Source organism: Reyranella humidisoli (assembly GCF_019039055.1).
Lineage (GTDB): Bacteria > Pseudomonadota > Alphaproteobacteria > Reyranellales > Reyranellaceae > Reyranella > Reyranella humidisoli.
On record NZ_JAHOPB010000001.1, the window covers coordinates 502,021 to 727,867 of the forward strand.

Sequence of the window (225,847 nt, forward strand, 5' to 3'; positions counted from 1 at the left end):
CATCGCCATCTCCTCGGCCGTCCTCGCGCCGTGGATCGCGCTCACCGATCCGGTGCTCGACGCCAACCTGATGAATGCCGAGATCGCGCCCTGCTGGGAGTTCCCCTTCGGTACCGACGCGCAGGGCCGCGACATCTATTCCCGCATCGTCTGGGGCGCGCGCGTCTCGCTGAGCGTCGGCATCATCAGCCAGATCTGCAACAGCCTGATCGGCGTCACGCTCGGCCTCACCGCAGGCTACTGGGGCGGCTGGTGGGACGATCTGGTGAGCGGCCTCACCAACCTGATGCTGGCGATCCCCTCGCTGGTCTTCGCGCTCGCCATCATGGCGATCCTCGGGCCGGGCCTCGTCAGCCTCGTCATCGCGCTCGGCCTCACCAGCTGGTCCTATTCCTGCCGCATCGCCCGCGCCCAGGTCCTGTCGCTGAAGAGCCAGGGCTACATCCAGGCCGCGCGCATCCTGGGCTATGGCGACCTGCGCATCATGTTCACGCAGGTCCTGCCCAACATCCTGGGGCCGCTGATCGTGATCGCGACCCTGGGCATGGGCGGCGCCATCCTTTCCGAAGCGGCGCTCTCGTTCCTCGGCCTCGGCATCCGCCCGCCCTTCCCGAGCTGGGGCAGCATGCTGTCGGAGGCGCGCGACCAGATCACGACCGCGCCATGGCTGTCGGTGTTCCCGGGCCTCGCCATCTTCTTCACCGTGCTCGGCCTCAACCTGCTGGGCGACGGCCTGCGCGACTATCTCGACCCGCAATCGACGACACGGCGGGGATGAGGGCACGCGCATGACCACGCCCCTCCTCAAGGTCGATAGCCTGCGCATCGCGCTGGCCGGAGACGACGTCACCTACAACGCGGTCGAGAACGTCTCGTTCGAGATCGGCCGCGGCGAGGCCTTCGGGCTGGTGGGCGAATCGGGCTGCGGCAAGAGCATTACCGCGCTGTCGGTGATGGGCCTGCTGCGCCGGCCGCTGTCGCTGGCCGGCGGCAGGATCGTGCTCGACGGACAGGAGATCCAGAACGTCTCGGCCGCCGAGATGCGGCGTCTGCGCGGTAAGCGCATCGCCATGATCTTCCAGGAGCCGATGACGGCGCTCAATCCGCTGTCGCCGGTCGGCAAGCAGATCGCCGAGATGTTCGTGCTGCACCAGGGCGCCAACTGGAGCGAGGCGATGGATCGCGCCGAGGAGGCGCTGCGCCAGGTCCGGGTTCCCTCGCCCGAGCGCCGCATCAAGGATTATCCGCACCAGCTTTCCGGCGGCATGCGCCAGCGGGTGATGATCGCCATTGCGCTGGCCTGCGGCCCCGACCTGCTGGTGGCCGACGAGCCGACCACGGCGCTCGACGTCACGGTGCAGGCCGAGATCATCGACCTGATGGCCGAACTCTGCGCCGCCAAGGGCACGGCCATCCTGATGATCAGCCACGATCTCGGCCTGGTCGCCAACATGTGCAAGCGCGTCGCGGTCATGTATGCCGGCCGCATCGTCGAGAGCCAGGTGGCCGATTCGATCTTCGCGCGACCCAGCCATCCCTATACGCAGGGCCTGATCGATTCCCTGCCGCGACTCGGCGAGCGCGCGCGGCGCGGCCGCCAGAAGCTGCGCGAGATTTCTGGCGTCGTGCCCTCGATCGCCAACTATCCGGCGGGCTGCCGCTTCAATCCGCGTTGCTCGGCCGTCACCGATGTCTGCCGCACGGTCGTACCCGAGGCCACGCCGCTGCCCGCCGAGGGCGTCGTGAGGTGCCATCATCATGGCTGACGCCCTGCTTTCGCTCGACGACCTCGCCGTCCACTTCAAGGTCGGCAATTCGTTTGCCGGCGGCATCAAGACCCTGAAGGCGGTCGACGGCGTCACGCTGGACGTGAAGCCTGGCGAGTGCCTGGGCCTGGTCGGCGAATCGGGCTGCGGCAAGTCCACGCTCGCCTTGGCCATCATGGGCCTGCTGTCGCCGACGCGCGGCACGATGAACGTCGACGGCCAGCAGATCTCGGGCAGTACGCCCCCCGACCGCATGAAGATGGCGCGCACGGTCCAGATGGTCTTCCAGGACCCCTACGCCTCGCTCAACCCGCGGCAGACGGTGCGCCGGACGCTGGCCGATCCGCTGCGCCTGCACGGCGTCACCGACAAGGCCGAGGTCGAGGCGCGCGTCATCGAAATGATGGCCAAGGTCGGTCTCCGCCCGGAGCAGGCCGACCGCTACCCGCATGAATTCTCCGGCGGCCAGCGCCAGCGCATCGGCATCGCCCGCGCGCTGATCCTGAAGCCGAAGCTGGTCCTCTGCGACGAGCCGGTCTCGGCACTCGACGTCTCGATCCGCGCCCAGATCATCAATCTCCTGCTCGAACTCAAGGATGAGATGGGGCTGGCCTACATCATGATCAGCCACGATCTCGGCGTGGTCGAGCATGTGAGCGACCGCGTGGCGGTGATGTATCTCGGTCGCATCGTCGAACAGGGCGGTTGGCAGGAGATCTTCGAGAACCCGCGCCATCCCTACACGCGCGCCCTGATCGCGGCGATCCCCGACCCGTTCCACCGCGCCGCCATCAGCGCCGATGCCAAGGCGCGTGGCGAGATCGCCAGCGCGCTCAACCCTCCGCCGGGCTGTCATTTCAATCCCCGCTGTCCGCTCAAGGCCGATGTCTGCACAGCCGAGTATCCGGCCTTCGGTGAGGTCGCGCCGGGACATCGCGCGGCTTGTCATTTCCGCGACCGCATGGGCTGATGGGGCAACAGCCCCATGACACCACTCGATACCGATATCCTTCTCGACTGGATTGTCCGCCGCGGTCTCGATGGCGTGGACGAGGCCCAGCTCCTGCGCGAATTCTGCGAGAAGTGCCGCGAAGCGGGCCTCATGCTCTCGCGGGCGCTGTCCTTCGTCGACACGCTTCATCCCGTGCACGAGGGCCGTATCTATCGCTGGCGCGACGATTCCGTCGAGGAGGAGGCCGCCACCGACTATGCGCGCACCGACCAGGGCGGTCCCGCCGCGGAGTCCTGGCAACGCAGCCCCTTCTTCCACCTGCTGCAGACCGGCGGCGATGAACTCAGACGGCGCATCGGCTTCGGCGACGCGATCGACTTCACCGTCGTGCAGGAGATGAAGGACGCCGGGTACACCGACTACGTCGTCTTCATCCATCGTTTCGCCGGCGATACCAAGATCGGCGACATGGACGGCGTCTATTCGGCCTGGTCGACGCGGCATTCCGAGGGCTTCAGCGACGCCAACATGGCGGCGCTGCGCCGACTGGTGCCGGCGCTGGCGCTCGCAATCAAGAGCGCGGCGCTGGCGCGCATCGCCGACACCCTGGTCCAGGTCTATCTCGGTCGCGACGCCGGACGGCGCGTGCTGGAGGGCAGCATCCAGCGCGGCGTCGCCGACCGCATCGAGGCGGCGCTCTGGTTCTCCGACCTGCGCAGCTTCACCGCCATCACCGACACCGCCAAGCCCAGCGAGATCATCCCGCTGCTGAACGACTATGCCGAAGCGGTGATCACCGCGATCCACGAGGCCGGTGGCGACGTGCTGAAGCTGATCGGCGACGGCACGCTGGCGGTCTTCCGCGCCGACGATCCGGCCGAAGCCTGCCGCCGCGCGCTACGTGCCGAGGAAAACCTGCGGGCCCGCATGAAGGCGCTGAACGAACGGCGCCTTGCCGGCGAGCAGCCGATCACCACGGCCTATATCGGCCTGCATGTCGGCGAGGTCTTCTACGGCAATATCGGCAGCGTCGATCGCCTCGACTTCACGGTCGTGGGACCGGCCGTCAACGAGACCAGCCGCATCGCCTCGATGTGCCGCTCGGTCGACCGTCCGCTTCTCGTCTCGTCCACTTTTGCCGAGGCCCTTCCCACGGCCGAACGCGACCGCCTGGTTTCCGTCGGCCGCTTCGCGCTGCGCGGCGTCGGCAAGGCGCAGGATCTCTTCACGATCGATCCCGCGTTGCTGTAGTCGGTTAACTTACAACCGAACCGGGATTCGACTGGCGAGATTTCATATCGCCCATAAAAATTCCGGATACCGGCTTGCGCCGGCTCCTTCCAAGTGCCTACGATGAAGGCAATCACAAGCCGTCCAACGAGGCGGCCGTCCTTGGGAGGACAACATGGCCAAGACGAAGCGTCGTAGCGTGCTTAAGCTTGCCGGCGGTGCTGCCGCCGCTTCCATGGGCGGCATGGCCGCCATCCTTGCAACCGGCCGCATGCCCGCCTTCGCCCAGCAGAGAACGGTCCACTGGCTGAAGTGGGTCGATTTCGTGCCGGCCTCGGACACGCTGCTTCGCAGGGAGATGCTGCCCGAAGCCGAAAAGGCGCTGGGCGTGAAGATCAACCTCGAGACGGTCAACGGCAACGATCTGCAACCGCGGGTGACCGCCGGGATTCAGTCGGGCGCCGGTCCCGACCTGATCATGGCCTTCAACAACCAGACCTATCTCTACGCCAACAGCGTCGTCGATCTGACCGAGATCGCCGAGGCCGTCGGCAAGGAGCAGGGCGGCATGTACAAGTACGCCCGTGCCGTCTGCAGCGACGGCAAGATGTTCATGGGCATGCCCTGGGCGGTGATCGGCGGCATGATCGCCTATCGCAAGTCATGGTTCGAAGAGGCCGGCGCCACCAAGTTCCCCGAGACGTGGGAGCAGTACCGCGAAGTCGGCAAGAAGCTGAAGGCCAAGGGCCGGCCGATCGGCCAGACTCTGGGCCATACGTTCGGCGACGCGCCGGGCTTCACCTATCCCTACCTTTGGTCGTGGGGCGGCATGGAGGTCGATCCCTCCGGCAAGGTGATCATGAACAGCAAGGAGACGCTGGAATCGGTGAAGTTCATGCAGGGCTTCTGGAAGGACGCCCATGACGAGGGCGGGCTCGCCTGGGACGACACCAACAACAACCGCGCCTTCCTGTCCCAGACCATCTCGGCCACGCTGAACGGCGCGTCGATCTACATCGAAACGCTGCGCAAGCCCGACCAGTACAAGACCGAGAAGGGCGCGCCGATGCACACCGACATCCTGCATTCGCCGCTGCCCAAGGGACCGGCCGGACAGTTCGGGTTCCATCTTCTGCAGTCGCACATGCTCATGAAGTACTCGAAGAACCAGGCTCCCGCGAAGGAGTTCCTGAAGTGGATCCACACCGAGAAGAACTTCGAGAAATGGTTCGTCTCGCAGAAAGGCTTTGCCACGCCCTGCACGGAGAAGTGGGAGGGCCACAAGGTCTGGACCGACGATCCGGTCATGGCGCCCTTCAAGGTGGCGGCGAGGCTCGGCCAGGCGCCCGGCCATGCCGGACCGCCGAATGCCAAGGCCGCGGAGTCCCTGTCGAAGTACATCGTCACCGACATGTACGCCAAGGCGGTGCAGGGCATGCCCGCAGAGGATGCGGTGAAGTGGGCCGACGGCGAACTCAAGAAGATTTACGTCTGACCCCGGCCCGCTGACCGGCGCCCGGATCATGGCTGCAAACGCAGTCGCGACAGCGGAGGGCAAGCGCCCCTCGCCTCGGTTGCGACGCCTCGAGGACGAGCGCTGGCTGGCGCTCGCCCTCCTCACGCCGACGGCGGTGCTGCTCGGCCTGTTCATCGCCTACCCATTCGTCGAGGGCGTGCTCCTGTCGCTCAGCAGCACCCGCGTCGGCCATCCCGGCGAATTCGTCGGGCTGAAGAACTTCCACAAGATCTGGAACGACAGCATCTTCCACACGACCATGTGGAACACGTTCTGGTACACGGGCGTGACGACGGTGTTCAAGCTGGCGCTGGGCCTGTGGCTGGCGCTCCTGCTCAACCGGCATTTCAGGGGCAAGGCGATCATCCGCGCCTTCATTCTGCTGCCCTTCATCATCCCGACGGTGCTGTCGACCTTCGCCTGGAAGTGGATGTTCGACCCGACCTTCAGCGTCATCAACTGGACGCTGTTCCAGTTGGGCCTGATCACCACCCGAATCAACTGGCTGGGCGATCCCGACCTCGCCATGACGTCGATCATCGTGATCAACGTCTGGCGCGGCGTGCCCTTCTTCGCCATCACCCTGCTGGCCGGCCTGCAGACCATCAGCCCCGAACTCCACGAGGCCGCGGCCATCGACGGCGCCCGGCCCTGGTCGCGGTTCTGGCACGTGACCTGGCCATTGCTCATGCCTGTAACGTTGGTCGTGGTGCTGTTTTCGGTCATCCAGACTTTCGCCGATTTCCAGCTCGTCTACGTCATGACCGGCGGCGGCCCCGCCAACGCCACCCACCTCTTCGCCACCTATGCCTACCAGCTCGGTATCGGAACCGGCCTGCTGGCGGAGGGCGCCGCGATCTCGCTCGCGATGTTCCCGTTCCTCTTCATCATCGTGGTGGTGCAGCTCCTGTACATCCGCCGCGTGGAGACCCGCTGATGATCGAAGGCGCGCTCTGGCGGCGTTGGGTCTTCTACAACATCCCGCTGATCCTGTTCGTGTTCGTCCTGCTCTTCCCGTTCTACTGGATGATCATCACGACCTTCAGGCCCGACGGCGAGCTGTACCGGCCGTGGAACGCCGTCAACTACATGCCGTTCTGGACCAACAATCCGACCCTCGAACACATCTTCTATCTGTTCGAGGAGACCAACTTCATGCGCTGGATGTTCAACACGATGTTCATCGCGCTCGTGTCGACGGTGATCTCGCTGTTCTGCGGCGTGCTGGCCGGCTACGCGCTGGCCCGCCTCAACTTCCCCTATGCCGGCGGCCTCGGCACCGCGATCTTCATCACCTACCTGGTGCCGCAGACGCTGCTGTTCATCCCGCTGGCGGAGATCATCCGCAACTTCCAGCTGGGCGACACGCCGTGGTCGCTGATCCTGACCTATCCGACCTTCCTGATCCCCTTCTGCACCTGGCTGATGATGGGCTACTTCAAGGCCATCCCGAAGGAGCTGGAGGAATGCGCGCGGATCGACGGCGCCTCGCGCTGGAAGGCGATGGTCTACATCGTCATCCCCGTCGCGGTGCCCGGCATCCTGTCGTCGGGCATCATCGCCTTCACGCTCTCGTGGAACGAATTCATCTACGCCCTCGTCTTCCTGTCCTCGCCGGACCAGAAGACGGTGCCCGTCGGCGTCACCTCGGAGCTGATCCGCGGCGATGTCTTCTTCTGGGGGCCGCTGATGGCCGGCGCCCTGCTGGGCTCGATCCCCGTCGCCATCGTCTACTCGTTCTTCGTCGAACACTATGTCTCGGGCCTCACGGGCTCGGTCAAGGGATAGCGCATCATGGCCGAGGTCAGTATCCGCAAGCTCAACAAGATGTTCGACGTCACCCATGTGGTGAAGGACGTCGACCTCGAGATCCGCGACAAGGAGTTCGTCGTGCTGGTCGGCCCCTCCGGCTGCGGCAAGACCACGACCCTGCGCATGGTGGCGGGCCTGGAGGCGATCACGTCGGGCCAGATACTGATCGACGACGCTGTGGTGAACGAAGTGCCGCCGATGGACCGCGACATCGCCATGGTGTTCCAGAACTACGCGCTCTATCCGCACATGAGCGTCGCCGGCAACATGGCGTTCGGCCTGAAGATGCGGAAGTTCGCCAAGCCTGAGATCGAGACGCGCATCAAGCGCGCCGCCGCCATCCTGGGCATCGAGAACCTTCTGGAGCGCAAGCCGCGCCAGCTTTCCGGCGGCCAGCGCCAGCGCGTCGCACTCGGCCGCGCGATCGTGCGCGACCCGAAGGTCTTCCTGTTCGACGAGCCGCTGTCCAACCTCGACGCCAAGCTGCGCGTGCAGATGCGTGTGGAACTGAAGAAGCTGCATGAGCGGCTGGGCACCACCGCGATCTACGTCACGCACGACCAGGTCGAGGCGATGACGCTGGGCGACCGCGTGGTGGTGATGAAGGACGGCTGGGTGCAGCAGGTCGGCGAGCCGCTCGAACTCTACAATACACCGGCCAACCGCTTCGTGGCGGGCTTCATCGGCTCACCCGCCATGAACTTCATCGAGGCGACGCTGGGCGAAAGCGGCGGCGCCGTCGTGGCCGAGGCGCCCGGCCTGCGCCTCGCTTTGCCCGGTCCGCTGGCCGCGCGCGCCCGCGCCAAGGCCGGCCGTGCCGTCACCGTCGGCATCCGGCCGGAGGACGTGCACGTCGCGACCGATTCGGACGCGCCCGATCTCTGCTTCGACGCCATCGTCGAGGTCGTCGAACAGCTGGGCTCCGAGATCCTGCTCGACACGCGCGTCGGCCCCGCGACCGTGGTCGCCAGCGTCGAGCCCACGATGCGCATCCGCAGCAACGACCAGCTGCGCCTGTCGTTGAAGCCCGAACGCCTGCACCTGTTCGACGCCGAGACAGAAGCGGCGATTTAAACGAAACGAAACACCCCGACGTTTCGACCGGAGCGCGCTACGGCGCCGGCCCGGTCCACGCCTCCAGCACGTCCCACTTGGCCTTGCGCTGCTCGTCGCGCGACTTCTTGAAGTCGTGACCGAACGGGGCAGTGTCGAACGAGCCGTAGGTCGGGTTGGCGAGCATCAGCCATTGCCGGCCCCAGTAGGGCTGGCCGGCCTCGAAGGCCTTCATGCGATCGGCCTCGCTGGTGCGATAGCGGTCGTCGAAGTCGCCGAAATTGTCGCCGATGTTCAGCAGGACGCGGTAGTCCTTCGCGATGACGGCGCGGCGCGTGCCCTTGGCGCCGGTCCAGTCAGGCTTCTCGCCCTGCATCAGGAAGGTGTCGACGTTCCCGCCCATGGGAAAGCCGAGCTTCTGCATGTTCTCGCGCGTGTCCTTCTCGGTCTCCACGCCGCGGTTGGTGACGTAGAAGACCTTCACGCCCTTCGAGTCGGCATACTTGGTGAACTCCACCGCGCCCGGGATCGCGGTCGAGACCTGCGCGGCGCAGAACTGGTTCCAGCTCCTGGTGCTGAAGCTCTGGTTCGCCCGCATCATCCAGACCTGGTACTTCGAATTGTCGAGCAGCGTCTCGTCGACATCGATTACCACCGCGGGCGGCAGGTTCGCGAAATCGCCCGTCTGCTCCGCCGGCGCCGCCGTCCAGCCCTTGTCGGCCAGCGCCTCGTCGAGCCGGACGCGCGCGAGGGCGAACACCGTGAGCGCGTTGGCCTTGTACTCGACGGCGCGCTGCGTCCACAAAGTCGCCAGCAGCATGTCACTTGCGACCGGCGCGTCCTGGGCACGTATGGTCCCGCCCGTCAGGGACGCGAGCAGGAGACCGAGGATCAGGGTCTTGTGCATTCTCATGGTGTCACCTCCTCCAGCAAACGCCGTTTCGTTGCTTCATCGGCGAAAGATGCCTCGATCGTCGTGCGAGCAATGGCCCGCAGATGCCGCTCGTCGAGCCCGGAGAGATCGTATTCGGTTCCGAGCGTGGTGTGGAAAAAGGGCGGATCGTCGGAGTTCAGCGTGACGCGCACACCCGCCGCGATCAGGCGATGCAGCGGATGCGAGGCCCGGTCGGGATAGAGACCCAGCGCGATGTTGCTGCCGGGGCAGACTTCGAGGACGATCCCGCGCCGCGCCAGCTCCTCCATCAGCGCCGGATCGTCGGCCGAACGCACGCCATGTCCGATGCGCGTCACCGGCAGGTCGCGGATCGAGGCCCAGACGCTGTCAGGCCCCAGCACCTCGCCGGCATGCACGGTGCAGCCATAGCCGCTCTCGTGCGCGTGCTGGTAGGCCGGCGCGAAATCGATGGGGGCGAACTTGGCCTCGTCGCCGCCCATGCCGAAGCCCACCACATAGGGATGCGGTTCGGCGATCATCGCCTGGACCATCGCGTCGGCGCGCTCCGGCCCGAGATGGCGGATGCAGATGATGATGATGCGGCCGACGATCCCGAAGTCCCGCTCGGCATCGTCGATGCCCTCGACCAGCGCGGCCAGCCAGGCGGCATAGGGGATGCCGAGCGCGGCCGGCCTCTCGGGCGAGCAGAACATCTCGACATAGACCGCGCCCTCGCCCGCCGCGCCGGCCAGGTAGGTGTAGATCACGTCACGAAAGTCGCGCGCCGTCTTCAGGGCCGTGCAGACGCGGTCGTAGGACTGGAGGAAGCTCCAGAAATCCGTCCAGGCGTAGTGGCCCTTCTCGTCGAACAGGTTCGGCGGCAAGACGAGCCCGTTGCGTTCGGCCAGCGCGACGGCGAGCTTCGGCGGGATCGACCCTTCGAGATGGCAGTGGATTTCGGCCTTGGGAATCACGCAAATCCTCGGAGCGGCAGGTCGGGTCGTTGCAGCCAGTTGTCGTCGGGATAATCGGCCCGACCGTCGATCAGGTGCAAGCTGTAGGCGTGGCGCGGCCGCGGCGAGCGGTTGGCGGTGCTGGCATGGGGCAGCAGCCCGTGCAGGACGATGAGAGCGCCGCGCCGGACTTCGAGCGCTACCGGTTCGACGGCCGGCCACGGCGTTGCATCGAGCGTCCGGGTGACGAGGTCGCCGTCCTGGTAGCCGAACCACTGCCACAGCGGACCGCGATGGGCGCCCGGCAGGGCGGTCAGGCAACCATTGTCCCGGTCCGCGTCGTCGAGGGCGATCCAGAAGCCGGTCACGCTCGGCGGATCGGTCCGCAGGAACGTGGCATCCTGATGCCAGCCGACTTCGGCGCCGACATGCGGCTGCTTGAAGAGATACATCGACTGAAGCAACAGCGGCGCTTTCAGGCCGAGTTCACCCGCCAGGGCGGCCAAACGCGGCTGGCGTGAGAAGCGGTCGAACACCGGATCGAGATCGTGCAGGGCGTGGCCGATCTTGTTCAGCTGGCTGGCTGCCTTCTCCTCGACGAAGAAGCGGATGGCGCCGCCGGACTCCCGGAAATAGCGATCCCGGGCATGGGCCTGATCCAGCGTCGAGAAGGCGGTAGGCGCGGCGCCGGGTTGGAATCCGGCGACCATTTCGGCGGCGCGCGCCTTGAGCGCCTCGCACTCGGCGGCCGTCGCGAAATCCGGCAGTACTGCGAAGCCGTCGCGCGCATAGGCGGCGAGGTCGATCACAAAGCCACCCGCTCCATGATCGCCGGCCGGGGCGGCGGCGGACGGTCATCGATACGAACCGCTTGCCGTATCAGGGCGATCGCCTCGTCGGCCTCGGCGTCGCTGGCGGCATGGACGAGGCAGAGCGGCTCGCCGCTGCGGATCTCCTGGCCGACGGCTGCGAACCCACTGAGGCCGACCGACGTATCGATGGCGTCGTCGGCATGACGGCGCCCGCCCCCCAGCGCCACGACGGCGATGCCGACCTCGCGAGCATTCATGCCGACGACATGGCCGGATTGCTCGGCCGTGCAGGGCTTCACGACGGCTGCGTGGCCGAGGTAGCGGGAACTGTGTTCCAGGAAGTCGTCGGGACCGCCCAGTGCCGAGACCATGCGGGCAAAGGTCTCCGCCGCGCGGCCGTCGGCCAGCGCCGCGTCGGCCTTCACCCGGCCCTCTCCTACATCGGCCGCCAGCTTGCCCAGGAACAGCATCTCGGCCGCCAGAGCCATCGTCACCTCGTGCAGGCGTGGCTCGCGCGGGCCATCGCCGGTGAGATAGGCCACCGTTTCGGCGACCTCGAGCGCGTTGCCAACCTCGCGGCCCAGCACGCAATCCATGTCGGTGATCAGCGCGACCGTCGGCAGCCCGGCCCGGTTCGCCACGTCGACGATGCTGCGCGCGAGATCGCGTGCCATCGGCTCGGTATCGCAGAAGGCGCCGGATCCGCACTTCACGTCCATCACCAACCCGTCGAGCCCTTCGGCGACCTTCTTGCTGAGGATCGAACTCACCAGCAGCGGGATCGATTCGACGCTGCCGGTGACGTCGCGCGTCGCATAGAGGCGCCGGTCGGCCGGCGCCAGATCGTCGGTCTGGCCGATCACGGCACAGCCGACCTCGCGCACGACGCTACGGAACGTGTCGATGTCGGGTTGGGTCTGGTAGCCCGAGATGGCGGAGAGCTTGTCGAGCGTGCCGCCGGTATGGCCGAGGCCGCGGCCGGAAATCATCGGCACGAAACCGCCGCAGGCCGCCACGATGGGCGCCAGCATCAGGCTCACCTTGTCGCCGACCCCGCCGCTCGAATGCTTGTCGAGCACCGGCCCGGGCAGGTCGAGGTCGCGCCAGTCGAGCATCAGGCCCGAGCGCGCGAGGCCCAGGGTCAGCGCGACGCGCTCGGGCACCGTCATGCCGCGGAAGAACACGGTCATCGCAAAGGCGGCGACCTGGCCCTCAGTCAGGCTGCCGTCGTGGATGCCGCGCACGACGAAGGCGATCTCCTCCGCGCTGAGTTCGTGGCCGTCGCGCTTGCGGCGGATGATTTCCTGCGGCAGCAGGCTCATGCGTATCGCTCCAGGAAGGTCCGCAGCAGCAGGCGCACCTTGCCGGCCGCCGCGGCCGCGACCGACAGGGTCTGTTCGTGAGCCAGCACGCCCGGCACCAGGCCCGCGGCATAGTTGGTCATCAGCGACAGCGCCGCCACCTTCAGCCCGGCGTGGCGCGCCAGGATGGTCTCGGGGGCCGTCGACATGCCCACGGCATCGGCGCCCAACACGCGGGCGGCGCGGATCTCGGCGGGGGTCTCGAAGCTCGGCCCGCTGAAGAAGATATAGACGCCCTCGTGGCACACGACGTTCGCCGCCTTGGCCGCCTCCAGCAGCCTGCTGCGCAGTGCGGGATCGTAGGCATCCACCATGTCGACGAAGCGGCTGTCGCCCGGCCCGACGCCGAACAGCGGATTGATGCCGGCAAAATTGATGTGATCGCCGATCGCCATCACCGAGCCCGGCGGCATGTCGAGCCGAAGGCTGCCGGCGGCATTGGTCTGCAGCAGGGTCTCGCAGCCGAGCTTCGCGACGGCATCGATGGCGCCCCGCATCTCGTCGGCCTTGCCGCGCTCGTAGTAATGCGCGCGGCCCTGCATCACCGCGACGGGAGTCGGGCCGACATGGCCCAGCACCAGGCGGCCGGCATGACCACCGACTGTAGGCTGCGGAAAGCCCGGCAGGTCGGCATAGGGAATGGTGGCGATCTCCGTCACCTCCTCGACGAAGCTGCCAAGCCCGGAGCCGAGGATGAGGGCGACCTTTGGCCGGAAGCCCGGCGCCGCGCGTTCGAGAACGTCGTTCATGGCCTGGCGACGTGATGAGGGCCGAAGGACATCGGCAGGAGTTGCCCCAGCGTCACCGTGCGATGCAGCCCGTCGGGGCCGCAGAGATGGATGGGCACATCGTCGGCCGCGAACTCGCGCAGCTTCTGCCGGCAGCCCCCGCAGGGCGTGATGACTTCCGGTCCGGGGCCGACCACGACGCATTCGAGGATGCGCCTGTGGCCCGACGCGACCAGCGACGCGATGGCGCCCGCCTCGGCGCAAAGCCCCTGCGGATAGGCCGCGTTCTCGACGTTGCAGCCACCGTGGATCGAACCGTCCTCGGCGCGCAGGGCGGCGCCGACATGGAACTTCGAATAGGGCGCATGGGCCCGCAGCATCATGCGCTGCGCCAGACGGAGAAGGTCGTCCATCTCAATGCTCCTTCTCGTAGGGCACGCCGGCCGCCTTCGGCGCGACGGTGCGGCCGATGAACCCGGCCAGCAGGAACAGGGTGAGAAGATAGGGCATGGCCTGGATCAGTTGCACCGGAACTTCGCCGATGCCCGGCAGCTTCACGCCCTGCAGGCGGATGGCGATCGAATCGAGCAGGCCGAAGGCGAGGCAGGCGCCGAAAGCGGGAAACGGCCGCCAGCGCCCGAAGATGATGGCGGCCAGGGCGATAAACCCCTGCCCCGCCGTCATGTCGCGGCTGAAGCCGGCGTTCTGGGCGATCGAGAGATAGGCGCCCGCCAGCCCGGCGAACAGGCCGCACAGCAGCACCGCGCGGTAGCGCAGCCAGGAAACGGAAATGCCGGCAGCATCGACCGCCAGCGGCATCTCGCCCACGGCGCGCAGCCGGAGACCGAAGCGCGTGCGCTCGATCAGCCACCATGTGAAGGGTACCGAGAGCAGTGCGGCGTAGACGATCACGTTGTCGCCCGCGACGGGGAAGAAGATCGGATTGAGCCGCTCGTTCCCGCTCAGGGGTGGCGTCTGCCCGCCGCGCGCGAACCACGCGGTGCCCAGAACCACGGTGAGACCCATCGCCAGGATGTTGAGCGCGATGCCGCTCACGACCTGGTTGCCGCGATGGGTGATGCAGGCGAAGCCGTGCAGCAGGGCCAGCGCCTCGGCGGCGAGGATCGCGGCGCCGACGCCCATCCAGGCCGAATCGGTGACCGCCGCGGTGGCGGCTCCGAAGAAGGCCGCCATCAGCATCTTGCCCTCGAGACCGACATCGATGATGCCGCTCTTCTCCGAGAACAGCCCGCCCATGGCGCAGAGCACCAGCGGCGTCGCCACGCGCAATGTCGCGGCAAGCGTCGCGATGACGAGGGTGAGCGCCTCTTCCATCTCAGCCTTTTCGCGCGAACAGCGCCTGCAGCCAGGGCCGCGGCAGATGGACGAGCGCGCCCGAGAACAGGATCACCAGCCCCTGGATCACCACCACCATCTCGCGGGTGATCGCCGGGACTTCGAAGGCGAGTTCCGCGCCGCCCTGCTGCAAGGCGCCGAACAATAGCGCCGCCAGCACGATGCCCAGCGGATGGCCGCGTCCCATGAGCGCGACCGCGATCCCGGTGAAGCCGTAGCCGGCCGCGAAGTCGAGCACGAGCCTGTGATGCACGCCCAGCAGCTCGTTCACCGCCACGCCGCCCGCCAGCGCGCCGGACAGGCACATGGCGAGCATCGTCATGCGCTTGAGATTGGTCCCGGCATAGAGGGCGGCTTCCGGATTGTGCCCCATGGTGCGCAGCCCGTAGCCCCAGGGCGTGTGCCACAGGAAGATCCAGACACCCGCGCAGCAGAGCAGCGCCAGCAGGAGCGACAGGTTGAGCGCCGATGGGGCGACGGCGATACCCACCCATTGCAGGGCCGCCTGCATCGACGGCACCGCGGCCGAGGCCGCGAAGCCGCGGCTCTGCGGCGTCATCGAGCCCGGCGCGATCAGCACGTTGACCATCATGTAGACCATCAGGGCCGAGGCCACGAAGTTGAACATGATGGTGGTGATAACGATGTGGCTGCCGCGCCAGGCCTGCATCCAGGCCGGAATGGCCGCCCACGCCGCGCCGAAGGCCGCCGATGCGAGGATGGCCAGCGGGATCATCAGCAGGCCCGGCAGGTAGCGATCCAGCGCCAGCACGGCCAGCCCGCAGCCCAGCCCGCCGATATAGGCCTGACCCTCGCCGCCGATGTTGAACAGGCCGGCATGAAAGGCGACCGCGACGGCGAGCCCGGTGAAGATGAAGTTGGTGGCGTAATAGAGCGTGTAGCCGATCGATTCCGACGAGCCCACGGCCCCCAGCACCAGCAGCTTCAGGGCCTGCAGCGGATCCGCCCCGATGACCTTCACGATGAGCCCGACGAGGAGGAAGGCCATCGCGACATTGGCGAGCGGCAGCAGGCCGATCTCGACCCAGCCGGGCAGCGGGCGGCGGGCCGTGCTCATGCCGCGCGCGCGCCCGTCATCATCAGGCCCAGGGTGCGCTCATCGGCGTCGGCCGCGGCGACCTCGCCCACGATCCGTCCGCCGGACATCACCAGGATGCGGTCGGCCAGCGACAGTATTTCCTCGAGCTCAACCGACACGACCAGCACCGCGCAGCCCGCGTCGCGGCTGGCGATCAACTCGCGGCGGATGAATTCGATGGCGCCGATGTCGACGCCGCGCGTTGGCTGGCCGACCAGCAGCAGCCGGGGATGGCGCGCCATCTCGCGCGCCAGGATCAGCTTCTGCTGGTTGCCGCCTGAGAAACTCGATGACAGCAGGCCCGGCGTGCGCGGCCGCACGTCGAACCGCTCCATCAGTTCGGCGCAATGCTTGCCGACCGCCGGTCCGTCGAGCAGGTAATTGTGACAGAAGGGTTCGCGATCCTGGTAGCCCAGGATCGAGGTCTCGGACGCGAGGAACGCCGGCACCAGCCCCTGCCGCAGCCGGTCCTCCGGCACATGCGCCACACCCAGCTCGCGCATCTCGGCCGGGTCCGCGGGATGGTCGGCGTCGACCCTGCGGCCACAGACTTCCAGCGTGCCGCCCGTCGGCCGGCGAATACCCGACAGGACCTGGAGAAGCTCGGTCTGGCCGTTGCCCGAGACGCCGGCGACGCCGACAATCTCGCCGGCACGAACCTCGAACGAGATGTCGTCGAGCACCCGGACGCGACGGCCGTCGACCAGCGACAGTCCGCGCGCCACCAGCCGCGGCTCGCCGGCGCGGACCGGCGCCTTGTCGAAGGAGAAGCGCACCTTGCGACCGACCATCAGCTCGGCGAGTTCCTCGGCGCTGGTCTTCGAGGTCGCCCGCTCGGCCACGACCTCGCCGCGGCGCATCACGATCACCGTGTCGGTCACGCTCAGAATCTCGCGAAGCTTGTGCGTGATCAGCACGACGGTCACACCGCGGTCGCGCAGCACGCGCAGGATCTGCAGCAGACGGTCGGTCTCCTGCGGCGTCAGCACGGCGCTGGGTTCGTCGAGGATCAGGATTCGGGCGCCGCGAAACAGGACCTTGAGGATCTCGACCCTCTGCTGCTCGCCCACGGAGAGATCGGCGACGCGCGCGTCGGGATCGACGGCGAGGCCATATTCGTGTGCCAGCCGCGCCAGTTCAGTCCGCGCCGCCGCCAACCCGCCGGCAAGGAGCGGCCCGCCTTCGGCGCCCAGGATCAGGTTCTCCAGCACGGTGAAGCTGTCGACCAGCATGAAATGCTGGTGGACCATCCCGATACCCTGCCCGATCGCGTCGCGCGGCGAGGTCATCTCGACCGGACGCCCCTCGACCCGGATCTCGCCCGCGTCCGCGCGATAGAGCCCGTAGAGGATGCTCATCAAAGTCGATTTGCCGGCGCCGTTCTCGCCCACGATGCCGGTGATGCTGCCATGCTCGATGCGCAGCGACACGCCGCGCACCGCCTGCACGCTGCCGAACGACTTGTCGATTCCCCGAAGCTCGATGGCAGCGTGGGACGTCAGCTCTTGCACGAATTGTTGCTCATATAGTCGTGGACGACGATCTGGCCCGAGATGATGGCGGCCTTCGCAGCATCGACCTTGACCTTCATCTCCGGGGTGATGAGCTTCTCGTTGTCCTTGTCGAGCGCCCAGTCGACGCCGCCTTCCTTGAGGCCGAGCACCTGCACGCCGCCCTTCCATTGATTGGCCTGCGCGGTCTTGAAACTGTCGTAAGCCGCGAGGTCCACCCGCTTCAGCATCGAGGTCAGCATGTTGCCGGGATGGAGGTGGTTCTGGTTGGAATCGACGCCGATGCCCAGCTTGCCGCGATCCTTGGTGGCCTGGAGGATGCCGAGCCCGGTGCTGCCGGCGGCGGCATAGACGACATCGACGCCGCGGTCGAACTGGCCCTTGGCCAGCTCCGCGCCGCGGCCGGGATCGTTCCAGGCGGCCGGCGTGGTGCCGGTCATGTTGGTGATCAGCTCGGCATTGGGATTGGCGTACTTGATGCCCTGCTCGAACCCGCACTGGAAGCGGCGCACCAGCGGGATGTCCATGCCGCCCACGAAGCCGATCTTGCCGGTCTTCGAGGCCATGGCCGCCAGCATGCCCACGAGGAAGGAACCTTCCTGTTCCTTGAACACCACCGACTGGACGTTGGGGAGATTCACCACGCTGTCGATGATGGTGAAATGGATGTTGGGAAATTCCTTGGCGACCTTCTCGAGCGCGACGGCCTGCGCGAAGCCGACGGCGATGATCGGATCCTGGCCGCGTTGCGCGAAGCGCCGCAGCGCCTGCTCGAACTGGGTTTCGTTGCTCGGCTCGAACTCGGCGACGGGGATGTTCGCCTCTTTCTTGAAGCGCTCGGCCCCCTGCCAGACGCCCTCGTTGAAGGACTTGTCGAACTTGCCGCCGGTGCTGAAGACGACGGCCGGCTTGATGGGCGCGGTCTGCGCCAATGCGACGGCAGAGAGACCGGCGGCAGCCAGCACGGAAAGCAGCGGTCCAACCCAGCGATTCATTGCGATTCCCATGTTGCTGGCCTGAGTTTGGACCGGGCCGCGTCCCGGGTCTAGGCGAAGAGGCGCCGGGATGGGTGGGCACGGGACTTGCTATACTTCCGGCAAATCAGCCGTCCGGGAGGATCAATGGCCGAGTACGATCTCGTCATCCGCAACACCACGATTGCCACGGCTTCGGACGTCGTGAAGGGCGATATCGGCATCGCGGGCGGGCGGGTCGTCGCCCTCGGCGAGCGGCTCGACAAGGGCCATCGCGAAGTCGACGGAACCGGCCGGATCGCCGTTCCGGGCGGCATCGACGCCCATGTCCATTTCGACCAGGACACGGCCGACGGCTCGGTCTTCTGCGACGATTTCGAGAGCGGCAGCCGCGCCGCCGCGGCCGGCGGCACCACGACCATCATTCCCTTTGCCTACCAGAACAAGGACCAGCCGCTGCGCGACGCGGTGAACAAGTATCACGCGCGCGCCGAGGGCAAGTCGCTGATCGACTATGCATTCCATGTGATCCTGTCGGACGCCAGCGAGAAGATCATGGGCCAGGATTTCACCGCCCTGGTCGCCGACGGCTACACCTCGTTCAAGGTCTATATGACCTACGACGACGTGAAGCTCACCGACCGCGAGATGCTCGACGCGCTGGCCGCGGCGCGGCGCGAGCAGGCCATGCTCATGATCCATGCCGAGAACTCCGACTGCATCACCTGGCTGACCGAGCGGCTGGAGCTGAAGGGCATGACGGCCGCGAAATTCCACGCCACGTCCCGTCCCTTCGTGGTCGAGCGCGAGGCCACGCATCGTGCCATCTCGCTGGCCGAGTTGCTCGACGTGCCGATGCTGCTGGTCCATGTCTCCGCCAAGGAAGCCATGCACGAGATCCAGCGTGCGCAGGCACGTGGCCTCAGGGTCTACGGCGAAACCTGCCCGCAATACCTGTTCCTGAGCGAGGAGGATTTCGAGAAGCCTGGTGACGAAGGCGCCAAGTGCGTCTGCTCGCCGCCGCCGCGCGGCACCGACAACCAGGAGCATATCTGGACCGGCCTGTCGGCAAACACCTTCCAGGTCCTGTCGTCCGACCATGCCGCCTTCAGGTTCGACGACGTGCGCGGCAAGAAGCTGCCGGGCGCGCGCGAGAGCTTCCGCAAGATCCCCAACGGCGTGCCGGGCGTCGAGACGCGCCTGCCGCTACTCTTCTCCGAAGGCGTCAACAAGGGCCGCATCAGCCTGCAGCAATTCGTGGCGCTGAGTTCGACCAACGCCGCGAAGATCTACGGCCTGCATCCGCGCAAAGGCACGATCGCCGTCGGCTCGGACGCCGACATCGTGCTGTGGGATCCCGAGCGCAAGGTGAGCCTCACCAACTCGATCCTCCACCACAATTGCGACTACACGCCCTACGAGGGTCGCGAACTCACCGGCTATCCGGTGATGACCCTGTCGCGCGGCGAAGTGGTGATGGACGAAGGCCGCATGAGCGGTTCGGCCGGCCGCGGCCAGTTCCAGAAATGCGACCGCCCCGAAGCCGCCCGCCCGCGCGGCCGGCCGCTGATCGATCCCTCAATATTTAATTAGAATCTCTTCACTTCCCCATTCAAATGGGGACGTGCCCCGTCATAGGGGGCGATGGGGTCATGGGCATCGCAAAGCTTACGACCCCTCCGGCGCGACGCGCCAACTCCCCATTTGAATGGGGAGGAGATCGATTCTAAAGCGGCTTATAGCTCTCCAGAAAATCAACCACCTCGGCGACCGGCAGGACATCGGCATATTTGGCGGCCATGTCGTAGAGGTTGGCGAAGTGCGGGCTCTCGTGCTTGTCGGCGACGCATTCCTCCGGAACGATCGTGCGAAAACCGCGCGAGAGGCTATCGACCACGGTGGCGCGCACGCAGCCCGACGTGGAGCCGCCGGTGACGATCACGGTATCGACCTTGTGGAAGGTGAACAGCGATCCCAGGTTGGTCTCGAAGAAGGCCGAGGCCATGCGCTTGTTCATCACGATATCGCGGTCGCGGTCGATATCGCAGCGATCGTCGAGCTGGGCCTGCCGGCTATCGGCCTTGATGCTCTTCAGTGAAGCCGACATGTCGGCGCGCGTCCCCCAGACACCGCAATCCTCGCCCGACCCGAGATAGGCGACATAGGTCCAGATCACTGGACAACCCTGCGCGCGCAACAGAATCGCCAGCTTGTTCACATGCTCGATCTGGCGCGGATCGGTCTCGTAGGCCGTCGCGAATTCGGCCGGCCGCGTATAGGCATTCTGGAGATCGACGTTGACCAGCGCCGGCTTGCGCCCGAATCCGAAGCGACGGCGGCGCGGATCGGCCCTCAGTGCCTCGTAGAGCTCACGCGCCGTCTTCGTCGAGGATTCCATGCGGGTCGATCCGGCGCGGCAGGTCAGCCCGGCACCACGAACCCGTAACGCAGGTTCGACGGCTCGCGGCCGGCGCGTTCATAGTCCGACTTGATCGCGGCGAAGCGGTCGTCGCGCCAGGCGGCTTTCTTGATGTCGTACTTGTACATCTTCGCCGAATTCTCGCCGAAGATCGCGCGCTTCACCGGACCGTCCGCGCTGCCGAGCGGGGCGAAGCCGAACTTCCTCTGCATGTCCTCGGGAATCTCCAGGCGGCAGCGCCTCGATCTGCCATTGCGGTGCGCCGGTCCATACGGCGTCGGTGCCCCACACGACATGGTCCGCGCCCATGCCCTTGATCAGCATGCCCATCAGGGCGGCGCACAGGCGCGGCTCGGTCACGGTCGTCTGCGCGAAGATCTGGCCGAGGTCGGCGTAGACGTTGCTGACGCCATATTTCCCGGGAATCTCCGCGAGGTCCGAGGTCCAGTCGACGCGACCAGTCTTCTCGAACTGCTCGTAACCACCGGCCGAGGCGCCCGGCGCACCGGTCCAGCGGAAGGCCGAGTGGTAGACGACGAAGCGGATCTGCGGCCAGTCCTTCGCGGCCTTGCCGACATCGTCGACCGTCGCGTACGGCGTGAGATGCGGCCAGCGCTGCGACACCGACGGCGGATAGAGCCCCTTGTGGACGCAGACGATATCGTAGCCCGCCTTCACGATCTTCTCGTAGAAGGGATAGACCAGCTTCTCGTCGTCCATACGCCAGGGATGACGCGCCAGGTCCTTGTTGGTGTTGTCGCCGACCGTGTAACCCTTCCAGGAATCGGGTTTCAGCGTCGCGATGCACTTGTCCACCTCGTCCATCCAGCCGTCGTAGCCCGGCGTGAAGATGGCGTGCGACAGGCAGCGCTTGGAGCCGGCCGCCTTGTTCACCTTCTCACGCGCCTCGGCCTTCATCTCGTTGGTGAGGAACCAGTCGCGCGGATCCTCCGAGGCCGAGCCGCTGAGCAGCGCCACCTTGGTGTCGCTGTCGAGATAGATCTCCTTGAACCAGTTCGGATACTTCAGGTCGTCGAGAGTCTGCGGCTTGCCGACGAGGCCGGGATTCCAGCCGGCCTTGCCGACCGCCTCGCGAGCGCGCACGAAGCCTCCGAGCCGCGTATCGTCGCGCAGGAAGTGCGTGTGCACGTCCATCACGAACTGGTCCTTCAAGCCATCGGCGCGTGCCTGGGCGAGATCGACGCTCTTCGCCTCGGCGGGCGCCGCGCCATAGAGCGGACCATAGATCTCGTTCATCGCGACGAAGGCCGTCGCCATGCCGGCGGCGGTCTGGAAGAAGCGGCGGCGCGACAGACCGTTCTTCTTGCCGAACTCGTCGCCGAGCGCATTCATGCGCGCTTCGACCTTCTTCTGCTGCTCGGTCTGCGGCACCGGCAGGAACTCGTCGCTGGAAATGACCTGCGTCGGCACAGGTGTCGCCTTGCCGGCCAGACGGGCCGGCAGGAGCCCGCCATGTTCCTCGTCGCTCAACATGCCCATGGCGGTCCTCGTCGGGGGAGCTCGGGGTCTAACGGAAGCGCGGCGCCATATGCGGCCCACTCTGCTGCAGGCCTAGCAAGAAGGTTGCCGCTTCCACTGTCAATGTCGGTCGCCCTCTACTTCGACTTCGGTGTCGCGGCGACTCCCGGCACATGGTTGAGGACCGAATGGACGAGGCCGCCATCGACCAGCAGCGATTGCCCGGTGATGTAGCTCGCCTGCGGTCCCAGCAGGAAGGCGATGGCGTCGGCGATGTCGCTGGGCTTGGCGACCCGGCCGAGCGGCACCAGCTTCGCGCGGCCGCGCGCCAGCGCGGGCTTGGAGTATATCGCGTCGGTCATCGAGGTGTGGACGAAGCCGGGACAGACGGCGTTGGCGCGGATGCCGTCGGGCGCCCATTCCTGCGCCATCATCTCGGTGAGCATGATCAGCGCCGCCTTGGTCGGGCTGTAGGCGCCGGTCGGAAGCTGCGGCACGACGCCGGCCATCGAAGCCAGCATCACGATCGCGCCCCTGGAGCGCTTGAGATGCGGGTGCGCCGCCTTGGCCAGCAGCCAGTTGGCCCGCAGGTTGATGTCGAACACGCGGTTCCAGGTCGCGAGGTCGAGGTCGACTAGCTTGGAGGGCGCGGTGATTCCGGCATTGCCGACCAGCGCGTCGATGCCGCCCATGAATTTCACGGCCGCAGCGATCACCTTGGCGGGCTCCGCCGGCTTGGCCATGTCGGCCTTGAGCGTGCGGACCTTGCAGCCCGAGGTGCGCAGGTTGGCGGCCAGCGTCTCCAGCTCGTCGAGATAGGCGATGTCGCAGAGGGTCATCGCCTCCGCGCCGTCCGCCGCCAGTTTCAGCGCGGTCGCACGTCCTATGCCACGGCTCGCGCCGGTAATGACGACCCGCATCGTTTCCTCCCCCTTTTATAGGGAAGATGGTGGCACGGTTCCCGGCCTGGGGTCGATGGGGAGGAGTTGATCGAAGCCGACCAATTTCTCGTAAAGGGCGGCGGCCTGGAGCAGCGCCGCCTCGCCGCGCGGCTTGCCCACGAGCTGCAGGCCCACCGGCCGGCCGAAACTATCGAAGCCGCAGGGCACGGCGATCGCGGGGCTGCCGGTCACCGTGATGGCCGAGTTCAGCGTCGAGCCCGACATGTAGTTGTCGAGCTTCTTGCCGGCGATGGTGGCGGGCGCGCGCAGGTTCACGTCGAAGGCCGCCGTCGGCGCCCCCGGAGTCACCAGCAGGTCGTAGGTCTGGAAGAAGGTGAACATCCGGCGGTACAGCGCCGCTCGTTCCCGTTCGGCCCAGGCGAGCTGGCTGGTCGTCTGCTTGAGGCCCAGTTCGGTGTTCCAGATGATGTCGGGCTTGAACTTGTCGCGATGCTGCTGGATCTGCAGCTCGCGATCGACGACGAACTGCTGGCTGCGCATCGCCATGAAGACCTCGTCGACCGGCCCGAAGTCCGGCGACACTTCCTCGACGATGCAGCCCAGCTCCTCGAAGCGCTGCGCCATCTTCGTGCAGATCTCGCGGATCTCGCGGTCCACCTCGAACCGGCCGCCGAAGTCGATGGTGAAGGCAACGCGCTTCGGCAGAACCGGATTGGCCACGGCCGCGCTGAACGAGACGGCGGGTGCGTCGAAGGTCATGGCGTCCTGCGGGCAGAAGCCCGACATGGTGTCGAGGAAAAGCGCCAGGTCGGCGACGTTGCGGGCCATCGGGCCCTGCACCGATTGCGGTGAATAGAGATTGTTCGAGGTGCCGCGCGTGACGCGACCGGCCGAGGGTCGCAGGCCCACGGTCGAACAATAGGTGCCGGGCCGCCGCAGCGAGCCGCCATGATCCGAACCGTGCGCCAGCCAGACCTCGCCGGTGGCGACCGAGACCGAACCCCCGCCGGTCGAGCCGCCGCAGGTCAGCGAGGTGTTCCAGGGGTTGCGCGTGCGGCCGAAGACCTCGTTGAAGGTGCTGCCGCCCGCGCCGAACTCCGGCGTGTTCGACTTGCCCATGACAATGCCGCCCTTGCGCTCGATGCGCTCGACCAGCGGATGCGACTTCTCCGGCACATGGTTGGCGAAGATCGGCGAGCCGTAGGTCGTGCGCACGCCGCCCACGTCGGTCAGGTCCTTGATCGAAACCGGCAGGCCGGCCAGCCAGCCCGCCTCGCCTTCGGCCTCGTTGGCCTGGCCCGCCATGATCTTCTTCGCATGGTCGCGCGCACGATCGAGGCAGAGCGTCGGCATGGCGTTCACCGCCGGCTCGACCTCTTCCATGCGCCGGGCCGACGCCTCGACCAGGTCGAGCGGGGTGATCTCCTTCGTTCTGAGACGCGAAACGGCCTCGACCGCGGTGAGACGCCAAAGTTCGTTGCTCATGCAATGCCTCCGGCGTCCAGTGTGCCAGCCTTCATCGGCCCCTGTCTGCCATCCATGTCCCGCAAACCGAGCGGGCTGGCTTGACCGTTCCGCATGCGTGCGGTCATTCCTGCATCTGCACATCGAGGAAGCGCCGCATGAAGAACAACGAACGACAGCCTGCCGGCCCCCTGAAGGGCCTGCGCATCGTCGACATCTCGACCGTCGTGGCGGGGCCCTTCGCCGCCGGCTTGCTGGGCGACTATGGCGCGGAGATCGTGAAGGTCGAGATGCCGGGCGTGGGCGATTCGCTGCGCGCGCTGGCGCCTCACAAGGACGGCGTGCCGTTGTGGTGGAAGGTCACCAACCGCAACAAGAAGGGCGTCACCCTCGACCTGCGCCTGCCCGAGGGCCGCGACCTGTTCGCCAGGCTGGTGGCCGATGCCGACGTGCTGGTCGAGAATTTCCGGCCGGGCACCCTCGACGGCTGGGGCATCACCCGCGCCTGGCTGCAGGGTCTCAATCCCCGTCTCACGATCCTGAGGGTCACCGGCTTCGGCCAGGATGGGCCCTATGCCGGTCGTCCGGGCTTCGCGCGCATCTTCGAGGCGATGAGCGGTTTCACGCAGATCTGCGGCGAGGAGGGTGGACGGCCGCTTCATCTCGGCTATCCGATCTCCGATGCCGTCGCCGGCCTCTTCGGCGCGCTGGGCATCCTCGCGGCCCTGCACGACCTCGCACGCAACCCCGAGCGGCGGGGACAGGAGATCGACTGCTCGGCGACCGAGGCGATGATGCGCACGCTGGAATTCCTCGCGATCGAATACGACCAGCTCGGCGCCGTGCGCACGCGGTCGGGTAATCGCAGCCAGTACGCCGCACCCGGCAACGTCTATCGCACCGCCGACGACAAGTGGGCCTCGATCGCGGCCTCGACGCAGAGCATCTTCGTGCGCCTCTGCGCGGCGCTCGACCTGAAGCACCTGCTGGAGGATCCGCGCTTCGCGCTCAACCCGGCGCGCGTGAAGAATTATCTCGAGCTGGACGAGATCGTCGGCGCCGCCATCGGCAAGCTGACCCTGGCCGAACTGCGCGAAACCTTCACCCGCCACGAGGTGGGCTTCTCGCCGATCTACGACATCGCCGACGTCTTCGCCGATCCGCAATTCGCCGCGCGCGAGGCGATCGTGCGGGTGCCCGACGGCGAGCTGGGATCGGTCCGCATGCAGGGCGTGGTGCCCCGCTTCTCCGAGACGCCCGGCGCCGTGCGACACGCCGGCCCGGCGATGGGCCAGCACAATGAAGAAGTCTATGGCGGCCTGGGCCTGTCCGCGACGGAGATCGCGGCGCTCCGGGCGCGCAAGGTCATCTAGGGAGGATCGACATGTTACGACGCACGTTCGGCGCACTTTCACTCGCCGCCCTCGGCGCACCCGCAGCCCATGCGCAGGGCGACAAGGTTGCGAAGATGGTCGTCGGCTTCCCGGCCGGACAGGCCACCGACATCATTGCCCGCCTGCTCGCCGAGGCCCTGAAGGCCGAGCTGGGCGAGACCGTGATCGTCGACAACAAGCCCGGCCAGGGCGGCAGCATCGCGCTCGGCCTGGTCGCCCGTGCAGTGCCCGACGGCAGCACCTTCGTCCTGTCGCCGCTGGCCGCGCTGGCGATCAATCCGCACCTCTACAAGAACGTCGCCTACCAGAGCCTCACGAGTTTCGAGCCGGTGGCGCGCGTCTGCGATCTGCCGCTGGTGCTGGTGGTGCACCCGTCGCTGCCGGTGAAGACGCTGCCGGAACTCATCGCCTACGCGAAGGCCAACCCGGACAAGCTCAGCCATCCCTCGTCGGGCAACGGCACGTTGAGCCACGTCGCCATGGAGGAGCTGAAGGCCAAGGCCGGGATCCGGATTCTTCACGTGCCCTATCAGGGCAGCCCGCCGGCCATGAACGACCTGGTCGCCGGCACGGTGCAGGTCGCCCTGGATACCGTCACCGTCACCAAACCTCATATCGACGCGGGCCGGTTGCGCCTGATCGCCGTCAGCACCCTCGAGCGACTGTCGTTCTTTCCCGATACGCCGACCATCGCCGAGCAGGGCTTTCCCGGCCTCGAGGCCAGCGCCTGGCTGGCGGTCCTGCTGCCGGCGCAGACACCGGCCGATAAGGTGAAACGCCTGTCGGATGCCGTGGTGAAGGTGGTCGGCATGCCCGAGATCCAGAAGAAGTTCCTCGCAGCCGGTGCGATTCCCCACGCCATGGATGCCGCCCGGTTCGCCGCGTTCCTCAGGAGCGAGGATCAGCGCTGGAGCAAGGTGATCGCCCAGTCGGGCATCAAGGCAGACTGACCATGGGGCGGCGGCGCTGGGCCATGTAGAGGATGCCCAGCAGCATCAGGTTGAGCAGGTTGAAGGCCAGCGCCGACTTGAACGCGGACATATAGGAGAGCGTGGCGTCGAAGATGAAGCCGCCCAGCCAGCCGCCGGCGGCCATGCCGGCCATGGCGAACAGCATGACGATGCCCAGGCGCCAGCCGGCGATCGTCGGGCCATAGAGGAAGCGCAGGTTCAGCGCGTAGCCCTGCACGATGGCGATGAACGGTATGCCGTGCAGCAGCGACAGCGCATAGATGCCGTTGATGTCGCGCACGTAGAGGAAGCCGACCAGCGAGCCGATCTGGATCACCGAGCAGAGCAGGCTGACCGGCAGCGGTCCGATGCGCTGGGCGAGGCGCGCCATGGCGAAGGTGGCGACGATGGCCGACACCAGCACCAGCGACACCGCTTCGGTGCCGCGCGCGGCGGGATAGCCCAGGTCGCCGCAGAAGGCGACCATGTGCACGAAGGGGATCGCCATCGCCGCGCAGCAGCAGAAGCCGGCCGCCGACAGCAGCAGCATGATCGTCGAGGAGGGCAGCGGCAGGTGCACCTTCTCCTCGCGCCGCCGCCCGCCGGGTCCTCGCAGTGTCGGCGCCGCGCGGACATAAAGAGCGCCCAGCAGCAGCAGCGCACCCGACACGAGGCCATAGACGAGCAGCGTGTCGCGCCAGCCGATCTCCGGCAGCAGCAGGCGATAGACCTGCGGCCAGACCGAACCGGCCACCGCGGGCCCGATCGAGATGAGCGCGACGGCCATGTTGCGCCGCTTCTCGAACCAGCCCTGCACGTTGTTCATCGCCGGCGTGAAAGTGCCGGCATTACCGAAGAAGCCCAGCAGCATCGCGTAGCCCGCGTAGAGCGCGAACTCCCCGCCGCGCGAGGCGACCCAGCCGCCGAGCGCGATCGAGATGCCGGCGATCAGCAGCGGCACCCTTGGGCTGGTGCGATCCGCCAGCCAGCCCATGAAGACGCCGCCCACGCCCATGCCGAAGAAGCCCACCATGTAGGCGAAGGACGGCACGGCGCGCTGGTCGCCGAAGTCGGCCGCCATCTCCTTGAGGCCGACCATGGGCAGGTAGATGCCACCGCCGCCCAGCGCCACGCAGGCCATCGAGACCAGCGCCAGCCGCCAGGCATAAGCGCTGTCGATGCCCCTCCCCTGGCGGGTGTCGCTCACTCGCGCGCCAGCGCCGCCGCCGCCGCCTTCTCGGCGTCGAGAACCTGGTCGTCGTCCATCAGCACGGTGACCTTGTGCAGCTTGCCGGTGAAGGCGAACGGCGCCTCGTAGTGCGAGACCGGGCTCGATCGGTCGCGGCCGATGTCGAGGCCCGACCAGGAGATGAAGCTCACGAAGCCGTTCTGGGTATCGAAGCTGCCGGCCGGCTCGCCGTCGATCAGCAGGGTGGCGATGTTGCGGCCCTGGTTCCGGCGCATGCGGACGCCGAGCTTGCGGTTGCCCGCCGGCACCGGACGATCGGAGACGATCAGGTGATGCTCGCCGCCGATGTTCATGTCGTAGGCGAGCTTGCCGTCCTTCATGTAGAGCGAGTAGCCGGTCGTCATATCGCCATGCGCGATCAGCACGCCCTCGGTCATCGGCCCGTCGACATGGGCGTCGGCCTCGATTGTGTAGGTCCGGTTTCGCACGTCGGGCGCCACGTCGGTCGGCACATGGCCCATGCCGGCGTGGAACACGAAGCGGTTGCGCGGACCGTGGAAGCGCTTGGCATTGTCGGCGAAGCGCGGCGCGAAGCGGTCGTCGAGCGGCAGCACCTTGCTCGCCTCGGCCTGCCGCCACCATTCGTCGATCATCGCCTTCAGCCGTTCCGGCTCCTTCTCGGCGAGGTCGTTGGTTTCGTTGAAGTCCTGATCGAGGTGGTAGAGTTCCCACTTGTCCTTGGTGAAGTCGCCGCCCGGCGGATGGAACGAGACCGCCTTCCAGCCGTCCTGCACCAGGCCGCGATGACCGAACATCTCGAAATACTGCGCCTTGGCCTTCGACCTGGCCTTCTTGTTCTTGAGGCTCTTGGCGAAGCTGGTGCCTTCGAGTGGCATCTGCTTCACGCCGTTGATCACCTTCGGCGGCTTGATGCCGACCACGTCGAGCAGCGTCGGCACGAGATCGCTGGCGTGGCAGAACTGGTGACGCAGCTCGCCGCGCGCGGCGATCCCCTTGTCCCAGGCCATGACCAGCGGATCGCGGATGCCGCCGCCGTGGGTGTTCTGCTTGTAGCGACGCAGCGGCGTGTTGGCCGCCATCGCCCAGCCCCACGGGAAGTTGGAGTGCGTGTCGGGCCCGCCAATGTCCTCGATGCGCGCGATCTTCTCGTCCAGCGATTCGCGGCGCAGATTGTAGGGACCCATGGCGTTGATCATGCCGAATGGGCCGCCTTCCTGGCTGGCGCCGTTGTCGGACATCACGATGACCAAGGTGTCGTCGAGCTGGCCGGCGCTTTCGAGGAAGGCCATCAGGCGGCCGATATGCTGGTCGGCATGGTCGAGCATGGCGGCGTAGGCGGCCTGCAGCCGCGTGAACATGCGGCGCTCCGGTTCCGCGACCTCCGCCCACGCCCGAACGGAATCGTTGCGCGGCGGGAGCTGCGTGCCCTTGGGCACGATGCCCATCTCGATCTGGCGGGCGAGGCGACGCTCGCGCTCGGCGTCCCAGCCCTCGGCGAAGACTGAATCGTACTTGGAGATCAGGTTGAACGGCGCCTGGTGCGGCGCGTGGCAGGCGCCGAAGGCCAGCCAGGTGAGCCACGGCGTCTCCGCATTGTCGGCGACATGGTCGGCGAGATAGCGGATCGCCTGGTCGACCAGGTCCGACGTCAGGTGATAGCCGGTGGCGAAGGTGCCCGGCGGATCGACCGGCGTGTTGTCGCGCACGAGTTCCGGCGCGTACTGGTCGGTCTCGGCGTCCATGAAGCCGTAATAGCGGTCGAAGCCGCGGCCCAGCGGCCAGCCGTCGAACGGGCCGGTCGCACCGGACTCGGTAAGTGGCGTCACGTGCCACTTGCCCAGCATGTAGTTGCGATAGCCGTGCGGACGCAGCATCTCGGCGATGGTACCCGCCTCGCGGCTGATCTTGCCGCGATAGCCTGGATAGCCCGAATCGAAGTTGGCGAGGCAGCCGACGCCGACCGAATGATGGTTGCGACCGGTCAGGAGTGCCGCGCGCGTGGTCGAGCACATGGCCGTCGTGTGGAAGCCGGTATAGCGCAGGCCGCGCTTGGACAGGGCGTCGATGGCAGGCGTCTCGATCGGCGACCCGTAGCAGCCGAAATCGGAGAAACCGACATCGTCGAACAGGATGACGAGGATGTTCGGCGCACCCTTCGGGCGCTTCGGCGTCTCGGGCCAGTAGGGCAGGGAATCCTGGACCGTCTTGCCGATCTTGCCGCCATGTTCCGTCATGCGTTTCCCCTTCGTTGCCCGCGGTTGTCCGACACTTGGGCAATACGATCAACCTTGTCGCAATTCATGGCGCTTGTTAGGGAAAGTCATGGCTCATTTCACGTCCGACGGGCTCGACCTCGCCTACGATGAATTCGGTCCCGCCGATGGCCGCAAGGCGATCGTGCTGGTGCATGGCTTCTCCGCGAACCGCTACGAGAACTGGAAGCGTATGGGCTGGTACGACGCCATCGCCGCCAAGGGCTTGCGCGGCTTCGCGCTCGACAATCGCGGCCATGGTGAGAGCGCCAAGCCGCACGATCCCGCCCAGTACGACCGCGAGGCGATGGCCCGCGATGTATTAGCATTGATGGACCATGCCGGCGTCGAGCGCGCGCATGTGCTGGGCTTTTCGATGGGCGCGCACATCGCACTGACGGCGGCCCTGGTCGATCCTGGCCGCATCGATCATCTCGTGGTGGCCGGCGTCGGCGCCAGAATGTTCGACCCGCCGCGCGCGGAAGGGGCCATGGCCGAGGCCATGGAAGCCGCCAGCCCCGACGAGATCGCCGACCCGATGCTGAAAAGCTTCCGGCACTTTGCCGATGAACAGAAGGAAGACCGGCTGGCGTTGGCCGCCTGTTCGCGCGGCGCCCGCGTGCCGCTTACCCGCGACTCGCTGATGGCGATCCGCCGCCCGACCGCGGTCGTCGCCGGCGCCCGCGACCAGCTCGCGGGGCCGCCGCAGGGACTCGCGGAGGCCATCCCCGGCGCCAAGGCCGTCACGCTGCCGGGCTGCGATCACTTCTCCTGCATCGGCCATCCGATGTTCAAGGCGACGGTGTTCGACTTCTTCGACGGCTGGCTCGAGTAGAGAACGTGGCACGCGTCTCCTTCAAGTCGATCCAGGCGCGCGCCGCCCGGCGCAAGGGCGGCGAGAAGGCGCTGGCGTCGCTGATGCCGAAGAAGCGCGACAACAAGGCTTTGGCGAAGCTCAGCGACGACCGCGTGCTGGCGGAGATGGCGCGCCGCGTCTTCTGTGCCGGCTTCGTGTGGAGCGTCATCGACAAGAAGTGGCCGGGCTTCGAGGAAGCCTTCCTGGGCTTCAATCCCAAGCGGCTCCTGTTCCAGCCGGCCGAGTTCTGGGAGAAGCTGACCCAGGACACGCGCATCGTGCGCAACCCCACCAGCATCCGGTCGGTGCGCGACAATGCGAAGTTCGTGACCGATATCGCCGCCGAACATGGCAGCTTCGGCAAGTTCCTGGCCGCCTGGCCCGCCGACGACCAGATCGGCCTGCTGGAAGTCTTCGCCAAACGCGGCTCCCGCCTCGGCGGCTTCTCGGGCCAGTACCTGCTGCGCTTCCTCGGCCGCGACTCCTTCATCCTGACCGGCGACCTGATGATGTGCCTGCGCGATGCGGGCGTGCCGATCAGCGAGAAGGGCACGTCGAAGAAGGACCAGAGGCTCGCTCAGGCGCAGATCAACGAATGGGCCAGGGAGAGCGGCCTGCCCCTCACCCACATCTCGCGCATCTGCTCGATGTCGATCGGCGAGAATCACGATGCCGCGCGCCTCGCGGAAAACATGCGGACGTGACCATGACCAACATCCTGCTGATCAATCCCAACACGACGAAATCGATCACCGATCTCGTCCTCAGGACCGCGAAGGGCTTTGCCTCGAAGGGCACGCGCCTGCGCGCGCTCACCGGTTCGTTCGGCCCCCGCTACATCGCCTCGCGCGCCTCCTACGCCATCGCGAGCCACGCCGCGCTCGATGCCTATGCCAACGATCGCGGAGCGAAGGATGTGGTGGTCCTCGCCTGCTTTGGCGATCCCGGCCTCGCCGCACTGAAGGAGGTCAGTCCGGTCCCGGTCGTGGGCATGGCTGATGCGTCGATCCTGCAAGCCTGCGCCATCGGCAATCGCTTCTCCATCGTCACCGGTGGCGAGCGCTGGAAGTCGATGCTCGAGGAATTCGTGGCGAGCCACGGCCTGACGTCTCGGCTGGCCTCGGTGCGCACCGTCGCGCCGACCGGTGCCGACATCGCACGTAACCCCAAAGCCGCCATGGAATTGCTAGCAAAAGGCTGCTCCGCCTGCGTTCGAGAGGATGGCGCCGACGTCGTGATCCTAGGCGGCGCGGGCCTCGCGGGCCTCGCCGCGAAGCTGAAGCCGATGGTCGATGCGCCTCTGCTCGACGGCGTCGCCTGCGCCATCTCGATGGCCGAAGGCCTCGCGCTCCAGGAGCCGGCGAAAGCCACGCATGGTGCACTTGCGAAGCCGGGCGCCGTCGACAGCATCAAGCTCTCCAAGGGACTTTCGAAGCTGCTGCAATCGCCCTAGGGTCCGTCCCCATGCGGTTGGTCAGCTTTCGCCATGCGGGCGCGAACAAATTCGGCGCGGCCGTCGAGGACGGCATCGTCGATCTGTCGGCGCGCACGAAGGGGCGCTGGTCGAGTTTGCGCGAGGTCATCGCGGCGAACGCGCTCGACGAACTCCGCACGATGACGAAGGCAGCGTCGGCTGATGTCGAGCTTGAAGACGTCGAACTGCTGCCGGTCATTCCCGATCCGGGGAAGATCCTCTGCGTCGGCCTCAATTATGCGAGCCATGTCGGCGAGGTCGGCCGCCAGATGCCGACCGTGCCCAGCGTCTTCTCGCGTCTCCACAACACGCTGGTGCCGCACGGCGGCGACATCGTCCGGCCGCGCGCCTCGATCGACTTCGACTACGAGGGCGAGCTCGCCATCGTGATCGGCGAGCGCTGCCGCCACGTCTCGCGCGCCAGCGCCCTCTCGGTGATCGCGGGCTACACCTGCTTCATCGACGGCAGCGTGCGCGACTTCCAGAAACACTCCGTCTTTGCCGGCAAGAACTTCCCGGCGACCGGACCGCTCGGACCGTGGATGGTCACGTCGGACGTGATCGCCGATCCGCAGCGACTCGAACTCACGACCCGGCTGAACGGCACCGTGGTGCAGCACGACACGACCGATCACATGATCTTCGATGTCGCCACCATCATCGAATATCTCTCGACCGTGACCTGGCTGGAGCCGGGAGACGTCATCGCGACCGGCACGCCCGACGGCGTCGGCGCCGGCCGCAAGCCGCCGCTCTGGATGAAGGGCGGCGACAGGCTGGAGGTCGAGATTTCAGGCATAGGGACCTTGGGCGTCAATGTCGTCGACGAGTAACTCCTTCGACCTGCCGGCGAGCGACGCCGGCACCGACAGCAAGAAGGCACGCGAATTCAAGGTGATCGCGCTGATCGCCGTGGCGCATTTCGTGAGCCACGTGCACATCATGCTGTTGCCGCCGCTGTTCGGGGAAGTCCGCGAGGCGTTCGGCGTCAGCTATGTCGAGATCGGCTTCGCGCTGACGGCTTTCAACGCCGCCTCGGCGCTGCTGCAGACGCCAGCCGGCTTCCTGGTCGACCGGGTCGGTCCGCGCGCCATGCTGACCGGCGGGTTGATCCTGGGCGGCCTCGCCGTCGCGGCCGCCGCGCTGCTGCCCGGCTACTGGTTCTTCGTCATCGCCTACGCCTTCCTCGGCCTCGCCAACACCGTCTATCACCCGGCCGACTACTCGATCCTCTCCGCCACCATCGACCACAAGCGGATCGGCAAGGCCTTCTCGATCCATACCTTCGCGGGCTATCTCGGCTCGGGCGTCACGCCGGCGCTGGCGCTCGCCTGCGCGGCAATGTGGGGCTGGCGCGGCGCCTTCCTGTTCGTCGCCGGCCTGTCGATCGCGACTGCCTTCCTGCTGATCGTGGCCGGCAGCATCCTGCCGCGCATCGTTCACAAGCCCGGCCAGGAAGCGGCCAAAGGGAGTGGCCAGAAGGTCGGCCTCGACCTGCTGCTGAGCGCGCCGATCCTGCGCAACCTGCTGTTCTTCTTCTGCCTCGCCATGGCCAATGGCGGCATCCAGACCTTCACCGTCGTCGGCATGGCCCAGATCCACGGCACGCCCTTCTCGGTCGCCAGCGTGGCGCTGTCGGGCTTCCTGCTGTGCAGCGCCGGCGGCGTGCTTCTGGGCGGCATCATCGCCGACCGCACGCCGCATCACGAGCGCGTGGCGGCCGTCGGCTTCGCCTGCACCTCGACCATGGCGATCCTGATGGCGTGGGTGAACATGCCGGGCGCCGTACTGATCGCGCTGATGTCCGTCGGCGGCCTGCTGAACGGCATCATCCAGCCGTCGCGCGACATGATGGTGCGCGCCGTCACGCCGCCGGGCTCCTTCGGCAAGGTGTTCGGCTTTGTCAGCACCGGCTTCAACCTCGGCGGCATGATCGCGCCGCTGCTCTACGGCTGGCTGATGGACCATGGCGAGCCGCGCGCCATCTTCATGATCGTCACCGGTTTCATTTTCCTGGCGCTGGTCACCGCAATGACCCGCCGCAAACCCGAGAGTATTGCCTGATGGATTCCCTGACGCCCGCCACGCCCGCCAAGACCGAAGCCCTCGCGCGCCGCTACGGCGCCGATGCCGTACCGGCCGCCGGCCCATGGAACGAGACGATCGCGACCATGCTCGATCACCGTTCGGTGCGCGGCTACAAGCCCGATCCGGTGCCGGCCGGCGCACTCGAGAGCATGATCGCCGCCGCCCAGTCGGCGGCCACCAGCTCCAACATGCAATGGTGGTCGGCCGTCGCGGTCACCGATCCCGCCAAGAAGAAGATTCTCGCCGAGATCGCCGGCGGCCAGAAGCATATCGAGCAGTGCCCGCTGTTCATCGCCTGGGTTGCCGACATGTCGCGCAACCAGCGCATCTCGGACTCGATCAAGACCGAGTTCGAGACCATGCCCTGGCTCGAAACCTTCATGGTGGCCTCGATCGACGCAGCACTTGCCGCCCAGAACGCCGTGGTCGCCGCGGAATCGATGGGCCTGCGCACCGTCTATATCGGCGCCATGCGGAACAACCCGATCAAGGTCGCCGAGCTTCTCGGCCTGCCGCCGCAGGCGGTCGTCGTCTTCGGCCTCTGCGTCGGCTACTCGACGGAGAAGGGCGAGGGCGAGGTGAAGCCGCGCCTGCCGCAGTCGGTCGTGCTCCATACCGAGCGCTACGACGCGAGCAAGGAAGAGGCCCTGCGCGCCGCCTACGACGCCGAAATGAGCAAGTTCTCGGCCCGGCACGAGTTGCAGGCCGCGACCTGGACGCAGCGGGTGCTGAACCGCCTCGGTCCGATCAAGGCGATGAACGGCCGCGAGACGTTGCGCGCCGCACTCGCCCGGATGGGCTTCGAGATCCGGTAGAAGCGTCCGTCAGTCGAACTTGCCGGACTTCAACCGGCCGACCATCGGATTCGCAACCGGCGCCGCGACCCGGCGCAGCGTGTTCGTGTCGCGGTGGTTGAAGGCCGGCGTCTTGCCGCGCACCGCGAGGTCCGTGCGCGTCACATAGGACCAGGTATCGTCATCGTTGAAAGTGATGTCGATGCGGTAATAGTCGGTCCGGAACGCCTGCTCGAGGAAGGTGGTCGAGCAGATGCCGAAGCGGGTGTCTCCTCGTTTGGCTTCCACCGAGATCGTCTTGTCGCCGGGCTTCGCGGTGCCGCCCGCCAGCACGACCTGGCCGCGCGGAATGGCGATGGACTGCATGATGAGGCCAGTCGCCGGCTCCCAAAGCCAGTAGCCGATCTGATCGTGGAAGGTGATGGCTTCGTCGGTGTTGATGTGGATGTGATAGCGCAGCCCGTAGAGAAGCTGTGGCCCGTTGGGCTGCGGGTCGATCGGCTCCATCCGGATATGTTCCCGGAAGCCGCGCTGCTCGGGCCCTTCGGCCTTCGGCGCGATGTCCAGCCCCTTGTCGGATTCCCATTCGCCGGCGAGACGGGCCAGCGGCCCTAGATTGGCCAGCGTGTCCGGCGAAAAATCTTCCGGCTCGGTAAAGACGTCATCGGGAATGCTCGACATGGATCCTCGCGGGGCTGAACGCGCCGCGAATGTGCAGTCCCGAACGGAGCAGGACAAGCGCGCGGCTTGTCACGCGTCGCGCCAGTCGAAGGCGAGTGGCGCCTCGCGAAAGGCGAAGCGGTCGATGTGGCTGGCGACGGCGCCCTTCAGCGCCTCGAGCTGACCCGCGGCGCTCGCTTCGAGACGGCACGCCAGCGCGTCGGCCTGCGCCTCCAGCAAAAGCGTCGCATCGCCCGGCCAGTCCGCGCCGCGGGCGTTGCGCGGGAACACGACCCTGCCCTTTTCCGGCGTGAACTCGACTTCGAGATTGTGGCTCCAGTGCTTGCAGAGCTGCTGGAGGTAGCGGCTGCCGTTGGCGGTCGGCACGCGCGCGGTACTGTGCGCGCTCACAGGCGTTCGATCCTCTGCGCGGCCTCGTCGATGATCGCGACCGCGTCATGGACCGTCTGCTTCTGTACGCCCTCGCGCCCGAGGCGATGGATCAGCACCTCGCGCAGGTTGTTCATCGCCCGGCGGACCGGCGCCGCATCGGTGCGCTCCTGCAGGCTGGCCAGTTCGGCCAGTCGTGCGAACAGCGCGTCGACCTCGGCCTTGCGCTCGAGCAGATGGATGGTGCCGTCCGGCGTGACCGTGAAGGCCTTGCGCGCGCCGTCCGACTTCACCTCGGCAACATGGCCCATCTCGTCGAGCATGGTCAGGGTCGGATAGACCATGCCGGGACTGGGCACGTAGCTGCCGCCGGTCAGTTCCTCGATCGCGCGGATGAGTTCGTAGCCGTGGCGCGGCTGGTCGGCGATCAGCTTGAGCAGGACGAGCCGCAGTTCGCCCGAATCGAAGACCCGACGGCGGCCGCGGCCGCCGCGGCCCTCGCCCGAGTCGCCGTGCCAGCCGTGACCGGGCCGGCCAAAGCCGCGCCGGCCGAAATGATGCTTGTGGCTGTCCTCGCCGCGATGATGAGGATCATGGTGAAAAGATCGCATGGAAGCTGTCTCTTTATGTTTGAACATATTCAAGATATATCTTGAATGTTCAAAAGCGCAAGACGCCCGCTTCAGCGAATTTTCAGTTACCTTTTGTGACTATCTGTAGAGCAGGCGCCGTCGACCGGTTAGTGACGCCCGGCGCGATTGACCGGGCCTCCGCGATTCACCGCACCATCCACGCCCTCTCTCGGCGCCACGCCGGCACCGGGAGCCCCGACGCCGACGCCAGGCGCAACGCCGACTCCGGGCGCTCCCGCCCCAACGCCCGGCGCCACGCCGACACCCGGCGCGCCGACGCCCACGCCGGCGCGCGGCGCCCAGACGCACCCGTGCGGCACGCCTTCGGCCCGGCAGTAGACCTGCGCTTCGGCCGATGTGCCGATCAACGCCAGACCAAGCGACAGACCTACGATTGTCCGAACCATGACTTCCTCGCCATCCCGGGATGATGCTGATCCCGCCGACAGTCCCTACCACGTCGACCGCAAGCACGCCCGGCCTGCGGGAGGCGCAGCGAAATCCCGCGATGCCCCTATTGCGTGACGACGTAGCTCTTGGGCGGGTGCCGGCGCATCGCCGCTTCGTTCGGCTCGACGCCCCAGCCCGGCCCCTTCGGCAGGATATAGTCGCCATTCTCGAAGACCGGTGGGTTGTCGACGATCTCGTCGCGCCACGGTACGCCGTCGATGTCGATCTCCATAATCCGGAAGTTCGGCACGGCGGCGCAGAAATGCGCCGAGATGGCGCTGGCGAGATGGCCGTAGAAATTGTGCGGCGCCACGTTGACCTCGTAGACGTCGGCCAGCGACGCGATCTTCAGTGACTCGGCGAAGCCGTTCCAGATCACGTCGACGATGGCGGTGTCGAAGGCATAGGCCTCGAGGTAGGGGCGGAAGTCGCGGCGCTCCAGCAGGGTCTCGCCGGAGGCGATGGGGCACGGTGCGTGTTCGCGAATCATCGCGATCGACCTGGGGTCGTGGATGTCGAGCTCGAGCCAGGTGAGGCCAGTAGGCCCGACGGCGTCGGCGATGCGCTTGAAGCCCTCGGTACGGAAATGGAAGTTGGTGTCGAGCATGATGCCGACATCGGGCCCGACGCCGGCGCGGAACGCCTCGACGGTCTTTGCGGCACTGCGCGCGATGAAGGCGTCCCAGTTGCGCTCGGGGAAGCCCTTGCCGACGACGAAGCCGGGACGATAGGCGCGCAGCTTGCCGTCGACTTCCATGGCGATGTTGGTCTTGCAAGCGGTGAAGCCCTTCTTGCGCACCTCCTCGCCGGTCCGCATGAAATCGTCGTAGGAACGCACCGCCGGTGTTCCGCAGAGGTCGGGATTGCGCATCCGGTAGGAGCCGCAATGCGACCAGTAGACGGGGATGCGATCGCGCAGCTTGCCGCCGAACAGCTGATAGACCGGCACGCCCAGCGCCTTGCCCTTGATGTCGAGCAGCGCGTTCTCGATGGCGGCGATCGCCTGCCGCACCACGCCGCCGCGCGACTGCGTCGACTTGGTCGCGAGCACGGCGTTCACCAGCTCGATGTCCATCGGGTCCATGCCGACCACACTCGGCATCAGCGCCTCGATGACGCCCGAGAGGCCCGGGCTGCCGAAGCTCTCATTGTACTCCGACCAGCCGACCGGACCGGTGTCGGTCACGAGCTTGAGGAACGAGAAGAGACGCCAGCCGGCGTCGCACCGGAAAATCTCGTAGCTCTTGATCTTCATGTTTCCTCTCCCGCGTTTTCTTCTATTTGCGCCAGGCGCCCACGATGGAAGCCGCCTTGACGCGGACCGTGGCCGCGTCGTCGCCCGGCTTGTAGAGCGAGGAGCCGAGGCCGAAGCCTGCGGCGCCGGCCGAGCGCCAGGCATCCATATTGTCCGCGCCGATGCCGCCGACCGGGATCAGCGGCGTGCCCTTGGGCAGCACCGCCAGCAGGGCTTTCACCACAGCAGGCGAGGCGATCTCGGCGGGAAACAGTTTCAGCCCGTGCGCGCCGGCCTTGAGGGAGGCGAAGGCTTCCGTCGGCGTCAGGATGCCGGGCAGGCTCGTCATGCCGAGTCGCACCGTCTCCTCGACGACCTCGCGATCGAAGTTCGGCGCGACGACCAGCTCGCCGCCGGCCGACGCGACGTCGCGCGCCTCGGCGGCCGTCAGCACCGTGCCGGCGCCGATCACGGCGTCGGGGAAGCGCTTGCGCAGGGCCGCGATGCTGTCCAGCGGCCGTGGCGAGTTGAGCGGCACTTCGATCAGGCGAAAGCCCGCCTCGACCAGAACGTCACCGATCGCCGGCGCCTCCTCGGGTTTCAGCCCGCGCAGGATGGCGACGAGCGGCAGCTCGCCCATCGCGGCCTTGAATCGTTCGACGCTCGTCATCCCTGCAAGGCCCTCATGCCCGCCCATGTCGCTTCGCCGCCGAAGCAGCGCACGGTGACACCTCTCGTCTTCAAGGCGAGAGCATAGCGCGCCGTGAGCGCCGGTGCGCCGATTGCGATCACGTCGCGGGCGGCCGGGGCTTCGTGGCGCAGTTCTTCCCCGATCAGCAGGCCCGACAGGTAACTCGCCGACTGTGCTGGCGACAGCCGGTCGAACAAAGCGAGCGCCCGCACGCCGAAGGCGTTGTGCAGCAGCCCCTCGCCGTTGCCGGCGCGGGTCACGCCACGCAGGAACATCGCCTCGTCGAGTGCTGCGTCGGCCGCGAGCGTACGCGCCAGGATCGAATGCTGGCTGAGCAGGCCGTAGAACTCGCCCGTCATGCAGGTGCGAAAGCCGATGATGCGGCCCTCGCGCACCGTGGCCCATTTGCTGTGCGTGCCGGGCAGGACGAACAGCCCGTCTGAAAGGCCCGCGAGCCGCAGCGCACCGAAGATCTGTACCTCCTCGCCGCGCATCACGTCGGGCACCTCGCCCTGCTCGACGCTGAGGCCGGGCACCAGCGCGATGCGTCCCGGCTCGATCCAGTGCAGGTGCTGCTTGAGGTCTTCAGGCCCGGCGGGACAGGCGACGTAAGGTGCTTCGACCCAGCCCTGTCGACTGCCCGCCATGCCGGAGATCAGGCAGACGCTGCCGGGCGGCTTCATCCACTCCGAGAACAGCGAGGCGAAGACGCCGGCGAAATCGCCGTCGGGTACGTTGAGGATCCCGAGCGGCGCGCTCTTCTCCTCCAGCACGTTGCCGTTCGCATCGAGGCGGGCGCCGCGAAGGGAACTCGTGCCCCAGTCGACCGCGATCAGGTGCGACACGGCTTCGGCCCCAGTTCACGGGCGGCGATTGCGAACAGCTCGTCGGCCGAACCGACCGCCACGAAATGCCCCGCCCCTTCGACGGCATGCCATACCGCGCCCGGCATCCGGTCGGCGACGGTCCGGTTGATGAAAGCCGGCACGAGCCGGTCATCCGTGCCTTGCCAGAGATGGACCTTCCGCTCGATCGCCCTCACGTCGAAAGCCCAGCGGCGATAGAGAAGTTCACTGTCCCGGCGCAGGCCGTCGCTGCCGCGAGCAAAGCATTCGGCGGACATTTCGCGGAAGATCGCGTCGACGTCCGGTTGAAGCAGGATCTTTCGATCGTGGTCATTCACGGCTTTCCGCACTTGCTCGACGAAGGTCGCACGGAAGAATTTGGCGGTCACGCCAAGACTCGCATACATGAGCCGGAAGCCGGGCGGGAAGCGCAGCGCCAGAAATCCGCCCAGCGCGTCCGCCTTCGAAAGATGATCCGCCGCCCAGTTGTCGCCGAAGGCGCCGTAGCTGCCGCCCGCGATGCTGCTGACATGGCGCAGCCGAAGGGGATCGACGTAGGCGGCCGCCGCCAGCGCCCAGGGCCCACCTTCCGACCAGCCCGTCACGCCGAACTCGCGATATCCCAGCGCGTCGGCGATGGCCGTCAGGTCATCGGCCCAGCCGGCGTAGGTGCGCAGTCTCTGGGGCGTCGACCGTCCGATGCCCGGCCGGTCCACGCAGATCAGCCGCAACCGGTTCTTCGATGCCGACTTCGCGAAGAGGCGGGCCTCGAGCCGGCAACTGGGTCCACCATGATTGTGGATGACCAGCGGTCCCTGCGGATCCCCGACCTCAAGATAGCTGAGCGTGCGGCCGTCCCGGGTTGCGATCGTGCCCGTCATGGAGGGGAGAGTCTTTTCTCCGCACCCGCCTCCAGGCCTAGTCCCGGCAGGACCACTCGAGCATGCGCTTCATGAACTCCTCGCCGGCGTCGATCTGCGAGGCCAGGATGAATTCGTTGGGCTGATGCGCCTGGGCGATGTCACCCGGGCCGCACACGACCGTCGGCACGCCCAACACCTTGCGGAAGATGCCGGCCTCGGTGGCATAGACCACCGCGCCCACCGTGTTGGAGCCCGACCAGCTTCCGGCCAGCGCCTTTGCATCGTCGTTGCCCTCGGGCGAGAAGGCAGGCGTCGAGGCGCGCAGCTCGGTCTCGATCCCGGCGGCGGGATGCTTGGCCTTCATCTTCGGCAGCAGCTCTTCCTTCAGCCACTTCTTGGCGCGCTCGCCCAGCTCCTCGATCGGCCGGGTCGGTAGCTCGCGATAGCCCCACAGGACCTCGCACTCACGCGCCAGGATGTTGCCCGCGGTGCCGCCGATGATGGTGCCGACGTTGAAGGTCGCGGCGGCCGGCATGAACTCGCTGTTCTTCGGCGCGGCGGCCTCGAGCTCCTCCTGGACCGTGTTGAGGTAGTGGATGAACTCGCCGGCGAAATGGATCGCGCTGACGCCGAGATGGGTCATCGAGGAATGCGCCTCGAAGCCGGTGAACTTGGTGACGTAGCTCTGGCTGCCCTTGTGAGCGTGCACCACGGTCATCATGGTCGGCTCGCCGATGATGATGACGCGCGGCTTCGGCACTTCGCTCGCCATGCGGGCGGCCAGCGAATGGGCGCCGAAGCAGCCGATCTCCTCGTCGTAGGACAGTGCGAAGTGGATCGGCTTCCTGAGCGGCGCCTTCAGGAATTCCGGCAGCATCGCGAGGCCGATGGCGTAGAACGCCTTCATGTCGCAGGTGCCGCGGCCGTAATACTTGCCGTCCTTGAGGGTCAGCGTCCACGGGTCGGTCACCCACGGCTGGCCGTCGACCGGCACGACGTCGGTATGGCCCGACAGCACCACGCCGCCCGGCACGTTGGGGCCGATGGTGGCGAACAGATTGGCCTTCGAACCGTCCTCGTTGGGCACCAGCTTCGAGTCGATCCCGTGCCCCTTGAGATAGGCCTGCACGTACTCGATCAGCGCGAGGTTGGAGTTGCGCGAGGTGGTGTCGAACGCCACGAGCTTGCGCAGCATTTCGATGGAACTGACGATCTCTCCGGCCATGATGTCCTTTGCTCACTCAATTCCGACCTCACCCTGAGGAGCCGCACGGCGTGCGGCGTCTCGAAGGGTGGGCGACAGCCCTGTTGTGTCCCATCCTTCGAGACGCACGCCTGCGGCGTGCTCCTCAGGATGAAGTTAACTCAAATCGACGTGCGCCCGATCATGGACAGGAATTCGCGCCGTGTCTCGCCATTGTCGCGGAAGGCACCCAGCATGCGGCTGGTCACCATGGTGACGTCCGACTTGTGGACGCCGCGCGTGGTCATGCACTGGTGCGCCGCCTCGATGACGACCGCCACGCCGCGCGGCTGCAGCACTTCCTGGAGCGTGTTGGCGATCTGCGCCGTCAGCTTCTCCTGGATCTGCAGGCGATGGGCGAAGGCATCGACCACGCGGGCGAGCTTGCTGATGCCGACCACGCGCTTGTCGGGCAGGTAGCCGACATGGACCTTGCCGATGATCGGCACCATGTGGTGCTCGCAGTGCGATTCGAGCCGGATGTCGCGCAGCGCCACGACCTCGTCGTAGCCCTCGACCTCTTCGAAGGTCCGCTGCAGCATGTCGCGCGGATCGCGGTCGTAGCCCGCGAAGAATTCCTCGTAGGAGCGGACGACGCGGTCGGGCGTGCCCGCCAGCCCCTCGCGGCCGGGATCGTCGCCGGCCCAGCGGATCAGGGTGCGCACGGCGGCCTCGGCCTCCTCGCGCGACGGGCGGGCCAGCCCGGTGGCGAGCGACATGGCTTCGCCCGGCTTCACCATCTTGTTCATCTGCATTCTCCTCGATCCGCGTCGCCTAGTTGAGGCTGCGCTGTGCCGTCGGCGTATCCAGCGAAAAAGTCGGGATATCGACGTCGAACTTCACACCCGCCTCGTCAACCATCTGGTACGTGCCGGCCATGATTCCGGATGGCGTGGAAAGCGGCGTGCCCGACGTGTACTCGAACCTCTCGCCGGGACGCAGCAGGGGCGTCTTGCCCACGACCCCGGGGCCCCTGACCTCCTGCAGCCGGCCGAGCCCGTCGGTGATCTTCCAATGACGGCTGCGCAACTGCACCGCGACATCGCCGTGGTTCTCGATCCGCACGGTGTACGACCAGACGAACTGCGACTTCGCCGGCTCGGACTGGTCGGGCAGATATTGCGGTTGAACCGTCACCAGAATGGCACGGGTTGTGGCTTTATACATGCTGGGGCGAGTTCCTCATGGCCTCTGACATGGGAGTTTCGACCCAAAAGGTCAAATGCGTCTACAGCCACTTCGGATCGGCGGTGAAGTCGATGGTGAGCCAGCGATGCGGGCCCTCGCCGCCGATCGCCTCGGAAATCTCGCGACGCAGGGCATCGGCTGTGCCGACACTGTCGATCGACGACTCCGGCGGCACGGCGACATGGATCTCGATGAACCGGGCACGACCCACCTTGGCGACGTAGCTGGTGTAGGTCTTGAAGCCGTGGCGGGCGATCACGCCATCCATCACTTCGCGCACCCGTGCATCGAGTTCGGGCGGCGTGATCAGCAGAATTTCCTGCAGCGCCTTGCGCACCGCCTGGATGGGCACGAACACCAGGACCATCGTCAGCAGCGCCAGGACCGCCGGGTCGGCATAGGGCGCGAGATGAGCGTATGCCGTTCCCTTCAACGAAGCGCCGATGACGAAGGCCACCAGCAGGGCCAAAGTGATGGAGCCGGCCATCAGCCAGCCCTGCGTGTCGAGCCGGATGAAATCGGAGCCGATCGCGCGATTGAGGCGGCGTTCGTAGAAGAACATGCTGAAGCAGGCCACGCACACCAGGACGGCATAGGCCATCGCCCAGTCGAAATCGAGCTGCCGGCCGCCGATCAGCAGGCTGTCGACCGCATTCAGGAAGGCATAGAAGCAGAGCAGCATCAGCGTGCCGCCGTTGAAGGCCAGCACCATCGGCTCGATGTGCCAGTAGCCGAACTGGAACCGCCGGTTCTCGGCGACGCGGGTGACGAGGCGCGAGACGAACAATGCCAGGCCCGACATGGCGGCATCGATGGCGGAGAAGACGCCGTCGAACAGGATCGACATCGATCCGGACAGCAGGCCGAACAGCACGCCGAAGGACGCCACCCCGATGGTGACGGCGATGGAGATTTTCAGGAGTCTTTGTTCGGCGGACGCGGTCGGCATGGGATGGACTAGACATCATGCTCCTCTCCCCCGCTAGGGGGAGAGGTTGGGTGAGGGGGTTGCCGACACCGATCGAGGCCCCCTCACCTAGCCACTCCCCCTAGCGGAGGAGAGGAATGTAAATGTCAGATCGGGAAAATGAGGCAGGTGGTCGTGCCGTGCGCCAGCAGCTTGCCGGATGCGTCGGTCAGGCGCCCTTCCGAGGTGGCGATGCGCGAGCCGACGTTGATGACCTTGCCCTCGGCGCGGACCGGGCCGGTCCTGTCGGTCATGGCGCGCACGTAGTTCACCTTGATCTCGACCGTCGTGTAGCCGCTGCCGGCCTTCAGCCTGGTGTGGATGCAGCAGCCCATCACCGAATCCAGCAGCGTGGCGGCGACGCCGCCATGCACCGAGCCCAGCGGGTTGTAATGGTCGAACACCGGCGTATAGCCGAAGACAACACGGCCGTCTTCGACCTCGATGAGGCTGAAGCCCAGGGCCTTGGTGATCGGCGGCGCCGGATAGCGCCCCTCCAGCACGCCCCTGAAGAGATCCAGCCCGTCCAGCGTGCGCGCCACCTCGATCGGCACCACGCCAAATCCTGCTTCTCCAGCCATGCCCGTCTCCGTGCAAAATTAAGTGCATATACACATTGAGGCTTTGCCGGCGCAAGAAGCGGCGATAGTCTCAGTCCCATGACAGCCGTCCCGCCCCCGTTCCGCCTGTCGCCGGCCGAATGCACCTGCTTTCGCGTACGCAGCGCGGCGCGCCGCGTCACCCAGATCTACAGCCGCCACCTCGCGCCGACCGGCCTGCGCATCTCGCAATTCTCGCTGCTCGGCCACGTGATGGCGCGCGGCCCCCTCAGCATCTCCGAACTGTCCGACCGGCTGGCGACCGACCGCACGACGCTCACGCGCAACCTGCGCCCGCTGCTGGCCTCGGGCGTGATCGAACGCGCGGCCGCGGGCGACAAGCGCCGGCACGAGCTGGTCGCGACGGTTGCGGGCCGCGCCCTCTTCAAGCGCGCCCTGCCGATGTGGGCCGCCGCCGAGCAGGAAGTGCGCGACGCGATGGGCACGAAGCTCACCGCCGACCTGCACGGCGCCCTCGACCGCTCGATGGAAAAGCTGGCGCCGCTTTAGTCACGGCGTCCTGGACATCAGAGCAATCGCCCATGAAACAAGGATCCCTCACTTCGTTCGGGATGACACCGGTTCTTTAGAGCGGCGCACTGCGCTCATCCCCCCAATAGTGTCATCCCGAACGAAGTGAGGGATCCTTCGCTTCCCCTCATAACGCGGGAAGCAATGGCTCCGCCCTAAACGTTGGCGGCGAAGAAGCCGAGTTCGAGTTCCATGGCGCGGCGGTAGTTGGCGCGCACTGCTTCCGTGTCCTCGGCATGCTGGTCGAGCAATGACTCGAGCTGGACGGCCAGTTCCTCAAAGCCCGGATCGGCGTAGGTCTTCACCCATTCCGAATAGAGTGGCGCCGCGTTGTTGGCTGCCAGCGTCCGGCCGAGATAGGCGTAGAGGCGCATGCAGGGCGTCATGGCGGCGATCGTCTCGCCGAGATTGCCGCGCCCCGCCGTCTCCAGGAGGAAATCGACATAGGCCCGCGTCGCCTCGACCGGCGTGACACCCGTGAGATCGACCTGCCAGCGGTCGGCGTAGCTCCTGTGCAGCTTCAGCTCCTGCAGGACGCCGGCGATGAGGCCGGCGAAACCGTAGAGGTCCTCCCGCGACCGTGAGTTAGCGAGGCAGAAGGCATAGGCGCGTGCGAACGCCTCGAGGAAATAGGCGTCCTGCGCGACGTAGCCCTTGAAGTTCTGCACGGGTAGCGACCCGTCCCGCAGCCCGCGCACGAAGCCGTGCGCGAGGATGCGTTTGGCGAGGTCGGCATTCGCCGCCCACAGGTCGGCCGACAGCGGCACGCTTGTACTCCAGCCCGATGCGTCAGCCGCCCAGCGCCTGGACGAGATCGCCGATGATGTCCTCGACATCCTCGAGGCCGACCGAGATGCGCACCGTGCCGTCGGTGATGCCGAGCTTGGCGCGCTCCTCGGCGCCGATGCGCATGTGCGTCGTGGTCGCCGGATGGGTGACGAGACTCTTGGCGTCGCCTAGGTTGTTGGAGATGTCGACGATCTGCAGGCGGTTCAGCGTCTCGAAGGCGGCCCACTTGCCGGCCTTGAGATCGAACGTCACCACGCCGCCGAAGTCGGACATCTGCTTCGCCGCCAGCGCATGCTGCGGATGGTCGGGACGCCCCGGATAGAGCACGCGGCCGATCGCGGGATGCGCGGCCAGCGCATCGGCGACGCGGCGGGCATTGGCACAATGGCGCTCGACGCGCAGGCCGAGCGTCTCCAGACCCTTCACCAGCACCCAGGCATTGAACGGGCTGAGCGCCGGGCCTGTGTTGCGGATGATCGGCTGCAGCTTGTCGAGGATGAACTCCTTCGAGCCCAGCACGGCACCGCCCAGGGTGCGGCCCTGGCCGTCGATGTACTTGGTGGCGGAGTGAACGACGATGTCAGCGCCGAACTCGAGCGGGCGCTGCAGGATCGGCGTGGCGAAGGCATTGTCGAGGACGACCTTGGCGCCGGCCTTGTGCGCGAGATCGCATACCGCCTTGACGTCGACGATGTCGAGCATGGGGTTGGACGGCGATTCGAACAGCACCGCCTGCGTCGGCTTCGAAAGCGCCTTCTCCCACTGCGCGAGATCGCCGCCGTCGACCAGCTCGCTCTGGATGCCGTACTTCGGCAGCAGCTCGGCCACGATGTAGTGGCAGGAGCCGAACAGCTGGCGGGCCGCGACGATGCGATCGCCGGCCTTGAGCAGCGCCAGCAGCGCGAAGAACACCGCCGACATGCCGGTCGAGGTGGCGCGACAGGCCTCGGCGCCTTCCAGTGCGGCCAGCCGGTTCTCGAACATGGTGACGGTCGGATTGCCGAAGCGCGAATACTGGTAGTGGTTGCTCTCGCCCTTGAAGGTGGCCTCGGCCTCCTCGGCGCTCGAATAGGCGTAGCCCGAGGTCAGGAACAGCGCCTCCGACGTCTCGTCGAAATTGCTGCGGATCTGCCCGCCGCGCACGGCGCGGGTCTGGGTCCGCCACTTCGAGGTATCGGCTTCGGCCTTCTTCTTCGGAATCGATCCGTCCATCTCACTTCTCCTCTCGCCGCGCGTCCTTTCCCGACGACGCAAACGAAAAACCCCCGACCTGGAAGGACGGGGGTTTTGCGTAACCTCCGACCTTTTAGCGATGTTTAACGTGGTCGCAAGCCGGTCGGCTCAAATCTCCACGGCCGCCTCTATAAGGGCGGCGGTCGCCCGACGCAAGCCCGTCAATCGGGCTTCACGGCGGCCGCCCGGGCGACTTCGGTCCACTTCTTCAGCTCGGCGGCCGTATGCGCGGCCAGCTCCGCGGGCGTCGACGAGGCGATCTCGTAGCCGAGATCGGAGATCTTCTTCGCGACCTCCGGATCCTTCAGCGCCTTCAGCAGCTCCGTGTTCAGGCGCTGCACGATCGGCGCCGGCGTGCCGTGGGGCGCATAGAGACCGGCCCAGGTATAGGCCTCGACACCGGCCACACCCTGCTCGCCGATCGTCTTGAGATCGGGCAGCGCGGGCGAGCGCTTGGCCATCGCGAGGCCCAGCGCGCGCAGCTTGCCCGCCTGGATCTGGCCCATTGCCGGCGCCAGCGCGTCGAACACCACGTCGATCTCGCCGGCGAGCAGCGCCTGCTGGGCCGGCGCCGAGCCCTTGTAGGGAATGTGCTGCATCTTCACGCCGGTGCGCAGCCGGAACAGCTCGGCGGTGAGATGCAGGATCGAGCCGTTGCCCGAGGAGCCGTAGTCGAACTTGGGGCTGCGCTGGATGAGCGCGATCAGCCCCGGAATGTCCCGGGCCGGCGAATCGGGCCGCACCAGCACCACCATCGGCACGATGGCGGCGAGGCCGATCGCGGCGAAGCTCGTCGGATCGTATTTCAGCGACGGATTGACCGCCGGCACGATCGCCATCGTGGAGACCGTGCCCGTCAACAGCGTGTAGCCGTCGGGCGGCGCCTGGGCGAGAAGCTGCCCCGCCAGTCCGCCACCCGCGCCCGGCTTGTTGTCGATGACGAAGGACTGACCCAGCCCCTCGGCCATCTTCGGCGTGACGATGCGCGCGATGATGTCGGGCACGCCGCCCGGCGCGAAGGGGATGAGCACCTTGATCGGCTGGCCCTTCGGCCATTCCGCCTGGGCCCGCGCCGGAACGGCCAGCGCGGCCAGCGACGCCGCACTCAACGCACCGAGTGCAGCGCGACGTGTGATGCTCATCGTTTCCCCCTTCGTTTCTGTTTCTTCTCTATCGGAAGTCCGACATGCCCTCGCTCTTCAACCTCCCCCGTTTGACGGGGGGAGGCTTTTATCGGATCGGCGCGCTCTAGTGCTTCTGCTTGGCCAGCGCCTGCTCGCGAAGCTTGGTCATCGTGATGCGCGAGGTGATGGCCTCGGCATCGGTCTTCACATGGATGATCGAAGGCTTGCCGGCGCCGAGCGCACGCTCGAACGCCGCCTCGAAATCCGCCGTGCGCTCGACCGTCTCGCCGTGGCCGCCGAAGGCGCGGGCGTAGGCCGCGAAGTCGGGGTTCTTGAGTTCGGTGCCATGGACGCGCGTGGGATACTCACGCTCCTGGTGCATGCGGATCGTGCCGTACATGCCGTTGTCGACCACGATGAACACCACATTCGCGCCGTGCTGGACGGCGGTGGCGAACTCCTGCCCGTTCATCAGGAAGCAGCCATCGCCGCTGAACGACACGACGGTGCGGCCGGGCGCTGCGATCTTCGCCGCAACGGCCGACGGCACGCCGTAGCCCATCGAGCCGTTGGTCGGCGCGAGCTGGGTGCGGAAGCCGCGATACTGGAAGAAGCGATGCACGAAACCGGCATAGTTGCCGGCGCCATTGGTGACGATCACGTCGTCGGGCAGGCGCTTGTTCAGCCAACCCACGATCTCCGCGAGATTGGCGGAACCGGGCTGCGGCGTCGGCTCGATGTTCTTCAGGTAGTCGGCGCGCGCCGCGGGCACGGCCGCTTTCCACGCCGAGGCATCGACCGGCTTCATCGCCTTCGCCGCGGCGGCGAACTGCGCCATGCCCGAGTTGATCGGCAGGGTCGCCTGATAGACGCGGCCCAGTTCCTCGGCGCCGGCATGCACGTGCACCATCTTCTGCGCCGGCACGGGCAGGTCGAACATGGTGTAGCCGCCGGTGGTGGCCTCGCCGAGGCGCGGACCGATCGCGATGATCAGGTCGCTCTCCTTGATGCGCTTGCCGAGCGGCGGGTTCACGCCGAGGCCGAGATCGCCGACGAAATTGTCGTGGCGGTTGTCGATCAGGTCCTGGTTGCGAAAGGCGGTCGTCACCGGCAGGTGGTTGGCCTCGACGAACGCCCGGATGTCGTCGCAGGCCTTCGCGTCCCAGCCGCCGCCGCCCAGGATGACCAGCGGCTGCTTCGCCGCGGCGAGCAGTTCGCGGAAGGTCGCCATGTCTTCCGGCGCCGGCGCGCCGCGCGCGACCTTGTAGGGTCCGGTATCTGCGACCTCGACTTCGTCGACCAGCATGTCTTCCGGCAGCGCGATGACCACCGGACCGGGCCGGCCGTTCATCGCGCGATGGAAGGCCTGGCTCACGATCTCGGGGATGCGGCGGGCATCCTCGATCTGGGTCACCCACTTGGCCATCTGGCCGTACATCCGGCGATAGTCGATCTCCTGGAACGCCTCGCGCTCGGCCTGCTCGCGGGCGACCTGCCCGACCAGCAGGATCATGGGCGTCGAATCCTGGAAGCCGGTATGCATTCCGACGCTGGCATTGGTGGCGCCCGGCCCGCGCGTGACGAAACACACGCCAGGCTTGCCGGTCAGCTTGCCGTAGGCCTCGGCCATGTAGGCCGCTCCGCCTTCCTGCCGGCAGATCACGTAGCGGATGGAATTGCGCTGGGCATAGAGCGCGTCGAGGGCGGCCAGATAGCTTTCGCCGGGCACGCCGAAGATCGTGTCGGTGCCGTGGATACGCAGTTGGTCGATCAGAACCTGCGCGCCGCTGCGGCGCGGGTATGCGGTAGCCATTTTCGAGGTCTTTCCCTTACTTCGTGGGTGAGAAGGTGGTGGGCACCAATATCTTGTTATTCATGTGCTTCATATATTCTCGGCTTTTCTGCAAATAGGCCTGCCAGGCGGGATCGGCGGCCATCGCCGCACGGCGCTTCGTGCGGTCGGCGAGATCCTCGTAGCCCCAGATGTGAACGATCTCGTTCACGTTGCCGACCTCGGTCGTATAGTAGCCGACCAGATTGCCGAGATGCTTCAGCTGGACCGGCAGGCCCTCTTTTTCGTAGAGCGCGAGGAAGTCGCGCAGCCGGCCCGGCTGCAGTTCATAGGTTCGATGGTCGACGATCATTTTCCAATCCCTCCCGGATCCGGGACGATTGTGTGCCGTGCTTCGTTGCGCCTCAACCCCGCCGCAGCGGTGGACTCATGATGGGAATCGGCGCATAAGTGCTGCATTGCGACACTAGCCGACGAGCATCATCATGAGTCTCGGCACAGTCGCGGAGCGCGATACCGGTCAACGTCTTCCCGTGAGCTACTTGGTCATCTGTCAAAGGTCATCGAAACGCTTGGACGCAATCGTCCAGCAAGCGCGCGCCGGACTCCGCTCGATTCTTCCTCCAGCCAAGAGCCTTGAATGAGTCGCAAATTGTTTGTGGGCAACCTGCCCTATTCGGTCACGTCTGAGCGTCTGCAAGAAGCCTTCTCTCAGTTCGGCACCGTTACAACCTCGAAAGTGATCGTGGATCGCGAGACCGGCCGCAGCCGCGGCTTCGCGTTCCTCGAGATGGAAACCGATGACCAGGGCGCCTCGGCCATGCAGGCCATGAACGGCGCGTTGTTGGATGGCCGCTCGATCGCGGTCCGTGAAGCGGTCGAGCGTCAGCCCGGTGGTGGCGGCGGCGGCGGTGGCTACGGTGGCGGTGGTGGTGGCGGCGGCCGTGATGGCGGTGGCTTCCGTCCGCGCGGCCCGCGTCCGCCCTACGGCGGTGGCGGCGGTGGTGGCTACGGCGGCGGCGGTGGTGGCGGCGGCTACGGTGGTGGCGGTCGTGACGGCGGCGGCGGTGGTGGTTATCGCGGCGGCGGTGGCGGCGGCTACGGTGGCGGCGGTCGCGAAGGCGGCGGCGGTGGCTACGGTGGTGGCGGTCGCGAAGGCGGCGGCGGTGGCTACGGTGGCGGCGGCGGCGGTTACCGCGGTGCCGGTCCTGGTGCCAGCGACGGCGGCCCGATGCGCGATCGTCGTGCCGACTTCTCCGGCGCGCCCCCGCAGGGTGGCGGCTACGACAATAGCGGAGCGGCTCCCCCCGCTGGTGGCGACTTCGGCAAGCCGCCGCGTCGTCACGGCGGCGGCGGTGCTCCGGACCGTCCGCGCCGCGAGCGCGACTACGAGCCCCGCAAGCGTGGCTTCGACGACGACCAGTAGAAATCGGACTGACCTGTCAGTCGACGAGAGCGCCGGAGGGAAACCTCCGGCGTTTTTCTTTGAGTCGGGCATTACGGTGTTATGCTTCCGTTATCGACGGAGGTGGGCATGAAGCGACGATCGGCGCTCGTAGGCTCCTTGGCGGCGCTGGCGGCGGGAACGCCGGCCCGCGCCCAGACACCGGTCGACCTGCAACTCGTCCTGGCCGTCGACGTCTCCCGTTCCATCGACGAGATTGAGGCCGAGCTTCAGCGGCGCGGCTATATCGAGGCCCTGACCAACGATCGCGTCATCGACGCCATCCTGTCGGGCGAGCACAAGCGCATTGCCGTCTGCTACACGGAATGGGCCGGCACGCACTATCAGGTCGTCGTCCTGGACTGGACCGTGATCGACACGCCGGGTGCCGCGCGGCGCTTCGCCGAGAAGCTCGCGGAGGCGCCGCGCGCGTCGCAGAGCTGGACCGCCGTCGGCGCCGCCCTCGCCCATGCCGGCCAGCGCTTCGAGAATTCGCCTTTCGTCGCCAAGCGCCGCGTCATCGACGTGTCCGGCGACGGCCGCACCAACGACGGCCCGCCGGCGGAAATCGTCCGTGACAAGCTGGTATCGCAGGGCATTGTCGTGAACGGCCTGCCGGTGATGATGAACCGCACCAACTTCGGCCGCCCGCCCGACCTCACGCTCGACAGGTATTACGAGGAGAGCGTCATCGGCGGGCCGGGATCGTTCATCATCGTCGCCGACAATTTCGACCATTTCGGCCGCGCGGTCCGCACCAAGCTGGTGCGCGAGATTTCGGCGACCGGCGGGCCGGTTCGCTCCTCGCCGGCCTGATCGCTCCAATTTTCCTTGGCCCCGATTGCAGGAAGCCGCATCATCGGCGCTGCAACGGCCGTCGAAGATGGAGCTCCCCAAGATGCTGGCGAACGACCCGGTCACCCAGGCGCGGATCGACCTGACCACCGCGCTGCGAGCGGCGGCACGGCACGGACTGAACGAAGGGGTGTGCAATCACTTCAGCATGACCGTGCCCGGCCGCGAGGACCTGTTCCTGGTCAATCCGCAAGGGCTGCACTGGTCGGAGATCACGCCGTCCGACATCGTGATGGCCGACGGCGAGGGCAACATCGTCGAGGGCAAGTACGAGGTCGAGCCGACCGCCTTCTACATCCATGCCCGCATCCATGCCGGCAACCCGCGGGCCAAGGTCGTTCTGCACACCCACATGCCCTATGCGACGGCCCTGACCTCGATCCGCGACGGCCGCATCGAGATGTGCACCCAGAACGCCTTCCGCTACTGGGGCCGCATCGCCTACGACGAGAAGTACGGCGGCGTGGCGCTGTCCAACGACGAGGGCGAGCGGATGTGTCGGGCAATGGGCGACAAGGACATCCTGTTCCTGCGCAACCACGGCGTCATCGTCTCGGGCCCGACCGTTGCCCAAGCCTACGACGACCTTTATTACCTCGAACGTGCGGCGATGGTGCAGGTGCTGGCGATGCAGACCGGCCGGGAACTGCACAATATCGACGAGGCGATGGCCGAGCATACGGCCAGGCAGATCGCGGGCGAGGCGCAGCAGGCCTTCCTGCATTTCGAATCGCTGAAGCGCATGCTCGACCGGGATGAAGCCGGCTGGAGCAGGCTGACGGCGGTCGAGGGACGTTAGGGGAAAGACGCATGCGCATTGCCGCCACTCTTGTCGCGCTCTCGGCACTCTGCTTCGCCGCGCCGGTCTCGGCGCAGGGCTACGGGCTGGGATCCGGGCCGAAGCTCGGCCAAATCGAAATCAAGGCCTACCAGAAGATTCCCAAGGTCAAGATCGCCGTCCAGCTCACCTCCGACACGCATCTCGCGCGCGAGCTGCGCCGCCAGGTCATGGTCCGCCTCGGCCAGCGCGGCAACCAGGTCGGCTTCAGCGGCGGCAACATCATGCGCATGGACGTGAGCTACTTCGACCTGTCCGGCGGCGCCGACCGCGATATGCCGATGATGCAGAGTCAGGACTACGAGACCGGCGCCAATCCGCGCCTCATGCTGCCCGCCAATCCGATCGGCCGGCGCGACACCATCCCGGCGGCGCCTTCGGGCGCGACGCTGCGCGTCTCGCTCACGCTCTACGAAGCCAGCGGCGGCAAGGTGCTCTGGACGGCGACCGGCTCCTGCAGCGTCCGTTCGAGCCAGGCCATGGCGGGCGGTCTGTCGATCGTGAACCATATCTTCGACAATGCCGATGCCAACCGCGTCGCCGACGCCGGCTGCCCGCTCTAGAAATCACCGAAAATCGACAACAAAGGAAACGTCATGCCGCGTCTGGCTCCGCTCGACCTGAACAAACTCGCTCCCGAACAGAAGAAGGTCGCCGATGCGATCATGACCGGTCCGCGCGGCGGCCTGCGCGGGCCGTTCGAGCCGTGGCTGCGCAGCCCGGTGCTGGCCGACCGCGCCCAGAAGCTCGGCGAATACTGCCGCTTCCACAACACGCTGCCGCGCGACCTCTCGGAACTCGCGATCTGCCTGGTCGGCCGTCACTTCAAGGCGCAGTTCGAGTTCTACGCCCATGCGCGGCTGGCCAGGGAAGCCGGCCTCTCTGAAGACATCATCGAGGCAGTCCGCCTGCGCGCCACGCCGCCGTTCAAGCGCGACGTCGAGAAGGTCGTCTACGACTTCGTCACCGAGTATCTCGAAACCAACCGCGTCGCGCCGGCCAACTACAAACGCGCCATCGACGCGTTCGGCGAACAGGGCGTCGTCGATCTGGTCGGCGTTTGCGGCTACTACATGCTGGTCTCGATGACGCTCAACGTCTTCGAAGTGCCGCTGCCGCCGGGCGAACCCGACCCGCTGCCGTAAGCGGCGATGGATCTCGCGAACCTCGCACTCTTTTCGGCTGCGGCCCTGGCGATCGCCGTATCGCCGGGCCCGGGCATCTTCTACGTCGCGGCACGCACGCTGGCCGGTGGCCGCGGCGAAGGCCTGGCCTCCAGCTTCGGCACGGGGCTGGGCGGGTTGGTCCATGTCGCAGCGGGCGCCGTCGGCGTGTCCGCGCTGGTGATGGCAAGCGCCGAGGCCTTCACGATCCTGAAGCTCGCCGGCGCACTCTATCTCGTCTGGATCGGCATCAAGGCAATCCGCGAGGCGCGCCAGCCGTTCGAGGCTAAAGTGACGACGACCGGCGCGGCCAGGGCCTTTCGCGAAGGCATCCTCGTCGAGGCGCTCAATCCCAAGACCGCTGCCTTCTTCCTGGCCTTCCTCCCCCAATTCGTCGATCCGTCGGCCGGTCCCGTCTGGCTGCAGTTCCTGCTGCTGGGCCTGATCTCCGTGGTGCTCAACACCGCCGTCGACGTCGTGGTCGCGATACTGGCGTCGCGAGCCCGCTCGATCGCCGTCGGACGACCCACGCTGCTGCGCCGTCTGCGAACGGGCGCGGGCGGTGCGATCGCAGCACTCGGCGTGGCGCTCCTGTTCGCGCGCCGGCCAGCCTCTCTTTAGCTATTCTTCAAATATCGCGACGGCACGGGTCCAGCCTGCCGAAGCGCCACGGATCTTGTGCGGGAAGCAGGCGATGGTGAAGCCGTCGCCGGGCAGCGATTCGAGATTGTGCAGCTTCTCGAGATGGCAGTAGCCGATGTCGCGACCGGCCTTGTGGCCTTCCCAGATGATCGACGGGTCGTGGTCCTTGGCCCATTTCTGGGCGGTGAAGTAGAACGGCGCATCCCAGCTCCAGGCGTCGGTGCCCGTCAGGCGCACGCCCTTCTCCAGCAGAAAGATCGTGGCGTCGTAGCCCATGCCGCAGCCGGAATTGACGTAGTCGTCGTTGCCATAGCGCGAGCCGGCGCGCGTGTTGACCACGACGATCTCCAGAGGCTTCAGCTCGTGTCCGATCCGCTTCAGCTCCGCCTCGACCTCGGCGGCGGTGATGACATGGCCGTCGGGCTTGTCGCGGAAGTCGAGCTTCACGCCGGGCTGGAAGCACCATTCGAGAGGCACCTCGTCGATGGTGATGGCGCGCTCGCCCTTGTTCATCGTCGGATGGAAGTGATAGGGCGCGTCGAGATGGGTGCCATTGTGGGTCGAGAGGTTGACGTTCTCGACCGCCCAGCCGGCGCCGTCGGGCAGGTCTTCCTTCTTGAGGCCCGGAAAGAAGCCGGCGATCTGGCCCGCCGTGTCGGCATGCTTGTGATACTGGATCTTCGGCCCGAACGGAGGCGGATCGGAGATCACGTCATTCTCGAGATAGATCGACAGGTCGACGAAACGGCGGGGCATGGAGCGTCTTCTTGTTTCAGGGACCGGTGAGCGCACCGAGGATCGAGCGGGTCAGGAGCCGGCCGATGCACTTCTGGCCGAAATCGTTGAGGTGCAACCCGTCGAGCTGCACGAACTGGGCGTAGGGCATGCCGTCGTCGTACCAGCTGCGCATGATGTCGTAGCGCCGGAACAGCCCGGCGGAAAAATCCTTGGCCGCGCCGGCCATGGCCTTCTCGTAGGCTTCCTTGTCGGGCGCGGCGACCACCGCCGGCACGTATTGCAGGTTCATCAGCACGAAGTCCGCTCCCAGCGACGTGCCGAGCTTGAGGCCCGCGCGCAGGGTCGAATCGAACTTCTCGATCGGCATCTGGCGGATGGCCGCGTTGGTCCCGGTCTGCCAGATGACGAGGGAAGCCGGATTGCCTTCCATCTCGGTGCGCATGCGGGCGGCCATCTCCTCGACGTCCTGCCCGCCGATGCCGCGGTTGATCACCTCGATGTCGATGCCGGGCAGCGCCTTCTCCAGGCCGATGCGGAGCTGGGTGGGGAAAGCATAGGCCGGGTTGGAGACGCCGTAGCCGGCCGTCGTCGACGAGCCCAGCGCGATGATCCGCAGCACCTTCTTCTCGGCCATCGCCTTGCGCGAGATCGGCAGGGTGGTGCCGAGTTCGAGCAGGGCGGGCTTGGCGCGGCAGAGCGTCATCGACTGGGCAAAGGCCGGACCGGCTGCCGCAGTTGCCAGGACAAGCCCGAAGGCCGCGGCCAGCAGGGCGAAGGCACGCTTCATCGGGAGGCCCCGGCGAGGGCGGGCAGACGCGGCGGCATACGCGTTCCTCCACCCTTGAACCAGGCGGCGATATAGGCGGCCAGGCACATGATCCCGATGCCCACAATGCTCACAAGAATCTGCGACAAGATCGAATCTTCATAATGGCCAACGATCACCTGGCCACTCAGCGCCAGGAAGGTCCCGATGCAGAATATAAGCAAGGACGCCTCCCCGCATCTGCGAAGTGGCTGCCAGATCGGCCATTTCAGGGCGGGCGCGTCCATCGGCACGGCGATCCGGACCAGCCAGGCGACGGCCAGAAAGTGCAGGAATCTCAGGACGTCGATGTTGGTCTTGTCGATCGGATAGATGACCCGCACCACCCAGGTCGGGATCAGCCGTTCCAGCGGATTGTACTGCCAGGACAGGGCGATCAGGGCCGCGAAGAGCACGAAAGCGACGGCGAGGATCGTCAGGGGCGTGCGGTATCGGTCTAGTCGGGACAGTCCGGGCCCGAACACGGCACACGCCGCCCCGACATGGAACACGACCTGCCAGGCCATGGGGTTGAAATACCAGACCTTTTCGTCGGGATAGGCCGGCAGGCTCCAGTTGTAGCGGCAGGTCACGACATAGAGCACGACCGAGACGGCGATCACCGCCCACGGCCAGCGCACCAGCACGGGCAGGACCCAGGGGAAGGCCGCGAGCAGCACGATGTAGAGCGGCAGCACGTCGAGGTTCACCGGCCGGAACTTCAGCAGCGCAGCCTCGAGAATCGCGCGGTAGGGGTTCTGGCCCAGGCCGAGCAATTCCATTTCCTCGATCAGCGCGGGGGCATCGCGCGCGATCGAGACCCAGGCGATCTGGGCGGTGAAGGCCACGAACAGCAGGATGTGCGCGACGTAGAGCTGCCAGACCCGGCGGTAGATTCGCGCCGCGGTGCGCGGCCAGCCCTCCTTGTCCAGCATCCGGCCATAGGCGATGACCGCGGTGTAGCCGGAGATGAAGACGAAGATCTCGGTGGCGTCGCTGAAGCCGTAGTTGCGGACGGTCAGCCAGCTCACGATGTTGGTCGGGATGTGGTCGAGGAAGATGAACCACAGGGCGAGGCCGCGGAACAGGTCGAGACGGATGTCGCGAACGGAGACGGCGGGCATGCTCCATTGGTACCGCAGCCCAATCGTCTGCGCTACGCTCCGCGTCGGAGGAAAGCAATGACCAGGCCCCCCTTGCTGCTCGTTCCCGGCGTACTCTGCTCGCCACGCCTCTTTGCCGCGCAGGTCGCAGCCCTCGAAGGGCAGGCCGACATCGTCGTGCCGGACTGGCGCAGGGCGCCACTTTCGATATGGGACAGTTGGGAGAGCGCCGCCCGCTGGGTGGTCGACCAGATGCCAGCGGAGAAGTTCGCGCTGGCCGGCCTGTCGCTGGGCGGCATGCTGGCCGTCGAGATCATGCAGTTCGCCGCCCCGCGCGTGACGAAGCTCGCTTTGCTCGACACCGGCATGCGCAGCCAGAGCGAGGCCGAGCGCGCCGTCCGCCGCGCCCGCATCCGCCTCGCCGACGAGGGACACTTCGAACTCGTCCTCGGCATGCAGATGACGCGCTTCATCCCGGCCTATCGCCTGCCCGACAAGGCGCTGGTCGACGCGGTGATGACGATGTGTAGCGAGATCGGCGTCGAGATCTACAAGAGGCAGGAGGAGCTGGCGGCGATCCGCGTGGACCGCCGGCCCGACCTGCCGCGCATCCGGTGCCCGACCACGGTCGTGTGCGGCCGCGACGACGCGGCGACGCCGCTGTTCCTGTCGGAGGAGATCGCCAAGGCCATCCCGGCCGCCAGCCTGGCCGTGATCGAACAGTGCGGGCATCTCGTCACGATGGAGAAGCCCGAAGAGACCAATCTGATCCTGAAGACGTGGCTGGACAGGTGAGGATGCCTGTCATCCTGAGCCGGAGGCGAAGAATCTCCCGCTCGCTCTGAAACTTCAGCCGACGATCTTCTTCTCGCGCAACGCCGCGATCTCGGCCGCGCCGAGGCCCGCCAGTTCCGTCAGCACCTGATCGGTGTGCTCGCCCAGCGACGGCGGCGGGCGCGTGTCGTCGACCGGCGTGTCGGAGAAATGGAAGTTCGAGCCGATCAGCGGCACGTCGCCGACGCGGGTGTGCTTGTAGGTCTTCAGCATCCCACGGCGCTTCACCTCCGGCTCGTCCAGCGCCTCCTTCATGGTGCGGATCGGGCCGGCCGGGAGATGGCGCAGCTTCTGCGCCCAGTTCTCCTTGGTGTCGGTCGTCAGAACCTCTTCCATGAGACGCGTCAGCTCGGGCTTGTTGGCGACGCGATTGGCCACCGTGTCGAAGCGCGGGTCGGTGATCCATTCGGGACGGCCGAGCGCCCTGGCCGTATCGGCGAACAGCTTCTGGTTCGCGACGGCCATGTAGATCTTGCCGTTCGACGTGTTGAACGAGCTGTTGGGCGCCGACGCGAAGTGACCGTTGCCGGCGCGCCGCGGCTGGTCGCCACCGATCAGGTAGTAGGCGCCCATGTTGCCCAGCGAGACCAGCGCGGTGTCGTAGAGCGCGAGATCGATGTGCTGGCCCTTGTTGGTGTCGCGGCGCGCGTAGAGCGCGGCGTTGATGGCGGCCACCGAATGGATCGCCGTCATCGTGTCGACGATGGCGATGGCGTGGCGCAGCCCCTCGCCGTCGGCCTCGCCGTTGACGCTCATCATGCCCGATTCGGCCTGCAGCACGGGATCGTAGCCCGGCCGGTCCGAGAGCGGCCCGGTCTGTCCGTAGGCCGAAATCGAGAGATAGATCAGCTTCGGGTATTTCGCCGCGATGCTGGCATAGTCGAAGCCGTACTTCTTCAGCACGCCGGGCCGGAAGTTCTCGACCAGCACGTCGGCGCTCTCGAGCAGCTTGCGCACGATCGCCTGGCCCTCGGGCTTGGTGAAGTCCAGCGCCACGCTCTTCTTGCCCCTGTTGAAGGTCATGAAGAAGTGGCTCTCGCCGGTGGGGCCGCCGGCGCGCGGACCGGCGCCCTTGCGCGTGTCGTCGCCGCCGTCGGGATTCTCGATCTTGATGACCTCGGCGCCCATGTCCGAGAGCATCTGGGTACACATGGGACCCGCGATCACGCGGGAGAAATCGATGATGCGAATGCCGTCGAGCGGCGGCCGACCTGACTGTGACATGGCTGCAAGGTAGGACTGCAGCCGGCGCGCTGTCCATGCGCCGCAGATGCGCTAGACTTCATACCCATGGACACATTCCGCATGCCGCTGTCTCGCCGCAGCCTGTTCGCCCTTCCCCTGCTCGCCGCCCTGCCCGCCGTCGCGCAGACCGAAACCTTCCCCACGAAAGCGATCCGCATCGTCGTGCCGTTCGCGCCCGGCGGCTCGGGCGACATCACCGCGCGCCTGGTCGGCAAGTACATCGAGGAGAAGACCGGCCAGCCCTTCATCGTCGAGAACAAGCCGGGCGCCAACGGCATCGTCGGCGCGATGTCGGTCAAAGTCGCGCCGCCGGACGGCTACACGCTGATGCTGGCCACGACCTCGACCAACGCCGCCAACGTCCACATGTACAAGAACCCGGGCTACGATCCGGAGAAGGATTTCTCGGTCGTCGGGATCATCGGCTCCTCCGGCACCTTCCTCGTGGTGCCGGCCGACAGCCCCTACAAGACCCTGGCCGATCTGCTGGCCGACGCCAAGGCGCGTCCCGGCAAGCTCAACTTCGGTTATTTCAACGCCAGTTCGCAGGTACCGGCCGAGGTGCTGGGCAAGAGGGCCGGCGTCGAATGGCAGGGCGTCGGCTACAAGGCGATCGGCAACGCCTGGAACGACCTCTACGGCGGCGCCATCAACTTCATGTTCGTCGACCTCACCGCCGGGCGTGGCCAGGTCGTCGACAAGAAGGCGCGCGCGCTCGCCATCTCGCTGCCCAGCCGCAGCCCGCTCTATCCCGACATCCCGGTCCTCGCCGAAACCTTCCCCGGATTCACCACGTCCGGCTTCCTGGCGATCGCGGTGCCGAAGGCGACGCCGCTGCCGATCCAGCAGAGGCTGAACACGCTGATCAACGAGGCCATCACCGCGCCCGAGAACAACAAGCGCCTGACCGAGGAGTTCGCCCTCACCGCCAAGCCTCTGACCCTGGAACAGTGCGCCCAGCAGGACCGCGACGAGCGGGCCAAGTGGGCCGACTACGTCAAGATCGCGAAGATCGAGCCGCAGTGACCGTCATTCCGACCCCCGCGGGGATTCCTTCCATCGCCTGAGGGGAAGCGGGTCGGAATCACCCTCCCGAGATTCAGCCTGCCCGGCGGTCTGGTCCTCGCCCAGGGATGATGCCGCGATGGCGGCGGCACGCTCCCGCAGGAAGACCTCGGCCGCCTTCTCGCCCTCGGCGATCAGCATGGTGATGTTCTCCGAGCCGCGATCGATCTTGCCCTCGTAATCCAGCAGGTCCTGCAGCTCGACCGGCATCTCGATGCAGGGGATGTGGTAGGGCTTGGCGATATCGGTGTGGAACGACTTCGGAATGCGCACCGGCGCCTTGATGTCGAAGCGGTCCAGGAATTCCGGACGAAAGGCGTCGGCCAGGATCAGGTCGTTCATGAATTCGAGATGCCCGAGTTGCTGGAACAGCGAGATGTTGCCCTCGAGCTGGTTGCGCCGGTCGATGATCTCTCCTGGCTTCACCGGCACGCGCCGGCTGGCGGTCGGGTTGATCTTGATCAGCCAGATCTCGTCGGGAATGTTCGCCTCGCCGACCGAGCGCGGGCGCAGCAGTTCCTCGACGGGCGGATTGTCGGAGAACAGCCCATCCCAGTAGGCGTCGCCGCCGATCGGCACCGCGGGAAAAATGTTCGGCACCGCGCAGGAGGCCAGCACATGCTCGACGCGGATCGGCTCGTGCGCGGACACGAACTTGGCAAGCGCGCCGCTCGTCACGTTGGCCGCGCCCAGCATCAGCACGGGCCGCTGCGGCCGGGGGCCCCACGAGGCGATCTCCGCGAAGTCGATGTGCTTCTCCAGCAACCCTCGGAAGTCGGAGAAACCCATGCGCTGGCCGGCCGTCATGAACTCCATCATCGACTGCATCATGGGCGACGAGGGGCTGAGCTGCAGGGTCGGCATCATCCCGGCATTCACCAGCCGCACCGACTCCACGATGAACCGGTTGATCGCATGCTCGACCGGCCCCTGGGCGGTGTTCTCCTGCCAGAAATCCATCATGCGCTTCCACACCGGCCGCTCGCCCTTCATGAACGAGTACCAGAGCAGCGTGGCGCACACGGCGCCGCCCGAGGTGCCGCTGATGGCCACGAACTCGAACTCCTCACGGAGCCGGCCCTGGGCCTGGCACAGCGCCTTCAGGGCGCCGGCGGTAAAGGCGGTCTGGCTGCCGCCGCCCTGGCAGGCGAGGGCAATCTTGGTTCTGGGCATGACGCGTTCCTTCGACGAGAGGGTCGCACTCTAGCGCGCCGCGAGCGACTTCGCCCCTGCGACCGGTCGGAGCGGTCCGTCGGACACGCCGCTCCGGCAATTGCCTTCAGACACGTGACAGCTCGTCGAACGGCCCTCAGCGCGCTTTACCGAGCCTGATGATGGTGATGGCGCCGTTGACGCGATCGGCCTCGAACTCGATCTTGTCCCCGGTATTCATCCTGTCGAGCATGGCCGGATCGGCAACCCGGAACACCATGGTCATGGCGTCCATGTCGAGCCTCTTGATGGGGCCGTGCTTGAGGGTGACCTTTCCGGCGGACTTGTCGACCTTCACGACCTCGGCCGGCACCATGCTGCCATCGGCCCATGCGGACACCGACAATGCGATCGTGACCAGTGTCGACGCGACGACCTTCCTGAACATGTAAATTCTCCACTATTGCGAGGACTCACTCGACGACGATGGTGCCGGTCATGCCCGCCTGACGATGTCCGGGGATGAGGCAGGAAACGTCGAACGTGCCCGCCCTGGTGAACTGCCATAGAATCTCGCCGGTGGCCTTGGGTTTCAGGCGCTTGGCGTTGGGATCGTCGTGCTCCATGTCGGGGTTCTTCTCCATCTCCTTCATGTGCTTCAGGTTTTCCTCGACGGTGCCGATCACGAATTCATGATCGACGACGCCGTTGTTGCGGAGCTGGAAGCGGACCTGCTCGCCCTTCCTGAATTTGAAGTTGTCAGGGAGGAACAGCATCTTCCCGTCACTCTCGCGGAAGATGACCTGGACGACGCGCGCCGGCTTTTTCGGATCGCCCGGTTTCCCGTACGGCGTCTCCTCGCCATGGGCATGGCCTGCGCCCGGAGCATGGCCGGGCGCCGCGACGGCCACGGCGGTCAACAGGGCCACGGTGATCGATGCCGTCAGGAGTATTCCGACCTTCACGATTGCCTCCTTGGTCGCGTTACTTGTGGGAGTCATGGGATGAGGGTTTGACCACGCGCGCCGGCGGGGTGCCGGACCGGTCGGTCCGTGCGGGAGTTGGCGCGCGGGTAACGGCGGGCTGCGGCCCTTTCCATTCCCAGGCCACCGTTCCGGGTGGATGCTGGTACCAGCCGGGATCCCTGTAGTCCTTGGATCCGATGCCCTCGCGCACCTTCACGACGGAGAACATGCCGCCCATCTCGACAGCGCCGAACTGGGCGAAGCCGGTCATCATCGGCAGCGTGTTGTCCGGCAGCGGCATCTCCATCTCGCCCATGTCGGCCATGCCGGCGCTGCCCATCGGCATGTAGTCGGGCACCAGTCGCTTCATCCGTCCGGCGAACTGCTTCTTGTCGACGCCGATGAAATTGCGGATGCCATGCCCCATCGCGTTCATCGTGTGATGCGATTTGTGACAGTGGATCGCCCAGTCGCCGGGATGGATCGCGTCGAACTCGTAGGCGCGCATGGCGCCCACCGGAATGTCGATCGTGACTTCGGGCCAGCGTGCCTCCGGCCGTACCCAACCGCCGTCGGTGCAGGTGACCTCGAAGTCGTAGCCGTGCATGTGGATCGGGTGGTTGGTCATGGTGAGATTGCCCACGCGCACGCGCACGCGGTCGCCCTTCGCCACCACGAGCGGGTCGATGCCGGGAAAGACCCGGCTGTTCCAGGTCCACATGTTGAAGTTCAGCATCTCGGCGACTTTCGGCACGTAGGCGCCGGGTTCGATGTCGTACGCGCTCAGCAGGAACACGAAGTCGCGGTCGACGCGGTGCTGCCTGGGATCGCGGGGATGGACCACGAAGAAGCCCATCATGCCCATCGCCATCTGCACCATCTCGTCGGCATGCGGGTGGTACATGAAGGTCCCGCTCTTCATGAGCTGGAATTCGTAGACGAAGGTCTTGCCTGGCTTGATATGAGGCTGCGTCAGCCCTCCGACTCCATCCATGCCGCAGGGCAGGATCTGGCCATGCCAGTGGATGGTCGTGTGCTCCGGCAGGCGATTGGTCACGAAGATGCGGACCTTGTCGCCCTCGACCGCCTCAATCGTCGGACCGGGGCTCTGGCCATTGTAGCCCCACAGCCGCGCCGTCATGCCGGGCGCGATCTCGCGCTCGACCGGTTCGGCGACGAGATGGAACTCCTTCCAGTCGCCATTCTGCCGCCACGGCAGCGTCCATCCGTTCAACGTCACGACGGGCTGATAGTCGGGTCCGCTGGTCGGATAGAGAGGCGGCTGCATCGTGTTCGCGGTGGTGGTCGGCGCCTCGGGAATCGACTGCGCCTGGACGCGACCGCTGACGGCGGCGGCACCCAGGAGCGCGAGACCTGACGCACCAACAAGATCGCGGCGGGAAATGCTCATGTCGTTCTCCTGTCCTTAGAGGCCGAGCGGAATGGTCTGGGGAGGCGGGGTCGTGTTGATCACCCCGGACGGCGGCACGGTGCCGCCGACGGTCAGGGCAGCCTGGAGGTCGGCGACTGCAAGGTGGTAATCGCGCAGGGCGTCGAGCGACCCAATGCTGGCATTGATCCGCTCGCGCTCATCGATCAGCACTTCGAAAACATCGGACAGCATGCCGTTGTATCGAAGGAGCACCTCGGACGAGATCTGGCGGCGGAGCGGAACGATGCGCGACTGGTAGTACCTCGCGATGTCATAGGTCGCGCGATACGTCGAATAGGCGACACGAGCCTCCGAACGGGCATTGACCGACCGTTCGACGAGCCTGTTGATCGCCCGCATGTAGATCTCCTGGGCGGCGGTCAGGCGGGCCTGGCCGGTATCGAAGACGGGAATCACGATACCGAGTTCGATCCCATACCTGTTCTTGGAGGTCTGCTCGCCGGTGCTGCCGGTTTCGATTTCGTTGCGATAACCGAGGCCCAGTTCCAGGAAGGAGAGGTAGCGTGTCGCATTCACGAAATTCGCCGACTTTGCCAGCGTCACGATCTCGTAGCGCAGGATGATCAGGTCGACGCGCCGTCTCATCGCATCGATCTCCACGTCGGCCAGTGCCTCGACCGCGGCCGGCAGGACCGGCAGCCGGGACGGAAGCCTGTAATCGAGATCGCTTCCCCAGAGGCCAAGAATCCGCGTCAAAGCCTCTCGCGATGTGGTGACCGCCAGCCGTGCCTGCGCGACCTGGACACTCAGGTCGGCATAGAAGGCGGCGACGCGTGCCTGGTCGAGCTTGTTGGCGGCACCGGTCTCGCCCAGCTGCTTCATCATCTGTGCCGAGGCGTTTGCCGTTTCGCGCGCCTGTTCCAGCAGGGCAAGGCGCTGCTGCGCGGCGAGCGCACGGATAAAGGCCCGCCTCACATTGATCGTCAGGCTGAGGGTCGTCGCGATCGCCCGATAGCGCGCCTCCTCGAACTCGCGCTTCGCGATCTCGGTTTTGGCGGGCAGCGTCGCGAAGGCGAGCAAGTTTCCGACGAGCTGGAACCCGAATTCGACAAAGCTTCCCGTGCCGAAGGTGCGGTTCAGAACGATCGCGGGATTGGGGGGCAGGCTCGCCTGGACATAGTCGGCTTCCGAGATGCCCAGGTCGTTGTAGGCGGCCTGCAGCCCGCGATTGTTCAGGAGCGCGACCTGAACGGCCGCCTCCTCTGTGAGCGATTCGGCAAGCAGGGCCTGCACGCGCTCGCGGGCGCGGCGAGCGTCTTCCGGCGTCGAGAGCTTCACGACGTCGCGTCCGATTTCCCGGCGAATTCCGTCCGTGACCGGCGCCATGCCGCCATCGTCGGTGAACTGGGCGCATCCGGCAGCCAGCAGGCCGACAAGGGTCGCGCCGGCCACTCGCGAAAGGGCACTCATTGCGGCCGCCCCGCCGCGGGCGCCACGCGATCGTTGAGTTCCCGCCACGGCTTCAGGCCGACGGGCGCGTGGGGCGCGGTGCCGGACATCACCGGCTGGTACGGCGTTCCGACGGTGGCGGCATCGGGGCTGGAAGCGTCGTCAGGCGACAACGCGGGCAATGGAGGGGCGGCGCACGCGGCCACTCCAAGCGCAAGCATGGCTGGGATCAGGAATTTCATGACGGAAGCCCGGAGAGGATGACGTGAACGCAAACAGGGGCAAGCTCGCGGCCGGACGGCGGCGAGTTCCCTGCGTTCGCGCAAGTCGGGCGTCGGAGCTAGCGGGCCGGCGAACGACCCACGACCGAGCACACGCTCAAGGCGCGAACGCGATCAGACGTATCTGGGAGGACGTTCCGAACGGTCGCCGCAACGGCCCTCGAGCAGGTCGCTCATGAGCATCGGGACTGGTGAGGAGATTGAGGGGCCTATCCACTCATCCACGCCGGCAGCAGCCACTGCCGCATGGCAGGCAATGGTGCAGCAGCCGTCGCCGTGGTCCGCCGCACCGCCGCCCGGACAGAGGCCGCCCTTGTGCGCGACAGGAACTTCCGTTGCTTCCGGCGGGGTTGCCGGCGCGGTCCGCTCCTCATGCGCGACAGGCTGCGACGTCCTGGTGGTTACGGGACGCTCATCCGCATGTGCATGAGTGCCGTGGGCCGACGCGGCGCCCGCTGCAAGCACCCACATCGCGAACCCAAGCAGGAGCGCCTGTGCGATCTTCCTCAGCGAGCGGATGAGGGTCATCGGCATTCCTCGTCAGCGCCGTCGACTATCCAGCACTTCGAGGATCTCGTCGATCTTGATCTGCCGGTCCTTGTCGGAGCCGGCATGGAAGGCGTGCGCCACGCAATGCTGCAGGTGATCGCCCAGCGTCTCCTGCTCGACCTTGTCGAGCGCGGCGCGCACGGCGCGGATCTGCGTCAGCACGTCGATGCAGTAGCGCTCCTCCTCGATCATGCGCGCGACGCCGCGCACCTGGCCCTCGATCCGGCTGAGGCGCGCGAGCTGCGACTTCTTGAGCTTCTCGTCCATCCTTGAACCATACCCCCGTAGGGTATAGATAGCAAGCATGAGCCACACCTGCTGCCACGCGTCCCACGCGCCTGTCGCCGATCCGGCGGTCGCCATCGATCCCGTCTGCGGGATGAAAGTGAAGATCGAGGGTGCGAAGAACACCACGGTGCACGAAGGGCAGACCTATTACTTCTGCAATCCCAAGTGCCTGCAGAAGTTCACGGCCGATCCGGTGCGCTACCTGAAGCCCGAGGAAGCGCCGCCCGCCCCGCCGGTCGCGCCGGGTGCGATCTTCACCTGCCCCATGCATCCCGAAATCCGCCAGGTCGGTCCGGGAAGCTGCCCGATCTGCGGCATGGCGCTCGAACCCGCCGAAATCTCGCTCGACGACGGACCGAACGAAGAACTGGTCGACATGACTCGCCGGCTTTGGATCGGCGGCGCGCTCTCCGTGCCGTTGGTGGCGCTCGACATGGGCGGGCATCTCTTCGACCTGCACGGACTCGTGCCGCACGGCCTGACGCCCTGGCTGCTGATGGCGCTGGCAACACCTGTGGTCCTGTGGGCGGGCTGGCCGTTCTTCGTTCGCGGGTGGCAGTCGGTTCGCACCGGCCACCTCAACATGTTCACCCTGATCGCGCTCGGTACAGGTATCGCCTGGGCCTACAGCGTCGTGGCGACGATCGCGCCCGGCCTGTTCCCGGCCGGGCTACGCGGCGCCGGTGGCATGGTGCCGGTCTATTTCGAGCCGGCCGCCGTGATCGTCGTGCTGGTGCTGGTGGGTCAGGTGCTCGAGCTGCGCGCACGCGATGCGACCGGCGGCGCCATCAAGGCGCTGCTGGGGCTGGCGCCGCGCACCGCCCTGCGCATCGACGCCAACGGCAACGATGTCGAAGTGGCGATCGACCGGATCGCGGTCGGCGACCGGCTGCGCGTGCGGCCTGGCGAAAAGGTTCCGGTCGACGGCGCGATCGTCGAGGGCGCCGGCTCGGTTGACGAATCGAGCATCACCGGCGAGCCGATGCCGGTGTCCAAGGCGACGGACGCCAGGGTGATCGGCGGCACGGTGAACGTGAGCGGCAGCTTCGTGATGAAAGCCGAACTGGTCGGCAGCGACACCATGCTGTCGCGCATCGTGCGCATGGTCGCCGAGGCGCAGCGCAGCCGCGCGCCCATCCAGCGCCTGGCCGACATCGTCGCCGGCTGGTTCGTGCCGACGGTCATCGCCGTCGCCGTGATCGCCTTCGCCGCCTGGTCGATCTGGGGTCCCTCACCGGCCTTCTCCTATGCGCTGGTGGCGGCAGTCTCCGTGCTGATCATCGCCTGCCCCTGCGCGCTGGGCCTCGCAACGCCGATGTCCATCATGGTCGGCGTCGGCCGCGGCGCCGCCGCCGGCATCCTGATCCGCAACGCCGAAGCGCTGGAGCGGCTGGAGAAAGTCGACACGCTGGTCGTCGACAAGACCGGCACGCTGACCTTGGGCAAGCCGACCCTGTCGGCGGTCGAAACGCTGGGTGACCTGCCGGAGGACGAGATCCTGCGGCTGGCCGCCAGCCTCGAACGCGGCAGCGAGCATCCGATCGCGACGTCGATCCTGGCCGGCGCCCAGGCGCGGGGCGTGACGACGGCGAGCGTAGAAAACTTCACCTCGCCCGCCGGCAAGGGCGTGTCGGGTACGGTGGACGGTCGGCGCCTGCTGCTCGGCAATTCCGCCTTCCTCCGCGAGGCCGGCATCGACGTTACCGCCGCCGACGCCAGGGCCGATACGTTGCGCGAAGGCGGTGCCACCGTCGTCCTCCTGGCGGTCGGTGGATCGGTCGCGGGCCTGCTGGCAGTGAGCGATCCGATCAAGGACACGACGACCGAAGCCCTGACGCGCCTGCGCGAGGCGGGCCTGCACATCGTCATGCTGACCGGCGACAACCGGCGCAGTGCCGCCGCGGTCGCGGCCCGGCTGGGCATCGACGCGGTCGAAGCCGAGGTGCTGCCCGAGGACAAGGCGCGGATCGTCCAGCGGCTGAAGGCCGAGGGGCGCGTCGTGGCCATGGCCGGAGACGGCATCAACGACGCCCCCGCCCTGGCCGCCGCCGATGTCGGCATCGCCATGGGCACCGGCACCGACATCGCCATGGAGAGCGCCGGGGTCACGCTGGTGAAGGGCGACCTGCGGGGCATAGCCCGCGCCCGACACCTGTCCCGGGCGACCATGGCCAACATTCGCCAGAACCTGTTCTTCGCCTTCGTCTACAACGCGGCCGGCGTGCCGATCGCGGCGGGCATACTCTATCCGGTCCTCGGAATTACGCTGAGCCCGGTCCTGGCGGCCGCGGCCATGGCCCTGAGCTCGTTGAGCGTCATCGGAAATGCACTCCGACTGCGGCGACTGGAGATCTGAGCCGGCTGCGACATTTCGGAACTTCCGTGTCGCTTTGCGCTTGATCTGGACCCGGGCCGGCAGGAAAGTGATCGTACCATGCGCCTGATCCACCGATCGCATCGCGCCGCCAACGCCGTCCGGACCGTATCTCCGAGCGGCGAGCTGTTCGTTGCGTCGATCGTGATCTGCATGATCCTGGCTTCGTTCGGCGATGCGGTCGATCCGACCTGGCTGGGCGAGGCCGGACTGGAATTCGCCTTCTTCGATCTAGGCGGCGAATTCTCCGTGCTGGCGATGCGCCAATGGCACCTGCTGGAACTGTTGCTGGCCGGCGGCGTCATGGCCGCGGGGATCATGATCCTCCGCATCGTGGTCGGCGCCTTCTTCCAACCCCTCGATTCCGCCCATCAGGACGGCGTCGAGAAGGTGCCGATAAAGCTCTGACGACTGACTGAAACACCGGCGACCGCCCTTCCCCGGGAAGCGCGCGGCGGCCGTACTCATTCATTTGTTGTTGGAGACTTTCATGGAACTCGAACTGTTTTCGGGCGCATTCTTTTCGGCGCTCCTGGCCATCATCCTGATCGACCTCGTGCTCGCGGGCGACAACGCCCTCATCATCGGCCTGGTCGCGCGCAATCTTCCCAAGGAGAGCCAGAACAGGGTCATCTTCTGGGGCACCTTCGGCGCCATCGCCATCCGCGCCCTGATGGCCATCCTCGTCGTCTACATCCTCGCCGTCCCGGGCTTCATGCTGGCCGGCGGTCTCGCCCTCGTCTGGATCGCGCGCAAGCTGCTGACGCCCCAGGACAAGGAAGAGGAGAGCCACCTCGTCAAGGCGCCGGCCGCGAGCTTCGCCGCTGCGGTGCGCACCATCGTCATCGCCGACGCGGTGATGGGCATCGACAACGTGCTGGCCATCGGCGGCGCCTCGCACGGCTCGATCCTGCTGATCCTGATCGGCCTCGCCATCAGCGTGCCGATCATCGTCTGGGGCAGCCAGCTCGTGATCAAGCTGGTCGACCGCTATCCCTCGGTGATCCTGATCGGCGGCGCGGTGCTCTGCTGGACCGCCTACGGGATGATCGTCCGCGAGCCGATGCTGGTGGCGTGGTTCGAGGCACATCCGGCGGCCAAGCTGGTGCTGGCGGTGCTGGCCTTCTCGATCGCGCTCGCGCCCTGGTACGCCGAGCGTCTCAGCGAGCAGATGAAGCCGCTGACGGTGCTGCTGCCGGCCATCCTTCTCTGGATGCTGGGCTTCGAAGTCGCGTCGAGTGTCTGGAAGGTCCAGGTCGACTACCTCATGGCGACGACGCAGGGCGAGTATCTGATCGAGGGCGTGCGCTGGATCGGCTGGCTCCCGTTCGCCGCGCTCTTCCTGTGGATCCGCGAGCGCATGATGCTGCGCAACGTCCGCGTGGCCCGCAGCGCGCAGCAGGGCTGATCCCGGATCGCTGGTTTCCGGAAATACAAACGCCGCCGGCATATTGCCCGGCGGCGTTTTCTTTTGAGATGCGCGCCTTCGCTTTCGAAGCGCGACTACGACACCGACAACTCGGCGCCAGTCAGTCGGCGATAGGCTTCGAGGTAGCGCTTGCTCGTCGCGTCGACGACCTCGGGCGGCAACTTCGGCGCCGGCGCCTCGCCGTTCCAGCGGCCGGCATGGCGCTCGACATCGAGCCAGTCGCGCAGCGGCTGCTTGTCGAAGCTGGGCTGCGGCCTGCCCTCGGCGTAACCGTCGAGCGGCCAGAAGCGCGACGAATCCGGCGTCATCACCTCGTCGATCAGCAGGATCTTGCCGTCAGCCGTGCGGCCGAATTCGAACTTGGTGTCGGCGATGATGATGCCCTGCTTCAGCGCGACGTCGCGGCCGCGCGTGTAGACGAGGCGCGTCAGCCGCTCGAGCTCGGCGGTGACGTCGGCGCCGAGCACCTGCTGCATCTGGCCGATGGTGATGTTCTCGTCATGGCCGCTCTCGGCCTTGGTCGCCGGGCTGAAGATCGGCGGATCGAGGCGGCCGCTCTCCTTCAGGCCCTGGGGCAGCGTCTCGCCGGCCAGGGTCCCGGCCTTGGCATATTCGCGCCAGGCCGAACCGGTGATGTAGCCGCGGACCACGCATTCGATCGGGAAGACCGTGCCGCGCCGGCACAGCATGGCGCGGCCGGCGATCTCGGCGCGGTGGCCCTCGAGCGCGGGCACGGCGGCGACGATCTCGTCGGCGTCGGCCGATATCATGTGATGATCGACGACGTCGCCCAGCTGGCGGAACCACCAGGCGCTGACCTGGGTCAGCACGGCCCCCTTCTGCGGGATGGGCTCGGCCATCACCACGTCGTAGGCGCTCACCCGGTCGGTTGCGACCAGCAGCAGCCGGTCGGCATCCACGGCATAGACATCGCGCACCTTGCCGCGCGCGATCCGCTCCAGCGGCAGGTCACTCACCGTCATCAGCATCATCCAAACCCCTCGTCCTGAGGAGGCCGCGCCGCGGCCGTCTCGAAGGACCAGCCGCAGTGCGGGTGCCCACCCTTCGAGACGCGGCCTGCGGCCGCTCCTCGGGGTGAGGTCCTCCAATCAGCCTTCCTTGCGCATTTCCTCGAATACTTCCTTGGCGGTGAGCATGGCCTCGCGCACCGACGGCAGGCCGATATAGCCGCAAAGGTGCATCAGCGCCTCGGACAATTCGTCCTCGGTCCAGCCCTGGCGGCGGGCCATGCGCAGGTGGATGGCGAGCTCCGGCCAGCGCGCCTGGGCGGTGTCGGAGATGACGCAGATCAGCGTCTTGGTCTTGAGGTCGAGTCCGGGGCGCGACCACAGCATGCCGAAGACCGCCTCGCGGGCATAGTCGCCGAACTTCTTCATCATCGGGTCGTCGTAGACCGACTTGTTCATGTCGGCGGCGAACTTCTCGCCCATCAGGCTGGCCCGGATTTCGCTGCCCTTCCGGTAATTCTCGCTCTCGGCCATCACTTCCTCCTTTGTGACAATTTCTGGACTGCAGCGTCCCGGAATTCGCGGGTAGGATCAATCGTCCAAGGGGAGACAAGACGACACGATGGCCGCCAGCGGCACTGCAGTTGAACCCGCCGGCAGGCGGCGCCGGGCGGCGCTGACCCTGGCCGCCCTCGGTGTCGTGTTCGGCGACATCGGCACCAGCCCGCTCTACACGGTCAAGGAGTGCTTCAGCGAGTACACCGGCATCCAGCCCACGCACGATAACGTGCTGGGCATGCTGTCGCTGATCACCTGGGCGCTGATCGTCGTGGTCACGCTGAAATATGTCGTCGTGGTCATGCGCGCCGACAACAAGGGCGAGGGCGGCGTGCTGGCGCTGATGGCGCTGGTCTCCAGCCAATCGAACATCAAGTCGCCCTGGCGTCGCCGCTTCTACCTCATGCTGGGGATTGCCGGCGCCGCGCTGTTCTACGGCGACTGCCTGCTCACCCCCGCCATCTCGGTGCTGAGTGCGGTCGAGGGCCTGACCGTCGCCACGCCGGCATTCCAGCCGATGGTCATACCGATCGCTGTCGGCGTGATCGTTGCCCTGTTCTCGGTGCAGCATTTCGGCACCAGCGGCATCGGCAAATGGTTCGGTCCGATCACGCTGATATGGTTCGTGGTGTTGGCCGTTCTGGGCGCGCATCAGCTCGTACAGCGGCCGGAAGTGCTTGCCGCGCTGTCACCGCATCATGCGATCGGTTTCGCGATGCGCGAGAAGATCGTGGCCTTCGTCGCGCTGGGCGCGGTCACGCTCGCGATCACGGGCGCCGAGGCGCTGTATGCCGACATGGGCCATTTCGGCGCCAAGCCGATCCGGCTCGCCTGGCTGGGGCTCGTCCTGCCGTCCCTGCTCCTCAATTACTATGGGCAGGGCGCGCTGATCCTCAGTGACCCCACCGCGCTGGCCAACCCGTTCTTCAATCTGGCGCCCGACTGGGCGCTCTATCCGCTGGTCGCCCTCGCCACCGCCGCCACGGTCATCGCCTCGCAGGCGACCATCTCGGGCGCGTTCTCGATGGCCAAGCAGGCGGCCCTGCTGGGCCTCAGCCCGCGCGTCCACATCCAGCACACCTCGGCCAGCGAGTTCGGGCAGGTCTACCTGCCAGTGGTCAACTGGCTGCAGCTGGTGGGCGTCGTCATCCTGGTCATGGCGTTCAAGTCGTCGACCAATCTGGCCGCGGCCTACGGCATCGCCGTCACCGGCACGATGCTGATCACCAGCACCCTCGTGTTCGTGATCGCGGTCCGCAAGTGGAACTGGGGCTGGCCGCTCAGCATCCTGGTGTTCGGCGCCTTCATGACGCTCGACCTCGCCCTGCTCTCCTCCAACATGCTGAAGTTCCTCGACGGTGGCTGGGTGCCGCTGGCGATCGCCGCCATGATCTTCCTCTGCATGTGGACCTGGCTGACGGGCCGCGCCGCTGTAGCCCGGCGCGAGCAGGACGAGGCGCTGCCGCTGGAAGCGCTGCTGGAGAGCATCAACCCGGCCCGCGTGCATCGACCTCAGGGCACCGCCGTCTACCTCACGGCTTTTTCCGGCAATGCGCCGCGCTGCCTGATGCACAATCTCAAGCACAACGAGGTGCTGCACGAGCATGTCGTGCTGCTCAGCATCGAGGTCCCCGACATCCCCTTCGTGTCGCCGGAAGGCCGCAGCCAGGTCACCCATCTCGGCAAGGGCGTGCACCGCGTCGTGATGCATTACGGGTTCATGGAGCAGCCCGACGTGCCGAGCGACCTCGCCCTCCTGGAAGACAAGGGCATCCCGTTCGACCCGATGCGGACGTCCTACTTCGTCGGCCGCAACAGCTTCGTGAGCGCAAACAAGCCGCTATTGCCGCGCTGGCAGCAGAAGCTCTTCCTCACCCTGTCGCGGTTCGCCGCCAGTGCCGGCGACTTCTTCGGCCTGCCCGCCAACCGCGTGGTCGAGCTGGGCAGCCGCATCGAAATCTGAGGTCAGGCGTCGAACCCAGACAACGAGATCGCGTCCTGGGCGGGCGGCTGCAGGCCGCGCGACAGGAGATCGCCCAGCCGGGCAAAGATGCGGCCGGCCTCGGTGCAGCCGACATCCTGCGTCACCGCCTCGGCGGCAATGTTGAGCAGCGCGTTGCCGGCAAGGTCGCGGCACTCCGCCGGCAGGCCCTCCACGGCGTCGGCGATCACCCGCATCGCGTGCTGCAGGTCGGACAGGCGATCGGGCATCGGTACGGTCATGAGATCGGCCTTCAGTTGAGACGGCCGGCGGCGGCGCCGGCGGCCGGGGCAAGCCTGAGGCCCGCGCCGGCCAGGGCAACGGCAAAGGCCTTGAGACGGACGGCGGCGACGCGCGAGGCGGCGGGCGCCATCATGATGTCGAGCGAGGCGAGCAGTGGCCGGTCGTGATCGGCCTGGGCCAGCCCGCACAGCGCCACCAGCACGGCCTCGTCGCGGCTCACGCTGGAACAGGTTGGCACATGGATTTCCATGGCGCGCCTCGCGCCGAACAGGAACGCATCCATGGCGATCACGAAATCCGGCAGCACCTCGAGCAGGCCCGCCACCTTGAAGCCGCGATGGAGGATCGAGCCTTCACCGGGCAGCGCGCGATCCTGCCGCCACTGGCGAAGCGCCCAGAGCACGAAGCGTTCGCCCACCGGCAGCGAGCAGGCGCAATCGAACCGGCCGCAGCCGGGCTTGAGGCTTTGCTGAGCGCTAAGCCCCTGTTGTTGCGTGACTTCCATTGCTTCACCACCGCTGAAGGACCTTGACCGCACCCACAGTCTATGCAATTGAGACTCGTTCGCAATCTCAAAAGGACGTGAAGAGCTCATGGACGACAGGAGCGGTCCGGCGCGGATCGATGAAATGCAGCGCGACAGGTCGGCATTCACCCTGCCGGCGGTGGAGAGTGTCGCGATCCTGCAGGGACGCCGCGAGGTCATCATCCGTCACGGCGCCGAACTGTACCGGCTGCGCCTCACAGCCTCGAACAAGCTGATTCTGACCAAATAATTTCGAGACCCCGAGGGGCCATCCCTCCTCGGCTAAACTGCCCAGCCAGCCGGCTCCCTTTGGGGGAGCCCCGCAAGCCAGGCGTCCTTTTTTCCTTGGGGACCTGGCTCAAATGAAAACCCGCGCACTGCTTTATGCGCTGATGGCGACAACCGCCGTCGGTGCCTTTCTAACCGCGCCCGCATCGGCGCAGACATCGACCGCTCCGCCCGTCGCCGATCCGACGCAGCCGGCGCCGGCCACCCACGGCGTACCAACGCAGCTCGACGCAGTGACGACCGCTGCCATGCGCAGCCGGCGCCCGCTCGACGACGTGCCCGCGACCGTGTCCGTGATCACGACCGAGAACATCGATCGCGAGAACATGCAGGACGTTCGCGATCTCGTGCGCAACGAGCCCGGCGTCACCGTCGGCAACAATCCCAATCGCGCCGGCTTCCAGAATTTCGTGATCCGCGGCATTGGCGGCAACCGCGTGCTGCTGATGGTCGACGGCATGCGCACGCCCGACTTCCCCGACAGCAACCAGGGTGCCGGCACCTATTCGCGCGAGCAGCCCGACCTCGAGGACATCAAGCGCGTCGAGATCATCCGCGGCCCCGCCTCCGCGCTTTACGGCTCGGACGCGATCGGCGGCGTTGTGGCCTACACGACCAAGGATCCCGGCGACTACATGCGCGACGGCAAGAACTTCTATGCCAGCGCCAAGGCCGCCTACAGCGGCGCCAACCAGCAGTTCTCCGAATCGTTCACCGGCGCCGTGCGCTCGGGCAACGTCGAGTTCATGGGCATCTATACGCGGCGCGATGGCGACCAGTACACGCCCGCGCAGACCATGATCGCGCCCAACCCGACGACGTGGAGCAACAACAACTTCTTCGCCAAGCTGGTGATCAAGCCGACGGAGGTCGACACGATCCGCCTCACCGGCACCTATTCCGACGGCGTGCAGAGCACCAACATCCTCACGGGCATCGGCCGATTTCCGTCCCTGTTCGCGAGCATCTACGACGAATGGGGCAAGGACTATACCCAGACCTATCGCATCAGTGCGCAGTGGGAGCACAACGCCCCGATCGGCTTCATCGACCGGCTGAGCTTCCTTGCCTACTTCAATTCGGTCAACACGCAGGCCGACACCTATCAGCTGCGCGGCGCCTTGAACGGCGTGATTCCGAGCAATGCCCGCACCTCGCAGTTCTACTACAACCAGAACGTCGCGGGCGCCGAGTTGCAGATGCACACGGACGCCAACATCGGCGGCCTCGACAATTTCTTCACCTATGGCCTGAGCTTCGCCTACACGACGACGACCCGGCCGCGCGACCGCTGGCAGATCACGCTCGCGACCGGCGCCCGCACCCAGGTGGTCGGCGGCGAGACCTATCCGAACAAGAACTTCCCCGACACCGACACGGTGCAGGCCGGCATCTACGTGCAGGACGAGATCAGCGCGCTGGGCGGGCGTCTCAAGATCACGCCGGCCGTGCGTCTCGACTACTACAGCATGACGCCCGATCCGGATAAGTACTTCTGGAACTCGACGGGCGCGACGCTCAACGTCGTCCCGCAGGCCAGCACCTATGTCTCGGCCTCGCCGAAGCTCGGCCTGCTCTACCACTTCAACGACACCTATTCGGGTTACTTCCAGTACGCGACGGGCTTCCGCGCGCCGCCATACGACAACGCGAACTTCGGCTTCACCAACACCGCCTCGTTCTACCAGATCCTGCCCAACGCCAACCTGAAGCCCGAGACGGCGAACTCCTTCGAGGTCGGCCTCCGCGGCAAATACGAGAACGGCTCGAGCTGGCAGCTCACCGGCTTCTACAACCTCTACAACAACTTCCTCGAGACCACGGTCGTGGGCATGGTGGGCCCGGTCACCCAGTTCCAGTACGTCAACCTGACCAACGTGACGATCTGGGGCATCGAGGCGCGCGGCGAGTACCGCTTCGCTCCCGAATGGGCGGTCGCCGGCTGGACCGCGTTCGCGCAGGGCACCGACACCAGGACTGGCCTGCCGGTCGATTCGGTGTCGCCCTGGACCACGCAGGCCCGCATCCGCTACGGCTTCGACAAGGGCCTGGTCGCACAGCTCATCGGCACGGTGGCGGCCGCGCACAGCGCGGTCAGCAGCCCGACGGCCTTCCAGGCGCCGGCCTACTTCAACCTCGACGCCACCGTCGGCTACGTCATCAACGACCACTTCAAGGTCAATGCCGGCGCGTTCAACATCACCAACGCCAAGTACTGGAACTCGCCGGACATGGTCGGCATCCAGGCAAGCAACCCGCAGCTGGACCTCTACGCCCAGCCCGGCCGCTACTTCGGCGTCAACCTGACGGCCAAGTGGTAGTCCCGGCAGCCCTCTCTGCCGAGCGACTGCCGGCGCCACCGGCACGCGGTCCGCGTGTGCCGGTGGCGTTGTCGCTTGCTCTGCACGGGCTGGCGATCATTCCCCTCCTTCTCGCCGGCGTCTCCGGCAGCAGCGCCAACGACGACGAACCGGCGTTGATGGTCGAACTCTCGCTGGCTGCGCCTACCGCCGGGCCCGCGGCCGAGGCCGACCAACCCGAAAGCACGCCCCAACCCCAGCAGCAGCCCGAGCCGCCGACGCCTCCGGTCGAGGCGACCGAGGTGACGCCACCGCCTGAACCCGAGCCACCGCCCCCGCAAGAGGTCGCGGCGGCGGAGCCCGAGATCAAGGTCGAGCTCCCTCCACCGGACGAGCCGCCACCGCCGACTGCCGCGGAGATGAAGCCGGTCGAACCGCCCAAGCCAAAGCCGCCGCAACCCAAGCCGGCGGCCGCGCCGCGCCCGGCGGCGCAGGTCGCGGTCACCAAGGCCCCTTCGCCGGACGCCGGCAATGCCGGTATCACGCAGCAGCAGGCGGCCTCCTCGTCGTCGTTCATCGTGTTCGAGGGCAAGCCGCGATATCGCGTGCCGCCAACGCCCGCCGTCTATCCGCCGCGCTCGATAGAACTTGGCCAGCAGGGCGAGGTCCTGGTGCGCGTGCGCCTCCAGCCCGACGGCGCCGCCGCCGAGATCGTTCTGTGGCGCAGCAGCAACTTTCCCCTGCTCGACCGCTCGGCGCTCGCCGCGGTGCGCGGCTGGCACTTCCTTCCCGCCGTGCGCGATGGCCGACCGGTCGCCGCCTGGGTGGAAATCCCCGTTCGTTTTCATCTTCGTTGAAAGGACAGCCCATGCTCTCGCACTCGAACACCGAACTCGCCACCCGCTGGAGCCGCCTGCGCGGCGAGAAGCCCGCCCTGCGCATCCGTGATGCCGCCGCGACGCTGGGCGTCGGCGAGGCCGAACTGGTGGCGCTCGGTGTCGGCCAGACCGCGACACCGCTCACGGCCGACTGGCGCGGCATCCTGAACGACATGCCGGCCGTCGGCCGCGTGATGTGCCTGACGCGCAACGAGCATTGCGTGCACGAGCGCCATGGCCGCTTCGAGGAGGTCGATGTAAAGGGCGCGCATGCCGGGATCGTGCTGGGCACGGACATCGACCTGCGTCTGTTCCTCGGACAGTGGAAGCATGGCTTCGCGGTGCGCGAACCGCTGAAGCAGGGCGAGCGGCTCAGCCTGCAGTTCTTCGACGGCACCGGCGAGGCAGTGCACAAGATCTACGCCACCGACGAGACGGATCGGCCGGCCTTCGACGCGCTGATCGCGCGCTACGCGGCCGCTACGCCGCCCGAGATGAAGATCGCGCCGGGCGCCGTCGATACCGCCGACCGTCCCGATTCCGAGATCGACCTCGAAGGCCTGCGCGCAGCCTGGCGAGGCATGAAGGACACCCATGAGTTCTTCGGCATGCTGGGCAAGTTCAAGGTCGGTCGCGTCCAGGCGCTGCGCCTGGTGGGCGAGGATCTGGCGCGCGAGCTGCCGGTGCGGTCGCTGCGCGCTGCCTTCGAGGCCGCGGCGGCCGACGGCACGCCCGTCATGGTCTTCGTCGGGAATCGCGGCTGCATCCAGATCCATACCGGTCCGGTGAAGCGCCTGGTCGCCACACCGGGCTGGTTCAACGTGCTCGATCCCGACTTCAACCTGCACCTGCGCGACGAGGGTGTGGTGCGCGTCTTCTCGGTGCGCAAGCCGACCGAGGACGGCATCGTGACCTCGCTCGAGGCGTTCGATGCGAACGGCCGCAACATCCTGCTGATGTTCGGCGCCCGCAAGCCGGGCAAGCCCGAGCTCGAGGACTGGCGCGCCATCGTCGCCAACGTCGAGAAGCAGGCGGCTTCCTGATGAAGCGCCGTACCGTCCTCGGGCTGGGTGCTGCCGCCGCCGTCGCGGCTCTCCCGGTCCATGCACAGCAGCCGCCCCGCGTCGTGTCGGTCGGCAGCTCCATTACAGAGATCATCTACGACCTCGGCGCCGAGAAGCTGCTCGTCGGCGTCGACACGACCAGCCTCTATCCCGAGGCTGCACGGAAACTGCCGCAGGTCGGTTACATGCGGGCGCTGTCTGCCGAAGGCGTGCTGTCGCTGAAGCCGACCCTGATCATCGCGACCACCGCGGCCGGGCCGGCGGGCGCACTCGACCAGCTCAAGGCGACCGGCATCGAGATCATGATCCTGCCGGACAAGTACGACTATGACAGCGTGGTCACCAAGATCGCCGCCATAGGCAAGGTGACCGGCAAAATCTCCGAAGCCGACTCCATGATCGCCAGGGGACGCGAGGCGATGAAGTCGCTGGCGGACCGGCTGGCGACGGCCAAGAGCCATCCGCGCGTGCTGTTCCTGCTGTCGATGAGCGGCGGCGCCCCGCAGGCCGCGGGCCGTGACACGGCGGCGGCCGGTATCATCAAGCTGGCCGGCGGCATCAATGCCGTCGACGGCTATTCGGGCTACCGGCCGCTGACGCCGGAATCGGTCATCGCCTCCAATGCCGACTATGTGCTGGTGACACGTCAGACGGTGCAAGCCATGGGCGGCAGGCAAGCCATTCTCGACCAGCCCTCGCTCAACCGCACGCCCGCCGGCAAGGCCGGGAAGATCGTCGAGTTCGACACGCTGCTCCTGCTGGGCTTCGGGCCCCGCACGCCCGAAGCCGCCACCGAGCTCGCCATGGCGCTGCATCCCGACCTCGTCCGCGCGCCGTGACGGCGTTCGCGCTGCGTCGTCCGATCCCGCTGTTCGCGCTCGCCGCTCTGGCGAGCGTGGTCGCGAGCCTGTGCATCGGCGCCTTCCCCGTCGGCCTCGGCCAGATCCTGTCGGCCATCGGCCTGTCGAACGAACCGCTCGACGACACCACGGCGGCGGTCCTCTACGCGATCCGCGCGCCGCGTGTCTTCGCGGCCTTCGCCGTCGGCGCCGCGCTGGCCGCCGGCGGGGCCGCGATGCAGAGCCTGTTCCGCAACCCGCTGGCCGATCCCGGCCTGCTGGGCGTGTCGAGCGGCGCGGCGCTGGCCGCGGTCTCGGTGATCGTGCTGGGCGAGAGGGTGATGCACATCGTGCCGCCGGAGCTGCGGCCCTGGTCGCTGCCGGTCGCAGCCTTCCTCGGCGGGCTCGCGGCCACCGTCCTCGTCTATCGCATTGCCGCGCGCGAGGGCGTGACCCTGGTGGGCACGCTGCTGCTGGCCGGCATCGCCATCAATGCGCTGACGTCCGCCGGCATCGGCATGCTGGTCTTCGTGGCCGACGACCAGCAGCTTCGCACGCTGATCTTCTGGACCATGGGCGGCTTCGGCTCGGTCACCTGGGTGGCGATCACGCCCGCCCTTCTCATTCTTCTGATCAGCGTGCCGACCCTGCTGCCGACCGCGCATCTGCTCGATGCGCTGGCACTGGGTGAGCGCGAAGCCGGTCATGTCGGCGTCGACGTCGAACGCCTGAAGAGGCGCCTCGTGGCCCAGGTGGCGCTTGCGGTCGGCGCCGGCGTGGCGATCTCGGGCATCGTGGGCTTCGTCGGCCTGATCGCGCCCCACATCGTGCGCCTGTTGCTCGGCCCCTCGCATCGCACGCTGCTGCCGGCGGCCGCCCTTTTCGGCGGGGCGTTTCTCGTGCTCGCGGATGCGCTGGCGCGCACCATGGTCTCGCCGGCCGAACTGCCGATCGGCGTGTTGACGGCATTGGTCGGCGGTCCGTTCTTCCTGTGGCTCCTGGCGAGCCGTGCCGCACGGGGTGGCCTGTGAAGATGCTTCAGGCGATCGGCATCGAGGTGCGCGTGCGCACCAAGACGCTGCTGCGCGATGTCTCGCTCGAGGTCGAGCCAGGCGAGTTCGTGGCGATCATCGGCCCCAACGGCGCCGGCAAGAGCACGCTGCTCAATGCCCTGGCGGGCGACCGTCCCTTGACCTCGGGCGAGATCCTGCTCGACGGGCGGCCGTTCGGACAGTGGAGCAAACCGGAGCTGGCACGACGTCGCGCCGTGCTGCCGCAGCATTCGGCCGTGGCCTTCGACTTCACCGGCCTGCAGATCGCGATGCTGGGACTGCTCGCCTTTCGCGGCACCCTGTCGGAACGACAGATGCAGGCACTGGCCGAACAGGCTCTCGCCGAAACCGAGGCACTGGCCTTCGCCGACCGGCCCTACACCGTTCTGTCCGGCGGCGAACGCCAGCGCATCCAGCTGGCGCGCGTGCTGGCGCAGTGCGACGCCGACCCGTCGGCGACGCCGTTCCTGCTGCTCGACGAGCCGATCACCGGCCTCGATCTCTCGCACCAGCACGCCGCCCTCGCCAGCGCGCGCCGACGCGCCGATCGCGGCCTGGGCGTTCTCGCCGTGCTGCACGATCTGAACATGGCGGCGCGGTATGCCGACCGCGTCGGCATCGTCGAGGACGGTCGTGTGACCAATCTGGGGCCGACGCGAGAGACGCTCGACCCGGCACGGCTTTCCGCCGTTTTCGCGACGCCCATCGTCCGAATCGAGACCGGCAGTGAGGCTGCATTTCTCAGCCCCGGCTGATTCACCGTGAATCGGTGTTCAATCCGACATAAACCCGCCGGATTCGAACGATGATATGATGCCTCAGCCAGTACTCAGATTACTGACCACGGGCATCCATGGGCGAACGCCCCACTTTGTTGATGACGACGCGACTCGGCGTGCGCCCCTTGGGCGTGCGGGGCGAGCCCTTGCATTCGGTGGCCAGCCAGCTCCTGTCCGTCATCCGGCGCCGGCTGGGTGACGGCCCGGCCGATCTGCTGGCCGAGCCGCAGCTTCGCGAATCGGGCGACGGCATCGACTGGTATGCCGCGCGCGGCGGCACGGTTCAGCGCCTCTCCGAACTGGGCGAGGCCGAGCGCGCCGAGGCATTGCGCACGGTCGAGGATCGGCTCGCCCAGATCGGCACCCTGGGCGCCCAGCTCAAGGGCTCGGAGACCAGCGAGGAAGCTCGGCTGATCGGCCGCACGCTCGAACTCTCCACCTCGCGCCCCTCGGACGATTTCGTCTTCATGGTCGACGGACAGCCGGTGATCGTGGCCTGGGGCTATGAAGACGACGCCGCCGCAAGCCTGCAGGCCTTCCCGCTCGCGACGGTCCCGCCGGCCGCAATGCCGCAGGCCGTATTCGCCAGCGCACCGGCCGCGGCCCTGCCGGCCACGCGCATCGTCGGCTGGGCGCCGTGGTTCAGCGCGCTGCTGTTCGGCCTGCTGCTCCTGCTGCTGTTGCTTCTGACCTCGTGGCTGCTGCGCGCCTGCGTCCCGGTCGACCCGACGCTGAACGTCGCCACGATCGAGACCCCGGCACCGCCCGCCCCGGAAGCGCCACCCGATCCGACGCCTCTTCTGAAGGCCGCCCTCGAGTCGGCGGGCGACGAGGAACGCAAGCTCAAGGCGGAACTCGTGGCGCTGGAAGCCGAACTCAAAGGCAAGCTCGAACAGTGCAAGCCGATCGAGCCGCCCAAACCACCGGCGCCTCCACCGGTGGCCAAAGTTGACCCGCCGAAGCCACCGCCTCCTCCGGCACCAAAGCCGCAGCCGCCCCAGCAGGCCTCCGCGCCGCCGACCAACCGGCCGCCGCCGGGCCAGCTCCCGTGCGACTGGTCGGGCGATTCGGGCGGCGAGGGCGTGACGCGCAACAAGCACTATCTTGGCGACAAGCCGGGCTTCGTGGCCCTCAACTACCAGCTCTTCGTGCGGCCCGACGACATCAGGGTCATGTATCGCGGCCAGAACATCGCCGGCACCGGCGGAGCACGCAGCGGGCGCGGCGGCTTCGGATTCGATTGGAACCCCGTCGCCGGGGATTATTCGGTCGACGTGATCGTAACGGGTGAGCAATGGGGCACGCGCTGGAACTACGCCATTTCCTGCCCGCGTGCCGGCAGACGGTGAGGAACTAGATGACCGCAGGTCCGCTACTCGTCAGTGAGCCGCTGCAGCGCTACCGCGCGCTCGGCCTGGCCGGCGATCCGGTGTGGCGCGCCGCGGGACAGCTGCGCGCCGCCATCGCCGCACGCCTGTCGCGCGAGCATGCCGATCTTCTGGCATTGCCCGAAGCCGAACCGAGCGGCCGCTCTATCAACTGGTACGCGCCGTTCGACGGCGATGTGAAGCGCCTCGGCGATCTGGATGATGCCGAGCGACGCGAGACCCTCGACAGGGTGCAGCGCCTCCACGGCGAGATCGCTGGCCTCGCGACGCAGATGGAAGCGGTCGACCGGTCGAACGCCGAGCGCAACTTCGCCCGCCTGCTGCGCCATGCACTGACCGCGCCGGGCGAGGAAACGCTCTACGTCGTCGACGGTCGCCCGGTGATGGCGTTCTGGGGCTTCACGGCCGATGCCGCGCTTCCCGGCGTGTTCCTCAACAGTCCACCGCCAGCCGTTGCACCACGCGTTGCCGCGCCCCTGGTCGCCCGGCCCGAAGCCGTGATGGCTTCCGCTCCGGCAATCGCTGCCGTCGCGGCGCCGCGCACCGTCTGGTGGCAGTGGCTGCTGCTCGGCGTGCTGCTGATGCTGATCCTGGCGCTGCTGGCTTGGCTCGTGCGGCCCTACCTGCCGCGCCTCGAACCCTATATCGAGGCGGAGGCGCGCGAGCGTGCGTTGAGCTTCGCCGTGCGCCAACCGATGGAACTGCAGCAGACCCGCGTATTGACGCTCGTGCAGGACAACGAATCGCTGCGTCTCGAACTGGCGCGCCTCACCGACGAGCTGTCGCGTCGCGGCGGCGATTGCGCCGCGGGCGTGCTTGGACCAGGCGGCGTGATCGTCGGTTCCGTCGGCGGCCCACCGATCGAACGCGGCGCCGGGCCCGATGCCGCCGGGGCCATCAACGATCCGAACAAGGATGCGTCCAAGGAGCTCGACAAGCAGCAGGAGGCCATGGGTCCGAACGGCAAGGACACCAAGGGCCTGGACGAGCAGAACAAGGACAAGAACACCGCGTCGAAGAACGATCCCAAGAAGGACGAGCCCAAGCCGATGGTGGTCCCGCCCGAATCCAAGCAAAAGCAGGACCTCGCCTTCCTGAAGGGCGACTGGCGTTCGCGGACCGGCCTCGCCACCGCGACCGGCGAGAAGGACATCCGCCCTTCCTACACGCTCGACGACAAGGGCAAGGGCAAGGTGTCGTTCACCCAGAAGAACGGCGCCACCTGCGAGGCCCCGGCCGAAGCACGCTGGGACGGCACCAAGCTGGTGATCGAGGAGAAGAGCAACCCGCGCTGCAGCGACGGCAAGACTTACGCCCGCAATACCGTGAATTGCGAGATCGGCGCCGACGGAGCGGCGCAATGCAAGGGCAGCCAGCCTGGCGACCCGCGAAGCTACAAGGTGCAGATCGGGCGTTGAGACCTTACATACACATGATGATGGCCGTATCGGAATGACATGAGCGACCTTGCCCGCCTGCCGAGCTATCCCAGCCCGACGACGCTGATTGCCCGCTCCGGCATCCAGTTCCTCGACTTCGGCTTCGACCCCGTGCGCCTCAAGGTACGCGAATGGGGCTTCCATGACGCCGCCGCCTCCAACGCGGTCGACGATCTGGTGCAGCTCGACTTCGACGAGGGCCGCGGCCAGTACGAGGTGGTCGAGAACGGCCGCCGGCGCGCCGCCGATCCCAACCTCGTCATCACCGCCAAGGACGCGCTCGCACCCTTTCTCGACAAATGGGTGCCGGTGCCGTTCCTGCAGGTGCGGCCCAACAACCAGTTCCGCGAAGGCCCTGCCGACTGGGCGCGCGTGCGCGTGGTCGACCTCGAGGCGCGCTACGGCTCGGGCTATCGCGACGAGCAGGGCAACCGCTATCGCGCGGTGCTGGCCTTCGACACCGGCCTGATCGCCGAGGCCGAGGGCCGGGCCTATCTCGCGCCTTCGCCCAAGGACGTGACCTCCGGTGCCTTGTTTTCGCTGGCGCCGCAGCAGCGCGCCAATCACTGGCTGCTGCGCCAGGGCTGGATGGTGCAGTGGCTCGACGAGCTGTTCCACGAGCTGCATCCGCGCGCGACGGCGGAAGAGATCGACAACGACATCAAGCAGAAGCCGCAGGAAGCGACCGCGCGCTACCTCGCCTTCCTTGGCCTGCTCGCGGCGGCCGCGCACTTCCCGCCTGTCAAGCTGGTGGGCGATGCCGAGCGGCCGGGTCGGGGCGCGATCGAGGTCGACCTGGTGCTCGACGTCGGCAACTCGCGCACCTGCGGCCTGCTGATCGAGGCGGCGGGCGAGTTGGGGGTCAACCTGAACGATTCCTACGAACTGGCCCTGCGCGACCTCTCGCATCCCGAGGTCGTCCACACGCGCCCCTTCGAATCGCGCGTGGAGTTCGCCCAGGCGTGGTTCGGCAAGAACCATCTCTCGCGACTGGGCGGTCGCGCCGATGCCTTCGTCTGGCCGACCATGACGCGCGTCGGTCCCGAGGCGACGCGGCTGGCGGCTCGCCGGCGCGGTACCGAGGGCAATACCGGCATGTCGAGTCCCAAGCGTTATCTGTGGGATGAGGAAGCGCAGACCCGCGAATGGCGCTTCAACGTGGCCTATGCGCAGGACCAGACGGCGATGCCGGCCGCCGCCGGGCCGATGGCCCAGCTCGTGAACCAAAAGGGCGAGCCGCTGCATCTCGTGGATGCCGACGCCGATTCGGCCGACCACCTGCCGGTGTTCGAGCCGCTTTACTCACGTTCTTCGGTCATGACGTTCGTCCTCACCGAAGTGCTGCTGCAGGCGCTGACGCTCATGAACTCGCCGCAGCAGCGCGGCCGGCGCGCCCATGCCGAGACGCCGCGCCGTCTGCGCCGCATCGTGCTCACCCTGCCGACCGGCATGCCGCTGGCCGAACGGCTGATCTTCCGCAAGCGCGCCGAGGCCGCGCGCGACCTCGTCTGGATGATGATGGGCTGGAAGCTCGACGATCCGGCGGCGCCGGCGCCGCGCGTGCTCACCGACTGGGACGAGGCGAGCTGCACGCAACTCGTCTACCTCTACACCGAGGTCGCCCGCAATTTCGGCGGCGACGCACGCCGCTTCTTCCAGATCACGCGCAAGCCGCGCGGCAAGCCGCCCGAGGACGTGCTCAACATCGCCAGCATCGACGTGGGTGGCGGCACGACCGATCTCATCATCAACTCTTACCGGCTCGAAGGCGCCGGAACGTCGGTGACGCTGTTCCCGGAACAGAAGTTCCGCGAGGGCTTCAACGTGGCCGGCGACGACATCCTGCTGCGCGTCGTGCAGGGCCATGTGCTGCCGCCGATCGAGGCGGCGCTGCGCACCGCGGGCATCGCCAATCCGGGGGACCTGATGGCCGAGCTGGTTGGCGGTGATCGCGGCGGCGAGGACGTGATCCAGCGTAACCTGCGCCAGCAGTTCGCGCTCCAGATCGCCCAGCCGATCGCGCTCGAGTTCCTGCGCGCGGCCGAGACCTACGATCCGACCTCCGGCGTCGTCGCGGCCGAGCCGCGGGCCTACGAGACATTCTTCCCGGGCGGCGCCAAGCCGTCGGACGAAGTCGTCACCTTCGTGAACGAGGCGGCACGCAAGCGCGGCGCCCAGAACTTCGACCTGCGCGCCGTCGTTTTCCCGGTCGACCTGCCGGGCCTCGACAAGACGGTGCGCGCCGAGATGGGTCGCGTGCTGGCGCCGCTCGCCGAGATCGTCCACGCCTACGATTGCGACGTGCTGCTTCTCTCCGGCCGGCCGTCCCGCCTGCCCGGCATCCGCGCGCTGGTGATGGAACTGCTGCCGCTGCCGCCGGAGCGGGTGATCTCGCTGCACGAATATCGCGTCGGCGCCTGGTATCCGTTCCGCGACGCGCGCCTGCGCGTCGAGGATCCGAAGACCACGGTCGCGGTTGGCGCCATGATCGCGGCGCTGGCGCAGTCGCAGCTTCCGGACTTCTCCTTCCGCTCCGACCTGCTGCGCTCCAAGAGCATCGCCCGGTTCATCGGCAAGCTCGACGGCGGCGGCCGCCTGCAGAAGGAGGATCTCGTCTATCGCGACGTCGATCTCGACAATCGCGAGTACGAGCTGCCCGAGATCGCCTTCGAGTTCCGCGGGCCCATGTGGCTGGGGGCGCGCCAGCTCGACCTGGTGCGCTGGCCGGCGGCGCGGCTCTATGCACTCGAATTTGCCAAGCCTGAGTATGCAGAGCGCCATGCGCGCGAGACGCCGTTCAAGATCGCGCTCGCCCGGGTGAAGCCCAAGGACAAGGACTCGGGCGACGTCGAACGTTTCCGTCTGCGTCAGGTGACCAATCGCGACGGCCGCGCCGTCGCGCTCGATCGCCTGACTCTCCGCCTTCAGACACTGCCGCGCCGTGAGGGCTACTGGCTCGACACCGGCATGCTCAAGACCGGTTAAGGGACCATCGGGAAGATCATGGACACAGTCGATCTCAAGCTGGCCCAGGACTGCGAGGCGCTGGCCGTCGCCGCGAGCGAGGGCGTAGCGTGGCTGCGCAACGCGGCGGAGCAATCCCCGACCGTGGCGCAGCAGGCCCCGTCGCTGGTGAGCGAGCTGCAGAAGGTCCGTAACCAGAGCCGCAAGCTGGCGCGCGCCGCGCGGCGCCGCATGTGCGTGGGCGTGTTCGGCCCCAGCCAGGCCGGCAAGTCCTATCTCGTCTCGATCCTCGCGAGCCGCGACGGCCGTCCCCTGCAGGCGCGCTTCGCCGACAAGACCTACGATTTCCTGCGCGAGATCAACCCGCCGGGCAATCGCGAGTCGACCGGTCTTGTCACGCGCTTCGGCCTGGGCCTCAGCGACGGCTCGGCCGAGTTCCCGGTGCGCGTGCGTCTGCTGACGCAGACCGACATCGTGAAGATCCTGGGCAACTCCTTCCTGCTCGACTTCGACCACCAGAAGGCCGAGTTCGTCGGCCCGGACGGTGCGGCGATCCGCAAGCGTCTGACTGAACTTCGCGCCAAGGCACATCCGGCGCCGGTCGGCGATCTCGAATCCGACGACGTGCTCGACCTGATCGAGTATTTCGACACCTTCTTCGCAGGCGTTACCGCCGAGCTGCGCACCGACTTCTGGCGCGAGGCGATCGATCTGGCGCCGCGCCTGTCGGGCCACGACCGCGCCCGCCTGTGGTCGGTGCTGTGGTACGACTTCCAGCCTTTTACCGATCTCTATCTCACGCTCTACGACGGACTGCAGAAGCTCAGCCACGCGCCCGAGGCACTGCTGGGCATGGACGCGCTGATCCCGCGCGAGAAGAGCATCGTCGACGTGCTGACGCTCGACCGGCTCGGCGCCGACAACGACGATCCGCTGCTGGTGCGCCCCAAGCAGGCGGATGGCCGCTCCTCACCCGACGCGCGACTGCCGCGCTCGCTGGTCTGCGCGCTAACCGCCGAGCTGAACGTCGCGATCGACGAGAAGCCGTGGGACTTCTTCGATCACACCGATCTTCTCGACTTCCCCGGCGCCCGCTCACGCCTGAAGCTCGCCAACCTCGACGACGTCGCCAAGACCAAGGGCGTGGCCGAGGGGGCCAACCCGCTGCGCGAGCTGCTGCTGCGCGGTAAGGTCGCCTATCTGTTCCAGCGCTACTCGGCCGAGCGCGAACTCAGCGCCATTCTCCTGTGCATTCCCGACGGCAACCAGGAAGTCCGCGACCTCTCCGACATGATGACGGCGTGGATCGACCAGACGATCGGCGCCACGCCGGCGGATCGCGCCAAGCAGAAGAACGCGCTGTTCCTCGTGCTGACCAAGATGGACCGCGAGTTCGAGCAGAAGGCCGGCGAGACCGAGGAATCGCGCCGCCTGCGCTGGAGCGCGCGCCTCGGCAATTCGCTGGTCAACAATTTCCGCGGCGAGTGGCCGCTGAACTGGAACGGCAAGCCGTTCGACAACAGCTTCTGGCTGCGCAACCCGACCGTCATCGACGAGCGGCTGATGGACTATGACGGCGGCCGCGAGGTCGGCATCGCCGACAGCTTCGCCCAGCGCGCCGGCGAGCTGCGCCGCCACTTCGTCGAGAACGAAGACGTGCGCCGCCACTTTGCCGATCCGGCCCTGGCTTGGGACGAAGCCTTCCGCGCCAACGATGGCGGCGTGGCGCATCTCGTCAAAAGCCTGATCCCGGTCTGCGATCCCGCCATCAAGCGCGCCCAGGTGCGCGGCCAGCTCGACGTGCAGCTGCGCCGCCTGGTCGACCGGCTGGCCGGCTTCCACAGCGCGTCCGACGGCGATGCCCGCACCAAGAAGCGCGACCTCGTGCACACGGTGCTGCGCGGTCTCGCCAACGTCATCCAGCAGCAGCTGTTCGGCGAACTGGTCGCCGCGCTGCAGATCGCCGACACCGCCTTGCGCGAGATCTACTTCCGCATCGCCATGGCGCAGCCCTCCGAAGAGGGCCTGGGCAAGAACGGCAAGCTGCAGCCCGCCGCCGCGCAGTCGACCGGCGCCGCCGTCGACATCAGCGCCATCTTCGCCGATGTCTTCGGCGAGGAGCCCGGCCGCGCGGCCCCGCCTTCCGGTGTGATCGAGGACCGCGCGGAGCGCTTCGCCCGCGAGGCCGCCGAGTACTGGCTGGAGAACATGCGCCGGGTCGGCGCCGACGAGAAGGCGCTGTCGCATTTCGGCGTCGACCGCCAGCATCTCGGCTGGCTGATCGACGAGCTGATCGTCGGCGCCCATCGCCTGAAGCTGATCGACCAGCTATCCCACGAGGTGCGCGCGCTGGAGAACGCGGCCAACGCCAAGTGGGAGGAGATCGCCGAGCGCCAGGTGCGCACCGCCTCCTCGGCGCTGAACGGCTATGTGAGCGCGCTGGGCTTCGACAAGCTGCCGCTCGACCAGCGGCCCGGCCTGCCGCCCAACGCGCCGCAGCGCCGCGTCTTCGAGCAGCCGACGATCATGATCGACGGCATCCCGCAACTCAGCGAGAACCCGGCGCCGATCTACGCCGATTATTGCAAGGACTGGATGCGCGCCTTCCTGCAGCTTGCGATGGACAATGTCGGCTACGAGGGCGGCCGCGAGATCACGCCCGAGCAGAACGACCGCCTGGGCGCCATCCTGCGCACCGTGGCGGCCTAAGGACTTTCGATGCCCGTCCGCGCGACCATTGCCCCGCTGCCGGAACCCGGCCACGCGCTGCTGCGCGTGAGCGAACTCGACGCCGCGCCGGACGGCCTCACCCTTTCGATCCAGCGCCAGCAGGGACCCGACACGCATCTGGCCGACGATGGCTGGCGGCGCACCGAGACCTGGCTTCTGCCCGACGAGGTGAGCCGTAACGGCGACGTGCTGGAATTCCATCTCGGCCCCGAGATCTGCGACCGGCTGGCCGGCATCGCCACGATCCGCCTGCGCGTGCGCGAGCCCGACATCGGCGTGGTCGGGACAACCGTAGTGGCCTGGCCCGCGATGCTGACATCGGGAGCCGCCGGCGCCTCCGGCACCTACGACGACACGGTGCGCCTGCGGCGCCGCCAGCAACCGGCGCCGCCGCCCGAGCCCGAACTGCCGCCACCGCTGGAGATCGCGCCCGAGCCGCCGCCGCCCCCACCGCCGCGTCCCGACTTGCGGGCGGCGCGCGATCCGATGGCGGACATGCCGAAACGCTCCGGCGCGACGCGATGGATGATCGCGGCTGTCCTCGTGCTGCTGGTCGTGGGCGGCGGCTATTATTACTGGACCAACCATCTGCATCCGCCGGAGCCCGTCGTTGCCACGGCGACCCCGCCCACGCCGACGCCCGTGCAGCCTCCCGCGAAGTCGGTGCGTGAGACGGTCGCGGAGTATCTCGCAACGAAGCCCACGCCCGAAGCCATGCTGGCCAAGGCCCAGGACTTCGCGAAGGCCGGCGACACCGCGGCCTCCTTCCTCGTGTTCCGCCAGGCCGCCGAGCAGGGCAACGCCGCCGCGCAGCTCGAACTTGCGTCCTTCTACGATCCGATGGCGCCGGCCAGGGCAGGCTTCCCGCACGACGGCACGCAGGCGGCCGACTGGTACGAGCGCGCAGCGCTGACGGGCCTGGCCGAGGCCCAGCGCAAGCTGGGCCTGCTGCTGGCCAAGGGCGGCGCCGGGCTTACCGCCGATGTGACAAAGGCCCGGGTTTGGCTACAACAGGCGGCGGCACAGAACGATGCCGAGGCAAAGAAGGCGCTGGACGGTCTCCCCAAATGAAGTTGAGTCTTTTGCTGCCGGTAACGGCGGCGCTTCTCGCCGGTCCTGCGCACGCTCAGACAGCAAGCAAACCCGCAAGCCCGCCGCCGGCCAACCTGGCCTGCGGCGTCCTGAAAGCCGAAGCCTCGAAGACGGGCTCGACTTCGAACTGGACAGTCTCCGGCCCCTCGGGAAAGAACACGGAGACCGGCGTCCTGAAGAGCGGCCCACGCTTCGAATGCGTCGACGGCGCCGTGCTGACCGTCGAATTCACCTCGACGGCCGGTCACTCCTTCTTCGACGCTTACTTCCCTGACGGCACCAACATCGGCTACGGCCGCCAGCAGATCGACCGTCGCGGCGGACGTGTCGTCCTGCCGATCCAGGCCAAGGGTCGCATCGCCGCGCCCTATCGCGCCGCCTTCGACTATCACTGCAAGCTCAGCATGCCGGCCGATCCGATCACGCCGGCCATGCGCGCGGAGTGCGCCCCTTAGGAAGGCGCAAAGGTCCCTCAGACCAGCCGGTACCCCACGCCCGGCTCGGTGAGGACGTGCTGAGGCGAGGCCGGGTCGGTCTCGATCTTCTGGCGCAGCTGGCGGATGTAGACCCGCAAATACTGCGGATCGACGGCCTCGTCGCGCCAGACCTCCCGCAGCAGGTGACGGTGCGTCAGCACCTTGCCGGCATGGATCGCGAGCTGTTCGAGGATGTCGTACTCCTTGGGCGACAGCTTCACCGTCTCGCCCTCCCGCTCGACCAGCCGCCGCACCAGGTCGACCTTGAGCGTGCCGCTGGTGAAGCCGCGGTCCGCGCCCTGCTGCTGAAGCCGATGACGCAACGCCGCGCGCAGACGCGCCATCAGTTCCTCGGCGCCGAACGGCTTGGTGACGTAGTCGTCGGCGCCGGAATCGAGGGCGGCCACCTTGGTGGCCTCTTCGCCGCGGCCCGAGAGAACCACGATGGGGACCGGCCCGAGCTTGCGTATCTCGGCGATCAGCTCGAGCCCGTCGCGATCAGGCAGGCCGAGATCGAGCAGGATCAGGTCCGGCCGGTGATGCCGCATCGCCTGCAGCGCCTCCGCGCCCGTCCCCGCTTCCAGCGTGCGATACTCATGGGCCGCGAGGGTCGTGCGCAGCAACCTGCGGATCGGCGGCTCGTCCTCGACGATCAGGATCGTGGCGCCGTCAGCCGTCATTGGGGAACACCGGGAAACTCACCATGAACTCGGCCCCGCTGCGATCGCCCCGGTTGCGCGCGGTGAGCGTACCGCCCATCGCCTCGACGAAGCCACGGGCGATGGCGAGGCCCAGGCCCGTGCCGGCCCGCCGCCGGTCGCCCGATTCGGCGCGATAGAACTTGTCGAAGATGCGGTCGAGATCGCCCTCGCCAAGTCCCGGCCCCTCGTCGCGGACCATGATCGCGGCCCGGCCGCTCTCCTGTCTCGCTTCGACCGAGATCCGGCCGCCGGGCGCGGAATACTTGGCCGCATTGTCGAGAAGGTTGAACAGGACCTGCTCGGCCAGGACGAAATCGAGTTGCAGCGCAGGCAGGTCGGGAGACACCGCGCTCGACGTCTCATGCCCGGCAACCAGCGGTGCCGCGCGCCGCAGAGCGGTCGAGACGAGATCGCCAACCTCCACCGCTTCGCGCTTGGGGACGATCGCCCCGGCATCGAGGCGTGTCATGTCGAGAAGGTTGCCGACGAATCGGTCGAGCCGCTCGGCCTCACCCTGCGCCGTCGCCAGCAGCTCCTCGCGCGCCGCTGCGTCGTAGCGCTCGCCGAAGCTGCGAAGGCTGGAGAGCGCGCCGATGATCGAGGCGAGTGGCGTGCGCAGGTCGTGCGATACCGAGGTCAGCATCGCCGAACGCAGCCGTTCCCGTTCGGCGCCCAGCCGCGCCTGGTCGATATCCTCGGCCAGGGTCACGCGCTCGATGGCGACGGCGGCCTGATTGCCCACCGCTTCGAGCAGCCGGCGTTCGCCTGCATTGAGCTCATGCCCCTCCTTATTGGGCAGTACGCCGATCACCGCGATGGCCGAGCGGCTGGTGCGGATGGGCAGGAACAGCCAGCGTCCACCCGGCAGCGTATCGGTGCCGCGTCCGGCGGGCCGATCGGCATCCCACGACCAGCGCGCGGCCGCGAGGTCCGCGTCGCTCAGCGCGCCGTCGGGCGGGAAGGCCGCGCGGGTCGTGAGGCCGCCGGCCTCGGGCATCAGCACGACGATCTCCGCCCCGAGCAGCCGGGCGAGATGCGAGACGACGATCCAGAGGAGATCGTAGAGATCGACGACACCCGCGATCTTGCGGCTGAAGGCGTAGAGCCCGGCGGTGGTCCGCGCCTCGCGACGGGCTGATTCTGTCTGGGTGCGGGTCCGCGCCGCCAGCGCGCTCGCGATGACCGCCACCACGACGAACAGGAAAAGCGCCATCACGTTGGCGGGATCGGCGATGGTGAACTGGTAGAGCGGCGGCAGGAAGAAGAAGTTGAAGCAGGCGACGCTGAGCGCCGAGACCCACAGCGATGGCACCAGCCCGTGCCGCGCCGCCGAGAACAGCACCGGCAGCACGTAGACCAGCGAGACGTTGGGCAGCACGATCAGCCGGTCGATCAGGACGCCGATGGCGGTGGCCATCGCCGCGCCCAGCGCGCCCTCGAGGTAGGGGCCGGACGTGAGCGGCACGTCGCGCAGCCAGTCGCGCGGCCCGCTCTTCTGCTCGCCCTCGCCAGACGGCGCCACCTCGACGGCGAGACCCGAGCCCGCCCTCACCAGTTCGTCGACCACCGAGCCGTGGCGCAATTCGAACCAGCGCGAACGCCGCGACTTGCCGACCACGACGCGCGTGGCGTTGCGCGAGCGCGCAAAGGCCAGAATCTCCTCGACGACCGAGCGGCCGGGCACGGTTACGATCTCGGCACCGAGCTGGGCCGCCAGACGTTGCGCCTCGGCCAGCCGCGCATGCTCGGCGTCGGACAGCGTGGCGTGCCGGTCGGTCTCGACATAGAGCGCGATCAGTTCGGCATCGAGCGCGTCGGCGCTGCGCTTGGCGGCGCGCACGGCATTGGCCGCACCGGGGCCGGGATCGAGGCAGACGATCACCCGTTCGCCCGCGGCCCAGGGGCCGGCGATGGCATGCTCGCGCATGTAGCTGCGCATCTGCTCGTCTACGCGTACGGCAGTGCGCCGCAGCGCCAGTTCGCGCAAGGCCGTCAGGTTGCCCGGCGAGAAATAGTGGCGCAGCGCGCGTTGGGCCTGGTCACGGACATAGACCTTGCCCTGGGCAAGGCGGGCGATCAGGTCGGCGGGCGTCAGGTCGATCAGTTCGACCTCGTCGGCGGCATCGACCACGCGGTCCGGCACGGTCTCGCGCACTCGGATGCGCGTGATCCGCGCCACCACATCGTTCAGGCTCTCGATATGCTGGACGTTCAGGGTCGAATAGACGTCGATGCCGGCGGCCAGCAGCTCCTCGACGTCGAGGTAGCGTTTGGGATGGCGACTGCCCTCGGCGTTGGTGTGGGCGAGCTCGTCGACGAGGACCAGCGCCGGACGCCGCTTGAGGATGGAGTCGAGGTCCATCTCGCCGATCGTGCGGCCGCGATACTCGACGATGCGGCGCGGCAGGATCTCCAGTCCCTTGAGCTGGGCCTCGGTCTCGACGCGGCCATGCGTCTCGACGACGCCGACCACCACGTCGATACCCTCGCGACTGCGGCGATGGGCGGCCGACAGCATTTCCCAGGTCTTGCCCACGCCCGGTGCCGCGCCGAGGAAGATCTTGTGCTTGCCGCGCGACTCCTTTTCCGCCGCCTTCAGGAGCGCGTCGGGCGAGGGCCGGAGATCGTCAGAAGTCGCGGGCATTCAGGCCGATCATTGTCACCGCTTGGGCAGCGCGTCGAGGGCGAGGTTGAGCTGCAGCACGTTGACCCGCGCCTCGCCCAGCAGGCCGTACATGCGGCCCTCGGTGTGTTGCGCCACCAGCGCCTGCACCTCGGCCTCGCGCAGGCCGCGCGCCTTGGCCACCCGCGCCACCTGCCACGCGGCCGCCTGCGGCGAGACGTGCGGATCGAGGCCGCTGCCGGAGGTCGTCACCAGGTCGACCGGCACGCCGCGGCCGAGCCGGTCGGCGTCTTCCCTGACGCGGTCGACCAGGGCCTTGGAGGTCGGCCCCAGGTTCGAGCCCGCCGACCCGGCCGCGTTGTAGGGCGCGGCCACGGTCTTGGTCGAATCGGCCGGATCGGTGTCGGTCGTGGCCGAGGGTCGGCCGTGGAAGTAGCCCTCGCCGGTGAAGGGCTGGCCGATCAGCGTCGAGCCGACGACCTTGCCGTCCTTTACGATGAGCGATCCGGCCGCCTGACCGGGGAAAGTCGCGCCCGCCACTCCCACCATGGCGAGCGGATAGGCGAGACCCAGCAGGACGGTCATCAGCACCAGCATGACGACGGACGCACGGAAATGACGAAGCATGACGATCTCCTTCAGGCGAGGCCGGCGGCCGCGACCACGACGTCGATCAGCTTGATGCCGACGAAGGGCACGACGAGGCCGCCTATTCCGTAGACGAGCAGGTTGCGGCGCAGCAGGGACGCGGCGCCGCTCGGCCGGTACTGCACGCCGCGCAGGGCGAGCGGGATCAACGCCACGATGATCAGGGCATTGAAGATGATGGCCGAGAGGATGGCGCTCTGCGGTGTCGCCAGCCCCATGACGTTCAGCACGCCGAGCTGCGGATAGAAGGCAATGAACATCGCCGGGATGATGGCGAAGTACTTCGCCACGTCGTTGGCGATCGAGAACGTCGTGAGTGCCCCGCGCGTCATCAACAGCTGCTTGCCGATGGCCACGATCTCGATGAGCTTGGTCGGGTCGCTGTCGAGATCGACCATGTTGCCGGCCTCGCGCGCGGCGTTGGTGCCGGTCTGCATCGCGACGCCGACATCGGCCTGAGCGAGCGCCGGTGCGTCGTTGGTGCCGTCGCCGCACATGGCCACCAGCTTGCCCTTGGCCTGCTCCTCGCGGATCAGGCGCAGCTTGGCCTCCGGGGTCGCCTGGGCGAGAAAGTCGTCGACGCCCGCTTCGGCAGCGATCGCGGCGGCCGTCTGCGGATTGTCGCCGGTGATCATCACGGTGCGGATGCCCATGGCGCGCAGCTCCGCGAAGCGCTCGCGGATGCCGCCCTTCACGATGTCCTTGAGATAGACCACGCCCAGGATGCGGCCGTTGCGCGATACGCCAAGCGGCGTGCCACCCTCCTTGGCGATGGTCGTGGCGATGCGGTTCACTTCCTCCACCGGCGGCGTGATGCCGAGCGAGCGGGCATGCTCGATCACCGAATCGATCGCGCCCTTGCGGACGACCGCGCCTTCGTGGTCGACGCCGCTCATGCGCGTCTGCGCCGTGAAGGGCACGAACTTCGCGTGCAGCTCCGCCACGTCGACGCCGCGCAGGCCGTATTTCTCCTTGGCCAGCACGACGATCGAACGGCCCTCGGGCGTCTCGTCGGCCAGGCTGGCGAGCTGGGCCACCTGCGCCACCTCGTCCTCGCTCACGCCCGTCACCGGAATGAACTGCGTGGCGTGGCGGTTGCCCAGCGTGATCGTGCCGGTCTTGTCGAGCAGCAGCGTGTCGACGTCGCCCGCCGCCTCGACCGCGCGGCCGGAGGTCGCCAGCACGTTGAAGCGCACCAGCCGGTTCATACCGGCGATGCCGATGGCCGACAGAAGCGCGCCGATCGTCGTCGGGATCAGGGTGACGAACAGCGCGATCAGCACGACGACGGAAACCGCGCCGCCGGCATAGGTCGCGAAGCTCGGAATGCTCACGACCGCCAGCACGAAGATCAGCGTGAGGCCGGCCAGCAGGACACTGAGCGCCAGTTCGTTGGGCGTCTTCTGGCGCGCGGCACCTTCGACCAGGGCGATCATGCGGTCGAGGAAGCTCGATCCCTCCTCCGCGGTGATGCGAACCTTGATCCGGTCCGACAGGACGCGCGTGCCGCCGGTCACGGCTGAGCGGTCGCCGCCGGCCTCGCGGATGACGGGCGCGGATTCGCCGGTGATGGCCGATTCGTCGATGGTCGCCACACCCTCGACGATCTCGCCGTCGCCGGGCACGAGGTCGCCGGCCTCTACCAGCACCTTCTCGCCGACCTTTAGCGTGTGGGCGCGGCGCGGCTCGAACGTGTCGCCCACGCCCAGGAGCACCTTGGCCATGGTCTCGCTGCGCATGCGGCGCAGCGTGTCGGCCTGCGCCTTGCCGCGGCCTTCCGCGACCGCCTCGGCGAAGGTGGCGAACAACACGGTGATCCACAGCCAGATCACGATCTGGATCTGGAAGCCCGAGCCCGTCACGCCGGTCGCGATGTCGCGCACGGTGAGGACCGTGGCGGCCAGCGCCACCATCTCGACGGTGAACATCACCGGGTTCTTCACCAGCTCGCGCGGATCGAGCTTGGCGAGGCTGCCCAGCAGGGCCGGCTTCAGGATCGCGGGGTCGAAGAGCGACTGCGACTTGTCACGTTTACTCATGATGACGCCTCGTTAGAACAGCGTGCCGGCCAGCAGGGCGAAATGCTCCGCGATGGGGCCGAGGGCCAGGGCCGGAAGGAAGGTGAGACCGCCGACGATCAGCACGGCGCCGACCAGCAGGCCGACGAACAACCCGCCATGGGTCGGGAAGGTGCCGGCCGAGATCGCGGCCTTGCGCTTGGCCGCGAGCGAACCCGCGATGGCCAGCATCGGGATGATGATGGCGAAGCGGCCGACCATCATCGCGACGGCGAGCGTGCCGTTGTAGAAGACGGTATTGCCCGTCAGGCCGCCGAAGGCGCTGCCGTTATTGCCGGCGACCGACGCGTAGGCGTAGAGAATCTCGCTGAAACCGTGCGGACCTGCGTTGGCCGGGCCGGCCAGTCCCACCGGGATGACACTGGCCAGCGCCGTGAACGCCAGGATGGCAAGCGGGCAGCACAGGATCGCCAGCATGGTGAACTTCACCTCGCGCGCCTCGATCTTCTTGCCGACATATTCCGGAGTCCGGCCGACCATCAGACCGGCAAGGAAGATTGCCAGGATGGCGAACAGCAGCATGCCGTAGAGGCCTGCGCCGACGCCGCCGATGATGATCTCGCCCAGCAGGATGTTGAGCAGCGGGACCATGCCGCCGAGGGGCATGAAGCTGTCGAGCATGGCATTGACCGCGCCGCACGAGGCGGCCGTGGTGATCACGGCGAACAGGGTCGACAGCGTGATGCCGAAGCGGACTTCCTTGCCCTCCATGTTGCCCGCCGCATTATCGACGCCGAGCGCACCCAGCAGGGGATTGCCGCCGGCCTCGGCCCAGTAGCAGACGACGACACCGGCCAGGAACAGCACGCCCATGGCGGCCAGGATCGCCCAGCCCTGGCGCTCGTCGCCGACGGCGCGGCCGAACACGTTGGTGAGCGCGGCACCGATCGCGAAGATCGACAGGATCTGGACAAGGTTCGAGAACGCGGTGGGATTTTCGTAAGGGTGCGCGGAGTTGGCATTGAAGAAGCCGCCGCCGTTGGTGCCCAGCATCTTGATCGCGAGCTGCGAGGCGACCGGACCCTGGGCGATGGTCTGCCTGGCGCCCTCGACGGTCGTGGCCTCGACATAGGACGACAGGTTCTGCGGCACGCCCTGCCAGACGTAAAAGATGGTCAACAGCACGCAGAACGGCAGCAGCACGTAGAGCGTGGCGCGCACCATGTCGACCCAGAAGTTGCCGATGCCCTTCGACTCGGCGCGCGCAAAGCCGCGGACCAGCGCCACGGCGAGCGCAATGCCGGTCGCGGCGCTCAGAAAGTTCTGAACGGTGAGACCGGCCATTTGCGAGAGATAGCTCATCGTCGATTCGCCGCCGTAGTTCTGCCAGTTGGTGTTGGTCAGGAAGCTCACGGCGGTGTTGCCCGCGAGGTCGGGCGCCACGGCGGACATGCCCTGCGGATTGAGCGGCAGCAGGTCCTGCAGGCGCAGCAGCAGATAGAGGAAGGCGAAGCCCACGATGTGGAAGACAATCATGGCGCGGGCATAGACCCACCAGCTCTGCTCTTCCGCCGGATCGATGCCGGCGAGGCGATAGAAGCCGCGCTCGACTGGCCGCAGTACCGGAGACAACAGGGTGCGTCGTCCGGCCATGACGTTGTCGAGATAGCCGCCCAGCGGGCGCGTGAGCAGCAGCACGAGGCCGCAGAAAAGGGCGATCTGCGCCCAGCCGTTGATGGTCATGGGATCCTCAGAACTTCTCGGGCCGCGCCAGCGCGACCGTGAGATAGACGAGCAGAAGGGCGGCGAGCGCGCCGCCGAGCGCGTAATCGAAGCTCATGGTCGCCTCACAGCCTGTGGCACAGGCGTTCGTAGGCGATCAGCAGGCAGAACAGCACCAGGCCGCCGCCGAAGAACAGGATGTCGAGCACGGCAATCTCCTTCGCCGACATAGAAGGACCGCTAGGCATAGGAATTCGAGCCGGCGACGTCGCGGCCGGCATAGGAAGTTCATAGGAATTTCAGGAGCGGCCGGATCGAGCCGGTCGACTTGCCCGCTAGGTACGGAACCGCAGCGCGACCGCCAGCATGCGCAGCGACAGGAGGGCGAGGCTGAGGCCCAGCATCGCGAACAGCAGGCTGGGCTCGGCGAGCGGCACGCCGCGATAGGGGAAGATCTGGCCGCCGATCAGCATGAACAGCCAGATGCCGCCCCAGCTCGCCATCTCGAACAAAGAGGCCGAACCGGGACTATAGGCCGGGGGCTTTCGATAGGAGGGCGCGAACCGCACCCGCCAGAACATGTAGGCCGAGGCCAAAATGAACCAGAGGAAGGCCAGGAACTGCACGGCCGTCAGCAGGGTCACGGGCTTCGAAACACGACACCAGAAGGCCGGCAGCCCGGCGGCGCACAAGCCATCGAGGAAGCCCGCGGTGAAGCCGACCGCCGGGCCTTCCAGCGACAGGTTCGTGAGCGCGAGATAGACGAGGATCGTCGCCACGACAGGCGATAGGCCGACCATCCACTCCCAGCGAAGGAGCGGCGTCATCTTCGACTTGGCTTGTGCCATCGAGGGAGTCGCCGGCTAGAGCGCCATGCGGGCGTGCAGGTCGAACATGATCCAGAAGCTGCCGCCCACCATGATGAAGAGCAGCAGCGCGGTGAAGACCAGCGCGAGCACGTTCTCGCGCGGCGTGGTCGTGAAGTTGATGTGCAGGAAGAAGCGCAGATGGACCAGCACCTGCAGCACCGCGGCGATGCCGATGACCAGCAGCGTGCGCTGCGGCGGCAGGGCGTGCGTGTAGACCAGCCAGAACGGGATGGCGCTCAGCACGACCGCCAGCACGAAGCCGATCAGGTAGGAGCGAAGGCCGTGCGTGGTTTCCGGAGGACGTTCCATCACAGCAGCCCCGGCAGATAGACGATGGAGAAGATGCCGACCCAGGCGATATCGAGGAAATGCCAGAAGAGTCCGAGCCGCTGCAGCCGCGAGGCGACCGGCATGGTGAGGCCCTTCATCGCGACCTGGGCACCGAGGATCACGATCCAGAGCAGGCCCATGGTGACGTGGACGCCGTGCGTGCCGACCAGCGTGAAGAACGCCGAGAGGAAGCCGCTGCGGTCGGGACCCGCGCCCTGGGCGATCAGGCCGGCGAACTCCCGCACCTCAAGGAAGACGAAGGCCGCGCCCAGCACGAAGGTGATGGCGAGCCACGCCAGAACCGCGCCGCGATTGCCCGCTTTCACCTGAAGGCTGGCGAAGCCGAAAGTCATGCTGGAGACCAGCAGCAGCACTGTCTCGATCGCGGCATTGTCCAGGTCGAAGATCTGCTTGCCCGTCGGACCGCCGGCCGTGCCGGGGATCATGATGGCGTAGGTCGCGAACAGCAGGGCGAAGATTACGGCATCGCCCATCAGGTAGAGCCAGAAGCCGAGCGCCCGCTGCTCGTGGGTCTCGATTTCCTCGCGCTCGTGTTCACTCATGTGGGCGACGCTCATGACCGGCTCCCCATGAGTCGGAACCGTTCGTCCTCGATCGCCTTCACCTCGGCGGCCGACATCGTGAACTCCTGGTCGTCATTGGACGAGCGCACGATCACGGCCGCGAACACGACCGCACCGGACGCCAGCACCAGCCACCAGATGTGCCAGACCATGGCGAAGCCCAGCACGAAGCCGAAGGCGCCTACGATCACGCCGATCGGCGTGTTCGACGGGATGCGGATCGCCTCGTAGCGGGCCGGCCGCTGGTAGGCGACGCCCTTCTCCTTCATCTCGAGGAAGGCCTCGCGATCGCCCACCGTCGGGATCACCGCGAAATTGTACGGCGGCGGCGGCGAGGAGGTCGACCATTCGAGCGTGCGGCCATTGAACGGATCACCCGTCAGGTCGCGCGTCTTGTTGCGGTCGCGGAGCGAGGCGTAGAGCTGCATCACCATGCAGCCGATGCCGCACAGCACGACCAGAGCGCCGGACGCCGCCACCAGCAGGTAGGGCTGCCAGGTCGGATCGTTGTAGGTCTCCATGCGGCGCGGCATGCCCTTCAGGCCGAGCAGGTAGAGCGGCATGAAGGCGAGATAGAAGCCGATGATCCAGCACCAGAAGGCGCCGATGCCCCAGCCGCGGTTGAAGGCGAAGCCGAAGGCCTTGGGGAACCAGTACATGTAGCCGGCGAGATAGCCGAACAGCACGCCCGGGATGATCATGTTGTGGAAGTGCGCGACCAGGAAGGTCGTGTTGTGCATCAGGAAGTCGGCCGGCGGGATGGCCAGCAGCACGCCCGTCATGCCGCCGATCACGAACGTCACGATGAAACCGATGCTCCACATCATCGATGGATGGAACTCGATGCGGCCGCGATACATGGTGAGCAGCCAGTTGAACACCTTCACGCCGGTCGGCACGGCGATGATCATGGTCATGACGCCGAAGAAGGCGTTGACGCCGGCGCTGGAGCCCATGGTGAAGAAATGGTGCAGCCAGACGGTGAAGGAAAGGATGCCGATCGCCGCCGTCGCATAGACCAGCGATTCGTAGCCGAACAGGCGCTTGCGCGAGAAGGTCGACACGACCTCGGAGAAGATGCCGAAGGCCGGCAGGATCAGGATGTAGACTTCCGGATGGCCCCAGATCCAGAACAGGTTGACGTAGTTCATCATGTTGCCGCCATGCGCATTCGTGAAGAAGTGCATGCCGGCGAGGCGGTCGAGGGCGAGGAGACCGCAGGCCACGGTAATGGCCGGGAAGGCGAAGGCCATCAGGACCGAGGCGACGAGCGCGGTCCAGACGAAGGGAGTCATGCGCATCAGGGTCATGCCCGGCGCGCGACGCTTCAGGATCGTCACGATGAAGTTGATGCCCGACATGGTCGAGCCGACGCCCGATATGAGGATCGCCCAGATCCAGTAGTCGACGCCGACGCCGGGATTGTACTCGATGCCCGAATAAGGCGGATAGCCGGTCCAGCCCGCGGTCGAGAACTTGCCGATGACCAGCGAGACCATGACCAGCGCCGCTCCCGCTGCGCTCAGCCACAGGCTGACGGCGTTCAGCCACGGGAAGGCCACGTCGCGCGTGCCGATCTGCAGCGGCACGATGACGTTGATCAGTCCCGTCATGAACGGCATCGCCATGAAGAAGATCATGATGGTGCCGTGCGAGCTGAAGATCTGGTCGAAATGCTCGGGCGGCAGGTAGCCGCCGCTGTTCAGCGCCATCGCCTGCTGGGCGCGCATCATCAGGGCATCGACGAAGCCACGCAGCAGCATGATCAGCGCCAGCACGATGTACATGACGCCGATTCGCTTGTGGTCGACGCTGGTCAGCCAGTCGGTCCAGAGATACTTCCAGGCCTTCAGGTAGGTCAGCACGACGGCGACAAGCAGCGCGCCGCCGACGGTGACGGCGGCGCCGCCCGCGGCGATCGGGCTGTAGAACGGCAGGGCCTCGATCGTCAGTTTGCCGAACATCCGCTATCTCCGCGCCGGCGCATCGTGCGCATGGCCGCTGTGCCTGAACTTGTCGATGATCGAGTCGAACAGCTTGGGCTCGACCGTCGAGTAATAGGTGATGGGGTTGGCGCGGCTCTTCGCGGCCAGCGCCGTGTAGGCGTTGGCATCGAGCGCCGCGCCGCTCTGCTTGGCCCTTGCCACCCAGGCTTCGAAGTCGGCCGGCGTCATGGCCAGGACCTCGAAATGCTGGTCGGAGTAGCCGCCGCCGCTGTACTGGCTGTTGCGGCCGACGAACTTGCCGGGCTGGTCCGCCAGCATCTGCAGACGGGTCTGCATGCCGGCCATGGCGTAGATCTGCCCGGCGAGCTGCGGCACGTAGAAGGAGTTCATCACCGTGTCGGAGGTGATGCGCAGGCTGACCGGCCGGCCCGCCGGGAAGGCGAGCTGGTTCACCACGGCGATGCCCTGCTCCGGATAGATGAACAGCCACTTCCAGTCCTGGGCCACGACCTGGACGTCGAACGGCGGCTCCTTGGATTCCAGCGGGCGGTAAGGATCGAGGCGATGGGTGCTGCGCCACAGCAGCACCGCGACGGCGATCACGATGACGGTCGGGATCAGCCAGGTGATGGCGTCGAGCTTGACCGAATTGGCCCAGGTCGGCGTGTACTTGGCCTCGGTGTTGGTGGCGCGGTATTTCCAGGCGAACCACAGGGTGAGGATGATGATCGGAACAATCACCAGCATCATCACGTAGAATGCGTCGAACAGCAGATCGCGCTCGGCGAGGGCGATCGGGCCCTTCGGGTCCAGTACCGGAGCCCGTCGGAGGTCGCAGGCGCTCGTCAGAACGGCCAAGACGGCCGTCAATGCCGCGCCTTGCCATCGATTAACAGCCAGCCTCACGCTTCCCCGCCCAACCTATTGCACTGTCAGGGCAGAGTGGCGCCAGCTCTTGTATAGAGCAACGATTCTTTTGTTACGTTTAGGTCTTCAATTCAGGTCTTCTGACCGGGCGGCGCGGGTGTCGATGCGGGCGGCGTCTTGCCGGCGGGGTCCTTGGCCGTACAGACGTCGGCGCGCAGGCGATCCTTGAGCGTCGCGATCTGGTCCTCGATCTGCTTGTTCGCGGCCTTCTGCTTCTCGATCTGCTCTTCCAGCGCCTTCACCTGGGCTGCATCTGGACCGGCCGGTGCCGGCGGCGCCAGCGGTGCGGGAAGCTGGACGGCCACGTTCACGATCGGGCGGTAGAAGAGGTACCAGCCCAGTCCGAGGCCGGCGGCGAGCAGGAAGAATCCCCCCACCAGGCCACCCAGAATCCAGGGCCAGCGCGGCGTCGAAGGCTCTTGCGTCTGAGAGGTATCGGCCATGTGCCAGTGAGGCTCCCGTTGAAGCAGCCAGTCAATACCCGCCGCGCGGCGGAATTTGGGCGTCGGGCAGGCCGCGCCAAGGCTCTTGCGCCGGGCAGCCTGCGATATAAGTGTATATGCACAGAATGGCGCCCTCGACCCGCCGCACGGCCGCGTCTAGGGTCGCCGCCACGAACCAAGGAGAGTTCCATGACCGCGTGCATCGTCGGTTGGTCCCACGGCAAATTCGGCAAGCTCGATGGCGAGACCAGCGAGTCGCTGATCGTCAAGGCGGCGTCCGAGGCGATCGCCCACGCCGGCATCGAGCCCAGGGACGTCGACGTCATCTATGTCGGCAACATGAACGGCGGCTTCGTGCGCCAGGAGTTCCACTCCTCGCTGCCGCTGCAGGCCCATCCCGACCTGCGCTTCAAGCCCTCGACCAGGGTCGAGAATGCCTGCGCCACCGGCTCGGCGGCGATCCACATGGGCCTCAATACGCTGGCCGCCGGCAAGGCACGCTTCGTGCTGGTCGTCGGCGTCGAGAAGATGACCGAGCTCAACTCGACGCAGGCCGGCGAGGTGCTGATCAAGGCCTCCTACGTCGCGGAGGAAGCCAACATCGAGGCGGGCTTCGCCGGCATCTTCGGCAAGATCACCTCGGCCTACTTCCAGCGCTACGGCGACAAGTCCGATGCGCTCGCCCGGATCGCGGTCAAGGCGCACAAGAACGGCGCCAAGAACCCGTACGCGCACTTCCAGAAGGAATTCGCCTACGATTTCTGCCGCACGCCGTCCGACAAGAACCCGTTCGTCGCTGGCCCGCTGAAACGCACCGACTGCTCGCCCGTCACCGACGGAGCGGCGGCGGTGATCCTGACGGACGTCGGCACGGCGCTGGGCATGAAGCAGGCGATCGCCTTCCGCGCGGCCGAGCACGTCAACGACTTCCTGCCGATGAGCAAGCGCGACATCATCAAGTTCGAGGGCCCGCAGCTCGCCTGGCAGCAGGCGCTGAAGTCGGCGCATCTCGACCTGCTCGACCTCTCCTTCGTCGAGAGCCACGACTGCTTCACCTCGGCCGAACTGATCGAATACGAGGCGATGGGCCTCACCGCGCCGGGCGAAGGCGAGCGCGCCATCCTCGAAGGCTGGGTCGAGCGCGACGGCAAGCTGCCGGTCAACGTCTCCGGCGGCCTCAAGGCCAAGGGCCATCCGGTCGGCGCCACCGGCGTCTCGATGCACGTGATGGCCGCGATGCAGCTCGCCGGCACCGCGCCGGAAGGGCTGCAACTGCCGAAGGCGAAGCTCGGCGGCGTGTTCAACATGGGCGGCGCGGCGGTCGCCAACTATGTAAGCATCCTCGAGCCGCTGCGCTAACGTCCGTGCGTGCCGTCGGCTCTCGCGAAAGCGACGCCATCCTGGGCGCCATGCGCCAGGTGGCGCTGGCCGGCGGGCGCACGATCACCTACGCCGACACGGCGAGCATCCGGGCGGCCGCGCACTATCTCCTGCGCCGCCACGGGCTGGTCGATCTCGGCACGCTGCCCGCTTCCGAACCGGCCGATCTCGTCGAGGTCCTGAAGGATCGCACGCTCGCCGAGGAGGCGGTGAAGTACCTCGCCATCATGGCGATGGTCGACGGCTCGCTCGACCACGGCAAGCTGAAGCGTGTGCTGGAATATTCCCGCGCCCTCGACATCGAGGCCGACTATCTCACCGATCTCGTCGAGGCGGCCTCCGGCCATCTCGCCTGGGCCACCGCCGACATGTGGCGCAAGAACTTCGACAGCGTGCTCAGCCGCCCCTCGGAGGGTCTCGATCCCAACGTCTGGATCCGGCCCTACGAAGGCGCCAATGCCGATCCCGACCTGGTCGCGCGCTACGAGGCGCTGGGCGGGCTGCCACAGAACACGTTCGGCAAGGCGCTGTGGGACTTCGACAAGGCGAACGGCTATCCCTTCCCCGGCGATCCGATGGCGCTGAACGCCGCCTTCGGCACGGCGCACGATTCCACCCACGTGATCTCGGGCTACGACACCAGCGCCCGCGGCGAACTACTGGTGTCGACCTTCACGGCCGGCATGCATCCGATCAATCCGATGAGCGGCCACATCCTGCCGGTGATCTTCTTCTTTCACTTCGGCGAGCAGATGAACGACGTGGGTCACGCGGGCAAAGGCGGCCTCGATCCCGACGAGTTCTGGCACGCCTGGGCCCGTGGCGCGGAGATGACGGCCGATATCTTCGATCCGCAGTGGAGCGTCTGGGACTGGGTCGAGCACGATCTCGACGAGCTGCGCCGCCACTGGAACGTGACGCCGCCAGGGAACAGGCGTTAGGCAATCAATCCTCCTCTCCATTCAAATGGGGAGGTGTCGCTGTCTTCAGCGACGGAGGGGGCATGACCCCATCGCCCTCGTAAGACGAGGGCACTTCCCCTTTGCGGACGCCGCAAAGGGGAAGCGACCGATGCGTCACACCACCGGGCTTGCGCCGCCGTCGACGTTGATCGCGACGCCGGTGATGAAGGAGCCGGCATCGGAGCAGAGGAAGCAGGCCATGCGGGCGAATTCCTCGGCCTTGCCCATGCGGCCCAGCGGGATGCGGCCCTTGGCCATGCCGGCGAGGAATTCCTCGTAGGTCTTGCCCTCGCCCGCCGCGGTCTTGTGACGGCGCTGCCACTGGTCGCTCTCGATCAGGCCGACCAGCATCGCGTTGACGAGGATATTGTCCTTGGCGAGTTCCTGGCTCATCGCCTTGGTGAGCGCGAGGCCGGCGGCGCGGCTGACGCTGGTCGGCGTCGAGTTGGCGGTCGGGGCCTTGGCGCCGATGTTCAGCACGTTGACGATGCGGCCCCACTTGCGCGCGCGCATGCCGGGGATCGTCGCGCGGCTGAGACGGATGGCGGCGAACAGCTTGAGATCGAGGTCGCCCTGCCAGTCCTCGTCGGTCACGGTCTCGAACGACTTGGCATGGCTGATGCCGGCGTTGTTCACGACGATGTCGATCTTGCCGAAATCGGCCTCGATCTGCTTGACCGTGTCGGCGATGGGCGCGGCCTTCGAGACGTCGCAGGAATAGGCCTCGATCTTGATGTTGGCCTTGCCCGCCGCCTTCTGCACCTCGGCCTTGGCCGCGGCGAGCGCGTCGGCCTTGCGGGCCAGCAGCGCTACCGACGCGCCCGACGCAGCGAACTCCTTGGCCATGGCGAGGCCCAGGCCGGTGCTCGCGCCGGTGATCACGGCCACCCGGCCATCCATACGTACGTCCATCTTGTCCTCCCGAAATCGGCGAAATCGGGCGACACCATATCCATCGATTTACGGGGCAGCGAGTCCGACATCCCGCAAGGCGAGGCGGACAGTCAGCCGTTCCTCGTCACGCTCTGCTCACGCCCCTGCCGAGCCCGCTCGACCGCCGCGAGGACGCGCTCGGGCGTAGCCGGCGCGTCGAGACGCACCGCCGCATTCCGGCCACCCACCGCGCCGATCGCGTCCTTGAGCGCGGTCCATACGGCCGTCGCCAGCATCAGCGGCGGCTCGCCCACCGCCTTGGAGCGGAAGATCGTCGCCTCGCGCGAGGGCGCATTGTCGAGCAGCGTCACGTTGAAAACCGGCGGCACGTCGCGGCTGCCAGGGATCTTGTAGGTCGAAGGCCCGGTCGTGCGCAGGCGCCCCCGCGCGTCCCACCACAATTCCTCGCAGGTGAGCCAGCCCTGTCCCTGCACAAAGGCGCCCTCGATCTGGCCAAGGTCGATGGCGGGATTGAGCGATTCGCCACAGTCCTGCACCAGATCGGCGCGCAGCACGCGGCTCTCGCCGGTCAGCGTGTCGATCGCGACCTCGGCCATCGCCGCACCGAAGGAGAAGTAGAAGAACGGCCGGCCACGCATCGCCACGGGATCCCAATGGATCTTCGGCGTCTTGTAATAGCCGGTCGAGGACAGCGAGACTCGCCCCAGCCAGCAGAGCTTCGCGAGTTCGGCGAAGCTCAGCACCTGGTTGCTGCCGGGCTTTGCGATGCGCACGGTGCCGTCGGCGAATTCGATGTCGGCCTCCGCCACGCCGAAATGTTCGGCGGCATAGGCCACCATGCGCTGGCGGATCGTGTTCGCGGCCTCCCACGCAGCCCAGCCATTGAGATCCGTCCCCGTCGAGGCCGCGGTCGGCGAGGTGTTGGGCACTTCGGCGGTCGAGGTCGCGGACGGCCGGATGCGGTCGATGTCGACCTTGAACACCTCGGCCACGATCTGCGCGACCTTGATGAACAGCCCCTGCCCCATCTCGGTGCCGCCGTGGTTCAGGCGAATCGAGCCATCGGTATAGACATGCACCAGCGCACCGGCCTGGTTCATGTGTGGCAGGTTGAAGGAGATGCCGAACTTCAGCGGGAAGAGTCCCAGCCCGCGTTTCAGCACGGGGTTCGCCGCATTGAAGGCGTCGATCTCGGCACGCCGCCGTTCGATCTCGCCGCCTTTCTTCACCTCGGCCCAGCAGCGCGCCAGATGGTTCTCGTCGACCTTCTGGCCGTAGGGCGTCTCGTCCCGCCCCTCGGCATAGAAGTTGAGCGCCCGCACCTCGACGGGATCGCGGCCGAGATGGAGTGCGATACGGTCGAGCGCATCCTCCATGATCACCACACCCTGCGGCCCGCCGAAGCCGCGGAAGGCGGTGTTCGACTGCTTGTTGGTGCGGCAGGCATAGCCGACGGCGCGGAAGTGCGGGATCCAGTAGGCGTTGTCGGTATGGGTGAGCGCGCGCGCCACGACCCCCGGCGTGAGATCGAGGCTCCAGCCGGCATCGGCCGCCAGCACGGCGTCGAGCGCCCGCACGCGACCCTCGTCGTCGAAGCCCACCGTGTAGCGATAGTCGAAACCGTGACGCTTGCCGGTCGCCACCATGTCGACCTCACGCGGCAACCTGAGCTTCACCGGCCGGCCGGTATGGTTCGCCGCGACCGCTGCTGCGGCTGCGACCCAGGAGGCGTTGCTCTCCTTGCCGCCGAAGCCGCCGCCCAGGCGGCGCACCACCGCCGTCACGCGGTTAAAGTCGCACCCGAGCAGCCGCGCGCAGATATGCTGCACCTCGGTCGGATGCTGGGTCGAGGAATGGACCGTGATGTCGCCGTCCTCGCCTGGCAGCGCGAAGGCGATCTGGCCTTCGAGATAGAAATGCTCCTGCCCGCCGACGCTGAACTCGGCTTCGAGCCGATGCGGTGCACTTGCCAACGCCGCATCGGGATCGCCGCGCAGCACCGTCGACGGCGCCTGCACATAGGCCTTTCGTTCCAGCGCCGTCGCGATGTCGAGGATCGGTTCTTCGGCCTCGATCTCGACGACGACTTTCTCGACAGCGGCACGCGCCGCATCGAGCGTTTCCGCGACGACCATCGCCAGCGTCTGGCCCGCGAACTCGATCCGGTCGACGGCGAACAACGGTTCGTTCTGGCCGATGGCCGCAACGTCGTTCTTGCCGGGAATGTCCGTCGGGCCAAGCACCGCGACTACGCCGGGCATCTTCGACGCCACGGCGATGTCGACTTTCACGAGTTTCCCGCAGGCGATGGTACTCAGCACCAATGCACCGTGCAGCGTGTCGGGCGGTTCGGGCATGTCGTCGATATACAGCGCCTGCCCCGTGACGTGCTTCAGCGCGCTGTCGTGGCGCCGCGCCTTGTGGACCTGCGCGCTCACAGCGCCTCGACCTCGAGCACCCGCTGCGGATCGGCGAGGCGCAGTTCCAGCCGGCGCAACAGGTTGGCCGCGACCTGTAGGCGATAGTCGGCCGAGCCGCGCCAGTCATCGACCGGCTTGAAATCCTCTCCGACGGCGGCAATTGCGGCTGCAAAGCCGTCCTTGAGCAAGGCCGCCTCGGCCGCGCGCGCCCGGCGCGGCGTCGCCGCCATGCCGCCGAACGCCAGCCGCGCATCCTCGATCTTTCCATTGCGGATTCGCACGCGGTAGGCGCCCGCGACGGTCGAGATATCCTGGTCGCGGCGCTTGCTCACCTTGTCGCAATGAAAGCTTTCGCCCTCCCACAGACGCGGCATGGAAATACTCTGGATGATCTCGTCCGGCGCCAGCGCGGTCTTGCGATAGTAGAGGAAGAAGTCGTCGAGCGGGATTTCGCGCGTGCCCCGCTTCGAGACCAGGGTCAGGCTCGCCTCCAGCGCCAGCAGGACCGGCGGCATGTCGCCGATCGGCGAGGCCGTGCCGATATTGCCGCCGATCGTGCCCATGTTGCGGATCTGCCGCGAGCCCAGCCGCGACAGATAGGAACGCAGCGCGGGAAAGGCCTCAACGAGGGTGGACGTCGCCGCCGCATAGGTCGCCGCCGCGCCGATGGTGACCTTGTCGTCGGTCGTGGAGATCGCCGCCAGCTCGGGCACGTGCCGGAGATGGATCACTTGCTTCGGCGGCTTGCGCGCACGGCTCGCCAGCAGGCCGAGATCGGTGGCGCCGGCCAGCAGCAGCGCGTCGGGATGCGCCGCGCGCAGATCGAGGAGTTCATCGAGCGTGCGCGGCGCGAAGAAGGCGCCGTCGAACACGACGGACGCCGGCCGTGCGAGGATCGCAGGCGCCGCCGGCGGCGGTTCGACGGCCAGTCCTGCGATCCGCGTCATCGCCTCGACGATCGGCCGATAGCCCGTGCAGCGGCAGAGATTGCCGGCCAGCGCATCGTGGATCGATCCCGTGTCGGCGGTGTTGCCGCCGCTCGCGAAGGCCAGCGCCGACATCACGAAGCCCGGCGTGCAGAAGCCGCATTGCGTCGCATCGGCTTCGGCCATCGCCGTTTGGACGGGATGCGGCGCGCCCTCGGCGCCGCGCAGACCCTCGACCGTGCGCACCGACTGGCCGTCGACCTGTCCCAGCAGAACGATGCAGGAATTGATCGCCTCACGGCGGCCGTCGCGCTCCAGCACCACGGTGCAGGCGCCGCAATCGCCTTCGGCGCAGCCTTCCTTGGTCCCGCGCAGGCCGCGATGGTCGCGCAGCCAGTCGAGCAGGGTCGTCATCGGCGAGAGGCCGGGGACGTCCACGAGCGTATCGTTGAGCGCGAAGCGCATGTTATCCGCCATGCGAACAGGATGGTGGGCGTTGAAGTGCGACGCAACCCGTGTTGCACTCCCCATGCCAACCACAGCGCGCCAACCAAGGAAAGAAAGCCCCCCGGATGGACCCCTACCGTTTCGGCTATTCCCCCATTGTCGGCCGACCGAAGCTTTCCTGGCCCAACGGCGCGCGGGTCGCGGTCTGGGTCTGCCCCAACATCGAGCATTACGAATACATCCCGGCCGAGGTCCGCGTGCGCAATCCGTGGCCGCGCATGCCGCATCCCGACGTGCTGGGCTATGGCGGCCGCGACTACGGCAACCGGGTCGGCCTGTGGCGCATGTTCGAGGTGCTCGACAAGCACAGCATCCGCTGCACCGTCTCGCTCTCGATGTCGGTGATCGAGATGTACCCCGAGATCCTGGAAGCGATGGAAGCCCGCCGCTGGGAATACATGAGCCATGGCTACTTCAACACGCGCTACCACTGGGGCTACAGCGAGCAGGAGGAGCGCGAGGTCATCGAGCACAGCAAGGCAACGCATCTGCGCCTCACCGGCCGCAAGCTGCGCGGCTGGTTCTCGCCGGCCGTGTCCAACACGCTGAACACGCCCGATCTCGTGAAGGAAGCCGGCCTCGACTATTTCTGCGACTTCTATCACGACGACCAGCCGACGCCGCTCGCCACGAAACACGGTCCGCTGATCCATGTTCCCTATTCGATGGATCTCAACGACGCGATGATCTACCGCCAGCCGGTCGAAGCGGAGGAGTTCGCCCAGATGATCATCGACCATTTCGACACGGTCTATCGCGAGGGCGGCGAGAACGGCCGCGTCATGTGCCTCGCGCTCCACCCCTACATGATGGGCGCACCGCACCGGCTGAAGCATCTCGACCGCGCGCTGTCCTATATCCGCCAGCACAAGGATGCCTGGGTCTGCACCGCCGAGGAAATCCACGACTGGTACGTCGCGAACGGGCTTAAACCCTACCAGCAGCATCTCGGAAAGGACGCCTGACATGAGCGCCCCCGTTTCCAAGAACCCGCCGCCCCTGCCCGCCGGGATGGACAATCCCTGGTACGACTTCTCGCCCTATCCGAAGCGACCGAAACTCAACTGGCCGCGCAACGCGCGCGTAGCCTTCTACGTCGTTCTGCATCTCGAATATTACGAGCTGCTGCCGCCCGACGGCATCGTGAAGGACAGCCGCTTCACGGGCGAGTTCGGGACATATCATCCCGACTACCGGACCTGGACGCAGCGCGAGTACGGGAACCGCACCGGCATCTTCCGCGTCCTCGACGTACTCGACCGCTACCAGATCCGGGCCGGCGTCGCGGTCAATGCCATGGCGGCGGAGCGCTATCCCTTCCTGATGGAGCAGTTCCGCAAGCGGAACTACGAGATCATCGGCCACGGCGTCTCGGCAAACCGCATGATCAGCTCGAAGATGAGCGAGGCCGAGGAGAAGCAGGAGATCGCGACCTCGCTCGCCGCCCTCGAGAAGGCCTCGGGCACGGCGCCGCGGGGCTGGCTCGGCCAGGAATTCGGCGAAAGCCAGCGCACGCCGAAGCTGCTGGCCGACGCCGGCCTCGACTATGTCCTCGACTGGCCCAACGACGACCAGCCCTATCCGATGCATGTCGGCGAGGGCCGCAAGTTCGTCTCGCTGCCCAACCAGCCGGAATGGGACGACGTGCAGCAGCTCTGGCTGAGGCGCATCAACACCACGCGCTATCCCGACATCGTAGGCGACGCCTTCGAGCTGCTGCATCACGAGGGCGGCCAGGTGTTCAACCTGTCGATCCATCCCTGGCTGATGGGCATGGCGCATCGCATCAAGTATCTCGACGAGGCCCTGCGCCGCGTCGAGCGCTTCGGCAATGTCTGGCATGCGACGCCCGGCGAGGTGGCGAAGCACTATCGCGAAACGATGATGGGCTGATTCGCGTGACCCAGTTCTGGCTCGATACGCTCGCGGAGTTCATTGCGGGCTTCCGTCTGGAGTCCCTGAAGCCGGCCACGGTCGAGCAGACGACCTATGTCGTCCTCGACACGATCGGCGCCATCGTGGGCGGCGCGGCCGAGCCCGAGATGCAGGCCCTCACCGCCAAGCTGACCGTCAGCCCGGTCGGCGAGGCCTCGGTGATGGGTACCGGCAAGACAGCCGTGTCGGCCGCCGCCGCGTTCCTCAATGGCACCGCCGGCACATTCCTCGAGATGGACGAGGGCAATCGCTTCGCCAAGGGCCATCCCTCGATCCATGCGTTGCCGGCGGTCTGGGCCCTGGCCGAGATCAACGGCCTGTCCGGCAAGGCCGTGATGGAAGCGCTGATCCTGGGCTACGAGGTCGGCGCGCGTATAGGCATCGCCGCCGCGATGCGACCCGACATGCACCCGCACGGGACCTGGGGAACGGTCGGCGCCGCCGTCGCCGTGGCCAAGCTGCTGGGCTACGACGCCGCGCAAATCCGCGAGACGATCAATGTCGCTTCATCGCTCACCCTCGCCTCGTCCAAGCGCACCATGCTGGAAGGCGGTACGGTGCGGAACGCCTATGCCGGAATCTCCAATCGCATGGCGCTGATGGCGATCGATCTCGTCGAGGCCGGCTTTATCGGCGAACGCGACGGGCTCTCCAGCGTGTTCGGCAAGGTCGTGTCCGAGCGGTTCGACACGGCGCGGATGATCGACGGGCTCGGCCGCGACTGGCAGATCGACCAGAACTATTTCAAGCTCCATTCCTGCTGCCGCTACAATCACGGCGCGCTGGACGCGCTCGACATCCTGCTCGCGAAACAGGCCGTCGCGGCGGACTCGGTCGAGCGCGTGGATGTCGCGAGCTATCTCTACGCCGCCGAACTCGACGACCAGTCCCCGCGCAACACGCTGGCCGGCAAGTTCTCGGTGCCCTTCGCCGTCGCCACGCGTCTGGTGCGCGGCTCCTCGCGTGTGGAGAACTTCACCTGGGACGCGCTGCGCGACGAGCGCGTGCAGGCGTTGGCCAAGCGCGTGTTCGTCGTCGAGGACAAGGCGATGACCGCCCGGCTGCCGCAGTTCCGGCCGGCCCGCGTCGATCTCCGGCTGCGCGACGGCCGCACACTCACTTCGGCCGTCGAGGCCAATCGCGGCGACGACCAGGATCCCTATTCGCGCGACGAGCTCACCGGAAAGTACTTCTCGCTGACGGCACGGATGTTGCCTCACGAAGTTGCCGACGAAATGCGGAAGAAGATTCTGGTACTGGACAGGGTTGCCGACATACGCTCGATCTTCGCTCGTTGATTGCCGGGAGGTTTTCATGACCAAGCAACGCACGTCTGCGGTTTCACGCCGGACCTTTCTCGCCGGCAGCACGGCATTGGCCACCGGAGCGATCGCCGCCCCTTCCCTTGTCGGCGCGCAGCCCGCCGCCGTGAAGGTCGGCATGATCCATCCCGTCACCGGCTTCGTCGCCTATAACGGCCAGCAGAGCCGGCTGGGCGGCGCGATGGCGATCGAGGACGTGAACAAGGCGGGCGGCATCAAGGCGATGGGCGGCGCCCGGCTCGAGGCGCTGCTGGGCGACAGCCAGTCCAAGGTCGAGGTCGGCGTCAGCGAAGTCGAGAAGATGAACGAACAGGGCGTGGCGGCCTATATCGGCTGCTTCCAGAGCCCCGTCGGCATCGCCGCCAGCCAGGCGGCCGCCAAGTACGGCACGCCGTTCCTCGTGGATGTCGGCGCCTCCGACCTGCTGATGAGCCGCGGCCTCAAGAACGTATTCCGCCTCAAGCCGGGCTTTGGCGTCTGCGTCGACGACGGCATCGCCTCGCTGGGTGCGCTGAACAAGGCGGCCAACGGCGTCGCCAAGACCGCGGTCATCGTCCACGAATCGGGTGAGTTCGGCACCGGCACGGCCAAGCTGGTGGCGGGCAAGCTGCCCTCGATTGGCATCGCGGCGAAAGAGCTGATCGCCCACGACAATCCGACGCGCAACTTCGACAACATCGCGCTGCGCATCCGCTCGCTGGCGCCCGACATCGTCATGATGTCGAACTACGGCAACGAATACATGCTGCTGGCGCGCACGCTCTACCAGCAGAAGGTGAACGTCGCGGGCTTCTTCTCGATCCTGGGCGGCGGCTTCAACTACAAGTTCGTCAAGGAGATGCCCGACGTCTCCCAGTACATGATGGACGTGAACCACTGGTACAACCCGAAGAGCCCGCAGGCCCAGGCGCTGAAGAAGCGCGTCGAGGCCACGGGCGCGCTGTTCACCTTCGAGGTCTATCTCACCTACAGCAACGTCATGCTGCTGGCCGATGCGCTGGAGAAGGCGGGCTCGGCCGACAAGGAGAAGCTCATCGCGGCGCTGGCGGCCTCGACCTTCAAGGCCGAGCTGATGCCCTACGGACCGACCAAATTCGTCAACGGACAGAACGAGGGCGGCCGGCCGGCGACCATGCAGTCGCTCAAGGGCGAGATCGAGGTGATCGCGCCCGAGGCGTTCGCCTCGGCCAAGGCGGTATTCCCCAAGCCGAAGCTCTAAGGGCTTCCGGGTGATATTGAATCGCGTCGAGTTTCCCAACAAAGACCTTACCCTGAGGAGCGAACGCAGTGAGCGTCTCGAAGGGTGGGGACGAGCACCGCGTCTGCTGCCCATCCTTCGAGACGGCCCTTCGGGCCTCCTCAGGATGAGGGGTAGACCCGAAGCCGAAAGAAACTGAGGGACGTGTTCGATCCCGCTTTTCTCTTTGCGGGTATCCTGAACGGCCTTCTGGCCGGCGGTATCTATGTGCTGGTGGCCGTCGGGCTGACGCTGATCTACGGCGTGCTGCACATCATCAACTTCGCGCATGGCAGCCTGCTGATGCTGGCCATGTATGCGGTCTTCTATCTCTGGCGGCTGATCGGCATCGATCCTTATGCCGCCCTGCCGGTCGTGATCGCCGGCGCCTTCGGTTTCGGGTTCGTGCTCTACCGGCTGCTGATCGGCCGCTACAATCACGGCCGCGACGAGAACATCCTGCTGATCACGCTGGGCCTCTCGATCGTGATCGACAATGTCGCGCTGCTGTTCTTCGGCGGCGACACGCAGACCATCGACGTGCCCTATGCCGGCACCTTCGTCGAGATCGGCGCGGCCTTCCTGCCGCTGCCCAAGATCATCTCGTTCGCCGCCTCGCTGGTGCTCTGCGCGGCGCTCGGCCTCTACATGGCGCGCAGCGACATGGGCAAGGCGATCCGCGCCGTCGCCAAGGAGAGGCAGGGCGCGCGGCTGGTCGGCATCGACGTCGAGAACGTCTTTGCCGTGTCCTACGGCATCGGCATCGCATGCCTGGGCGCGGCCGCCTGCCTTCTGATGCCGACCTATTACGTGACGCCGTCGTCGGGCCACGCCTTCGTGCTCGTGGCCTTCACCATCGTCGTGCTGGGCGGCATGGGCAGCTTCGCGGGTGCGGCGGTCGGCGGCTTCATCATCGGCATCACCGAATCGCTCGGCGGGCTTTTCCTGGGCGAGCAGCTCGGCCAGATCGGGATCTCGCTGATCTTCATCCTGATCCTGCTGCTGAAGCCGACCGGCCTGTTCGGGAGCAAGGCGTGAGCCGCCCTGTGCTCCTCTGCGTCCTCGGGCTCGCCGCCGCCCTGGCTTATCCGCTGCTGGTGCCGAACTACCTCGTCACGATCGGCATGCTTGTCTTCTTCACCGCCTTCATTGGGCAATCGTGGAACATCGCTGGTGGCTTCGCGGGCCAGACCTCGTTCGGCCATGTCGTGTTCTTCGGCACCGGCGCCTACACCTCGACCATCCTGCAGGTGACCTATGGCTGGAATCCCTGGCTCGCCTGGGTGGCCGCCATGGCAGCCGGCGGCGCGGTCGGCTGGATGATCGCCGTGCTCTCGTTCCGGGCGGGCCTGCGTGGCTCCTACTTCGCGCTGATCACCCTGGCCTTTGCCGAGGTCTTCCGCATCCTCGCCAACTCGGTGCCTTTCACCAAGGGCGGGCTCGGCATGCTGATCAAGGCCGACCCGCGGCCGATCAACTTCCAGTTCAAGGACCCGATCTGGATCTACTATCTCGCGCTGCTGCTCTGCATCGTCTCGCTGCTGATCGCGTGGCAGCTCACGCGCAGCCGCTTCGGCGCGCGGCTGGTGGCGATCCGCGAGAACGAGGACGCGGCGCGGGCGCTTGGCATCGACGTGTTCGCCGAGAAGGTGAAGGTGCTCACCCTGTCCGGCGCGATGTGCGCGGCCGGCGGCACCTTCTACGCCCAGAAGTATCTCTACATCGATCCCGGCATCGCCTTCGGCGTCGACAAGTCGGTCGAGATGCTGCTGGTCAGCATGGTCGGCGGCGCGGGCACGATCTTCGGGCCGCTGATCGGCTCCTTCACCCTGATGGGCATCAACGAAGTGACGCGCTGGCTGGCCAGCGTCGTACCGGCCCTCAAGAACGTCCAGCCGCTGAGCCTCATCGTGTACGGCGTCATGCTGATCCTGATCGTGGCGCGGCTGCCCGACGGGCTGATGAGCCTGTTCCGCCGAAAGCCGCGCCATGCTTGAGGTGCGCGAGGTCTCCAAGAGCTTCGGCGGCCTTAAAGCCGTGGATCGCGCCTCGCTCGACGTGGCCCGCGGCGAGATCGTGGGCCTGATCGGGCCGAACGGCGCCGGCAAGACCACGCTGTTCGCGGCCATCGCGGGCTTCCACCGGCCCGACGCCGGCACGGTTTCCTTCGAGGGCAGGCCCATCACCGGCCTCGCGCCGCACCGCATCTGCGCCGCCGGCATGGTCCGCACCTTTCAGATCACGCAGCCCTTCGCGGGCATCAGCGTGCGCGAGAACATCATGGTCGGCGCCTATCTGCACACGGCCGACCGCCGGCTCGCCGCGCGCGAAGCCGAGGCGGTGGCCGCGCTGGTCGGCATGAAGGACCAGCTCGACCAGCGCGGCGCCGACCTCACCGTCGCCGGCCGCAAGCGGCTCGAACTGGCGCGCGCCCTGGCGACCGGACCGCGGCTGCTCCTGCTCGACGAGGTGATGGCTGGACTCAATCCGACCGAGATCGTCGAGATCGTGGGCGTCATCCGCAACATCCGCGAAGCGGGCGTCACCATCCTGCTGATCGAGCACGTCATGCAGGCGGTGACCTCGCTCGCCGAACGCGTCTACGTGCTGAACCAGGGCCGCATGATCGCCGAGGGCACGCCGGCCGCCATCGCCGACAACGAGGAAGTCATCGAAGCCTATCTCGGCCACGGTGCCGCGAAGGTGCTCCGTGCGTGAGACCGTGACCTCGCGCGCCGATGACGGCGCGAGGGAGGTCCTGCGTGCTTGAGATCGCGGGCCTGCGCGCGGGCTACGGCCCCATCGAGGTGCTGCGCGGCGTCGACCTCACCGTGGGCGCGGGCGAGATCGTGGCCCTGCTGGGCAGCAACGGCGCCGGCAAGTCGACGCTCAACAACAATGTTTCCGGCCTCTACCGCCCGTTCGGCGGCTCGATCCGCTTCGAGGGCGAGGAGATCACGGGCGCCTCCTCCATGCACATCGTCGAAGCGGGTCTGGTGCAGGTGCCGGAAGGCCGCCGCGTCTTTCCCAACCTGTCGGTGCGCGACAATCTCGAACTCGGCAGCTATCGCCGCGGCAAGCCCAACCGCACCACCAACCTGGAGCGCGTGCTCGGAACCTTCCCGCGCCTGCGCGAGCGATTGACCCAATCGGCCGGGACGCTGTCGGGCGGCGAACAGCAGATGCTGGCGATCGGCCGCGGGCTGATGAGCGAGCCCCGGCTGCTGATCCTCGACGAGCCCTCGCTCGGCCTATCGCCGCTCCTGGTCGAGGAGATGTTCGGCCTGATCGGCCAGCTCAACCGGGAGGGCCTCGCGATCCTGCTGGTCGAGCAGAATGTCGTGCAGTCGCTCGCGATCGCCCACCGCGCCTATGTGCTGGAGAACGGCCGCATCGCCCTCTCAGGCAGCGCCGCTGACCTCGCGCGCGATCCCGACTTGAGAAAGAGTTACCTGGGTCACTGACCGCCACGGTCAGACGGTCTCGCGGCCATCCATCCGATCGACCGCGCTCACGCGAAGATGACCATCTCCTGGCCGGACCAGCACCGGCTCAGAACTTGGGAGCACGTTTCTCCAGGAACGCCGCCGTGCCCTCATGGTAGTCGGGGCCGAAATAAACGTCCCGGCGCAGGCCATGGAGGTACTCGTAGGTAGCCGGGTTGATCGGCACCGATTCGCTCAACACGCGGATGGCCTCCTTGGACGCGGCAATCGCCTTGGAGGAGCGCGACGCGATCGTCCTCGCCATCGCATAGGTTTCCGCCTCGAGCGACGCCGCCGGCACGACTTGATTGACGATACCGACGCGCTCCGCCCGTTCGGCCGAAATGAGATTCGCCGAGAAGAACATCTCCTTCACCACAGTGAGCGGCAGGCGGCTCATGAAGTTGAGAATTCCGGCCACATTGTACGGCAACCCGAGCTTGGCAGGCGTGATCGCGAAGGCGCAGGTTTCGTCACCCATCACCAGGTCGCAGGCCATGACCAGATCGCACGCGCCGCCCCATGCGGAACCGTGGACCATGGCGATCACCGGCGCCGGAAAGGCCTTGACCGCCCGCAGCAACTGTTCGAGCGGATCGCTATAGGGCAGCGGATCGACATCCGCCCTCGGCAGCTCGCCGACATCGTGGCCGGCCGACCAGACCTTGCCACCGGAGGCGCTGCGCAGCACCACCACGCGGGCACCGTCTGCCTTGAACGAATCCAGAGCCGCGATGACCTCGGCGATCAGATCGGCGCCGAGGGCGTTGCGCTTGTCGTCATGGTCGAACGCAATGGTGCCGATCTTGTCGGCAAGCGTCGTGCGGATCAGCGGCATGCGATCAACCCTCAGATCAATGTGACTTTGCGGGCCGCCGACATCAGCTCGTCGCGGAAGGACGGATCGGCAATCCCGATCAACGCCAGCGCGCGTTCCTTGGTCGACTTGCCCCGCAGGTTCACCGCACCGTGTTCGGTGACCACCCATTCCACGTCCATGCGAAGGTCGGTCACCATCGCGACCTTGGGCACGATACTGGAGACCGTTCCCTTTCGCGCCGTCGACTGGATCGCGATGATCGACTTGCCACGCTTCGCCAGCGAGGCGCCCTTCACGAAGTCGAACTGGCCACCCGAGCCGCTGTACTCATGCTCGCCGATGAACTCGGCGTTGACCTGCCCGTAGAGGTCGATCTCGATCGCCGTATTGACCGAGATGAAGTCGTCGTGCTGCGCGATGACCCGGATGTCGTTCACGTAGGACGAGGCGTAGCTCTCGAAGGCGCTGTTATCGTTCATGAAGGCGTAGGAGTCGGTCGTGCCGAAGGCCACGGTGAAGACGTGCTTGCCGGGGTGGAGCGTCTTGCGCGCGCCGGTGATGACGCCCTTCTGTACCAGGTCAGCCATGGCCGGCGAGAACAGCTCGGTATGGATGCCAAGGTCCGAATGTTTCTCCAGGGCCATGGCAACACCGGAGGGTATCTTGCCGATGCCGAGCTGGATCGTGGCGCCGTTCGGCACCATGGGCGCGACCAGAGCACCGATGGCGCGTCCCTCGGGTGATGGTTCGGCGACACCCGCTTCGATCAGCGGCACGTGATTCTCAACGATCGCGGCCACTTCACTCACATGAACCTGCGACTGCCCGAACACCCGCGGCATGTTGCGATTGACCTCGACGATCAGGCGCTTGCATCGCCGTGCGGCGGTCGAGGCGAAGTCGTTGTTCGTCCCCAGCGAGAAAAACCCGCCGCCGTCCATCGGCGAGACGGTCACCACGAAGGTGTCGAGCGCGATGATTTCCTCGAACAGGCGGGGAATCTGGCTGAAGTTGACGGGAACGAAGCTCAGCAGCTTGAGGCCAGTCTTGACCTGGCGCTTGATGATCTCGTGGTCGGGACCGCCAATGAAGAAGCTGTGGGCGTCGACCTTCTCGATCACATCCTCGGCCAGCAGCGACTTGGCCAACGGCTCCATGGCGATCTTGTAATAGAGTCGAATGCGCTTGAGATCGTTGGACCGCAGCCGGGCGGCAAGTGCCGCCAGCAAGGCCGGCGGCTGGCCGATCGCCATGCCGAGGGAAACCGTCGCCCCATCGGGAACACCCGCAACCGCCTTCTCGGCAGTCGTCAGCTTGGCCATGTACAGGTCAGCATACCGTGTTGCGGTCATTTCAATCCTCCGCGCAGCTCACAACTGCGCCCCGTGCTCACTTGAACTGACAAGGGCATCACGGTCAACAAGCCGGGTCAGGCCGCCTCGCCCGCCACCCAGCCGCTCGACCAGGCCCACTGAAAGTTGTAGCCGCCCAGCCAGCCGGTGACGTCGACCGCCTCGCCGATCGCGTAGAGGCCGGGGACCTTCTTCGCCTCCATCGTCTTCGACGAGAGCCCGTCGGTATCGATGCCGCCCAGCGTGACTTCGGCCTTGGCGTAGCCCTCGGTTCCGCCCGGCACGAACGTCCAGAGCTTGAGCCGGTTCGCGAGCGTTTCGAGATCGCGGTCGCGCTGGCCCGCCATGGTGCCTTCGGTCGCCAGGCTTTGCGCCAGCCGCTGCGGCAGGATTTCCGCGAGGATCGTGCGCAACTCGGCCTTGGGTCGTGTCCGCTTGCGCTCCTTCAGCAGCGACGCCGCATCGAGATCGGGCAGCAGGTCGACCACGATCTCCTGACCGGGCTTCCAGTAGGACGAAACCTGCAGGATCGCCGGCCCCGACAGCCCGCGATGGGTGAACAGCAGCGCCTCGCGGAAGCGTGCGCGGCCGCAGCGCGCCTCGACGTCGAGGGCCACGCCGCTGATCTCGGGCACGGGCAGCGTGAGCGGCACCAGCGCCGGCCGCGTGTCCGTGACGCGCAATTTGAAGTGACGCGCCACCTCGTGCGCGAAGCCGCTCGCGCCCATCTTGGGGATCGACAAGCCACCCGTCGCCAGCACGACCGACGCGGCGGAGAAATCGCCATGGTCCGTGGCGACGGTGAAGCGATCCGACTTCTCCACGCGCGTGACCTTGTGCGCGACCCGCACGTCGACGCCCACGGCCGCGCATTCGTCGAGCAGCATCGCCACGATCTGACGCGCCGAGCCGTCGCAGAAGAGCTGGCCCAGCGTCTTCTCGTGCCAGGCGATGCGGTGCCGGTTCACCAGCTCGATGAAATCGTGCTGCGTGTAACGTGCCAGCGCCGATTTGCAGAAATGCGGGTTGGCCGAGAGGAACGCCTCCGGCCGCGCGTCGAGATTGGTGAAGTTGCAGCGCCCGCCGCCCGAGATCAGGATCTTCTTGCCGACCTTCTCGGCATGGTCGAGCAGCAGCACCTTGCGTCCGCGCTGGCCCGCCCGCATCGCGCACATCAGCCCCGCGGCGCCGCCGCCCAGCACGACGACGTCGAAGGTGTTCGGCTGGCTCACGCCAGCGCCTTGCCCATGATCCAGAGCGCGGCGGCCAGGCCCGCGATGGCGCCGGCGACCGAGCCGCCGACATAGAGCGCCGCCATCAGATACTCATGCCGCTCCCACAGGAGCATCGCATCGAGCGAGAAGGCGGAGAAGGTCGTAAAGCCGCCCATGATGCCGGTGGCGAGGAACAGACGAAGGTGCCCGGCTGCGCCGATCCGTTCGGCGAACCAGCCGGTGATCAGGCCCATTACGATCGAGCCCAGGATGTTGATGACCAGCGTGTGCCACGGGAAGTGCGAGCCCAGCAGCCGCGCCACCCAGATGTTCATGCCGTGGCGCGCCGCGCCACCGATGCCCGCGCCCACGAAGACGATCAGGTAGCTCATTAGCGCCTGCCTCCGAACTTCGTCTTCCAGTCGGGCACGGCGCCGGGAAACGGCAGCGCCGTCGCCTCGTAGACGCCCCGCGCCACCGCCCGCGCCAGACAGTCGGCCGCGACCGTGCCCAGTTCCGTCAGGATCGGCGGATTGCCCCCCGGGCCCGCACGGCCGGTCGCCGCCGCGAACACCGTGTCGCCGTCGTTGGGCGCATGCACCGGCCGCAACGACTTCGAGAGCCCGTCATTGGCCATGATGGCGAGACGCTTGCACTCCGCCTTGGTGAGCGTCGCGTCGGTGGCGACCAGGGCGATGGTGGTCGCTGTCACCGGCAGCGGCTGTCCCTTGAAACGCATCCTGAGCGCATCGTCGGGCAGCTTCGCGGGCCAGCCCAGGCCGCCGAATTCGTTGCCCTGCTCATAGGCGCCGGCCCAGAAATGCGGGCCGCTGCCGATCGTCGCCGCACCCACCGCATTCACCGCGACGAGCGCGCCGACCGTGAAGCCCTGGCTTGTCTTCGCGCTGGTCGAGCCCAGCCCGCCCTTCAGGCCGGCCGTCGTCGCGCCGACGCCCGCGCCTGCGGTGCCCAGCGCGAATTCGTGCGATGCCACCAGCGCCGCATCGCGGCCGAGATCCCAGTAGGGCGGCTTGTGCTTCACCGGCTCGCGCATCCAGTCCTTTTCGCCGCCGTTGATCAGGTCGAACAGGATCGCCTGCACCGCGACGGGAATGGCGAGGCCGCCGAACGTGCGCCCCTGTCCGCGCTGGCACAGCACGGCCGACGCACCGCCTGCGGCGTCGAGCCCGTAGACCGAACCGCCCGACAGCACGACGGCGTCGATCGCCTGCCCCACCGCCTCGGGTTCGAGCGAGGTGGCCATGCGATCGCCCGGTGCGCCGCCCAAGGTCGAGATGCTGGCGATCGCGCCCTCCTCGAAGATCGCGACTGTGGCGCCCGTGGCCGCGCGCATGTCCTGGGCGTTGCCGACCAGCACGCCGGCCACGTCGGTGATCAGGTTCCTCATGTCAGGAACTCACCGCCGTTCACATGGATGGTCTGGCCGGTGATGAAGGTGCCTTCCGGTCCGACCAGCAGGCGCACCATCGCTGCGATCTCCTCGACCGTGCCGAAGCGCTTGAGCGGAATGGGCCGGTTCACGCGATTGGGCGGCGCCGCGCCGGCGGCCGCTCCGCGCGTCGTATCGATGGCGCCCGGCGCCAGGGCGTTGCAGGTGATCCTGTGGGGCGCCAATTCTACCGCCAGCGCCCGCATCAGCCCTTCCAGTCCCGACTTCGACGCCGAGACGTGGCAGCGGTTGGGTGTGCCGACATGCGTGGAGATGCCCGACAGCGCCACGAAGGCGCCGCCGCCGCGCGCCACCATCTGCGGCACGATCGCCTTGCCCAGAAGGAACGCGCCGTCGAGCGCGACCGACATGATCTCCCGCCACTCGTCGAACGACATGTCGAGGAAAGAAGTCTGGCGGCGCAGGCCGGCGTTGCTCACAAGGATGTCGACGCCGCCGAACTTCGCGGCCGCCTCGGCCGCGAGGCGGGGTGGCACGGCGGGATCGGACACGTCGCCCATCGCGGCCATCGCCTTGCCGCCGGACGCCTCGATCTCCGCCACGACGGAATCGACCGCCGCCTTGTCCGACCGGCCGTTGACCACGATCGACGCGCCATCGCGCGCCAGGGTCAGCGCGATCGCGCGGCCGATATTCTTGCCCGCGCCCGTCACCAGCGCGACCTTGCCTTGCAGGGGTAATGACATGCCTTCTCCGCCCAGGGTCCGGCCGGGACCCTAGCGGAGATCGACTGCGAACTTAACCCGCATTTCCCGGATGAACCATTGAACTGAGCCGATCCGAATCCATTTGTTTGATCGGTTCGGCGATCTGGAGCGTTCTGCATTGCGCCCCGGCAACGTCCATTCGGCAGACGGCTGGAAAGCGGTGCTCGAACCAGTCGTGGCCCGCTAACGGGAGCGTGACCGCCGGCGCTACTTCCGCGCCGATACCGCCTTCGCCAACCCCGAGGTCTACGAGTTCCTGGAGGCCGAAGGCTACAAGTACACGATCCGGCTGCCCGCCAACCGCATCCTCCAGGAGCGCATCGGCTACCTGCTCAAGCGCCCTGTTGGTCGCCCGCCGATCACGATCCGACGATACTACGCCAGCTTCCGCTATCAGGCGCAGAGCTGGGCGATGCCACGACGCGTCGTCGCCAAGGTCGAGTGGCACCGGTGAGCTTTATCCCCTCGTCAGCTTTATCGTCACCAATCTGTCCCGACCAGTGGAACGGGTCGTCGCCTTCTACAACAAGCGCGGGACGTGCGAGCAATGGATCAAGGAAGGCAAGAACGCGATCAAGTGGACGCGGCTGTCATGTTGCTCGTTCGCCGCCAATGCGGTGCGTCTCCAGTTGCACGTGCTGGCCTACAATCTCGCCAACTTCATGCGGACCCTGGCGCTACCCGAGGCGGTTGCGCAGCGGTCGCTGACCAGCCTGCGGGAGAAGCTGATCAAGATCGGTGCCAAGGTCGTGCGCCACGCCCGCTACGCCGTCTTCCAGATGACCGAGGTCGCGGTGCCGAAGGAACTGTTCGAGAAAATGCTGCGGCTGATCGACGGGCTGCGAAGACGGCCAGCTCCGACGTAGGACTGAACGGGGCGGATGCGTTGTCACCATGGGAGGAGTGCGTCTGAATTACGAGGGAAAGGGGCAAATCGATGGATCAAAGCTCGTTTTGGACGGTGGACGCTGCCAGGGGCGCCGGGAAAACCGCACAGGCCGCTCATGGCTTCCCCGGAACCAGGCAGAATGCTAGCTTTCGCCCCACTCTTGGGGTTCATCTGGAGAATGTCGGTTTAGGCCAGTCGGGTTTCTCGTACCCGGGCCGCACCCCTCCATGACCAGAGCGAAATGACCAGAAAGAAACGCCATGACCAGCCGCAGAACTGCATTGAAACTGGGAGCCGCCGTTGCGGGCAGTTTCATGATTAACCGCGGCGCACTCGCCGCGGACAGCATCAGGGTGATCGTGCCTTGGGGACAAGGCGGTCAGGTCGGCCAATTATTTCAACTCATCCAAGGGCCTTTCACCAAAGCGATGGGAATGCCGGTCGTCATCGATTTTGTGGCAGGCGACGGTGGCAAGCTTGGGACGCGGGAGACTATCCGCTCGAAGCCCGACAGCCGCACGCTTCTGATAAATTGTCCGGATATACTGGCTAGGTGGGAATTCGAGGGCGACAAGCTGCTGGCCGACCTCAGGCCAGTCGCCAAGCTCACCCGTGGCATGTCACTAGCTATCGCTGTTCGCGAGGACTCGGCGCTGAAAGACTGGCAGGGTATGTCCAACGCCTCGAAGAGTTCGGCATTAACGATGCCCGAGGGTGGATCTGAGCGCCTTTTATTGGACATGGTCAAGAAGCGCACAGGCATCTCCTTCACGATGCAACCGTCGAATAGCTGGGCCTCCGCTGCCGCCTTGTTATTGAGCGGCAAGGCCGACCTCGCGCACTTTGGTACTGACTGGGCCCTGACTTACAACGAGAAGGCTTCTGCCAAGGATAAGTTGCGGTTCCTCGCCACCTTTGGCGCCGAGCGGGCGCCCGAACTGCCCAATGTTCCGACCTTTGCCGAGATCGTGGGCGACCCCAAGGCAGCGTTTGCTTTCAGCTTTGCGGTATGGTCCGCCGCAACTGCCGATAAAGCCTTCACCGACAAGGCGACGGCAGCGCTGCTGTCGATTGCCGGGAACGAGGCCATGCACGCCGAGGCGCGCAAGCTGCGCATTCCACTGCAGATCGACGGGCCGCAAGTGGTGCTCGAAACTCTGGCACGCGACCGTCGGGTGCTGAAGGACGTGTACGGCTGAACGCGGGCGATCCTGCCGATGCAGCAAGCCTCAGGGTCCTGGCGGTTCGTTGAAAGGACCGCCAGGGAACCTTCGAACGTCTTGTAGGGGATGTACGCCGCGCGCGCCTCTCGCGATCATGGCAAGAAATCTACCTTGTCCGGCCGAATCCGTATTAGTGGTCTATCACCCGCCCCCGGGCGCAGGGACACGCGCCGCAGGCAGCAGTACTTGGTGGAATCCGCACTTAAGCGTTGCCATTAGCCGGCGACGATGTAGGCCCGCAGCGCCTCGGTCTCTTGACGGGCCTCTTCGAGACGCGTCTTCACGACGTCGCCGATGGAGACGAGGCCCAGCAGTTCGCCGTGACGCACAACCGGCAGGTGACGGAATCGACCGCGCGTCATGAGCTGCATGACATGGTCGATCGAATCGTCGGGATCGCAGGTCACGACATCGCGGGTCATGACGGCGCGGGCCTCGAGATCCAGGGCGGCGGCGCCGTGCCTGGCGAAGGCGTGCACGAGGTCGCGCTCGGAGACGATGCCGGCGACCGAATCGTCGGAATCGAGAATCAGCACAGACCCGATGCGACGCGTGCTCAGCTGCTGGGAGATCTGGCCGACCGTGGTGCCCGGCGTGACCGTGAAAACGAGACCGCCCTTACGCGACAGGATATCGGAGACGAACATCGGTTCCTCCCTCCGTGGTTGCAGGACTGGTAAACAAGCCAACGCTGTGGCGCGAAGGGAGGTTGCGGGCGATAAAGCCCCTCATGAACGATGCTCGGTCAGCCCTCGTCCTCTTCTCCGGCGGTCAGGATTCCACCACGTGTCTGGCCTGGGCGCTAGAGCGATTCACGCATGTCGAGACGGTGGCTTTTGACTACCGCCAGAGGCATCGAATCGAGCTGGATCAAAGGCTTATCGTTCTCGACGAGGTCAGGCGCCGCTTCCCTCAGTGGGCCGACCGGCTGGGCGAGGACCATTTCATCGACATGGGCGTGCTGGGCCAGATCAGCGAAACCTCGCTGACGCGCGACGTCGCCTTCGCGATGGAAAAGGACGGCCTGCCCAACAGCTTCGTGCCCGGCCGCAACCTGCTGTTCTTCACCTTCGCCGCGGCCGTCGCGTGGCGGCGAAACATCCGCAACCTGGTGGGCGGCATGTGCGAGACGGATTTCTCGGGCTATCCGGACTGCCGCGACAACACGATCAAAGCGCTGCAGGTCACGCTCAACCTCGGAATGGATCGCGCCTTCGTGCTGCACACACCGCTGATGTGGCTCGACAAGGCCGAGACCTGGGGGCTGGCGAACGCGCTGGGCGGCAATCCGCTCGTCGAGCTGGTCCTGGAGCACACCCATACCTGCTACGACAGCGTACGCGGTCCGCGAAATGACTGGGGATACGGGTGCGGCGAATGCCCCGCCTGCGCACTTCGCAAGCGGGGCTTCGTGGCCTGGCGCGAGGGAAAATCCTCGCTCTGAGAGAGGTTAGCGGCCGCCCGCGAGCTGACGGGCGCCGGTCAGGTTCTGCTGGATCTTCGGAAGCTGGCCCTGGGCATAGCGGCGCAGCGCACCGTTGCCGCCGTCCTGCGAATAGGCGCCATACTGCGCGTTGGCATCGATGTGCGCAGCCAGTTGGGCGTTGGCGTAGGAGGTGTCGAATTCGACGCCTTCCAGCACGTTCAGCCGCTGCAGGGTCGCGGTCCAGCCCGGCGCGTTGCTCGGATCGGGCGCGTACGAGACGCCGGCCTCCTGGCGCGACTTGCTGAGGTACTGCGCGGCCTCGGTCTGGTCCGCGACCATGCGGGCCGCGAAACCGCGGACGTTCTCGTTCGTCGACTTGGCGAGCGCGAGGCGGCCCGAGGCGATCTCGAAGTCGTTGAACTCCTGGGCGAAGCCCACGAAACGGGCGTCGGGTAGCGCGTTGACGGCGAACGCGGCGCCGGCCGGAAGAACCGACAGGGCGGCAACGCCGAACAGGACAGAGCGGCGGGCGATGGGCTGCATGAAATACTCCTGAATTGTGTACTCTTGAACGCAACCAGTGCGGGCGGGTTCCCCTGGGTTCCAGTGGCGCAACAGACCTGCTAGGAGCGCGGGCATGATTTCGTCCAAGCAGGCCAAGATCGAAGGCCTCGCCTACTTCCTGGCTTTCGTCGCCTGCATCCCGCTCGCCAACTGGATGATCGGGCATGTCGGAACCGTCTGCGTGCCGCAGGGTCCGTGCCTGGTGCCGGTCTGGCCGTGGGGCCCAGGGGCCAAGCCGCTGATGGCGCCGTCGGGCGTGCTGATGATCGGCCTGGCGCTGGTCCTTCGTGATCTCGTGCAGCGGCGCCTGGGTCGCGGCGTCACCCTGGGGGCCATCGTGGCCGGCGCGGCCCTGTCGGGCGCCGTCGCGCCGCCTCAGCTTCTCGTCGCCTCGACCGCCGCCTTCCTGCTCTCCGAACTCGCCGACTTCGCCGTCTACACGCCGCTGCAGTCGCGCGGCCTGGTCCTGGCGGTGCTGGCCAGCAGCGTCGTCGGGCTGGTGGCCGACAGCGTCCTGTTCCTGTGGCTGGCCTTCGGCAGCCTCGACTATGTGGCCGGGCAGATCATGGGCAAGCTCTGGATGGTGCTGCTGGCCCTGCCCTTCATTCACTGGATCCGCAAACGCGAGTTGTCGACATGAGCCTTTCCCTTCTCCCCGTGGACGACAATGTGTCCGTGTCGGGCCAACTCACGCCAGCCGACATGAAGGAGATCGCCGGCGCGGGCTTCACCGCCGTGGTGAACAACCGGCCCGACGGCGAGGCCTTGTACGGCCAGCCAAGGACCGCCGACCTGCGGGCGGCCGCCGAGGCAGCCGGACTGCAATTCCTCGACCTGCCCTTCTCCGGTCCGCGCGCGACGCCCGACCAGGTGCGCGCCCTCGCCGATCTGCTGGCGGGCGGCGACGGCCGGGTCGTCGCCTTCTGCAAGAGCGGCATGCGCTCGGCGCTTCTCTGGGGCGCCGCGTCGCTGGCCAATGGCCGCTCCCTCGAAGAGGTGCTTCAGGGCGCCCGCAAGGCCGGACAGGAGTTGAGCGGCGCGGCCGACCTGATGACCGGTCTCGCGCAAGCGGCGCGAAGCTGACATGTGAACGGCGGCCAAAGCCGCCGGCCGAAAGACTTGGCTTGCACCGGACGCGCTGCCGCTTCTTAATCGCGCGTCCTGAAGAGATCCGTTGGGGGAATGTTCACATGATGAAGTCGATTCTGGCCGTGTCCGAGGGCGGTCCCGATGCCGCGATGTCGTTCCGGCTCGCCGCCCGGGTCGCCTCGATCTTCGACGCCAGCGTGGACGCGCTGCACCTCCCGGTCGGTCCGGCCGGCGGCGCCGTCGGCGGTCTCGCCATGAGCGGCGAGGCGATGCCCCTGATCATGAACCTCGATGACGACCGGCTCGAGGAGCGCAGCAAGGCGTCCGAGAGCGCGTACAAGGAAGTGCTCGGTGGTCTGGCGGGCTCGACCTATACCGCCGCCGAGACCGCGACGCTCGACACGCTGGTCGCGATGGGCCGCTGCTCGGACCTGGTGGTGCTCGGCCGTCCCGGCTCCGATCCCGAGAACGTGGCGCCCGCCACCGTCGAGGCCGCCATCCATGAATGCGCCCGCGCCGTCATGATCGCGCCGCCGAACGCCGGCAGCGGCGGCTTCGGCTCGATCGTCGTGGCATGGAACGGCAGCTTCCAGGCCGCCCGCGCCGTCGAATACTCCCTGCCGTTCCTCGCGAAGGCCAACAGCGTGACGCTGCTGGTCGTCGGCTCGAAGGCCGACGATGTCGGCGCCTCGTACCTCGCGCGCAACCTCGGCCGCCACGGCATCAAGACCGTCATCGACGCGATCGATCCCGGCGCTGTGTCGGGCCGTGCACGCGGCCGCGCCCTGCTCGACTACACGCACGGCAAGGGCGCCGACCTGCTGGTGATGGGCGCCTACGGCCGCGGCCAGGTGCTGAGCTTCCTCGGCCTCGGCGGCGCGACCGGCAAGGTCATCTCATCCTGCCGCGTGCCGCTGTTGATGGCTCACTAGGCCGAGCAAAGCTCGGCCGCAGGCGAAAGTCCTTACGGGCAGGCGCCCGCGCCCTGGGCCACGACCTGCGGGTCGGTGCACGCGGTGCAGGCGTTGCTGTAGGTCTTGCGTGAGCCGTCGCGCAACTGCCCGCAGGCGGGCCGATAATCCTTGGTGCACATCTGCGGCCGCGGATCGGCGCACTGTCCGCCGGCGACCGGCATCGATTCCGGTGCGAGTTCGGCGCGGACGAAGCGGAACATGAACGGTTGCGTGCGGTAGTCGCTCAGCGTGCCGAACATCGCGATCTTCGTGCCCACCGACGGCGGCGGGTTCAGCGGACGCGACGTCGTGACCTCGATGTCGACGAGATTGCCGGCCTGCGCCTCGTCGGTGATCGCGCCTTCGATGCGCTCGGGCGTGACCGAGATCACCTTGAACATGAGCTTGAGCCGCGAGGCGGCCTGCCTCTCGCCGATCGCCTTCCACACCGCCTCGGCCGCGCGCTTGTTGGCCGGGCTGACATCGCGGTGACGCAACACGAGAACCCACTGTGCCGGGGTGAGTTTGTTGACCTCGTTGTCCTCCAGCACCTGCAGCGCCTGTTCCGGCGGCGTCATGGCGCGCGGGATCGATCTCTTGAAGTTGGCCGGCGGCGCGGTTTCGTTCGCCACCCGCGTCACGATCGCGTCCCATCCCTCCTCGCTGCCGCGATAGACGCGATAGCGCGAGCGAACATAGCGGTCGATGTCCTGCGCGGCCGAATCGTTCTTCGCCGCCTTCGCGATGGCGATCGCGCGGGCGCCGTACCAGAAGCCCAGCGCATCGACCGGCGAGCCTTCGAGCTGCACGACGGCGTACTGATAGACATCCTGAAGATTGGTGGGGTCGGCCGCGACCGCCTCGCGATAGAATACGCGCGCCTTGTCGTAGTCCTTCTCCTGCAACGCCGCGAAGCCCAGCACGCCGTTGAAGATGCCGGCGAGCTGCTCCTTCACCTTCGCGAAGCCCTCGTCGTCGAGCAGCGCCGGCTTCTGCCACTTTGGCATCACGGCGAGGCCGCGCTGCGAGGCCGTCACCGCGCCGGCGAGCGCCGCGGCCTCGCCTCCGGAGGCCTTGAGGCGTCCCACATAGGCCCGGTTGGCAAGCGCGCGCACATTGTCGGGATCGACCTGCAGCAGGCGGGCGACCAGCACGTCGGCCTTGGCCGGCTGGTTGGCGGCCTGCCACGCCGAGATCGCCTGTTCGTGCGCCTCGAACCGCAGGATGCTGCCGGGATACCACGCGATGAACACTTCCATCGCCTGCGCCTTGCGCGCGGGATCCTTCGTGTTCAGTGCCGCCATGTAGCTGTCGTACTCGGCGGGATTGGCGAAGCTGCTGCGCTGCGCCGAGCCTGGCGCCTGGGCAGGGGCCGCCTGGCCCGGACCCTGCGCCGGAGCCTGAACCGTAGGCTGCGTCTGAGCCGAGGCGTGCAATGGCGCGACGGCGCACACCGCCGCGAAAACGAGAGCCATCCATCGCAACGCCTGCATCCCCGACTCCTCTCCGATCACACGCTGTCTTGCAAGGCCCAATCGGCCTGAATTGCCGTGACCATCCAGGGGAATTGAGGCACTCTTCCGGCGCTAGATTTAAGCGGGGAAAATGACGATGAGAAACCGGCGTTCGACGGCATCGATGCTCGTCGCTGCGGCGCTTTGGGTCGCCTGCGGCATGACACCGGCGCTCGCCCAGCAAGGCGGTCCGCCGCCGGCCGTCCTCGTCCAGCCCGCCGAGATGAAGCCGATCGCCGACCAGGCCGAGTTCATCGGCCGCGCCGCCGCCGTCGACAAGGTCGAGCTGCGCGCCCGGGTGAAGGGCTTCCTCGGGCCCCGCAAGTTCGCCGACGGCGACCAGGTCAAGAAGGACCAGATCGTCTTCACCATCGAGCCCGAGACCTACCAGGCGGCGGTCGACCAGAAGAAGGCCCAGCGGGATGCCTCGCTGGCGGCGCTGGCAAACGCCGAGATGCAGCTCAAGCGCGCCGCCGAGCTGCTGCGCACCAACACCGGCACCCAGGTCACCTACGACCAGCGCCTGTCCGAGCAGCTCCAGGCCAAGGCCCAGGTCGAGGACGCCAGCGCCCAGCTCCGCGATGCCGAACTGCAGCTGTCCTACACCGAGATCAAGTCGCCGATCGACGGCCGCATCGGCCGTGCCGCCTTCTCGCCGGGCAACCTCGTCAGCCCCGATTCGGGCGTGCTGGCAACCGTCGTCAGCGAGCATCCGATCCGTGTGCTCTTCCCCGTGACGCAGCGTGAGCTGCTCGACGCCCGCCGCGAGCAGGCCGCCGATCCGAACGGCATCGTCGTGCGCATCCGGCTGGCCGACGGCTCGATCTACAAGGAAAAGGGCAAGATCGACTTCATCGACAACACGGTCGACGCCAAGACCGACGGCCAGATCGTGCGCGCCACCTTCCCCAACACGGGCGGCGTGTTGACCGACGGCCAGACCCTGCGCGTCATCATCGAGGGCGAGACGGTGCCGACGGCGGTCGCCGTGCCGCAGGCCGCCATCGCCCAGGACCAGACCGGCGCCTATCTGTTCGTCGTCAACGACAAGAACGTGGTCGAGCAGAAGAGGGTCAGGACCGGTGTGTCGCGAGACGGCATGGTCGCCATCACCTCGGGCCTCCAAGCTGGCGAAAGGGTCATCGTCCAGGGCCAGCAGCGCGTGCGGCCGGGCATGACGGTCAATCCCACCGTGGCGCCGCCCGCAGCCTCGACGCAGAAGCAGTAAGTCATGACGATCTCGTCGTTGTTCATCCGCCGGCCGCGGCTGGCGTTTGTCATCTCCACCGTCATCACCATCGCCGGCATCATCGCCATGACGGCGCTGCCGGTGGCGCAGTTCCCCGACATCGTACCGCCGCAGGTCCGCGTCACCGCGACCTATCCCGGCGCCTCGGCCCAGGCGGTCGAGGAAAGCGTGGCGCAGGTCATCGAGGCGCAGGTGAACGGCGTCGAGCGCATGATCTACATGAAGTCGACGTCGGGCGGCGACGGCAGCTACGCGCTCAGCGTCAGCTTCGAGGTCGGCTCCGACCCCGACCTCAACACCGTCAACGTCAACAACCGGGTCAACCAGGCCATCGCGCTCCTGCCGCCCGAGGTCCAGCGGCTCGGCGTCACCACCAAGAAGCAGTCCTCGGCGCTGCTGCAGGTGGTGGCCGTCTATTCGCCGAACGGTTCGCGCGACGCGCTGTTCCTGTCGAACTTCGCGACCATCACCCTGCTCGACACGCTGCGGCGCGTTCCGGGCGTCGGCGAGGCCACGCTGTTCGGCGCGCTCGACTACTCGATGCGCATCTGGCTGAACCTCGAGCGCATGGCGAGCCTCGACATCACCCCCAACGAGGTGGTGCAGGCGGTGCAAAGCCAGAACGTGCAGGCCGCCGTCGGCCTGGTGGGCGCGGCGCCATTGCTCGACGATGTCAGCTTCCAGCTCAACATCACCACCCAGGGCCGCCTCGTTACGGTCGAGGAGTTCGAGAACATCGTGGTGCGCGCCAAGTCCGACGGCGCGCTGGTGCGGGTCAAGGACATCGCCCGTGTCGAGCTCGGCGCCAAAACCAGCGACCAGCTCGGCCGCTACAACGGCCAGGCCGCGGCCGGTATCCAGATCTACCAGCTCCCCGGCGCCAATGCCCTGGCCACGGCCAAGGGCGTGCGCGACGCGATCAAGGCGCTGGAGCCGCGCTTCCCCGAGGATGTCGCCTACAACGTCATGTACGACACGACCGTGTTCGTGCAGGCCACGATCAAAAGCGTGATCTCCACGCTGATCGAGGCCTTCGTCCTCGTGGCGATCGTGGTCTTCATCTTCCTCGGCAACCTGCGCGCCACGCTGATTCCCATCATCGCCGTGCCGGTCGCGCTGATCGGCACCTTCGCCGTCATGCTGGCGCTGGGCTACTCGGCCAACACCATCTCGCTGCTGGCGCTGGTGCTGGCCATCGGCATCGTGGTCGACGACGCCATCGTCGTGGTCGAGGCGGTCGAACACATCCTGGAACACGAGCCCGAGCTCACGGTCCCCCAGGCGACCGAGAAGGCCATGGGCCAGGTCACCGGACCGATCATCGCCATCACGCTGGTGCTGCTGTCGGTATTCATCCCGACAGCCTTCATCCCCGGCATCTCCGGCCAGCTCTACGCGCAGTTCGCCGTGGCCGTGTCGGTCTCGATGATCATCTCCGCGATCAACGCGCTCACGCTGTCGCCGGCGCTCTGCTCGCTGATCCTGAAGCATCGCAAGAAGCCGACCGGCGTCATGGGCTGGATGCAAAGCCGCATCGACAAGACTCGCGACGGCTACACCAAGGTCGTGACGCCGATGGCGCGGCGCGGGATCGTGGCGCTCCTGCTGGTCGTGGGCTTCGCTGCCGCGACCGGCGGCATCGGCTCCATGGTGCCCTCGGGCTTCTTGCCCGACGAGGACCAGGGCGCCTTCATGGCCGAGGTGCAGCTCCCCGACGCGGCTTCGACCAACCGCACGCTGGCGGCCGTCGAGGAGGTCGAGAAGACCATCGCGAACCGGCCGTGGAAGCAGAGCGTCTTCACCGTCTCGGGCTACAGCCTGATCGACGGCCTGGCGCTGCCCAACCGTGCGCTGGTCGTGGTCGAGCTGAAGCCGTTCGACCAGAGGAAAGACCCCTCTCTCTCGGTGTTCAATGCACTGAAGGAGCTGAACGCCGCGTTCAGCCAGATCGCGTCCGCCAACGTCTTTGCCTTCAACCTGCCGCCCATCATGGGGCTGGGCAATTCGTCGGGCTTCGAGTTCGTGGTTCAGTCGCTCGCCGGCGCCGCGCCGGCCGACCTCGCCGCCGTGGCACGCGGCGTGATGATCTCGGCGCAGGAAGTGCCGGAGCTTGCCGGGGTCTACACCACCTACAGTGCCTCGACGCCGCAGATCAATCTCAAGCTCGACCGCGAGCGCGCCCAGGCACTGGGCATCTCGATCGCCGACATCTTCTCCGCCATGCAGACCGCGCTTGGCGGCGCCTATACCAACGACTTCAACCTGTTCGGCCGGACCTGGCAGGTGAAGGTGCAGGCCGAGGCCGCCGACCGCAGCAAGGTGAACGACGTGTTCCGCATACGCGTGCGTTCGGCGAGCGGCGAACTCGTGCCGCTGCAGGCAGTGGCGAACATCGAGATGGTCACCGCGCCCTCCTCGGTCGTCCGCTACAACAACCTGCGCTCCGTGGTGGTGAACGGGGCGCCCGCGCCGGGCTACTCCTCGGGCGACGCCATCGCCGCCATGGAAAAGCTCGCGACCCGCACCCTGCCTGCCGGCTACGGCTTCGAGTGGACGGGCACGGCGCTCCAGGAGAAGGCGGCCAGCGGCCAGACCGGGTTCATCCTGGGCCTCGCCGTCGTCTTCGCCTACCTCTTCCTGGTCGGCCTCTACGAGAGCACGGCGATCCCGGTCGCGGCCCTGCTGTCGGTCATCGTCGGCCTGTTCGGCGCGGTGACGGCGCTGTTCGTCTCCGGCCTCGACAACAACATCTTCGCCCAGATCGGCATCGTCGTGCTGATCGCGCTCGCGGCCAAGAACGCCATCCTGATCATCGAGTTCGCGATGGCCGAACGCGAGAAGGGAGCCGACATCGTGACCGCGGCCACGACGGCGGCCAACTTGCGGTTCCGGGCCGTCATGATGACGTCGTTCGCCTTCATCCTGGGTCTGGTGCCGCTGGTCATCTCCTCGGGTGCGGGTGCCGCCACCCAGCGCGCCGTCGGCACCGCGGTGTTCGGCGGCATGATCGCCGCGTCGTTCCTCGGCATCTTCGTGATCCCGGGCCTCTACGTCGCCTTGCAGCGCTTCCGCGAGACGGTGAAGGGCTGGATGGGCACCAAGCCGGCGGCGACGCCGGCTCCGGCCCCGCCCACGGCCAAGCCGGAGCACTGACCGGCGGGCCGCCCGGCGCGGCCGCTGGGGGAGATCTGGATCAGCGCCCGAGCCAGGGCGGGCGCGGCGCGGCGGAAGCCCTCTCAGGCTGGGCGGCAATCCCGTCCGTCTCGCCACACTCGGCGTCCGACAGGACGTGATGCGCCGCCGTCGCCTGCCGCCACGTATCCCAATCCGACGTCTCGCGACCGTTCACCGAATGAAGGTCGCGCACGACGTTCACCCGCACGAACCACAGACCGCTCGCCTGCTGGCCGTGCCCGAAGCTCTCGGGGTCGGCCTCGCCCGACCGGCAGCGCCGCCAGGCCTCGCCGGCGGTGACGAACATGTCGTCCGGCAGATCGGCGAGATCGAACCCGATGCCGAGACGCGGCGCGATGACGGGATCGAGCTGGGCATCGGCGCGATGCCAGCGTCCTTCGCGCCAATACTCGCAGATCCAGTGGTCCTCCCACTCCCCGCTGAAATAGGCCGCGAACCCGCAGCGCACGCGCGCCGGCACGCCCTGCTGGCGCAGCATGCCGCAGAGCATCAACGCATAGTCGCGACAGGTGCCGACGGCGCGCCGGTCCGGCGGCCGCCCGGCCGTCAAGACGCCACCATCGAGATCGGCGATCTGGCGCAGCCGGTCGACGAGCGGCAAGGTCTCGCGTGACACGGTCCGCAACTGCGCCGCGTCGACCCCGTAGGCCGCGATCCAATCCGAATGGAGGAGCACGCCCTGCACGATGCGGCAGAGCGCGCCGACATCGGCGGGCAATCGGTCGAAACCGAGCGGCCCGCGGCCGGGCTCCGACATCGGCCCGTGCTGCCGCCAGCGCTCGGGATTCTCCATGGTCGTCATCCGACCATGGTAGCAGGTTCGGCCGGAAGCGGCGCTCAGGCGGCGGCTTTGACCAGGCGGTCGCTGCGGCACTTCATCAGCGGCTGGATGTGCTGGCCGAACTGGTCCATGCCGGCCAGGAAGTCGTCGAAGGTCAGCATGATGCCCTTGGTGCCGGGCACAGTGGCACATTCGTCGAGCATCTTCGCGATGCTCGCATAGGAGCCCACGAGGGTGCCCATGTTGAAGTTGATCGCGCCCTCGGGCGCGGAGATGCGCTTGGCCGTGCCGCCATCGTCCGCGTTGGGATCGGCGTCGGCCTGGCCCGACATCCACGCCATCGCGCCCATGTCGGCGCCCTCGTTGTAAAGCTTCCACTTGGCCATCGCCTTCTCGTCGGTCTCGTCGGCGATCACCATCATCAGCACGTAGTTGCCGACGTCGCGGCCGGTCTTGGCCGCGGCATCGACCATCAGCTGGTTGGTCGGCGCATGGGCGGTCGGCGTGTTCACGCCCTTGCCCAGGGTGAAGTTGTAGTTGCAGTAGGTCGCGCCGAATTCCATGCCGCGCGGGCTCTGGCCGGCGCTGACGATCTTGATCGGCGTCCCGGGGCGCGGGGAGAGCTTGCAGTCCGACATCTGGAAATACTTGCCCTTGAAATCGGACGTGCCGGTCTCCCAGAGCTCCTTCATCACCGTGACGAACTCGGTGCTGTAGTCGTAGCGGTAACCGAAATAGGCTTCGCCCGGCCACAGCCCCATCTGCTCGTATTCGTCCTTGGCCCAGCCCGACACGATGTTCACGCCGAACCGGCCGTGCGAGATCGAATCGATGGTCGAGGCCATGCGCGCGACGATGGCCGGCGGGATGGTGAGCACCGCGACCGAGGCATAGAGCCGGATGCGCTCCGTGACGGCGGCGAGGCCCGCCATCAGGGTGAAGGATTCGAGATTGTGGTCCCAGAACTCGCTCTCGCCGCCGAAGCCGCGCAGCTTGATCATCGACAGGGCAAAATCGAGCCCGTAGCCCTCGGCCTTCTGAACGATCTGCCGGTTGAGATCGAAGCTCGGCATATACTGCGGCGACGTGGTGGAGATCAGCCAGCCATTGTTTCCGATCGGAATGAACACACCGATGTCCATGGAGCCCTCCTCGACTATGGGCTCCCGGCAGCAAGCGGCATGCCAGCCTAGGCGTCGTTCACGAGTCTCCTGAGCCCGGAATCGTGCAGGGTCGTGTCCTGGCCCGGCGGGGCAATGCGTACGGCATCCTCCAGGGTCATGGTCTGGCACCATTCCTCGGCCGGCCGGGCACGGTCGCCGGAGCCGATCTGGTCGACGCCCCAGTAGAGTTCGAGATGGTGGCCGTCGGGATCGAGGAACTCGACCGAGACCTGGCAGCCGGCGCGGCGGCGGCCCTGGTAGACGATCTCCACGCCGTGCGCCTTCAGGTGATCGCGGGCACGGAACACCTCGTCGAGCGTGGCCAGCTCGAAGGCCAGGTGATGCAGCGTGCGCGCGCTCGCCTCGGTGGCAGGCGCGCCACCGACCAGCGCCAGGCAATGATGGTCGCCGTTGGAGCGCAGGAACACCATGCCGCCCGGCATCATGGAGCCGGGATAGACGTCGGAAATCCTGAAGCCCAGCACGTCGGTATAGAAGCGCCGCGACCGGTCGAGGTCGGCGACGTTCACCACCGCATGGCCGAGCTTCTGGACCTTGAACGGCAAACCCTGGGGCATGAACGGCTACCTTTCCGTGCGGGGCTCGGTCATCATGCGCCCAACGAATCGAAAGGGGAACGAGCGCATGGCGAAATCGCCCAACAAGCTGTCGGCGAGCGAAGCGGTCCTGCGCATGTCGCAGAAGCGCCTGAAGGCGCGCGATCTCGTCGAAGCCTGCCTCGACCGGATCGATCTGCGCGAGGGACAGGTGCACGCCTGGGAGGCGCTCGACGCCGACGGCGCCCGCAAGCGCGCCGACATGCTCGACAAGCGCGCCAGGCCCGTGGGGCCGCTGCACGGCATCCCGCTTGCCGTGAAGGACATCATCTCGACGAAGACCCTGCCGACCACCTGCGGCTCGCCGATCTACCGCGACCATGTCGCGGGCCGTGACGCCGCCTGCGTGACGCAGCTCGTGAACGCCGGCGCCATCGTGCTGGGCAAGTCGGTGACGACGGAATTCGCCGGCGCCCATGCCGGCAAGACGCACAACCCGCACAACCTGCGCCACACACCGGCCGGCTCCTCCTCGGGCTCGGCCGCCGCGGTCGCCGATACGATGGTTCCGATCGGATACGGCACGCAGACCTCGGGCTCGGTGATCCGTCCCGGCGCCTTCAACGGTATCGTTGCCTACAAGGGCACCTTCGGCTGGGCCGACACGACCGGCATCAAGACCTACGCGAAGAGCCTCGACACGCTGGGGTTCTTCACCCGCACGGCCAACGACCTGGCACTGATCCGCGCCGCCTACGGCCATGCCCCGGCCGATCCGCCCCTCCACGCGCCGCGCATCGGCTTGTGCCGCACCCTGTGGTGGGACCAGGCCGAGCCGTACAACAGGAAGAACATCGAGCTTGCCGCCCGAACCTTGCGGGCCGGCGGCGCCAAGGTGCGCGACTGGGAAATGCCAGAGAGCTGGGGGCCGCTCATCACCGCGCACAACCGGGTCATGACCAAGGAGGCGACCCACCATTATGGGCCGGAACGTGCCCGCTTCCCCCATCTCCTGTCGCCCAGCCTGACAGCGAGCCTCGAGGTGGGCGACAGCGTCACCTCAGCCCAGCTCGCCGATGCCAGGAAGCGCAAGCGCCGGGCGTTGGCCGATCTCACACAGGTGTGGGAACGCTTCGACTTCCTGCTCGCTCCTGCCGCCCGCGGCGAGGCACCGGCGGGTCTCGGCTACACCGGCGATCCGATCTTCAATCGCTTCTGGACCCTTTTGGGCACGCCCTGCATTGCCCTGCCCTTCAATGCCGGACCGTTCGGCCTGCCGCTGTCGGTGCAGTTGATCGCGCCGCTGCGGGACGACGACCAGCTCATTGCCTGGGCGCGCTGGGTGGAGGCCCGTCTCTCGTGAAGGTGAAATCGTGAAACTGGGCCTGATCGGTTACGGTGCGATCGGCAAGCATGTCGAAGCCGCTGGCCTCGAGAACATCGAACTGGTCTCCGTTCTGGTGCGCCGGCCGCGGCCGGAAGGCGTGCTGACGCACGAGCCCGACCGGTTCTTCGCCCACAAGTTCGACGCCGTGGCCGAATGCGCCGGACACGAGGCCGTCCGCGCGCATGGGCAGCGCGTGCTGGAGAACGGTGCGGATTTTCTTGTTACCTCCGTCGGCGCTTTTACGGACACGGCGCTGTTCGATCGCTTGCTGGCGGCCGCAAAAGCCAGCGGCAGGCGCCTGATCCTGCCCTCGGCCGGCATCGGCGCACTCGACATATTGAGCAGCGCCGCGGTCGGCGGGCTGGAGAGCGTCACTGTCACGGTGCGCAAGGACCCGTCGGCCTGGAAGGGCACGATCGCCGAGACGCTGGTCGATCTCGATGGTCTCACGGCGCCCCACACCGTGTTCGACGGGCCGGTGCGCGAGGGCGCGCGGCTCTACCCGCAGAACGTCAACATCTCGGCGGCGGCCGCCATTGCCGGAATCGGCCTCGACAGGACGCGCGTCGTCATCGTGGCCGATCCCACCCTCACCACGCACATCGTAGAGCTGGAAGCCAAGGGCACGTTCGGCCGCTTCACATTCCTGGAGGACGTGGCCGTCAGCGAGGAGAACCGCAAGACCGGCAAGCTGGTCGCCATGGCGATGGTGAAGTCGGTGCGCCAACTGGCCTCGACGTTGGTGGTTGCCGCGTAACGAGAAGCCACCTTCACAAGAGGGGGAGGAACCAAATGGAAGAGTTCGACTACGTCATCGTGGGTGCCGGCGCGGCGGGCTGCGTGCTGGCCAATCGCCTGTCGGCTTCGGGCAAGAACACGGTCGCGGTGATCGAGGCCGGCGGCAAGGACAACCATATCTGGATCAAGGTGCCGGCCGGCTTCAACAAGACGGTCTACAACGAGAATCTCAACTGGGGCTATGAGACCGCGCCCGGCCCGCACATCGACGGTCGGAAGATAAGGTTTCCGCGCGGCAAGGTGCTGGGCGGTTCGGGCTCGATCAACGGCCATCTCTATGTGCGCGGCCAGTCGGCCGACTACGACACCTGGGCGCAGCTCGGCTGCCGCGGCTGGTCGTGGGACGACCTGCTGCCCTACTTCAAGCGCGCCGAGAGCCGCGTCGGCGGCAGCGACGAGACGCGCGGCCGTTCCGGTCCGCTGTTCATCGAGGACCAGCGCGACCCGCACGTGCTGAGCGACGCCTTCATGGATGCCAACGAAGCGCTCGGGCTCAAGCGCTCGCCCGACTACAACAGCGGCGACCAGGAAGGCACGCTGCTCTACCAGAACATGATGAAGGGCGGCCGGCGCTGGAGCCCGGTCGACGCCTATCTGCGCCCCGCGATGGGCCGCGCGAACCTCAAGGTCATCACCCACGCACTGGTCGAGCGCATCGATCTCGAGGGCAGGAAGGCCGTCGGCATCACCTATCGCCAGGACGGCCAATCGAAGTCGGTCCGTGCCCGCCGCGACGTGATCCTGAGCGGCGGCGCCATCAACACGCCGCAGCTGCTGCAGATCTCCGGCATCGGCAACGCCGACGACCTGCACGAGATCGGCGTGGCGGTGAAGCATGCTTTGCCGGGCGTCGGCCGCAACTTCCGCGACCACTATGCCGTGCGCGTCTCGGCGCTCGTGAAGGGCGCGGGCTCGCTGAACGAGAAGAGCCGCGGCCTGCCGCTGGTAGCTGAGGTGCTGCGCTATGCCTTCACGCGCAAGGGCCTGCTGACCGCCGCACCCAGCCATGCCGGCGGCTACTTCAAGACGCGGCCAGGCCTCGCCACGCCCGACATGCAGCTCTACTTCGCACCGGCCAGTTACATGCCCGGCCGCTACGGCACCTCGGAACTGGATCGCGTGCCCGGCATGACGCTGGGCGTCTCGCAGCTCCGGCCCGAGAGCACCGGCCACGTCAAGGCGACCACCGCCGATCCCACGGCCAAGCCCGAGATCCAGCCCAACTATCTCGCCGTCCAGCATGACCGCGACGCGCTACTGGCGGCGATGAAGTACCTGCGCAAGCTGCTCGCCACGCCGCCGCTCAGCAGCTTCGTGGTCGAGGAGAACCTGCCGGGACCGGCGGTGCAGACCGACGAGCAATGGATGGCGCACGCCCGCGCCACCGGCTCGACGACCTATCACCCGGTCGGCACCGCCAAGCTCGGCACCGACCCTATGGCCGTGGTCGATCCGCTCAGCATGCGCGTGATCGGCCTCGAAGGCCTGCGCGTCGCCGACGCGTCGTGCATGCCGACCATGGTGTCGGGCAACACCTACGCCGCGACCAACGCGATTGCGGAGAAGGCTAGCGATCTCATAGCCGCGAGTTAGTTCTTCACCGAAGTATTACAGAACGGGTGAGCAATTTGGGCATTCTCAGGCGTTCCGATACCGCCATCCCTCACTCTGACGATATGGTCGTAGGAGCCTGACTTCGAGAAGTCGAGCAATCCCTTACAGATTGGGCACTTCAACGCCGATTCTATTGCAGCACGAACAAATACCATCGACTTGGTGTCATCTGAAAAACTCTGACTAGTCTGCTTTGCATTCACGTCGATGATGCGGCCCTTGAGTCCAAGATGACTAATTAGCGCTTCCGCGGAGAGGGAGCGGCCGGCGTTAGCTTCGGTCACAAGAAAGTTAAACATGTCACGCATTTTGGGCACGCGCTGGAGCTTACCCATGTTCTGAAGCAGAATGCCCAGAAGGGACTTATTCTCCATCAAGAACTTCTCAATAGTTTCTCTTGCCGCCGAGAACTTCTTGAACCAATCGCTATCGTTGTTACGCACCTTGTCTGCGATTAAGGTGGAAATTCCAAGAAACAGGAAGCGACTGTGCTTTCCCCGCTCGTTGTAGAAATAAACGGCCGGATGAAGGCCCAAACTTCCCGGGGCATCACCTGTAATCCTGTTGGCGATATCAACGGACTTCTTCAGCACGTCAATTGTTGCATCACCCGACTCATCATCATCGTATTCAGAGATAGACTTGATTGTTGTTTGATTGCGAGTACCCGCAACCGTCAGGAACTCAATTAGGACCGACAGAGCATCTACAGGAGAAGCTGCCCCACCAAGCGGCAACTCCAATGTGCGCAACGGCGTCTGCGTTTCGGGCTTAAAAAGAATCTTATAGAGATCTGCCGCTACTTCTTCGATTTTCGACTGATTCTTGTCAGTGAAACCAGACCAATATTTGTGACCAGACCCTGCCCTTAATATTGCTCTTGCCCCAATTGCTATTGGCTTACGTCTATTCTTAATGAGCATTTCCTCGACTTCGTCGAGGGGCGTGCCTTGGCTGTTAATTTTAAAGAAGGACGTTTCTGCAACCGACTGAGAGCCAACAACCCACTGCAAATGCAGGGGTCGAGTGAACAGCGCCCCAGCACGACGGGCTTGGATCGGATTCTCTGCGGACTTACTTCCCACCAAGCTCTTGAGCGTCGAAAATCGGCCGATGGACTTTTCGACGAGCAACCGTGTGCGCTTCGCTATCCGCTTCTGCTCTTCGGGAATTTCACCATAGAACGCTCGGGAAATTGCTCCGTCGCCATAATCGTCTTCCATCCAGGCGCGTAGAGCGCTGAGACGATGAGCGCCATCAATAACAAAAATAAAGTTAGGTGACTTCCAGAGTATCAGAGAGGGAACAACCTCCTGATCCACAAAACTAGCAATTAATGAAACAACTTGCCCTGGCGACCAATGATTCGTCTCACGTTGAAAATCCGGCTTTCTTAGCTGGCGTCTTATGGGAGAATCTTCCGCAAGATTTGAAACAGGAAAGTCGCGGATCAGCTCAATGGTAAGCTCTTCATCCGCTTCCCGGCCAAAATCCTCGCGCGGGATCATCGCATCCAAGTTCACGCGTCTAGATGCCAAGGTAGCCCCCTCTTAAATTCAAGCCTTAAGCTTCGCTGCTCGAACAGACAGAAATACAACCCACACTGATAATTATGGCAAGCAGGATGCGTGGGAGCACTAATTGAAGACTCCTCATTACGAGGTCTCCTCATGTGGCTCGTCTTACACGTACCCCGGCCCCTCGATGACCGGATGGGCGATCAGGAACTTCTCGTCGATCTCGACACCGATGCCGGGCTTGTCGAGCGGGCGGACGTTTCCGTCCTTGCCGATCTCCCACGGCGCGCTGCCCAGCTCATCGCGAAACTTGTTGGCCACGGAGAGATCGGCCTCGAAGTAACCGCCATTGTCGATCGACGCCAGGAAGTGGATCGACACGGCATGGTTCAGGCCGGTCATCGAGCTGTGCGGATGGATCGGCAGCTTCCACATCGAGGCCGCCGCCGCGATGCGCTGAACCTCGGTGATGCCGCCGCTCTTGGACAGGTCGGGCTGCAGGATGGTAATGTTGCCGTCCTCGATGATGCGGTGGAACTCGAAGCGCGTGTAGTGGTTCTCGCCGGCGGCCAGCGGCGTCACGCCCCAGCCCTTGGCCATCGCGTAGGAGCGATGGTCGTGCGCCGGGAACGGTTCCTCCAGCCAGGAGATGCCCAGCTCATCCATCGCCGGCATCACGCGGCGCACATCTTCCACCGTGTAGCCCGTGTTGGCGTCGGTCAGCAGCACCATGTCGTCGCCGAAGCGCTTGCGCACCGCGGTCATGCGCGCGATGTCGTTCTTCACGCTGTCGCCCACGCGCAGCTTCAGCGCCTTGTAGCCCGCCGCGACCATCGGCCCGGCCTCGTCGGCCAGCGACTCCGGCGCCTGGTAGCCGAGCGAGATGCCGCCGGCATAGGCCGGCACCGGCCTGTTGGAACCACCCAGCAGCTTGTAGAGCGGCCAGCCCACAGCCTTGCCCTTGATGTCCCACAGCGCCTGGTCGAGGCCGCTCATGGCCATGGCGGTGGCGGCGCCCATGCCGTGGCTGCCGAGCTGGAACTTGTAGATCTTGGCCCAGATGCCGACCGTGTCGGTGGCATCCATGCCGACCACGAAGCCCTTCAGGGTCGTGTTGATCAGGTGGCCGATGCTGCCCGGCGAGCGCGCATGGTGGCTCTCGCCCCATCCCACGATCCCGTCCTCGGTCGTTACCTTGACCATCACGCAGTCGCGCTTGGTCATGGTGCCGATGCCGAGCGAAACCTGCAGCTCCTTGGGCACGCGATAGCTGGTCGGATAGGCCTTTACGTCGACGATTTTCATGAATTCTCCTTCCCTCCCCATTCAAATGGGGAGGTGGCGCCGTCATACGGCGACGGAGGGGTCATCTGCGGAGCGACCCCATGACCCCTCCGTCAGCGTAAGACGCTGACACCTCCCCAGATGACTGGGGAGGCAAGCTTAAGCCACCTTGTACTTCTTCAGTACCTCGCGATCGATCTCGATGCCGAGACCGGGCCCCGTCGGGACCTTCACGATGCCCTTCTTCTGCTCGATCGGCTCCTGTGCCAGGTGATCGCGCAGCGGGTTGGGCGTCTGCTCGAACTCGAGCATCGGCGGCATCGGGCGGAAGGCCGGCGGCTGGTCCGGCAGGGCCGCGAGGAACTGCACCGTGGCGGCGAGGCCGATGGCCGAGCCCCAGGCATGCGGCACGCATTCGACGCCGAAGGCCGAGGCGAGCGTCGCGATCTTGCGACATTCCGAGAAGCCGCCTGCGGCGCAGAGATCGGGCTGCACGATGTCCATCGCCTTGCGCGCAATGACGTCGCGGAAGCCCCAGCGGGTGAAATCGTTCTCACCGCCGGCCACCGCCATGTCGAGGGCGCGCGTCACTTCGATGTAGCCGTCATGATCCTCGGGGCTGATCGGCTCCTCGAACCAGAGGATGTCGTGCTCCTCCAGCATGCGGCCGAGCTTGATGGCGTTGGGCACCGAGAAACAGTGATTGGCGTCGACGGCCAGCTTGACGTTCGGGCCGATCGCCTCGCGCACGGCGGCGACACGCTTCGTGTCGAGCTTGAGGTCGCCCAGCCCGATCTTCATCTTGATGGCCTGGAAGCCGTCGTTCTTGAACTCCAGCGCCTCCTCGACGGCCTCCTCGACGAGCCGGTTCATGTCGATGAAGTAGAGGCCGGTCGCGTAGGGAATCACCTCGCTGCGATAGGCGCCGCCAATCAGCTTGTGGACCGGCTTGTTCACCGCACGGCCCATGATGTCCCATAGCGCGATGTCGATGCCGGAGATGGCGGAGATCGCCATGCCGGTCGTGCCGTAATCCTTGATCCTGTTGTAGAGGTCTTCCCAGATCGCCTCGACGTCGAAGGGATCGCGGCCGACGACGCGCGCCTTGAACTGCGTCTCGACGAAGGTCTTGGCGACGGCGGCGGGCCCGTAGCACTCGCCCCATCCGGTAATGCCCTCGTCCGTCGAGATCTCGACCAGACAGGTCGAGCGCGTGCCATAGACCCAGCCGCGCGCCGAGACGAAGGGCTTGTCCACCTTGCAGCTCAGGATGTGGCAGACGACGTCGGTGACTTTCATTTCTTCCTCCCAGAACTCAGTGTCATCCTGAGCGCAGCGAAGGATCCTTCGCTGCGCTCAGGATGACAACGCAAACTCGATCAGGAAACGGAAATCAGCAGATTGCCGAGCTTGTCCTGCCGGACCTTGTCGCCCGGCTCGACGACCGTCGTGCAGTCGAGCTGTTCGAGGATCGCGGGGCCTTCGAGCGTTGCGTCGAGCGGCAGCCTTTCGCGGGCATAGACCGGCGTGTCGTGCCAGCCGTCGCTGAACCAGACGCGGCGCGTGCCGAGTTTCGCGGCGGCCAGCGTGGACGCGCGATCGGTGGCGGCGAGTGCCGCCAGCGAGATTTCCGGCCGCACACCGATCACGGCCGTGTGCAGGTTGACGAGGACCGGCGGGATCTCCGCCAGCTCGATGCCGAAACGCCGCCAATAGGCGGCGGCGAAGGCCTTGTGCAGGCCCGCGACGCCGATATCGGCGCTGTCGACGCCGACCGACAGGATGTGGCTCTGCCCCTGGAACTGCATGTCGGCCGACAGGACGCGGCGCAGTTCGCGCACCGGCACGCCCTCGCGCCCGATCGTGGCCTCGCCCTCGGCCGCCTGCCCGGCATAGATGCGCGCCACCGTGGCATCGTCGACGGCGGACAATGGCTTGTTCACCGTGCGTACGTAGTCGTGGCGCAGGTCGGCGACGACACAGCCCAGCGCATTAGTGATGCCGGGCCGCGCCGGCACCAGCACCGTGGGAATGCCCAGCTCGCGGGCCAGCGCGGTCGCGTGCAAGGGGCCGGCGCCGCCGAAGGCGAACAGCGCGAAGTCGCGCGGGTCGTGGCCGCGTGACAGCGACACCAGGCGCACCGCGCCCGCCATGCGATCGTTGGCTATGCGCAGCACGGCGGCGGCCGCCGCCTCGGCATCGAGGCCGAGCCGCTGGCCGACCTTCTCCAGCATGAGGCCACGCACATGGTCGAGCGTCACCGGATGGTCGACGCCCAGGAGCTTGTCGGGATTGAGTCGGCCCAGGACCAGGTTGGCGTCGGTGATGGTGGGCTCGGCGCCGCCGCGGCCGTAGCAGATCGGGCCGGGCCGCGCGCCCGCGCTCTCCGGCCCGACCCTCAGCATGCCCGCCGCATCGACCGAGGCGATCGAGCCGCCGCCTGCACCGATCGTGTGCACGTCGACCATCGGTACGTGGATCGGCATGGCATATTCGAGTTCGAGCTCGCCCGAGACCTGCGGCACGGCATTCTCGATCAGCCCGACATCGGTGGAGGTGCCGCCCATGTCGTAGGTGATCAGGTTGGGATGGCCCGAGGCACGGCCGGTATAGGCCGCTGCCATCACGCCCGAAGCCGGGCCGGACATCACCGTGTTCACCGCCGCCTCGGCGATCAGCTGCGACGAGATGGTGCCGCCATTGCCCTGCATCACCAGCAGGTCGCGATCGTAGCCCTTGGCCTTCAACTCCGTGCGCAGCCGCGACAGGTAGCGGTCGAGGACGGGCTGGACCGAGGCGTTTACCGCCGCCGTCACGCCGCGCTCGTACTCGCGATACTCCGACAGGATGACGTGACCCGCCGTGACATAGGCGTTGGGCCAGAGCCCGCGCACGATCTCGGCGGCGCGGCGTTCGTGCGCCGGGTTGATGTAGCTGTGCAGGAAATGGATGACGACCGCCTCGCAGCCTGCCGCCAGAAGCTTGCGCGCGGCGTCGGCCACCGCGGCCTCGTCGAGCGCGGTCAGCACCTTGCCGTCGGCGTCCATGCGCTCGGGCACTTCCAGCCTCACCTCACGGTCGATCATCGGCCGGAAGGTGCCGCGCAATCCGTAGGCTTGCGGGCGCGTGCGACGACCGAGTTCGAGTACGTCGCGAAAACCCTTGGTCGTGATGAGCCCGACCCTGGCGATCTTGCGTTCGAGCAGCGCGTTCGTAGTCGTCGTCGTGCCGTGGACGACCGCCTGCAGGAGCGCCGGATCGAGGCTGGCGGCCGCCAGTGCGGCCATGAAGCCGATCGCCTGGTTCTCGACGGTGGTCGGCACCTTGGCCAGCCTCACCTCATTCGAGGCGGGATCGATCGCCAGCAGGTCGGTGAAGGTACCGCCGACATCGATGCCGACGGTGAAGGTGCTTTTGGGCGGCATGTGTTCAAACCGAAAGATATTGTTCGCGGAGGGAATCGTTGGCCGCCAGCTCGGCCATCGAGCCGCCGAAGCGGATCTGGCCTTTCTCGATGATGTAGGCGCGGTCGGCGACGCCCAGCGCGAAGTGCAGGTTCTGCTCGCAGAGGATGACCGACACGCCCTCGCCCTTCAGCGCCCGGATGGAATTGCCCATCTCCTCGACGATGATGGGCGCGAGGCCCTCGGACGGCTCGTCGAGCAGCACGCAGCTCGGATTGCCCATCAGGGTGCGGGCGATGGTGAGCATCTGCTGTTCGCCGCCCGACATGCGCCCGCCCGGCCGCTCGCGCATGCGCGCGAGATTGGGGAACAGCGCGAAGAGCTTCTCCTCGGTCCAGACTGGCACGCCGGCGCGCGCCGCCTGGCGGCCGACTTCGAGATTCTCCATCACCGACAGCTCGGTGAAGATGCGCCGCTCCTCCGGCACGTAGCCGAGGCCGAGCCGCGCAATGCGATACGGCGGCAGGCGCTCGATGCGCTGGCCCGCGAAGCTCACCTCGCCGCGGGCCGGCGGCACCAGGCCCATGATCGCCTTCATGGCCGTCGACTTGCCCGCACCGTTGCGGCCGAGCAGCGCCACGACCTCGCCCGCGCGCGCCTCAAGCGAGATGCCGTGCAGGATGTGGGCGCGGCCGTAGAAGGCGTGCAGGTCGTTGACCTGGAGCATCGCCGCGGCCATCAGTGCGCGCTCCCGAGATAGACCGCGCGCACATCGGGATTGGCGCGTACTTCCTGGGGCGTGCCACCGGCGATCAGCACGCCGCGGTCGAGCACGATGATGCGATCGGCCTGGGTGAAGACCACGTCCATGTCGTGTTCGGTGAACAGCACGGCGATATTGCGCGCCCGCGCCAGCCGCGCCGTCAGCTCCATCAACGCGACCCTCTCCTTGGGCGCCATGCCGGCGGTCGGCTCGTCCATCAGCAACAGGCGCGGCTCGTTCGCCAGCGCGATCGCGAGTTCCACGCGCTTCAGGTCGCCATAGGCCAGCACGCCGCATGTCCGCTCCGCCTGGTCGAGCATGCCGACCTGGTCGAGCAGCGCGTCGGCCTCGGCGGCGAAGGCCGCGCCGAAGCGCGACAGCAGCGAGCGCAGGCGGCCGGCATGGGAATAGAGCGCCATCTGCACGTTCTCGCGGACGCTGAGCGAGGCGAAGGTGGCGGTGATCTGGAAGGTACGGCCGACGCCCAGCCGCCAGATGGCGCGCGGGCGCAGGCCCACGATGTCGCGGCCTTCGAGGCGCACGATGCCGGCATCGGGTGCGAGCTGGCCGTTCAGCATGTTGAAGCAGGTACTCTTGCCCGCGCCGTTCGGCCCGATCAGCGCCAGCATCTCGCCGGCCGACACGGCGAAGGAGACGTCGGCCACCGCCTGCACGCCGCCAAACGCCTTGTGCAGGCCATCGACCTGGAGGACCGGATGGCTCATGCCCGCTGCTCCCGCCAGCGCGTGACCAGCGCCTTCAGGCCGCCGACAAGTCCTTGCGGAAAGAGCAGGACGATCAGAAGGATCACGCCGCCCATGACGGCGCGCCAGAACTCGGTGTTGCGTGCCACCGCGTCGCGCAGCCAGGTGAAGATGGCCGCGCCGACGACCGGGCCGGTCAACGTCTCGACGCCGCCCAGCAGGACCATGATCAGCCCGTCGGTCGACTGCGCGATCGAGATGCTCGACGGCGAGATGCTGCCCTTGGAGAAGGCATAAACCGCGCCCGCGAGACCGGCCATCGCACCGACCAGCACGAAGGCCGCCCACTGGAAGCCGCGCAGGTCGATGCCGATCGCCTCGGCGCGCAACGGCGAATCGCGGCCGGCGCGCAGGGCGTAGCCGAACGGCGAGAACAGCACCCTCCACAGGAACACGATGCCGGCGCCGCACAGGACCAGCGCCAGATAGTAGTAGACCGTCTTGTCGGCCAGCCAGCCGGCCGGCCAGACGCCGAACACGCCGTTGCTGCCGCCGGTGACGGAATCCCACTGGAAGACGATCGACCAGCTGATCTGCGCGAAGGCCAGAGTCAGCATCGCGAGATAGACGCCGGATAGGCGCACGCAGAACCAGCCGTAGACGATGGCGAAGGCGCCGGCGACCAGCGGCGCCAGCAGGAGTGCTGCTTCCATCGGCAGGCCGAAGCGCTTCAGCAGGAGCCCCGCCGCATAGGCGCCGATGCCGAAATAGGCGGCGTGGCCGAACGAGACCATGCCGGCCGGGCCCATGATGAAGTGCAGCGACACAGAGAAGAGCGCAAAGCAGACGATGTCGGTGAGCAGGATCGTGGCGTAGCGGTCGGCGACCAGCGGCACGAGGGCCAGCAGCGCCAGCCAGACCAGCGCGAAGGTCCAGGACGGGACCTGCAGCGGCGGCGCCGGCTCCGATGCGGCGCGCTGTGCGGCCTGCGGCTTGCCCAGCAAACCGTAGGGCCGCACCACCAGCACCAGCGCCATGATCAGAAACTCGACCACCAGGGTGAGCTTGGAGAAGGACACCTCGAAGCCGAACCAGGTCACGGTGCCAATGCCGATGCAGAAGGCCTTGGCGACGCCGATGATGATGGCGGCCAGGAACGCGCCGCCGATGCTGCCAAGGCCGCCCACGACCGTGACCACGAAAGCGTCGGCGATGATGGCGAGGTCGAGTTCGAGATTGGCCGGCTCGCGCGGGATTTGTAGCGCGCCACCGAGGCCCGCGAGCACGGAGCCCACGAAGAAGACCGAGGTGAAGAGCTTGGCCTGGTCGACGCCCAGCGCGCCGACCATTTCTCGATCCTGCGTCGCCGCCCGCACCAGCGCGCCCCAGCGCGTGCGAGTCAACAGCAGCCAGATCGCGCCGAGCACGACCGGCCCGATGGCGATCAGCAGCAGGTCGTAGGCCGGGATGCGGCGGCCCATGATCTCGACAGCCATCGTGAGACCCGGCGCGCGTGGGCCGACCAGGTCCTCGGCACCCCAGGTGAAGAGCGCGATGTCCTTGATCACCAGCACGATCGCGAAGGTCGCCAGCAACTGGAACAGCTCCGGCGCGCGGTAGATGCGCCGCAGCACCAGCACCTCGATCAGGACGCCGACCAGCCCAACCGCCAGCGCGGCCAGCACGACGGCGCCCCAGAAGCCCAGCGGCGTGCGGCCGAAAAACTCGATCAGCGAATAGGCGCCGTAGAGCCCCAGCATGTAGAGCGAACCGTGCGCGAAGTTCACGATCCGCGTGACGCCGAAGATCAGCGACAGGCCGGCCGACACCAGGAACAGCGACGCGGCCGCGGCCAGCCCGTTCAGGAGCTGGATGATGAAGGAAGCGAGGGTCACCTTAGATCGTCGTCTCGACCGGAGCGCGCAGCGCGGAGTGGAGAGACCTCGCGCGCATCAGGCGAGATCCCTCGACTTCGCTCGGGATGACGGTGACTGCGTCACCGTCAGTTCTTCGGCCGCATCTTCTGGACGTCGGCGTCGCTCGGCAGGGCATCCTTGCCGTCGATGAAGCGCCAGTTCTTCATGTAGCCCTTGCCGTCCTTCACACCGATCTGGCCGACATAGGCGCCCATGGTCGACTGATGGTCGATCGGCCGGTACTCGACCATGCCGAACGGCGTGATCAGCGTGAGCCCCTTCATGGCGGCGACCAGCTTCTCCTGATCGAGCGAGCCCGCCTTCTTGATGGCTTCGGCGGCCGACATCACGGTCGCATAGCCCACCACCGAGCCCAGCCGCGGATAGTCCTTGAACTTCGCCTGGTAGGCGTTGAGGAACTTGGTGTGCTCGGGCGTCTTGAGTTCGCTCCACGGATAGCCCGTGACGTACCAGCCATCGGGCGACTCCTCCTTCAGCGGATCGAGATATTCCGGCTCGCCGGCCAGGAGATTGAACACCTCGACGCCCTTGAACAGGCCGCGGGTCTGGCCCTCGCGCACGAACTTCGCGAGATCCGGACCAAACAGCGAGGAGAAGATCGCATCGGGCTTGGCGTCGGCCAGCGCCTGCGCGACCGCACCCGCGTCGATCTTGCCGAGCGGCGGCGCCTGCTCGGCGACGAACTCGACGTCAGGCTGCTTCTCCTTCAGGAGCTTCTTGAAGGCGGCCGTCGCCGACTGGCCGTACTCGTAGTTCGGATAGACGATCGCCCAGCGCTTCTTCTTGAGCTTGACGGCGTCGGGAATGAGCATCGCCGTCTGCATGTAGGTCGAGGTGCGCAGGCGGAACGTGTAGGCGTTGCCCTGGTCCCAGACGATCTTGTCCGTCAGAGGCTCGGCGGCGATGAACAGCACCTTGCGCTGCTTGGCGAAGTCGGCGACGGCAAGGCCGACGTTCGAGGGGAAGGTGCCGATCAGGAACGCGGCGCCCTCGCGGCTCAGCAGCTCCTCGGCGACGCGCACGGCGTCACCGGGATTGCCATTGTCATCGCGGCTCACGACCTCGATCTTGCGGCCGAGCACGCCGCCCGCCGCGTTCACTTCCTCGACCGCCAACTCGATGCCCTTCTTGTAGGGCTCGAGGAAGGCCGGGAAAACCTTGTAGCTGTTGAGCTCGCCGATCTTGATCGGTGCCTGCGCGGCGGCCGGTCCGACGAGCGACAACGCGACGAGCGCGGCCGTGCCAGCGAGCAGGCGATTGCGGGTCAGCATGAGATCCCCCTCTTCGTTAAGTGAAACATTCCCTGTGAACCGACCCTAGCGAGGCCGGCCCCTCTCCCACAAGCATTCAGTCGGCGAAGCTCGACCGGGCCTGTATTCCCCAGTGACCGTCCTGACGGGTCACGATGTAGATCGTCTCGAAGGCGCCCAGCAGCGAGTTGTCCGCGCGCCAGCGGCTGAACTTCACCTTGAGGTGGACCTTGTCGCGCCCGACATGGATCGGCGTGCGCTCGTCCCACGTGCTGTGATGCCAGCCATCACCGGCGCGGGCGACGAAATCGCCCAGCTTGTAGTCGCCGTGGTTGGGCCAGACCACGACCTTGCCGCCGGCCAGCCGCACATGCGGGAAATTGCAGGCGGCGTTGACAGCCGGCTCGTCGTGGCGGTTCAGCCCGTCGATATAGGCGTCCATCACCGTCAAGGCGGCCGCGAGCGCGTCGTCGTTCATCGTTGCCCCCTGGTCATCGCTGACCATCCCCCAGCTTGATCTCGGCCGGCGTCAGCCCGCCCACCCTCGCATGAGGACGGCCACCCATCGAGGCGGCGACGATGAACACGATCTCGTCCGGCCGCGGCCCGTCGGGCACGCAGAACTCGATGGTGTCGAAATGGCTGCGTACATAGGCCGCCGATACGTGATGCAGCGGAATGTCGATGCGCGCGCCGGCCGACGCGACCTTCACGGTCGAGGGCACGATCGATTTGGCGCCGCCCATGGCGTGACGAATGCCGAAGCCGCTGGGCTGATGCCACAGCGCGGCATGTTCGAGTTCACCGTTCAGGCCGACGATCGCGCCCTTGCCGTAGGCTTCCAGTTCGGAGCCCCTGGCGCCCAGCATCTTCATCACCCGTTCGGTGAGATCGACCGCCAGCGGCTCCAGCGCCTTCATCATCGGCTGGATGTCGGCCACGTAGCGGCCGGCATAGGGGTTGGCGATCATGCCGCCGACCACGGCCTTGGTGACCGGCCGCGCCAGCGCCGGACCGAAGTCGTGGAGCGTCTCCTCGACCGTCGCCACGTATTTCCGGATTTTCACAAGGTCGCTCATCCCGCCTCCGACAGATCAAGCGGCGTGCCGCCCGTTTCGAGTCTCCAATGTCCCCGCAACGACACGGCAGCGCTGTCGATCAGGCCACGGAGCCTGAGGCGGCGCGCTTCGGCGAGCCCGCGATCGAGCGCCGCGTCGATGGTTTCCAACGGCAGGTCGCCCACCGCGACCGTCACCAGCCGGTCGCCGAGGTCGCTGTCCGGATCGAGCGAACAGGCTGGCTGGCGCTCGATGGCCGGATGATCGGCATTCACCGCATTGGCGATCATCGTGGCCGCCGCATCGGCCGCCGCCGCCGTCGCGGCGAGCACCGTCGCACTGTCGGCAATACCCCGGGAGAAAGAACGTCCGCCCCGGCCCGACGTTGCGATACCCCGCACCCGCCGCTCGTGCGTCAGCAGGGCCACGCCGTCTAATGAATAACGTTCCTCCCCATTCAAATGGGGAGGTGGCGGCGTCATCGCCGACGGAGGGGTCATACTGTGCGGCGCCGACAAGCATGACCCCATCGCCCCGTATGACGGGGCACTTCCCCATCTGAATGGGGAAGAGGTCGAATCCGCGAAGATGCCGGCACGCAGCGACTGCCCGGGCGCGAGATGAAGGGCTATGTCGCCGCCGTCGTTCACATAGGCCTTGTCGAGGGTGCGGCCGCGGACCATCGCCTGAAGCATCTCGTCGGCGACGGCGCCGGCGACAGCCGCCATCGGCGTGATGAAGACCGTGCGATGCGGCCATACGGCTTCGGCCATGCGCCGGGCCACCGGCCCCTGCAGCAGCGGATAAGCCTCGCCCACCGGCCGGCGCAGCACCGCAAGCTCGCCAACCAGAGTCGACAGGATGTCGCCGAAGCGATCGATCGCCTGCGCATAGGCGCGCTCGACTTCGTCCGCCGCGCCGAACGCCTCGACGATGAGATCGATCGGCCCGTGCTGCAGGTGCAGCCGGCCATCGCCGAGGCGGGCGGCGACGGCGCTCATTCGATACGCACCTTGTGGTGCGCCAGCACGCTTTCCAGCGTGACCGCACGCGAAGCGTAGCCGCCCAGCGCCGCATAATCGTCGGCGCGCAGGGTGAACTCGATCGGCGCCACCAGCGCCGGGGTCGGCACATAGCCGAACGAATTGGCCGGCATGCGCGCCACGTCGACCATCAGCGTGATGCCTCCGCCCGGCCAGATGAAGGCCGGCACGCCTCCCAGCGTGACCTTGGTCAGTGTGTCGCGCACCGAGCGCGTCAGCCGCACCGGGTTCTCGGTGACGCCGGCACGCAGCGAGCCCCCGGCGCCGGCCATGAACAGCACGGTACAGAGCGCGGGCTCGCAATTCTCGGCGATGCGATCGACGACGTGACGCACCGGGACTGGCATCTCGGCCGGCTGTGGCTTCAATTCATTGTCGAGCGTGAACCACGCCGAATGCTCGCCGGTCGTCGAGACCATCAGCAGCTTCAGACCGGGCCAGGCCTGCTTCGGATCGATCTTCTCGATGATCTCCAGCGGGTCGCTGACGTTGGTGCCGCCCCAGCCCAGTCCCGGCTCGGCGACCTGGAAGTAGCGGCCCGGCGTCGAGCGGCGGCCGCGCACGCGAATGCCGGCCGGCTTCATGTCGAGGAAGGCGCCGCCCTGGTGCTCGCTCAGCACGCCGGTGATGTGGTCGTCGACCACGATCACCTCGTCGACATGATCCTTCCATTGCGGCGCGAACATGCCGATGGCCGCCGAGCCGCAACCCACGCGCATGCGCTCCTCGAGAACGCCGTTCACGATCGGCGGCCGGTCGGCCTGCACCACCACCGTCGAGCCGCCGTCGATGCTGAGTTCGACGGCCTCGCGATTGCACAGCGCCAGCAGGGCGTCGCAGGTGACGACGCCCTCCTTCTTGCTGCCGCCGGTGAGGTGATGGACGCCGCCCAGCGACAGCATCTGCGAGCCGTATTCGGCCGTGGTGACGTGGCCCACCGCCTCACCCTTGACCCTCACCGCCGCCTGCTCGGGACCAAGATAGCGATCGGTGTCGATCTTCACCTTGACGCCGCAGTAGCTGAAGATCCCCTCGGTCACGACCGTGACCATGTCGACGCCGTCATGCTTCGACGAGACGATGAACGGCGCCGGCTTGTAGTCGGGATAGGTGGTGGTGGCGCCGATGCCGGTGACGAACGCGCCCTCCCCCTTCCCGAGTTCGCCGCGCCACGCCTCGCTGCCCTCGACGAAGGCGACGCGGGCGAGATCGGGCTTGGCCAGCAGCAGCAGTGGATCGACCCGCACCAGCGCGCCGTTCTCGTTGGCGTAGCGGTCGCAGGCGCCAGCGCGGCCGGGACGGATGCGGCAGAGGACGGGACAGGCATCGCAGCGCACGATGCCGGCGCTACGCTCGGCCTCCGAGAGCGAGATGTCGTCGCTCATGTCGTCTTCGCCTCCGATTGCTTGACGATGGCCTCCCGCAAGCGATGCGGCAATAGCGGGACGCGATGGGCGCGCACGCCGGTCGCATGATGGACCGCGCCCAGGATCGCGGGCGCCGTCGGCACCAGGGCCGGCTCGCCGATTCCCTTGGCGCCGGACGGGCCCAGCGGCTCGCGGTCCTCGATCAGGATGCACTCGATCTCGGGGACATCGCCCACGGTCGGGATGAGATAGTCATGCAGGTTCTCGGTACGGCCGGGCAGGTATTCCTCCATCAACGCGAGACCCAGCCCCTGCGCCACTCCACCTTGGATCTGGCCCTCGACGAGGGTCGGGTTGATCGCCCGGCCGACATCGTGTGCCGCCACGATGCGCAGGACCTTCACCGTTCCCAGCTCGACATCGACCTCGACTTCCGCCAGCTGGGCGGCGAACCCGTACGTCGCGTAGGGCACGCCCTGGCCGTCGGCATCCAGCGGCGTGGTCGGCGGATCGAACGTGCCTTCGCCGATCAACGGACCCGCCATGACGAGATCGATCGCCCGCACCACGGCGCCATCGCGCACCGAGAGCTTCGCGCCCTCGAGTGTCAGGATCGCCTCCGGGCCGGCATTCGCCAGCCGCAGGATCTGCTGGCGGAGATCCTGGCCGGCTTTCTCCGCCGCCCTGCCCGACACGAAGGTCTGGCGCGAGGCCGAGGTCTTGCCGGCATCGGCGGTGAGATCGGTGTCCCCGGTCACGAGGGAGAATTGCGAGGCCGGCAAGCCCAGCGCATCGGCCGCGATCTGCACCATGATCGTGTTGCTGCCTTGCCCGATGTCGAGCGCACCGCTGTAGAGCGTGAGCGTGCCGGCCGGCGACAGCCCGACACGCATGCGCGAGGGGTTCGACATCGAGGTATTGCCGATGCCGTACCACATGCAGCCGACGCCGATGCCGCGCCGGCGCGGACCGCCTTGGGCATTGAAGGCAGCGATCGCCTCGTGGGCGGCCCGCCAATGCGGCCGCAGGGCGTCGAGGCATTGGGCGAGACCGGCGGAATGGGCGAGCGTCTGCCCCGTCGCCGTCGTGTCGCCGGCCCGCAGGGCGTTGCGATGGCGGAACTCCAACCGGTCGATGCCCAGCCGGTCGGCCAGTTTGTCCATCATCGCCTCGTGCGCGATGGCGGCCTGCGGCACGCCGAAGCCGCGAAAGGCGCCCGCGGGCGGGCCGTTGGTGAAGAAGGCCTCGCCCCAGGTCCGCACGTTGGGAATGGCATAAGGCCCCATCGCATGCACCGGCACGCGGTTGGCGACGGTCGGACCCCACGAGGCATAGGCGCCCGTATCGAAGGTCGCCGTCACGTCGCAGGCGAGAAGCTTGCCCTCGGCGTCGCACCCGAACCGGGCCTTCACTCGCGCCGGATGGCGCTTGGTGCTGGCGGCCATGCTTTCAGGCCGCGTGTAGACGAGCGCGACGGGACGGCCCAGCGTCCAGGCCGCGATGGCGATCAGCGGCTGGACCGACAGGTCGAGCTTGCCGCCGAAGCCGCCGCCGCAGGCGGTCGGCACGATGCGAACGGCCTCGGGCTTCAGCCGCATCAGGTTCGCGACCTCGTCGCGGTCCATGTAGGGCGTCTGCGTGGTCGCGTGGATCTCGATACGGTCGCCGACCCGCAACGCCCAGCCGGCCTCCGGTTCGATATAGGCGTGTTCGACGAAGGCGGTCTCGAACGTGCCTTCCGCGACGGCGGTGCACGACTCGAAGGCGCTCGCCGCGTCGCCGCGCTTCACGCCGCCGTTCTGCAGCAGATTGCCCGGCTTGTCGGCCTGGACCAGCGGCGCGTCGGCGGCCATCGCGGCATCTATGCCCACCACCGGCGGCTCCGGCATCCAGGTGATCGGCACTTCGTCGTCGCGGATGGCCATGACGTCGGCCCGTTCGCCGACCAGCGCGACCACCGCCTCGCCGCGATAGCGGACCAGCCCGTCGGCCAGCACCGGCTGGTCCTTCACGTCGGGATAGATGCCATAGCCGTTGAACGGCACGTCCGCCGCCGTGAGCACGGCCGCAAGGCGTTGGCGCAAGGGGCCGAGATCGCCCAATTCGAAGCGCGCCCGCGCATGGGGCGAACGCACGACGCGAACCCACAGGGCATCCTTGGGAATGGCGTCGGCGCCAAAGACATCGCGGCCCGTGACCTTGACGTGCCCGTCGACGCGGACGATGCGGGCACCGACGGCTTCACCGGCCGGCGGCGCGGGCGCCGGCGCTCGTGCGACGACGTCCATCACCGCATCGACGATCTTGCCGTAGCCGGTGCAGCGGCAGAGCACGCCCCCCAGCGCATCCTCGACCTCGGCGCGCGTCGGCTTGCCGTTCTGCCGCACCAGCTCCTGCGCGGCCATCAGCATGCCCGGCGTGCAGATGCCGCACTGGGCCGCACCATGATCGAGGAATGATTGCTGGAGGTCAGCAACAGCACTATCGCCGCTTTCGAGACCTTCGACCGTCTCGACGCTGCAGCCTTCCACCTGCCCCATGGCGACCAGGCAGGAACAGACCTGCCGCCCGTCGAGCAGGACCGTACAGGCGCCGCAATCGCCGGCGTCGCAGCCGATCTTGGTGCCGGTGACGCCGAGATCGTCGCGCAGCGCCGCGGCCAGTCGCGTGACCGGCGCGCCGTCCCAGTCCGTCTCGCGTCCATTGAGGGTGAACTGGAGTTTCACGCCGCCACCTCCGACAGGAGGCGTCGCAGCAGGACCAGGGCCACTTCGCCGCGATAGCCCGCGCTGCCGCGCACATCATCGATCGGCGACAGCGGCGCTAGATGGCGGGGCTCGACCCGTTCACCCAGGTGCGCGTCAACCGGCACACCGACCAGCGTTCGTTCGAGGTCCGGCAGGCGTTGCGCCACCGGTGAACAGGCGCCGACGGCGATACGCGCCGCCGCGACCGTTCGATTGCTAACCTCCACGACGACCGAGGCCATCGCGATCGAGATCACGAGATAGCGGCGGGCGCCCAGTTTGAGGAACGCGCTGCGGGCCTCGTGTTTCGGACGCGGAACATGAAGGGCCGTGACGAGCTCGCCGGGCAGCAGCGCCGTCTTGCGGACGCCGGTGACGAACGCTCCGAGCGGCAGGCGGCGAGCGCCGTCGCGGCTCGCCACCTCGACTTCGGCTTCGAGGGCCAGCAGGGCCGGCATGCCATCTGCCGCCGGCGAGGCGTTGCAGATGTTTCCCGCGATCGTGCCGGCATTCTGGATCTGCCGGCCGCCGACTTCGCGCGCCGCCTGCTTCAGCCCGTCGAACAGGGGAGGCAGGCCAGCTTCGACCAGTTCGCTCCAGGTCGTCGTGGCGCCCACGCGCCAGCCGTCGGCGGTTTCGGAAATGCCGCGAAGGGCCGCAATTGCCCCGATGTCGAGAATGTCTTCGGTGACGGGCCGTCCGACGCGGGCAGGATAGAAGTCGGTCCCGCCCGCAAGCACCATGAAGGGTCGGGTCAGTGCCTGGAGAGCCTCTTCAAGGCCTCGGGGTCGGAGATAGGCGCCCATATCGTTCGTGTACGTACGATGACACAGGACACGTACGAGTCAAACGATTGAGTCGGATTCAGATGATGCGCGACAGGAGTTCGAGGAGCTGCTTCTGCTCCTGGGCGCTGAGCGGCTTCAGCGTCTCGCGCGACACGGCCGGTCCGTTGAGCAGGAGCTTGTTGACCAGCTTCTGGCCTTCGGTGGTGAGACTGAGCAGGGTGCGGCGGGCATCGCCCGGATCGGGGCGCGAATCGACGAGGCCTCGTTCCTTCAGCCGGCGCACCACGCCCTGCATCGTGGCCTTGTCCATGCCCACAAGGCGACCGAGGAGGTTCTGCGACAGCTCGGTATATTCATCGAGCTTCGCGAGACTCGAATACTGCGTCGGTGTGATGTTGGGATCGCCGATGCCGACCTGGAAGATCGCGCTGGCGCGCTGATGCGCGCGACGCAGCAGATATCCGATCTGGTCTTCGATACGATAGGGTCGTGAGGCAGCGCTCGATGCCGTTTTCGGCTCGTGCTGTTTTTTTGCGACGTTGCTCCGCATCGCCCCCCCGGCTTGCTGCCTCTTGGCTACACCGGCGAAGCGCGTCGCACAACGGTCACATAACACTCTTTATCGAAGGTGAATGATCGGATCATCGATTCGCTCGCGCGATGCTGAAGGCGCGAACTTTTCGAGGTCCTGCAACCCGGAGCGTTTCCAAGCGGCGCAATGCCCGAGTCGGCCGCGCGGAGAATCGCGAGCCGGCTCTCATCTATCAAGCGCCTTCAAGGATTTACGGCGATGTTTTGCGACGCAATGGCTGGAACGATGACGCCGCCCCATGGCGATGTCAGTGTGACCGTACATTCATTCAACACAGGACAGGCAAATGCCCGGCGCGCTCGAAGGCATCAGGATCGTCGATCTCACGAACATCATCCTCGGCCCTTACGGCACGATGCTGCTGGCCGACCAGGGCGCCGACGTGATCAAGGTCGAGGCACCGGAGGGCGACGCGGTACGTCACATCGGCAAACCCGGCAAGACACCGGGGATGGGACCGACCTATCTCTATGTGAACCGCAACAAGCGCTCGCTCTGCCTCGACCTGAAGAACAAGGACGCGCGCGCCGCCCTGCTCAAGGTCATCGCAACGGCCGATGCCTTCGTCCATGCGCTGCGACCGCAGGCCATCAAGTCGCTGGGGCTGGACTACGAGGAGATCCGCAAGGTGAAGCCGGACATCGTCTATGTCGGCGCCTATGGCTATTCGGCCGAAGGTCCTTACGGAAAACTGCCAGCCTACGACGACGCCATCCAGGCGCGCTTCGGCATCGCCGACCTGATGGGCCGCGCCGCCGGCGACGACGTCCCGAAATATCCGCCGACCATCATCGCCGACAAGACGGTGGGCCTGACCTTCGCCTTCTCGACTCTTTCGGCCCTGATGCACCGCCAGCGCACCGGCGAGGGCCAGTTCGTCGAGGTGCCGATGTTCGAGACCATGTCGGCCTGGCTGCTGGTCGAGCATCTGTGGGAGCGGACCTTCAGCGACGAGGGCGAGGTCGGCTACACGCGCCTGCTGGCCCGGACCCGCAAGCCCTACCGCACGCTCGACGGCTGGATGGCGATCCTGCCCTACAACGACAAGCACTGGCGCAACTTCTTCGAGCTGGTCGGCCGCTCCGAGGTGCTGCAGGACCCGCGCTATTCGACCATCAACGCGCGCTCGATGCATATCGGCGACATGTACGCCATGGTCGAGGCGATTGCCCCGTCGAAGACCACGGCCGAATGGGTGAAGCTGCTCGACCAGGCACAGATCCCCAACGCGCCGGTGTCCAAGCCGGCCGACCTGTTCGAGGACCCGCACCTGATCTGGCGCAAGCTGTTCAAGAAGTATCCGCACCCGTCGGAAGGCGAGATCATGATGGTCGAGCCGCCGATGACCATGAGCAAGACACCGCCTTCGATCCGCACCATGGCGCCGCTGCAGGGGCAGGATTCCCGTGCCGTGCTGGCCGAGGCGGGCGTCACCGCCGCCGACATCGAGGCGCTGAAGACGTCCGGCGCGCTTATCGAGCCGTCATAGTCCCGGCGGATCTTTCGACGGCCAGTTCGGCGGCGGCGAGATCTTCCAGCGCCGCCCCGACCGACTTGAACAAGGTAATCGAGGCAGCATCGCCGGTCGCGCGGCCGGGCTGCTGGCCGCGGGCCAGTTCGAACAGGTCGCCGATCACATGCGCCTCTCCGATGGCGCCGCTGGCGATGGCCTGGACGACGTCGCCGCCTTCCTTCAGCGCACCGGCGCGCGTGTCGACGTAGAGGCGGGCCCGCTGCACCGCGCGGTCGTCGCTCTCGCGCATCTGGGGTGTGTAGGCTCCGACCAGATCGATATGTTGCCCTTCGCGCAGCCACTCGCCCTCGACCAGGGGCGCCTTGGAGAGCGTGGCACAGGAAATGATATCGGCCTCCTGCACGGCGGCCTTGAGGTCGCTGACTGCCCGGACGCCGACCGCACGGCCGATCGCGGCCGGCAGGGTCGCCGAAAGCCGGGCCGCCAGTGTCTCGGCCTGCGCCGGGGTGCGTCCCCAGATGGCCACCTCCGTGATCGGTCGCACCTTGGCGTGAACCCGGATCAGCTCGGGCGCCAGCGCGCCGGTGCCGATCATCAGCAGGCGCGAGGCATCGGGCCGCGACAGGTAGCGCGAGGCGAGACCCGAGGCGCAGGCGGTGCGCCGCTTGGTCAGCATCGTGCCGTCGAGCAGCGCCAGCGTGGCGCCGGTCGTGCCGTCGAGCAGCAGGTACTGGCCGTAGATCGATGGCAACGCGCGCTTGCCGTTCTCGGGGAACACCGTCACGACCTTGACGCCGACATGGGCGGACGGGCCCGTGGTCCAGGCCGGCATCAGGAGCAGCATCGCATCGGCCGACCCCGCGCCGAGCGCCTCCCGGATCGGATGATGGTGACGGACCGGCATCTCGCAGCCCGCGCGGAACAGCGCGTCGAGCCGGTCGATCAGGGCGATGTCATCCAGGGCGGCGTCGATCTCGGACGCCGAGAGAACCTTCACGAAAGCGGGCCGCGCGCGGCGCGGGAACCGAGTTCGGGCGCGACCAGTGCGCTCTGACGCTCCAGCGCCCGCTGGTCGCGGGGCGCAAGGCCGGCCGGCGCCGCGGCCTGCTGCGCTGTCTGCACGGCCTTGAGGCGCGCCACCTCACGATCCAGGCGGGCGGCCTCGCCACCCGCCTCACGGGCCCGGCGGCGATGATGCCGGCCGGCCCACCAGCCCATGCTCAGCCCCGCCAGGACGCCCAGCATCAGCATGGCGATGACCAGCAGATAGACCGGCAGCACGATGATGTGCGGCAGCGGCCACAGCGCGAGCTGCACGGGCTGGGTATTGCTGACGGCCACCAGCACGCCGATCAGGATGAACACCAGGAAAAGGATGCGGGAGAGGATTTTCATGCGGGGTGGAGAATGCCACACCGCGCCCCTGCGACGCGAGGCGAACGATCAGGCCGGGGTTACTTCTTGTCGTCGTCCGCGGACTCGGGTGGCAGCAGGCCGGCGGCGCGCGCGGCCTCCTTGTTCAGCCGGTCGCGCAGGTCCTTGCCGGTCTTGAAATAGGGCACGCGCTTGGAGGCCACCGCGACCTGCTCGCCGGTGCGCGGATTGCGGCCGGTGCGCGGATCGCGCTTTTTCACGGAGAATGCCCCGAAGCCGCGCAATTCGACCCGGTGACCGGAAGCCAGCGCCTTTGAGATCTCGTCGAACACGGTGGCGACGATCCGCTCGACGTCCCTCTGGTAGAGGTGCGGATTCCGGGCCGCCAGGCGGGCAATCAGCTCGGACTTGGTCATCGCGTTTCCATGAACGGGGCGATTCAGCCCCAGAGCACAATGATTAAGTCCTTGATATTAAACTCAATAACGGGATCGTCAAGCCTAAGTCCTTGAAACCAAAAGAAAAGGCCGACCCTTGCGGGCCGGCCCTTCCGTAAACCATGAGAAACCGGCTTACTTTTCGTCGCCGGCTTCGGCCTTCTTCTTGAGGGCCGCGCCCAGGATGTCGCCCAGGCTGGCGCCGGAGTCAGACGAACCGAAGTCGGCCATCGCCTTCTTCTCCTCGTCGAGCTCGCGGGCCTTGACCGACAGCACGACCCGGCGCGAGGCCTTGTCGATGTTGGTGATCTTGGCATCGAGCTTGTCGCCGATCGCGTAGCGGTCGGGACGCTGCTCGGAGCGGTCGCGGCTGAGCTCGGTCTTGCGGATGAAACCCGGGATGCCGTCCTGCACCGTGACTTCGATGCCATTGTCCTGGATGCCGGCCACAATGACCGTGACGACGTCACCCTTCTTGGCAACCACACCGACTGCCTCGAACGGGTCGTTGGCAAGCTGCTTGATGCCGAGCGAGATGCGTTCCTTGTCCATGTCGACGTCGAGGACCTTGACCTTGACCTGGTCGCCCTTCTTGAAGTCGCGGATCGCCTCCTCGCCGGCCTTGTCCCAGCTCAGGTCGCTGAGATGGACCATGCCGTCGATGTCGCCGGGCAGGCCCACGAACAGGCCGAACTCGGTGATGTTGCGGACCTCGCCCTCGAGTTCCGTACCGGCCGGGAACTGCTCGGCGAAGCTCTCCCACGGGTTGGCCATGCACTGCTTGAGGCCGAGCGAGATGCGGCGCTTGGACATGTCGACGTCCAGCACCATCACTTCGACTTCCTGCGACGTCGACACGATCTTGCCGGGGTGCACGTTCTTCTTGGTCCAGCTCATCTCCGAGACGTGCACCAGACCCTCGACACCCGGCTCCAGCTCGACGAACGCGCCGTAGTCGGTGATGTTGGTGACGCGGCCCTTGAGCTTGAGGTTGACCGGGTACTTCGCACCCGCGCCGTCCCACGGATCGCTCATCAGCTGCTTCATGCCGAGCGAGATACGCTGCGTCTCGGGATTGAAGCGGACGACCTGCACCTTGACCTGCTGGCCGATGGTGAGGGCTTCCGACGGATGGTTGATGCGCTTCCAGGCGATGTCGGTGACATGGAGCAGGCCATCGACGCCGCCCAGATCCACGAACGCGCCGTAGTCGGTGATGTTCTTGACGACGCCGTCGAGCACCTGGCCCTCGGACAGCGCGCCCATCAGGCGCGTACGGTCTTCGGCGCGGGTCTCTTCCATGACGGCGCGACGCGACACGACGATGTTGCCGCGGCGACGGTCCATCTTGAGGATCGCGAACTGCTGGGCCTGGCCCATCAGCGGGCCGACATCGCGCACCGGGCGCACGTCGACCTGGCTGCCCGGCAGGAAGGCCACGGCGCCCGACAGGTCGACCGTGAAGCCACCCTTCACGCGGCCGAAGATCGTGCCCATGACACGTTCCTGGTCGGTGAAAGCCTTCTCGAGAACGGTCCAGGCCTCTTCGCGGCGAGCCTTGTCGCGCGACAGGACGGCCTCGCCCTCCTTGTTTTCCATGCGGTCGACGAAGATGTCGACGGTGTCGCCTTCCTTGACCTCGGGGGCCCCGGTGCCGCCGTTGGCGAACTCACGCAGGGCGACGCGGCCCTCGGACTTCAAGCCGACGTCGATGGTGACGAAATCGTTGGCGATGCGAATGACGCGGCCCTTGACGACCTGTCCTTCGAAGCTCGTCGAACCGCCCAGCGATTCGTCGAGTAGTGCTGCGAACTCGTCGCTCGACGTGTCGTTCGCGGGTTTACGGAGGGCGCTGCCCTTTGCCATGTAGAACTCTCCATCATCGATCCCGGGACCCTTGTCCCGTCGGCCAACCGGTTAAGTCCGGCGGATCCACTGCCTTTGAAAACACCGACGCAAGGACGACACGTCCCGGCGCAATCGCCGCTGAAAATCTTCGATCTTCCGGCGGCGACTTACGGCCCGGAAGATCGAAAGCCCTTGCGCTCGATGAATGCCAAAGCCGCGGCGAAAGCCGCATCGGCATCCATGTCGCTGGTATCGAGGTGGAAAGCATCGGGTGCGGCTTTAAGAGGTGCTGCCGCCCGTTCGCTGTCGCGACGGTCCCGCTCCGCCATCTCGGCAAGAACGCGCGGCTTTATAGTGTCCACCCCCTTGGCGCGCAACTCCCGGTACCGCCGTTCCGCCCGCGCCTCGGCGCTGGCCGTCACGAACAGCTTTATCGGAGCCCCAGGGCAGATCACGGTGCCCACGTCCCGCCCGTCGAGCACCGCCCCGGAGGCCTGACTCGCGAATTTCTTCTGGAAATCCAACAGCTTGGCCCGGACTTCCGGCAGCGCCGCGACCTTCGAGGCAGCCTGGCCCGCCACGTCGGTGCGCAACTCGGGATTCCCGAGATCGGCCGGCTCCAGCCCGGCGGCAACCTCTTCCGGCGGACGGCCGGTCTGCTCCGCCTTCAGCCCGACCGCCCGGTAGAGCAAGCCGGTATCGAGATGGGGCAGGCCGAAATGAGCCGCCAGGCGTCGTGCCAGCGTGCCCTTGCCGGCCGCCGACGGCCCGTCGATGGCGATGATGGGGGCAATGACGGTGCCAGCCACGGGCTTCGTCACGCCGCCTCGATCCGGGCCCCGAGGGCGCCCATCAGGTGGGCGAAGCCCGGGAAGCTGGTGTCGATCGGCGAGCCGTCGTCGACCGCCACGCCCTCGCGCGAGGCCAGCCCCAGCACGAGGAACGCCATGGCGATGCGATGATCGAGATGGGTGACGACCGTCCCGCCGCCCGCCGGCGTCGCGCCGGTACCGTGCACGAACAGCGTGTCGGCGCCCATCTCGTGGCTGACGCCGTTGACGGTCAGGCCGGCCGAGACGCTGGCCAACCGGTCGCTTTCCTTGGCCCGCAGCTCGGCCAGGCCCAGCATCCGCGTGGTGCCGCGGGCGCAGGCGGCCGCGACGGCCAGGATCGGATACTCGTCGATCATCGAGGGCGCGCGCTCCGGGGGCACCTCGACGCCGGTCAGCTCGCTGCCCCTGACGCGCAGGTCGGCCACCGGCTCGCCGCCGACCTCGCGGCGATTCTCCTCTGTGATGTCGGCGCCCATCTCGCGCAGCGTGTCGTAGAGGCCGGCGCGCAGCGGGTTGAGGCCGACATTCTCGACCGTCACGTCGCTGCCCGGCCGGATGGCCGCCGCCACGACGGCGAAGGCCGCCGACGAGGGATCGCCCGGCACGACGATGTCGCGCGCCTTGAGTTCGGGCCAGCCGACCACGGTGATGCGCTTGCCGCCGCCCTCGGCCGGACCGACCCGCACCTCGGCACCGAAATGGCGCAGCATGCGCTCGGTATGGTCGCGCGTGGCCTCGGGCTCGATCACGGTGGTCTCGCCCGCCGTGTTGAGGCCCGCCAGCAGGATCGCGCTCTTGACCTGGGCCGAGGCCACGGGGAGGCGGTATTCGATCGGCACCATCTCGTCGGTGCCGACGATGGCGAGCGGCATGCGGCCGCCCTCGCGCGCCTCGAAGCGGGCGCCCATCTGCGACAGCGGTACGATGACCCGCTGCATCGGACGGCGGCGCAGCGAGGCGTCGCCGGTCATGAAGCTGGTGAAGCGGTGGCTGGCCAGGATGCCCGAGAGCAGCCGCGCCGAGGTGCCGGAATTGCCGAGGTCGAGCACATTGTCGGGCTCGCGCGCGCCGCCGACGCCAAATCCGCGCACGCGCCATGCACCGCCGCCTTCATGGTCGACCTGCGCGCCCAGCGCCCGCAGGGCGGCGGCGGTGGCGAGCACGTCCTCGCCTTCCAGCAGGCCTGTGATCTTCGTTTCGCCCAGCGCAAGCGCGCCGAACATCAGGGAGCGATGGGAGACCGACTTGTCGCCGGGCGCCCGGACGCGTCCCTGCAACCGGTCCACGGGACGGGCGATCAGCTTGGCCGGAGCGGCGTGAGCGGACAGGGCGGACTCCACGGCAGAGGGTCGGACGGAAGGCCGCATGGCGGCGCGGCGCCGTCCTAGCACGCCGGAATTTGGTTTTGACAGGGTGAAAGACGCGTGACATACGCCCTCCCTCGCGGCCCGTTCGGCCGATTCCAGCTTATTTGCAGGAGATTCAGCGTGGTCAAAGCAAGCTGGGGCACCAAACGCACCTGCCAGAGCTGTGCAGCGCGCTTCTACGACCTGAACAAGAGCCCGATCAAATGCCCGAAGTGCGGGCGTGAGCACGATCGCGAGGACTTCGTGAAGGTCCGCCGGGGTCGCGGCGCCGCCGCGGCGACGGCAGCAGCGGCAGCCGCCGCGGCAGCGGCAGCGGCCAAGGCAGCGGCCGCCAAGAAGAAGGTGGACGATCTGGACGGCGACGACTTGCCCGATGCGGACGGCGACGACGCGCTGGCGGCGGACGACCTGGACGATGACGAGGACGATATCGAGGTTGAGGTCGAAGTCGACGATAAGGGAGAAGGCGACCGCTAGAGGCAGTTGCAAGCGCGCGAGGCATTAATTATACCTCCCGCCTTCCCAAGGATTTCGGGGCCATAGCTCAGCTGGGAGAGCGCTACAATGGCATTGTAGAGGTCAACGGTTCGATCCCGTTTGGCTCCACCAACTAAAACAAGGGCTCAGTCGGAAACGACTGGGCCCTTCGTTTTTCCAGGGACACGGCGACTTCAGTTCATCGGTTCGCAGGCTTGGCGACTGGTGTTCCGTTAGGTCGGGACACAGGATCGGGCAACTGCGATGCCGCCAAGTGTGAAGGCGTGGCACGGCGGACGAACAAGATCGGCGCCCACGAGGTGGTCCGAAGTTAAGGTGAGTGGAAGCGGTCGTTTGAAGCGAGCGTGAGCATTGCCCGCGGAACGCTCGCCCACGCCAGCCGCAGTATCATTTTCCCCGTGATCGGGCGCGGCGGCGAGGCCGTTGGCCGGGGTCTTGCGGGCTTCGCATTCCAGAGCGTTTCTCGCGCGCGCGGGAATTAGCAAGCGGAAAAGCCCGTGCCGGAACTGACGAATAAAAGGCCAAAGGAGATTCAGTGCTTGTTACCACTCAATATTTACTCGCTATTGATGCAAGTAATTCTTTGGGGGCTCGCAGATGGCAACGATTATTCAATCGACGGATACGCACGTCTCGACCAGCCCCGCGTACACGCTAAACCCTGGCGACTATTTCTACCAAGTAGCCGGCATCAATTTGACCACAACCGATGGGAGTCTTCCGGCCATCCTCGCGACCGGAAATGGAACCGTCGACATCCACGGCACAGTATTTTCGCCGAACGTTGCGATCGGCGGACCTCTCACAGCGGTGATCATCGCATCTGGCGCCGATGTCACCGGCGGTTCGACCGGTCTGCAGACACTCAACACAAGTACTCAAAACCACTACGCGATCAACGGGAGCCTGACTGGAGGAACATACGGCCTCAATTCCTCCGGATCGAACATGCTTTATCTGCACGTCGGAGCGACCGGTATCGTGACCGGGTTAGACTCGAACGGCATAAATCTGAATCATGACATCGTGTTCGCTTCCATCGATGGCAGCGTGTCCGGCGTGCAGGGCATCGGGCAGTCGTCCACCAACGGCTTCTTCGTACTCAACATGACTGCGGGCGCGAAGGCCACGGCTACGTCTTCCTATGGCATCAATTTCGCGAATAGCGGCTACCTGGCGATCAATGGACAAGCAGCCGGCACCACCGGCATCAACAGCACAACGAGCCAACAAGTTACGATCACGGTAGGAACGAGCGGCAGCGCCGCCGGGTCGTGGGGTGACGGCATTGCTTTCATGTCGCAGTCGGCAACGATTGCGATCAATGGCGACGTGAACGGTTCGTTCAATGGTCTGCGCGGTGCGGCGAGCATGGGCACGAGCAGCATTGCGGTCGGTGCGGACGGCTTTGTCAGCGGTGGCAACTACGGCATTTACGTGGACAACAACGCGACCGTCAGTGTCGCAGGCACTGTGAGCGGCATCAATTCCTGGGGCATCCAGACCGGGACATACAGCGAGGCCGGCGAAATCTATGTCCATGCCGGTGGTCTCGTCACGGGCGGCGGCGGATCCAGCGGCGGCGCCGTCAGAACCCGTGGCACGCACGTCATCACCAATGACGGAACGATCTCGTCGACAGACGGGGTCGGCGTACTCGCCGACGGTGCTGGCTACCTGCTCAATACCGGGATCATCTCGGGCAGCACGGTCGGCATCCTCTATACCGATACCTTCAGCACCAGCGACGTGCTGACGACCGTGAACACGGGAACGATATCAGGCGGCCCGGATCCGGCGATCGCGGTCGGTCCGAACTTCTTCGCCTACGACGCGACAGGAAGTATCGGAACCGATCGCTTCATCAATGAGGGCGATATCATTGGCGACGTTCGACTGGGGCAGCATGCCGGCAGCAACTTCGTCAATGCGGGAACGCTCACCGGCAGCGTCTATCTCGGAACTGGCGGCCAAGTCGCCAACTCGGCCCTTGGGACCGTGTCCGGGATGATGGTTGGCGGCACGGGGAACGACGCCATTGTCGGCGGCCAAAACGGCGGCTTGCTGCTGGGCAATGCCGGAAATGACATGATTTACGCCAATCCGACGCAAGCCGCGGCAGACAATCACGCGACGGCTACGCTCGCGGGCGGTACGGGGACCAACGCACTCTACGGGGGCGGCGGGTTCAACGTATTCGTCGGTGGAGACACCAATGGCGGATACAATCAGATCTGGGGCGGTGCTTCGGGGATGTCCGGGCTTTCGTTCGACTTCACCAACAACACCATCACCTTTGCCTCTCTCAATCCGAGCCAGAGCGTTTATGTCGATCTGTTGAATGGCCACAACGCCTATATCAACAGCGGCCCCAATCAGAGCGGCACCTATGTCTACGAAGATTCGATCGTCAACGTGCCGAATGTCATCGGATCGTCGAGCGGTGACGTGATCATCGCGGACAACGGAATTGATCGGATCCAGGGAAATGGCGGTGCCGATGCGCTGTATGCCGGCACCGGCCTGTCGAGCCAGGATACGTTTGTGTATACATCGTACGCAGACAGCAATCTCAACACCGGCTACGACACCATCGTCGGCTTCAAACTTGGTATCGATAAGATTGACCTGTCGGCCCTGTTCACCGACGGCTCTCATCTTGCGATCTCAACGGCCGGCACATCCAATACGCTCTACATCGAAGTCACACCCGGCACGTTCAATCCCGCCACGGACCTTGCCTTGATCGTCAATGCGACGACGAATCTGGGCCTCACAGCGGTGGATTTCATATTCTGAACATCGGAGATTCATGCCTCCAAGTGTTTCAGAAGGCATGAACTGAACAAGGCGGGGGCTTGTCGCGCTTGAGACAAGCCCCCGTTTGTTGGACGCGCGCGCGGACGCACCCGCCCCGCTTCGTGGCGCCCTTGCCTTCTGCCCTGGTCTTCCCGTCGACAAAGGCACGCCGAAACCGCTGCACGCCGGCCGTCGTCACTGATGAAAGGGACTTGCTGCCCAGGATCGGCACGACATGGCGGCGGATGTTGCAGGCGTCGGTTTCCCAGGTGGAGGCCTTCTTGGTCGGCTTGTCGGCCGGACCATCCGCGAGATACCGCTCGACCAGCTGAGCCAAGGTGAGGTCCGCGCCCGCTCCTCCACCAAATCGAAAAGGGCTCAGTCGGAAACGACTGGGCCCTTTGTTTTTGCGGGAGACACGCTCTCCCCAGTGCCGGACTTTCTACTAACGCTATCCCTCCGCGGCCGACGGAGCCGGCGTGCTCGTCGCCGCGCGGCTTCTCCCGACGCTCGCCGCTGCGGCGGATCTCTATGCGGCCCGCACCGAGATCGCGTGCAGCGAGGCCGGTCTCGGGGGAAAGCTGCGAGGCCGATGGCGGCGCTGCGGCGCTAGCGGACGCCCATCCTCGACACGAGATTCAGCCGCTCCAGTTCACGCAGCACCAGGTCCGCCACGATCCGGTTGCCCTCGGCCGAGTGATGGTCGGAGCGATAGAGCGCGTCGACGCCCTTCGCGTCGACGATAGGCTGCATCGGCCTGGCGAGATCGAAGGGAATGAGACCCGACGTTCTCGCGCAGCCCATCACCCTATCGACCGACCGCTGGTCCTCGGCGCGGCGCGCCGCGCTCTGCGTCCAGTACTCGCGGCTGTATTGCGCCATGACCACGACCGGCACGCCGAGCGCGGCGAGCCGCGGCATCAGCAGGCAGACGACCGCCTCGCCGCTGCCGGCGGGCGCGCCGCGGACTTCGTCGAAGTACCAGCCGCGCTGCAGGCCCAGCCGCTGGACGACCAGGTCGGCCAGCGCGAAGCGGCCGAGCCACCGCGCCGGTTCCGGCAAGGGCACCGGCGCATTCGGCTGGCCCGGGACCGGCACGTTGTGCTCCTGGAGCTTGCCGTCGGTCACGGTGAAGTACGGCTTCTCGCGGCTCCACGCGACCTTCAGTTCGCTGCGCCGGATGTCGCCGGGCGTGAAACTCATCACGACGAACAGCGGCTTCACCTTCGGCACCAGCCGTTCGGTGCTGAGCGCGCTCTGGTCGAAGGCGTAGCCGCTGACGCCGGCATTCACCACCTTGCGCCCGGTGAGGCTCTGCAGGTCGGCCGGCCAGGTCTCGTCGTCCTTCACCTCGTCGCCCTTGGCGAAGGACGAGCCGGTCACCAGCACCGGCGGTTCGGCGAGAGCGGATTTGGGGCTGGTACGGCGGAAGCCGTCGGCATCGACATTGTAGGTGCGCGAGACGCAACCGGGCGGCGACGTCCAGCCGATCTCGGCATCGAAGGCGTACTGGCAGCGGATCCTCGCGACATCCGGCCCCGTGCCCATCCGTTCGCGCGCCAGGTTCGGCCAGTGAGCCAGGCTGCCCGGACCTGACAGCAACACGCGACAGGCCAGCTCAAGCAGTACCAGCGACACCAGGACCGAGACCGCTGCCAGCAGGAGGGTCGCAAACCTGCCGGTTGTGATTGTATCCGAACGAAGCTTTCGCTCGTCTTTCGGAGCGGCCTTCACCGCCTCGCGATTGACGCTCATGTCTTACCTCTCATGACGAGCGGATTTACTCGAAGCCCCCTCCGAAGGGGATGTGACGCTCCGTCGTAGGATTGGGCAGCCCGGAAGGCGAAATTTGGGCTGCGCGGGCTTGCCGTCGCCTCTGTTAAGGTGGTGCCCATTGCCTTTGCATGAGGACCAGACGCGTGACCGATGCCGCTCGCGGCCGTGACCCGACATGGGCCGCCGCTCGACGGCGGATCGAGCAAGGCGACCATTATTGCGGCCCCGACGGTCCTCGGCCGCGTCGCCGCAAGGTCGTCTTCACCCGCCTGCTCGATCTGTTCGCCTGGGGATTGAAGCTCACCCCCCTTTACCGCCGGGGCGTGGACAACGCCCTCGACCTGCGGCGCACCGAGTTCGAGATCGCGGTTCCGGGCCTGCCAGCGGCGTTCGACGGCTACCGCATCCTGCATGTGAGCGACACGCATCTCGATGTCCTGCCGGACCTGGTGCCGGCCGCCCGCCGCCTGCTCGACGGTGTCGAAGTCGACCTGCTCGCCCTCACCGGCGATGTCCACGGCGACCACCATGCGCCCGTCGCCCTGTCAGCCGATCATCTGATGGAGGTGCTGCGCGACGTCCGTGTGAACGGACCTCGCCTCGCCATCCTGGGCAACCACGATTCCGAGGCCATGGCCGACACGCTGGAGAGGCTGGGCTTCGACGTGCTGATCAACCGCTCCATCGTCATCGAGCGAGGGACGGACCGGCTCGGCATAACAGGGCTGGACGATGTGAACAGCTTCTATACCGATGCGGCGCACCGGGCGCTGGGCGATTCGACCGAGGCCTGCCGCATCGCCCTGATCCATTCCGCGGAAATGGCCGATCACGCTGCCGAGGCGGGCTATGCGCTTTATCTCGCGGGGCACACCCATGGCGGCCAGATCTGCCTGCCGGGCGGACGGCCCGTGTTCAGCACGCTGACCCGGTGCCACCATGGCGCGGTCGGACTCTGGAAGCAGGGCACGATGACCGGCTACACGAATTCGGGCCTGGGCGTTGCCTATCCGCCGGTGCGTTTCAATTGTCGCGGCGAGGTCGCGATCATCACCCTGCGAGGTGGCCGCTGACGGGCTTCAGCCCTAGGTGCGGTCGGACGGCATCGCATGCAGGCACGCGAAGCCCGCCTCGGTCAGTTGCGGATAGTCGCGGTTTCCCGTCACCAGGCCCAGCCGCGCCAGGCTCCCCAACTCCTGGCGGATTCCGAGGCCGGTCAGCGTCAGGCCGAGGGCGAGGCGGCGAACGATGATCTGCTGCGCCGGATTGAGTTCGCGGAACTTCATGACCGCCGCACGTTAGGCGGCGTTGCTTACGAGGCCCTGACGACGCCAATTCTAGCCGCCGGAGCGTCCCAGCCGCGCCGCAGCGGTGGCCAGGGAACCGTCCGCTGCCTCGAGCTGGTCCATGATCGAGAAATGATTGAGGCCGGGCAGCGGCAACAACTCACTGGGGAGCCCCGCCGCCTGCCGCGCCTCGTGATAGGCGATCGACTGCCGCTGCAGCTCGGGCAGCTCGCCGGTGCCGTAGGCCAGGACGACCGGGGCGCTCTTCTTCGGCAGGTGCAGGATCGGACTCGTTTCCGCCGCCTGCGCCGCGGTCAGCCGCAGATTGTCGTTGAGGTAGTTCAGCCGGCAGGGTTCCACGTCGTAGATGCCGCTGATGGCGAGGCCGGCATCGACCTCGTCCATCGCCAGCGTCGTCGCGGTAAGATGGCCGCCCGCCGACCAGCCCGACACGACCAGCCGTCCCTGCCCGACGCCGTGGCGGGGCCCCTCGCGGCGCAGCCAGCGGATTGCGTCGGCGATCTCCCCGACGATGGCCGGCAAGGTCGCCTCGGGCGCCAGCGTGTAGCCCAGGAAGGCGACGTCCATGCCGTTGGCCAAGGGACCCGCTGCCATGCAGGCGAAGGTCTCCTTGGCATTGCGCTGCCAGTAGCCGCCATGGATGAAGGCGAACAGCGGCGCCCTGGCCGCGCCGCAGCGGAACAGATCGAGCTTGTTGCGGGGCAGCGGACCGTAGGCGAGATCGAGGCTCTCGGCATGTTCGGCGCGGAAGCGTTCGCTGCGGGCGACCCAGCCGTCGCGCCGCGTCCCGGAATCCGCGACGGCGTCGGTATTGTTGTAGCCCTTGTCGAGCTCAGCCCGCGTCATGCCCCGCCACACGATCTCGCTCATTCCAGCCTCTTTCGTTTCAAGCTCTCTTCTTAGCACGGCCCTTCCCCGCTTTGCCGTTCGGTGCGAACGTTGGCGCAATGAGTTCTCTTTCGCGTCCGACCGCCCTTCGCGGCCCCGCCCTCACCTTCAGCGGCGATCCTTTCCGCGACGGCCTCGACCGCACGATGGTCCACGAGCCCGATGCGATCGTGGCGATGCAGGACGGACACATCACCCATTTCGGCCCCGCTGCCCGTATCGCGCCGCTTCTGCCGCCCGGTACCGAGATCCGGGACTTCGGCAAGGACGCGCTGATCTCGGCAGGCTTCGTCGACACGCACGTGCATTTCCCGCAGACGCCGATGATCGCGAGCTTCGGCACGCAGCTCCTCGACTGGCTCGAGCGCTACACATTTCCGACCGAGCTGAAGTTCGCCGACCGCACCTACACGCGGCAGGTCACGCGCCGGTTCCTGCAGGAGAGTCTGCGCAACGGCATCACCACGAGCTGCGTCTACTGCACCGTCCACGCGCATTCGGCCGACATCCTGTTCGAGGAAGCCGAAGCGCTCGGCCTGCGGCTGGCCGCCGGCAAGGTCCTGATGGATTGCAATGCACCCGAGGCGCTGCGCGACACCGCCCAGTCCGCCTACGACGATTCGCTGGCGCTCATCCGCAAGTGGCACGGGCGCGGACGCCTGCTCTATGCGATCACTCCGCGCTTCGCCTGCACCAGTTCACGCGAGCAACTCGCCGTCGCCGGGGCGCTGTGGAGGGAACATCCCGATTGCCTGATGCAGACGCACATCGCCGAAACAGAGGCCGAGGTCGCGTGGATCAAGGAACTGTTCCCCGAGCGCAGTTCCTATCTCGACGTCTACGACCACTACGGTCTCTGCCGGAAACGCGCCGTGTTCGGCCACGGCATCTGGCTGGGCGACGACGAACTGCAGCGCCTGCACGAAGCCGATGCCGCGATCGCCCATTGCCCGACCTCGAACTTCTTCCTGGGCAGCGGCATGTTCGACATCACCCGCGCGATCCGCGCCGACCGGCCGGTGCGCGTCGGTCTCGGCACCGACATCGGCGCCGGCACATCCTTCTCGATCCTGCAGACGCTGAACGAGGCCTACAAGGCGGCCCAGCTCAACCGCCATCCCCTGTCGGCCGCCCATGCCTACTATCTGGCGACGCGCGGCTCGGCGGCGGCCATGCATCTCGAGGACAAGGTCGGCAGCATCGCGCCGGGCATGGAGGCCGATCTCGTGGTGCTCGACATGCGCTCCACGCCCCTGATCGCCTTCCGCATGGACGAGGCCCGCGACTTCGCCGAGCAGCTCTTCATCCAGATGATCCTGGGCGACGACCGGGCGGTACAGGCGACCTACGTCGCCGGCCGGCCAGCCTATGCCCGCTGACGACGGATTGCTTTCCCTAGCGTTAATTTTCAGTGTCAGACCATAAATATGGTGGAAGAGGGTCCGGTTTCGGCTTACGCTTTCTTCGGTAACTGAGGGAGGGTTTTTATCCGTTCGAGGACATGTCCCCCGACGGAAACTGGTTCACCGGTGGAACGTCCACCGCGTGCCCTATCGGCCTCACCCTTCAGCCAGACCATCGATCGCCAACGCCTCCGCTCACCGGGGGCGTTTTTGTTTTGGGCGATCGGTCCCGCTCCCCTGACCAAGACACCGGAGTAAGAATATGGCCAAACGCGCCGCACGCCGATCCAAGCTGCACGCCATCGACAGCGCCCGTATTCACAACGTCGTTTTCGACAACGCTCCGGCCAATCAACGCGATCAGAGCTACATCAAGAAGGTCAGGCCGCGGACCGACAACCAAAGGGTCCTGATGGAGGCGATAGAAACCAAACCGCTGACCGTGGCGCTGGGACCGGCAGGGACCGGCAAGACCTACCTCGCGATCGCCGCCGCCGTCGAAGCCCTGGATGCAGGCACCGTCTCGCGCATCGTGCTGTCGCGGCCGGCCGTCGAAGCGGGCGAGAACTTGGGCTTCCTGCCGGGCGACATGCGCGAGAAGCTCGACCCCTACCTGCGCCCCCTGTGGGACGCCCTGAACGACCGGATGGGGCCGAAGCGCCTGAGCCAGCATCTCGACGACGGCACGATCGAGATCGCGCCGGTGGCCTTCATGCGCGGCCGCACGCTGAACAACGCTTTCGTGCTGATCGACGAAGCCCAGAACTGCACCTACGGCCAGCTCAAGATGCTGCTCACCCGTCTCGGCTGGCACTCGACCATGGTCATGACGGGCGATCCGGACCAGACCGACCTGCTGCCGGAACTCTCCGGCCTAGCCGCAATCGGCACCAAGCTGGACGGGCTCGACGACGTCTCCGTGGTCCGCCTGACGCAGCAGGACGTGGTGCGCCATCCGCTGGTCGGACGCATGCTGTCGGTGCTTTGAGGTCCCTGAACTTATCCACATATCGAAGCGCGCCAGCCAAATGGCCCGAAACGGGAACAAAAGGGAGTGCCAGCTTTTTCTGACGTGAAGCCAGATCGTTGAAAACCAAATGGATACATGAGGTTAAGAGAGGGGTGGCGGGCGACTGCCACCCCTCCTACATTGAGTCAATATGGTGACTCTCCGCGAGCCTTCGAAGGGCATCGGGCTTGTTCACAGACTTCCCCACATGCCGCCGATTGCCTTGTGTGGACGTGCCAGCGACACCATTCTCCGCCTCCCGTGAACGACGAAACCGACATCGACCTGCCCCCGAGCGAAGGCTCCCTTGCCGACGGCATGCGGATCATCGCCGACTTCGTGCGGACCCTGCCGCGCAAGCCGGGCGTCTACCGCATGATCTCGGCCGAGGGCGAGATCCTGTACGTCGGCAAGGCACGCTCGCTGCGCAGCCGCGTCGCCGCCTATACCCAGCCGACGCGGCTGGCCACCCGCCTGATCCGCATGGTTTCCGCGACGCGGACCATGGAATTCGCCGTTACCGACAGCGAAGCGGAGGCGCTGCTCCTCGAGAACAACCTGATCAAGCGCTTCCGGCCGCGCTTCAACGTGCTGCTGCGCGACGACAAGTCGTTCCCCTATATCGTGATCCGCCGCGATACCGACTGGCCGCAGCTCGCCAAGCATCGCGGCACACGCGAACCGGCCAACGAGTATTTCGGACCCTTCGCCTCGGCCACGGCGGTCAACCGCACGCTCTACGCCCTGCAGCGCGCCTTCCCGCTGCGCTCCTGCTCGGACGGCGTCTTCTCGACGCGCACGCGGCCCTGCCTGCAGTACCAGATCAAGCGCTGCACGGCGCCCTGCGTCGGCCGTATCGAGAAGCCCGAGTACGACGCCATCGTGCAGGAGGTGCGCGGCTTCCTCGGCGGGCGCAATCGCGAGATCCAGCAGAAGCTGTCGCAGCGCATGGAGCAGGCCTCGGCCAATCTCGAATTCGAGGGCGCGGCCATCCTGCGCGATCGCATCCGCGCGCTGGCCCACATCACCTCGCACCAGTCGATCAGCCTCCCGTCGATCGACGAGGCCGACATCTTCGCCGCTCACGCCGATAGCGGCCAGATCTGCATCCAGGTCTTCTTCCTGCGCGCCGGCCAGAACCTCGGCAACCGCGCCTACTTCCCGAGCCATGGCCGGGACCTCGACGAGCCGCAGGTGCTCGAAGCCTTCATGGGCCAGTTCTACGAATCGCGTCAGGCACCCAAACTGGTCCTGACCAGCCATGACATTCCCGAGCGCGAGCTGATGGAAAACGCGCTGTCCCTGTCGGCCGGCCATAAGGTCGAGATCCGCCAGCCCAAGCGCGGCGACCAGAAGGACGCGCTCGACCAGGCGGTGAACAATGCGCGCGAGGCGCTGGCCCGCCGCATGGCCGAACGCGGCACGCAGCGCACCCTGCTCGAAGGCGTGGCCCGCGTGTTCGGCCTCGACGCGCCGCCCGAGCGCATCGAGGTCTACGACAACAGCCACATCCAGGGGACGGCGGCGATCGGCGCGATGATCGTGGCCGGGCCGGAAGGCTTCAACAAGAACGCCTATCGCAAATTCAATATCAAGACCGAGGGCGCGGCGGGCGACGATTTCGCGATGATGCGCGAGGTGATGACCCGCCGCTTCGGTCGCGCGCTCAAGGAGAACCCCGAGCGCGACGACGAGCATTGGCCGGACCTGCTGCTGATCGACGGCGGCCAGGGCCAGCTCGAAGCGGTGCGTGGGGTGATGGCCGAGCTTGGCCTCGAAGACATTCCCCTGGTTGGCATCGCCAAGGGGCCCGACCGCGATGCGGGCCGGGAGCGCTTCTTCATGGCGGGCAAGCCGCCCTTTTCCCTCGAACCGCGCGATCCGGTTCTCTATTTCCTGCAACGGCTGCGGGACGAGGCGCATCGTTTCGCGATCGGCACGCACCGTACGCGCCGCGCAGCCGACATGACGCGCTCGGCGCTCGACGAGGTGCCGGGGATCGGCGCCGGCCGCAAGCGCGCGCTGCTCAACCATTTCGGCAGCGCCCGTGCGGTATCGGGTGCCACACTGGAGGACATCAAGTCGGTACCGGGAATCTCCAGCGCACTCGCCCAGAAAATCCATGACCACTTCCGGGGCGGCCGGTAAGGTCGGGGCGATGCTGTTCAATCTTCCCAACATGCTCACCCTGTCGCGCATCGTCGCGATCCCGCTGGTCGTGGCCTGCTTCTGGCTCGATCGCGGCTGGGCGCAGTGGTTCTCGATGGCGCTGTTCGTAGCCGCCGCGGTGACCGACTGGTTCGACGGCTATTTCGCGCGGCGCTATCACCAGATCTCGCGCTTCGGACGCTTCCTCGACCCGATCGCAGACAAGCTGCTGGTCGCCGCCGCCCTGGTCATGCTGGTCGACAACAGCACCCTGGCCGGCCTGAACGTGCTGGCGGCCCTCATCATCCTGGCGCGCGAGATCCTGGTCTCCGGCCTGCGGGAATTCCTCGCCGAGCTGCGGGTCGGCCTGCCGGTCAGCGCGCTCGCGAAGTGGAAGACCGCCGTTCAGATGGTGGCGATCGCCGCACTGCTGGTCGGCGACGCGGCAGCGCACTGGGTGACGCAGGCCGGCATCGTGCTGATCTGGATCGCCGCCGCGCTCACCCTGATCACCGGCTATGACTATCTCCGTACCGGCCTGCGCCACATGGCGGAGGATCCGCCCACCACCGGTGGCCAGAAGTGAAGGTCCGTTATTTCGCCTGGATGAAGAAAACCGTCGGCGTGCCGGAGGAAGAGGTCACGCCGCCGGCCGACATCGACACGGTGGGCGATCTGATCGTGTGGCTGCGCAGCCGCAGCCCCGGCCATGCCGAGGCGCTGGCGGAAGGTGCCGCGTTCGGCGCCGCCGTCGACCAGCGCACGGCGACCTTCGACGTGAAGCTCGCGGGCGCGCGCGAAGTCGCCTTCTTCCCGCCCTTCACCGGGGGCTGACATGACGGTGCGCGTCCAGGAAGCCGATTTCGATGTCGGCGCCGAACTGGCCCGCCTCACCGACGGCAACAAGCGCATTGGCGGCCTCGCCGTCTTCGTCGGCCTCGTGCGCGAGATGCACGTGCGCGAGGGCTATCATCGCGATCGCGTCGACGCGCTGACGCTCGAACACTATCCCGGCATGACCGAGACGGCTCTGGAAGAGATCGAGGCCGAGGCGCACAGGCGCTGGCCGCTGGAAGCGACGCTGATCGTGCATCGCCATGGCCGCATGGAGCCGGGCGAGCGCATCGTGATGGTGGCCGTCGGCTCGCCGCATCGCGAGGCCGCCTTCGAGGCCTGCGAATTCCTGGTCGACTGGCTGAAGACCAAGGCACCGTTCTGGAAGCTGGAAGACACGCCGAAGGGCGAACAGTGGGTCGGCGCCCACCAGGAAGACGATGCGGCCGCCGCGCGCTGGGAGAAGAAGTAAGCCGAGGAGGCTTTCTTTCTCAGCCTTCCCCAATGACCTCATCCTGAGGAGGTCGCGCAGCGACCGTCTCGAAGGATGGGCTGCAAACGAGGTGCTCGTGCCGACCCTTCGAGACGCGGTCCGGAGTTTACCCCGAGGTACTCGAGGGGGACCGCTCCTCAGGGTGAGGCCTTTGGCGTGACCGCTACCCCAACGCCACCAGCGCCAGGTTCGTGACGCCGCGTTCGCGCAAACGGTCCGCCGCCATCAGTGCGCGCTGGCCGCTGCGGCAGGCCAGGACGACGCGGCCGTCGGGCGTGCCCAGTTCGTCGATCGTGTCGACCACCAGACGACGCGCGCCGGCGAAGGGCGAGACAGGCGCCTCGTCGAGCCCGCGCAGGTCGACCACGATGTCGTCTGAGCGCACCTGGTCGGGCGCGATGAAGGCCACCTGCTCCTCGGGTTCGGGACTCCCGGCGAAGGCGAAGCCGCCGAAGGCCACGCGCCTGGCATCGAAGGTGACGACGCGGCCCAGTACGGCCGGCTCGAGCCCGAGCAGGTGATGCAGCGTGAGATGCGCCTGCAGGCTTCCCATCATCGCGACCGCGGTGCCGATCACGCCCACCGTGGCACAGGTGCCGCCATCGACCGAAACCTCGGGGAACACCGCACGATAGCTCGGGCCGCCGCCGCAGAAGACGCCGGCATAGCCGGTCATGCCGATCACCGACGCGCTGACCAGCGGCTTGGCCACTGCGAAGCAGACGTCGCTCAGCATGTAGGTCACGGCGAAACTGTCCGCGGCGTCGACCACGATGTCCGCATCGGCAACCAGCCTGGCGACGTTCTGCGGGGTGAGCCGCTCGGGCACCGCGTCGACACGGACATGCGGGTTGAACCGCTGCAAGGTTGCGCGCGCTGCCTCGACCTTCAGCTTGCCAATGTCCGGCATGCCGTAGAGCGGCTGGCGATGCAGGTTCGTCTCTTCGACCGTGTCGTGATCGACGATGGTGAGATGGCCGACTCCGGCACCGCTGAGATACTGCAGCACCGGGCAGCCGAGACCGCCGGCGCCAACGACCAGCACCGAGGCGGCGGCGAGACGCGCCTGCCCCGCATCGCCGATCTCGGGCAGCACGGCCTGGCGGGCGTAGCGGTTGGTCACGGTCTTCTCGTCGCGGCGATCCAGGCCCTGGCCTGAGCGACCGGATCGGCATGGTTCACGATGTCGCCCACGACCGAGACGATGTCGGCGCCCGACTTCAGGCAGAGCAGCGCGCGCTCCAGCGTGAGGCCACCGATCGCGACCAGTGGCTTGTCGCCGATCAGCTTCTTCCATTCGGCCAGACGCTCGGTGCCCTGCGGTGCCCACGGCATCTGCTTCAACACGGTCGGCCAGACCGGACCCAGCGCGACATAGTCGGGATCGATGGCGAGGCCCTTGTCGAGTTCGGCATGGTCGTGCGTGCTGACGCCGATCCTGATGCCGGCGCGGCGCACCGCCTTCACGTCTGCATCGACCAGATCCTCCTGGCCGAGATGGACCCAGGAACAACCTTCGTCGATCGCCACCTGCCAGTAGTCGTTCACGATCAGGTCGGCGCCATGCTGCACGCACACGGCCTTGGCCTCGCGCACCTGGCGGCGCACCTCGGCCTCTTGCTGGTCCTTGATGCGCAACTGGATGAGCTTGGTGCCGACGGGCACCAGCTTCAGCACCCAACTCGAATCGGGCACGACGGGATAGAAGGGATCGAGCATCTCTCTAGTCTCCAAGGGCCGCTTTGCCGATAACCGGCGTCGACGGCACCGCCATGTCGCGCGGCTCCATGGGCTGCGCAAGATAGGCGGCACGGCCGGCTTCGACGCCCAGCGCGAAGGCGCGCGCCATCTCGACGGGATCGCCCGCTTCGGCAACCGCCGTGTTGAGCAGCACCGCGTCGTAGCCCAGCTCCATCGCCGCGGCCGCATGCGATGGCACGCCGAGCCCGGCATCGACCACCAGCGGGATGTCGGGGAAATGCGCGCGCATCGAGCGCAGGCCATAGACGTTGTTCAGGCCGCGCGCCGAGCCGATGGGAGCGCCCCACGGCATCAGCACCCTGCAGCCCGCCTCGACCAGTCGCTCGGCGACCACGAGATCCTCGGTCGTGTAGGGAAACACCTCGAACCCGTCCTCGGACAGAATGCGCGCAGCTTCCACCAGACCGAACACATCGGGCTGCAAAGTGTCGGCCTCCCCGATCACCTCGAGCTTGATCCAGGGCGTGTCGAACAGCTCGCGCGCCATGTGGGCGGTCGTCACCGCCTCCTTCACCGAATGGCAACCGGCGGTGTTGGGCAGCACGCGCACGCCCATCGACTGGATCAGCGACCAGAAGGCCTGGCCGGCCTTGCCCGCGCCGCTCTCGCGACGCAGCGAGACCGTCACGACTTCCGCGCCGGATGCCTTGACCGCGCGCTCGAGGACCGCCGGCGAGGGATAGCGCGACGTGCCCAGCAGCAGGCGCGATTTCAGCTCGACGCCGTAGAAGGACGACACGGTCTTAACCTCCCTGCATCGGCGCGACGACTTCGATCCTGTCGCCGTCGGCCAGCTCGGTGCGCGGCCGCGCGGCAGCGGCGACGAAGCGGCCGTTCACCGCCGTCGCAATCTTGCGGCCGCCGAAGCCCAAGGTTTCCAGAGCCGCGGCCAACGTGCCGGGTGAGACCTCATGCATGTCGTCGTTCAGGAATATCCGCATCTCTCGTCTCCAGAAGAACGGCATCGGCCACTTGCCGCGCCAGCCAGGGCGCGAGCAGGAAACCATGCCGGAAAAGACCGTTGGCGTGCAGCACGCGGCCCTTGCGCCTGATGCACGGCAGGTTGTCGGGAAAGGTCGGCCGCAGGTCGGCGCCCAGCTCGACGATCTCGGCCTCGCCGAACGCCGGGTGCAGCGTGTAGGCCGCGTTCAGCAACTCGATCGCCGAACGCACGCTGACGGCGCGGCGTTCCTCGCTTTCGATCATGGTGGCGCCGATCATGAAGATGCCGTCGCCGCGCGGCACGATGTAGAGCGGGATGCGCGGATGCAGCATCCGCACCGGCCGCGCCAGCGACACGTCGCTGGTCCGCACGACGATCATCTCGCCGCGCACGCCGCGCAGGTCGGGCAGTTCGTCACGCGCGGCCAGACCGCGGCAATCGACGACGAAGTCCGAGCGGGCCTCGGAGGGCTTCACGTCGACGCCGAACCGGATCGGTACGCCGCGCGCCGCGAGACCGGCCGCGAGCGCCGCCAGCGCCTGGCGCGGTTCGAGATGGGCCTCGTCGGCAAAGAACAGCGCACGGCGGAAGCGGCCGGCGAGATCGGGTTCGAGCGCGGCGATTCCGTCGGCGTCGAGCCATTCGTGGCGCTCGGTCCGGGAGGCAAAGCGTGTGAGGTCGGCGGCGTCGCGCGGCGGCGTCAGCACGAGGCTGCCCTTCGAGACGGTGCCGGGAAAATGCTGGCGCCACCAATCGATCGACGGCTCGCCCAGCCGGGCGACGATCTCATCGGTGGTCGCCCGTTCGCACCAGGGCGCCAGCATGCCGCCCGCCATCCACGAGCAGGCACCTTCGCCGAGATGGGCGGCACGCTCCAGCACCTCGACGGCCACGCCACGCGCGGCAAGCTCCGTCGCACAGGCAAGGCCTGCGACGCCGGCTCCGATGATTGTTACGACAGGTCGATCCAACGCTGACTCCCGTTCCTTCGCCGGCATGACCCGGATCAGGTTCAAAGGGTTCAGCCGCTAAGGCTGTCTCAGCCCGTCTCCCACAGGAAGATCAGGCACCCCTCGGACGCCATCGAGAAAAGGGGATTGCCGCCCCCGATGTCAAGCCATGCAGTGCGCTCAGGCCGCCAGCGACGACGCCGGCTTCATGAGATGGGTGGCCTCGCCAAAACCCTCGCTGTCGGGTTCCCGCACCAGCTTCTGGAAGTCGGCCATCAGCGTCTTGGCGACGGGCCCTGCCTGGAAATGGTGCTGGTCGATCGAGCCGACCGGCACGATCTCGGCGGCGCTGCCGCAGAGGAACACCTCGCTCGCCTGGGCCAGCTCCTCCGGCATCACGTCGCGCTCCTCGACGGTCCAGCCACGCTTCCGGGCCATCCCCATCACCGCACGGCGCGTGATTCCATCCAGAAAGTTGTGCGGCGTCGGCGTGACCAGCCGGCCGTCGATCACCAGAAAGATGTTGGCGCCGGTCGTCTCGGCGATGCGGCCCTGCCAGTCGAGCATCAGCGCATCGTCGAAGCCGGCCTTCAGGGCGCGGTCCTTCTCGATGCCGCAGATCACGTAGAGGCCGGCCACCTTGGCGTGGCCGGGAGCGGTCTCGGGCGAGGGCCGGCGGTATTTCGCCATGGTGACGTTGATGCCGGCGTCGCGCGCCTGCACCGACAGGCGGCCTTCCTGCGCCCACGGGGCGATGGCGAGGTGGACCGTCGTGCCGATCGCCGACACACCCAGCACTTCCGAGCCGCGCCAGGCGATCGGACGGATGTAGCCGGCGGTGAGGTCGTTGGCCTTCACGACGGCGCGGGTCGCCTCGTCGATCTCCTCCCGCGACCAGGGCAGGTCGTAGTCGAGCAGGTTGGCCGAGCGGATCAGGCGGGCGCTGTGGGCGGCGAGGCGGAAGACGCGGCCATCATAGATGCGCTCGCCCTCGAAGACGGCCGAGCCGTAATGCAGCGCATGGGTCAGCACATGCATGCGGGTCTCGCGCCACGGGACCAGCTTGCCGTCCAGCCAGATGAAGCCGTCGCGGTCGTCCATGGTTAAGGACATTGCGATATCCCCCTTCGTTTGATTCCGATCAGGTCTTTGCGGTCAGTCAAAACACAACTATCCGCCCATTTAGGTCAATAGTGCTGACCTTGTCAAACACACTGACCCTATGGTGATTCCTGCAGGAAAAAATCAGGTCAGGAGGAGCGGCATGCCCGGGTCGCCCTTCTCCATCGCGCGCCGGTAGGCCGGGCGAGCGGCGATTCGCTGCAGATAGGCGAGGATCGCGGGATAAGGCGAAAGATCGAACGGCAGGAAGTAGCGCATGGTCGTCAGGGAGAAGACGGCCATGATGTCGGCAGTGGTGAACGCAGATCCGGCCAGATACTCCGCCTTCGCAAGCCGGGCTTCCAGCAGGCCAAGCGCGAGATCGAGGCGGGCCTTCATCGCCTTGAGCATCGGATTGCCGGCCGGAAGATCGAGCCGCCCCAGGATCATGTTGCGGCCGGTCGCCGGCTGGAGCGTGCCGTTGGCGAAATGGAACCAATAGAGGAAGTCGGCGAAGTCGGGATGGTCGGGCGCCAGCACCAGCCGGCCCTTGCCATGCTTCGCGATGATCCAGTCGACGATGGCGCCGGACTCGGCCAGCAGCACGTCGCCGTCCTGCATCACCGGCGCCGCGCCCAGCGGATGCAGCGCCTTGTATTCGGGCGGCGCCAGCCGCGTGACCGCATCGCGGTCGTAGACCTTCAGGTCGTAAGGGATGCCGAGTTCCTCGCAGAGCCAGACGATCCGCTCGGATTGCGACTTGCCGAGATGATGGACCGTCAGCATGGCGTCCTCGCACGAAGAAAGAAAAATGCCGGGGAAAAGCGTCGCGCCGTAACATCGGCCCGCGCGGGGTGTCAACGCAACGCGCCCGCTCTATAAAGATGGCGTGGAATCCAGAGCCCCCGCCAACCCCCTGTTCCTGCGCGACGAAGAGCTGCGTCAGGGCATCGAGCTGATGTTCTACGCCTATCGCGACTTCACGTTCGAATCCGACCAGCAGCTGCGGCACTACCAGCTGGGCCGCGCTCATCACCGGGCGCTCTACTTCATCGGCCGCCACCCCGGCCAGACGGTCGGGCACCTGCTGTCGATCCTGAAGGTGACCAAGCAGTCGATCAGCCGCGTCCTGAAGGACCTGCTGGAACAGGGCTATGTCGAGCAGAAGAGCGGCGCGCGCGACCGGCGCGAACGTCTCCTGTGGCTCACGCCGAGGGGTCAGGAACTGGAGCGCGACCTGACGGACCGCCAGAGCCAGCGCTTCGCCCGCGCCTATCGCGAGACCGGTGCCGAGGCCGTGGAGGGCTTCCGCAAGGTCCTGCTCGGACTGCTCGACCCCGCGGAGCGGCAGGTGGTCGACAAGCGAATGCGCAGCGGCAACCGCTAGCGCTCATGGACGCCTCGTCCGACAAGCCGCACATCCTGGTCGTCGACGACGACACGCGCTTGCGCGAACTCCTCAAGTCCTTCCTGTCGCGCAACGACTTCCGCGTCACGACCGCGGCCAGCGCGGCGGAGGCGCGGCAGCGGCTGGGCTCCCTCGATTTCGACCTGATCGTGCTCGACGTCATGATGCCCGGCGAGACCGGCCTGGAATTCGCCGGCGAGCTGCGCCGCACCGACGACGTGCCGATTCTGATGCTCACCGCCATGGTCGAGACCAAGGATCGCATCGCCGGCCTGGAGAAGGGCGTCGACGACTATCTCGGCAAGCCGTTCGAACCGCGCGAACTGCTGCTGCGCATCCAGAGCGTGCTGCGCCGCGGCCGGCCGCCTGCTACCGCCGCCGCCGCCGCCGCGGCCGAGACGCCGCGACAGGTGACGTTCGGCCCGATGCAGTTCGACCTCGAACTCGGCGAGCTCACCGACAAGGGCAAGCGCGTGGCACTGACCGATGCGGAGATCGCGCTGATGCGCGCCTTCACCGGCCGCATCGGCGAGGTGCTGAGCCGCGATACGTTGTGCAAGACCGTCGGCGCCAACGTGAACGAGCGCGCCATCGACGTGCAGGTCACGCGCCTGCGCCGCAAGATCGAGCCCGATCCCTCGTTCCCGCGCTATCTGCGCACCGTGCGCGGCCAGGGCTACCGGCTGGTCGACGCATGAAGTGGAGCGCCATCAGCGACGTGTTCGAGCGCATCGCGCAATGGTCGGACAAGCATTCGCCGCAGACCCTGTTCGCGCGCGCTTTGATCATCATCGTCGTGCCGATGCTGCTGCTGCAGGCGCTGTCGGCCTGGTGGTTCTACAGCCAGCGCGGCGACAACGTGACCAACCGGCTGGCCATCCTGCTGGTGCGCGACCTGCGCCTGCTGATCTCGCTGCGGTCGGACTTCCCCGACGACGAGCATCGCAACTGGATCCTGCGCCGCTCGGCGCAGGACCTCCTGCTGTTCGTCTCCTTCCGCAAGGGCATCGTACGGCCCTTCAAGGAGCCCGAGTATTTCGACATCGTGGCCCGCGAGGTCCAGGGCGCGCTCAATGCCGACCTCAAGCGGCCCTTCTTCCTCGACAACAATATCGGCGGCGGCCAGCTGCTGATCGAGATCCAGCTTTCCGATGGCGACGTCATGGAGGTGCTGGTGCCGCATGTGCGCCTCACCTTCGGGTCGAGCTTCGCCTATGTCGTGGCACAGCTCGGCCTCGCGCTGGTCCTGTTCGGCCTCGCCATCTGGTTCATGCGCCGCGAACTCGTGCCCATCGAGCATCTCGGCGTGGCGGCCGACGCGCTCGGCAAGGGCCGCGACGTGCCCGATTTCGCCTTCTCCGGCGGAACGCGCGAGGTGCGCAATGCCGCGACCGCTTTCCACACGATGCGCATCCGGCTCCGCCGCTCGATCCAGCAGCGCACCGAGATGCTGGCCGGGGTCAGCCACGACCTGCGCACGCCGCTCACGCGCATGAAACTGTCGCTGGCCCTCCTGCCCGAATCGCCCGAGACGAAGGAGCTGGCCGACGACGTGGCCGACATGCAGCGCATGATCGAGGGCTATCTCGCCTTCGCCCGCGGCGAGGGCGACGAGGAGCCGGTCGTGACCGACCTGTCCGAGATCCTCGAGGACGTGGCGGCGGGCGTGCGGCGCGACAATGCCGGCCTCGACCTTGGCTGGAACGGCGACATGACGGTCGAGCTGCGCCCCGTGGCCATGAAGCGCTGCCTGACCAACATCGTGTCCAATGCGTTGCGCCATGCCAACCACGTGAAGGTCGAGGCGGTGCGCGGCCGCACCTCGATGGAGGTCACGGTCGACGACAACGGCCCCGGCATCCCGCCCGAAAGGTACGAGGACGTGTTCCGCCCCTTCTACCGGCTGGACGAGTCGCGCAACGCCGACACCGGCGGCGTGGGCCTCGGCCTCAGCATCGCCCGCGACGTGGCCCGCAGCCATGGCGGCGACGTGACCCTCGCCGCCTCGCCGTTCGGCGGCCTGCGCGTGATTGTGCGAATTCCGCTATGAGCGATGCTCCGGGGCTTGCGGCGCGGCCGCCTGTGATAGAGTGAGAGAAATACTCAAGAGAGAAATGTCCAAGACAATGTCCACGCTTCAATTCACCAGCGTTCCGCATCCGTCGCCGGTCTCCGCCGAGAAGCGCGCGGAATTGCTCAAGAATCCGGGCTTCGGCCGGGTCTTTTCCGACCACATGGTCACCATCCGCTATCATGAGACCAAGGGCTGGTATGACGCCAAGGTCGAGCCGCGCGCGCCGATCCCGATGGATCCGGCCGCGGCGGTCCTGCACTACGCGCAGGAGATCTTCGAGGGGCTGAAGGCCTACCGCACCGCCGACGGCGGCGCGACGCTGTTCCGCCCGCTGGAGAATGCCCGCCGCTTCCAGCAGTCGGCCGAGCGCCTCGCCATGCCGATCCTGCCGGAGGACGTGTTCCTCGAGGCTGTCGACCAGCTCGTGAAGATCGACCGCGCCTGGATCCCGGACGGCGACGGCAGCCTTTACATCCGGCCGTTCATGTTCGCCAACGAGATCTTCCTCGGCGTGAAGCCCTCGTCGGACTACCTGTTCATCGTCATCGCCTCGTCGGTCGGGGCCTATTTCAAGACCGATGCACCCGCGGTGTCGGTGTGGGTCTCGCAGGATTACACGCGCGCGGCTCCCGGCGGCACGGGCGCCGCCAAGTGCGGCGGCAACTACGCCTCCAGCCTCCAGGCGCAGGCCGAGGCGACGCGCCATGGCTGCGACCAGGTCGTGTTCCTCGACGCCGTCGAGCAGCGCTGGATCGAGGAGCTGGGTGGCATGAACATCTTCTTCGTGTTCGACGACGGCTCGATGATCACCCCGCCGCTCGGCGGCACGATCCTGCCCGGCATCACCCGCAACTCGCTGCTGACGCTGGCCAGGGACAAGGGCATCAAGGTGAGCGAGGAGCGCTACTCGATCGACCAGTGGCGCAAGGATGCCGCCAGCGGCCGCCTGCGCGAGGCCTTCGCCTGCGGCACCGCCGCGGTCGTCACGCCGATCGGCACGGTCCGCAGCAACGACGGCGAGTTCATGATGGGCAATGGCGGCTCCGGCGCCAAGACCGAGGAACTGAAGGCCGCCCTCGTCGGCATCCAGCGCGGCCGCGTCGCCGACCCGCACGGCTGGATCCACAAGGTTTACTAGAGCGGAGCCGCGCTACTTTATCCGCTTCCCCATTTGAATGGTGCGGAGAGCGGTTCGCGTCACTTCTGGACGTCGTGCAGAAGCCGCCCGACATTGTAGCCGTCGATATCGTCGGCGCTGACCGCCATGACGAGGCGTGTGCGGCGGGGCGTCGTCCAGACCGTGACGTAGTGCACGGGTGCGCCCTCGCGGTTGTGTACAAGCCGATCGATCTTGAGCGTCGCCGAATTGATCTCGACGTCGAGCGCGCGCGCGACGAACGGGTCGGCGAGCGCGGCGTTGACCTCCTGCGCCACATCCCCCAGCCGCTCGAAGCTGCCGGCGATCAGCTCGTGCAGCGGCGTCGTCTTCAGCCCCTCCTCCGTGACGGCCTGCGCGAACGGCATCGGAATCCAGCCGTCGAGCAAGGTCACGGGCTTGTTCTCGAACGACCTCACGCGCACCAGGTGCAGGGCCTGCTCGCCGTCGGTGATGCCGAGATGAGCGGCGATCGGCCGGGGACAGCGCTCGACCTCGAGCGCCAGGATCCGCATCGTCGTCTCTTTCAGCGTGCGCCGCAGGTCGCCGATGAACCCGAAGTCCGGTCCATGCTTCGTGTCGATGGTCTTGGCCGTGACGAAGGCGCCGACGCCCTGGCGATTCTGGACGAAGCCGTCGTCGGCCAGATCGGAGAGCGCGCGTCGCACCGTGATCCGCGAAATCGAGAACTGGCGGCAGAGCGCTTCCTGGGTGGGCAGCGCCTCGCCCGGGCGGTAGCGGCCCGACACGATCTGCTCCTTCAGCAGGACATAGAGCTGTCGATGCAGCAGCGCGCCATCGGCCTGCAATTTCATATCGGCGCCCGGTTTCGCCTGCCGGCCCATGCCGCGCGGTCTGCTTGCCTCGATGTCGATTGCCATATTGTATTAACTATATACCAACAAAAAGAGGAGGAACGAGGATGGCCAGAAGTATCACAGCGGCGTTCGCCGGCATCGCCCTTGCGTTGGGTGTTGCAGCAACGGCAATGGCCCAGAACGCGGCCCCCGCCAAGTCCAACTTCGCGCCCACCAGGACCGTCACCATCATCGTTCCCTACAGCCCCGGCGGCGGCACCGATGCCGTCGGCCGCCTCATGGCCAAGGCGCTGGAGGAAAAGTGGGGCCAGACGGTGATCGTCGACAACCGAACCGGCGGCAATGGCTCGGTGGGCGCGGCCATCGTCGCGCGTGCCCAGCCCGACGGGCACACGATGGTGCTGGCGGTGTCGGGCATCGCCATCAACGCCCACCTGATGAAGCTGCCCTACGACACGACGACGGCTTTCGCGCCGGTCACCGCTGTCGCCTATCCGGTCGCGACGCTGCTGGCGACGCCCGACCTGCCGGCCAACGACCTCAAGGGCCTGGTCGAGCTGGTGCGCAAGGAAGGGCCCGACAAGCGCACGTCGGCGAGCCCCGATCCGGGCAGCCGCCTGATGGCCGAGCGCATCTTCGACAGCGCCGGCATCAAGCTGCTGAACGTCCCCTACAAGGGCGCGGCCTCGTTCGTCGGCGACATCTCCGCCGGTCGCGTCGATGTCGGCATCGCCAGCGTCACCTCGGGCCTGGCCCTGATCAACGGAGGCAAGCTCAAGGCGCTGGGCATCATGGGCACGCAGCGCATCCCCGCCTTGCCCAACGTCGCGACCTTCAAGGAGCAGGGCTTCTCCGGCCTCGACGAGAATTCCTGGTACGGCCTGTTCGCGCCGGCCGGGACGCCGCCCGCTATCGTCGATGCGATCCAGAAGGACATCGCCAGCGTGCTCGCGGTGCCGGAGTTCCGCGCCAAGATCATCGAATACGGCTCCCTGCCCGGCGGCGATTCGCCGACCGCCTTCAGCGAACGCTTCCAGCGCGACATCAAGGTGTCCGGCGAGACGATCCGCCGACTCGGCATGACGGCGGACTGACGGAGGACACCATGACAAAGACCGCTCCCATTTCGTGGACCGTCGCCGACGTCGCGGCGGACAAAGGCTGGATCTATGCGCTGTCGCCGACCGAAGGCGCCGGCCTGATCGCGACGGTGCGCAAGGCCGGATCGGCCGACCGGCCGATCCTGTCGTGGCGCCGCGAGGATTTCGATCTCGGCTCGGCGGTCCCGACACTCGCCGCTGCCTTCCACGAAGTGCGCGACGGGCGTGGCATGGCGCTGGTGAAGAACCTGCCGCGCGCCAGCGTCACGCCTGACGAATTCAGGCTGATGACCTGGGCGATCGGCCTGCATTTCGGCGTGGCGCGGCCGCAGAACAAGGCCAGCGACTACATCACCGAGGTGAAGAACGCCGGGATGAACTACCGTAGCCCGACCGGCCGCGGCTACAACTCCAACGCCGAGCTCGACTTCCATGTCGACGGCTCCGACGTGGTGCTGCTCTCCTGCTACAATCAGGCGCCGGTCGGCGGCATGAGCATGTGCGCCAGCGCCGCCACCGCCTACGACATCGTCAAGCAGGAGCGGCCCGACTATGCCGCGGCCCTGACGACCGACTATCCGTTCAGCCGCAACGGCGAGCAGTCCGAGGGCGAAGCGCCTTGGTATCCCGCGCCGATCGTCACGGAAGAGAACGGCCGGGTCTTCTGCAAGTGGAACCGCAACCGCATCGTCAACGCCCTGAGGCTCGACGGCGCGACGCCGCTTACGGCGCTGCAGCAGGAGGCGATGGAGTATTTCGACACGGTGCTGCGCCGGCCCGAGAACATGTTCTGCATGAATCTCGAACCCGGCGATCTCCAGATCCTGTGCAACCAGACGATGCTGCACTCGCGCACCGGCTTCGAGGACCATGAAGACGAGGCGAAGAAGCGCACGCTCTACCGGCTCTGGCTGGCCCGCCCCGATTCGCGGCGCCTGCCGCAGAGCTGGGAGGTCTTCTACGGCACGGTCGAGCCCGGCGCGGTGCGCGGCGTGATGAAAGGCCAGAACTACGACGAAGTGCGGCGCGGCTTCGACGAGCGCCAGGCCGCGGCCATGGGAATGAAGGCCGCCTGAGAAGGAGAGCGACATGTCCAAGGGTAAGATATTCCGCGACGCCATGAAGCGCGGGATGGTGGCGGCGCCAGGCTGCTTCGACTGCATCACCGCGCGCTCGATCGAACGCGCCGGCTTCGAGGCGGTCTACATGACCGGCGCCGGCACGGCGGCCAGCCTCGGCTATCCCGACTACGGCCTCGTCACCATGTCGGAGATGGCCGACAATGCCGGCCGCATCGCCACGGCGATCAGGCTGCCGGTGATCGCCGACGCCGATACCGGCTACGGCAACGAGCTGAACGCCATCCGCACCGTGCGCGAGTACGAGAAGCGCGGCGTCGCGGGCATCCATATCGAGGACCAGGGCTTCCCCAAGAAGTGCGGCCACCTCGAGGACAAGACCATCGTCCCCATCGAGGACTATGTCGCCAAGATCCGCGCGGCAGTGAGCGCCAAGGTCGATCCGGACTTCCTCATCATCGCCCGCACCGATTCGCGCGCCATGCTGGGTTTCGAGGAGGCGATCCGCCGCGCCAATGCCGCCATCGAGGCCGGCGCCGACATGGCCTTCGTCGAGGCGCCGCAGACGCTCGAGGAAACGGCTTCGGTGCCGAAGCTTGTGAAGGGTCCGTGCCTGCTCAACATGGTGTGGAAGGGCAAGACCCCGGACCTGTCGATCGACGAGGCGGGCAAGATGAACTACGCGGTGATGATCCTGCCCGGTGTGCTGACGCGCACCGTGGTCGGCGCCTGCGACGCGGCGCTGGCCGATCTCAAGGCCAAGGGCCGCCATCCCGCGCCGCTCTCCGACATCACGCCGCAACAGGGCTTCCGTCTTTCCGGCGCTGACGAATGGGACGGCTATCGCACCCGCTTTCGTGAGCCGGTGCCGAAGGCGGCAGAGTAGTCGAGATTTCCGTCTAAGGTTGACCTACTGACCTCATCCTGAGGAGGCCGCGAAGCGGCCGTCTCGAAGGATGAGCAACTGACGTGGTGCGCGCGCCCACCCTTCGAGACGCGGCCTCGCGGCCGCTCCTCAGGGTGAGGTCATTGTGTCGGGCCCAGCGTGATTCCATCACGCTAGAAAAGCTTGCCGCCGTTCGGAACGGCCTTGGTCGGCGCGATCAGCACCACGCTGCCGTCGGCGGCGAGGAAGCCGAGGGTCAGGACTTCCGACATGAACTTGCCGATCTGGCGTGGCGGGAAGTTCACGACCGCGGCGACCTGACGGCCGACCAGCTCCTGCTGCGTGTAGTGGACGGTGATCTGCGCCGAGGATTTCTTCGTGCCGATCCCGTCGCCGAAATCGATCAGCAGTTTGTAGGCGGGTTTGCGCGCGCCTTCGAGCGGTGCGGCTTCGACGATGGTGCCGACGCGGATGTCGACGCGCTCGAAATCTTCGTAAGCAATGGTGGCCATGCGCCGACAGTAGAGTCGCGCGCGCAAAAGAAAAGGGGCCACGTACGCGGCCCCTTTCCCGGATCGGCAACAGGCCGACCCACGCTTGCTCGAAACGCTTACTTCTTGGCGATCGCGGCCTTGACCTCTTCGGTCAGCTCGGCGACGCGGGCGCTCAGCGCCGTCACGGCGTCGGACTGGCCCTTGGTGTAGAGATCGGCCAGCTCCTTGGAGTTGGTGATCGCCGACTCGTACGACTTCTTCATGAAGTCGATCTGCTTGGCGGCCTTCTCCTCGACGGTCGCGGCGGCGAGGACTTCGCTGCCGTGCTTGGAGAGGTCTTCCATCGCGGCGCGGACCATGTCGCCCTGGCGCTGCGCGATCGTCTTCATCTGCTCGACGGCGGCGGTGTTGAGCGAGGTGATGGTCGCGAAGTTCTTGCGCGCGGTCTCGACGAAGCTCTCGACGTTGACGGCCGGCAGCTTGAACTCGCTGGAGATCTTGCTGAAGTCGAAGTCGGTGAAGGGGTTCTTGAAGGCGCCGTTGGCGTACATGGATGTTCTCCTGCAGGGTCTAACAAAGGCTAAGCATGGGTGCCCCGCCTTTGCTGCGGTGCACAACGAAGCCTAATTTAGGGATGCACTGCAGCGAGTCAAGGGGAGTTTTTGTGCACTGCACAAAATATTCACGCCACAGGCGAAACCGGCGGCTCCTGCGGCGTCCGCGAACGCGGTGATTTTGTATATTTGTCAAACAGTTGCGACCAGCGCTCCGCGGTCTTCAGCCTCCCGTCCAGGGCTGCCATGGTCTTTGACAGATCGCCCGTCTCGTCCCCGTCGAAGACCCGGGAAACGGCATAGTGAATGGCCAGAAGGCCGTTTTGCCGCAATGCACCGGGGAGACCGTCGCTGGGCACGGAGGCCGCCTCGAGCATGGCGGACATCGAGCGCCGCAGGGCCGGTCCCATAGCCAGGGCGACCATCGGATCGCTTGTACCGGCGCGGCGGAGCGCACGGAGCGCCGCGCGGTGCGGCTTCAGCGCGTCGTAGCGGCGCATCATCACGTCGAACAGCCGGTCGCGCACCGTCTCCTCGGGATCGGTCGCCGACGGCGTCCCGGCCAGAACCTCGGCATCGATGCGCGCCATGAACGCGGCCGCCAGGGACATCTTGTCGGGATGCAGGCGATAGAGGTCGGGAAAGCCCAAGCCGGCGGCCTGAGCCACCTCACGAAGGGAAACCGCCGCAAAGCCCTTCTCGGCGATCAGGCCGAGAAAGGCGTCGAGGGCTTTGTCTTCCACCGCACTCATCCCGCCAGCTCCTTCGAGCGATGCGAGGCGGCGGCGAGCGCCTTGTCGAACACGGGCTGGATGCCGTCATCTGCCATCAGGACCTGCAGGGCCGCGGCGGTGGTGCCGCCGGGACTGGTGACGTTGACGCGGAGCTGCGACGCGGGCTCCTTCGATTGCTTCAGCAACTCCCCGCTGCCGGCCACGGTTGCGCGGGCGAGCTGCATGGCCATGTCGGCCGGAAGGCCCGCCTTCACGCCCGCCGCGGCCATCGCCTCGACCAGCAGGAAGACATAGGCCGGCCCGCTGCCCGACAGGGCCGTGACCGGATCCATCAGCGCCTCGTCGTCGGCCCACAGGACCTGGCCGACCGCTTCCAGCAATTCATGGCAGCGCTTCTTTTCGGCCGCGGTCACGCTGGCCGCCGCCGTCGCCACGGTGATTCCCTGGCGCACCGCCGCCGGCGTGTTGGGCATGGAGCGCACGATCTTGGCGGCATGGCCGAGACGGGCGGCGAAATAGCCCAGCGTCTTGCCGGCCGCGATCGAGAGGAACACCGAGCCCTGCCCGGCGAAGCGCCGGAGATCGACCAGCGTCTCGTCCATCGACTGCGGCTTCACCGCCAGCACGACGATCTCCGGTGTCTCCGCCATCTCGGTCGAGGAGGAAACGACACGGACGCCGGCATGCCGGGGACGGATCGCCTCGACCGGCTCGGCCACGACGATGTCGGCAGCCACGAGGCCGCGCGCCAGCCAGCCGTCCAGCATGGCCCCGCCCATCTTGCCGCAACCGACCAGGAGCAGCTTGCCCATGGCGTCAGCGTCCCTTGAACTTCGCGGCCCGCTTCTCGCGGAAGGCGGCGGCGCCTTCCTTGCGGTCCTCGGAATTGGCGATGGTCTCTAGTTTGTAACGCTCCGGGATGAAGTTCTCGGCCGGGCCTCGCGGCAGGGTCTGGTTGGCGAAGTCGCGCAGGGTGCGGATCACCAGCGGCGCGGACTGGGCGATGATCGTGGCCATGCGGCGCGCCTCGGCCCGCTCCTCGCCCAGCGGCACGACCTTGTTCACGAAGCCCACGTCGTAGGCACGCTTCACCGAGATCTCCTCGCCGAGCAGCAGCAGTTCCATGGCCACCTTGTGCGGCATGCGCGAGACGATGCCCGGCATCAGGCCGCCGAACACGCCGACCTTGGCCTCGGGATACATGAACTTCGTGGTATCCGCAGACACCATGAGATCGCAGGTCATCACCAGGCAGATGCCGCCGCCGATCACCCAGCCCTGGGTGGCGGCGATGACCGGCTTGGTCAGGGCGTGGCTGACATGCGGCACCGCCTTCCACATGGCGGCGGGCGGGGCCGTGAGGTCGGCGCCGACGCAGAAGGCCGGGCCGTCGGCCTGCAGCACCGCGACCTGGTCGTCGCCCGCCTCGAAGGCGCGATAGGCGTCGTAGAGCCCGTCGCACAGCTCCTGGGTCAGCGCATTGCGCTTCTCCGGGCGCATCATGGTGATGGTGGTGATACCTTCGCTCGACTCGACTTTGACCAGACCCACGGCGTCCTCCAGTGCTTCTTGCGCCGGATGCTACCAGCCGCCCATACTCGCCGCATCAGGAGAGCTGCCATGCAAACCCGCAATCCCTTCATCGACGACCTCACCAAGGTGGCCAACGGCGCCATGGGTGCGCTGACCGGCGTGAAGGGCGAGGTCGAGGCCCGCGTGCGCGACCAGATCGCGAAGATCCTGGACGGCATGGACATTCCGCGCCGCGACGAGTTCGACGCCGTGAAGGCGATGGCCGCCAGGGCGCGCGAGGAGAACGAGGAGCTGAAGAAGCAGATCGCCGAGCTGCAGGCCAGGCTCGGCAGCCCCTCCGGCCCCGAAGCGTAGGGCGCCCGGAAGATGCGCGTCGGCGTCGAGGTTGGGGGAACGTTCACCGACCTCGTGGCCGTCGAAGGCGGCCGGTTGGTCGTCACCAAGGTCCCGAGCACGCCGAAGTCGCCCGATGTCGGCGCCTTCGCCGCCCTCACCGCATCGGGCATCGACCTCGCGAGCATCGAAGATCTCGGCCACGGCTCGACCGTCGCCACCAATGCCGTGCTGGAGCGCAAGGGCGCGACCGTGGCTTTCATCGCGACGGCGGGCTTTCGCGACCTGCTGTTCATGCAGCGTCACGACCGGCGCAACATCTACGATCTCTTCTACGCCAAGCCCGCGCCGCCGGTGCGCCGCAAGGATTGCTTCGAGGCGGTCGAGCGTCTGCGTGCCGATGGCTCGATCGAGAAGCCGCTCGACGAAGCGAAGGTGAAGGCCGAACTGCTGCCCGCACTCAGGGACGGCGGCTATCGCGCCGTCGCGATCTGCCTGCTGAACGCCTATGCCGATCCGGTGCACGAGAAGCGGCTGGCCGCGCTGATCGGCGACGCGCTGCCGGGCGTTCTCGTGACCTGCAGCCATCAGGTCGCGCGCGAGTTCCGCGAGTTCGAGCGCGCTTCGACGACGCTGCTCTCGGCCTATGTGCAGCCGGTGATCGACGGCTACCTGCACCGCTTCGAAGGCAAGCTCGCCGAGGCGGGTTTCAAGGGCCGTTTCACCGTGATGCAATCCAACGGCGGACGCCTGCCCGCCGAGGCGATGCGCCAGAGCGCGATCACGGCGCTCTATTCAGGTCCCGCCGCCGGCGTGGTCGGCGCCACGCGCCAGGCCGCCCGCTCGGGCTACAAGGATCTCATCACCTTCGACATGGGTGGCACCTCGACCGACGTCTGCCTGGTGCAGGATGGCCGGCCCTCTCTGGCCGCCGAGACCGAGATCGACGGCCTGCCGATCCGCACGCCCGTGCTCGACATCGTTTCCGTGGGCGCCGGCGGCGGCTCGCTCGCCTGGGTCGACGATGGCGGCATGCTGCGCGTCGGCCCGCAAAGCGCCGGCGCCGATCCCGGCCCGGCCTGTTATGGCCGCGGCGGCACCGAGCCCGCGACCACCGACGCCCATATCGTCATCGGCACGATCCGGCCGGGTGCCTTCCTCGGCGGCCGTATGCAGCTCGACGGCGAAGCCGCACGCCGCGCCTTCGAGCCGCTGGCCGAGCGCTTTGCGCTGAGCGTCGAGCAGGCCGCTTCCTCGGCATTGCAGCTCGCCGACGCCAATATCGTGCGCGCCATCCAGCTCGTCTCGACCGAGCGCGGGCGCGATCCGCGCGACTACGCACTGGTGCCGTTCGGCGGTGCGGGCCCGCTCCATGCCGCGCGCATCGCCGAGGAGCTGGGCATCTCGACCATCGTTGTACCGCCCAATGCCGGCGTGATCTCGGCCTACGGCCTGGTCGCGTCCGACTACACCAAGTTCGACGCCGTCACGCGCAAGATGAAGCTCGACGACGCGGCGGCTCGCGACGCCGGCCGTATCTTCGGCGAGATGCGTGACCGGCTTGCCGCGCAGTTCGCCGACATGAAGCTGCCGGGCGAACTCGACTACACACACACGCTCGACATGCGATTCGTAGGACAAGCCTTCGAGGTCGGTGTCGAGATCCCGGCCGAGCGTCTCGATTCGCTCGACGCGACCTATCTGTCGGGCCTGTTCGCCGACGCCCACCACCGCACCTTCATGCACGGTGCCACGCTCGACCGCCCGGTCGAGATCGTGACGCTCCGCGTGGGCGCCACCCTGCCGATCGGCGGCGCGCCGAAGCTCGATCGCGAAAAGCTCGAAGCCCGCGCCCCCGAACAGGCCAAGATCTTCCACGGCGAAGCCTGGCTCGATTGCGCCCGTCACACCGCCGAGGCGCTGGACGCGGACGAGCAGATCACAGGCCCCGCCGTCATCGAAGGCTACACCGCGACGACCTGGGTCCCGCCGGGCTGGACGGCCGGGCTCGACGCTGCAGACAATCTGATCCTCCGGAGATCGCCATGAGCCAGCTCGGCCCGATCGACTATGCCGTGATCAGCCAGGCGCTGATCGCCGGCGCCCGCGAAATGGGCGTCAAGCTGATCCGCTCCGCCTACTCGACCATCCTGCGCGAGGCGCGCGACGGCTCGGCCGGCCTGATGGACCGCGACGGCAACACGGTGGCGCAGGCCGAGCTGATCCCCATGCAGCTCGGCCCGATCGGCGAGACCTTGCGCGCCTGCCTGCGGCGCCATCCCGTCGAGACGCTGAAGGAAGGCGACTTCCTCATCAACAACGACCCGTTCGAGGGCGGCCAGCACATCCCCGACGTCTTCATCTTCACGCCGATCTTCGTCGAAGGCCGGGTCGTCGGTTTCGGCGCCTCGGTGGCGCATCATCTCGACCTCGGCGGCGGCGCGCCCGGCCTCAACATCCATGCCTCCGACGTCTATCAGGAAGGGCTGCGCTTCCCGCCCTCGCGCTACAGTTTCGAGCACGACTGGAACGGCGGCTCGTTCGAGCGCCTCGTGACGGCCAACGTGCGCGTGCCCGACCTCACGATCGGAGACTTCAATGCGCAGTTCGCCGCAAATGCCATCGGGGTGTTGCGGGTAAAGCAGCTCTGCGAGCGCTACGGCACCGACAAGGTCGAGGCCGCGATGCGCGAGATGCAGGATTATTCCGAGCGCCGCGTGCGCGCGGCCATCGCGCAGGCCCCCAAGGGCATCTTCTACGGCGAGGACGCGGTCGACGATGACGGCCTCACCGACGAGCCGCTGGTGGTGAAGGCCAAGGTCACCATCGCCGAGGATTCGGTCGAGATCGATTTCGAGGGCACCTGCGCGCAGGTGAAGCGCAACCTCAACTGTCCCTACTCCAGCACGCTGTCGGCGGCGCTCAGCTGCGTGAAGTCGGTGCTGACCAGTCCCGATATTCCCTACAACGAAGGAATGGCGCGGCCGATCACGATCAAGGTGCCCTACGGCTCGCTGCTCAACCCGCGGCCGCCGGCGCCGGTGCGCGCCCGCATGATCCCGGCCTATCGCGTGTTCAACGCCGTGATGAAGGCGCTGGCCCAGGCGCTCCCCGACAAGGTGATCGCCACTGGCTTCGACTGCACCACCGCCTTCTGCCTCTCCCATCTCGGCGAGAAGGGCTACAGCGTCTATCTTGAAATCTTCGGTGGCGGCTACGGCGCCTCGCGCGATGCCGACGGCTGCGACGCCGTCGATTCGCCGCTCAGCAACTGCTCCAACGCGCCGGTCGAATCGCTCGACATCGACTACGGTTTCTTCCGCATCGTCGGCTACGAGCTGGCGCCGGACTCATTCGGCCTGGGCGCACGACGCGGCGGCGCGGGCTTCACGCGGCGCTGCGAGATCCTGCACGACGACGTGCAGCTCGCGATCTACTCCGACCGATTCCGCCTCGCCCCCGAGGGCCTTCTGGGCGGCGAGCCCGGCCAGCGCGGCTACTGTCGGGTGTTCCGTGCCGACGGCAGCGTCGAGGAGCTGAAAAGCAAGGCCGCCCTCGATCTCGGCAAGGGCGACATCGTCGAGATGTTCGTGGGCGGCGGCGCGGGCTTCGGCCGCGTCGTCGAGCGCCCCGATTCGATGATCGATCGCGACCTGGCCGACGGTCTCCTCACGCGCGATCCGCGCAGCGTGCGGAAGCTCGCGGCGGAGTAGCTATACGTAGCAGTGCATCCGCTTGCCGGGGAGCAGGTCGTACGGGGCCTTCCACCCGGGAAGTGCCGCCATGCGCAGAAGCCACGCCTTCACGGCGGGATGGCTGACCGCGAGATCGTAGCCGGCTTCGTGCCCGGGAAAGGACAGATAAGCCATCATCGAGATATCGGCGATCGTCGGCTTGTCGCCGATCACGAACGGGCGATCCGCGAGGTGGTCATTCACGATGCCGAGACAGCCGTCGATGCGCTTGCGCAGGAAGGCGAGCACGGCGGGATCAGGCGAAGGGGTGAAGGCGCGAATGTAGCGGTAGGTCGCCATGTAGCTGGTGAGCTTGTGATTGTCCCAGAACAACCAGCGCAGGATCTCGAACTTCTCCACGTCGCTCTGCCCGCCAAACCGGCCATGGCGCTCGGCAAGTCTGAGCAGGATCGGCGCGGTCTGGGTCAGGCGCTCGCCATTCTCTTCAAGTACAGGGATCTCGCCCATCTCGTTGACCCTGGCGCGCCATTCGGGCGTGCGCGTGACGCCGCCGCCGAAGTCGGTCCAGACCGGCTCGAAGGTCTGGCCGCAGAGGGCCAGCATCAGCGCCAGCTTGTAGCTGTTGCCCGACTCGGGGAAGCAATGGAGGCGATAGGGCGGGGACGGCTGGCTCATGGCGCCAACCTAGATCGTTCCTCCCGCTCCGCCGAACGGGGTTCGGTAGGGCAAGGATGAAGGAAACTTGTCCAAGTGGCAGGACATCAGAGGGCGCCCACCGACCTCAGATAGAGATCGCTGGCTTCCTTCGTGACCTTTCCCGCCTTGCCGTCGCCGATAAAACGGCCGTCGATCTTCGTGGCCGGCGTAACGCCGCCCAGGGTGCCGGTCACGAAAGCCTCGTCGGCGGAGTAGACCTGCGCCAGCGTGAAGTCGCATTCCTTCGCGACGTTGCCGGCGGCGCGCCAGGCGTCGATCACGTTCTGCTGGGTAATGCCCTTGAAGCTGTAGAGGCTGGTCGAGGTCCACAGCTCGCGGCCGCGCACGATGAAGAAGTTGGTCGAGTTGCACGAGGCCACGAAGCCGCGCGGGTCGAGCATCAGCGCCTCGTCGGCGCCGGCCTTGATCGCTTGTATCAGCGCCTGAATGAGGTTCAGCCGCGAATGCGAGTTGAGACGCAGGTCGAACTGGTCGGGCTGGGTCGTGCGGAAGGTCGAGGTGAAGAGCGAATAGCCCTTGGCCTTGGCCTCGGGGATCGGTGTCTTGTATTCGGCGACGCAGACGATCGTGGCCTTGCCGATCACGAAGCGCGGATCCTGGTTGGGAGTCTTCTTCAGGCCGCGGGTGATCATGAGGCGGACATGCGCGCCGTCGGTCATGCCGTTCTTCGCCAGCGTATCGGTCACGACCTTCGCTACGCCCGCACGGTCGAGCCCGATATCGAGATCGATCGAGCGCGCGCCCTCGAACAGGCGATCGAGATGGGCTTCGAGACTGATCAGCTTGCCTTTTATGAGGCGCAACCCCTCCCACACGCCGTCGCCCAGCACGAAGCCGGAATCGAACACCGATACCCTCGCCTCGTTGCGCGGGAAGAACTCCCCGTTCACGTAGACCAGCACCTGGTCGTTGCGCGCATCGGCCAGATAGGCCTGGGCGCTCGCCTGCTCGTTGCTCATGACGTTTCCCTAGAAGCTGAATTGCCTGTGGCTGGCGAGGAAGGCGCGCGTGCGCTCCTTCCTCGGATTCTTGAGCACTTCGTCCGGGGTGCCCTGCTCATGAATCGCGCCGTCGGCCAGGAAGATGATCCGCGTCGCGACGTGGTAGGCGAAGCCCAGCTCATGCGTGACGAGCAGCATGGTGCGGCCCTCTTCCGCGAGGGCGAGGATGACGGCCAGCACCTCGCCGACCAGTTCCGGATCGAGCGCCGAGGTCGGCTCGTCGAACAGCAGCATCTCGGGCTCCATCGCGAGCGCCCGCGCGATGGCGACGCGCTGCTTCTGCCCGCCCGAGAGATGTGCCGGGTAGGTGTCCGCCTTCTCGGCGAGTCCGACCCGCGCCAGTTCCTGCCGCGCCCGTGTCTCGGCTTCGGGCCTCGGCAGGCCGCGCACGGTACGCAGCCCCTCCATCACGTTGCCGATCGCCGTCATGTGCGGGAAGAGATTGAACTGCTGGAACACCATGCCGACCCGCTGGCGCACCTGGATCAGCTCGTTCTCGCGATAGATCCGCTCAGCCGTCCGGCCCTCGCGGCCGAGCAGCTGGCCGTCGAGCGCAATCGTGCCGCCGCTCGGACGCTCCATGAAGTTGAGGCAGCGCAGCAGCGTGCTCTTGCCCGAACCCGAGGCGCCGAGGATCGCGATGCGCTCGCCGCGCGCCACCTCGAGATCGATGCCGCGCAGCACGTCGGTGGCGCCGAAGCGCTTGGTGAGGCCGGAGACGCGGAGGATGGTCATTCGTCCCGCCTCAGCCGACGTTCGAGGAAATAGCTGAACTGCACCAGCGGCCACAGGAACACGAAGAAGATCAGGGCGACGGCGGTATAGGCCTCGATCGGATTGTAGTTGAGCGAGGCGATCAGCTTGCCCTGCTGCAGCAGCTCGACATAGGCCACGGCCGAGGCCAGCGTCGACATCTTGAAGATCTCGATGGCGCGGTTGGTCAGCGCCGGCAGCATGCGCTTCAGGGCCTGCGGCAGGATGATGCGCCGCATCGCCTGGCCCCAGCGCATGCCGAGCGCCCGCGCGCCGTCCCATTGGCCAGTCTCGATCGACTGGATGCCGCCGCGGTAGATCTCCGCCGAGAAGGCGGCCGAGTTGAGCGAGATGCCGAGCGAGGCGGCGGCAAGCGGCGAGATCTGGAAGGGCAGCAGGATCGGCAGCGCGAAGTAGAACCACAGGATCTGCACGAGCACCGGCGTATTGCGGAAGAACTCGACGAAGATCGTCGCCGGTATATGGAGCCAGCGGTTGCGCGAGTAGCGGCCGAGGCCGACCAGCAGGCCGAGGCTGAGCCCCAGCACCAGGCAGATGGCGAAGATGCGCAGGGTGCCGGCCGCGCCGACCAGCAGCGCATCGGTGTTCTCGAAGACCGAGGCGAAATCCCAGCGCATCAATGCACCCCGCTCAATGCACTGTGCTTTCGCCGCTGCGCGCCAGCCGCAGCTCGACCAGTCGGGCGACCTGGCTCGCGAGGAAGATCACCACGAAATAGATCAACGCCACGACCGTATAGGTCTCGAGCGGCCGGAAGGTCTTCTGCGAGACCTCGTTGGCGGCAAACAGCAGGTCGGCATAGGAGATGGTGGCGATCAGCGTCGTGGTCTTCATGAGCTCGATGGCGCGCTCCATGAAGGCCGGGATCATGCGTTTCACCGCCTGCGGCAGGATGATGCGACGCATCGCCTGGTCGTGGCGCATGCCGATGGCGCGCGCGCCGTCCCATTGACCACGCTCGATCGACTGGATGCCGGCTCGGAACACCTCGGCGAAGAACGCGGCCGACTGGATCGAGAAGGTGACGGCGCCGGCCACGAAGGGCGTCATCTCGATGCCGACCAGGATCGGCAGCGCGAAGAAGAACCAGAAGAGCTGGACCAGCGGCGGCGTCGTGCGGAACACTTCTATGACGAAGCCGGCCGGCCACGACAGGAACCGCCGGGGCGACAGGCGCAGCAGCGCCAGCGCCAGACCCAGCACGACGCCGCAGACCAGCGCCGTGCCCGTGATCTTGAGCGTGTTCGCCAGCCCCTGCGCCAACAAAGGTGCGTTGGCGAGGACCGGCGAGAAGTCCCACTGGTAGGCCAAGAGGCGGCGCCGCCTACTTGATCATTTCCTTCATGACCGGCGGCGCGAGCTTGGGATCGAGGCCGAAGTCCGCGAGCGCCTGATCGTAGTACTTCTGAGTCTGGCCGCTCTTGTAGTAGCCCGCGATCTGCTTATCGACCCATTCGGTGAACGCTGTGTCGCCCTTGCGCAGCGCCACACTGGAGGGCTGCGATTCCGCGGGCAGCGGCACCACGATCTTGCCCTTGCCGAGCCGCTGGCGCGCGGCGAGCAGCGGCGGATGGAAGAGCAGCACGGCATCGACGCGGCCCGACTGGAAGGCCGCGATCGCCTCGGCATTGCCGGGGAAGCGCTGGATGTCGGCCTTGGGCGTGTGCTGCGTGGCCCAGCGGTCCATGGTCGAGGCCTGCGGCACGGCGATGCGTACGCCCTGCTTGTTGAGGTCCTCCCAGGTCTTGGCGTCGAGGTCGTCGCGCGCCAGCACGGCGAGCGAGTACCAGAGCAGCGGCGACTCGGGGAAGTTGGCGGCCTGCTTGCGCTCGGCGGTGGCGTCGAGCATGAACATCAGGTCGATCTTGTCGCCTTGGAGTGCGGCGATCGCGTTGCCCCACGTCACTTCGACCGGCTCGAACTTCACGCCGAGCGTCTGCGCCATCGCCTTGCCCATCGCGATGCCGAGACCGGACGCCCATTCGCCGGTCTTGGGATCCTTCGAATACCAGGGCGGCGCCTGGGTGACACCGACGCGCAACACGCCGCGCTTCTTGATCGCGTCCAGCGTGCCGTCGGCACGGGCCGCGAACGGAATTGCCAGGGCCACGCCGCTCGCGGCGGCAACGGCAAACAGCGAACGTCGATTGATGGTCATGAATTGTCTCCCCTTCTTGGCTTCCCGGACGAAGTCGGAATCGAGCGCAGGAACCTATCCGTGGTTTCCATGCCCCGACGCATGTGATCGGCGATCTCGGCCTTCATCGCCTCGATGTCGGGCCCGAAGGCCGCCCTGATATAGCTGTCGTGGCTGTCGCGCTTCGGACCGCGCCGTCCGTGCGCGCGATGATGCGCCGCCCAATAGAGTTGCAGCCGGCCGCGCAGGCCGTGCCAGGCGCGCTGCAGGAGCTTGTGGCCGCTCGCCTCGTAGACGAGTCCGTGGAATTCGAGTTCTGCAAGGATGCTGGCGCGATCTTCGCCGGCATCGATCGTGGCGATCAGCGCCTCGTTGCGGCGCTTCAACTCGGCACGGAAGCGATCGTCGCGCCGCAGCCAGACCTGCTCGAAGGCGAAGGTCTCCAGCACCGTGCGCAGCGAATAGATTTCGTGGACGTCCTCGACCGAGAGTTCGGCGACACGCGTTCCGGTGTAGGGCACGGTCACGACCAGCCCCTCCTCGATCAACTGCCGCAGCGCCTCGCGCAACGGCCCGCGGCTGACATCGAAGCGTTCCGACAGCGCCGTCTCGACCAGCGGCGCCCCCGGCGGAATGTCACCGGCCAGGATCGCGGACCGCAGCCGCTCGACGATATGCGCGCGCAACGTCGCCTTCGGCACGCGCTCAAGATGCACACCCACGTCCCGCATCGAGACATCGGAAAGAGCCACCTGACGTCCTCGCAAACCCAATCGTCGATTGTTGACAATCTGGCATAGTGAAAGGCCGCCGCACAAGGAGTGCGACGGCCGGTCGATCAGTAGCTCTTGTACCCCAGGAACTTGCCCGACATGGCGATCTTCACCCGGTCGCCCTTCTGGTCGGGCTGGCGCTCCATGGTCATGTCGAAGTCGATGGCGCTCATGATGCCGTCGCCGAATTCCTCCTGGATCAGTTCCTTCCAGGTCGTGCCGTAGACCTGCACCAGCTCGTAGAAGCGGTAGATCAGAGGGTCGGTCGGCGGGATCTGGGGCAGCGAGCCGCGATACGGGACTTCCTGCAGCAGCAGCACTTCTTCCTTGCCCAGGCCGAACAGCTTGCCGGCCTTGGTGGCCTGCTCCTTGGTCATCTTCATCTGGCCCATGCAGGCCGCGGTGACGATGATCTTCGAGGCGCCGCCGATCTTCTTGGCGATCTCCTCCCAGCTCAGCTCCTTCATGCGCTTGGCCGTCAGGATCTTCTCTGTGACTTCAGCCCGCTTCATTGCCGTCTCCCGGTTGTTAAAGGCACGATCTCGGCCGGCGGATTGACCGCCGACAGTCCTGGTTTCACCAGCTTCGGCCGCCGCGGATCGAAGCCATGCTCGGCGATCTCCTTGTCGAACGCCTTCGAGCGGTTCACGAGGAATTCCACCAGATGGTTGCGGATCGCGTAGTACTGCGGATGGCGGTGCAGGTCGTTCCGGTGCCGCTCGTTCTTCGGCATGGTGTTGACCACGATCTCGGCGATGCGCGCGCCCGGCCCGTTGGTCATCAGCACGATCTTGTCGGCCAGCAGGATCGCCTCGTCGACGTCGTGGGTGATCATGAACACGGTCTGCTGCGTATCGGCGCAGATACGCAGCACCTCGTCCTGCAGCATGCCGCGCGTCAGCGCGTCGAGGGCGCTGAACGGCTCGTCCATCAGCAGCATCTTGGGCTGGATCGACAGCGCGCGGGCGATGCCGACGCGCTGCTTCATGCCGCCGGAGAGCTGCGCCGGCCGCTTGCTCTCCGCACCCGCGAGCCCGACCAACTCGATGAACTTGCGCGCATGCTCCTGCACCTTGGCGCGGTCCCATTTCGGCCAGCGCGAGGAGACGGCGAAGGCGATGTTGCCCATCACCGTCATCCACGGCAGCAGCGCGTGGCCCTGGAAGATCACGGCGCGGTCGAGACTCGGCCCGTCGATCTCGCGATTGTCGACGATGACGGCGCCGCCGCTCGGACTGTCGAGGCCGGCAAGCACGTTCAGGATCGTAGTCTTGCCGCAGCCGGAATGACCGATCAGGCAGCAGAACTCGCCCTTGTCGACGCCGAACCAGATATCCTCGAACACGGCCGGCTGGCCGGTCTCGCCGAAGCAGCGCGCGAGCCCTTCGACGCTGATGAGCGGACGATTCTCCATGGCGCGCCTATTCCGGATAGGTGACGAGCCTGGCGAGATACGCCAGGCCCTGGTCGAGCAGGAGACCGACCAGCCCGATCAGCAGGATCGCGGTCACGATGTTGGCGATCGAGAGGTTGTTCCACTCGTTCCAGACGAAGTAGCCGATGCCGGTGCCGCCCACGAGCATCTCGGCCGCCACGATCACCAGCCAGGCGATACCGACGGAGATGCGCATGCCGGTCATGATGGTCGGCGCCGCGGCCGGCAGGATCACCTTGAAGGCGGTGCGGAAGGGACCGACCTCGAGGGTGCGCGCGACGTTCAGCCATTCGCGGCGCACGCTGCCCACGCCGAACGCCGTGTTGATCAGCATCGGCCAGACCGAGCAGATGAAGATCACGAAGATCGACGAGATGGCGCTGTCCTTGATGGTGTAGAGGGCGAGCGGCATCCAGGCGAGCGGCGAGACGGGCTTCAGGATCTGGATGAACGGATCGAGCGCGCGATAGACGAGCGGCGACATGCCGATCAGGAATCCGAGCGGGATCGCGACCAGCGCCGCGAGACCGAAGCCCAGCAGCACGCGGCCCAGCGAATAGGCGAGCTGGATGCCGATGCCCTTATCGTTGCTGCCGCGCACGTAGAAGGGATCGGCGAGGTGCTTCCAGATCGTGGCGCCGATGTCGGCCGGTGTCGGCATCGCCGACTTCGAGCCGGTGGCCGCCGCGGCGCCGACCAGCTTGGCATACTCCGGATCGACCGCCGGACCGCTCGCGGCCGTCGGCAGCGTGGCGACGTGCCAGATCGCGACGATCGCCACGAAGATCAGGAGCGACAGCAGGCCCGCCCGCATGCCGAGCGAGGTTTTCATCATGCGTGTGCCTCACGCACCAAAAGCAAAGACCTCATCCTGGGGAGCGAGCGCAGCGAGCGTCTCGAAGGATGGGCCAAGGTCACCGTGCCTGCTGCCCATCCTTCGAGACGGCTGCTGCGCAGCCTCCTCAGGATGAGGTTGGTGTTTGATGGAGCCGACAAGATCAGGTCCGCTTGATCGCGAAGCTGTTGACGTACTCGGCGGGCTTGGACGCATCGAAGGGCTTGCCCATCACCACGATTGTCTTCTTCGACGGATCGGGCGGCGTCAGGCCCATCTCCTTCATCATGCTCGCCGTGTCGGTGGCGAGATAGACCTCGGACGCGACCTTGGCGTAGTCGACGTCGGCCTTGAGCTGACCCCAGCGCTTCATCTGGGTCATGATCCAGATCGCGAACTGGTTCCACGGGAACGGATCGAAGTCGATGCGGTCGGGATCCTTCTTCACCCCGCCCAGCCCGTCGGCATAGGTGCCGGTCAGGATCTGCTCCAGCACCGTCTCGGGCTGGTTCAGGTAGTTGGCCGGCGCGATCGCCTTGGCGATCTCCTTGCGGTTCTCCTGCTTGTGGGCGTAGGCGGTCGCATCGATGATCGACTTCAGCAGCGCGCGATAGGAGTTCGGATTCTGGGTCGCGAATTCCTTGCTGACGGTGAAGGCGCAACAGGGATGGCCGTCCCACAGTTCCTTGGTCAGCAGGTGGATGAAGCCGATGCCGTCGAACACGGCGCGCTGGTTGAACGGATCGGGGCCGAGATAGCCGTCGATATTGTCGGCGCGCAGGTTGGCGACCATCTCGGGCGGCGGCACCGAGCGGATCGAGATGTCCTTGTCGGGGTCGAGCCCGTGCTCCGCCACGTAGTAGCGCAGCAGGTAGTTGTGCATCGAGTAGTCGAACGGGACGGCGAAGCGGAAGCCCTTCCAGTCCTTCGGGTTGCGCTTGTCCTTGTGCTTGTTGGCGAGGGTGATCGCCTGGCCGTTGATGTTCTCGATCGCCGGCATCGTCCACGGCACCGGGTTCGAGCCGACCCCCAGGGAGATGGCGATCGGCATCGGCGAGAGCATGTGCGAGGCGTCGTATTCCTTGGCCAGCGACTTGTCGCGGATCACCGCCCAGCCGGCCGTCTTCACCACTTCGACGTTGAGGCCCTGCTTGGAATAGAAGCCCATCGGATGGGCCATGATGATCGGCGTGGCGCAGGTGATCGGGATGAAGCCGACCTTGAGGTCCTTCTTCTCCGGTGCGCCCCCCTGGGCGAAGGCCTCGCGGGCGGCGCCGAGCGGCAGGACGGAGGAGATGGCGGCCATCGCGGTGGCCGCGCCCACGGTCTTCAGGAACTGGCGGCGCTGGGCGTCGACCGGAAAGACAGCGCGCAGGACGGCGGTATCGACCACGCGGTTCCAGCGATCCTCTTCCCCGGCCGGGACGGAGGCGGCGGTCAGCCGGTCGTGGTCGCGCTGGGCATGATTGCCGCCGCAGCTGCAGGTCCCGCGGCCGAGCAGGGCCTTGGGATCGAACGGGTCCTTGAACATCGAAGCCTCCTCCACGTCTTGTTCCGGCAGGTGCCGGGGTGCTTGCAGGGGGAAGAGGCAAGGCCTGTGCCAACCGCGCAGGCGGCCGGGAAAGGCGGGGCAAACGGCGATCAAAGCGTGTTTTTGCTCAAATTTTCGGCAGTCTTTTCCGATTCGTCCTGCGGAATCTCCGGACTCGAATCTTAACGTTGGGGATTAAATTCATGGAATCCCTGACTCTTTCCCCGTTTTACACGGGCCTTTGTTATTGCGTGGCGAGATAGGCTTATGGCAGGCTACCGCTAGTGGGTTGTTGGGTGCCCACCACGATATGTCGACCACCCGCCTCAAGAATGGCTCCAATGAGCCGCACGGCGGAATGGTTGGGGAGCGGGTCGATGGCGTTAACACGACAAGAGCGGACCAGGCGGAAAGCCGATCTGAACCCGCTCGAAATGATCGAAAGAGTCGTATCCGCCAACGATTGGCCGTTCGACCGGACCTCGGACCGGGAAATCGCCGTCGAGGTCGCGGGTCGCTGGTGCGACTACCGCATGTTCTTCAGCTGGCGGGACGACGTCGAGGCGCTGCACTTCACCTGCGCCTACGACGTCCGCATTCCGGCCGAGCGTCACAGCGACATTCATTGCCTGCTCGGGCTGATCAACGAGAAGATGTGGCTGGGTCACTTCGATCTGTGGAGCGAAGAGGGCCTGCCGATGTTCCGCCACGCCATCCCGCTGCGCGGCACCAATGGCTTGATGGCCGAGCAACTCAACGACCTCGTCGAGGTGGCGATCACCGAGAGCGAGCGCTTCTACCCCGCCTTTCAGTACGTCGTCTGGGCCGGCAAGAGCCCCGCCGACGCGTTGACCGCCTCGATCCTCGAGACGGTCGGCGAAGCCTGAGCCGACAAGGACCTTCCGACGCCCCCTCTCTCAACACTACAAAAAAGATAGTTCGGATAGTCCCCAGCGGCGCCGGTCCTCCAGGATCGGCGCCGCGACGATTTTGAGGACAGGCAGCCCCAATCCATTAATTTCGAAGGAAAGCGAAGGATCCCTCACTGCGTTCGGGATGACACACTTGCAGAAGTTGACGCAGTGCGCCGATGCAAAAAGCCGTGTCATCCCGAACGAAGTGAGGGATCCTTGATTCATCTGCGATAGCCCGCGCTATAAGGGTCGCCCTCATGAACATGCTTTCCGCGACCCTCCTCGCGATCCCCTACCCCCAGATCGACCCGGTGCTGGTGCAGCTCGGGCCGTTCGCCATCCGCTGGTACGCGCTGGCCTACATCGCCGGCCTGGTGATCGGCTGGCAGGTCATGCGCCGGGTCTGCGACCAGCCGCCGAAGGTGCTGTCGCCGCTCAAGATCGACGATTTCCTGCTGTGGGCCGCGCTCGGCGTGATCCTCGGCGGCCGGCTGGGTTACGTGCTTTTCTACAAGCCGGGCTTCTACATCGAACATCCGCTCGCCGCGCTCACCCTGTGGGAAGGCGGCATGTCGTTCCATGGCGGTCTGCTGGGCGTCATCGCCGCCATCCTGCTCTTCGCGATGCGCAACAAGGCCGATCCCTTCATGCTGTCGGACCTGGTGGCGATCGTGGCGCCGCTCGGCCTGCTCTTCGGCCGCCTCGCCAACTTCATCAACGGCGAACTGTGGGGCAGGGTCAGCGACGTGCCCTGGGCCATGGTCTTCCCGCGCGGCGGGCCGCTGCCGCGTCATCCCAGCCAGCTCTACCAGGCCTTCTTCGAGGGCGTGCTGCTCACCCTGATCGTGGTCGCGGTCTGGAAGTTGACCGACGGCCGCCGCCGTCCCGGCCTGCTGACCGGCGTGTTCTGCGCGGGTTACGGTCTCGCACGCATCGTCGGCGAGATCTTCCGAGAGCCCGACGCTCATCTCGGTTACCTGTGGGGGCCGATCACCATGGGCATGCTGCTGTCGCTGCCGGTGCTCCTGTTCGGCGTGTGGTTGATCTCGCGCGCCTACCGGAAGCCCGTCTTGCCATGATTGGGCCGTGACCGAACTGGGCGGGCTGATCGCGCGCCGCATCGCGCTCACCGGCCCGATCTCGCTGGCCGACTTCATGGCAGAGGCACTGGGCCATCCGCGGCTCGGCTACTATCGCCGTGCCGTGCCGGTGGGCGCCGCCGGCGACTTCACCACCGCGCCCGAAATCTCGCAGATGTTCGGCGAGCTGATCGGCGCCTGGCTGGCCGAACGCTGGCTCGCGATGGGCCGGCCGTCGCCCGTGCGGCTGGTCGAACTCGGCCCCGGCCGCGGCACCTTGATGGCCGACGCGCTGCGCGCGACGCGCGGCGTGCCGGGCTTCCATGCCGCGCTCGACCTTCACCTGGTCGACACCAATGCGCCGATGCGCGCGGCCCAGCGCGCCGCGCTGCAGGCCTATCGCCCGACCTGGCACGAACGCTTCGACGAGGTGCCCGAAGGGCCGCTGCTGTTGGTCGCCAACGAATTCTTCGACGCCCTGCCGGTGCGCCAGTTCCATCGCACCGCGGCGGGCTGGCGCGAGCGCATGGTCGGCCTCGACGAGCACGGCGAACTGCGTCTCGCCCTGGCGCCCGGCGCCACGCCCTTCGCCTCCGTGCTGCCCGATGCCGAGGAAGGCGCCGAGGCGGAACTGAGCGAAGCCGGCCGCGCGCTGGCCGCCGCCATCGGCGGCCGGATCGCCCGCGACGGCGGCTGGGCACTCATCATCGACTATGGCCTCGAGAGCGCCGGCCGCGCGGCGTCGCTGCAGGCGGTGCGCGGCCACCAGGGAGCGGGCATCCTCGACCGGCCCGGCGAGACCGACCTCAGCGCCCATGTCGATTTTGCTGCGATTGCCGCCGCATCGGGGGTCGCGTCTTTCGGTCCGGTGGGCCAGGGCGACTTCCTGCGAAGGCTCGGCCTCGCCGAACGGGCGCAGGCCCTGAAGCAGCGCGCGAAGGCGGCGCAGGCCGATGCCATCGATGCGGCATCGGCCCGCTTGATCGCGCCCGACCAAATGGGCACCCTCTTCCGCGTGCTGGCTCTCGGCGACGGCAAGAGCGCCCCGCCGGCCGGTTTCTCGGATGCCCCCTCGGACTGATACCTCGGACGAATAGATGATCCAGGCCCAGACGCTCGCCGCCCTCGACGGGGTGCAGCATCGTTTCTTCACGCGACAGGGCGGCGTCAGCGCCGGTCTCTACTCCTCGCTCAACTGCGGCTACGGCTCGGGCGATTCGCCCGACAATGTGCGGGAGAACCGCCGCCGCGTGGCCGAGCAGTTCGGCCTCGTCGAACCCGACCTGCAGACCGTCCACCAGACCCATTCGACGGACGTGCTGACGGTCGCGGAAGGCCGCTGGAGCTCACCGGGCGCACCGAAGGCCGACGGCCTCGTGACCGACCGGCCCGGCGTGGTGCTGGGCGTGCTGGCTGCCGATTGCGCGCCGGTGTTGCTGGCAGACGGCGACGCCTCGGTGATCGGCGCGGCGCATGCCGGCTGGAAGGGTGCGCTGGGCGGGATCGTCGACGTCACCATCACGTCGATGGAGAAACTCGGCGCCCGGCGCGAGCGCATCAAGGTCGTGGTCGGCCCCTGCATCGGCCCGCAGTCGTATGAAGTCGGGCCGGAATTCCCCGCCCCGTTCCTGGCGCAGGACGAGGCCAACGGGGCGTTCTTCAGGACCGCCGCGCGCGCCGGCCACTTCATGTTCGACCTGCCGGGCTATCTCGTTCACCGCATCGCACGCAATGGCGTCGCGGTGACGGCGACAGGACACGACACGCTGACCGGCACCGACGATTTCTTCAGCTACCGTCGCAACACGCTGCAGGGTGTGCGCGACTACGGGCGCGGCCTGTCGGCCATCGCCCTCGCGGCCTGACGTGCCCTACTTCATCATCCTGATGTTCTGCTGCCTGCTCGGGGTCGTTGCGACATGCGCCATGTTGTGATGCTGCTCTGCCTGCTCGCCCTTGCGGCGTGCGGCGGAACACCGAGGCCCTTCGAGCACGACCCATCGAAAATCTCCTACGGCCGGCAGCTGCGCGACAAGGTCGAGGTGGCAATCAGCCCGCCGCGCAACATGCCCCCGGAAATGGGCGAGCGGGTTGCCGCGGCCCTCGCGATCGAACTCCAGTCCTACGGCATCGTCGCTGCCGTGGCGCCGGCCGAGGCGCCCATCCAGATCGAAGGCGTGATGAGCACGCGCGACGCCGGCATGTCGATCGAGGTCCAGGTCGACTGGCGCATCCACGGCAGGCCGCGGACCGACGAGCCCGCGACCGTCAAGACGCGCGCGCCGCCCGAAGACTATGCCCAGCAGGCCGAACGACTGATTTCGCGCATCGCCCAGCAAGCCGCGCCCCGGGTCGCGACCCTGATCGGCAAACCGCCCAATTTCATTCCAAAAGCGCCGGGCCAGGTCGCCGCCGGCATCACGATCCCCTACGAATTCCCGCCCGATCCGGCGGCGGCGCCGCCGCCCGACGGCGCCGTGCCGACGAGCACGACCACCCCCACGCCGGTCGCGGCCAAACCCGCCGAGCCGCAGCTGAAGGTGTTCGTGGCGCAGGTCACCGGAGCGCCCTCCGACGGCAATCGCCAGCTCACCTCGGGCATGCGGCGTGCCCTGGGATCGAGCAAGCTGGTGATCGTCGACCAGGCGGACAGCGAGGCCTTCTCCGTCGCCGGCACCGTGAGCCTGACCCAGATCGACGAGCGCACCGGAAGGCTCGTCGTCAAATGGGTTGTCAAGGACCCGGCCGGCAAGGTGATCGGCGACATCGAACAGTCCAACCCCGTGCCGATGGCGGCAGCCAAGGGATCGTGGGCGGGATTCGGCGACATCGTTGCCTCGGCCGCGTCCGAAGGCGTGCTGGAACTGCTCGAAAAGGCGATCAACCTGCGGCGCTGACCTCCGCGCAGCGTGTGAATCGGCTTGTCAGAGGGGGGCTCCCGGCTGCTACTGTCTCTCGGGGCGGCTCGATTCTTGCAAGACTTCACAACGCACGAACGGGGCGCGAGACAGGGAGCACAACAAGCATGTTTTCGTTCAGGAAATCGGCATTGGCGATCGTCGCCGCGGCCAGCGTCGGCGGGCTGATGGCCACTGCGCCGGCACAGGCGCAGACACTAAAGGTCGTGATGCACTCGGACGTGAAGATTCTCGATCCGATCTGGACCACTGCCTACATCCAGCGCAACCACGGCTACATGGTGTGGGACACGCTCTTCGCGATGGACGAGAAGTTCGACGTGAAGCCGCAGATGGTCGAAAAGTACGACGTGTCGGCGGACAAGCTCACCTGGACCTTCACATTGCGTGACGGCCTCGAGTGGCACGACGGCAAGCCGGTCACCGCCGAGGATTGTGTCGCCTCGATCAAGCGCTGGGCCGCGCGCGACTCGATGGGCCAGAAGATGATGGCATCGGCCGAGGGCCTCGAAGTCGTCGATGCCAAGACTTTCAAGCTGAAGATGAAGGAGCCGTACGGTCTGGTGCTCCAGTCGCTCGGCAAGCCGTCGTCGAACGTGCCGTTCATGATGCCGAAGAAGACGGCCGAAACCGATCCGATGCAGCAGATCAAGCTGGAGGACGTGATCGGCTCCGGGCCGTTCGTGTTCAAGGGCGACGAATGGAAGCCCGGCGAGAAGATCGTCTACGTCAAGAACACCAAGTACAAGCCGCGCAGCGAGCCCGCCAACGGACTGGCCGGCGGCAAGGTGGTCAAGGTCGATCGCGTCGAATGGATCGCGATGCCCGACATCCAGACGCAGGTCGGCGCCCTGCAGAACGGCGAGATCGACATGATCGAATCGCCCGGCCATGACCTGCTGCCGCTGCTGGCGAAGGACAAGAACGTCAAGCTGGTCAGCTTCAACCCGACCGGCAACCAGTACACGTTCCGCTTCAACAGCACGGCCAAGCCGTTCGACAACGCGAAGATCCGTCACGCCGTGTTCGTGGCCTTCGCGCAGGAGGACTTCCTCAAGGCCACGATCGGCGACCCGCAGTGGTTCAAGGTCTGCAAGGCGCCGTTCGTGTGCGGCACGCCGCTCGCCACCGATGCCGGCATGGCGGACGTGCTGAACGGCAACGCCGCCAAGGCCAAGCAGCTCCTGACCGAGGCCGGCTATGACGGCACGCCGATCGTGCTGATGCATTCGACCGACCTGCAGGTCCTGACCAACCTCGCGCCGGTCGCCAAGGCACAGCTGGAGCGGGCAGGCTTCAAGGTCGATATGGTGTCGATGGACTGGCAGACGCTGGTCGCGCGCCGCGTCAAGAAGGACCCGCCGAATGCCGGCGGCTGGCACGCCTTCCTCACCTCCTGGGTCGCCGCCGACATCCTCAATCCGGTGATGGCCGGCTTCTTCAACGCCTCGTGCGACAAGGCCATGTTCGGCTGGCCGTGCGACGCGACGATCGAGAAGTTCCGCGACCAGTTCGCCAAGGAGACGGACCCGGCGAAACAGAAGCAGATCGTCGAGGATCTGCAGAAGTATTGGGTCAATCATCCGACGCATATCAACGTCGGCCAGTGGTACGCGCCGCTGGCACGTCGCGCCAACATCGACGGCAACCTGACGGCCCCCGTTCCCGTGTTCTGGAACGTCACCAAGAAGTAGCCGATCAGCGCGCGGGGTCTCCGGGCCCCGCGCGCCCATCGACGAAGGCGGGCGATCCCCGCCTTTCTCGATGGGGAAGAAACCCGAAGGGGGCACGATGAAAAAAGTTATGAAGCGTACGCTTGCGGCGATGCTTGCCGGAGCGATCCTGTCGAGTGCGGGGCCAGCGCTGGCCCAGGGCAAGGTCATCAAGTTCGTCCAGAACGGCAACCTGACGATCCTCGATCCGATCTGGACGACGGCCTACGTCACCCGCAACCACGGCTATCTCGTCTACGACACGCTGTTCGCCTCCGACGAGAACAATGCCATCAAGCCACAGATGGTCGACAAGTACGAAGTCTCCGCCGACAAGACGGTGTGGACCTTCACCCTGCGCGACGGCCTCGAATGGCATGACGGCAAGCCGGTGACGTCCGAGGACTGCATCGCCTCGATCAAGCGCTGGGGCGCGCGCGACTCGATGGGCCAGAAGCTCATGGACTTCGTCAAGGAGTTCAAGGAGGTCAATCCCAAGACCTTCCAGATGGTGCTGAAGGAGCCGTACGGTCTGGTGCTCGATTCGCTGGGCAAGCCGTCTTCGCAGGTTCCGTTCATGATGCCGAAGCGGGTCGCCGACACCGATCCCTTCAAGCAGATCGACAGCCAGATCGGCTCCGGCCCGTTCATCTACATGAACGCCGAGTCCAAGCCCGGCGAGAAGCACGTCTACACCAAGAACGCCAAGTACAAGCCGCGCGCCGAGCCGCCCTCGGGTCTGGCCGGCGGCAAGGTCGTGAAGGTCGACCGCGTCGAGATCATCGAGATGCCCGATCCGCAGCAGCAGGTGAACGCCATCGCCGCCGGCGAGATCGACGTCATCGAGCAGCCGCCGCACGACCTGATCCCGATCCTGAAGAAGGAAAAGGGCGTCACGCTCTTCAACTGGAACCCGCTCGGCCACCAGTTCATCTTCCGCATGAACTGGCTCCAGCCGCCGTTCAACAATCCGAAGATCCGCGAAGCCGCGCTGCTGAGCATCCGCCAGGAGGACTACCTCAAGGCGACCGTCGGCGAGCCGGAATTCTACAAGGTCTGCACCGCGGCCTTCATCTGCGGCACGCCCAACGCCGTCGACGCGCCGGGCGACCTGTTCGTGAAGCCGAACTTCGAGAAGTCGAAGGCGCTGCTCAAGGAAGCCGGCTACGACGGCACGCCGATCGTGCTGCTGCAGTCGACGACCCTGCCGGTTCTCACCAACATGGCTCCTGTGACAAAGGCACTGCTCGAACAGGGTGGCTTCAAGGTCGACATGCAGTCGATGGACTGGCAAACCGTCGTCACGCGTCGAACCAACAAGGGTCCCGTGAGTCAGGGCGGCTGGAACCTGTTCCACACATTCTCGGTGGCAGCGGACATCCTGAACCCGATCTCGACCTCCTACATGGTCGCGAACGGCGACAAGGCATGGTTCGGCTGGCCGACCGATCCGGAGATGGAAAAGCTGCGCGACGCCTACGCCAAGGAAACCGACCCCGCGAAGAACAAGGCGCTCGCCGCCGCCGTTCAGGCCCGGGCCTTGCAAACTGCGCAGTATGGCTGGGTCGGCCAATGGTACGGACCCGGCGCCATGCGCTCCAACGTCTCGGGCTGGCTGAAGGCGCCGGTTCCGGTGATGTGGAACATAGAGAAGAAGTGACGGTGGGGCCGCCAGCCGGCGGCCGCACCGTTATCTCCCGAGCGAAACGAGACCTCTCGCTTCGCTCGGGGTGACAAGTAGAGGGAATATGCTCGACTTCATTGCTCGTCGTCTCATAGCCATCATCCCGGTGCTCGCGGTGGTGGCTGTCTTCGTCTTCCTCATGCTGCGATTGACGCCGGGCGACCCCGCCGCGGTCATCGCCGGGGACAACGCCACCTCGGACCAGATCGCCGACATCCGCAACAAGCTCGGGCTCGACGAGCCGATCTGGACGCAGTTCGCCATCTGGATCGGCAACGTGCTGCAGGGCAATTTCGGCGAAAGCTTCTTCTTCAAGAAAACCGTCGCCGAGCTGATCGCCCAGCGCGTCGAGCCGACGCTGGCGCTGGCGATCTGCACGCTGGTCTTCGCCGTCAGCATCTCCGTGCCGATCGGCGTCATGGCCGCCTACCGCCAGGGCTCCCTGATCGACAAGGCGGTGATGGGCTTCTCGGTGCTGGGCTTCTCGGTACCCGGCTTCGTCATCGGCTACTGCCTGATCTATGTCTTCGCCATCGAACTCGGCTGGCTGCCGGTGCAGGGTTATGTGCGCATCGGCGTCAACTTCTGGCAGTTCGCCGAACGCATGGTCCTGCCGTCGCTCACCCTCTCGGTCGGCTTCGTGGCGCTGATCTCTCGCATCACGCGCGCCTCGGTGCTCGAGGTGCTGAACGAGGATTACATCCGAACCGCCCGCGCCAAGGGCCTGTCCAACCGTGTCGTGCTGATGCGCCATGCGCTGCGCAACGCCGCCGTGCCGATCCTCACCGTGATCGGCCTCGGCATCGCCATTCTGATCGGCGGCGCGGTGGTCACGGAAAGCGTCTTCGGCCTGCCCGGCCTCGGTCGTCTCACGGTCGAGGCGGTACTGAGCCGCGATTTCCCGACCATCCAGACCGTCATTCTTCTCTTCTCCGTCGTCTATGTCGTGATCAACCTGCTCATCGACATCAGCTACACCCTGTTCGACCCGAGGATCCGGTATTGAGCGCGATCACAGAAGAAGTCGTCGACTCCGCCTCCATTGCGGCGGCAGCGACCAAGCGCAAGAGCCTCTGGCTCGTTGCCCTCCGCAACCCGAACGTCATCTTCGGCGGCGTCATCCTGCTCACAATGCTGCTGATCGCCATCCTGGCGCCGTTCCTCGGCACCGTGGACCCGACCCGCATTGACCCGGCGTCCCGCAACAAGAAGCCGGGCACGGAGATCACCTACCGCCTCGACGACGGACAGACCCTCAAGCGTGTGGCCATCATGGGCACCGACAGCCTGGGCCGCGACATATACAGCCGCGTGCTCTACGGCGCGCGCGTCTCCCTGGCCGTCGGCGTCGCCGTTTCGGTCATCTCCGTGGCCATCGGCATGGTGATCGGCCTCGTCTCCGGATACATCCGCTGGGCCGACGGGATTATCATGCGCATCATGGATGGGTTGATGGCGATCCCGGGCATATTGCTCGCGATCGCCCTCGTCTCGATCTGGCGCGCCGGCCTCATCACGGTGGTCTTCGCCATCGTCGTGCCTGACGTGCCCAGAGTCGTGCGCCTGGTGCGCTCGATCGTGCTGACGGTGCGCGAGGAGCCCTATGTCGAAGGCGCGATTTCGGTCGGCACTCCGACCTGGATCCTGATGTTCCGCCACATCCTGCCCAACACGGTGGCGCCGCTGATCGTGCAGGGCACCTTCCTGGCCGCCGCGGCAATCCTGACCGAAGCCGCTCTGTCGTTCCTCGGCATCGGCATCCCGCCGGAAATCCCGAGCTGGGGCAACATCATGGCCGAGGGCCGCACGCTGTTCCGCGTGTTCCCGCACAACATCCTCTATCCCGGCATCTTCCTTGCCTTGACGGTGCTGGCCATCAACATCATGGGCGACGGTCTGCGCGACACGCTCGATCCCAAAATGAGCAAGAAAGTCTGATGTCGACCGAAACCAAGAGACCCGTTCTCGAAGTCCGCAACCTGAGCGTCGCCCTGCCCAAGGGCGGCGACCGCGTACATGCCGTCGAGAAAGTGAGCTTCACCGTCAATCCCGGCGAGATCGTCTGCCTCGTGGGCGAATCGGGCTCGGGCAAGTCGGTGATCGCCTTCACCGTCATGGGCCTGCTGGCCAAGGCGCTGAAGCCGACCTCGGGCGAGATCCTGCTCGAGGGCGAGAACATCCTCGCGGCCAGCGAGGACCGGCTGCGCGAACTGCGCTGCACGCGCATGTCGATGATCTTCCAGGAGCCGATGACGGCGCTCAATCCCGTCATGACCTGCGGCGAGCAGATCGACGAGGTGCTGAACACCCACACCAACCTCGACCCCGAGACGCGCAAGGCCAAGATCATCGCCATCCTGGCCCGCGTGAAGCTGCCGGAGCCCGAGCGCATCTACGGCTCGTTCCCACACCAGCTCTCGGGCGGCCAGCGCCAGCGCATCATGATCGCCATGGCGCTGGTGCTCGACCCCGTGCTGCTGATCGCCGACGAGCCGACCACGGCGCTCGACGTCACCACCCAGGCCGAGATCCTGAAGCTCGTCGCCGAGCTGCAGGCGGGCCAGGGCACCGGCGTGCTGTTCATCACCCACGATTTCGGCGTCGTTGCCGAGATTGCCCATCGCGTCGCCGTCCTGCGCTGGGGCGAACTGGTGGAGATGGGTCCGACAGAGCAGATCCTGTCGCGGCCGGTGCAGGGCTACACCAAGATGCTGATCTCGTCGGTGCCGTCCATCACGCCCGTCCACCGCGGCGTGCGGCGCGACGGTGTCACCATCCTGCGTACCGAGAAGCTCGGCAAGACCTACTCCGGCAACGCCTTCTTCCAGAAGGCGCGCGTCGTGAAGGCTGCCATCGACGTCGACCTCGACATCCGCCGCGGCGAAACGCTGGGCATCGTGGGCGAATCCGGCTCTGGCAAGTCGACCGTGGCGCGCTGCATCGCGCGCCTGATCGATCCGTCCGAAGGCAAGGTCTATATCGGCGACACCGAGATCGCCACCATGTCGGCCAGAAAGCTCCGCCCGCATCGCCGGCGCGTGCAGATCGTCTTCCAGGATCCCTACCGTTCGATGAACCCGCGCATCACCGTGGGCGAGTTCATCATCGAAGGACCGATGAACTTCGGCATCAAGCGTGACGAGGCGATGGCCCGGGCGCGCAAGCTGATGGAGACGGTGCGTCTCGATCCCAACTCGCTCGACCGCTACCCCCACCAGTTCTCCGGCGGCCAGCGCCAGCGCATCTGCATCGCGCGCGCGCTCGCCATGGAACCGGAGCTGCTGATCGCCGACGAGGCCGTCTCGGCGCTCGACGTGTCGGTGCAGAAGCAGGTGCTGGAGCTGCTGGACGAGATCCGCGTCCGGCTGAATCTCGCGGTGCTGTTCATCACCCACGACCTGCGCGTCGCTGCGCAGATCTGCGACTATGTCGCCGTGATGAGCAAGGGCCGCGTCGTCGAGTACGGCTCGGCCGAGCAGGTCTTCGGCTCGCCCAAGGACGACTACACCAAGGCCCTGTTCGCCGCCGCGCCTGGCCGCCACTGGGAATTCGGCAAGTTCGCCGCCTGATCTTCTGCGCCGCCCTCCCCTGCAAAGGGGGAGAGCGGCGTGAAGCGACCTACTTTCTCGCGAGCAGGCCAGCCAGGCCGGTATAGGTCTCGGGCCGGAGCAAACGCAGTCGTGCCTTCAGGTCGGGCGCGACATCGAGCCCGTCGATGAAGGTCGCGAAGTCCTGCAGCGTGACCTGCCGGCCGCGCGTCAGCGCCTTCAGCTTCTCGTACGGCATCTCGACCTCGGCCACGCGCAGCATCGTCTGGATCGCTTCGGCCAGGACTTCCGGATGCGCCATCAGCGCCTCCTGCAGGGCCGGTTCGTTGACGCTCACCTTGCCGAACCCGCGCAGCAGCGCGCCATAGCCGATCAACGCATGCGCGAAGGCGGTGCCGAACGTGCGGGCGACCGTAGAGTCCGAAAGATCGCGCTGCAGGCGCGAGATCGGCAGCTTGCGCGACAGATGCTCGAACAGAGCGTTGGCCACGCCGAAATTGCCCTCGGCATTCTCGAAGTCGATGGGATTGACCTTGTGCGGCATGGCCGACGAGCCGATCTCGCCTTCCTTCGGCTTCTGGGTCACCCAGCCGTCGGAGATGTAGCGCCACATGTCCTGCGACAGGTCGATCAGGATGGTGTTGATGCGGCGGAGCGCATCGAACATTTCCGCGA

General features: G+C 66.8%; 220 protein-coding genes, 1 tRNA gene, 1 pseudogene and 2 riboswitches (2 of these 224 running past the window's edge). Of the genes and pseudogenes, 95 read left to right on the forward strand and 127 right to left on the reverse strand.

Translation table 11 applies throughout. The annotated features are described in order from the left end of the window. From KQ910_RS02465 to KQ910_RS02500, 8 genes are all read left to right on the forward strand, one after another. On the forward strand, window positions 1–778 hold the 3' portion of the coding sequence (locus tag KQ910_RS02465; protein WP_439653312.1) for an ABC transporter permease. The gene continues 77 nt to the left of window position 1, outside the view; the window shows 778 of its 855 coding nt (coding positions 78–855); its start codon lies off the left edge, out of view; it ends in the stop codon at window positions 776–778. A gap of 10 nt (window positions 779–788) precedes the next feature. After that, complete coding sequence (locus KQ910_RS02470) at window positions 789–1,766, forward strand: ABC transporter ATP-binding protein (RefSeq protein WP_216956841.1); 978 nt, start codon at window positions 789–791, stop codon at window positions 1,764–1,766. Next, a complete protein-coding gene (locus KQ910_RS02475; protein ID WP_216956843.1) occupies window positions 1,759–2,736 on the forward strand; it encodes an ABC transporter ATP-binding protein in 978 nt (325 codons plus the stop codon). Before KQ910_RS02470 ends, KQ910_RS02475 begins: the two co-directional genes overlap by 8 nt. A gap of 15 nt (window positions 2,737–2,751) precedes the next feature. Next, window positions 2,752–3,969 (forward strand): adenylate/guanylate cyclase domain-containing protein, encoded by a 1,218-nt coding sequence (locus tag KQ910_RS02480; protein WP_216956845.1) that lies wholly within the window; start codon window positions 2,752–2,754, stop codon window positions 3,967–3,969. A 154-nt stretch (window positions 3,970–4,123) separates the two neighbouring features. Then, complete coding sequence (locus KQ910_RS02485) at window positions 4,124–5,443, forward strand: ABC transporter substrate-binding protein (RefSeq protein WP_216956847.1); 1,320 nt, start codon at window positions 4,124–4,126, stop codon at window positions 5,441–5,443. 28 nt (window positions 5,444–5,471) lie between these two features. Further along, on the forward strand, window positions 5,472–6,401 hold the full coding sequence (locus tag KQ910_RS02490) for a carbohydrate ABC transporter permease (RefSeq protein ID WP_216956849.1): 930 nt from the start codon (window positions 5,472–5,474) through the stop codon (window positions 6,399–6,401). Beyond that, entirely contained in the window at window positions 6,401–7,252 is an 852-nt protein-coding gene (locus KQ910_RS02495) for a carbohydrate ABC transporter permease (protein WP_216956851.1), read from the forward strand. Before KQ910_RS02490 ends, KQ910_RS02495 begins: the two co-directional genes overlap by 1 nt. Before the next feature lie 6 nt (window positions 7,253–7,258). Then, window positions 7,259–8,350: an ABC transporter ATP-binding protein gene (locus KQ910_RS02500; protein WP_216956853.1), complete on the forward strand. Its 1,092-nt coding sequence runs from the start codon at window positions 7,259–7,261 to the stop codon at window positions 8,348–8,350. Window positions 8,351–8,387: 37 nt separating this feature from the next. On the opposite strand, the gene KQ910_RS02505 is transcribed toward KQ910_RS02500, so the two are convergent. Genes KQ910_RS02505 through KQ910_RS02550 form a run of 10 tightly spaced genes read right to left on the reverse strand, consistent with a single transcriptional unit; the run spans window position 8,388 to window position 18,039 of the window. After that, window positions 8,388–9,242, reverse strand: a complete 855-nt coding sequence (locus KQ910_RS02505) for an HAD family acid phosphatase (RefSeq protein ID WP_216956855.1) — start codon at window positions 9,240–9,242, stop codon at window positions 8,388–8,390. Next, the gene (gene add / locus KQ910_RS02510) at window positions 9,239–10,198 is read right to left on the reverse strand and encodes an adenosine deaminase (RefSeq protein WP_216956857.1); all 960 of its coding nucleotides are present in this window, start codon (window positions 10,196–10,198) and stop codon (window positions 9,239–9,241) included. The genes KQ910_RS02505 and add overlap by 4 nt, the downstream gene beginning before the upstream one ends. Then, window positions 10,195–10,986, reverse strand: a complete 792-nt coding sequence (locus KQ910_RS02515) for a phytanoyl-CoA dioxygenase family protein (RefSeq protein WP_216956859.1) — start codon at window positions 10,984–10,986, stop codon at window positions 10,195–10,197. The genes add and KQ910_RS02515 overlap by 4 nt, the downstream gene beginning before the upstream one ends. Further along, window positions 10,983–12,311 (reverse strand): thymidine phosphorylase, encoded by a 1,329-nt coding sequence (deoA, locus tag KQ910_RS02520; RefSeq protein WP_216956861.1) that lies wholly within the window; start codon window positions 12,309–12,311, stop codon window positions 10,983–10,985. Before deoA ends, KQ910_RS02515 begins: the two co-directional genes overlap by 4 nt. Next, a complete protein-coding gene (locus KQ910_RS02525; protein WP_216956863.1) occupies window positions 12,308–13,099 on the reverse strand; it encodes a purine-nucleoside phosphorylase in 792 nt (263 codons plus the stop codon). The genes deoA and KQ910_RS02525 overlap by 4 nt, the downstream gene beginning before the upstream one ends. Beyond that, window positions 13,096–13,491 carry a cytidine deaminase gene (locus KQ910_RS02530; protein ID WP_216956865.1) on the reverse strand — a complete coding sequence of 132 codons (396 nt, stop codon included), beginning with the start codon at window positions 13,489–13,491 and terminating at the stop codon, window positions 13,096–13,098. Before KQ910_RS02530 ends, KQ910_RS02525 begins: the two co-directional genes overlap by 4 nt. A gap of 1 nt (window position 13,492) precedes the next feature. After that, window positions 13,493–14,413, reverse strand: coding sequence for an ABC transporter permease (locus tag KQ910_RS02535; protein ID WP_216956867.1), 921 nt, complete (start codon window positions 14,411–14,413; stop codon window positions 13,493–13,495). 1 nt (window position 14,414) lies between these two features. After that, complete coding sequence (locus KQ910_RS02540) at window positions 14,415–15,512, reverse strand: ABC transporter permease (protein ID WP_216956869.1); 1,098 nt, start codon at window positions 15,510–15,512, stop codon at window positions 14,415–14,417. Next, on the reverse strand, window positions 15,509–17,035 hold the full coding sequence (locus KQ910_RS02545) for an ABC transporter ATP-binding protein (protein ID WP_216963504.1): 1,527 nt from the start codon (window positions 17,033–17,035) through the stop codon (window positions 15,509–15,511). Before KQ910_RS02545 ends, KQ910_RS02540 begins: the two co-directional genes overlap by 4 nt. Further along, complete coding sequence (locus KQ910_RS02550) at window positions 17,032–18,039, reverse strand: BMP family lipoprotein (RefSeq protein WP_216956871.1); 1,008 nt, start codon at window positions 18,037–18,039, stop codon at window positions 17,032–17,034. The genes KQ910_RS02545 and KQ910_RS02550 overlap by 4 nt, the downstream gene beginning before the upstream one ends. 126 nt (window positions 18,040–18,165) lie before the next feature. Here KQ910_RS02550 and hydA point away from each other — a divergent pair, with 126 nt between their 5' ends. Next, window positions 18,166–19,611 carry a dihydropyrimidinase gene (hydA, locus tag KQ910_RS02555; protein WP_216956873.1) on the forward strand — a complete coding sequence of 482 codons (1,446 nt, stop codon included), beginning with the start codon at window positions 18,166–18,168 and terminating at the stop codon, window positions 19,609–19,611. 133 nt (window positions 19,612–19,744) lie between these two features. Here the strand turns inward: hydA and KQ910_RS02560 are convergent, their stop codons facing one another. From KQ910_RS02560 to KQ910_RS02575, 4 genes are all read right to left on the reverse strand, one after another. After that, window positions 19,745–20,416, reverse strand: coding sequence for an isochorismatase family protein (locus KQ910_RS02560; protein WP_216956875.1), 672 nt, complete (start codon window positions 20,414–20,416; stop codon window positions 19,745–19,747). 78 nt (window positions 20,417–20,494) lie between these two features. Further along, the gene (locus KQ910_RS02565) at window positions 20,495–21,937 is read right to left on the reverse strand and encodes an amidohydrolase family protein (RefSeq protein WP_229600298.1); all 1,443 of its coding nucleotides are present in this window, start codon (window positions 21,935–21,937) and stop codon (window positions 20,495–20,497) included. 116 nt (window positions 21,938–22,053) lie between these two features. Continuing rightward, a complete protein-coding gene (locus KQ910_RS02570; RefSeq protein WP_216956877.1) occupies window positions 22,054–22,836 on the reverse strand; it encodes an SDR family NAD(P)-dependent oxidoreductase in 783 nt (260 codons plus the stop codon). A 15-nt stretch (window positions 22,837–22,851) separates the two neighbouring features. Next, a complete protein-coding gene (locus KQ910_RS02575; protein ID WP_216956879.1) occupies window positions 22,852–24,303 on the reverse strand; it encodes an amidase in 1,452 nt (483 codons plus the stop codon). Between the two features lie 137 nt (window positions 24,304–24,440). Between KQ910_RS02575 and KQ910_RS02580 the strand changes: the two genes are divergently transcribed. After that, the gene (locus KQ910_RS02580; protein ID WP_216956881.1) at window positions 24,441–25,655 is read left to right on the forward strand and encodes a CaiB/BaiF CoA transferase family protein; all 1,215 of its coding nucleotides are present in this window, start codon (window positions 24,441–24,443) and stop codon (window positions 25,653–25,655) included. A gap of 11 nt (window positions 25,656–25,666) precedes the next feature. Continuing rightward, window positions 25,667–26,626: a Bug family tripartite tricarboxylate transporter substrate binding protein gene (locus KQ910_RS02585; protein WP_216956883.1), complete on the forward strand. Its 960-nt coding sequence runs from the start codon at window positions 25,667–25,669 to the stop codon at window positions 26,624–26,626. Here KQ910_RS02585 and KQ910_RS02590 read toward each other — a convergent pair. Both KQ910_RS02590 and KQ910_RS02595 read right to left on the reverse strand, forming a co-directional pair. After that, the gene (locus KQ910_RS02590) at window positions 26,613–27,833 is read right to left on the reverse strand and encodes an MFS transporter (RefSeq protein WP_216956885.1); all 1,221 of its coding nucleotides are present in this window, start codon (window positions 27,831–27,833) and stop codon (window positions 26,613–26,615) included. The genes KQ910_RS02585 and KQ910_RS02590 overlap by 14 nt on opposite strands. Next, window positions 27,830–30,070: an arylsulfatase gene (locus KQ910_RS02595; RefSeq protein ID WP_216956887.1), complete on the reverse strand. Its 2,241-nt coding sequence runs from the start codon at window positions 30,068–30,070 to the stop codon at window positions 27,830–27,832. Before KQ910_RS02595 ends, KQ910_RS02590 begins: the two co-directional genes overlap by 4 nt. Before the next feature lie 88 nt (window positions 30,071–30,158). On the opposite strand from KQ910_RS02595, the gene KQ910_RS02600 reads away from it, so the two are divergent. The 6 genes from KQ910_RS02600 to KQ910_RS02625 are packed head-to-tail and all read left to right on the forward strand — an operon-like array spanning window position 30,159 to window position 35,321. Then, a complete protein-coding gene (locus KQ910_RS02600) occupies window positions 30,159–30,923 on the forward strand; it encodes an alpha/beta fold hydrolase (protein WP_216956889.1) in 765 nt (254 codons plus the stop codon). Between the two features lie 5 nt (window positions 30,924–30,928). Further along, entirely contained in the window at window positions 30,929–31,648 is a 720-nt protein-coding gene (locus tag KQ910_RS02605; RefSeq protein ID WP_369408274.1) for a DNA-3-methyladenine glycosylase I, read from the forward strand. Between the two features lie 2 nt (window positions 31,649–31,650). Continuing rightward, entirely contained in the window at window positions 31,651–32,397 is a 747-nt protein-coding gene (locus KQ910_RS02610) for an aspartate/glutamate racemase family protein (RefSeq protein WP_216956891.1), read from the forward strand. Window positions 32,398–32,408: 11 nt separating this feature from the next. After that, window positions 32,409–33,251, forward strand: a complete 843-nt coding sequence (locus KQ910_RS02615; protein ID WP_216956894.1) for a fumarylacetoacetate hydrolase family protein — start codon at window positions 32,409–32,411, stop codon at window positions 33,249–33,251. Next, window positions 33,235–34,482 (forward strand): MFS transporter, encoded by a 1,248-nt coding sequence (locus KQ910_RS02620; protein ID WP_216956895.1) that lies wholly within the window; start codon window positions 33,235–33,237, stop codon window positions 34,480–34,482. Before KQ910_RS02615 ends, KQ910_RS02620 begins: the two co-directional genes overlap by 17 nt. Next, window positions 34,482–35,321, forward strand: a complete 840-nt coding sequence (locus KQ910_RS02625) for an NADPH-dependent oxidoreductase (protein ID WP_216956897.1) — start codon at window positions 34,482–34,484, stop codon at window positions 35,319–35,321. The genes KQ910_RS02620 and KQ910_RS02625 overlap by 1 nt, the downstream gene beginning before the upstream one ends. A 9-nt stretch (window positions 35,322–35,330) precedes the next feature. Here KQ910_RS02625 and KQ910_RS02630 read toward each other — a convergent pair whose 3' ends face one another. The 13 genes from KQ910_RS02630 to KQ910_RS02690 form a co-directional block, all read right to left on the reverse strand. Continuing rightward, on the reverse strand, window positions 35,331–35,981 hold the full coding sequence (locus tag KQ910_RS02630) for an FABP family protein (protein WP_216956900.1): 651 nt from the start codon (window positions 35,979–35,981) through the stop codon (window positions 35,331–35,333). 69 nt (window positions 35,982–36,050) lie between these two features. Then, on the reverse strand, window positions 36,051–36,371 hold the full coding sequence (locus KQ910_RS02635; protein WP_216956902.1) for a DUF2218 domain-containing protein: 321 nt from the start codon (window positions 36,369–36,371) through the stop codon (window positions 36,051–36,053). Then, the gene (locus KQ910_RS02640; RefSeq protein WP_216956904.1) at window positions 36,368–36,961 is read right to left on the reverse strand and encodes a PadR family transcriptional regulator; all 594 of its coding nucleotides are present in this window, start codon (window positions 36,959–36,961) and stop codon (window positions 36,368–36,370) included. Before KQ910_RS02640 ends, KQ910_RS02635 begins: the two co-directional genes overlap by 4 nt. A 128-nt stretch (window positions 36,962–37,089) precedes the next feature. Then, window positions 37,090–37,389 carry a hypothetical protein gene (locus tag KQ910_RS02645; RefSeq protein ID WP_229600299.1) on the reverse strand — a complete coding sequence of 100 codons (300 nt, stop codon included), beginning with the start codon at window positions 37,387–37,389 and terminating at the stop codon, window positions 37,090–37,092. Between the two features lie 107 nt (window positions 37,390–37,496). Further along, complete coding sequence (locus tag KQ910_RS02650; RefSeq protein ID WP_216956906.1) at window positions 37,497–38,687, reverse strand: mandelate racemase/muconate lactonizing enzyme family protein; 1,191 nt, start codon at window positions 38,685–38,687, stop codon at window positions 37,497–37,499. A gap of 22 nt (window positions 38,688–38,709) precedes the next feature. Continuing rightward, window positions 38,710–39,336, reverse strand: coding sequence for a 2-dehydro-3-deoxy-6-phosphogalactonate aldolase (locus KQ910_RS02655; RefSeq protein ID WP_216956908.1), 627 nt, complete (start codon window positions 39,334–39,336; stop codon window positions 38,710–38,712). Further along, the gene (locus tag KQ910_RS02660) at window positions 39,333–40,202 is read right to left on the reverse strand and encodes a 2-dehydro-3-deoxygalactonokinase (protein WP_216956910.1); all 870 of its coding nucleotides are present in this window, start codon (window positions 40,200–40,202) and stop codon (window positions 39,333–39,335) included. Before KQ910_RS02660 ends, KQ910_RS02655 begins: the two co-directional genes overlap by 4 nt. Further along, on the reverse strand, window positions 40,190–41,083 hold the full coding sequence (locus KQ910_RS02665; RefSeq protein WP_216956912.1) for an alpha/beta fold hydrolase: 894 nt from the start codon (window positions 41,081–41,083) through the stop codon (window positions 40,190–40,192). Before KQ910_RS02665 ends, KQ910_RS02660 begins: the two co-directional genes overlap by 13 nt. 37 nt (window positions 41,084–41,120) lie before the next feature. Continuing rightward, a complete protein-coding gene (argE, locus tag KQ910_RS02670) occupies window positions 41,121–42,290 on the reverse strand; it encodes an acetylornithine deacetylase (RefSeq protein ID WP_216956915.1) in 1,170 nt (389 codons plus the stop codon). 140 nt (window positions 42,291–42,430) lie between these two features. After that, window positions 42,431–43,057 (reverse strand): GTP cyclohydrolase I FolE, encoded by a 627-nt coding sequence (gene folE, locus KQ910_RS02675; protein ID WP_229600300.1) that lies wholly within the window; start codon window positions 43,055–43,057, stop codon window positions 42,431–42,433. 25 nt (window positions 43,058–43,082) lie between these two features. After that, window positions 43,083–43,475 (reverse strand): Co2+/Mg2+ efflux facilitator ApaG/CorD, encoded by a 393-nt coding sequence (gene apaG, locus KQ910_RS02680; RefSeq protein WP_216956919.1) that lies wholly within the window; start codon window positions 43,473–43,475, stop codon window positions 43,083–43,085. Window positions 43,476–43,536: 61 nt separating this feature from the next. After that, complete coding sequence (locus tag KQ910_RS02685; protein WP_216956921.1) at window positions 43,537–44,445, reverse strand: cation diffusion facilitator family transporter; 909 nt, start codon at window positions 44,443–44,445, stop codon at window positions 43,537–43,539. A 125-nt stretch (window positions 44,446–44,570) separates the two neighbouring features. After that, a complete protein-coding gene (locus KQ910_RS02690; RefSeq protein WP_216956923.1) occupies window positions 44,571–45,044 on the reverse strand; it encodes a PaaI family thioesterase in 474 nt (157 codons plus the stop codon). Between the two features lie 78 nt (window positions 45,045–45,122). On the opposite strand from KQ910_RS02690, the gene KQ910_RS02695 reads away from it, so the two are divergent. Next, entirely contained in the window at window positions 45,123–45,572 is a 450-nt protein-coding gene (locus KQ910_RS02695) for a MarR family winged helix-turn-helix transcriptional regulator (protein ID WP_216956924.1), read from the forward strand. A gap of 176 nt (window positions 45,573–45,748) precedes the next feature. Here the strand turns inward: KQ910_RS02695 and KQ910_RS02700 are convergent, their stop codons facing one another. From KQ910_RS02700 to KQ910_RS02720, 5 genes are all read right to left on the reverse strand, one after another. Next, complete coding sequence (locus KQ910_RS02700) at window positions 45,749–46,360, reverse strand: TenA family protein (protein WP_216956926.1); 612 nt, start codon at window positions 46,358–46,360, stop codon at window positions 45,749–45,751. A gap of 22 nt (window positions 46,361–46,382) precedes the next feature. Beyond that, window positions 46,383–47,594: an O-succinylhomoserine sulfhydrylase gene (locus KQ910_RS02705; RefSeq protein ID WP_216956927.1), complete on the reverse strand. Its 1,212-nt coding sequence runs from the start codon at window positions 47,592–47,594 to the stop codon at window positions 46,383–46,385. Between the two features lie 74 nt (window positions 47,595–47,668). Further along, window positions 47,669–47,745: riboswitch (SAM riboswitch) on the reverse strand. Between the two features lie 31 nt (window positions 47,746–47,776). Continuing rightward, complete coding sequence (locus tag KQ910_RS02710) at window positions 47,777–48,757, reverse strand: Bug family tripartite tricarboxylate transporter substrate binding protein (protein ID WP_216956929.1); 981 nt, start codon at window positions 48,755–48,757, stop codon at window positions 47,777–47,779. 106 nt (window positions 48,758–48,863) lie between these two features. Further along, complete coding sequence (locus tag KQ910_RS02715) at window positions 48,864–50,552, reverse strand: thiamine pyrophosphate-binding protein (protein WP_216956931.1); 1,689 nt, start codon at window positions 50,550–50,552, stop codon at window positions 48,864–48,866. A gap of 16 nt (window positions 50,553–50,568) precedes the next feature. Beyond that, entirely contained in the window at window positions 50,569–50,883 is a 315-nt protein-coding gene (locus KQ910_RS02720) for an NIPSNAP family protein (RefSeq protein ID WP_216956933.1), read from the reverse strand. Between the two features lie 288 nt (window positions 50,884–51,171). Between KQ910_RS02720 and KQ910_RS02725 the strand changes: the two genes are divergently transcribed. From KQ910_RS02725 to KQ910_RS02750, 6 genes are all read left to right on the forward strand, one after another. Then, window positions 51,172–51,957: an RNA recognition motif domain-containing protein gene (locus KQ910_RS02725; RefSeq protein WP_216956936.1), complete on the forward strand. Its 786-nt coding sequence runs from the start codon at window positions 51,172–51,174 to the stop codon at window positions 51,955–51,957. 108 nt (window positions 51,958–52,065) lie between these two features. Then, window positions 52,066–52,791 carry a DUF1194 domain-containing protein gene (locus tag KQ910_RS02730; protein WP_216956938.1) on the forward strand — a complete coding sequence of 242 codons (726 nt, stop codon included), beginning with the start codon at window positions 52,066–52,068 and terminating at the stop codon, window positions 52,789–52,791. 82 nt (window positions 52,792–52,873) lie between these two features. After that, the gene (locus KQ910_RS02735) at window positions 52,874–53,629 is read left to right on the forward strand and encodes an aldolase (RefSeq protein ID WP_229600301.1); all 756 of its coding nucleotides are present in this window, start codon (window positions 52,874–52,876) and stop codon (window positions 53,627–53,629) included. 11 nt (window positions 53,630–53,640) lie between these two features. After that, window positions 53,641–54,231 (forward strand): hypothetical protein, encoded by a 591-nt coding sequence (locus tag KQ910_RS02740; protein WP_216956942.1) that lies wholly within the window; start codon window positions 53,641–53,643, stop codon window positions 54,229–54,231. A 33-nt stretch (window positions 54,232–54,264) separates the two neighbouring features. Then, complete coding sequence (locus tag KQ910_RS02745) at window positions 54,265–54,813, forward strand: carboxymuconolactone decarboxylase family protein (protein ID WP_216956944.1); 549 nt, start codon at window positions 54,265–54,267, stop codon at window positions 54,811–54,813. Window positions 54,814–54,819: 6 nt separating this feature from the next. Further along, window positions 54,820–55,452, forward strand: coding sequence for a LysE family translocator (locus KQ910_RS02750; RefSeq protein ID WP_216956946.1), 633 nt, complete (start codon window positions 54,820–54,822; stop codon window positions 55,450–55,452). On the opposite strand, the gene KQ910_RS02755 is transcribed toward KQ910_RS02750, so the two are convergent. Genes KQ910_RS02755 through KQ910_RS02765 form a run of 3 tightly spaced genes read right to left on the reverse strand, consistent with a single transcriptional unit; the run spans window position 55,453 to window position 58,140 of the window. Next, complete coding sequence (locus tag KQ910_RS02755) at window positions 55,453–56,229, reverse strand: cyclase family protein (protein WP_216956948.1); 777 nt, start codon at window positions 56,227–56,229, stop codon at window positions 55,453–55,455. It lies immediately after the preceding gene. Between the two features lie 16 nt (window positions 56,230–56,245). Beyond that, the gene (locus KQ910_RS02760; RefSeq protein ID WP_216956949.1) at window positions 56,246–56,998 is read right to left on the reverse strand and encodes an SGNH/GDSL hydrolase family protein; all 753 of its coding nucleotides are present in this window, start codon (window positions 56,996–56,998) and stop codon (window positions 56,246–56,248) included. Then, on the reverse strand, window positions 56,995–58,140 hold the full coding sequence (locus tag KQ910_RS02765) for an OpgC domain-containing protein (protein WP_216956951.1): 1,146 nt from the start codon (window positions 58,138–58,140) through the stop codon (window positions 56,995–56,997). Before KQ910_RS02765 ends, KQ910_RS02760 begins: the two co-directional genes overlap by 4 nt. Window positions 58,141–58,197: 57 nt before the next feature. Here KQ910_RS02765 and KQ910_RS02770 point away from each other — a divergent pair, with 57 nt between their 5' ends. Beyond that, a complete protein-coding gene (locus KQ910_RS02770; protein WP_216956953.1) occupies window positions 58,198–58,914 on the forward strand; it encodes an alpha/beta fold hydrolase in 717 nt (238 codons plus the stop codon). 54 nt (window positions 58,915–58,968) lie between these two features. On the opposite strand, the gene KQ910_RS02775 is transcribed toward KQ910_RS02770, so the two are convergent. Then, window positions 58,969–60,177: a CaiB/BaiF CoA transferase family protein gene (locus tag KQ910_RS02775; protein WP_216956955.1), complete on the reverse strand. Its 1,209-nt coding sequence runs from the start codon at window positions 60,175–60,177 to the stop codon at window positions 58,969–58,971. Between the two features lie 81 nt (window positions 60,178–60,258). On the opposite strand from KQ910_RS02775, the gene KQ910_RS02780 reads away from it, so the two are divergent. After that, on the forward strand, window positions 60,259–61,224 hold the full coding sequence (locus tag KQ910_RS02780; protein ID WP_216956956.1) for a Bug family tripartite tricarboxylate transporter substrate binding protein: 966 nt from the start codon (window positions 60,259–60,261) through the stop codon (window positions 61,222–61,224). A 3-nt stretch (window positions 61,225–61,227) separates the two neighbouring features. Here the strand turns inward: KQ910_RS02780 and KQ910_RS02785 are convergent, their stop codons facing one another. The 8 genes from KQ910_RS02785 to KQ910_RS02820 form a co-directional block, all read right to left on the reverse strand. Next, the gene (locus KQ910_RS02785; RefSeq protein WP_216956958.1) at window positions 61,228–62,436 is read right to left on the reverse strand and encodes a patatin-like phospholipase family protein; all 1,209 of its coding nucleotides are present in this window, start codon (window positions 62,434–62,436) and stop codon (window positions 61,228–61,230) included. A 136-nt stretch (window positions 62,437–62,572) separates the two neighbouring features. Further along, a complete protein-coding gene (locus KQ910_RS02790) occupies window positions 62,573–62,863 on the reverse strand; it encodes a copper-binding protein (protein WP_216956960.1) in 291 nt (96 codons plus the stop codon). Window positions 62,864–62,888: 25 nt separating this feature from the next. After that, window positions 62,889–63,380, reverse strand: a complete 492-nt coding sequence (locus tag KQ910_RS02795) for a cupredoxin domain-containing protein (protein ID WP_369408275.1) — start codon at window positions 63,378–63,380, stop codon at window positions 62,889–62,891. A 19-nt stretch (window positions 63,381–63,399) separates the two neighbouring features. Beyond that, entirely contained in the window at window positions 63,400–64,791 is a 1,392-nt protein-coding gene (locus tag KQ910_RS02800; RefSeq protein ID WP_216956964.1) for a multicopper oxidase family protein, read from the reverse strand. A gap of 15 nt (window positions 64,792–64,806) precedes the next feature. Next, the gene (locus KQ910_RS02805) at window positions 64,807–66,225 is read right to left on the reverse strand and encodes a TolC family protein (protein WP_369408276.1); all 1,419 of its coding nucleotides are present in this window, start codon (window positions 66,223–66,225) and stop codon (window positions 64,807–64,809) included. A gap of 14 nt (window positions 66,226–66,239) precedes the next feature. Next, window positions 66,240–66,464: a hypothetical protein gene (locus tag KQ910_RS02810; RefSeq protein ID WP_216956968.1), complete on the reverse strand. Its 225-nt coding sequence runs from the start codon at window positions 66,462–66,464 to the stop codon at window positions 66,240–66,242. A 153-nt stretch (window positions 66,465–66,617) separates the two neighbouring features. Next, on the reverse strand, window positions 66,618–67,031 hold the full coding sequence (locus KQ910_RS02815) for a hypothetical protein (RefSeq protein WP_216956970.1): 414 nt from the start codon (window positions 67,029–67,031) through the stop codon (window positions 66,618–66,620). Between the two features lie 12 nt (window positions 67,032–67,043). Continuing rightward, window positions 67,044–67,319, reverse strand: coding sequence for a metal-sensitive transcriptional regulator (locus tag KQ910_RS02820; protein ID WP_068195219.1), 276 nt, complete (start codon window positions 67,317–67,319; stop codon window positions 67,044–67,046). Window positions 67,320–67,356: 37 nt separating this feature from the next. On the opposite strand from KQ910_RS02820, the gene KQ910_RS02825 reads away from it, so the two are divergent. The 3 genes from KQ910_RS02825 to KQ910_RS02835 all read left to right on the forward strand — a co-directional run bounded on the left by KQ910_RS02825 (window position 67,357) and on the right by KQ910_RS02835 (window position 71,122). After that, window positions 67,357–69,696, forward strand: a complete 2,340-nt coding sequence (locus KQ910_RS02825) for a heavy metal translocating P-type ATPase (RefSeq protein WP_216956971.1) — start codon at window positions 67,357–67,359, stop codon at window positions 69,694–69,696. A gap of 78 nt (window positions 69,697–69,774) precedes the next feature. After that, window positions 69,775–70,122, forward strand: a complete 348-nt coding sequence (locus KQ910_RS02830; protein ID WP_216956973.1) for a hypothetical protein — start codon at window positions 69,775–69,777, stop codon at window positions 70,120–70,122. An 82-nt stretch (window positions 70,123–70,204) separates the two neighbouring features. Then, window positions 70,205–71,122 (forward strand): TerC family protein, encoded by a 918-nt coding sequence (locus tag KQ910_RS02835; RefSeq protein ID WP_216956975.1) that lies wholly within the window; start codon window positions 70,205–70,207, stop codon window positions 71,120–71,122. Window positions 71,123–71,217: 95 nt separating this feature from the next. Here KQ910_RS02835 and KQ910_RS02840 read toward each other — a convergent pair whose 3' ends face one another. Next, on the reverse strand, window positions 71,218–72,135 hold the full coding sequence (locus tag KQ910_RS02840; RefSeq protein ID WP_216956976.1) for a phosphoribosylaminoimidazolesuccinocarboxamide synthase: 918 nt from the start codon (window positions 72,133–72,135) through the stop codon (window positions 71,218–71,220). A 117-nt stretch (window positions 72,136–72,252) separates the two neighbouring features. Beyond that, window positions 72,253–72,645 (reverse strand): carboxymuconolactone decarboxylase family protein, encoded by a 393-nt coding sequence (locus tag KQ910_RS02845; RefSeq protein ID WP_068188772.1) that lies wholly within the window; start codon window positions 72,643–72,645, stop codon window positions 72,253–72,255. A gap of 88 nt (window positions 72,646–72,733) precedes the next feature. On the opposite strand from KQ910_RS02845, the gene KQ910_RS02850 reads away from it, so the two are divergent. Next, window positions 72,734–74,632: a potassium transporter Kup gene (locus KQ910_RS02850; protein ID WP_216956977.1), complete on the forward strand. Its 1,899-nt coding sequence runs from the start codon at window positions 72,734–72,736 to the stop codon at window positions 74,630–74,632. Between the two features lie 2 nt (window positions 74,633–74,634). On the opposite strand, the gene KQ910_RS02855 is transcribed toward KQ910_RS02850, so the two are convergent. Together KQ910_RS02855 and KQ910_RS02860 are read right to left on the reverse strand one after the other, a co-directional pair. Continuing rightward, window positions 74,635–74,892 carry a hypothetical protein gene (locus tag KQ910_RS02855; protein WP_216956978.1) on the reverse strand — a complete coding sequence of 86 codons (258 nt, stop codon included), beginning with the start codon at window positions 74,890–74,892 and terminating at the stop codon, window positions 74,635–74,637. Window positions 74,893–74,903: 11 nt separating this feature from the next. Next, on the reverse strand, window positions 74,904–75,398 hold the full coding sequence (locus tag KQ910_RS02860; protein WP_216956979.1) for a hypothetical protein: 495 nt from the start codon (window positions 75,396–75,398) through the stop codon (window positions 74,904–74,906). 88 nt (window positions 75,399–75,486) lie between these two features. Between KQ910_RS02860 and hemP the strand changes: the two genes are divergently transcribed. From hemP to KQ910_RS02925, 13 genes are all read left to right on the forward strand, one after another. Beyond that, window positions 75,487–75,669, forward strand: coding sequence for a hemin uptake protein HemP (gene hemP, locus KQ910_RS02865; RefSeq protein ID WP_216956980.1), 183 nt, complete (start codon window positions 75,487–75,489; stop codon window positions 75,667–75,669). Window positions 75,670–75,781: 112 nt separating this feature from the next. Continuing rightward, window positions 75,782–78,028 (forward strand): TonB-dependent hemoglobin/transferrin/lactoferrin family receptor, encoded by a 2,247-nt coding sequence (locus tag KQ910_RS02870; RefSeq protein ID WP_216956981.1) that lies wholly within the window; start codon window positions 75,782–75,784, stop codon window positions 78,026–78,028. A 62-nt stretch (window positions 78,029–78,090) separates the two neighbouring features. Continuing rightward, window positions 78,091–78,864 (forward strand): energy transducer TonB, encoded by a 774-nt coding sequence (locus KQ910_RS27090; protein ID WP_216956982.1) that lies wholly within the window; start codon window positions 78,091–78,093, stop codon window positions 78,862–78,864. 11 nt (window positions 78,865–78,875) lie between these two features. Next, window positions 78,876–79,928 (forward strand): hemin-degrading factor, encoded by a 1,053-nt coding sequence (locus KQ910_RS02880; protein ID WP_216956983.1) that lies wholly within the window; start codon window positions 78,876–78,878, stop codon window positions 79,926–79,928. Then, entirely contained in the window at window positions 79,928–80,788 is an 861-nt protein-coding gene (locus KQ910_RS02885; RefSeq protein WP_216956984.1) for a heme/hemin ABC transporter substrate-binding protein, read from the forward strand. The genes KQ910_RS02880 and KQ910_RS02885 overlap by 1 nt, the downstream gene beginning before the upstream one ends. Next, on the forward strand, window positions 80,785–81,819 hold the full coding sequence (locus KQ910_RS02890; protein WP_369408277.1) for a FecCD family ABC transporter permease: 1,035 nt from the start codon (window positions 80,785–80,787) through the stop codon (window positions 81,817–81,819). The genes KQ910_RS02885 and KQ910_RS02890 overlap by 4 nt, the downstream gene beginning before the upstream one ends. Before the next feature lie 2 nt (window positions 81,820–81,821). Continuing rightward, complete coding sequence (locus KQ910_RS02895; RefSeq protein WP_229600519.1) at window positions 81,822–82,595, forward strand: heme ABC transporter ATP-binding protein; 774 nt, start codon at window positions 81,822–81,824, stop codon at window positions 82,593–82,595. A gap of 122 nt (window positions 82,596–82,717) precedes the next feature. Continuing rightward, window positions 82,718–83,968: a hypothetical protein gene (locus KQ910_RS02900; RefSeq protein WP_216956986.1), complete on the forward strand. Its 1,251-nt coding sequence runs from the start codon at window positions 82,718–82,720 to the stop codon at window positions 83,966–83,968. 8 nt (window positions 83,969–83,976) lie between these two features. Then, a complete protein-coding gene (locus tag KQ910_RS02905; RefSeq protein WP_216956987.1) occupies window positions 83,977–85,425 on the forward strand; it encodes a hypothetical protein in 1,449 nt (482 codons plus the stop codon). 39 nt (window positions 85,426–85,464) lie between these two features. Next, window positions 85,465–88,431: a virulence factor SrfB gene (locus KQ910_RS02910; RefSeq protein WP_216956988.1), complete on the forward strand. Its 2,967-nt coding sequence runs from the start codon at window positions 85,465–85,467 to the stop codon at window positions 88,429–88,431. Window positions 88,432–88,449: 18 nt separating this feature from the next. Continuing rightward, window positions 88,450–91,119: a virulence factor SrfC family protein gene (locus tag KQ910_RS02915; protein ID WP_216956989.1), complete on the forward strand. Its 2,670-nt coding sequence runs from the start codon at window positions 88,450–88,452 to the stop codon at window positions 91,117–91,119. Window positions 91,120–91,128: 9 nt separating this feature from the next. Further along, window positions 91,129–92,211: a tetratricopeptide repeat protein gene (locus tag KQ910_RS02920; protein WP_216956990.1), complete on the forward strand. Its 1,083-nt coding sequence runs from the start codon at window positions 91,129–91,131 to the stop codon at window positions 92,209–92,211. Next, complete coding sequence (locus tag KQ910_RS02925; protein WP_216956991.1) at window positions 92,208–92,687, forward strand: hypothetical protein; 480 nt, start codon at window positions 92,208–92,210, stop codon at window positions 92,685–92,687. Before KQ910_RS02920 ends, KQ910_RS02925 begins: the two co-directional genes overlap by 4 nt. Before the next feature lie 17 nt (window positions 92,688–92,704). Here the strand turns inward: KQ910_RS02925 and KQ910_RS02930 are convergent, their stop codons facing one another. The 12 genes from KQ910_RS02930 to KQ910_RS02985 form a co-directional block, all read right to left on the reverse strand. Further along, window positions 92,705–93,388, reverse strand: a complete 684-nt coding sequence (locus KQ910_RS02930) for a response regulator (protein ID WP_216956992.1) — start codon at window positions 93,386–93,388, stop codon at window positions 92,705–92,707. Then, on the reverse strand, window positions 93,378–96,053 hold the full coding sequence (locus KQ910_RS02935; protein WP_216956993.1) for a DUF4118 domain-containing protein: 2,676 nt from the start codon (window positions 96,051–96,053) through the stop codon (window positions 93,378–93,380). The genes KQ910_RS02930 and KQ910_RS02935 overlap by 11 nt, the downstream gene beginning before the upstream one ends. Window positions 96,054–96,068: 15 nt before the next feature. Next, window positions 96,069–96,659 carry a potassium-transporting ATPase subunit KdpC gene (gene kdpC / locus KQ910_RS02940; protein WP_216956994.1) on the reverse strand — a complete coding sequence of 197 codons (591 nt, stop codon included), beginning with the start codon at window positions 96,657–96,659 and terminating at the stop codon, window positions 96,069–96,071. Window positions 96,660–96,670: 11 nt separating this feature from the next. After that, entirely contained in the window at window positions 96,671–98,719 is a 2,049-nt protein-coding gene (kdpB, locus tag KQ910_RS02945) for a potassium-transporting ATPase subunit KdpB (protein ID WP_216956995.1), read from the reverse strand. A 12-nt stretch (window positions 98,720–98,731) separates the two neighbouring features. Beyond that, window positions 98,732–100,441, reverse strand: a complete 1,710-nt coding sequence (kdpA, locus tag KQ910_RS02950; RefSeq protein WP_216956996.1) for a potassium-transporting ATPase subunit KdpA — start codon at window positions 100,439–100,441, stop codon at window positions 98,732–98,734. A gap of 7 nt (window positions 100,442–100,448) precedes the next feature. Further along, a complete protein-coding gene (gene kdpF, locus KQ910_RS02955; protein WP_216956997.1) occupies window positions 100,449–100,538 on the reverse strand; it encodes a K(+)-transporting ATPase subunit F in 90 nt (29 codons plus the stop codon). Window positions 100,539–100,755: 217 nt separating this feature from the next. Continuing rightward, complete coding sequence (locus KQ910_RS02960; protein ID WP_216956998.1) at window positions 100,756–101,268, reverse strand: hypothetical protein; 513 nt, start codon at window positions 101,266–101,268, stop codon at window positions 100,756–100,758. Window positions 101,269–101,283: 15 nt separating this feature from the next. Beyond that, the gene (gene cyoD / locus KQ910_RS02965) at window positions 101,284–101,598 is read right to left on the reverse strand and encodes a cytochrome o ubiquinol oxidase subunit IV (protein ID WP_216956999.1); all 315 of its coding nucleotides are present in this window, start codon (window positions 101,596–101,598) and stop codon (window positions 101,284–101,286) included. Next, entirely contained in the window at window positions 101,598–102,197 is a 600-nt protein-coding gene (gene cyoC / locus KQ910_RS02970; RefSeq protein WP_216957000.1) for a cytochrome o ubiquinol oxidase subunit III, read from the reverse strand. The genes cyoD and cyoC overlap by 1 nt, the downstream gene beginning before the upstream one ends. Continuing rightward, window positions 102,194–104,167, reverse strand: coding sequence for a cytochrome o ubiquinol oxidase subunit I (gene cyoB, locus KQ910_RS02975; RefSeq protein ID WP_216957001.1), 1,974 nt, complete (start codon window positions 104,165–104,167; stop codon window positions 102,194–102,196). The genes cyoC and cyoB overlap by 4 nt, the downstream gene beginning before the upstream one ends. 3 nt (window positions 104,168–104,170) lie before the next feature. After that, window positions 104,171–105,007, reverse strand: coding sequence for a ubiquinol oxidase subunit II (cyoA, locus tag KQ910_RS02980; RefSeq protein WP_229600302.1), 837 nt, complete (start codon window positions 105,005–105,007; stop codon window positions 104,171–104,173). Between the two features lie 140 nt (window positions 105,008–105,147). Then, on the reverse strand, window positions 105,148–105,519 hold the full coding sequence (locus KQ910_RS02985; RefSeq protein ID WP_216957002.1) for a hypothetical protein: 372 nt from the start codon (window positions 105,517–105,519) through the stop codon (window positions 105,148–105,150). Window positions 105,520–105,708: 189 nt separating this feature from the next. Between KQ910_RS02985 and KQ910_RS02990 the strand changes: the two genes are divergently transcribed. After that, entirely contained in the window at window positions 105,709–106,878 is a 1,170-nt protein-coding gene (locus KQ910_RS02990; RefSeq protein ID WP_216957003.1) for an acetyl-CoA acetyltransferase, read from the forward strand. A gap of 5 nt (window positions 106,879–106,883) precedes the next feature. Further along, window positions 106,884–107,840, forward strand: a complete 957-nt coding sequence (locus tag KQ910_RS02995) for a hypothetical protein (RefSeq protein WP_216957004.1) — start codon at window positions 106,884–106,886, stop codon at window positions 107,838–107,840. A gap of 135 nt (window positions 107,841–107,975) precedes the next feature. Here the strand turns inward: KQ910_RS02995 and KQ910_RS03000 are convergent, their stop codons facing one another. The 3 genes from KQ910_RS03000 to xdhA form a co-directional block, all read right to left on the reverse strand. Next, the gene (locus tag KQ910_RS03000; RefSeq protein ID WP_216957005.1) at window positions 107,976–108,773 is read right to left on the reverse strand and encodes an SDR family NAD(P)-dependent oxidoreductase; all 798 of its coding nucleotides are present in this window, start codon (window positions 108,771–108,773) and stop codon (window positions 107,976–107,978) included. A gap of 92 nt (window positions 108,774–108,865) precedes the next feature. Beyond that, on the reverse strand, window positions 108,866–111,193 hold the full coding sequence (gene xdhB / locus KQ910_RS03005; protein ID WP_369408278.1) for a xanthine dehydrogenase molybdopterin binding subunit: 2,328 nt from the start codon (window positions 111,191–111,193) through the stop codon (window positions 108,866–108,868). Next, the gene (gene xdhA, locus KQ910_RS03010; RefSeq protein WP_229600303.1) at window positions 111,190–112,566 is read right to left on the reverse strand and encodes a xanthine dehydrogenase small subunit; all 1,377 of its coding nucleotides are present in this window, start codon (window positions 112,564–112,566) and stop codon (window positions 111,190–111,192) included. Before xdhA ends, xdhB begins: the two co-directional genes overlap by 4 nt. A gap of 107 nt (window positions 112,567–112,673) precedes the next feature. On the opposite strand from xdhA, the gene KQ910_RS03015 reads away from it, so the two are divergent. The 8 genes from KQ910_RS03015 to KQ910_RS03050 all read left to right on the forward strand — a co-directional run bounded on the left by KQ910_RS03015 (window position 112,674) and on the right by KQ910_RS03050 (window position 120,566). Beyond that, window positions 112,674–113,573 (forward strand): polysaccharide deacetylase family protein, encoded by a 900-nt coding sequence (locus KQ910_RS03015; RefSeq protein WP_216957007.1) that lies wholly within the window; start codon window positions 112,674–112,676, stop codon window positions 113,571–113,573. Window position 113,574: 1 nt separating this feature from the next. Then, the gene (locus KQ910_RS03020) at window positions 113,575–114,501 is read left to right on the forward strand and encodes a polysaccharide deacetylase family protein (protein WP_216957008.1); all 927 of its coding nucleotides are present in this window, start codon (window positions 113,575–113,577) and stop codon (window positions 114,499–114,501) included. A 5-nt stretch (window positions 114,502–114,506) separates the two neighbouring features. Next, the gene (locus KQ910_RS03025) at window positions 114,507–115,841 is read left to right on the forward strand and encodes an MmgE/PrpD family protein (protein ID WP_216957009.1); all 1,335 of its coding nucleotides are present in this window, start codon (window positions 114,507–114,509) and stop codon (window positions 115,839–115,841) included. A gap of 16 nt (window positions 115,842–115,857) precedes the next feature. Next, window positions 115,858–117,084 carry an ABC transporter substrate-binding protein gene (locus KQ910_RS03030; protein WP_216957010.1) on the forward strand — a complete coding sequence of 409 codons (1,227 nt, stop codon included), beginning with the start codon at window positions 115,858–115,860 and terminating at the stop codon, window positions 117,082–117,084. A 183-nt stretch (window positions 117,085–117,267) separates the two neighbouring features. Then, on the forward strand, window positions 117,268–118,140 hold the full coding sequence (locus KQ910_RS03035) for a branched-chain amino acid ABC transporter permease (RefSeq protein ID WP_216957011.1): 873 nt from the start codon (window positions 117,268–117,270) through the stop codon (window positions 118,138–118,140). Beyond that, window positions 118,137–119,099 carry a branched-chain amino acid ABC transporter permease gene (locus KQ910_RS03040; protein WP_216957012.1) on the forward strand — a complete coding sequence of 321 codons (963 nt, stop codon included), beginning with the start codon at window positions 118,137–118,139 and terminating at the stop codon, window positions 119,097–119,099. The genes KQ910_RS03035 and KQ910_RS03040 overlap by 4 nt, the downstream gene beginning before the upstream one ends. Then, window positions 119,092–119,820 carry an ABC transporter ATP-binding protein gene (locus KQ910_RS03045; protein WP_216957013.1) on the forward strand — a complete coding sequence of 243 codons (729 nt, stop codon included), beginning with the start codon at window positions 119,092–119,094 and terminating at the stop codon, window positions 119,818–119,820. The genes KQ910_RS03040 and KQ910_RS03045 overlap by 8 nt, the downstream gene beginning before the upstream one ends. A 44-nt stretch (window positions 119,821–119,864) precedes the next feature. Next, window positions 119,865–120,566, forward strand: a complete 702-nt coding sequence (locus KQ910_RS03050) for an ABC transporter ATP-binding protein (protein WP_216957014.1) — start codon at window positions 119,865–119,867, stop codon at window positions 120,564–120,566. A gap of 88 nt (window positions 120,567–120,654) precedes the next feature. Here the strand turns inward: KQ910_RS03050 and scpB are convergent, their stop codons facing one another. From scpB to KQ910_RS03080, 6 genes are all read right to left on the reverse strand, one after another. Then, window positions 120,655–121,425: a methylmalonyl-CoA decarboxylase gene (scpB, locus tag KQ910_RS03055; protein WP_216957015.1), complete on the reverse strand. Its 771-nt coding sequence runs from the start codon at window positions 121,423–121,425 to the stop codon at window positions 120,655–120,657. Window positions 121,426–121,436: 11 nt separating this feature from the next. Next, entirely contained in the window at window positions 121,437–122,759 is a 1,323-nt protein-coding gene (locus tag KQ910_RS03060) for an acetyl-CoA hydrolase/transferase family protein (protein WP_216957016.1), read from the reverse strand. A gap of 77 nt (window positions 122,760–122,836) precedes the next feature. Beyond that, window positions 122,837–123,991 carry a BaiN/RdsA family NAD(P)/FAD-dependent oxidoreductase gene (locus KQ910_RS03065; RefSeq protein ID WP_216957017.1) on the reverse strand — a complete coding sequence of 385 codons (1,155 nt, stop codon included), beginning with the start codon at window positions 123,989–123,991 and terminating at the stop codon, window positions 122,837–122,839. Next, complete coding sequence (gene crcB / locus KQ910_RS03070; RefSeq protein WP_216957018.1) at window positions 123,988–124,365, reverse strand: fluoride efflux transporter CrcB; 378 nt, start codon at window positions 124,363–124,365, stop codon at window positions 123,988–123,990. Before crcB ends, KQ910_RS03065 begins: the two co-directional genes overlap by 4 nt. Further along, entirely contained in the window at window positions 124,365–125,381 is a 1,017-nt protein-coding gene (locus tag KQ910_RS03075) for a P1 family peptidase (protein WP_216957019.1), read from the reverse strand. The genes crcB and KQ910_RS03075 overlap by 1 nt, the downstream gene beginning before the upstream one ends. After that, on the reverse strand, window positions 125,378–126,130 hold the full coding sequence (locus tag KQ910_RS03080) for an SDR family NAD(P)-dependent oxidoreductase (protein WP_216957020.1): 753 nt from the start codon (window positions 126,128–126,130) through the stop codon (window positions 125,378–125,380). The genes KQ910_RS03075 and KQ910_RS03080 overlap by 4 nt, the downstream gene beginning before the upstream one ends. Window positions 126,131–126,233: 103 nt before the next feature. Here KQ910_RS03080 and KQ910_RS26635 point away from each other — a divergent pair. Further along, window positions 126,234–127,017 (forward strand): annotated as a pseudogene (locus tag KQ910_RS26635) (IS1380 family transposase); the annotation flags it as partial. Window positions 127,018–127,300: 283 nt separating this feature from the next. Further along, window positions 127,301–128,239 carry a tripartite tricarboxylate transporter substrate-binding protein gene (locus KQ910_RS03090; RefSeq protein WP_216957022.1) on the forward strand — a complete coding sequence of 313 codons (939 nt, stop codon included), beginning with the start codon at window positions 127,301–127,303 and terminating at the stop codon, window positions 128,237–128,239. Between the two features lie 239 nt (window positions 128,240–128,478). Here the strand turns inward: KQ910_RS03090 and KQ910_RS03095 are convergent, their stop codons facing one another. Continuing rightward, window positions 128,479–128,910: a CBS domain-containing protein gene (locus KQ910_RS03095; protein ID WP_216957023.1), complete on the reverse strand. Its 432-nt coding sequence runs from the start codon at window positions 128,908–128,910 to the stop codon at window positions 128,479–128,481. Window positions 128,911–128,993: 83 nt separating this feature from the next. On the opposite strand from KQ910_RS03095, the gene queC reads away from it, so the two are divergent. After that, entirely contained in the window at window positions 128,994–129,707 is a 714-nt protein-coding gene (queC, locus tag KQ910_RS03100; protein ID WP_216957024.1) for a 7-cyano-7-deazaguanine synthase QueC, read from the forward strand. 6 nt (window positions 129,708–129,713) lie between these two features. Here the strand turns inward: queC and KQ910_RS03105 are convergent, their stop codons facing one another. Beyond that, the gene (locus tag KQ910_RS03105; RefSeq protein ID WP_216957025.1) at window positions 129,714–130,232 is read right to left on the reverse strand and encodes a DUF4142 domain-containing protein; all 519 of its coding nucleotides are present in this window, start codon (window positions 130,230–130,232) and stop codon (window positions 129,714–129,716) included. A gap of 94 nt (window positions 130,233–130,326) precedes the next feature. Here KQ910_RS03105 and KQ910_RS03110 point away from each other — a divergent pair, with 94 nt between their 5' ends. The 3 genes from KQ910_RS03110 to KQ910_RS03120 all read left to right on the forward strand — a co-directional run bounded on the left by KQ910_RS03110 (window position 130,327) and on the right by KQ910_RS03120 (window position 132,274). Beyond that, window positions 130,327–130,893 (forward strand): VUT family protein, encoded by a 567-nt coding sequence (locus KQ910_RS03110; RefSeq protein WP_216957026.1) that lies wholly within the window; start codon window positions 130,327–130,329, stop codon window positions 130,891–130,893. Next, on the forward strand, window positions 130,890–131,336 hold the full coding sequence (locus KQ910_RS03115) for a protein tyrosine phosphatase family protein (RefSeq protein WP_216957027.1): 447 nt from the start codon (window positions 130,890–130,892) through the stop codon (window positions 131,334–131,336). Before KQ910_RS03110 ends, KQ910_RS03115 begins: the two co-directional genes overlap by 4 nt. Before the next feature lie 107 nt (window positions 131,337–131,443). Then, a complete protein-coding gene (locus KQ910_RS03120) occupies window positions 131,444–132,274 on the forward strand; it encodes a universal stress protein (RefSeq protein ID WP_216957028.1) in 831 nt (276 codons plus the stop codon). 32 nt (window positions 132,275–132,306) lie between these two features. Here the strand turns inward: KQ910_RS03120 and KQ910_RS03125 are convergent, their stop codons facing one another. Then, window positions 132,307–133,770 carry a hypothetical protein gene (locus KQ910_RS03125; protein WP_216957029.1) on the reverse strand — a complete coding sequence of 488 codons (1,464 nt, stop codon included), beginning with the start codon at window positions 133,768–133,770 and terminating at the stop codon, window positions 132,307–132,309. Window positions 133,771–133,906: 136 nt separating this feature from the next. On the opposite strand from KQ910_RS03125, the gene KQ910_RS03130 reads away from it, so the two are divergent. Next, complete coding sequence (locus KQ910_RS03130; RefSeq protein WP_216957030.1) at window positions 133,907–135,037, forward strand: efflux RND transporter periplasmic adaptor subunit; 1,131 nt, start codon at window positions 133,907–133,909, stop codon at window positions 135,035–135,037. A 3-nt stretch (window positions 135,038–135,040) separates the two neighbouring features. Beyond that, window positions 135,041–138,211, forward strand: coding sequence for an efflux RND transporter permease subunit (locus KQ910_RS03135; protein ID WP_216957031.1), 3,171 nt, complete (start codon window positions 135,041–135,043; stop codon window positions 138,209–138,211). A gap of 40 nt (window positions 138,212–138,251) precedes the next feature. On the opposite strand, the gene KQ910_RS03140 is transcribed toward KQ910_RS03135, so the two are convergent. From KQ910_RS03140 to KQ910_RS03150, 3 genes are read right to left on the reverse strand one after another with little or no spacing between them, the layout of a single operon-like run. Then, entirely contained in the window at window positions 138,252–139,046 is a 795-nt protein-coding gene (locus tag KQ910_RS03140; RefSeq protein WP_216957032.1) for a transglutaminase domain-containing protein, read from the reverse strand. Between the two features lie 44 nt (window positions 139,047–139,090). Further along, a complete protein-coding gene (rutA, locus tag KQ910_RS03145) occupies window positions 139,091–140,176 on the reverse strand; it encodes a pyrimidine utilization protein A (protein WP_216957033.1) in 1,086 nt (361 codons plus the stop codon). A gap of 47 nt (window positions 140,177–140,223) precedes the next feature. Next, window positions 140,224–140,775: a VOC family protein gene (locus KQ910_RS03150; RefSeq protein ID WP_216957034.1), complete on the reverse strand. Its 552-nt coding sequence runs from the start codon at window positions 140,773–140,775 to the stop codon at window positions 140,224–140,226. Between the two features lie 67 nt (window positions 140,776–140,842). On the opposite strand from KQ910_RS03150, the gene KQ910_RS03155 reads away from it, so the two are divergent. Genes KQ910_RS03155 through KQ910_RS03165 form a run of 3 tightly spaced genes read left to right on the forward strand, consistent with a single transcriptional unit; the run spans window position 140,843 to window position 144,532 of the window. Further along, entirely contained in the window at window positions 140,843–142,117 is a 1,275-nt protein-coding gene (locus KQ910_RS03155; RefSeq protein ID WP_216957035.1) for an amidase, read from the forward strand. Between the two features lie 10 nt (window positions 142,118–142,127). Next, the gene (locus tag KQ910_RS03160) at window positions 142,128–142,898 is read left to right on the forward strand and encodes an aspartate dehydrogenase (RefSeq protein WP_216957036.1); all 771 of its coding nucleotides are present in this window, start codon (window positions 142,128–142,130) and stop codon (window positions 142,896–142,898) included. A gap of 35 nt (window positions 142,899–142,933) precedes the next feature. After that, window positions 142,934–144,532 carry a GMC family oxidoreductase gene (locus tag KQ910_RS03165; RefSeq protein WP_216957037.1) on the forward strand — a complete coding sequence of 533 codons (1,599 nt, stop codon included), beginning with the start codon at window positions 142,934–142,936 and terminating at the stop codon, window positions 144,530–144,532. On the opposite strand, the gene KQ910_RS03170 is transcribed toward KQ910_RS03165, so the two are convergent. The 15 genes from KQ910_RS03170 to KQ910_RS03240 form a co-directional block, all read right to left on the reverse strand. Then, entirely contained in the window at window positions 144,529–146,061 is a 1,533-nt protein-coding gene (locus KQ910_RS03170; RefSeq protein WP_229600530.1) for a GmrSD restriction endonuclease domain-containing protein, read from the reverse strand. The genes KQ910_RS03165 and KQ910_RS03170 overlap by 4 nt on opposite strands. Before the next feature lie 174 nt (window positions 146,062–146,235). Beyond that, the gene (locus KQ910_RS03175; protein WP_216957039.1) at window positions 146,236–147,375 is read right to left on the reverse strand and encodes a mandelate racemase/muconate lactonizing enzyme family protein; all 1,140 of its coding nucleotides are present in this window, start codon (window positions 147,373–147,375) and stop codon (window positions 146,236–146,238) included. A 138-nt stretch (window positions 147,376–147,513) separates the two neighbouring features. Beyond that, on the reverse strand, window positions 147,514–148,653 hold the full coding sequence (locus KQ910_RS03180; RefSeq protein ID WP_216957040.1) for a mandelate racemase/muconate lactonizing enzyme family protein: 1,140 nt from the start codon (window positions 148,651–148,653) through the stop codon (window positions 147,514–147,516). 80 nt (window positions 148,654–148,733) lie between these two features. Further along, entirely contained in the window at window positions 148,734–150,779 is a 2,046-nt protein-coding gene (locus KQ910_RS03185) for a hydantoinase/oxoprolinase family protein (protein ID WP_216957041.1), read from the reverse strand. Window positions 150,780–150,783: 4 nt separating this feature from the next. Then, complete coding sequence (locus tag KQ910_RS03190) at window positions 150,784–151,497, reverse strand: ABC transporter ATP-binding protein (protein WP_229600305.1); 714 nt, start codon at window positions 151,495–151,497, stop codon at window positions 150,784–150,786. Then, on the reverse strand, window positions 151,497–152,246 hold the full coding sequence (locus tag KQ910_RS03195) for an ABC transporter ATP-binding protein (RefSeq protein WP_216957042.1): 750 nt from the start codon (window positions 152,244–152,246) through the stop codon (window positions 151,497–151,499). Before KQ910_RS03195 ends, KQ910_RS03190 begins: the two co-directional genes overlap by 1 nt. Beyond that, a complete protein-coding gene (locus tag KQ910_RS03200; RefSeq protein ID WP_216957043.1) occupies window positions 152,243–154,120 on the reverse strand; it encodes an ABC transporter permease in 1,878 nt (625 codons plus the stop codon). Before KQ910_RS03200 ends, KQ910_RS03195 begins: the two co-directional genes overlap by 4 nt. Before the next feature lie 107 nt (window positions 154,121–154,227). After that, complete coding sequence (locus KQ910_RS03205; RefSeq protein ID WP_216957044.1) at window positions 154,228–155,433, reverse strand: ABC transporter substrate-binding protein; 1,206 nt, start codon at window positions 155,431–155,433, stop codon at window positions 154,228–154,230. Window positions 155,434–155,509: 76 nt separating this feature from the next. Further along, window positions 155,510–155,890: a hypothetical protein gene (locus tag KQ910_RS03210; RefSeq protein WP_216957045.1), complete on the reverse strand. Its 381-nt coding sequence runs from the start codon at window positions 155,888–155,890 to the stop codon at window positions 155,510–155,512. Between the two features lie 13 nt (window positions 155,891–155,903). Further along, window positions 155,904–156,491, reverse strand: a complete 588-nt coding sequence (locus tag KQ910_RS03215; protein ID WP_216957046.1) for an amino acid synthesis family protein — start codon at window positions 156,489–156,491, stop codon at window positions 155,904–155,906. Further along, window positions 156,488–157,471 (reverse strand): UPF0280 family protein, encoded by a 984-nt coding sequence (locus KQ910_RS03220; protein ID WP_216957047.1) that lies wholly within the window; start codon window positions 157,469–157,471, stop codon window positions 156,488–156,490. The genes KQ910_RS03215 and KQ910_RS03220 overlap by 4 nt, the downstream gene beginning before the upstream one ends. Next, on the reverse strand, window positions 157,468–158,898 hold the full coding sequence (locus KQ910_RS03225) for a 6-hydroxynicotinate reductase (protein WP_216957048.1): 1,431 nt from the start codon (window positions 158,896–158,898) through the stop codon (window positions 157,468–157,470). The genes KQ910_RS03220 and KQ910_RS03225 overlap by 4 nt, the downstream gene beginning before the upstream one ends. Continuing rightward, a complete protein-coding gene (locus KQ910_RS03230; RefSeq protein ID WP_216957049.1) occupies window positions 158,895–161,606 on the reverse strand; it encodes a molybdopterin-dependent oxidoreductase in 2,712 nt (903 codons plus the stop codon). The genes KQ910_RS03225 and KQ910_RS03230 overlap by 4 nt, the downstream gene beginning before the upstream one ends. After that, window positions 161,603–162,433 (reverse strand): FAD binding domain-containing protein, encoded by an 831-nt coding sequence (locus tag KQ910_RS03235; RefSeq protein ID WP_216957050.1) that lies wholly within the window; start codon window positions 162,431–162,433, stop codon window positions 161,603–161,605. The genes KQ910_RS03230 and KQ910_RS03235 overlap by 4 nt, the downstream gene beginning before the upstream one ends. A gap of 58 nt (window positions 162,434–162,491) precedes the next feature. After that, entirely contained in the window at window positions 162,492–162,965 is a 474-nt protein-coding gene (locus tag KQ910_RS03240; protein WP_216957051.1) for a MarR family winged helix-turn-helix transcriptional regulator, read from the reverse strand. A 328-nt stretch (window positions 162,966–163,293) separates the two neighbouring features. Between KQ910_RS03240 and KQ910_RS03245 the strand changes: the two genes are divergently transcribed. Next, window positions 163,294–164,496, forward strand: a complete 1,203-nt coding sequence (locus KQ910_RS03245; RefSeq protein WP_216957052.1) for a CaiB/BaiF CoA transferase family protein — start codon at window positions 163,294–163,296, stop codon at window positions 164,494–164,496. Here KQ910_RS03245 and lhpI read toward each other — a convergent pair. The 6 genes from lhpI to aroA form a co-directional block, all read right to left on the reverse strand. Continuing rightward, entirely contained in the window at window positions 164,480–165,478 is a 999-nt protein-coding gene (lhpI, locus tag KQ910_RS03250) for a bifunctional Delta(1)-pyrroline-2-carboxylate/Delta(1)-piperideine-2-carboxylate reductase (protein ID WP_216957053.1), read from the reverse strand. The genes KQ910_RS03245 and lhpI overlap by 17 nt on opposite strands. Further along, a complete protein-coding gene (locus tag KQ910_RS03255) occupies window positions 165,475–165,876 on the reverse strand; it encodes a lipopolysaccharide assembly protein LapA domain-containing protein (protein ID WP_216957054.1) in 402 nt (133 codons plus the stop codon). Before KQ910_RS03255 ends, lhpI begins: the two co-directional genes overlap by 4 nt. Window positions 165,877–165,935: 59 nt before the next feature. Beyond that, entirely contained in the window at window positions 165,936–166,298 is a 363-nt protein-coding gene (gene ihfB / locus KQ910_RS03260) for an integration host factor subunit beta (RefSeq protein WP_255560221.1), read from the reverse strand. 129 nt (window positions 166,299–166,427) lie between these two features. Beyond that, window positions 166,428–168,158, reverse strand: a complete 1,731-nt coding sequence (gene rpsA / locus KQ910_RS03265; RefSeq protein ID WP_216957055.1) for a 30S ribosomal protein S1 — start codon at window positions 168,156–168,158, stop codon at window positions 166,428–166,430. Between the two features lie 149 nt (window positions 168,159–168,307). Beyond that, window positions 168,308–168,961, reverse strand: a complete 654-nt coding sequence (locus KQ910_RS03270; RefSeq protein ID WP_369408279.1) for a (d)CMP kinase — start codon at window positions 168,959–168,961, stop codon at window positions 168,308–168,310. Next, window positions 168,958–170,301, reverse strand: coding sequence for a 3-phosphoshikimate 1-carboxyvinyltransferase (gene aroA / locus KQ910_RS03275; protein ID WP_229600536.1), 1,344 nt, complete (start codon window positions 170,299–170,301; stop codon window positions 168,958–168,960). The genes KQ910_RS03270 and aroA overlap by 4 nt, the downstream gene beginning before the upstream one ends. Window positions 170,302–170,460: 159 nt before the next feature. Here aroA and KQ910_RS03280 point away from each other — a divergent pair, with 159 nt between their 5' ends. From KQ910_RS03280 to KQ910_RS03290, 3 genes are all read left to right on the forward strand, one after another. After that, on the forward strand, window positions 170,461–170,817 hold the full coding sequence (locus tag KQ910_RS03280) for a TIGR02300 family protein (protein ID WP_216957057.1): 357 nt from the start codon (window positions 170,461–170,463) through the stop codon (window positions 170,815–170,817). A 56-nt stretch (window positions 170,818–170,873) separates the two neighbouring features. Continuing rightward, a tRNA-Ala gene (locus KQ910_RS03285) sits at window positions 170,874–170,949 on the forward strand. 486 nt (window positions 170,950–171,435) lie between these two features. Continuing rightward, a complete protein-coding gene (locus KQ910_RS03290; RefSeq protein ID WP_216957058.1) occupies window positions 171,436–173,637 on the forward strand; it encodes a beta strand repeat-containing protein in 2,202 nt (733 codons plus the stop codon). 28 nt (window positions 173,638–173,665) lie between these two features. On the opposite strand, the gene KQ910_RS03295 is transcribed toward KQ910_RS03290, so the two are convergent. Beyond that, entirely contained in the window at window positions 173,666–173,974 is a 309-nt protein-coding gene (locus tag KQ910_RS03295) for a tyrosine-type recombinase/integrase (protein WP_216957059.1), read from the reverse strand. Window positions 173,975–174,246: 272 nt separating this feature from the next. Beyond that, entirely contained in the window at window positions 174,247–175,392 is a 1,146-nt protein-coding gene (locus KQ910_RS03300; protein ID WP_216957060.1) for an SGNH/GDSL hydrolase family protein, read from the reverse strand. 164 nt (window positions 175,393–175,556) lie between these two features. Between KQ910_RS03300 and KQ910_RS03305 the strand changes: the two genes are divergently transcribed. Then, a complete protein-coding gene (locus tag KQ910_RS03305) occupies window positions 175,557–176,486 on the forward strand; it encodes a metallophosphoesterase (RefSeq protein WP_216957061.1) in 930 nt (309 codons plus the stop codon). Between the two features lie 12 nt (window positions 176,487–176,498). On the opposite strand, the gene KQ910_RS03310 is transcribed toward KQ910_RS03305, so the two are convergent. Further along, window positions 176,499–176,699 carry a hypothetical protein gene (locus KQ910_RS03310; protein WP_216957062.1) on the reverse strand — a complete coding sequence of 67 codons (201 nt, stop codon included), beginning with the start codon at window positions 176,697–176,699 and terminating at the stop codon, window positions 176,499–176,501. A 51-nt stretch (window positions 176,700–176,750) separates the two neighbouring features. Further along, on the reverse strand, window positions 176,751–177,590 hold the full coding sequence (locus KQ910_RS03315) for an alpha/beta hydrolase (RefSeq protein ID WP_216957063.1): 840 nt from the start codon (window positions 177,588–177,590) through the stop codon (window positions 176,751–176,753). 77 nt (window positions 177,591–177,667) lie between these two features. On the opposite strand from KQ910_RS03315, the gene guaD reads away from it, so the two are divergent. The 6 genes from guaD (at window position 177,668) to KQ910_RS03345 (ending at window position 183,474) form a co-directional block, all read left to right on the forward strand. Continuing rightward, entirely contained in the window at window positions 177,668–178,987 is a 1,320-nt protein-coding gene (gene guaD, locus KQ910_RS03320) for a guanine deaminase (protein ID WP_216957064.1), read from the forward strand. Window positions 178,988–179,273: 286 nt separating this feature from the next. After that, the gene (locus tag KQ910_RS03325; protein WP_216957065.1) at window positions 179,274–179,999 is read left to right on the forward strand and encodes a PhoH family protein; all 726 of its coding nucleotides are present in this window, start codon (window positions 179,274–179,276) and stop codon (window positions 179,997–179,999) included. 282 nt (window positions 180,000–180,281) lie between these two features. Continuing rightward, window positions 180,282–182,168 carry an excinuclease ABC subunit UvrC gene (gene uvrC / locus KQ910_RS03330; RefSeq protein ID WP_369408280.1) on the forward strand — a complete coding sequence of 629 codons (1,887 nt, stop codon included), beginning with the start codon at window positions 180,282–180,284 and terminating at the stop codon, window positions 182,166–182,168. Then, on the forward strand, window positions 182,143–182,754 hold the full coding sequence (gene pgsA / locus KQ910_RS03335; protein WP_229600308.1) for a CDP-diacylglycerol--glycerol-3-phosphate 3-phosphatidyltransferase: 612 nt from the start codon (window positions 182,143–182,145) through the stop codon (window positions 182,752–182,754). The genes uvrC and pgsA overlap by 26 nt, the downstream gene beginning before the upstream one ends. Continuing rightward, window positions 182,751–183,002 (forward strand): MoaD/ThiS family protein, encoded by a 252-nt coding sequence (locus tag KQ910_RS03340; protein ID WP_216957066.1) that lies wholly within the window; start codon window positions 182,751–182,753, stop codon window positions 183,000–183,002. Before pgsA ends, KQ910_RS03340 begins: the two co-directional genes overlap by 4 nt. A gap of 1 nt (window position 183,003) precedes the next feature. After that, window positions 183,004–183,474: a molybdenum cofactor biosynthesis protein MoaE gene (locus KQ910_RS03345; protein WP_216957067.1), complete on the forward strand. Its 471-nt coding sequence runs from the start codon at window positions 183,004–183,006 to the stop codon at window positions 183,472–183,474. Between the two features lie 184 nt (window positions 183,475–183,658). Here KQ910_RS03345 and KQ910_RS03350 read toward each other — a convergent pair whose 3' ends face one another. The 7 genes from KQ910_RS03350 to KQ910_RS03380 all read right to left on the reverse strand — a co-directional run bounded on the left by KQ910_RS03350 (window position 183,659) and on the right by KQ910_RS03380 (window position 189,036). Next, a complete protein-coding gene (locus KQ910_RS03350; RefSeq protein ID WP_216957068.1) occupies window positions 183,659–184,618 on the reverse strand; it encodes a ThiF family adenylyltransferase in 960 nt (319 codons plus the stop codon). Next, a complete protein-coding gene (locus KQ910_RS03355) occupies window positions 184,615–185,214 on the reverse strand; it encodes a thiamine phosphate synthase (RefSeq protein WP_216957069.1) in 600 nt (199 codons plus the stop codon). Before KQ910_RS03355 ends, KQ910_RS03350 begins: the two co-directional genes overlap by 4 nt. Window positions 185,215–185,218: 4 nt before the next feature. Next, window positions 185,219–185,995 (reverse strand): thiazole synthase, encoded by a 777-nt coding sequence (locus tag KQ910_RS03360; protein WP_216957070.1) that lies wholly within the window; start codon window positions 185,993–185,995, stop codon window positions 185,219–185,221. A gap of 4 nt (window positions 185,996–185,999) precedes the next feature. Continuing rightward, window positions 186,000–186,197 carry a sulfur carrier protein ThiS gene (gene thiS, locus KQ910_RS03365; RefSeq protein WP_068189000.1) on the reverse strand — a complete coding sequence of 66 codons (198 nt, stop codon included), beginning with the start codon at window positions 186,195–186,197 and terminating at the stop codon, window positions 186,000–186,002. After that, entirely contained in the window at window positions 186,166–187,170 is a 1,005-nt protein-coding gene (gene thiO, locus KQ910_RS03370; protein ID WP_229600309.1) for a glycine oxidase ThiO, read from the reverse strand. The genes thiS and thiO overlap by 32 nt, the downstream gene beginning before the upstream one ends. After that, a riboswitch (TPP riboswitch) is annotated at window positions 187,166–187,283 on the reverse strand. Its footprint overlaps the gene before it by 5 nt. A 46-nt stretch (window positions 187,284–187,329) precedes the next feature. Further along, window positions 187,330–188,262 (reverse strand): branched-chain amino acid aminotransferase, encoded by a 933-nt coding sequence (locus KQ910_RS03375; protein ID WP_216957072.1) that lies wholly within the window; start codon window positions 188,260–188,262, stop codon window positions 187,330–187,332. 132 nt (window positions 188,263–188,394) lie between these two features. Then, window positions 188,395–189,036, reverse strand: a complete 642-nt coding sequence (locus KQ910_RS03380; RefSeq protein WP_216957073.1) for a glutathione S-transferase family protein — start codon at window positions 189,034–189,036, stop codon at window positions 188,395–188,397. A gap of 103 nt (window positions 189,037–189,139) precedes the next feature. Here KQ910_RS03380 and KQ910_RS03385 point away from each other — a divergent pair, with 103 nt between their 5' ends. The 4 genes from KQ910_RS03385 (at window position 189,140) to KQ910_RS03400 (ending at window position 192,870) form a co-directional block, all read left to right on the forward strand. Then, on the forward strand, window positions 189,140–189,637 hold the full coding sequence (locus tag KQ910_RS03385; RefSeq protein ID WP_369408281.1) for a MarR family winged helix-turn-helix transcriptional regulator: 498 nt from the start codon (window positions 189,140–189,142) through the stop codon (window positions 189,635–189,637). Between the two features lie 5 nt (window positions 189,638–189,642). After that, on the forward strand, window positions 189,643–190,356 hold the full coding sequence (locus KQ910_RS03390) for a response regulator (protein WP_216957074.1): 714 nt from the start codon (window positions 189,643–189,645) through the stop codon (window positions 190,354–190,356). Further along, entirely contained in the window at window positions 190,353–191,708 is a 1,356-nt protein-coding gene (locus KQ910_RS03395) for a sensor histidine kinase (RefSeq protein WP_216957075.1), read from the forward strand. Before KQ910_RS03390 ends, KQ910_RS03395 begins: the two co-directional genes overlap by 4 nt. Window positions 191,709–191,784: 76 nt before the next feature. Then, window positions 191,785–192,870 carry a branched-chain amino acid aminotransferase gene (locus tag KQ910_RS03400; RefSeq protein ID WP_216957076.1) on the forward strand — a complete coding sequence of 362 codons (1,086 nt, stop codon included), beginning with the start codon at window positions 191,785–191,787 and terminating at the stop codon, window positions 192,868–192,870. 59 nt (window positions 192,871–192,929) lie between these two features. On the opposite strand, the gene KQ910_RS03405 is transcribed toward KQ910_RS03400, so the two are convergent. After that, window positions 192,930–193,703 (reverse strand): GntR family transcriptional regulator, encoded by a 774-nt coding sequence (locus KQ910_RS03405; protein WP_216957077.1) that lies wholly within the window; start codon window positions 193,701–193,703, stop codon window positions 192,930–192,932. Between the two features lie 107 nt (window positions 193,704–193,810). On the opposite strand from KQ910_RS03405, the gene KQ910_RS03410 reads away from it, so the two are divergent. Genes KQ910_RS03410 through KQ910_RS03420 form a run of 3 tightly spaced genes read left to right on the forward strand, consistent with a single transcriptional unit; the run spans window position 193,811 to window position 196,771 of the window. Next, entirely contained in the window at window positions 193,811–194,800 is a 990-nt protein-coding gene (locus KQ910_RS03410; RefSeq protein WP_216957078.1) for a Bug family tripartite tricarboxylate transporter substrate binding protein, read from the forward strand. 11 nt (window positions 194,801–194,811) lie between these two features. After that, window positions 194,812–195,882 carry a TauD/TfdA family dioxygenase gene (locus KQ910_RS03415; protein ID WP_216957079.1) on the forward strand — a complete coding sequence of 357 codons (1,071 nt, stop codon included), beginning with the start codon at window positions 194,812–194,814 and terminating at the stop codon, window positions 195,880–195,882. 13 nt (window positions 195,883–195,895) lie between these two features. Beyond that, window positions 195,896–196,771, forward strand: a complete 876-nt coding sequence (locus KQ910_RS03420) for an isocitrate lyase/PEP mutase family protein (RefSeq protein ID WP_216957080.1) — start codon at window positions 195,896–195,898, stop codon at window positions 196,769–196,771. Window positions 196,772–196,944: 173 nt separating this feature from the next. Here the strand turns inward: KQ910_RS03420 and KQ910_RS03425 are convergent, their stop codons facing one another. The 5 genes from KQ910_RS03425 to KQ910_RS03445 form a co-directional block, all read right to left on the reverse strand. Further along, a complete protein-coding gene (locus KQ910_RS03425) occupies window positions 196,945–197,283 on the reverse strand; it encodes a tRNA-binding protein (RefSeq protein WP_216957081.1) in 339 nt (112 codons plus the stop codon). A 98-nt stretch (window positions 197,284–197,381) separates the two neighbouring features. Continuing rightward, window positions 197,382–197,816 carry a phasin family protein gene (locus tag KQ910_RS03430; protein WP_216957082.1) on the reverse strand — a complete coding sequence of 145 codons (435 nt, stop codon included), beginning with the start codon at window positions 197,814–197,816 and terminating at the stop codon, window positions 197,382–197,384. A gap of 131 nt (window positions 197,817–197,947) precedes the next feature. Then, a complete protein-coding gene (locus tag KQ910_RS03435; protein WP_216957083.1) occupies window positions 197,948–198,571 on the reverse strand; it encodes a TetR/AcrR family transcriptional regulator in 624 nt (207 codons plus the stop codon). Then, on the reverse strand, window positions 198,568–199,365 hold the full coding sequence (gene proC / locus KQ910_RS03440) for a pyrroline-5-carboxylate reductase (RefSeq protein WP_216957084.1): 798 nt from the start codon (window positions 199,363–199,365) through the stop codon (window positions 198,568–198,570). Before proC ends, KQ910_RS03435 begins: the two co-directional genes overlap by 4 nt. A gap of 4 nt (window positions 199,366–199,369) precedes the next feature. Continuing rightward, window positions 199,370–200,104, reverse strand: coding sequence for an enoyl-CoA hydratase/isomerase family protein (locus KQ910_RS03445; RefSeq protein WP_216957085.1), 735 nt, complete (start codon window positions 200,102–200,104; stop codon window positions 199,370–199,372). A 69-nt stretch (window positions 200,105–200,173) separates the two neighbouring features. On the opposite strand from KQ910_RS03445, the gene KQ910_RS03450 reads away from it, so the two are divergent. The 3 genes from KQ910_RS03450 to KQ910_RS03460 are packed head-to-tail and all read left to right on the forward strand — an operon-like array spanning window position 200,174 to window position 204,132. Beyond that, window positions 200,174–200,440, forward strand: coding sequence for an accessory factor UbiK family protein (locus KQ910_RS03450; RefSeq protein ID WP_216957086.1), 267 nt, complete (start codon window positions 200,174–200,176; stop codon window positions 200,438–200,440). Window positions 200,441–200,452: 12 nt separating this feature from the next. After that, the gene (locus tag KQ910_RS03455; protein ID WP_216957087.1) at window positions 200,453–202,468 is read left to right on the forward strand and encodes a hydantoinase/oxoprolinase family protein; all 2,016 of its coding nucleotides are present in this window, start codon (window positions 200,453–200,455) and stop codon (window positions 202,466–202,468) included. Next, a complete protein-coding gene (locus tag KQ910_RS03460) occupies window positions 202,465–204,132 on the forward strand; it encodes a hydantoinase B/oxoprolinase family protein (protein ID WP_216957088.1) in 1,668 nt (555 codons plus the stop codon). The genes KQ910_RS03455 and KQ910_RS03460 overlap by 4 nt, the downstream gene beginning before the upstream one ends. Here the strand turns inward: KQ910_RS03460 and KQ910_RS03465 are convergent, their stop codons facing one another. The 11 genes from KQ910_RS03465 to KQ910_RS03515 form a co-directional block, all read right to left on the reverse strand. Beyond that, window positions 204,133–204,789 carry a glutathione S-transferase family protein gene (locus KQ910_RS03465; protein ID WP_216957089.1) on the reverse strand — a complete coding sequence of 219 codons (657 nt, stop codon included), beginning with the start codon at window positions 204,787–204,789 and terminating at the stop codon, window positions 204,133–204,135. It abuts the gene before it with no gap. 86 nt (window positions 204,790–204,875) lie between these two features. Continuing rightward, on the reverse strand, window positions 204,876–205,790 hold the full coding sequence (locus KQ910_RS03470) for an aminotransferase class IV (RefSeq protein WP_216957090.1): 915 nt from the start codon (window positions 205,788–205,790) through the stop codon (window positions 204,876–204,878). 9 nt (window positions 205,791–205,799) lie between these two features. Then, window positions 205,800–206,567: an amino acid ABC transporter ATP-binding protein gene (locus tag KQ910_RS03475; RefSeq protein WP_216957091.1), complete on the reverse strand. Its 768-nt coding sequence runs from the start codon at window positions 206,565–206,567 to the stop codon at window positions 205,800–205,802. Then, window positions 206,564–207,223 carry an amino acid ABC transporter permease gene (locus KQ910_RS03480; protein WP_216957092.1) on the reverse strand — a complete coding sequence of 220 codons (660 nt, stop codon included), beginning with the start codon at window positions 207,221–207,223 and terminating at the stop codon, window positions 206,564–206,566. Before KQ910_RS03480 ends, KQ910_RS03475 begins: the two co-directional genes overlap by 4 nt. A 13-nt stretch (window positions 207,224–207,236) precedes the next feature. Next, window positions 207,237–207,917, reverse strand: a complete 681-nt coding sequence (locus KQ910_RS03485; RefSeq protein ID WP_216957093.1) for an amino acid ABC transporter permease — start codon at window positions 207,915–207,917, stop codon at window positions 207,237–207,239. A gap of 13 nt (window positions 207,918–207,930) precedes the next feature. After that, window positions 207,931–208,764 (reverse strand): transporter substrate-binding domain-containing protein, encoded by an 834-nt coding sequence (locus tag KQ910_RS03490; protein WP_216957094.1) that lies wholly within the window; start codon window positions 208,762–208,764, stop codon window positions 207,931–207,933. Next, window positions 208,761–209,495 carry a GntR family transcriptional regulator gene (locus tag KQ910_RS03495; RefSeq protein WP_369408282.1) on the reverse strand — a complete coding sequence of 245 codons (735 nt, stop codon included), beginning with the start codon at window positions 209,493–209,495 and terminating at the stop codon, window positions 208,761–208,763. Before KQ910_RS03495 ends, KQ910_RS03490 begins: the two co-directional genes overlap by 4 nt. An 86-nt stretch (window positions 209,496–209,581) precedes the next feature. Next, window positions 209,582–210,028 carry a cyanase gene (cynS, locus tag KQ910_RS03500; protein WP_216957095.1) on the reverse strand — a complete coding sequence of 149 codons (447 nt, stop codon included), beginning with the start codon at window positions 210,026–210,028 and terminating at the stop codon, window positions 209,582–209,584. Continuing rightward, a complete protein-coding gene (locus tag KQ910_RS03505) occupies window positions 210,025–210,930 on the reverse strand; it encodes an ABC transporter ATP-binding protein (RefSeq protein WP_216957096.1) in 906 nt (301 codons plus the stop codon). The genes cynS and KQ910_RS03505 overlap by 4 nt, the downstream gene beginning before the upstream one ends. Before the next feature lie 7 nt (window positions 210,931–210,937). Further along, window positions 210,938–211,783, reverse strand: a complete 846-nt coding sequence (gene ntrB / locus KQ910_RS03510) for a nitrate ABC transporter permease (RefSeq protein ID WP_216963532.1) — start codon at window positions 211,781–211,783, stop codon at window positions 210,938–210,940. A gap of 166 nt (window positions 211,784–211,949) precedes the next feature. Beyond that, entirely contained in the window at window positions 211,950–213,317 is a 1,368-nt protein-coding gene (locus KQ910_RS03515; protein ID WP_216957097.1) for an ABC transporter substrate-binding protein, read from the reverse strand. A gap of 434 nt (window positions 213,318–213,751) precedes the next feature. On the opposite strand from KQ910_RS03515, the gene KQ910_RS03520 reads away from it, so the two are divergent. The 10 genes from KQ910_RS03520 to KQ910_RS03565 all read left to right on the forward strand — a co-directional run bounded on the left by KQ910_RS03520 (window position 213,752) and on the right by KQ910_RS03565 (window position 225,193). Next, window positions 213,752–214,204: a type III secretion system chaperone family protein gene (locus KQ910_RS03520; protein ID WP_229600310.1), complete on the forward strand. Its 453-nt coding sequence runs from the start codon at window positions 213,752–213,754 to the stop codon at window positions 214,202–214,204. Between the two features lie 284 nt (window positions 214,205–214,488). Beyond that, the gene (gene lgt / locus KQ910_RS03525; protein ID WP_216957099.1) at window positions 214,489–215,310 is read left to right on the forward strand and encodes a prolipoprotein diacylglyceryl transferase; all 822 of its coding nucleotides are present in this window, start codon (window positions 214,489–214,491) and stop codon (window positions 215,308–215,310) included. A 7-nt stretch (window positions 215,311–215,317) separates the two neighbouring features. After that, window positions 215,318–216,391 carry a class I SAM-dependent methyltransferase gene (locus KQ910_RS03530; protein WP_369408283.1) on the forward strand — a complete coding sequence of 358 codons (1,074 nt, stop codon included), beginning with the start codon at window positions 215,318–215,320 and terminating at the stop codon, window positions 216,389–216,391. A gap of 16 nt (window positions 216,392–216,407) precedes the next feature. Next, the gene (gene pgeF / locus KQ910_RS03535) at window positions 216,408–217,175 is read left to right on the forward strand and encodes a peptidoglycan editing factor PgeF (RefSeq protein WP_216957100.1); all 768 of its coding nucleotides are present in this window, start codon (window positions 216,408–216,410) and stop codon (window positions 217,173–217,175) included. A gap of 54 nt (window positions 217,176–217,229) precedes the next feature. Continuing rightward, window positions 217,230–218,207: a hypothetical protein gene (locus KQ910_RS03540; RefSeq protein WP_216957101.1), complete on the forward strand. Its 978-nt coding sequence runs from the start codon at window positions 217,230–217,232 to the stop codon at window positions 218,205–218,207. Between the two features lie 128 nt (window positions 218,208–218,335). Continuing rightward, window positions 218,336–219,922 carry an ABC transporter substrate-binding protein gene (locus KQ910_RS03545; protein ID WP_216957102.1) on the forward strand — a complete coding sequence of 529 codons (1,587 nt, stop codon included), beginning with the start codon at window positions 218,336–218,338 and terminating at the stop codon, window positions 219,920–219,922. 109 nt (window positions 219,923–220,031) lie between these two features. After that, on the forward strand, window positions 220,032–221,600 hold the full coding sequence (locus KQ910_RS03550) for an ABC transporter substrate-binding protein (protein WP_229600312.1): 1,569 nt from the start codon (window positions 220,032–220,034) through the stop codon (window positions 221,598–221,600). A gap of 88 nt (window positions 221,601–221,688) precedes the next feature. Beyond that, window positions 221,689–222,630: an ABC transporter permease gene (locus KQ910_RS03555; protein WP_216957104.1), complete on the forward strand. Its 942-nt coding sequence runs from the start codon at window positions 221,689–221,691 to the stop codon at window positions 222,628–222,630. Next, a complete protein-coding gene (locus KQ910_RS03560) occupies window positions 222,627–223,562 on the forward strand; it encodes an ABC transporter permease (RefSeq protein ID WP_229600313.1) in 936 nt (311 codons plus the stop codon). Before KQ910_RS03555 ends, KQ910_RS03560 begins: the two co-directional genes overlap by 4 nt. Next, window positions 223,562–225,193: an ABC transporter ATP-binding protein gene (locus KQ910_RS03565; RefSeq protein ID WP_216957105.1), complete on the forward strand. Its 1,632-nt coding sequence runs from the start codon at window positions 223,562–223,564 to the stop codon at window positions 225,191–225,193. Before KQ910_RS03560 ends, KQ910_RS03565 begins: the two co-directional genes overlap by 1 nt. Before the next feature lie 49 nt (window positions 225,194–225,242). Here the strand turns inward: KQ910_RS03565 and purB are convergent, their stop codons facing one another. Further along, window positions 225,243–225,847, reverse strand: partial view of an adenylosuccinate lyase gene (purB, locus tag KQ910_RS03570; RefSeq protein ID WP_216957106.1) — the 3' end only. 805 nt of this gene lie beyond the right edge of the window; only the last 605 of its 1,410 coding nucleotides appear in the window; the start codon falls outside the window, past its right edge; the stop codon is at window positions 225,243–225,245.

Bases quoted from the DNA above. Each gene is read 5' to 3' on its own strand.
- KQ910_RS02470 (WP_216956841.1), top strand. From the start codon at position 789: ATGACCACGCCCCTCCTCAAGGTCGATAGCCTGCGCATCGCGCTGGCC.
- KQ910_RS02475 (WP_216956843.1), top strand. From the start codon at position 1,759: ATGGCTGACGCCCTGCTTTCGCTCGACGACCTCGCCGTCCACTTCAAG.
- KQ910_RS02480 (WP_216956845.1), top strand. From the start codon at position 2,752: ATGACACCACTCGATACCGATATCCTTCTCGACTGGATTGTCCGCCGC.
- KQ910_RS02485 (WP_216956847.1), top strand. From the start codon at position 4,124: ATGGCCAAGACGAAGCGTCGTAGCGTGCTTAAGCTTGCCGGCGGTGCT.
- KQ910_RS02490 (WP_216956849.1), top strand. From the start codon at position 5,472: ATGGCTGCAAACGCAGTCGCGACAGCGGAGGGCAAGCGCCCCTCGCCT.
- KQ910_RS02495 (WP_216956851.1), top strand. From the start codon at position 6,401: ATGATCGAAGGCGCGCTCTGGCGGCGTTGGGTCTTCTACAACATCCCG.
- KQ910_RS02500 (WP_216956853.1), top strand. From the start codon at position 7,259: ATGGCCGAGGTCAGTATCCGCAAGCTCAACAAGATGTTCGACGTCACC.
- KQ910_RS02505 (WP_216956855.1), bottom strand. From the start codon at position 9,242: ATGAGAATGCACAAGACCCTGATCCTCGGTCTCCTGCTCGCGTCCCTG.
- deoA (WP_216956861.1), bottom strand. From the start codon at position 12,311: ATGAGCCTGCTGCCGCAGGAAATCATCCGCCGCAAGCGCGACGGCCAC.
- KQ910_RS02525 (WP_216956863.1), bottom strand. From the start codon at position 13,099: ATGAACGACGTTCTCGAACGCGCGGCGCCGGGCTTCCGGCCAAAGGTC.
- KQ910_RS02530 (WP_216956865.1), bottom strand. From the start codon at position 13,491: ATGGACGACCTTCTCCGTCTGGCGCAGCGCATGATGCTGCGGGCCCAT.
- KQ910_RS02535 (WP_216956867.1), bottom strand. From the start codon at position 14,413: ATGGAAGAGGCGCTCACCCTCGTCATCGCGACGCTTGCCGCGACATTG.
- KQ910_RS02540 (WP_216956869.1), bottom strand. From the start codon at position 15,512: ATGAGCACGGCCCGCCGCCCGCTGCCCGGCTGGGTCGAGATCGGCCTG.
- KQ910_RS02550 (WP_216956871.1), bottom strand. From the start codon at position 18,039: ATGAATCGCTGGGTTGGACCGCTGCTTTCCGTGCTGGCTGCCGCCGGT.
- hydA (WP_216956873.1), top strand. From the start codon at position 18,166: ATGGCCGAGTACGATCTCGTCATCCGCAACACCACGATTGCCACGGCT.
- KQ910_RS02560 (WP_216956875.1), bottom strand. From the start codon at position 20,416: ATGGAATCCTCGACGAAGACGGCGCGTGAGCTCTACGAGGCACTGAGG.
- KQ910_RS02565 (WP_229600298.1), bottom strand. From the start codon at position 21,937: ATGGGCATGTTGAGCGACGAGGAACATGGCGGGCTCCTGCCGGCCCGT.
- KQ910_RS02570 (WP_216956877.1), bottom strand. From the start codon at position 22,836: ATGCGGGTCGTCATTACCGGCGCGAGCCGTGGCATAGGACGTGCGACC.
- KQ910_RS02575 (WP_216956879.1), bottom strand. From the start codon at position 24,303: ATGAGCAACGAACTTTGGCGTCTCACCGCGGTCGAGGCCGTTTCGCGT.
- KQ910_RS02580 (WP_216956881.1), top strand. From the start codon at position 24,441: ATGAAGAACAACGAACGACAGCCTGCCGGCCCCCTGAAGGGCCTGCGC.
- KQ910_RS02585 (WP_216956883.1), top strand. From the start codon at position 25,667: ATGTTACGACGCACGTTCGGCGCACTTTCACTCGCCGCCCTCGGCGCA.
- KQ910_RS02595 (WP_216956887.1), bottom strand. From the start codon at position 30,070: ATGACGGAACATGGCGGCAAGATCGGCAAGACGGTCCAGGATTCCCTG.
- KQ910_RS02600 (WP_216956889.1), top strand. From the start codon at position 30,159: ATGGCTCATTTCACGTCCGACGGGCTCGACCTCGCCTACGATGAATTC.
- KQ910_RS02610 (WP_216956891.1), top strand. From the start codon at position 31,651: ATGACCAACATCCTGCTGATCAATCCCAACACGACGAAATCGATCACC.
- KQ910_RS02615 (WP_216956894.1), top strand. From the start codon at position 32,409: ATGCGGTTGGTCAGCTTTCGCCATGCGGGCGCGAACAAATTCGGCGCG.
- KQ910_RS02620 (WP_216956895.1), top strand. From the start codon at position 33,235: ATGTCGTCGACGAGTAACTCCTTCGACCTGCCGGCGAGCGACGCCGGC.
- KQ910_RS02625 (WP_216956897.1), top strand. From the start codon at position 34,482: ATGGATTCCCTGACGCCCGCCACGCCCGCCAAGACCGAAGCCCTCGCG.
- KQ910_RS02630 (WP_216956900.1), bottom strand. From the start codon at position 35,981: ATGTCGAGCATTCCCGATGACGTCTTTACCGAGCCGGAAGATTTTTCG.
- KQ910_RS02640 (WP_216956904.1), bottom strand. From the start codon at position 36,961: ATGCGATCTTTTCACCATGATCCTCATCATCGCGGCGAGGACAGCCAC.
- KQ910_RS02645 (WP_229600299.1), bottom strand. From the start codon at position 37,389: ATGGTTCGGACAATCGTAGGTCTGTCGCTTGGTCTGGCGTTGATCGGC.
- KQ910_RS02650 (WP_216956906.1), bottom strand. From the start codon at position 38,687: ATGAAGATCAAGAGCTACGAGATTTTCCGGTGCGACGCCGGCTGGCGT.
- KQ910_RS02655 (WP_216956908.1), bottom strand. From the start codon at position 39,336: ATGACGAGCGTCGAACGATTCAAGGCCGCGATGGGCGAGCTGCCGCTC.
- KQ910_RS02665 (WP_216956912.1), bottom strand. From the start codon at position 41,083: ATGACGGGCACGATCGCAACCCGGGACGGCCGCACGCTCAGCTATCTT.
- argE (WP_216956915.1), bottom strand. From the start codon at position 42,290: ATGGCCGGAGAGATCGTCAGTTCCATCGAAATGCTGCGCAAGCTCGTG.
- folE (WP_229600300.1), bottom strand. From the start codon at position 43,057: ATGAACAAGATGGTGAAGCCGGGCGAAGCCATGTCGCTCGCCACCGGG.
- apaG (WP_216956919.1), bottom strand. From the start codon at position 43,475: ATGTATAAAGCCACAACCCGTGCCATTCTGGTGACGGTTCAACCGCAA.
- KQ910_RS02685 (WP_216956921.1), bottom strand. From the start codon at position 44,445: ATGCCGACCGCGTCCGCCGAACAAAGACTCCTGAAAATCTCCATCGCC.
- KQ910_RS02690 (WP_216956923.1), bottom strand. From the start codon at position 45,044: ATGGCTGGAGAAGCAGGATTTGGCGTGGTGCCGATCGAGGTGGCGCGC.
- KQ910_RS02695 (WP_216956924.1), top strand. From the start codon at position 45,123: ATGACAGCCGTCCCGCCCCCGTTCCGCCTGTCGCCGGCCGAATGCACC.
- KQ910_RS02705 (WP_216956927.1), bottom strand. From the start codon at position 47,594: ATGGACGGATCGATTCCGAAGAAGAAGGCCGAAGCCGATACCTCGAAG.
- KQ910_RS02710 (WP_216956929.1), bottom strand. From the start codon at position 48,757: ATGAGCATCACACGTCGCGCTGCACTCGGTGCGTTGAGTGCGGCGTCG.
- KQ910_RS02715 (WP_216956931.1), bottom strand. From the start codon at position 50,552: ATGGCTACCGCATACCCGCGCCGCAGCGGCGCGCAGGTTCTGATCGAC.
- KQ910_RS02720 (WP_216956933.1), bottom strand. From the start codon at position 50,883: ATGATCGTCGACCATCGAACCTATGAACTGCAGCCGGGCCGGCTGCGC.
- KQ910_RS02725 (WP_216956936.1), top strand. From the start codon at position 51,172: ATGAGTCGCAAATTGTTTGTGGGCAACCTGCCCTATTCGGTCACGTCT.
- KQ910_RS02730 (WP_216956938.1), top strand. From the start codon at position 52,066: ATGAAGCGACGATCGGCGCTCGTAGGCTCCTTGGCGGCGCTGGCGGCG.
- KQ910_RS02735 (WP_229600301.1), top strand. From the start codon at position 52,874: ATGCTGGCGAACGACCCGGTCACCCAGGCGCGGATCGACCTGACCACC.
- KQ910_RS02740 (WP_216956942.1), top strand. From the start codon at position 53,641: ATGCGCATTGCCGCCACTCTTGTCGCGCTCTCGGCACTCTGCTTCGCC.
- KQ910_RS02745 (WP_216956944.1), top strand. From the start codon at position 54,265: ATGCCGCGTCTGGCTCCGCTCGACCTGAACAAACTCGCTCCCGAACAG.
- KQ910_RS02750 (WP_216956946.1), top strand. From the start codon at position 54,820: ATGGATCTCGCGAACCTCGCACTCTTTTCGGCTGCGGCCCTGGCGATC.
- KQ910_RS02755 (WP_216956948.1), bottom strand. From the start codon at position 56,229: ATGCCCCGCCGTTTCGTCGACCTGTCGATCTATCTCGAGAATGACGTG.
- KQ910_RS02760 (WP_216956949.1), bottom strand. From the start codon at position 56,998: ATGAAGCGTGCCTTCGCCCTGCTGGCCGCGGCCTTCGGGCTTGTCCTG.
- KQ910_RS02765 (WP_216956951.1), bottom strand. From the start codon at position 58,140: ATGCCCGCCGTCTCCGTTCGCGACATCCGTCTCGACCTGTTCCGCGGC.
- KQ910_RS02770 (WP_216956953.1), top strand. From the start codon at position 58,198: ATGACCAGGCCCCCCTTGCTGCTCGTTCCCGGCGTACTCTGCTCGCCA.
- KQ910_RS02775 (WP_216956955.1), bottom strand. From the start codon at position 60,177: ATGTCACAGTCAGGTCGGCCGCCGCTCGACGGCATTCGCATCATCGAT.
- KQ910_RS02780 (WP_216956956.1), top strand. From the start codon at position 60,259: ATGCCGCTGTCTCGCCGCAGCCTGTTCGCCCTTCCCCTGCTCGCCGCC.
- KQ910_RS02785 (WP_216956958.1), bottom strand. From the start codon at position 62,436: ATGCCCAGAACCAAGATTGCCCTCGCCTGCCAGGGCGGCGGCAGCCAG.
- KQ910_RS02790 (WP_216956960.1), bottom strand. From the start codon at position 62,863: ATGTTCAGGAAGGTCGTCGCGTCGACACTGGTCACGATCGCATTGTCG.
- KQ910_RS02800 (WP_216956964.1), bottom strand. From the start codon at position 64,791: ATGAGCATTTCCCGCCGCGATCTTGTTGGTGCGTCAGGTCTCGCGCTC.
- KQ910_RS02810 (WP_216956968.1), bottom strand. From the start codon at position 66,464: ATGAAATTCCTGATCCCAGCCATGCTTGCGCTTGGAGTGGCCGCGTGC.
- KQ910_RS02815 (WP_216956970.1), bottom strand. From the start codon at position 67,031: ATGACCCTCATCCGCTCGCTGAGGAAGATCGCACAGGCGCTCCTGCTT.
- KQ910_RS02820 (WP_068195219.1), bottom strand. From the start codon at position 67,319: ATGGACGAGAAGCTCAAGAAGTCGCAGCTCGCGCGCCTCAGCCGGATC.
- KQ910_RS02825 (WP_216956971.1), top strand. From the start codon at position 67,357: ATGAGCCACACCTGCTGCCACGCGTCCCACGCGCCTGTCGCCGATCCG.
- KQ910_RS02830 (WP_216956973.1), top strand. From the start codon at position 69,775: ATGCGCCTGATCCACCGATCGCATCGCGCCGCCAACGCCGTCCGGACC.
- KQ910_RS02835 (WP_216956975.1), top strand. From the start codon at position 70,205: ATGGAACTCGAACTGTTTTCGGGCGCATTCTTTTCGGCGCTCCTGGCC.
- KQ910_RS02840 (WP_216956976.1), bottom strand. From the start codon at position 72,135: ATGATGCTGATGACGGTGAGTGACCTGCCGCTGGAGCGGATCGCGCGC.
- KQ910_RS02845 (WP_068188772.1), bottom strand. From the start codon at position 72,645: ATGGCCGAGAGCGAGAATTACCGGAAGGGCAGCGAAATCCGGGCCAGC.
- KQ910_RS02850 (WP_216956977.1), top strand. From the start codon at position 72,734: ATGGCCGCCAGCGGCACTGCAGTTGAACCCGCCGGCAGGCGGCGCCGG.
- KQ910_RS02855 (WP_216956978.1), bottom strand. From the start codon at position 74,892: ATGACCGTACCGATGCCCGATCGCCTGTCCGACCTGCAGCACGCGATG.
- KQ910_RS02860 (WP_216956979.1), bottom strand. From the start codon at position 75,398: ATGGAAGTCACGCAACAACAGGGGCTTAGCGCTCAGCAAAGCCTCAAG.
- hemP (WP_216956980.1), top strand. From the start codon at position 75,487: ATGGACGACAGGAGCGGTCCGGCGCGGATCGATGAAATGCAGCGCGAC.
- KQ910_RS02870 (WP_216956981.1), top strand. From the start codon at position 75,782: ATGAAAACCCGCGCACTGCTTTATGCGCTGATGGCGACAACCGCCGTC.
- KQ910_RS02880 (WP_216956983.1), top strand. From the start codon at position 78,876: ATGCTCTCGCACTCGAACACCGAACTCGCCACCCGCTGGAGCCGCCTG.
- KQ910_RS02885 (WP_216956984.1), top strand. From the start codon at position 79,928: ATGAAGCGCCGTACCGTCCTCGGGCTGGGTGCTGCCGCCGCCGTCGCG.
- KQ910_RS02895 (WP_229600519.1), top strand. From the start codon at position 81,822: ATGCTTCAGGCGATCGGCATCGAGGTGCGCGTGCGCACCAAGACGCTG.
- KQ910_RS02900 (WP_216956986.1), top strand. From the start codon at position 82,718: ATGACGACGCGACTCGGCGTGCGCCCCTTGGGCGTGCGGGGCGAGCCC.
- KQ910_RS02905 (WP_216956987.1), top strand. From the start codon at position 83,977: ATGACCGCAGGTCCGCTACTCGTCAGTGAGCCGCTGCAGCGCTACCGC.
- KQ910_RS02910 (WP_216956988.1), top strand. From the start codon at position 85,465: ATGAGCGACCTTGCCCGCCTGCCGAGCTATCCCAGCCCGACGACGCTG.
- KQ910_RS02915 (WP_216956989.1), top strand. From the start codon at position 88,450: ATGGACACAGTCGATCTCAAGCTGGCCCAGGACTGCGAGGCGCTGGCC.
- KQ910_RS02920 (WP_216956990.1), top strand. From the start codon at position 91,129: ATGCCCGTCCGCGCGACCATTGCCCCGCTGCCGGAACCCGGCCACGCG.
- KQ910_RS02925 (WP_216956991.1), top strand. From the start codon at position 92,208: ATGAAGTTGAGTCTTTTGCTGCCGGTAACGGCGGCGCTTCTCGCCGGT.
- KQ910_RS02930 (WP_216956992.1), bottom strand. From the start codon at position 93,388: ATGACGGCTGACGGCGCCACGATCCTGATCGTCGAGGACGAGCCGCCG.
- KQ910_RS02935 (WP_216956993.1), bottom strand. From the start codon at position 96,053: ATGCCCGCGACTTCTGACGATCTCCGGCCCTCGCCCGACGCGCTCCTG.
- kdpC (WP_216956994.1), bottom strand. From the start codon at position 96,659: ATGCTTCGTCATTTCCGTGCGTCCGTCGTCATGCTGGTGCTGATGACC.
- kdpB (WP_216956995.1), bottom strand. From the start codon at position 98,719: ATGAGTAAACGTGACAAGTCGCAGTCGCTCTTCGACCCCGCGATCCTG.
- kdpA (WP_216956996.1), bottom strand. From the start codon at position 100,441: ATGACCATCAACGGCTGGGCGCAGATCGCCCTTTTCTGCGGCCTCGTG.
- kdpF (WP_216956997.1), bottom strand. From the start codon at position 100,538: ATGAGCTTCGATTACGCGCTCGGCGGCGCGCTCGCCGCCCTTCTGCTC.
- KQ910_RS02960 (WP_216956998.1), bottom strand. From the start codon at position 101,268: ATGGCACAAGCCAAGTCGAAGATGACGCCGCTCCTTCGCTGGGAGTGG.
- cyoD (WP_216956999.1), bottom strand. From the start codon at position 101,598: ATGGAACGTCCTCCGGAAACCACGCACGGCCTTCGCTCCTACCTGATC.
- cyoC (WP_216957000.1), bottom strand. From the start codon at position 102,197: ATGAGCGTCGCCCACATGAGTGAACACGAGCGCGAGGAAATCGAGACC.
- cyoB (WP_216957001.1), bottom strand. From the start codon at position 104,167: ATGTTCGGCAAACTGACGATCGAGGCCCTGCCGTTCTACAGCCCGATC.
- KQ910_RS02985 (WP_216957002.1), bottom strand. From the start codon at position 105,519: ATGGCCGATACCTCTCAGACGCAAGAGCCTTCGACGCCGCGCTGGCCC.
- KQ910_RS02990 (WP_216957003.1), top strand. From the start codon at position 105,709: ATGACCGCGTGCATCGTCGGTTGGTCCCACGGCAAATTCGGCAAGCTC.
- KQ910_RS03000 (WP_216957005.1), bottom strand. From the start codon at position 108,773: ATGGACGTACGTATGGATGGCCGGGTGGCCGTGATCACCGGCGCGAGC.
- xdhA (WP_229600303.1), bottom strand. From the start codon at position 112,566: ATGCGCTTCGCGCTCAACGATACGCTCGTGGACGTCCCCGGCCTCTCG.
- KQ910_RS03015 (WP_216957007.1), top strand. From the start codon at position 112,674: ATGGACCCCTACCGTTTCGGCTATTCCCCCATTGTCGGCCGACCGAAG.
- KQ910_RS03020 (WP_216957008.1), top strand. From the start codon at position 113,575: ATGAGCGCCCCCGTTTCCAAGAACCCGCCGCCCCTGCCCGCCGGGATG.
- KQ910_RS03030 (WP_216957010.1), top strand. From the start codon at position 115,858: ATGACCAAGCAACGCACGTCTGCGGTTTCACGCCGGACCTTTCTCGCC.
- KQ910_RS03045 (WP_216957013.1), top strand. From the start codon at position 119,092: ATGCTTGAGGTGCGCGAGGTCTCCAAGAGCTTCGGCGGCCTTAAAGCC.
- scpB (WP_216957015.1), bottom strand. From the start codon at position 121,425: ATGCCGCTGATCCGCACGACGCTTGCCGACAAGATCGGCACCATTGCG.
- KQ910_RS03060 (WP_216957016.1), bottom strand. From the start codon at position 122,759: ATGACCGCAACACGGTATGCTGACCTGTACATGGCCAAGCTGACGACT.
- crcB (WP_216957018.1), bottom strand. From the start codon at position 124,365: ATGAGCTACCTGATCGTCTTCGTGGGCGCGGGCATCGGTGGCGCGGCG.
- KQ910_RS03075 (WP_216957019.1), bottom strand. From the start codon at position 125,381: ATGAGGAACCTGATCACCGACGTGGCCGGCGTGCTGGTCGGCAACGCC.
- KQ910_RS03080 (WP_216957020.1), bottom strand. From the start codon at position 126,130: ATGTCATTACCCCTGCAAGGCAAGGTCGCGCTGGTGACGGGCGCGGGC.
- KQ910_RS03090 (WP_216957022.1), top strand. From the start codon at position 127,301: ATGACCAGCCGCAGAACTGCATTGAAACTGGGAGCCGCCGTTGCGGGC.
- KQ910_RS03095 (WP_216957023.1), bottom strand. From the start codon at position 128,910: ATGTTCGTCTCCGATATCCTGTCGCGTAAGGGCGGTCTCGTTTTCACG.
- queC (WP_216957024.1), top strand. From the start codon at position 128,994: ATGAACGATGCTCGGTCAGCCCTCGTCCTCTTCTCCGGCGGTCAGGAT.
- KQ910_RS03105 (WP_216957025.1), bottom strand. From the start codon at position 130,232: ATGCAGCCCATCGCCCGCCGCTCTGTCCTGTTCGGCGTTGCCGCCCTG.
- KQ910_RS03110 (WP_216957026.1), top strand. From the start codon at position 130,327: ATGATTTCGTCCAAGCAGGCCAAGATCGAAGGCCTCGCCTACTTCCTG.
- KQ910_RS03115 (WP_216957027.1), top strand. From the start codon at position 130,890: ATGAGCCTTTCCCTTCTCCCCGTGGACGACAATGTGTCCGTGTCGGGC.
- KQ910_RS03120 (WP_216957028.1), top strand. From the start codon at position 131,444: ATGATGAAGTCGATTCTGGCCGTGTCCGAGGGCGGTCCCGATGCCGCG.
- KQ910_RS03125 (WP_216957029.1), bottom strand. From the start codon at position 133,770: ATGGCTCTCGTTTTCGCGGCGGTGTGCGCCGTCGCGCCATTGCACGCC.
- KQ910_RS03130 (WP_216957030.1), top strand. From the start codon at position 133,907: ATGAGAAACCGGCGTTCGACGGCATCGATGCTCGTCGCTGCGGCGCTT.
- KQ910_RS03135 (WP_216957031.1), top strand. From the start codon at position 135,041: ATGACGATCTCGTCGTTGTTCATCCGCCGGCCGCGGCTGGCGTTTGTC.
- KQ910_RS03140 (WP_216957032.1), bottom strand. From the start codon at position 139,046: ATGGAGAATCCCGAGCGCTGGCGGCAGCACGGGCCGATGTCGGAGCCC.
- rutA (WP_216957033.1), bottom strand. From the start codon at position 140,176: ATGGACATCGGTGTGTTCATTCCGATCGGAAACAATGGCTGGCTGATC.
- KQ910_RS03150 (WP_216957034.1), bottom strand. From the start codon at position 140,775: ATGCCCCAGGGTTTGCCGTTCAAGGTCCAGAAGCTCGGCCATGCGGTG.
- KQ910_RS03155 (WP_216957035.1), top strand. From the start codon at position 140,843: ATGGCGAAATCGCCCAACAAGCTGTCGGCGAGCGAAGCGGTCCTGCGC.
- KQ910_RS03165 (WP_216957037.1), top strand. From the start codon at position 142,934: ATGGAAGAGTTCGACTACGTCATCGTGGGTGCCGGCGCGGCGGGCTGC.
- KQ910_RS03170 (WP_229600530.1), bottom strand. From the start codon at position 146,061: ATGATCCCGCGCGAGGATTTTGGCCGGGAAGCGGATGAAGAGCTTACC.
- KQ910_RS03175 (WP_216957039.1), bottom strand. From the start codon at position 147,375: ATGAAAATCGTCGACGTAAAGGCCTATCCGACCAGCTATCGCGTGCCC.
- KQ910_RS03180 (WP_216957040.1), bottom strand. From the start codon at position 148,653: ATGAAAGTCACCGACGTCGTCTGCCACATCCTGAGCTGCAAGGTGGAC.
- KQ910_RS03185 (WP_216957041.1), bottom strand. From the start codon at position 150,779: ATGCCGCCCAAAAGCACCTTCACCGTCGGCATCGATGTCGGCGGTACC.
- KQ910_RS03190 (WP_229600305.1), bottom strand. From the start codon at position 151,497: ATGGCCGCGGCGATGCTCCAGGTCAACGACCTGCACGCCTTCTACGGC.
- KQ910_RS03195 (WP_216957042.1), bottom strand. From the start codon at position 152,246: ATGAGCCATCCGGTCCTCCAGGTCGATGGCCTGCACAAGGCGTTTGGC.
- KQ910_RS03205 (WP_216957044.1), bottom strand. From the start codon at position 155,433: ATGCTGACCCGCAATCGCCTGCTCGCTGGCACGGCCGCGCTCGTCGCG.
- KQ910_RS03210 (WP_216957045.1), bottom strand. From the start codon at position 155,890: ATGAACGACGACGCGCTCGCGGCCGCCTTGACGGTGATGGACGCCTAT.
- KQ910_RS03215 (WP_216957046.1), bottom strand. From the start codon at position 156,491: ATGAGCGACCTTGTGAAAATCCGGAAATACGTGGCGACGGTCGAGGAG.
- KQ910_RS03220 (WP_216957047.1), bottom strand. From the start codon at position 157,471: ATGAGCGCCGTCGCCGCCCGCCTCGGCGATGGCCGGCTGCACCTGCAG.
- KQ910_RS03225 (WP_216957048.1), bottom strand. From the start codon at position 158,898: ATGAGCGACGACATCTCGCTCTCGGAGGCCGAGCGTAGCGCCGGCATC.
- KQ910_RS03235 (WP_216957050.1), bottom strand. From the start codon at position 162,433: ATGGGCGCCTATCTCCGACCCCGAGGCCTTGAAGAGGCTCTCCAGGCA.
- KQ910_RS03240 (WP_216957051.1), bottom strand. From the start codon at position 162,965: ATGCGGAGCAACGTCGCAAAAAAACAGCACGAGCCGAAAACGGCATCG.
- KQ910_RS03245 (WP_216957052.1), top strand. From the start codon at position 163,294: ATGCCCGGCGCGCTCGAAGGCATCAGGATCGTCGATCTCACGAACATC.
- KQ910_RS03255 (WP_216957054.1), bottom strand. From the start codon at position 165,876: ATGAAAATCCTCTCCCGCATCCTTTTCCTGGTGTTCATCCTGATCGGC.
- rpsA (WP_216957055.1), bottom strand. From the start codon at position 168,158: ATGGCAAAGGGCAGCGCCCTCCGTAAACCCGCGAACGACACGTCGAGC.
- KQ910_RS03290 (WP_216957058.1), top strand. From the start codon at position 171,436: ATGGCAACGATTATTCAATCGACGGATACGCACGTCTCGACCAGCCCC.
- KQ910_RS03300 (WP_216957060.1), bottom strand. From the start codon at position 175,392: ATGAGCGTCAATCGCGAGGCGGTGAAGGCCGCTCCGAAAGACGAGCGA.
- KQ910_RS03310 (WP_216957062.1), bottom strand. From the start codon at position 176,699: ATGAAGTTCCGCGAACTCAATCCGGCGCAGCAGATCATCGTTCGCCGC.
- KQ910_RS03315 (WP_216957063.1), bottom strand. From the start codon at position 177,590: ATGAGCGAGATCGTGTGGCGGGGCATGACGCGGGCTGAGCTCGACAAG.
- guaD (WP_216957064.1), top strand. From the start codon at position 177,668: ATGAGTTCTCTTTCGCGTCCGACCGCCCTTCGCGGCCCCGCCCTCACC.
- KQ910_RS03325 (WP_216957065.1), top strand. From the start codon at position 179,274: ATGGCCAAACGCGCCGCACGCCGATCCAAGCTGCACGCCATCGACAGC.
- pgsA (WP_229600308.1), top strand. From the start codon at position 182,143: ATGACCACTTCCGGGGCGGCCGGTAAGGTCGGGGCGATGCTGTTCAAT.
- KQ910_RS03345 (WP_216957067.1), top strand. From the start codon at position 183,004: ATGACGGTGCGCGTCCAGGAAGCCGATTTCGATGTCGGCGCCGAACTG.
- KQ910_RS03355 (WP_216957069.1), bottom strand. From the start codon at position 185,214: ATGCTCGATCCCTTCTATCCCGTCGTGCCCGATTCGAGTTGGGTGCTG.
- thiS (WP_068189000.1), bottom strand. From the start codon at position 186,197: ATGCGGATATTCCTGAACGACGACATGCATGAGGTCTCACCCGGCACG.
- KQ910_RS03375 (WP_216957072.1), bottom strand. From the start codon at position 188,262: ATGTCCTTAACCATGGACGACCGCGACGGCTTCATCTGGCTGGACGGC.
- KQ910_RS03380 (WP_216957073.1), bottom strand. From the start codon at position 189,036: ATGCTGACGGTCCATCATCTCGGCAAGTCGCAATCCGAGCGGATCGTC.
- KQ910_RS03390 (WP_216957074.1), top strand. From the start codon at position 189,643: ATGGACGCCTCGTCCGACAAGCCGCACATCCTGGTCGTCGACGACGAC.
- KQ910_RS03395 (WP_216957075.1), top strand. From the start codon at position 190,353: ATGAAGTGGAGCGCCATCAGCGACGTGTTCGAGCGCATCGCGCAATGG.
- KQ910_RS03400 (WP_216957076.1), top strand. From the start codon at position 191,785: ATGTCCACGCTTCAATTCACCAGCGTTCCGCATCCGTCGCCGGTCTCC.
- KQ910_RS03405 (WP_216957077.1), bottom strand. From the start codon at position 193,703: ATGAAATTGCAGGCCGATGGCGCGCTGCTGCATCGACAGCTCTATGTC.
- KQ910_RS03410 (WP_216957078.1), top strand. From the start codon at position 193,811: ATGGCCAGAAGTATCACAGCGGCGTTCGCCGGCATCGCCCTTGCGTTG.
- KQ910_RS03415 (WP_216957079.1), top strand. From the start codon at position 194,812: ATGACAAAGACCGCTCCCATTTCGTGGACCGTCGCCGACGTCGCGGCG.
- KQ910_RS03420 (WP_216957080.1), top strand. From the start codon at position 195,896: ATGTCCAAGGGTAAGATATTCCGCGACGCCATGAAGCGCGGGATGGTG.
- KQ910_RS03425 (WP_216957081.1), bottom strand. From the start codon at position 197,283: ATGGCCACCATTGCTTACGAAGATTTCGAGCGCGTCGACATCCGCGTC.
- KQ910_RS03430 (WP_216957082.1), bottom strand. From the start codon at position 197,816: ATGTACGCCAACGGCGCCTTCAAGAACCCCTTCACCGACTTCGACTTC.
- KQ910_RS03435 (WP_216957083.1), bottom strand. From the start codon at position 198,571: ATGAGTGCGGTGGAAGACAAAGCCCTCGACGCCTTTCTCGGCCTGATC.
- proC (WP_216957084.1), bottom strand. From the start codon at position 199,365: ATGGGCAAGCTGCTCCTGGTCGGTTGCGGCAAGATGGGCGGGGCCATG.
- KQ910_RS03450 (WP_216957086.1), top strand. From the start codon at position 200,174: ATGCAAACCCGCAATCCCTTCATCGACGACCTCACCAAGGTGGCCAAC.
- KQ910_RS03455 (WP_216957087.1), top strand. From the start codon at position 200,453: ATGCGCGTCGGCGTCGAGGTTGGGGGAACGTTCACCGACCTCGTGGCC.
- KQ910_RS03460 (WP_216957088.1), top strand. From the start codon at position 202,465: ATGAGCCAGCTCGGCCCGATCGACTATGCCGTGATCAGCCAGGCGCTG.
- KQ910_RS03465 (WP_216957089.1), bottom strand. From the start codon at position 204,789: ATGAGCCAGCCGTCCCCGCCCTATCGCCTCCATTGCTTCCCCGAGTCG.
- KQ910_RS03470 (WP_216957090.1), bottom strand. From the start codon at position 205,790: ATGAGCAACGAGCAGGCGAGCGCCCAGGCCTATCTGGCCGATGCGCGC.
- KQ910_RS03475 (WP_216957091.1), bottom strand. From the start codon at position 206,567: ATGACCATCCTCCGCGTCTCCGGCCTCACCAAGCGCTTCGGCGCCACC.
- KQ910_RS03480 (WP_216957092.1), bottom strand. From the start codon at position 207,223: ATGCGCTGGGATTTCGCCTCGGTCTTCGAGAACACCGATGCGCTGCTG.
- KQ910_RS03490 (WP_216957094.1), bottom strand. From the start codon at position 208,764: ATGACCATCAATCGACGTTCGCTGTTTGCCGTTGCCGCCGCGAGCGGC.
- cynS (WP_216957095.1), bottom strand. From the start codon at position 210,028: ATGAAGCGGGCTGAAGTCACAGAGAAGATCCTGACGGCCAAGCGCATG.
- KQ910_RS03505 (WP_216957096.1), bottom strand. From the start codon at position 210,930: ATGGAGAATCGTCCGCTCATCAGCGTCGAAGGGCTCGCGCGCTGCTTC.
- ntrB (WP_216963532.1), bottom strand. From the start codon at position 211,783: ATGAAAACCTCGCTCGGCATGCGGGCGGGCCTGCTGTCGCTCCTGATC.
- KQ910_RS03515 (WP_216957097.1), bottom strand. From the start codon at position 213,317: ATGTTCAAGGACCCGTTCGATCCCAAGGCCCTGCTCGGCCGCGGGACC.
- KQ910_RS03520 (WP_229600310.1), top strand. From the start codon at position 213,752: ATGATCGAAAGAGTCGTATCCGCCAACGATTGGCCGTTCGACCGGACC.
- lgt (WP_216957099.1), top strand. From the start codon at position 214,489: ATGAACATGCTTTCCGCGACCCTCCTCGCGATCCCCTACCCCCAGATC.
- pgeF (WP_216957100.1), top strand. From the start codon at position 216,408: ATGATCCAGGCCCAGACGCTCGCCGCCCTCGACGGGGTGCAGCATCGT.
- KQ910_RS03540 (WP_216957101.1), top strand. From the start codon at position 217,230: ATGCGCCATGTTGTGATGCTGCTCTGCCTGCTCGCCCTTGCGGCGTGC.
- KQ910_RS03545 (WP_216957102.1), top strand. From the start codon at position 218,336: ATGTTTTCGTTCAGGAAATCGGCATTGGCGATCGTCGCCGCGGCCAGC.
- KQ910_RS03550 (WP_229600312.1), top strand. From the start codon at position 220,032: ATGAAGCGTACGCTTGCGGCGATGCTTGCCGGAGCGATCCTGTCGAGT.
- KQ910_RS03555 (WP_216957104.1), top strand. From the start codon at position 221,689: ATGCTCGACTTCATTGCTCGTCGTCTCATAGCCATCATCCCGGTGCTC.
- KQ910_RS03565 (WP_216957105.1), top strand. From the start codon at position 223,562: ATGTCGACCGAAACCAAGAGACCCGTTCTCGAAGTCCGCAACCTGAGC.